Genomic DNA, 230686 nt, shown 5'->3' with positions numbered 1-230686 from the left:
CTCCGGCGATTTGCCGTCGGTCACCGCCGCGAGGACGTGGGCGGCGGCCCGTACCACCTCTTCGAGATCCTGCTCGACCCGCTCGCCCCGGCCGCCGAGCGAGATCGGTGTGGACTCGACCCGCAGCGCGGTGCCGTCCTCCGCGAAGGCCGCCGCCTTGGCGACCGAGGTTCCCATGTCCAGTCCGACGAACACCGTGCCTCCTCTGTCGTGACCCGCGGAACTCAAGGCCCGTCCGGAGACGCCCGGTCCCGGGACGACCTGGTCCCCTGACGACCAGTCAAGCCTCAGACGACACGGTGGGCGAGAGGCTCGCCGCGCAGGAACCGGCCCACTTCGGCGGCGGCCGTCCTCGCCGCGTTGTGCGCGACCGCCGTGTTCGCGCCCGCCAGGTGAGGGGTCATCACCAGCCGCGGCGCCGACCGCAGCCGCGAGCCGGCCGGCGGCGGCTCCACCGCGAACACGTCGAGCCCGGCCGCCGCCAGCCGCCCCGACTCCAGCGCGTCGCACAGCGCGTCCTCGTCCAGCAGCGCGCCCCGCGCGCAGTTCACCACCACCGCGCCCTCGGGCAGCAGCGCCAGCTCGCGGGCGCCGAGCAGCCCCCGGGTCTCCGGGGTGAGCCGGGCGTGCAGCGACACCACGTCGGAGGTACGCAGCAGCTCGTCCAGGTCGGCGACGGGCGTGCCCACCTCGCGCAGCGACTCCGGGTCCGCGTACGGGTCGTACACCTGGACGTGCGCGCCGAACGCGCCCAGCGCCCGCGCCACCCGGCTGCCGACCGCGCCGCAGCCGATGAGCCCGACCCGCGCGCCGTCCAGACCGGGACCGCAGTTGTCGTACGTGTAGAACTCACCCGCCCACCGGCCGGCGGCGAGCGTGGCGGACGTCTCCGGGATACGGCGCATCGTGGCCAGCAGCAGGCCGACCGTGTACTCGGCGGTGGCGGCCGCGTTGCGTCCCGGGGTGTTGCAGACCTGGACCCCGCGTTCCTTCGCGGCGTCGAGGTTGACGTTCACGGGGCCGCCCCGGCCGACGACCACCAGCCGCAGTTCGGGGGCGCCTTCGAGGACCTTCCTGGTCACCGGGGCCATCTGGGTGACGCAGATCCGTACGTCGTCGAGCGCGGCCAGGAGCGTGGCCTCGTCGCCCGACGCCTCGACCACCTCGGAGACCGGGCCGAACGGGGTCAGGGGCCAGGGGAGGAGCAGTTCGCCGATCGTATGACTGTCACCGATCTCGGCGGTCAGTTCCCGGGCGAACAGGTCGGGGGCGACAAAATGGTCGCCGGCGGCGAGGATCTTCATCGTGGACTCTCCCTGGTCGTGGCGGTCCCGTAAGGACGGGCCGGTCCCGCCGGCATGGGCCGTCTCAGGTGGGGGCGATCTCGTAGCGGACACCGCTCTCGTCCAGCGAGCGCAGGACGTCCGGCGGGGTGCGGTCGTCGATCAGGACGAGGTCGAACGCGGAGAGCGGCGCCAGCCGGTACAGCGCGGTCCTGCCGATCTTGGAATGGTCGATCATCAGCACCTTACGGCCGGAGGCCGCGAGCATCGCGCGTTTGACGGCGACTATGCGCTGTTCCTGATGGAAGGCGTGGTCGCCGAACACCGACGACGTCGACACAAAACACAGGTCGACGCGCAGCGCCTCGACCGCCTCGACACACGGCACGCCGAGGAAGGAGTCGTGCAGCGGGTCGTAGTCGCCGCCCAGGGCCATCAGATGCACACCGCGTTCCCCGGAGAGGAGGTTCAGCGCCTCCAGGAAGTTGGTGACGACGGTGAGCGGTTCGAACCGGGGGAGGAGCTTCGCCAGCTCCAGCGCGGTGGTCGAGTCGTCGATCATCACCGACATGCCGGGCTCGACCAGGGTGGCGGCCTTCGCGGCGAGGGCCTCCTTCTCCGGCCGCATGGACTTCTTGCGGTACGCCACGTTGCTCTCGAACACCCCCGAGGGCTGGGCGGTGACACCGCCGCGGAACTTGCGCAGGACCCCTTCGCGTTCCAGCTCGTCGATGTCGCGGTAGATGGTCATCGGACTCACGCCGAACCGCTCCGCCAGGTCCGCCGCGGACGCCGATCCCTCGGTCAGTACGTGATCGGAGATCTCGCGGCGGCGCTGTGCGGGGCCGAGCTGGCTCTTGTCCTGTGACATTCCCCGGTCCTGTTCCTCACCAATAACATGAAGCTCTGAGGATATAACATAGATTGTTGAGGTCCGCCGTGGTCGCGGTGTGAAAAGCGTCGTGAGGACACAGCACACAGACACCGCACGCCGGAGACCGGAACAGACAGGAAGGCAGGCAGGGGTGACGGACGCACACCACGAGGACGTGTGGCTCGGGCTCGACCTCGGGACGCAGGGCGTCCGCGCCCTGGCCGTCACCGACGACGGGCGGGTACGGGGCCGGGGCTCGGCCCCCCTCACCGGCCACCGCGACGGCGACCGGCACGAACAACTCCCCGCCGACTGGTGGACGGCCGCGACCGCCGCCCTCCGCCGGACCCTCCGCGAGGTCCCCGCCGCCCGGGTGCGGGGGATCGCCGTGTGCGGCACGTCGGGTACCGTCCTGCTCACCGACGCCCACGGCACCCCCCTCACCCCCGCCCTCATGTACGACGACAGCCGGGCGGCGGCGGAGGCGCGGTACGCCCAGGAGACCTGCGCCGACGTGTGGCGGGAGCTGGGGATCCGTATCCAGCCGAGCTGGGCCCTCGCCAAACTCCTCTGGCTCACGGGGGCGCACCACGACGGCGCGCCCGGCGCGGAATCCGCCGCCCCCACCCGACTACGGGGCGCCCGCGTCTGCCATCAGGCCGACTTCGTCACCGGCCGGCTCGTCGGCCACCGCGTGGCCACCGACTCCAGCCACGCCCTCAAGACCGGGTACGACCTGTACTCCCGTACGTGGCCGACCGCCGCCCACGACCGGCTCGGGCTCTCCGGCCTCGACTTCCCCGCCGTGGTGGCGCCCGGCACCCCGCTCGGTACGGTGGGCCGCGAGGCCGCCGAGGCGACGGGCCTCGCCGAGGGCACGCCGGTCCTCGCCGGGATGACGGACGGCTGCGCGGCCCAACTGGGCTCCGGGGCCTGGGAGGTCGGGCAGTGGAACTCCGTCCTCGGCACCACCCTCGTCCTCAAGGGCGTCACCGCCTCCCCTCTCCACGACCCCGCCGGAGTCGTCTACAACCACCGCTCCCCGGACGGGAACTGGCTGCCCGGCGGCGCCTCCAGCGTCGGGGCCGGCGTCCTGACCCGGACGTTCCCCGGCGCCGACCTCGGGCAGCTCGACCTGGGCGCCGCCGCGCGGGAGCCGGCGAGCGTGGTCGCGTACCCCCTGGTCTCCCGTGGCGAACGCTTCCCCTTCCTGGCCTCCGACGCCGAGGCGTTCGTGCTCGGCAGCCCGGCCGACGAGGCCGACCACCACGCGGCGCTGCTCCAGGGCGTCGCCCTGGCCGAACGGCTCTGCCTCGCCTACGTACGGATGCTCGGCGCGTCGGTCGAGGGCCCGGTGACCTTCACCGGCGGCGCGACCCGCAGCGCCTACTGGAACCAGCTGCGCGCGGACGTCCTCGGCCGCCCCGCCGCGATCCCCGAACACACCGACCCGGCGCTCGGCATGGCGGTGCTGGCGGCGTACGGCGTACGGGGCGGCGGCCGGGTCGCCCGGGGCATGGTCCGTATCCGCACGACACTGGAGCCACGCCAGGACCACCACGACCGCTTCACGGGCCCGTTCGTGACGCTGGTGGACGAACTGGAACGCCGAGGCTGGCTCCCGAGGGAAACGGCGACGTACGCGAGGACAGAAGGATGACCACCCGCGAGCCGACCCTCACCTCGACCCCCACCCCCACCACGCTCTTCCTGTCCCGCCACGGGGAGACGGTCTGGCACGCGGAGAACCGCTACGCCGGGATCAGCGACATCGACCTGACCCCTCTGGGGGCCGAGCAGGCAGAGGCACTGGGCAGATGGGCCGCCGACGCGGCCCTGGACGCGATCGTCACGTCCCCCCTGTCCCGCGCCCGCCGCACGGCGGCCCCGGCGGCCCGCACGACCGGACTACGCCCCGTAGCCGAACCGGACCTGCTGGAACTCGACTTCGGAATCGCGGAGGGCCGGACGCTCACCGAACTGGAAGCCGTCCACCCCCGCGAGGTCGAGGCCTTCCGCCGCGACCCGGCCGCGCACCCGCTACCGGGCGGAGAGGACCCCGAGGCCGCCGCCACCCGAGGCGCGACAGCACTCCTCCGCCTCGCGACCACCCACCCGGGCGGCCGGATCCTGGTGGTGGCCCACAACACGCTCTTCCGCCTGGTCCTCTGCCACCTGCTGTCCATCCCGAAGAGCGACTACCGCCGGACCCTCCCGGGCCTGCGCAACTGCGCCGTCACCGAACTCCGCGTAACGGCCGACCAGACGTCCCTGATCTCGTACAACGTCCCGACCTGACCGCTTCCCGGCGCGGTCCCGCCCGCGATCGGCGGGGCGGCGCAGCGGGTCCGGGCATGACCCTGGCGCGCTCATGTACTAGAGTTATCTCGACATCGAGATATATGCCGAAGGCGTACCGGAGTCGCTCGATCGGTGAGGGTTACCTTAGTAAGTCTTACCTTAGCGGATCGGCGAGGGGTCGTGGCGGCATCACGCGGCGGTTGCCGCACCTGAGGTACGGCGCGGTAGAACGCGCACATTGATGAAGGAGACTGTCGTGTCGGCGAACAGCTTCGACGCCCGCAGCACGCTGCGCGTGGGTGACGAGTCGTACGAGATCTTCAAGCTGGACAAGGTCGAGGGCTCCGAGCGCCTCCCGTACAGCCTGAAGGTGCTGCTGGAGAACCTGCTCCGCACCGAGGACGGCGCGAACATCACCGCCGACCACATCCGCTCCGTCGGGGCCTGGGACTCCCAGGCCCAGCCGAGCCAGGAGATCCAGTTCACGCCGGCCCGCGTGATCATGCAGGACTTCACCGGGGTGCCCTGTGTGGTCGACCTCGCCACCATGCGTGAGGCCGTCAAGGAGCTGGGCGGTGACCCGGCGAAGATCAACCCGCTGGCCCCGGCCGAGCTGGTCATCGACCACTCCGTGATCGCCGACAAGTTCGGTACGCCGGACTCGTTCGCGCAGAACGTGGAGCTGGAGTACGGCCGCAACAAGGAGCGCTACCAGTTCCTGCGCTGGGGCCAGACCGCGTTCGACGAGTTCAAGGTCGTCCCGCCCGGCACCGGCATCGTCCACCAGGTCAACATCGAGCACCTGGCCCGTACGGTCATGGTCCGGGGCGGCCAGGCGTACCCCGACACCCTCGTCGGCACCGACTCGCACACCACCATGGTCAACGGCCTCGGTGTGCTGGGCTGGGGCGTCGGCGGGATCGAGGCCGAGGCGGCCATGCTCGGCCAGCCCGTCTCGATGCTCATCCCGCGCGTCGTCGGCTTCAAGCTGACCGGCGAGCTGACCCCGGGCACCACCGCCACGGACCTCGTCCTCACCATCACCGAGATGCTGCGCAAGCACGGCGTCGTCGGCAAGTTCGTGGAGTTCTACGGGGAGGGCGTCGCCGCCACCTCGCTGGCCAACCGCGCCACCATCGGCAACATGTCGCCGGAGTTCGGCTCCACCGCCGCGATCTTCCCGATCGACGACGAGACCATCAAGTACCTGAAGCTCACCGGCCGTTCCGACCAGCAGGTCGCGCTGGTCGAGGCGTACGCCAAGGAGCAGGGCCTCTGGCTGGACCCGGCCGCCGAGCCCGACTTCTCCGAGCGTCTTGAGCTCGACCTCTCCACGGTCGTCCCCTCGATCGCCGGCCCCAAGCGCCCGCAGGACCGCATCGTCCTCGCCGACGCCAAGGCCCAGTTCGCCCACGACGTGAAGAACTACGTCACGGACGACGAGGAGGCGGGCAAGGAGTCCTTCCCGGCCTCGGACTCCCCGGCCAGCAGCAACGGCGTGCCCACCAAGCCGACCCTGGTCACCACCCCGGACGGCTCGACGTACGAGATCGACCACGGCGCGGTCACCGTCGCCGCGATCACCTCCTGCACCAACACGTCGAACCCGTACGTGATGGTCGCCGCCGCGCTCGTCGCCAAGAAGGCCGTCGAGAAGGGCCTGACCCGCAAGCCGTGGGTCAAGACCACCCTCGCCCCCGGCTCCAAGGTCGTCACCGACTACTTCGACAAGGCCGGCCTCACGCCGTACCTCGACAAGCTCGGCTTCAACCTGGTCGGTTACGGCTGCACGACCTGCATCGGCAACTCGGGCCCGCTGGACGAGGAGATCTCGAAGGCGGTCAACGAGGCCGACCTCGCCGTCGCGGCCGTGCTCTCGGGCAACCGCAACTTCGAGGGCCGTATCAACCCCGACGTCAAGATGAACTACCTGGCCTCCCCGCCGCTGGTCGTCGCCTACGCCATCGCGGGCTCCATGAAGGTGGACATCACCCGGGACGCGATCGGCACCGACCAGGACGGCAAGCCGGTCCACCTGGAGGACATCTGGCCCACCGAGGCCGAGGTCAACGAGGTGGTCGCCTCCGCGATCGGCCAGGACATGTTCACCGACTCGTACAAGGACGTCTTCGCGGGCGACGCGCAGTGGAAGGCGCTGTCCATCCCCACCGGCAACACCTTCGAGTGGGACCCGCAGTCCACGTACGTCCGCAAGCCCCCCTACTTCGACGGCATGACGATGGAGACGACCCCGGTCGCCGACATCGCGGGCGCGCGGGTGCTTGCCAAGCTGGGCGACTCGGTCACCACCGACCACATCTCCCCGGCCGGCGCGATCAAGGCCGACACCCCGGCCGGCAAGTACCTTACGGAACACAGCGTCGAGCGCCGCGACTTCAACTCGTACGGCTCCCGCCGGGGCAACCACGAGGTCATGATCCGCGGCACGTTCGCCAACATCCGCCTGCGCAACCAGATCGCGCCGGGCACCGAGGGCGGCTACACCCGCGACTTCACCGCCGAGGGCGGCCCGGTCTCCTTCATCTACGACGCCTCGCAGAACTACCAGGCCGCCGGCGTCCCGCTGGTCGTCCTGGCGGGCAAGGAGTACGGCTCGGGCTCGTCCCGCGACTGGGCCGCGAAGGGCACCGCGCTGCTCGGTGTGAAGGCCGTCATCGCCGAGTCGTACGAGCGCATCCACCGCTCGAACCTGATCGGCATGGGCGTGCTCCCGCTCCAGTACCCGGAAGGCGCCTCGGCGGTGACCCTCGGGCTGACCGGTGAGGAGACCTTCTCCTTCACCGGCGTGACCGAGCTGAACAACGGCACCACCCCGCGCACGGTCAAGGTCACCACGGACACGGGCGTCGAGTTCGACGCGGTCGTCCGTATCGACACCCCCGGCGAGGCGGACTACTACCGCAACGGCGGCATCATGCAGTACGTGCTCCGCAGCCTGATCCGCAAGTAGGACCGGCGGCACCCCGCGTCGTCCCCCACCTGCTCGCAGGTGGGGGCCGACGCCGTCAGGCCGCGGTGGTCAGCACCATGCGGAAGCGGGCCTCGCCCGCCAGCATCCGCGCGTACGCCGTGCTCACCTCTTCCAGAGGCAGCTGCTCCGTCCACGGCCTGATCCCCGTCCTGACCGCGAAGCGGAACATCTCCTCGCGGTCCAGCGTCGTCCCCGAGATCAGACCGTAGATCTTCTTCGTACCGCCGATCAGCTCCCAGCCGCTGATCCGCAGATCATCCGCGGAGATCCCGACGAGGACCAGCTCGCCCCGGCGGCCCAGCCCGCCCAGGGCCGACGTCGTGGCCGCCGAGTCGGTGACCGTCGAGACGACGACCTTGGCGCCGCCGTACCCGCCGCCGTACTCCGTCAGCGTCTGCGCGACGTCCTGTTCCGTACTGTCGATGTAGTGGTCGGCGCCCAGATCCACCGCGAGCCGGGCCTTCTCCCTGCCCCGCGCGACCGCCACCGTCTCGAAGCCCATCCGGGCCGCGATCCGCACCGCCAGGTGTCCCACCCCGCCGAGCCCCTGCACCGCGACCAGATCCCCCGGCCTGGCCACGCTGTTGCGCAGCGCGTTGAAGGCGCTCAGGCCCGCGCACGCCAGCGCAGCCGCGTCGGCCGACGCCAGCCCCTCAGGGATCACGGAGAGGGCGCTCACCGGGAGCACCACCGTGTCGGCGAAACCGCCGGGGTACGAGAGGCCCGGGGTCTTCGCCTCCACACAGTTCACCGTGTCCCCCGACCGGCACGCCTCGCAGTGCCCACAGGTGCCCGCGATGTAGCCGCACGCGACGCGCTGCCCCTTCCGTACACCGGTGACTCCGTCACCCACCGCCTCGATCCGCCCGGCGATCTCGTGGCCCGGTGTGAGGGGGAAGGCCGTGCCCGGCAGCCACCCCTCGATGATCGACACATCCGAATGGCAGATCCCGCACGCCTCCACGGCGACCCGGACCTCGCCGGGGCCGGGCTCGGGTACGGCGGTCTCGGTGACGCTGAACGGGCCGCCCGGCTCCGACACGAGCACCACACGGTTCACATCACGACCGGTGAGGGCCATCGCGAGTCCCCTCTGCGTGGAAGCACACCACATCCACTCTGCGCCGGACGGGAGCCGCCCGCCACCCGAACGCCGGCCGCACGAAGAGACGCCCCGGAACGCCGGACGGGCCACCGGCGTACGCCGATGACCCGTCCTCGCCCGAGGGCTCCGTCCTCCGGTGCGTCAGCGCAGCAGCTCCACCTCCGCCAGCGCCGCCTGACCGTCCGTCACCAGCCGGTAGTGCGCGTACGACCCCGGACGCGGCACCGTGAACGCCCGCGTCTGCTTGTCCCACGCGAAGGTCTCACCCGCCCGCGTGTCCAGCGTCCTCCACGTCGTGCCGTCGGCCGAGCCCTCCAGCCGCCAGCCGGTCGGCGCCGTCCCGGCCTTCGCCGACGTCAGCGTGTACTGCACCGCCCGGGTGGACGCGGCCACCGGCAGGTCCACCGACCCGACAGGGGCCTCCGTGCGGGAGGAGTTGTCGAAGAGCGGGCCCGACGCGGTCAGCGCGTCCGTGCGCGGCGCCGGCACCTTGTCGTCCTTCGTGATCGAGACCGGGGCCGCGTTCGCGCCCGTCCCCCACGTGGAGGGCTTGGAGCCCATGGCGAACTCCAGCACGCCGCCCTTCTCCAGCACGTCGTGCGGCAGGGACGTGGAGTTCCACGTCTTGCCGTTGACCTTCAGACCCTGGACGTAGATGTTCTTCGCGCTGTTCTTCGGCGCCTTGACGACCAGGTCGCGGCCGTTGTCCAGGTGGACCGTCGTCTTCGTGAAGAGCGGCGAGCCGATCGCGTACTCCCCACTGCCCATCACCAGCGGGTAGAAGCCCAGGGAGGAGAAGAGGTACCACGCCGACTGCTCGCCGTTGTCCTCGTCGCCGTGGTAACCCTGGCCGATCTCGCTGCCGGTGTAGAGGCGGGAGAGGACCTCGCGGACCTTCTCCTGCGTCTTCCACGGCTGCGAGGCCGCGTTGTACATGTACGTGACGTGGTGGGCGACCTGGTTGGAGTGGCCGTACATGCCCATCCGGACGTCGCGTGCCTCCGTCATCTCGTGGATGACCCCGCCGTACGAGCCGACGAACTCGGCCCCGGCCGTCTCCGGCGTCGAGAAGTACGTGTCGAGCTTCTCGCCGAGCCCGGCGCGGCCGCCGTACAGGTTGGCCAGACCGCGGCTGTCCTGCGGCGCGGTGAAGGCGTAACCCCAGCCGTTCGTCTCGGTGTAGTCGTACCCCCAGATCCGCGGGTCGTAGCTGGCCGACGGCACCCGCCAGTCGCCCTTGAGGTTGCGGCCCTGGAAGAAGCCGGCCTGGGTGTCGAAGAGCGAGACGTAGTTCTGGGCGCGGTTGAGGAAGTACGCGGACTCCTCCTTGTAGCGCGGCTTCTTCGTCTTCTTGTAGAGCGCCTGGCCCATCTCCGCCAGGCCGTAGTCGTTGAGGTAGCCCTCCAGCGACCAGGAGAGGCCCTCATGGGTCTCCGTGGAGGCGTAGCCGAGGAACGGCGACGTCTCCATGCCCTTGCGGCCCACGCCCGACATGGGGGGCGCGACGGTCGCGTTCTTGAGCGCCGCCTCGTACGCCGTCTCCGCGTCGAAGTCGACGCCCTTGACGTACGCGTCGGCGAAGGCCACGTCCGAGCTGGTGCCGGTCATCAGGTCGGCGTACCCGGGCGAGGACCAGCGCGAGATCCAGCCACCGTCCTTGTACTGCTGCACGAACCCGTCGACGAGCTTCCCGGCCTTCTTCGGGGTGAGGAAGGAGTACGCGGGCCAGGTCGTCCGGTACGTGTCCCAGAAGCCGTTGTTGACGTACACCTCGCCGTCGACGATCTTCGCGCCGGTCTGCGTCGGCGTGTCGGGCCCGGTCTGCGGCGAGAAGGGGCTGGCGTACTGCTGCTTCGGCCGGGACTTCGTGCCGGTGTTCTCGAAGCCGGAGTTCGGATAGAGGTAGAGCCGGTAGAGGCTGGAGTACAGGGACGTCAGCTGGTCGTGGTCCGCGCCCTCCACCTCGATCCGGCCCAGCAGGGAGTCCCACGCCCTCTGTGCGCCGCTCTCGACCTTCTCGAAGCGGGTGCCGGCGGGGATCTCGTCGGCGAGGTTCTTCTTCGCCTGGTCGACGCTGATCAGCGATGTCGCGAGGCGCAGTCCGACGGTACGGTCCGCTCCCGCGTCGAAGCGCAGGTAGCCGGTGACGTCGTCACGCCCGCCGCCGGTGAGCTTGCCGCTCGCCGTGACGGGTGCGTCGAAGACGCCGTATACGAAAAGCCGGGTGGCGCCGGTCGACAGACCGCTCTTGACGTCCGAGAAGCCGGTGAAGGAGTCGGTCGCCGGATCGAGGGTCAGCCCACCCGCGTTCGAGATGTTGTCGAACACGATGCTGGCGTCGTCACCGGGATAGGTGAAGCGCATCATCGCCGCGTGGTCGGTCGGGGTCATCTCGGCCTTCAGGCCGTTCTCGAACGTGACGCCGTAGTAGTGCGGCTTCGCGGTCTCGTTCTCGTGCCGGAAGGGCAGCGCCCGCTCGGCGCGGTCCGGGTCCGGGACGCCGGCCGCCACGGACGGCATCAGCTGGAAGGTCTGCCGGTCGCCCATCCACGGGCTCGGCTCGTGGCTGGCGCTGAACGCCTGGAGCGTGGGCAGGTTGTCGGCGTTGTTCGCGCGGGCGTATTCGTACAGCCAGCTGTCCGAACCGGCGTTGGTCACCGGCGTCCAGAAGTTGAAGCCGTTGGGCACGGCGGTCGCCGGGAAGGTGTTGCCGCGCGAGAACGACCCGCTGGAGTTGGTCCCGCGGACCGTGGACGCGTAGTCCGACAGGTGCGCGAGCCGCTTCTCCGGCGCCTTGGGCGCCAGGGTGATGTCGTCGATCCAGCCCTGGAACTTCCCGGGGCCCTTGGGGGCGTCGTACGCCACCAGGACGCGGTCCACGGTCTTGCCGGCGGCGACCGAGCCGATCCGGGCGTCGACCTGGTTCCACTGGTTGACGTACAGGCGCTTGGCGGCGCCCTGGCCCTGCGGGGTCAGCAGCCCGCCGTGCGAGTCGAGCGCCTTGAGGTCGCTGAGGTACGTGCCGTCCGTGAAGGCCAGGTCCACCGCGACGTTGGTCGCCGGGTAGTTGAGATCCGTCTCCGGGAGGGACGGGTAGATCCGGTACGAGAGCGCGGTGTCGCGCCGTACCGCCGTGTTGACGTCGAAGACCTTGTTGTACGAGTACGCGCGCCCCTCGGGCTGGTGCGTACCGGCGTACTTCAGCGCCCGGGTGCCGGTGAACCCGGCGCCGGACTTGGCGGTCGGGGAGCCGGACGGGCCGCGGTCGACCTGGGTACGCATCTCGGCGGGCGCCGGCGGGGTGGTGTCCCCGTCGGAGAACTGGACGTCCGCCAGCTGGGTGATGTCGGAACCGCCGTCGTTCGCGGCGATGTTCAGCCGGTAGTGCGCGTACGCGGTGGGATTGTCGAATTCATATGATTTGGTCTGGAAGCGTTCCGCGAAGGTCTCGCCGGTGCGGGAGTCGAGGTCCTTCCACTCCTTGCCGTCGGCGGAACCCTGGAGCGTCCAGTCCGCGGGATCGCGCTCCGCGTGGTCGTTCGCCGACGTCAGGGCGTAGGTGACGACCTTGACCGGCTCGGCCAGGTCGAATTCGAGCCAGGCGGTCGATTCAAAGGCGAGCCACTTCGTGCCGGGAGTGACGTCGACGAGGTTCTCCTTGGTCTCGCCCCCGCCCGTGTTCTCGGCGCTGGCGCGGACCTCGGTCACCTGGTCCGTGACATTTCCGGGGATACCGGCGTTGAAGCCGCCGTCGACCCCCGATGCCCGTTTCTCGCCGCCAGGTCCGACTTCTACGGTGTTGCGCCAGTCCGGCTGGGATTCGTCCGCCTCGAAAGAGGAGGTGAATTCCCTTTCCGCCGGAGTCGGCCGGGCGGTCTGGGCGGTGGCGGCGGACGGGGCCGTCATGACGAGCAGCGACGCGGTCGCCACGAGGGCGGCCGCATGCCATTGTCTGCGCCGGGGGGCGGATCTCTCCTGCATACCGAGTTTCCTCCTGCGAAACCAAGCCGGACAACGTTGTCAAACAAGACGCGCGCGGTCCAGTAGGAGGCAACTCCGGGGTGGTGTCAAGGGTGTTGAAGGTGTGTCGGTGACGGGAGTGGCTGAGACTCGGTCATTTCGAAGTGGCCGTCGTGGTCGAATGAGGACACCACCGGCTCACATATCCGCGAGGTCTCAACTAGGGAAAGACTGCCGTCCAAACCTGCTTTCGATCTTGCTCCCCCGGCGGCAAGTGGACTATACCTGTCGAACACCGGCCCGCGAGGTTTCAAGCGGCGGGCGGATCAGGGGGAACCGGGGACGGCGGGGAGGGCTCTGCCCGCATCCGACCGGCCATTCAGGCCGTTCTCTCTGTATTCGAGCACCACAATCCTGCACGACCCAGCTTCATTTGACCGCGGTGGCGGGGCCCTTCGCCTCAAACGAGAAGGACGGGCGACCGGTACACCGCCTGAGTCCTGGAGAAGGCGAGGACTTGAGCATGGGATCCACCTCCGCTCAGCACACCAACGAGGGCCTCGGCCGTCGAGACGTGATCAAGCGATCCGCAGCGATCGGCCTGATCACGGTCCCGACGATGGGCTTCCTGGCTTCGTGCGCGAGCAGCGACAGCGGGACCGACAAGAAGGTCGAGAAGGGCAAGACGTCCGCGCAGAACCCGCTCGGGGTGAACGAGACGGCGCCGCTCGACTTCGTCCTGTTCGACGGAGGGTTCGGTACGGAGTACGCGAAGGACTCGGTCGCGCTGTTCGAGAAGGCGTACCCGAAGGCGAAGGTCAAGTTCTCTTCGACGCAGAAGATCCAGTCCGAGCTGTCGCCCCGGTTCAACGGCGGTACCCCGCCGGACCTGATCGACAACTCGGGCGCCGAGCAGATGGACATGGGCGTCCTGGTCGGCAAGAAGCAGCTGACCGACCTCACGCCGCTGCTCGACGCGCCGTCGATCGACGACCCGGCGAAGAAGGTCCGCGACACCCTGCGGCCCGGCATCGTCGAGATGGGCCAGTACGACGGCGAGCCCGTCTGGATCATGAACTACGCCTACACCGTGTACGGCGTGTGGTACTCGCAGACCGCGCTCGACAACCTCGACGCGGAGTACCCCCAGGACTGGGACGCGATGCTGGCCCTGTGTGCGAAGGCCAAGAAGAAGGGCATCGCGGGCTGGACGTACGCGGGCAAGTACCCGTACTACATCCCGTTCTCGCTGTACCCGTTCATCGGCAAGATCGGTGGCCGCGAGGTCCTCGACGCGATCGACAACCTTGAGCCCAACGCCTGGAAGAACCCGGCCGTGAAGGCCGCCTTCGAGGCGTACTACGAGCTGTTCAAGAAGGGCTACATCCTCAAGGGCACCCCCGGTATCGACCACATCCAGTCGCAGACCGCGTGGACCGAGGGCAAGGCGCTGTTCATCCCGAACGGCTCCTGGGTCGAGAACGAGGCGGCGAAGACCACGCCGAAGGACTTCCAGATGAAGGTGGCCGCGCCGTCCAGCCTGGACAGCTCGGACAAGCTGCCGTTCGGCACCCTCTGGGCGGGCGGCGGTGAGCCGTTCATCGTACCGGCGAAGGCCGCGAACCCGCAGGGCGGCATGGAGCAGCTGCGCGTCATGCTGAGCGAGGCCGCGTCGAAGAACTTCACCACGAAGGTGAAGTCCCTGAGCGCGTACAACGGCGGCACGGACGGGCTGACCCTCTCGACCGCGATGCAGGCGGGTGTCGACGCGCTGAAGCTCGCGGGTGACAACGTGCTCAACCCGCGGCTCCAGGACTGGTACGTGGCTCTCCAGAAGGAGAAGATCGGTACCGGTGTCCTCGGTGAGCTGATGGCCGGCCGCATCACGCCGGCCGAGGCCGTCAAGAAGGCCCAGGGCTTCGCCGACGAAGCCGCCAAGGACACCTCGATCAAGCACTACAAGCACCAGTAGGAGCGGACGTGACCGGAAGCCCCACCGGGGCTTCCGGTTCCCCAAGGCAGTACGGCGGCACCCGCCGAGGATTCGGGGTCGGGAGACATGCAACACGGCAAGTACCGGTTCATCGTGGGATTTTTGGTGGTCCCCTTGGCGATGTACACCATTTTCGTCATTTGGCCATTCATTCAGTCCATCTACTATTCGTTCACGGACTGGACCGGTCTGAGCCCCGACTTCAAGATGGTCGGCTTCGGGAACTATTCCCGTCTGCTGGACGACGACACCTTCTGGAAGTCGTTGCAGCACAGCGTTCTCCTGGCGCTGCTGCTGCCCGTCGTCGTACTGGGTCTCGCGCTGTTCTTCTCGTTCATGCTGAACGTGGGAGGACGCCGTAAAAAGGGAGCGGCGATCGCCGGGGTCCAGGGCTCGGGCTTCTACAAGATCGTCTACTTCTTCCCCCAGGTGCTCTCGATCGCGATCGTCGCGCTGCTCTTCCAGTTCGCGTACAACCCGAACAGCGGTCTGATCAACTCCGCCCTCAGCGGGGTGGGCCTGGGCAGTGTCCAGCCGGAATGGCTGGGCGACCCGGACCTCGCGCTGTGGTGCGTGATGGCCGTGCTGGTCTGGAGCCAGGTCGGCTTCTTCGTCGTCCTGTTCTCCGCGGGCATGGCCTCCATCCCCAAGGACTTCTACGAGGCGGCGCTGCTGGACGGCGCCAGCCGGATCACCACCTTCTTCCGCATCACCCTGCCGCTGCTGTGGGACACCGTGCAGTCGGGCTGGGTCTACATGGGCATCCTCGCCCTGGGCGCGGAGTCGTTCGCCGTCGTCCAGATCATCACCGTCGGCCCCGGCGGGCCGGACGGTTCCACCAGTGTGCTGACGTTGCTCGTCTACCAGAAGGCGTTCCGTGACGGTCAGGCCGGATACGCGACCACGATCGGCGTCGCCCTTCTCATCGTCACACTGATCTTCTCCGCCGTCGTGATGCGGCTGGGTCGGCGTGAGCGGCTGGAGTTCTGATGAAGACCACTGACACCCCTCCTCCTCCCGCCGAGACCGTCGAGGCGCGGCCGGTCGTCAAGAAGCAGGCGGCGCCCGCCGGCAAGGACCGCAGCGGCGGCGTCCTCAACGTCTTCTCGCACGGCGTCCTGGTCATCTGGTCCGTCCTGGTCGTGCTGCCGCTGCTCTGGGCGGTGATGACGTCCTTCAAGGACGACAAGTCGATCCTGACCTCGCCGTGGGCGCTGCCGGACAAGCTGCACTTCGAGAACTGGTCGCGTGCCTGGACCCAGGCGCACATGAGCGACTACTTCCTCAACACCATCCTGGTGGTGGCCGGTTCGCTCGTCGGCACGCTGCTGCTCGGCTCGATGGCCGCGTACGTCCTGGCGCGTTTCGAGTTCCCGGGCAACCGCTTCATCTACTTCCTGTTCGTGGGCGGGATGAGCTTCCCGGTCATCCTGGCGCTCGTGCCGCTGTTCTACGTCATGAACAACCTGGGCCTGCTGAACACCATCCACGGCCTGATCCTGGTGTACATCGCCTACTCGCTGCCGTTCACGGTGTTCTTCCTGACGTCGTTCTTCAAGACGCTGCCCACGTCGGTCGCGGAGGCGGCCATCATCGACGGGGCCTCGCACACGCGGACGTTCTTCCAGGTGATGCTGCCGATGGCCAAGCCCGGCCTGATCAGCGTCGGCATCTTCAACTTCCTCGGGCAGTGGAACCAGTACCTCCTGCCGACGGTGCTCAACACCGACCCGGACAAGAAGGTCCTCACCCAGGGGCTCGTACAGCTCGCGAGCAGCCAGGGCTACAAGGGGGACTGGTCCGGTCTCTTCGCCGGCCTCGTGATGGCGATGCTCCCGGTGCTGGGGGCGTACATCATCTTCCAGCGCCAGGTGGTGGCCGGGCTGACCGCGGGCGCGCTCAAGTAGGGGTCACGCTCAAGTAACGGTTCCGCGGGCGGAGATAGCGGAGATCGCGCGGAGATAACGGTTCCGCATCCGTACAGCACCCGTACCCGTGACGCGGTGGAAGGGCCCCGGCAGACGCCGGGGCCCTTCCCGCTGTCCCCGTACGGGTGCGTCCCGCGTGAGGGATATGTCTCCCTCGGTGTCCGAATATCGCCGCTGGAACCGGCCACCGGGCCGGGAAACACCAAGGGGGACCGCTCCCCGGCGGGCCGGGTCCCGAGGCCGCGCGGCCCAGGCGCCCCATGATCCGACGGCGGATCAGAGGTGGTCGGACCCGGTCACTCCGTGAACTCGGCCATGGTCCCGCTCCGTTCAAGGTCTTGACGGGGGACCGCCCGAAAGGCTGAGCTTAGGCTTCACAAGTTGGAGATACGTCGGGGTCTCATTGGCGCGGCCCCGGCCGGGGGACGGTCGTCGTGCCGTCCGCCAAGGGCGGGAGTGGATGAGTCGTGGAGACTCCAGGGTCGCAGTCGTCGCTGCACCGGGCCAACCTCGAAAGGGTCGTACGTGCGGTACGCATGGCGGGCGCGCTCACCCAGGCGGAGATCGCCAGGAGCACAGGCCTGTCGGCGGCGACCGTCTCCAACATCGTCCGGGAGCTGAAGGACGGCGGCACCGTCGAGGTGACGCCCACCTCCGCGGGCGGCCGCCGGGCCCGCAGCGTCTCGCTCAGCGGGGACGCCGGCATTGTCATCGGAGTGGACTTCGGACACACCCATCTCCGGGTCGCCGTGGGGAATCTGGCGCACCAGGTGCTCGCGGAGGAGTCCGAGCCGCTGGATGTGGACGCCTCCTCGGCGCAGGGTTTCGGCCGGGCCGAGGAACTGGTCGAGCGGCTGATCGTGACCACCGGCGTCAACCGCCAGAAGGTGATCGGCGTGGGCCTCGGCGTGCCAGGACCCATCGACGTCGAGTCGGGCACGCTCGGCTCCACCTCGATCCTGCCGGGCTGGACCGGGATCAACCCCAGCGAGGAACTGGCCGCGCGCCTGGGGGTGCCGGTGTACGTCGACAACGACGCCAATCTCGGCGCGCTGGGCGAGCTGGTGTGGGGGAGCGGACGCGGGGTCAGGGACCTGGCGTACATCAAGGTCGCCAGCGGGGTCGGCGCGGGACTGGTCATAGACGGCCAGATCTACCGGGGGCCCGGCGGTACGGCGGGGGAGATCGGGCACATCACGCTGGACGAGTCGGGGCCCGTCTGCCGCTGCGGCAACCGGGGCTGTCTGGAGACCTTCACGGCGGCCCGCTACGTCCTGCCCCTCCTCCAGTCGAGCCATGGCCCCGACCTCACCATGGAGCGGGTGGTCCAGCTCGCCAGGGACGGCGATCCGGGCTGCCGCCGGGTGGTGGGCGACGTGGGCCGTCACATCGGCAGCGGGGTGGCCAATCTGTGCAACCTCCTGAACCCGAGCCGGGTGGTGCTCGGCGGTGATCTGGCGGAGGCTGGGGAACTGGTGCTCGGGCCGATAAGGGAGTCGGTCTCCCGGTACGCGATCCCGAGCGCGGCGCGACAGCTCTCGGTGCTCCCCGGGGCGCTCGGCAGCCGGGCGGAAGTGCTGGGGGCACTGGCCCTGGTCCTGAGCGAAATGGGCGATTCGTCCCTTATTGAGAACGCTCAGCCCGTCGCTGCGCCTGCCTTCACTTAGATAACAAATGGCACCGTTGTCATCTCGTTAAGGATTTACTCCTTGACGTCGGCCCCAGGGGCGAGTTGACTTCCAGCCACCTCGGCCGCAACGACGCGGCCTCGTCAGGGAGGTTTCTGAAGTGAACGCGAACATGCGTCGTGCCGCCGTGGCTGCCGCAGCCACCGCGATGGCTGTATCTCTCGCCGCCTGTGGTAGTGCCAAGGAGTCCGGCGACAAGGCGGACGCCCCCAAGACTGTCAAGACAGACGCGATCAAGGTCGGGCTGCTCCTTCCGGAGAACCAGACCGCGCGGTACGAGAAGCTCGACCGCCCGCTGATCGAGAAGAAGATCTCGGAGCTGACCAACGGCAAGGGCAAGATCGTCTACGCCAACGCCAAGCAGGATGCCTCGCTGCAGAACCAGCAGGTCGACACGATGATCACCAACAAGGTGAACGTGCTGATCGTGGACTCGGTGGACTCCAAGGCCATAGCCGGCTCGGTGCAGAAGGCCAAGGACGCCGGCATCCCCGTCGTCGCCTACGACCGTCTGGCCGAGGGCCCGATCGACGCCTACACCTCCTTCGACAACGAAGAGGTCGGCAAGGTCCAGGGCAAGGCGCTCCTGGACGAGCTGGGCGCCAACGCGTCCAAGGGCGACATCGTCATGATGAACGGTGCCATCACCGACCCGAACGCCGCCCTGTTCAAGAAGGGCGCCCACTCGGTGCTCGACGGCAAGGTGAAGATCGGCAAGGAGTACGACACCAAGGAGTGGAAGCCGGAGAACGCCAACGCCAACATGGAGGCGGCGATCTCGGCCCTCGGCAAGGACAAGATCGTCGGCGTCTACTCGGCCAACGACGGCATGGCCGGCGGTATCATCACCGCCCTCCAGAGTGCCAACTTCAAGAAGCTCCCCCCGGTCACCGGCCAGGACGCCGAGCTCGCGGGCGTGCAGCGCATCGTCTCGGGCACGCAGTTCATGAGCGTCTACAAGCCGTACGGCCAGGAAGCGGACATCGCCGCGCAGATGGCGGTCGCGCTGGCCAAGGGCGAGAAGCTCGACTCGATCACCAAGACCACGGTCGACAGCCCCACCACCAAGGGCGTGCCGTCGGTGCTGGTCCCGGTCGTCTCGCTGACCAAGGCCAACATCAACGACACCGTCGTCAAGGACGGCCTCTACTCGGTCCAGGAGATCTGCACCGCGCAGTTCAAGGCCGCCTGTGACGCCGCCGGCGTGAAGTAGGTCCTCACCGGGTCCGCCCGGTGACCTGCTTCCGGTGAAAGCCTGTCCGGCACCTCGCTCTTCATTCAGCCCCGCAGGCGGGGCGAGGTGCCGGACGGAACGCTTCACCCGGGCCGCCGGCTTCGCGGCGCTTTTTGTCTGTTCTCTTCTGCTCGACCACCGCGCCTCCCCCCAGGCGCGGCATCCCCGCCGGTCAGGCGGCGAAGGAGATGGTTCACGTGACCGCTACGCCCGTGTTGGCGTTGCGAGGGGTCTCCAAGCGATTCGGTGCCGTCCAGGCGCTCACCGATGTTGAGCTTGAGGTCCACGCCGGTGAAGTGCTCGCCCTGGTGGGCGACAACGGAGCCGGTAAATCGACGCTGGTGAAGACCATCGCCGGTGTCCACCCCATCGATGACGGTGTCATCGAGTGGGAAGGCAATCCCGTCTCGATCGGGCGCCCCCACGACGCGCAGCGTCTCGGCGTCGCGACCGTCTACCAGGATCTCTCGCTGGCCGACAACATCGACGTCGTCGGGAACCTCTTCCTCGGCCGTGAGCTCCGTCGCTGGGGCGTGCTCGACGAGGTCGAGATGGAGCGCCGCTCGCGCGAGCTGCTCGACACCCTGTCGATCCGGATACCCAGCGTCCGTATCCCCATCGCCTCCCTCTCCGGCGGGCAGCGCCAGACCGTGGCGATCGCCCGCTCCATGCTCGGCGAGCCCAAGCTCGTGATCCTCGACGAGCCGACCGCCGCCCTGGGCGTCGAGCAGACGGCCCAGGTGCTCGACCTGGTCGAGCGGCTGCGGGACCGCGGCCTCGCCGTGCTCCTCATCAGCCACAACATGGCGGACGTCAAGGCCGTCGCCGACAAGGTGGCCGTGCTCCGGCTGGGCACCAACAACGGTGTCTTCGACGTCAAGACCACGTCGCAGGAAGAGATCATCGCCGCCATCACCGGTGCCACGGACAACGCCGTGACCCGGCGGGCGTCGCGCAATGTGGAGGTTCAGAAGTGACTATCGACAAGGCCTCCACCACGGCCTCGGGCGGCACGAGTCCCGCCGGGCAGACCGCGGTCGGGACACCGGGAGCGGCGGCCGGCGCGGTCGCGGCGGTGGACCCGCGGCTGCTCGTACGGGAACAGGGCTTCGGCGGGTACATCTCGGAGTTCAAGCGCAAGATCCGCGCCGGTGACCTGGGCTCCCTGCCGGTCATCGTCGGACTGGTCATCATCTGTGTGGTCTTCCAGAGCCTGAACTCGGCGTTCCTCTCCGCCGGCAACCTCACCGACATATCCGTGGCCATGGTCGGCACGGGCATGATCGCGGTCGGTATCGTCTTCGTCCTGCTGCTCGGCGAGATCGACCTGTCGGTCGGCTCGGTGAGTGGTGTGGCGGGCGCGATCGTCGCGGTGATGAGCGTCACCCACGGCGTCAACGAGTGGCTGGCCGTCCTGACCGCGATCGTCAGCGGCGCGGTGATCGGCGCGATCCACGGCTTCTTCTTCGCCCGCATCGGGGCCCCGGCGTTCGCCGTCACCCTGGCCGGTCTGCTCTTCTGGCTGGGCTTCATGCTCCAGCTGCTCGGCGACAACGGCACCATCAACATCGACCGCGACGGCGTGGTCGGCAAGCTGACCTCGTACTACTTCTCGGACATCGCGGTCGCCTACGGTGTCGCGATCGTCGCGGTGGTCGTCTTCTTCGCGACGTCGTTCTTCGAGAACCGGCGCCGTGAGGCGGCCGGCGTGCCGTCGCGTCCGCTCAACGAGACCGTGGCCCGTACCGTCGTGCTGGCGATCGTGGCCTTCGGCGCCGCGTTCATGTTCAACCAGTCCAAGGGCCTTCCCCTCGCCCTGCTCATCTTCCTCATCGTCCTCGTCGTGACGGACTTCGTGCTCCGCCGTACCGTCTACGGCCGGAAGATCTTCGCGCTCGGTGGCAGCGTCGAGGCCTCCCGCCGCGCCGGTATCAACGTCACCATGGTCCGGATCTCGGTCTACTCGATCGCCGGTGGCTTCGCCGCCATCGGCGGTCTGTTCCTGGCCTCCAAGGTCGCCGCCGCCAACCAGGGCGCCGGTACCGGTGACCTGCTGATGAACGCCATCGCGGCGGCCGTCATCGGTGGCACCAGCCTCTTCGGCGGCCGGGGACGCACCTGGAACGCGCTTCTCGGTGTCATGGTCATCACGTCGATCCAGTACGGCCTGGCCCTCGAAGGCATCGCCACGCCCGTGGTGTACATGATCACGGGTGGCGTGCTTCTGCTCACGGTCGTCATCGACTCGGTCACCCGGAAGACGCAGAAGACGGCGGGTCGCGCCTGACCGCGGTTCCCGCGGGCCTGTGCCCGGCACCCGAACCCTGGGTGCCGGGCACAGCCGTGTTCCGGGTGCCGCAGATATGACGTACATACAGCCGATCGGGTGACATACAACGCACAGCCCGCCCACGGAGTGCGCGAGCGGAACATTAGACTCGGCGGATCGGCAAGCTCGACCAGCTCAAACCCAAGGAGGCACGGGTGGCGTTGCTGACCCACATCAGGGGACCGCGCGATCTGGACCGGCTCGGCCCGGAGCAGCTGGAGCAGTTGGCCGGAGAGATCCGGTCCTTTCTCGTGGACGCGGTCTCCAAGACCGGTGGCCACCTCGGACCCAACCTCGGTGTGGTCGAGCTGACCATCGCCCTGCACCGCGTGTTCGAGTCCCCGAAGGACCGTGTCCTCTTCGACACGGGCCACCAGTCCTACGTGCACAAGCTGCTCACAGGGCGCCAGGACTTCTCCCGGCTCAAGAGCAAGGGCGGGCTCTCCGGCTACCCCTCCCGCGCGGAGTCCGACCACGACGTCATCGAGAACTCGCACGCCTCCACCGTGCTGGGCTGGGCGGACGGACTCGCCAAGGCCAACCAGGTGCTGAGGAAGGACGACCACGTCGTCGCCGTCATCGGTGACGGCGCGCTCACCGGCGGAATGGCCTGGGAGGCGCTGAACAACATCGCCGCGGCCAAGGACCGCCCGCTCGTCATCGTGGTCAACGACAACGAGCGCTCGTACGCGCCGACCATCGGCGGCCTCGCGAACCACCTCGCGACCCTGCGGACCACCGACGGCTACGAGCGGTTCCTGGCCCGCGGCAAGGACCTCCTGGAGCGCACCCCGGTCGTCGGCCGACCGCTCTACGAGACCCTGCACGGCGCGAAGAAGGGCCTCAAGGACTTCATCGCCCCCCAGGGCATGTTCGAGGACCTCGGCCTCAAGTACGTCGGCCCGATCGACGGACACGACATCGAGGCGCTGGAGTCCGCGCTCCTGCGGGCGAAGCGTTTCGGCGGCCCCGTCATCGTGCACTGCCTGACCGAGAAGGGCCGCGGCTACAAGCCGGCCGAGCAGGACGAGGCCGACCGGTTCCACGGCATCGGCCCCATCCACCCCGACACCGGCCTGCCCATCGCCGCCGCCGGGATGGACTGGACCTCGGTGTTCGGCGAGGAGATGGTCAAACTCGGCACGGAACGCCCGGACATCGTCGCCATCACCGCCGCGATGCTCCAGCCGGTCGGCCTCGCCGCGTTCGCCAAGACGTTCCCCGACCGGGTGTACGACGTCGGCATCGCCGAGCAGCACGGGGCGACCTCCGCGGCGGGCCTGGCCACCGGCGGGCTGCACCCCGTCTTCGCCGTGTACGCGACGTTCCTCAACCGCGCCTTCGACCAGGTGCTGATGGATGTGGCGCTGCACCGCTGCGGGGTGACCTTCGTCCTGGACCGCGCGGGCATCACCGGCACCGACGGCGCCTCGCACAACGGCATGTGGGACATGTCCATCCTCCAGTGCGTCCCCGGCCTGCGCATCGCCGCGCCCCGCGACGCCGACCAGGTCCGCTCCCAGCTGCGTGAGGCCGTCGCCGTGGACGACGCGCCGACCGTGGTCCGCTTCTCCAAGGGCGCGGTCGGCCCGGCGGTGGCCGCCGTCGCCCGGGTCGGCGGGATCGACGTCCTGCGGAAGACCGACGAGGGCACGGCCGACGTGCTGCTGGTCTCCGTCGGCGCGCTCGCCCCGATGTGCCTGGAGATCGCCGATCTCCTCGACAAGCAGGGCATCACGACGACGGTGGTCGACCCGCGCTGGGTCAAGCCCGTCGACGAGGCGCTCGTCCCGCTCGCCGAGCAGCACCGCGTGGTGGTCACGGTCGAGGACAACAGCCGTGTCGGCGGCGTCGGTTCGGCGATCGCCCAGGCACTGCGCGACGCCGGGGTCGACGTACCGCTGCGGGACTTCGGCATCCCGCCGCGCTTCCTGGACCACGCGTCCCGCAAGGAGGTCCTCGCCGAGATCGGGCTGACCGCCCCGGACATCGCCCGCCAGGTCACCGGCCTGGTCGCGAAGCTGGACGGCCGGCTGGTGGACTCGCCCACCGAGGTCGCCCGCGACTGAGCCGCGACCGAGCCGCGACCGGCGGCCCGAGCGGCCGGACCCGGCCCGACAGGCCGGACGCGCGCCGGATCCGACGCCCCCCCCGGGCCGGTCGGACCGCCTCATCGAGGCGGTCCGACCGGCCCGTCCGTGTGAAATACGCCGTTACGGGCTGTCCGGGGTCGATCATGTCCGGGGACGACGCGCGCACGGAGGTACGCCGATGAGGACGCAGCAGGATCTGGAGCAGGCCGACAAGGATCTGCCGACCGGCGGCACCGGCATGTTCCGTACCAAATCGGTCGAGCAGTCCCTCCGTGACACCGAGGACCCCGAGTTCGCGCTCAAGAAGTCCCTCTCCGCCCTGGACCTCACGGTCTTCGGCGTCGGTGTGATCATCGGTACGGGCATCTTCGTCCTCACCGGCAAGGTCGCCAGGGACACCGCGGGACCCGCCACCGCCCTCGCGTTCGTCACCGCCGGAGTCGTCTGCGCGCTCGCCGCCCTCTGCTACGCCGAGTTCGCCTCGACCGTGCCGGTCGCCGGATCCGCGTACACCTTCTCCTACGCCTCCCTCGGCGAACTGCCCGCCTGGATCATCGGCTGGGACCTCGTCCTCGAACTGGCCCTGGGCTCCGCGGTCGTGGCCGTCGGCTGGTCCGGCTATCTGCGCTCCCTGCTCGACACCGCCGGATTCCAGCTTCCGGCATCCCTGTCCGGCACCCACGACGGGACGTTCGGCTTCGATCTGCTCGCCTGTCTGCTGGTGCTCGCCCTGACGGGCATCCTCGTCGCCGGGATGAAGCTCTCCTCGCTCATCACGAACGTGATCGTCGCCGTCAAGGTCACCGTCGTCCTGATCGTGATCGTCGTGGGCGCGTTCCTGATCAAGGGCGCCAACTACCAGCCGTTCGTCCCGCCGGCCGAGAGCACCGGCGGCGCCGGCGGCCTCCAGGCCCCCCTCGTCCAGCTGATCTTCGGCTACACCCCCACCGACTTCGGCGTCCTCGGCGTCTTCACCGCCGCGGCCGTCGTCTTCTTCGCCTTCATCGGCTTCGACATCGTCGCGACCGCCGCCGAGGAGACCCGCAACCCGCAGCGGGACGTCCCGCGCGGCATCCTCGGCTCCCTCGTCATCTGCACCGTGCTGTACGTGGCCGTCTCGCTCGTCGTCACCGGAATGCAGAAGTACACCGAGCTGTCGGTCGACGCGCCCCTCGCCGACGCCTTCAAAGCCGTCGGACACCCCTTCTGGGCCGGTCTGATCAGCTTCGGCGCCGCCGTCGGACTCACCTCCGTCTGCATGATCCTGCTGCTCGGCCAGACCCGGGTGTTCTTCGCCATGAGCCGCGACGGACTGCTCCCGAGGACGTTCTCCCGCGTCCACCCCCGGTTCGGCACGCCCTACCGGTCGACCCTCCTCCTCGGGTCGATCGTCGCGGCCGTCGCCGGCTTCACCTCCATCGACGAACTGGCCTCCCTGGTGAACATCGGCACGCTCTTCGCGTTCATCGTCGTCGCGATCGGCGTGGTCCTGCTGCGCCGCCAACGGCCCGACCTGCCCCGCTCGTTCCGTACCCCTCTGGTGCCGTACGTCCCGATCGCGTCCGTGCTCGCCTCGCTCTGGCTGATGCTCAACCTGCCCGCCGAGACGTGGGTACGGTTCGGGATCTGGATGCTGGTCGGCTTCGCGGTCTACCTGGTGTACGGACGAGGGCACAGCCGCCTCGGCCGGTCGCGCTGACGGCGGTACGCCCCCGCATGCTCGCCGAGCCGACGCCCGCCGCCCTGGAAGCCCCGGGGCCCGCCGCCCCCGTACCCCCGCCGCCCCGCACCGGCCAGGACCCGGACGCCACCCCCAACGTCCCCCGCCCGCGCGCCCGCGCCGACCATCCCGCCGACCGGGTCACGGGCTACTGGCGGCGTCTGCTCCCCCTCCTCGCCCTCCTGGCGCTCGTCACCCGGCTGCCCTCCTTCCGCCACCCGCTGTGGAGCCCCGACGAGGGCTATCTCGCCGTCCAGGCCCGGATGCTGGCCGGCGGGGGAGTGCTGTACGACACCGTCGTCGACCGGAAACCACCCCTGCTGCCCTGGCTGTACGAAGCCACCTTCGCCGTCCTCGGCGACTCCACCCTGACCGGCGTGCGCGCCCTCGCCGTCCTCGCCCACCTGCTCACCGCCGCCCTGCTCGCCGCCACCGCGCGCGACCGCCGGGGCGACCGGGCCGGCCGCACCGCCGGAGTGCTGTACCTGCTCGTCTCCGTCGGCCTCAACCCCGAGGACACCCAGGCCGCCACCTTCGAGGTCTTCATACTGCCGTTCACCGCCGCCGCCATGTGGTGCGCGGGAAAGGCCCGTTGGGGCGCGGCCGGGCTCGCGGTCGCCGGCGCGCTGCTGATGAAACAGACCGGCGGAGCCGTTCTCCTGCCCGTCCTGTGGCTGCTCGGCCGCACCCCGCGCGCCCGCACCGGGCTGCCCCGCCTCGCGGCCGGACTCGCCCTGCCCCTCCTGGCCGCCGCCCTGCTCACCACCCCGTCAGGGCTCGTCTTCTGGACGGTCACCGGATCAGGCTCGTACGCCACCCCCACCGGCTCCGAACTCCACGTCCTCCTGCGGGCGGTGGCCAACACCGCCCTCCTCGCCCTCGGCTGCCTCGGACTGCTCCCGCCCCTGCTGCGCCTCGCGCGCAGGACGGCCCCGCGAACCGACGGCGACCTGTGGCTGTGGCTCGCCTCCTCGGCCGTCGCCGTCCTCACCGGCTTCCACTTCTTCGGCCACTACTTCCTCCAACTCCTGCCGCCCCTGGTGCTGCTGGCGACCGAAGGCCTCCACCTCCCGCCCCGCGACCGCCTCACCGCCACGCTGACCACCGCCGCCTGCACCTGCGCGCTGTTCCTCGCCTGGGGCGTCCTCGCCCCACGTCCCGAACTGGCCCACGCCCAGCGCCTCGCGGACGTCGTACGGGACCGCACGGCGCCCACCGACCGGGTACTGGTGTGGGGGATACACCCCGAGACGTACTGGTTCGCCGACCGCGCCCCGGCCAGCCGCTACCTGACGGCCGGGCTGCTCACCAACTACAGCGGGGGCCGCGACGGACCACGGGTCGGCGAGGCGTACGCGGTCGCGGGTGCCTGGCCCGCGCTCACCGCCGAACTCCGCGCCCACCCGCCGGCCCTGATCGTCGACGACTCGCGCGGCAAGCCCTTCGCGCCGGAACGGCTGCCCACCCTGCGCCGCTTCCTGGCCCGTCACTACGAGCCGCTGCCGGACACGGTCGACGGCGCGGTGATCTACGTACCGTCACCGGCTTCTGACGTACCGTCATCGAATCCTGACGCCCCGTCACCGGGCCGCTGACGCACCGCCGAAGGCCCCACACACGACGCCCCGTACGCCAACACCCGGCGGCGCAGCTCCCGGTCGGCCGTGGCGACCACACAGGCACGGCCCGCCGCCGCGGCCTCCGCCGCCAGCTCCACGATCCGGTCGTCCCCGCCGCCCCGCGCCGCCTCGACCCGTACCCCCGGCACGGACTCCACCTCCCGGGCCGCGCCCTCGACCACGAGCACGGTCTCCACGGGCCCCGGATGCCCCGCCACCCCCCGCTCGCCGTACGACACCAGGGCGTCGCGCAGCCGCTCGTTGGCCCCCCGCCGGTCGCGCCACCACCCGTCCGGGACGGAACCGACCACGTTGGCCGCGTCGACGACCAGCAGAATCCTCATCCGGCCACCCTGGCACAGGCGCGGGCCGGGACGGGGTCACGGACCACCCGTCGGCGAGCGCGGGCCAGGGGGCAGGCGGGGGACGGCGGCGGGTAAAGTCGCCAACTGAGTTTTCCGCGACCGCGGAACGCTCCGATCTGTGTCATCGGCGTCCAGGAAGGCGGCTGCGGGGCATGACCACCGGCTGGCTGCTGCGCGGCAAGGACGACAGGCTGACGGCGTACGCCGCGACGGCGGACGGTGTCCTGCGGTGGACGGAGACCCTGCCGGGCGGCCCCGGCTGGACCGGACCCGAACTGCTGCCGTTCCCGGGGCTGTTGCCCCATCTGGCGTTCGCCCAGACCGCCGAGGGCTATGTGCACCTGCTGGGGGTACGGGAACGCCCGCGCCCCGAAGGGCCCAAGAACCGGGACGTCGTGCACGCGGTGCAGTTCCAGACGGGCCGCGCGTTGCGGGACTGGCAGTCCCTGGGCACCCCGCACACGAAGGACATGAAGGCCGCCGCCCGGATCGGCCGCCCCACGGCGGTCGTCGACGCGCGGGGCGCGCTGCACCTGTTCGTACGCAACGGCAACGGCAACCTCTCCTACCGCAACCAGTCGCCCACCGGCCGCTGGCTCGGCTGGGGCGGCGCCCCGGTGACGGGCAAGAAGCTGACGGGCGAGGCGGGTGCGGCCGTCACCGACGACGGACAGATCGAGATACTGGCGGCGGGGCCCGGTCTGATGACGCACTGGCGCAGGCCCAAACTCGACGTGAAGCCCGAGCGGGCCGAGGAGGGCACCGAGCCGGCGGCGTCGGCGGACGCGGTCACCGGTCTGTGCACGGCACCCGGCCGGCTGACGCACTTCTGGCGCGACACCGACACCGGCACGGTCCTCGCCTGGCGGCCCGGCACGGACCCGGTGGACCTCGGCGGCCCGGGCACGGGACTGCCGGCCCTGCTCCGTACCCCCGTCGACGGCCTCGACTGCACGATCCTGGCGGGGCGGGGCCAGGACGGCCGCCCGCAGGTCGCCGCGTACCCCACGGAGACCGAGGACGCCGGCCTCAACTGGACGTCGACGGGCGAGCCGTGCACGGGCGTCCCCGCCCTGGCCCTGGACGGGCTGGGCCGGGTGGTCCTGGCGGTCCTGGGCGAGGACGGCTCGCTGCGGGTGACCCGGCAGAAGGACGAGCCGGGCCTGGCGCTGGAGGCCTGGACCCAGGTCTGAGCGACCGGGCGGGAAACGCGCCGGACGGGACCAGCGGGAAACGCAGGACGGGCCGGTACGGATGTCCCGTACCGGCCCGCCCACCTGCCTGTTCGCGTCGGCGCCTACACCGGCACGCTGGCCACACCCGGCGCCAGGAACCGCTTGCCGTTCACCCGCTCCGCGACACCCTCACGGTCCAGGTACGGAGTGATGCCGCCCAGATGGAACGGCCACCCCGCGCCCGTGATCAGACACAGGTCGATGTCCTCGGGCTCGGCGACGACACCTTCGGCCAGCATCAGCCCGATCTCCTGAGCCACCGCGTCCAGGACGCGTGCGCGGGTCTGCTCCTCGGTGAGGACGCTGTCCCCCTGGTCGAGCAGGGCGGCGACCTCCGGGTCCAGCTCCGGCTTCCCGGAGTCGTACGTGTAGAAGCCGCGCTTGCCGGCCTTCACGACCGCCGCCAGGTTCGGCGACACCGTGAAGCGGTCCGGGAACGCGCCGTGCAGGGTCTCGGAGACGTGCAGGCCGATCGCCGGGCCCACCAGCTCCAGCAGCACCAACGGCGACATCGGCAGACCCAGCGGCTCCACGGCGCGCTCGGCGACCGCGACGGGGGTGCCCTCGTCGATGACGTTCTGGATCTCGCCCATGAAGCGCGTCAGGATGCGGTTCACCACGAACGCCGGAGCGTCCTTCACCAGTACGGCGGTCTTCTTGAGCTTGCGCGCGACGCCGAACGCCGTGGCCAGCGAGGCCTCGTCGGTCTGCTGGCCGCGCACGATCTCCAGCAGCGGCAGCACGGCGACCGGGTTGAAGAAGTGGAAACCGACCACCCGCTCCGGGTGGTTCAGCTTCGACGCCATCTCGGAGACCGACAGCGACGAGGTGTTGGTCGCGAAGATGGCGTGCGCCGGGGTGACCGCCTCCAGCTCCGCGAACACCTTTTGCTTGACGCCCAGTTCCTCGAACACGGCCTCGATGACGAAGTCGGCGTCCGAGAACGCCTCCGCCTTGTCCAGCACGCCCGTGACCAGCGCCTTGAGCTGGTTGGACTTGTCGGGGTTGATACGGGACTTGAGCAGCAGCTTGTCGATCTCGCCGTGGACGTACGCCACGCCCTTGTCGACGCGCTCCTGGTCGATGTCCGTGAGGACGACCGGCACCTCCAGGCGCCGTACGAAGAGCAGCGCCAACTGCGAGGCCATCAGACCCGCGCCGACCACGCCGACCTTGGTCACCGGGCGGGCCAGGCTCTTGTCCGGCGCCCCCGCGGGCCGCTTCGCGCGCTTCTGTACGAGGTTGAACGCGTAGTTGCCCGAACGGAGTTCGCTGCTGAGGATCAGTTCCGCGAGCGCGCGGTCCTCGGCGTCGAAGCCCGCCTGGAGGTCCCCGTCCTTGACGGCGGCGATGATGTCCAGCGCGCGGTACGCGGCCGGTGCCGCGCCGTGCACCTTCGCGTCGGCGATCGCCCTGCCGCGCGCCACGGCCGCGTCCCAGGCCTCGCCCCGGTCCACGTCGGGCCGTGCGACGGCCAGTTCGCCCTTGAGTACGGCGGCGGTCCAGAGCAGCGACTGCTCCAGGAAGTCGGCGCCTTCGAAGAGCGCGTCGGCGATGCCGAGGTCGTACACCTGGCCGCCCTTGAGCTGGCGGTTCTGGTTGAGCGAGTTCTCGATGATCACCGAGACCGCGCGGTCCGCGCCGATCAGGTTCGGCAGCAGCGTGCAGCCGCCCCAGCCGGGGACGAGCCCGAGGAAGACCTCGGGCAGCGAGAAGGCGGCCGTCGCGGCGGACACCGTGCGGTAGGTGCAGTGGAGGCCGATCTCGACCCCGCCACCCATCGCCGCGCCGTTGTAGTACGCGAAGGTCGGGACGGCCAGGCCCGCGAGGCGCTTGAACACGTCGTGCCCCGCCCGGCCGGACGCGAGGCCGTCCTCCAGGCGCTTGACCCCGACGAGGCCCTTGAGGTCGGCGCCGACGGCGAAGATGAACGGCTTGCCGGTGACGCCGGCGCCGACGATCGTGCCCTCGGACGCCTCCTTCTCGACCTGGTCCATCGCGGCGTCGATGTTCGCCAGGGACCGGGGGCCGAAGGTGGTCGGCTTCGTGTGGTCGAAGCCGTTGTCCAGTGTGACGAGCGCGAAGCGCCCCACCCCGCCGGGGAGGTCCAGGTGGCGTACGTGCGCCTGGGTGACGACCTCGTCGGGGAACAACTCGGCCGCGCCCTTCAGGAGTTCGGCGATGCTCACTTGGTGCCTCCGTCGAAGTGCGGGTTCTCCCAGATGACCGTCGCGCCCATGCCGAAACCGACACACATGGTGGTCAGGCCGAACCGGACGTGCGGCTGCTCCTCGAACTGCCGGGCGAGCTGCGTCATCAGCCGTACCCCGGAGGAGGCCAGCGGGTGGCCGTACGCGATGGCGCCGCCGTACTGGTTGACGCGCTCGTCGTCGTCCGCGATGCCGTAGTGGTCGAGCAGGGCGAGCACCTGGACGGCGAAGGCCTCGTTGACCTCGAACAGGCCGATGTCGGAGATCGACAGGCCCGCCTTGGCGAGCGCCTTCTCCGTCGCCGGGATCGGGCCGTACCCCATGACCTCGGGCTCGACGCCCGCGAAGGCGTACGACACCAGCCGCATCCTGACCGGCAGGCCGTGCTCGCGCGCGAAGTCCTCGGCGGCGATGAGGGAGGCGGTGGCGCCGTCGTTGAGCCCCGCGGCGTTGCCGGCGGTGACGCGGCCGTGCGGGCGGAAGGGTGTCTTCAACCCGGCCAGCATCTCCAGCGTCGTGCCCGGACGCATCGGCTCGTCGGCGGTGGCCAGGCCCCAGCCCGTCTCGCCGGCGGCGGGGTCGGTGCGGCGTACGGAGACCGGCACCAGGTCCTGCTGGATCTTGCCGTTGGCGTAGGCCTTGGCGGCCTTCTCCTGCGAGCGCACCGCGTACTCGTCCGCCCGCTGCTTGGTCAGGTGCGGGAAGCGGTCGTGGAGGTTCTCCGCCGTCATGCCCATGAAGAGCGCGGAGTCGTCGACGAGCCTCTCCGAGACGAAGCGGGGGTTCGGGTCGACGCCCTCGCCCATGGGGTGGCGGCCCATGTGCTCGACACCGCCCGCGATCACGATGTCGTAGGCGCCGAACGCGATCGACCCGGCGGTGGTCGTCACGGCGGTGAGCGCGCCCGCGCACATCCGGTCGATGGAGTACCCGGGCACGGACTGCGGCAGCCCCGCGAGGATCCCGGCGGTACGGCCGAGGGTGAGGCCCTGGTCGCCGATCTGGGTGGTGGCGGCGATGGCGACCTCGTCGATGGCGGCGGGGTCGAGGTCCGGGTTGCGGCGCAGCAGCTCCCGGATGGCCTTCACGACGAGATCATCGGCACGGGTCTCGTGGTAGATGCCCTTGGGGCCCGCCTTGCCGAACGGGGTGCGGACGCCGTCGACGAAGACGACGTCCCTGACGGTACGAGGCACGATGGCTCTCCTCCAGGGGTGCGGTTGCTGCCGCCCATGCTACTTGTGGGTAACCAGCCTGCCCACCCTTGACGCTGCGCGGTGGTGCGGGTCACTACTTTGTCCTCAATTGCCGGACGGGCTTGGTTGTACCTCTGCCCGGTGCGGGCGGGTGCGGCTTACTGATTGTCCTCAATCGCCGGACGGGCTTGGTTGTGCCGCTGCGGGCCGGTGGCCATGGTGCGGGTTGTTGCCGGGGGCCGGGCAGGGGTCGTGTCCTGCACTGCATGTTTTACGTCGCGTTCGGGGACTTCGGACATTCACGGTAGCCACGCGACACAAAACACGCTTTACGTTCCGGACACGACCCCTGCCCGTCCCCCTTCCAGGCCCGCGCCAAAACAAGCAGGCCCGCCCCGGTCTTTAAGCCCGTCCGGCGCTTGAGGACATCGGTAAGCCGCGCTCGCGCACCGCGCAGGGGCACACTCCAGCCTGTCCGGCGCTTGAGGACATCCTTGACCCGCACTGATGGCACCACCTGGACGCAACTCAAGCCGTCCGGTGATTAACCCGCGCCCGCGCACCGCGCAGGGGCACACTCCAGCCCGTCCGGCGATTGAGGACATCAGTAAGCCGCGCTCGCCCGCCGGGCAGAGGCCAGGCTCCCCGGGCGGGCGGGGGCGTTCGGCTCACCCTCGGCGTGAGGGGGGTGGGGTCGGAGGAGGTGCGTGTGTCCGGACGTAAAGCGTGTTTTGTGGCGCATGGCGAACGTGAATGTCCGGAGTCCCTGAACGCGCCGTAAAACATGCAGTCCGGACATACGTACCTCCGGAGGCCCCGGCCCCCGTCACCACGGCACACCCAGCCCGTCCGGCGATTGAGGACAATCAGTAAGCCGCACCGGACACCGGGCAGAGGTCGAAGCGGGTCAGTCCGACAGGGCCTCCGACAGGACCGGGGCCACCTGGGTCACCTGCCACGCGCGGGCGCCATGCGACGTCAGCGCCTCCGCCACCGCCTCCGGCGTCGGAGCGGACGGGGGCTCCCAGCACACGCGGCGGACCGTGTCCGGCGTGATCAGGTTCTCCTGCGGCATGTTCAGCCGCTCCGCCAGCGAAGACACCGCCGCCCGCGCAGCGGACAGCCGCGCCGCCGCCTCCGGGTCCTTGTCCGCCCAGGACCTGGGCGGAGGCGGGCCCGAGACGGGCTGGCCCGGCTGGGGCAGCTCACTGTCCGGCAGCGCCTTCGCGCGGTCGACCGCCGCCTGCCACTGCTCCAGCTGCCGCCGCCCCATCCGGTGCCCGAACCCGGGCAGCGCGGTGAGCGCGTGCACGTTCACCGGCAGCGCCAGCGACGCCTCGACGATCGCCGTGTCGCTCAGCACCTTGCCGGGAGAGACGTCACGCCGCTGCGCCACACTGTCGCGCGTGTTCCACAGCTCCCGTACCGCCGCCATCTGGCGCCGACGCCGCACCTTGTGCATCCCGGACGTACGCCGCCACGGATCCTTGCGGGGCGGCGCCGGCGGCGCCGAGGCGATCGCGTCGAACTCCTGGTGGGCCCAGTCCAGCTTGCCCTGCCGGTCCAGTTCCTTCTCCAGCGCGTCCCGCAGGTCCACCAGCAGCTCCACGTCGAGCGCCGCGTACCGCAGCCAGGGCTCGGGCAGCGGCCGCGTCGACCAGTCGACCGCGGAGTGGCCCTTCTCCAGGGCGAAACCGAGCACGTTCTCGACCATCGCGCCGAGCCCGACCCGGGGGAAGCCCGCCAGCCGGCCCGCCAGCTCCGTGTCGAACAGCCGGGTGGGCGTCATGCCTATTTCCCGCAGGCACGGAAGATCCTGGGTGGCCGCGTGCAGGATCCACTCCGTGTCGGAGAGGGCCTCGCCGAGCCCGGAGAGGTCGGGGCAGCCGACCGGGTCGATCAGCGCCGTACCCGCGCCGGCGCGGCGCAGCTGAACCAAATACGCGCGCTGACCGTATCTATAACCGGAAGCGCGTTCCGCGTCGACGGCCACGGGCCCCGTCCCCGCGGCGAACGCGGCGATCACCCGGGCGAGGGCGTCATCGGTCTCCACCACGGGGGGAATGCCCTCGCGGGGCTCCAACAAAGGGATCGGCGCCGTTTCGACGTCGTCCGGGGGTGCGCCCCCGGTGGTTCGCAGTGCTGGGTCTGCTGCGGTCTCTTGGGCGTCGGTCACCTGTCAAGGGTATCCGCCTGCGCGAACCGCTGACCTGCACTTTCGGTCCAAGAGTCGGATGACCTGCGAAAACACCTCTCACAGGCCCCACAGGGACGCCCCGAACAGACGCCTGAACGCACACCGCCCGCCGACGGAACGTTCCGTCGGCGGGCGGTGTGCGTGGGGGAAAGGGGTGGGGGACGCGGCAGGGAGTGGAGGGGGTGGCGGGGGTCAGTGGATGATTCCGGTACGGAGGGCCACGGCGACCATCCCCGCCCGGTCACCCGTGCCGAGCTTGCGCGCGATACGGGCGAGGTGGCTCTTCACGGTCAGGGCCGACAGGCCCATCGAGACGCCGATGGCCTTGTTGGACTGGCCCTCGGCCACGAGTCTGAGCACCTCGACCTCACGGCCGGAGAGCTCGCGGTAACCGCCCGGGTGGCTCGGGGCGCCCGGGGGGCGGCGGTGCATCCGCGGTCCCGCGCCGATGGGCGCGGCGCCGGGACGGGTCGGGTGGCCGATGTTCGTACGCGTGCCGGTCACGACGTAGCCCTTGACGCCGCCCGCGAGGGCGTTGCGCACCGCGCCGATGTCGTCGGCGGCGGAGAGGGCCAGACCGTTGGGCCAGCCTGCGGCCCGGGTCTCGGACAGCAGGGTCAGCCCGGAACCGTCGGGCAGGTGGACGTCGGCCACGCAGATGTCGCGCGGGTTGCCGACGCGGGGACGGGCCTCCGCGATGGACGACGCCTCGATGACGTCACGGACTCCAAGGGCCCACAGGTGGCGGGTGACGGTGGAGCGGACGCGCGGGTCGGCCACGACGACCATGGCCGTCGGCTTGTTCGGGCGGTAGGCGACCAGGCTTGCGGGCTGCTCGAGGAGAACGGACACCAGGCCTCCTGGGGGAAGGTGCGTGCGGGACGTCTCCGGCGCTGGGGATGAAGCCGGGGCGAACCGTGCTTGAAGGGTCATTGACCTCTTCGGCACCAAACCCGTCGGCCTTTAGAGAATGATCACGATTTGGTGAGTAACAATTCGGGCAATTCGGATGCGTGATCGATCATCCTACGAGTGGTCAGTCACGGAAGGCCTCCCCGGAGATGGTCCGGAGAGGCCTTCGGAACGTGTGGTGCACACGCGGCGCGGCGTGCTGAGGGGGCGTCAGGAGACCTGCGGGCCGCGCCGCTGGGGAAGGGACACCACACCCGCGTCCGGCCCTCCGTGGCCCGTTCCAGGCCCTACCGGGGGCAACCCGGCCAGCTGGCACAGCAGATCGCACCAGGCCGCCAGGTGCGCGGCCGTGTCCGGCACCCCGCCCCGGCCCTCCCGGGGCGTCCACGACGCCCGGATCTCGATCTGCGTCGCGGGCCTGCGCTCCGCGAGCCCGCCGAAGTAGTGCGACCCCGCACGGGTGACGGTGCCGCTCGCCTCCCCGTACGACAGCCCCCGCGCCTCCAGCGCGCCGGTCAGCCACGACCAGCACACCTCGGGGAGCAGCGGGTCCGCCGCCATCTCCGGTTCCAGTTCCGCCCGTACGAGAGTCACCAGCCGGAAGGTCCCCTGCCAGGCGTCGTGCCCCGCCGGGTCGTGGAGCAGGACCAGCCTGCCGTCCGCCAGGTCGTCCTCACCGTCGACGACCGCCGCCTCCAGGGCGTACGCGTGCGGAGCCAGCCGCTTCGGCGGCGGGGTCGGGTCGATCTCGATCTCGGGACGCAACCGTGCCGCCCGCAGGGCCTCGACCGCCTGCCGGAAGGCCCGTGGAACGGCGTCCCCCTCCGCGTCCCCGTCCCTGCCCTCCGTTCCCTCGGTGCCGTTGGAATGATCGGAAAACTGTCCCTGAGCCGCAGCCATGCGGGGAAGAGTAGGCGGAACGGGGGCCGCGCGCAGGGAGGGACACCCGGGCCGGGCCCGCGGCTTACCCGTACATGCGAAGATTCTGGTCGTGAGCGCCATGGAACGCCCCTCGGGCCAGCAGCCGACAACGTACGACTCCGCCTTCATGAAGGCGTGCAGACGTGAACCGGTGCCGCACACGCCGGTCTGGTTCATGCGCCAGGCGGGCCGCTCGCTGCCCGAGTACCTCAAGGCGCGCGAGGGCATTCCGATGCTGGAGTCCTGCACGCGCCCGGAGTTGGTGGCGGAGATCACGCTCCAGCCGGTACGGCGCCACAAGGTCGACGCCGCGATCTACTACAGCGACATCGTCGTCCCCCTCAAGGCCATCGGCCTCGACCTGGACATCAAGCCGGGCGTCGGCCCCGTCGTCGCGGACCCCGTCAGGACCCGCGCCGACCTGGCGCGCCTGCGCGACCTCACCCCTGAGGACGTGTCGTACGTCACGGAGGCGATCGGCCTGCTCACGGCCGAGCTGGGGACCACCCCGCTGATCGGCTTCGCCGGTGCCCCCTTCACGCTCGCCAGCTACCTCATCGAGGGCGGGCCCTCGCGGACGTACGAGCGCACGAAGGCCATGATGTACGGCGACCCGGACCTCTGGTCCGACCTCCTCGACCGCCTCGCGGCCATCACGGGCGCCTTCCTCAAGGTCCAGATCGAGGCGGGCGCGAGCGCCGTCCAGCTCTTCGACTCCTGGGCCGGGGCGCTCGCCCCCAAGGACTACCGCGGCTATGTGATGCCGGCCTCGGCCAAGGTCTTCGAGACGGTCGCCCCGTACGGGGTCCCGCGCCTCCACTTCGGCGTCGGTACGGGCGAACTGCTCGGGCTGATGGGCGAGGCGGGCGCGGACGTCGTCGGTGTCGACTGGCGCGTCCCGCTGGACGAGGCGGTCCGCCGGATCGGGCCCGGCAAGGCGCTCCAGGGCAACCTCGACCCGACCGTGCTCTTCGCCCCCACCGAGGTGGTGGAGACCAAGGCGCGCGAGGTGCTGGACGCGGCGGCGGGCCTGGAGGGACACGTCTTCAACCTGGGCCACGGCGTCATGCCGAGCACCGACCCGGACTCCCTGACGCGCCTGGTCGACTACGTGCACACGCAGAGCGCCCGCTGAGACAGCGGTCGGGTGTCCCGGTCACATCCCCGCCGCCCGCACCGCCGTCACGGCCTTGCGGGCGGCCACCAGGACCGGGTCCCAGACCGGTGAGAACGGCGGCGCGTAACCGAGGTCCAGGGTGGTCATCCGCTCCACCGTCATGCCCGCGGTGAGCGCCACCGCCGCGATGTCCACCCGCTTCGCCGCGCCCTCGCGCCCGACGATCTGCACGCCGAGGAGCCGTCCCGTACGGCGCTCCGCGAGCATCTTCACCGTCATCAGGGTGGCACCGGGGTAGTAGCCGGCGCTGTGGGTGGACTCGACGGTCGCGGTGACGAACCGGAGCCCCGCCCCGCGCGCGTCCTTCTCCCGCAGGCCCGTCCTGGCGATCTCCAGGTCGCAGACCTTGCTGACGGCCGTACCGACCACGCCGGGGAACGTGGCGTACCCGCCGCCCACGTTCGCGCCGATGATCTGGCCGTGCTTGTTGGCGTGGGTGCCGAGCGCGAGGTGCCGGGTCGCGCCCGAGACCAGGTCGAGCACCTCGACGCAGTCGCCGCCCGCCCAGATGTTCTCGTGGCCGCGCACCCGCATCGACAGGTCGGTGAGCAGCCCGCCGTGCGCGCCGAGCGGCAGTCCCGCCGCGCGGGCCAGGGCCGTCTCCGGCCGGACGCCCATGCCGAGGACGATCACATCGGCCGGGTACGTGGTGTCCTCGGTGGCCACCGCCCGTGCCCGGCCGTCCTCGCCGGTGAGGATCGCGGTGACGGTGGCGCCGCCGACGGTCGTGATGCCGAGGCCGTCCATCGCCGTGCCCACCAGCCGGCCCATGTCCGGGTCCAGCGTGGCCATCGGCTGCTCGTCGCGGTGGACGACGGTGACCTCGTAACCGCGCTTGAGGAGCGCCTCGGCCATCTCGACGCCGATGTACCCGGCGCCGACGACCACCGCGCGCCCGCCGTCGTGTCCCGCCAGGCCGTCGAGCAGCGCCTGCCCGTCGTCGAGGGTCTGTACGCCGTACACCCCCGGCGCGTCGATGCCGGGCAGCGGCGGCCTGACGGGGTGCGCGCCCGTGCCGATGACCAGGTGGTCGTAGCCGGTCCAGCTCTCCGTACCGTCGCCGAGATCACGCGACCGCACCCGCCCGCCCGCCACGTCGATCGCGACCACTTCCGTGCGGGTCCGCAGGTCGATCGCGCGCTCGCGGTGCTCCTCGGGTGTGCGCGCGATCAGCGCGTCGGGACCCGCCACGTCACCGCTCACCCAGTACGGGATCCCGCACGCGGAGTACGAGGTGAAGTGGCCGCGTTCGAAGGCGACGATCTCCAGCCGGTCGGGCCCCTTCAGCCTGCGGGCCTGCGACGCGGCGGACATGCCCGCCGCGTCGCCGCCGATGACCACCATGCGCTCCGCTGCCATTCCGCGTCCTTCCGGTCCGTCGTCCGCTACGGAACGCTACGCGGGCGCGGTTCATCAGTCCTGCTCGCGGGGCCCTTCCTGACCACCGGCGGCCGGGGCGGTCGTCTGAGCGGGGACAGCGGCCGGTGCGGGGACGGCGGCCGGTGCGGTCCGCCGCCGCAGCTGGGCGCGGACCAGCCGCCACAGCAGGTAGAGCACGGCGAGCACGGCGGCGAACGGCGCCACCGCCCCGATCGCGACGGCGATCCACCGCAGGGTCGCGACCAACGCGTCCCACCCGCCGCCGAGCGCGTCCACGAAGGTCGGATCGTCGTCCGAGCCGTCCTTCTCCTCCACCGGGGTCTCGGTGAGGTCGAGCGTGACCGTCGCCAGCGTCGTGCGGTCCTTGAGCGAGGACTGCTGGGCGAGCAGTGACTCCAGATCCGCCTGACGGCGGCTCAACTCCCCTTCCAGCGTGACCACATCACTCAGCTTGGTCGCCTGGTCCATCAACTCCCGCACCCGCGCCACACTCACGCGCTGCGAGGCCACCCGGCTGTCCACGTCGACCACCTTGTCGGTGACGTCCTTGGCGTTCGCCGTACGGGACAACAGCTTGCCGGTGCCCGCCAGTTCGCGCAGCACACGGTCGTACGACTCCTGCGGGACCCGCAGCACGACCGTGGTCGACACGTGGTCGTCCTCGACCCGCTCCGTACTCTCCTTCTCGACCAGACCACCGGCCCCCAGCGCCACCGACCGGGCCGTGGCGAGTGCCTTCTGGGCGTTCCTGACCTCGATGGCGAGCCGCGCGGTCCTGATGACATGGGTCACGGCCGGGACCTTGTCCCCCGGGTCCTGTCCCGTGACCCTCCCGGCCGCGGCCGGACCTTCGGCGGCGGCCCCCGCGCCCTTCTGGTCGGACACCGCCCCGTCGGCGGCCTTGGCCTGCGAATCGGCGCCACTGTCGCCGGACGCGGAGCAACCGGCGAGTGCGAGCGACACCGTCAATAGCGCAGCCGCGAGTGCGGACATCTTCCGCATGAGACCCCCCCTGGGACATTCACGAGTGATGCCGGTTCGACGTGCGACCCCGGCGGACGGGTTTCCCTTTCGCGGTCCCGAAGAGGTCACGGTCGGGACTCGTTACGGGTTTGAGAGAGTGGGCCCATGGAGTCGAACGCGCAGCACGTCAGCACGCACACGGGCCGGGTTGTTGTCATCGGCGGCGGGATCGCCGGACTCGCCGCCGCACACCGGCTGCTGGGCGCGGGCGTCGCGGTGACGGTGCTCGAAGGCTCCGCACGCCTCGGCGGGAAGCTCCTCACGGGGGAGATCGAGGGGGTGCCCGTCGACCTCGGCGCGGAGTCCATGCTCGCGCGCCGGCCCGAGGCCGTCGACCTCGCGGAGGCCGTGGGCCTCGGCGACCTGCTCCAGCCGCCCACCGCCGGCGGCGCCTCCGTGTGGACCAGGGGCGCGCTGCGGCCGATGCCCACGGGCCATGTGATGGGCGTGCCCGGCGACGCGAGAGCCCTCGCCGGTCTGCTCTCCGACGAAGGGCTCGCCCGGATCGCCCAGGAGCCGGATCTCGCGCCCACCGAGGTCGGGGACGACGTGTCGGTCGGGGAGTACGTCGCCGAACGGCTCGGCCGCGAGGTGGTCGACCGGCTGGTGGAGCCGCTCCTCGGCGGGGTCTACGCGGGCGACGCGTACCGCATCTCCATGAAGGCCGCCGTACCGCAGCTCTTCGCCGCCGTCCGTACCCACGACTCGCTGCTCGCCGGCGTCCGCGACCTCCAGGAGAAGGCCGGGGCACGGCCGCGGTCCGCCGCGGTCTTCGCGGGCATCGCCGGGGGAGTGGGGACCCTGCCCGGAGCCGTCGCCGACGCCGTACGGGCCGGGGGCGGCGAGATCCTCCTCGACACCCCCGTCCTCGGCCTCACCAGGACACCCGACGGCTGGCGGATCCGTACCGGCACCGGGGAACTGACCGCCGACGGGGTGGTCCTCGCGACCCCCGCGTGGTCCGCCGCCACCTTGCTCGCCGCCGAATCCCCCGCCGCCTCCGCCGAGTTGGCCGCCGTCGAGTACGCCTCCATGGCCCTGGTCACCCTGGCCTTCCGCCGGTCCGAACTCACCGGGATGCCCAGCGGCAGCGGTTTTCTCGTACCGCCCGTCGACGGACTCACCATCAAGGCCTCCACCTTCTCCACCCGCAAGTGGGGCTGGGTCGCCGACGCCGCGCCCGATCTCTTCCTCCTGCGCACCTCCATCGGCCGGTACGGCGAGGAGGAACACCTGCACCAGGAGGACGCCGACCTGGTCGACGTATCGCTGCGCGACCTGGGCGAGGCGACCGGGCTCGACGCGAAACCGGTGGCGAGCGAGGTCACCCGGTGGATCGGCGGCCTGCCCCAGTACCCCGTCGGCCACCAGGCCCGGGTCGAGCGTGTCCGCGCCGCCGTCGCCGCCCTCCCCGGCCTGCGGGTCTGCGGCGCCGCGTACGACGGCGTCGGCATCCCCGCCTGCGTCGCGAGCGCCCGGCGCGCCGCCGACGAGATCATCGCCACGTCGACCCTGGCGCGGGGCACCGGACGCGGCGCGGGAGAATAGCCGTATGACTGCTGCACCAGACAAGACGCCGAACGCCGGCAAGAAGGCGAAGGACCTCAACGAGGTCATCCGCTACACCCTGTGGTCCGTCTTCAAGCTGCGCGAGGCGCTGCCCGAGGACCGGGGCGGGTACGCCGAGGAGGTCCAGGAGCTGTTCGACCAGCTCGACGCCAAGGACGTGACGGTACGCGGTACGTACGACGTGTCCGGGCTGCGCGCCGACGCCGATGTCATGATCTGGTGGCACGCCGAGACCGCCGACGAACTCCAGGACGCGTACAACCGCTTCCGCCGCACCCGGCTCGGCCGGGCGCTGGAGCCGGTCTGGTCGAACATGGCACTGCACCGCCCCGCCGAGTTCAACAAGTCGCACGTGCCGGCGTTCCTCGCCGACGAGACGCCCCGCGACTACGTGAGCGTCTACCCCTTCGTTCGCTCGTACGACTGGTACCTGCTGCCGGACGAGGAGCGCCGGCAGATGCTCGCGGACCACGGCAAGATGGCCCGCGGCTTCCCGGACGTACGCGCCAACACCGTGGCGTCGTTCTCGCTCGGGGACTACGAGTGGATTCTCGCCTTCGAGGCCGACGAGCTGTACCGCATCGTGGACCTGATGCGTCACCTCCGCGCCTCCAAGGCCCGGCTGTACGTCCGTGAAGAGGTGCCGTTCTACACCGGGCGGCGCAGGTCCGTGGCGGACCTGGTCGCCGGGCTCGCGTAGCGCCCCCCCGAAAGAGCCCCGAAAAGCCCCGGAAAAGCCCGGTGGCCGGGTCCGTTCTCTTCGAACGGACCCGGCCACTCCGCCCGGAAGATCAGACGACCGGCGGCAGCTTCCTGCCCGCCGTCCGCTCGTCCACCGACACCGGGTCCGGCTCCGCGTGCGGCGCGCACTCCGCGCGCCGCACCGGCGTCGTCCCCCGCAGCAGGTAGTCCTCCAGGTACCGGTTGACACAGGCGTTGTCGCCGCCCGCGATGCCGTGCGTCCCGGCGTCCCGCTCGGTCACCAGCACCGAGCCCGCCAGCCGCCGCTCCAGCTCCAGCGCCCCCTCGTACGGGGTCGCCGCGTCGCGCTCCGCCGCCAGGATCAGCGTCGGCGGCAGCTCACCCGGCCAGGTGCGGACGTCCACCGGCTGCTGCCGGGGCGCGGACCAGAAGGCGCAGGGGAGATTCATCCACGCGTTGTCCCACGTCTCGAAGGGGGCGGTTTCCGCGAGTTGGCTGTTGTCGCGGTCCCAGACCCGCCACTCCGTGGGCCAGGGCGCGTCGTTGCACTCGACGGCCGTGTAGACGGCGTTGCCGTTCTCGCCCTCCGCGGCGGCCCCCTCCCTCGGGGCCGCCTGCTCGACCAGCGGCTTCTCGTTGCCCTTCAGGTACTCGGAGAGCGCCGTGGCGCGCATCACCCAGTAGTCGTCGTAGTACCCGGCCCCGAGCATCGCCGCGTGCAGCTGCGCGGGACCGACCGTCCCGCCCGCCGGCTCGTGCGCGACCCTGGCGCGCACCCGCTCGTAACTGCGCGTCACCTGCTCGGCGTCGGTGCCCAGGTGGTACGTCGTGTCGTGCTTGGCCACCCAGGTACGGAAGTCGGCCCAGCGCCGCTCGAACGCCCGTGACTGGTCGAGGTTGTTGCCGTACCAGATCTGCCGGGGGTCGGGGTCGACCGCCGAGTCGAAGACCATGCGCCGGACGTGCGACGGGAAGAGCGAGGCGTACAGCGCGCCGAAGTACGTGCCGTACGAGGCGCCCATGAAGGTGAGCTTCTTCTCGCCGAGCGCCGCGCGCAGCACGTCGAGGTCACGGGCGTTGTTCAGCGAGGTGTAGTGCCGCAGGGCCGGTCCCGCGCTGCGGGCGCAGCCCAGCGCGTACGCCTGCGCCTCGGCGATCCGCTCCCTCTTGTACGACTCCGAGGGGTGCGTGGGGGACGGGGACGGCGCCTTGGCGAAGTCCGCCGGGTCCTGGCAGGAGAGCGGGGCGGAGCGGCCGACGCCGCGCGGGGCGTAGCCGACGATGTCGTACGCCTCGGCGATCCGCTTCCACTTCGGCAGGGTCGCGGCCATCGGGAAGTACATGCCGGAGGCGCCGGGGCCGCCCGGGTTGTAGACCAGCGCGCCCTGCCGGTCGGCTGCCTTGCCGCCTGCGAGGGCCCGGCTGACGGTGAGCTTGATGGCCGGCCCTTCGGGGTCGGCGTAGTCGAGCGGGACCTCGACCGTGCCGCAGGTGACCGGGGCGGGCAGCATCTCCGCCTTGGGGCAGCGGCCGAAGGCGATCCCGGCGTCGGCGGCCCGTTCGGCGGCGCGGATCACTCCGTGCGTCTCGGCGGTGAGGGTCTCGCGGGTGGTGGCCCGGGGGCCGCCGGTGTCGGCGCCGTCCGCTCCGTCCGCGGGGGCGGCGACGAGGGCCGACAGGACCAGGGAGCCCAGGGTGGTCAGAGCCCCGTACTTCACTACCGCTCGCATCGCGTTCCCTTCGTGCGTGCGGCCGAGGGGCCGGCCGCACGACCGAGGGTCGGCGGAGGGGCGGGGCGGGACAAGGACCGCCGGGCGGTGTCGGAGGCTATGACTCCGATGCGCGGTGGGGTCACTCCGGAGCACCTCCCGGGGTGCGGAAGCGCCCGGAGTGTGCGTGTACGCACTCCGGGCGCTCCCGCCCCCGTCCCCCCGCCCCCGTCCCCCCGCCCCCGTTCCCCTGCCCCCGTTTCCCCCCGGTCAGGAGCCGCCGCCCCCGCACCCCCCGCCGCCCCCACCACAGCTGGAGCTGGACCCTCCGCAGCTGGAACCGCCGCCGCAACTGGAGGCCCCGCCGTCCGAGCCTCCTCCGCCGCAGCCGCCGCTCGCGGCGCATCCCCCGCCGTGCCCGCCGTGCGACGAGCGGTCCGTGCTCGCCCCGCAGCCGGCGCCCGGCGTGGCGCCCGCGCACCAGGTCGTGACCGTCGCGGTCGCGATGGCGGTCGGCAGGAGGGCGTCCTCGGGCCTGACCCGCGAGGCCGCCCCCAGCTGCTGCCGCAACTCCTCGTCCGGCAGGGCCCGCAGTCCGCCGGTGGCGACCAGCCGGGCCGGGTCCGTGGAGGAGGGATCCCGGAGCGCGAAGTCCTTGAGGGCGGTCTGGCCCGCGCCGGTCAGCCGGCTCCTGGCCCGGCCCGCGCAGATCAGACCCACGAAGGCGCTCACGATCATCAGGGGCGGCAGGGCGAAGAGGGCCAGCGGGAGGCCGTCGCCGGGGTCGGAGTTCACGGTCAGCACAGCCGCCACGACAAACGAGAACGGCACCCCGATGACGCTCAGAATCCCCTGGATCAGCCCCCATCGCGCGTACGGCCTCGCCTCGGCCGGCGGTATCAGCAGGCCGCGCGCCGCGAGCGCGTCGCCGACCCGCTGGACGGCCTCGCCGCGCATCACGGCGCGGCGCAGTGTGTGCAGGGCGCCGCTGGGCGCGGTGGCGTGCTCCTGCATCACGGCCAGTTCGACGGCGTTGCGCGCGTCGGACGGGCGCAGCGCGACGATGCCGGGTCCGCCGACGGTCAGCCGGCCGTCGGCCTGCATCCCGGCGATCACGGCGTCCACGACCCGGCCGGGTCCTCCGGCGAGGAAGGCGCCCTCCAGGACGTCGTGGACGGGGGTGGGTGTGCCGCGTCCACGGAGCCGGACCACACCGCTGATCAGCAGGACGGAGGAGACGGCGACCGCGAGTGCGATCACCACGGGAAGAACGGTCATGGTCATTCACTTCCTCACGAGAACGGCACGGGCGGCGGCGCGGGTGGCGGCACGGACCAGACGGGTCGCCCGCCGCGGCGGGCGCGGGGCGGCGCGGTCCTTCCACCAGAGCGTCAGCCGCCGCCGGGCGGCGGCGTCCTCGGGCCGCCCGTCGATCAGCAGGTGCTCGGCGAAGTCGAGCGCGTCGCGGCGGTAGCCGCCGCGCAGCGGCCGTATCTGCGCGTACGCGAGGAACGCGGCCCGGTAGCCACCGCCGAGGATCTCCGGCAGCTCCGGAGCGAGCTTGGCGACCACCCCGGCGCGTTTGGCGGCGAGCGCCCGGCTCTGCACCCCAAGACGCCGCGCGTCGAACCCCTCGGGCGCGGGCGTACCCGCGACGAGCGCCGACAACAGGGCGGCCTGCTCCAGTGCGACCCGCGCCCGCACACCGTCCCCGGCGGCTTCGACGGAGCGCGGGGCCTCCCGCACTTCGCGTACGGGCCCGGCGAGCGTGCGACGGCCGTACGCCGCCCCGCCCTCCGCCGGGCCGCTGCCCGGGTCGGGCGACTCGGCGACGGGGGCGCCGGCGACAGCGTGCCGTTGTGCGGTTCCGCCAACGAGGTGCTGCGCATCGCCCTCCGCCGACGCGCTGCCCCGTGCGGGCGTCCCGGGGACGGAAGGTCCGGCCACGGCGTGGCGTTGTGCGGTTCCGCCTGCGAGGCGCCGCGCATCGCCCTTCGCCGGGCCGCTGCCCGGGGCGTGCGCCTTGGGGGCGGAAGCTCCGGCCACGGCGTGGCGTTGTGCGGGTTCGCCCGCCAAGTGCCGCGCGTCGCCCTCCGCGGAGGCGCCGCCCTGCACGGGCGCCTCCGGGACGGAGGCCCCGGCCGCGGCGGGCCGCCGCCGGTCTCCGCCGGCCGTGGCCGGCCCCGCCGCGATCGTCTCCCTGATCGCCGTCAGTTCACCGGCCAGTTCCGCCGCCGGCGGGAAGTCGTCGTCGCGTTCCAGGAGTACGCCGGGCGGTGCGACCCGGGCGCGCAGTTCCGCCAGGATGTCGAGGACGGGCTTGGTCACCGGATGGGCGTGGGTGTCGTGCCAGACACCGTCCCGCTCCAGGCCGCCCGCGACATGGACGTACGCGATCGCCTCGACCGGCAGTTCGTCCAGCGCCTTGACCGGGTCCTCGCCCCGGTTCACGTGGTTCGTGTGCAGGTTGGCGACGTCGATGAGGAGCCGTATCCCCGTACGCTCCACCAGCTCCGCCAGGAACTGCCCCTCGCTCAGCTCCTCGCCCGGCCAGGAGATCAGCGCCGCGATGTTCTCGACGGCGAGCGGCACGGGCAGCGCGTCCTGGGCGATGCGTACGTTCTCGCACAGCACCCGAAGCGCGTCCCACGTCCGCGGCACCGGCAGCAGGTGGCCGGCCTCCAGCACGGGCGACGCCGTGAGCGCCCCGCCGGCCCGTACGAACGCGATGTGTTCCGTGACCAGCGGGGCGCCCAGCGCCTCCGCCCGGGCCGCGAGGTCCGCCAGCCGCTGTACGTCGGGCCGGTCCGCGCCGCCCAGGCCGAGCGAGACACCGTGCGGAACGACGGTGACCCCGCGTTCCCTGAGCCGGACCAGCGCGTCGGGCAGATGCCCCGGGCAGATGTTCTCCGCGACCGCCTCGACCCAGTCGACGCCGGACAGCCCTTCGATCGCGTCCGCGATCTCCGGACGCCAGCCGATCCCCATCCCCAGCTGTGGTGTGCCGTTGCCCTTGCCCGGTGTGCCGTTGCCGTTCATGAAAATCCCCCTCCGCACTCCCGCGACCAGTTGCGGTGCAGGAGTAATGGCCCCGCCGGACGACGGCGAACCCGCGAAGGGGGACGTTCAGAGGTTGATTTGAGGTTCCGGGGTTACGGCTGTCCCACCCTTCTCACGGGCTCTCCCCGGCCGGGCTCTCCCCGGTCTCCGGCGCCGGACGGTTGGTGTTGATCGCCGTCGGCGCTCCGGGGCCCGTCGAGGGCCGGGACGTGAAGGACTGGTCGTCCCCGGTCGGCACCACGGCCGACGGCGACGGCGGGAGGTTGCCGTCCGGCGGCGGCGGTCCCGTGGGGCTGGCGGTCGCCGCGCCCGCCGCCTGGTTGGCGATGGCGTCGAAGTCGACCAGCCCGGTGGCTTCGAGCATGGTGATGTGGTCCAGGACCGTCTGGTTGGCGTCGCTGGCCAGCTGCCGTATCAGCGTGTTCCGCGTGCTGTTCCTGACCTGCGCGACCAGCGAGAAGACCTTTCCGTGCGCGGCGCGCAGCAGATTGGCGAACTTGATCTCGTAGTCCCTGCCGGTCGCGGCCGACAGCTCCCTGAGCCAGCCCTGCTGCTGGTCGTTGGGCTGGTTGGGCAGCTCCACGCCGAGCTTCGCCGCCACGTCACGGGCCCGCTTGTCGAGGTCCGCGTGACCGACCACCAGGTGGTCACCGCACTCCTTGATCGCCTGGCTGGGGGCGCGTTCGATGGCTTGCTGGCCGGCCGGCAGCTCCCAGAGCCCGGCCAGCCGCACCCGTATCAGGAAGTCACGGTCGGTCGCCGAGAGTGGCCCCCACTGGGTCGACACGCTCGACGCGTTGAGGTTGGCCTGGCCCGTACCTGAACGTTCGGCGTACGACCAGACGGGGAAGGCCAGCGCCCCGACCGTGGCGACCAGTGCCGCGATGATGAGCGCCGTACCGTTGATGCGTCGCAACAATGTGCTGCCTCCCGAGCCGATGTGTGCACCGCTGAACGAACCGCCGACCGACGGGGCCGTTCAACCTACGTGGCGGTACCGGGAGGTACGTAATCCGGGGGCGCGGTGTTCAGTCCCTCAGCGCCGGATGATCAGCGATCACGGTGCGGGAACCGGGCGCGATCTCCGTGAATCCGGCATCCAGGACGGCCGGCAGCCCGCCGGCGACGAGCCGGGCCCAGCGCTCCGGTCCCGCGGTGCGGACGGCGAGGGGGAAGCCGGCCTCGCGCCACTCCTTGCGGTCGGTGTCCGACAGGTCCCACCAGGCGAGTTGGGCGGCGTGGCCGGCCTGGGCCATCGCCTTGCCCGCCGACATCTCCACCTCGGGGTTCAGCCACAGCACGGGGTACGCGGGGTCGGGCGCGGGCGGCGGGTGGGGGTCGTCCAGGTCGGTGCCGGAGACCTGGAGCTTGGCCAGCTCCTTGGGCCAGCCGTCGAGGGGGATCGGCGGGAAGACCCGTACCTCGGCGGGGGAGCGGTCCGGGGTGGGCCCGGTGGCGGCATCGGCGCTGGTGGCGGCGTCGGTGCTGATGGTGGTGGCGATCTCGGCGCTCGCGCTGGTGGTCGTCAGGCCCGGCAGCGCCGACGCCTTCCGCCACTCCGCGCCGCGCGCCCTCCTGACCACCTTGCGGATCCGCGCGTCCTGCCAGTCCCGCATGGCGCGCGCCCACTCGCCCTCGTCCTCGCCCTCTCCCAGCGACCGCTCGTCGGAGAGCATGAAGAGCACCGCCCGCGCCGCCGTTTCCAGTGCGCCGGTACGGGTTGGGGGCGCGGCCTTCTCGATGTGGACGACCAGGGGCAGGACGTACTGAGGGGCGGCGTCCCGCTCGGTCGGCTCGTTCCTGAACGGATGGTCGGCTTGGGGATTCTCGGCTGGGGTGTTCAAGGCACTCTCGCTGCTCACGCGACCAGTCTGCCAGCCCCGTCCGGCAAGCCGGTTGGCGGAATGGATGCCTCCGCGCGACGATGCACGCCATGAAGAGCGATCTGTTCGGCACAGAGCACATGGCGCAGCAGGCGACCGTCCCCGGGATGACGCTTCAGAACGCCAAATCGATCAAGTACGCGGTCAACGGCGAGATGCACGCCCGCCAGGGTTCCATGATCGCCTGGCGCGGGAACCTCCAGTTCGAGCGCAAGGGCCAGGGCATAGGGGGCATGCTCAAGCGGGCCGTCACGGGGGAGGGCCTGGCGCTGATGGCCGTGCGCGGCCAGGGGGAGGCGTGGTTCGCGCACGAGGCGGAGAACTGTTTCATCGTCGAGATCGAGCAGGGCGACGCGCTCACGATCAACGGCCGCAACGTGCTGTGCTTCGACCCGACCCTCGCGTACGAGATCAAGACGGTGAAGGGCGCCGGCATGACCGGCGGCGGCCTCTTCAACAGCGTCTTCACCGGTTACGGCAAGCTCGCCGTCATCTGTGACGGCAACCCGCTCGTGATCCCCGTCACCGCGCAGGCGCCGGTGTACGTGGACACGGACGCGGTGGTCGGCTGGAGCGCGCACCTCAACACCTCGCTGCACCGCTCCCAGTCGGTCGGTTCGATGATCCGGGGCGGCTCGGGCGAGGCCGTGCAGCTGATGCTCCAGGGCGAGGGCTTCGTGATCGTACGGCCGAGCGAGGTCACGCCCGCCAAGACGGCCAGCTGACACGAGGGCCTGGCACCGGGGCCGGGGGTGCCGCGCGGGGGCGGGTTCCGGTCTCTCCCCGCGCACCCCGGTCCGTCGGGTCGTGTGGCTGGGTACGCTGGAAGGCATGGGAGACACGGGAGACCTGGGAGTCGCGGGAGAAGCGGCTACGGCGGAAGCGACGACCGCGCAGGAGATCACGTACGCCGAGTGTGTGCTGTGCCGGAAGCCCACCGAGTACCCGGAGACGGTCAAGGGCGCGACGCTCTGCCCCGTCTGCGAGTGGCAGGAAGCGCAGCGGATGGCCTGCTCGGGCTGACCTGACCCGACGTGCTTCGTTTCGTCAGTGCTTCATCAGGTCCGAGACCTTGACCAGGCGGTACCCGCGCTCACGCAGCTCCGGCACGATCCGCCGTACCGCGTCCTCCGTCACCGGCGCCGCGCTCCGCGTGCAGTGCAGCACCACCAGTGATCCCGGCTTCACCGCGTCGAGCACCTGCCGGGCGACGGCGTCCGCGTCTGTGGCGAACGCGTCGCCGCCCACCACGTCCCACTGCACTGCCGTCACCCGCGTCGGCGCGAGGGCGCGCAGCGCCGCCGCGTCGTAGCAGCCGCCGGGGAAGCGGAAGTAGGGCACGACGTGGCGCGCGCCGACCGACCGGAACGCGGTGAAGGCCCGCCTCACGTCCGGACCGATCTGCTTCTTGTCCAGCCGGGGCAGCCCGTAGCAGTCGCCGGCGAAGGAGTAGTGGCTGTACGAGTGGTTGGCGATCTCGAAGAGCGGGTCGTTGCCGATCTCGTGCGCCTGGGCCGGGTACTCCTCCGCCCACCGTCCCGTCATGAAGATCGTCGACGGGACTTCGAGGCGGCGCAGGAGGGCGATCAGCGCGGGGTTGTCGAACCGCTCGCCCTGGGCCGCCCGCATCCCCTGATCCGCCGTCATGTCCGCGTCGAAGGTGAGCGCCACGGTCTTCCCTGCGGCCTGGCCGCCGCGCCGGAAGACCGGCGTCAGGCCGCCGGGTCCTGGCGCGACGGTCGGAGGATGCTGGACCACGGCGTGCCTGGCCCGCGCGGCGGGGGTCGGGTTCTCGGCGGGTGAAGCCGAAGAATCGTTTCCGCAGCCGGCCAGGGTCAGGCTCAGGAGGACGCCGAGGAGGGTGCGCAGGGGTACGTATCGGATCATTCACGCAAAATATATGATCAACTGGTCAATTCGGTGGTGCGGCGTGAGAGACGGACAAATCAGCCGCCGGACGAGCCGCACCCCGGCCCGTCCGGCCATAGACGTCCTAGGGCGTGTCCGCAAAGTGGCGTCTGGCTCGCGGCGTCTGGCACGCGCGCTCGCGGCGTTGTCGGACCGAGCGAGTACATCCAGTACACGCTCGGTCCTCCGCCTTGCGATCGCACGCACCAGACGCCGCGAGCCCCGCCCTTCGGGCGAACGACCCCACTTTGCGGACACGCCCTAGCGCCAGGGCCCCGTGACCGCGAAGGTCGTCCCCGGCTTGTAGCAGTTCACGTACATCGTGTCGCCGTCCGGCGCGAAGGTGACCCCCGCGAACTCGCCCCACTCCGGCGCCTCCGGCGTGCCGATGTTCTGCGCGCCGCGCGCCACCGCGTACACCTCGCCGTGCCGTGTCACCCCGAGGACGTGCTGCGCGCCCCCGCCGTCCTCGCACACCATCAGCCCGCCGCTCGGCGCCAGGCAGATGTTGTCGGGGGACTCGCCCGGGAGCTGGACGTCCGTGTCGGGGCCGAACACGATCACCAGCGTGAGCCGGCGGCGCTCCGGCTCGTACTTCCACACCTGCCCGAAGTGGTCGGCGGCCGAGCCGATCGCGCGCTGCGCGAAGCTGGACACGAAGTAGACCGAACCGGCGCCCCAGTAGCAGCCCTCCAGCTTCTGCGCGTGCGTGATGCCCTTGCGCCCGAAGTCCTGGAAGCGGATGCCGGTCTCCTTCGCCGACGGGTCCGGCACGGGGACCCATTCGATACGGTCGAAGGTCGCGCCCGCCTCCTGGACGACCGACAGGTCCGGCACGCCCGGCACGCGCATGGCCTCCAGCGCGCCGCCCGCCCGGAGAGAACCGATTCCTCCACGCGGCTTCCGGGGCAGGAAGCGGTAGAAGAGCCCGAACGGCTTCTCGAACGCGTCCTCCGTCTCGTACACGATCCCGCTGTCCGGGTCGACGGCGATCGCCTCGTGCGCGAACCGGCCCATCGCGGTGAGCGGTACGGCGCCGGTGCGGCGCGGATCGTCGCCGTCCACCTCGAAGATGTAGCCGTGGTCCTTGGTGTAGCCGTCGGTCCCGGCCTTGGCCTCGGTCTCCTCGCAGGTCAGCCAGGTGCCCCAGGGGGTCGGCCCGCCCGCGCAGTTGACGGCCGTACCGGCGATGGCGACCCGCTCGCCGAGGACGTTGTTCCGGCCGTCCATCTCGATCGCCGTACACCCGCCCCTGCCCATCGGGTCGTAGGTGATGCCGGGGACGGACGGGACCGGGAAGCGGGCGTCGGCGTGGTTCTCGTGGTTCCGTACGAGATGGACGCGGCCGCGGTGGCCGGCGAAGGCGGCCATGCCGTCGTGGCTCCCGGGAACCAGGCCCTCGCCGGAGCGCAGCGGTTCGCCCTCCCGGGAGAGGACGGAGTAGCGGAACCCTTCGGGGAGGTCGAGCAGACCGTCCGGGTCGGGTACGAGGGGGCCGTATCCCGCGCGGCCCGGGGCGGACTCGCGGGTGGCCGTGGCCGCCGCGGCCGTACCGGTGAAGAGTTCGGACACCGCGCCGGTGAAGGCGATACCGGCGGCGGTGGCACCGGTGCGGGCGAGGATCTGACGTCGTGTCGCGGACATGAGGCAACTCCCTGCTGGCGGACAGGAGACGTGACCCGCATGTGTGTAGCACGTGCCGTGGGGCGCGTGAACCATGCGGGCCACGAGAGCCTCGTGTGTCGCGTGGGACGACCGGAAGCCGCCCTGACGGCGGCCGGATCGCAGCCCGGCGGCCGAAGGACCGCCACCGGGCGCCCCGGATGGCGGCCCCGGTCTGCCGGCCCGTCAGACGAGCTTGGCGCTCAGGGTGATGGTCGTGCCGGTGAGCGCCTGGCTGACCGGGCAGTTCGCCTTCGCGTCCTCGGCGGCGGCGACGAACGCCGCCTCGTCCACGCCCTCGACCTCGCCCTCCACCGTGATGTGGATGCCGGTGATGCCCGTGCCGGGGGTGAGGGTGACGTCGGCCTGGGTGGTCAGCTTGGTCGGCGGGGTGCCGGCCTTGCTGAGCCCGTTCGAGAGCGCCATCGAGAAGCAGCTGGAGTGGGCGGCGGCGATCAGTTCCTCCGGGCTGGTCCTGCCGTTCGCCTGCTCGGCGCGGGAGGCCCAGGTGACCGGCTGCTCGCTGATCCCGGAGGAGTCGAAGGTGATGAGGCCCTTGCCCTGGATGAGGTTGCCCTCCCAGACGGTGTGTGCCTGACGCGTAGCGGCCATGATGGAACCCTTCTGATCGGTCGTGCTGATGATCGGCGTGCTGATGGTCCGTCGTGCGGATCATCGTCCGTACTGAGCCGTGTGTGCCGTCGCCGTGTCCCGGCGGGTCGCGCGAGCGTCCCGCCCGATCGGCCACGGCTACGAGCCCACACCGACGAACCTACTGCGCCACCAGACGTTTTGCGTCCCGCGCCAGGGCCGTCAGCCGCGAGATCGCCCGGAAGTATTTCTTCCGGTAGCCGCCGTTCAGCATGTCGTCACTGAACAGCTGGTCGAAGGGGAGCCCGGAGGCGAGGACGGGGACCTCACGGTCGTACAAACGGTCGGCGAGTACGACCAGCCGCAGCGCGGTCGACTGGTCGGGCACGGCCCGTACGTCCGTGAGGCAGACCGCCCGCAGCCCCTCCGTCAGCGCGCCGTAGCGGCTGGGGTGGACCGTGGCGAGGTGCCCCAGCAGCGCGGGGAAGTCGTCGAGGCTCGCGCCCTCGGTGGCGTACGCGGTCTTGGTGACCTGTTCCTCGGAGTACGGAGGCGGCGCCTCGGGCAGGCCGCGGTGGCGGTAGTCGTCGCCGTCGATGCGCAGCGACCGGAACCGCGAGGCCAGCCCCTGGATCTCCCGCAGGAAGTCGACGGAGGCGAACCGTCCCTCACCGAGCTTGCCGGGCAGGGTGTTCGAGGTCGCGGCCAGGGCCACCCCGGCGTCGACCAGCTTGCCCAGGAGCGTCGAGACGAGCACGGTGTCGCCCGGGTCGTCCAGCTCGAACTCGTCGATGCACAGGACCCGGTGGCCGCCGAGGGTCCGTACCGTCTGCTGGAAGCCGAGCGCGCCGACCAGATTGGTCAGCTCCACGAAGGTGCCGAACGCCTTGACCTCGGGCGCGGCGGGCGTGGCGTGCCACAGGGACGCCAGCAGATGGGTCTTGCCGACGCCGTACCCCCCGTCCAGATAGACGCCGCGCGGCCCGGCCGGCGCGGCGGGCCTGCGGCCGAACCAGCGGCGCGGACCCCCCTGGCCCCCGCTCCCCGACGCGTGCGCCCCGCCGCCGAGACCCGCCGCGAAGGCGCTCAGGACCGTGACGGCCTCGGCCTGGCTGGGCTGCTCGGGGTCGGGGACGTAGGTGTCGAAACGTACGGAGTCGAAGCGCGGCGGCGGCACCATCTCCGCGACCAGCCGGTCGGCGGGGACGTGCGGTTCACGGGCGCACAGGGACAGCGGGACCACGTCGGACGCGGGGCGGCGTCCGGACGGGGGAGGGGAGGTCGACACAGCGGTCAAGTCTAATGGGGAGGCCGGAGGGGAGTGGCCGGGGCTGTCGGTCGTCGGGCGGGCGGGGGACGCCGGGCGGTTCGTATTTCAAGGGCCGGTGTCCAGCTGGAGGCCGGACACGATCCTGTGGGAACGAGGGGTGAGGCCACCCACGCCGCGCGCGCGTCCGCGACAAACACGGCGGCCCGTGGGCGGACGTGCTCCCGCGCGTGGTGCGGGACCGGGGCCGGGATAGCTTCGCGCGCATGGAACGACAATCGAGGAGACGTCGCGGCGCGGCGCCGCGACTCAACATCATCGCCCTGGTCTTCGCCCTGATCGGCGGCATATGGCTCGGTACGGGCACCGCGCAGGCGGCGTCCGCGATCTCCCCGATCAGCGCGAGCGGCCTCACCCTGCACCCGCTTCCGGACCAGACCCGGGCCGTCGACGGGCTGTCGGCGAACCCCGACCTGAAGGCGCAGTCCTTCGCCGACCTCACGGGCACGGGCACGGCGGGCAAAAACGGCCTGTGCTATCCGGCCCCGTTCAATCCCGGGGTGAACGCGGACGGCTACTGCTGGAACAACACGGCCGACGACGCGGGGACCAACGACTGGTTTCCGCAAGGACTGTCGCTGGCTCACAACAGGACCACCGACGGCGTCTGGGGCGGTCACCACTGGGAGGTGACGTCCTGGCACTACGGCTCGGACAACACCCTGGCCAAGCTGCGCTTCGTCGACCGTGACGCCACCACCCCGCGCTACTTCGACGTCCTGCTGGTCACCGCGGGGAGCGGTGGCGCTTTCAGTGCGACGAACAGCCATGTCGACGGCGTCGTCTGGTACGGCGACAACCTTCTGGTCGGGCACGGGTTCCGGCTGGACGTGTACCAGCTCCCCGACCTGAAGTACGACTCCGCCGGTTTCCATGGCTTCTCCTACCTTCTCCCGGCGCGCTACTCGTACCTCACGGCCTCCGACCCTTCCGAGAAGGGCTGCGTTCCCCTGACCGGGGACATCCCGTGCCTGAACGGACTGAGCTTCGACCGGGCCCACGGCGCCCTGACGTCCAACGAGTTCAACGCCGGCGCGTCGGGCGGGCGGCTGATCCGCTGGCCCCTCGACCTCACCACCGGTCTGCCCGCCACCACCGACGGGTCGGACTTCGGCCGGAGCGACGCGACCGCCGCATGGTCCTCGCCGGTATGGGGGATGCAGGGAGCCGTGTTCGCGCAGGGCAGCTTCTTCATCAGCGGCCTGTGCCCCGACAGCTTCGACACCGGCTACCGGGAGAGCGCCTGCGTCCACGAGGGCGAACCCGGCGGGGGGACCTCGGTCCTGACCGCCGTCCCCGACATGACCCAGAACCTCGACTGGGACGCCTCGGCCCGCCGCATCCACGGCGTGAACGAGGTCGGCCGGAGCAACCAGGTGATGCCGCAGCGGATGGTGTTCGACTTCGCGCCGTCCGCCGCACCGCTGAGCACGGTGCGCTTCAAGAACGTCAACAGCGGCAAGTGCCTGCTGCCGTACCACTCCAGTCTCAACAACGGGGCGAACGTCATCCAGTGGGACTGCAACGGCAAGAGTCCGGAGAACTGGTACTGGGACGGCGACCGGATCCGCAACTTCCAGAGCAACCGGTGTCTGACCGTCTACGGCGGCAGCCTCACCCAGGGGGCCCAGATGGTGCAGTGGGACTGCAACGGCAGTGCGGCCCAGGACTGGACACGGGTGACAGGGGCGGCCGGCGGCGGCTCGATACTCGTCAACGGGATCAGCGGCCAGTGCCTGACCGTCTACGGCGGCAGTGTCGACAACGGCGCGGACGCCGTGCAGTGGGACTGCGACTCCACCGATCCCGCTCACTCCTGGGTCGGTAGCAGCACCTGAGCCAGGGCCTGTCGTTCAAGGTCTGGAACCGAGCACCGCGCGGATCCGTTCCGCGGTTCCGCGGGGGCGGAAGAGGTATCCGTTGTGGCCGCCGGGAAACGTCTCCAGGGGCGTTCCCAGTTCGCCGGCGAGCATCGCCGCGCACGTGTGCGGCCAGACGTGGCCCGAGTTCTCACCGGCGGCGGGCACGACACGGGTGCGTGAACCCTTGAGCGCGGTCATGTCGAGTACGTGTGCCCTGATGGCCGCCAGGTCGTGCGTCAAGTGGGCCTCCGCGTTCCGCAGGTGGTCGGGTCCCGGAGTGCGTGCCGGGACGTCCGGCTCGCAGTCGGTGGGGTCGATGTCGATGTCGGCCGCGAACCTGCGCATCGCGGGGGCCGCGCCCCGCGTCCTGAAGGTCTCCTCGACGGTGAGCAGCTGCCCGAGGGCGAGGGCGCGTGCGGGTTCCGGGAGCAGTTGCGTGACGGGCGGTTCGTGCGCGACGACCGCCGCGACCTGCCCGGGGTGTCCGGCGGTCAGCTCCAGCGAGATCAGGGCGCCGAGGCTGGTGCCGTAGACGAGTGCCGGTTCCGGGGTGAGGGCGGCGAGCAGGCGGGAGACGTCGTCGGCGTGTGTGGCGAGCGTCGTCGCGGGGGCGTCGGTGGTGCTTCCCGACAGGCCGCGCCGGTCGTAGGTCAGGACGGTGTACTGGTCGGCGAGGTGGCGCGCGAGCGGTTCGTTCGCGTCGACACCGTGATGGCCCCCGGCGACGAGCAGGAGCAAGGGGCCCTCGCCGCGGACGGCATAGCGCAGTCGCGCGCCCGGTACTTCCAGTACGGATTCCCTCATGATGCGACCACCGATCTTGTCGTCGGACTCGTCGGACAGGCACGGGACGGCCATGCGCCGATCGTGCCGCCGCAGCCCGCACCGCGGAAGCGGAGCGCTTGCCCTAGGGGTCGTCTTCAAAGGTCATATCCAGAGGAAGATGGAGGCGATGGTGACGGTGGCTTGGTAGGACTCGCGGGTTTTGTCGTAGCGGGTGGCCAGGCCGCGCCATTGCTTGAGTCGGTTGAAGCATCGTTCGACGACGTTGCGGAGCCGGTAGACCCTCCTGTCGAATGTGGGTGGGCGGCCGCCGCGTGAGCCTTTGCGCAGGCGGCCTGTGGCCTGGTCGATGCGTTCGGGGATGGTGTGCCCGATACCGCGTCTGCGCAGGTAGGCGCGGATCTTGCGAGAGCTGTAGCCCTTGTCGGCGATGACGTGGTCGGGTCGGGTGCGGGGACGTCCCGGGCCGGTGCGCGGAACACGGATGGCGTCCAGGACGTCTTCGAAGCGGGTGCAGTCGTTGGTGTTGCCGCCGGTCAGGACGAAGGCGAGGGGCCGGCCGTGTCCGTCGCAGGCCAGGTGGACCTTGGTGCTCAGTCCTCCACGGGATCGGCCGAGGGCGTGATCACCCGCTTCGTCCCGGTCGGCAGCCCCCTTTTCCCACCGGTCGCGTGCTGGTGGGCCCGCACGATCGTGGAGTCCACCGACACCAGCCAGTCGATGTCACCCGCCGCGTCCCTCTCCGCCTGGATCGCCTTCAGCATGCGGGAGAAGGTTCCGTCCAGCGCCCACCTGCGGAAACGCGTGTACAAGGTCTGCCAGGAACCGTAACGCTCCGGCACGTCCCGCCAGGCCGAACCGGTCCGCAGCTTCCACACGATCCCGTTCAGCACCACCCGGTCATCCGACCGGGGCCGACCAGCCGTCCCCGAACTCGGCAACAACCGCGACAACACAGCCCACTCAACATCCGACAACTCATGACGACGCACCACACCCGCCATAATCCCGCATCGCACAAACAGCTTTGAAGACGACCCCTAGGACCGGCGGTCCCAGGATGCGCTGCCACGACACGGATATCCTGAGAAGGACATGGAACCGAATCGTCTCGACCTCGCCGATTTCCTGCGGGTGTCCCGAGAGCGGCTGACGCCGCGCGACGTCGGGCTCGTCGAAGGGCCGAGGCGACGGACCCCGGGTCTTCGACGCGAGGAGGTCGCGATCCTCGCGGGCATGTCCGCCGACTACTACATGCGGCTCGAACAGGCCCGCGGCCCCCGGCCTTCGGGCCAGGTGCTCGCCGCGCTGACGGGCGCGCTGCGGCTGACCGAGGACGAGCGGGACCATCTGTACCTGCTCGCCGGGCAGCGCCCGCCGGAGGGCGCGCGGGCCGGGGAGTACCTGCGGCCGGGCCTGCGCTACCTCCTCGACCGCCTGGACGGTGTGCCCGTGCAGGTGGTGAGCGATCTGGGCGATCTGCTCGCGCAGAACGACCTGGCGCTCGCGCTGTTCGGGTGCGTCTGCACGGTCGCCGCGGAGGACCGCAACATCGTGCTGAGGTGGTTCACCGACCCCGGCGTCCGCGGTCACTTCGCGGCCGAGGAACACGAGGAGCAGGCCCGGCAGTTGGTTGCCGACCTGCGGGCCGCGACGACCCGACGCGGCAACGACGCGGCGTCCCGCTCGCTGGTGACGCGGCTCCGGGCCGCGAGCCCGGAATTCGCGGAGCTGTGGGACAGGCACGAGGTCGCCGTGCGCAGGTCGCACCCGTACCGGCTCGTCCATCCCGGCCTGGGCAGGATCGACCTGGACTGCGAGGTGCTGGCGACGCCCGCGGCGGACCAGCGCCTGCGGATCTTCACCCCTCCACCAGGTGCCACCACCGTGCTGGACGAGTTGCGCGTGCTCGGCCCGCGGCACCGGCACGACACCACGCGGCGGGCGTGACCGTGAGGTCGCCCGGCCTCGCGACCTTTTCCGCGCGTGGTGCGGCCGCCCGGCCGGTGGTTACGAGGCTTGGTGGACCCGATCGGCGATGCCCTTGGTGATGGTCACTTCGACGTTCAGGTTGCCGTTCTTCGCAGCGGCGTCCAGGTCGTCCGGGGTGCACTTCTCGGCTTCCGGGGTCTCGGGATCTCCGCAGATGTCGCCGCCGATGATCTCGGTGTCCACGGCGACCCAGAAGGCACGTTCCCCGACCAGCAGCTTGCCCGGTGCCAAGTAGGTCAGTACGCCGCTGAACGTGCCGTCGGCACCGGGGGCATCGGGATTGTCGACAGGACCGTTGTCGGTACCACTGCCGGCGGCGGCGTTGGCATCGTCGCCCGGACCCGCATCGGGGCTCGTACTGTCGTCGCCGCCGGAACTCGAACTTCCGTCGTCGCTCGCGGTGGGGTCGGCGGCCTCACCCGTGCCCGGGTCGGCGCCGGCACTCGTGCCGGGGCTGGAGCTGCTTGCGGAACCGTCGGCGACGGAGTCGGAGTCGCACGCCGTGAGGAACAGGCCGGTGGCGGTCAGGAAGGCCAGTGCGGCGAGCGTGCGGGTGCGGGTACGACCGAGTCGCATGTGGGGTGCCCTTTCGGCATTGTTTCTTGTTGATCTCACAGGAGGCCACTCCTCCATCGCCGGGGAGAGGGCCGGAACGCGCACGCTACGCCCCCACCACACCCGCACCTGCCCTTTTGTACGTACGGACGCGGTACTTGGCCCTCCTTGCCAGGGCAGGCGCGCTTCGGAGGACCAGGCCACTGCCGTTCTCCCGTGGACAGGGCGCGGTGGGGGGCGCGCGACCCGGCCGACGTGCGCGGACAGGCCGGGGAGGGCGCGGGTGCCGTGCCAGACTGCTCGGCATGCGACGCCTGTTCCCTGTGACCGATCAGACACGTACGGCCGCCGAACCCGAGTGGACGCTCGACGCGCTGGCCGATCTCTACGCCTACCCGGGTGTGGGTGTGGGGGCGGAGGAAGGTGCGGACGCGGGCGCCGGGGTGTGGCTGCGGGCCAACATGGTGTCCACCCTCGACGGTGCCGCCCAGCACGACGGCCTCTCGCAGGCGCTCTCCTCGGACGCGGACATGCGGATCTTCGGCACGCTGCGGGCGCTGGCGGACGCCGTGGTGGTCGGTGCGGAAACGGTTCGCCAGGAGGGGTACCGGCCGGCCCGCGCCCGGGAGGCCTTCGCGGCACGGCGCGCCGCCGCCGGCCAGAACCCCGCTCCCGTCATCGCCGTGGTCACCGCGAGCCTGGACCTGGACTTCTCGCTGCCCCTGTTCACCGAGCCGCTCGTCCCGACCCTGGTGCTGACCGGCGCCGCCGCCCCCGCCGACCGGGTCCTGGCCGCGCGGAAGGCCGGTGCCGAGGTGCTGATCGCGGGGGACGGGGCGGGCGTGGACCCCGTCAGGGCCGTACGGACGCTGGCCGGACGCGGCCTCCGGCGGCTGCTCGCGGAGGGCGGACCACGGCTGCTCGGGCAGTTCCTCGCGGCGGGTGTCCTGGACGAACTCTGCCTGACCCTGTCTCCGACGCTCACTTCCGGGTACGCGCAGCGCATCACGGGTGGACCGGCCCTCGCCGTACCGGAACGGTTCGCCCTGGCCTCGCTCCTGGAGGAGGACGGGTTCCTGTTCAGCCGCTACCGCCGGCCCTGACGGCGGGATCGGTCGCCACCGGGCCCGACCGTCACCGGAATTTGTCGTTCCGGTTAGCTTCCGCTGGGCAGACTTACTTTCGCAGTACCCGTGTCCGCACGGGGAAGGATGGTTTCCGCAGTGGGCCGATACGGGCCCGTGAATGGGCCGGACGGGCCCATGAAGACGAAGGGCGTCTGACGTGTTCACAAGCGTATTGATGATCGAGAAGCCCCTGACGCCCGAGGACGTGGAATTTGTCACCACACTCCACGGTGACGAGGCGACCGCGTTCGTCGTGCTCATGCAGCCCCGCGGTGACCAGGCGGACGTGCTGCTGCGCGCCATCGACGACGTCGCCGTGGGGGAGCTGCGGGAAGCCACCCAGGAGGGCGAGGAACCGGAGGGCGAGGAGGCACGGCTGCCGGCCGAGAAGGCGCTGGCCCACTCGCTGGCGGCGCTGCGCGCGCACGGCTCCGAGGCCACCGGCGAGGTCGTCGCGGAACACCCGCTCGACAGACTCAAGGCCGTCGTCGACGAGTCGGGGGCGGACGAGGTGATCGTCATGACCGAGCCGCACTACGTGGAGGAGTTCTTCCACCGCGACTGGGCGTCCAGGGCCCGCCACAAGGTCGGCGTACCGGTGCTCAAACTCTTCGCGCACAGCGAATAGGCTGGGCGGCACACAGCGTGCTGAGACAGCGCGCTGTCGGAGCGCGCCGACACAGCGCGCCAGGCAACGTGTGACACGCCCCGTCAGCACCTTGGGAGACCTACAGATGGCATCGGCACCCGGCATCCCCACCGCCCTGGAACGGCCGCACTTCATCGGCATCGGCGGCGCCGGAATGTCGGGAATCGCCAAGATCCTCGCCGCGCGCGGGGCCAAGGTAGCGGGCAGTGACGCGAAGGAGTCGGAGACCGCGCAGGCGCTGCGGGCGCTGGGGGCCACCGTGCACATCGGGCACGCGGCGGCGCATCTCGCCGACGACGCCTCGTGCGTGGTCGTCTCCAGCGCCATCCGCGCCGACAACCCCGAGCTGGTGCGCGCGGGCGAGCTGGGCGTGCCCGTCATGCACCGCTCCGACGCGCTCGCCTCGCTGATGGGAGGGCTGCGGCCGATCGCCGTCGCGGGCACCCACGGCAAGACCACCACGACCTCCATGCTGGCCGTCGCCCTCACCGAGCTGGGCCTCGACCCGTCGTACGCGATCGGCGGCGACCTCGAAGGCCCCGGTACGAACGCCCGGCACGGCGAGGGCGAGATCTTCGTCGCCGAGGCGGATGAAAGCGACCGCAGCTTCCAGAAGTACGACCCCGAGGTCGCGATCGTCCTCAACGTCGAGCTGGACCACCACGCGAACTACGCGTCGATGGACGAGATCTACGAGTCCTTCGAGACGTTCGCCGGCAAGATCGTGCCGGGCGGCACGCTGGTGATCTCGGCAGACCAGGCGGGCGCCGTGGAGCTGGCGTCGCGGGTACGGGACCTCTCCGCAGGGGACCTCCCCGCGCTCAAGGTCGTCACCTACGGTGAGGCCGCGACCGCGGACGTACGGGTCCACAAGATCACCGCACGCGGGCTGACCAGCGAGGTGACCGTCGTGCTCGACGGCCGCTTCCTGACGTTCGCGGTGTCGGTCCCCGGCCGCCACTACGCCCTCAACGCGGTCGCCGCGCTGGCCGCGGGGGTCGCGCTGGGCATCCCGGCGCACAACCTGGCGTCGGCGATCGGTACGTACACCGGTGTCAAGCGCCGCCTCCAGCTGAAGGGCGAGGCCGCCGGGGTCCAGGTCGTGGACTCGTACGCGCACCACCCCACCGAGATGACCGCCGACCTGGAGGCGATGCGCGACGCGGCCCCCACGGGCTCCCGCCTGCTGGTCGTCTTCCAGCCGCACCTCTTCTCCCGTACGCAGGAGCTGGGCACGGAGATGGGCCAGGCCCTCGCGCTGGCCGACGCCTCGATCGTCCTGGACATCTACCCGGCCCGCGAGGACCCGGTCCCCGGCATCACCAGCGCGCTGGTGATCGACGCCGCGACGGCCGCCGGGGCCCAGGTCACGGCCGTGCACGACAAGGACGCGGTGCCCGGTCTTGTCGCGGGAATGGCGGGACCCGGTGATCTCGTTCTCACCATGGGCGCGGGTGACGTCACGGACCTCGGTCCGCTGATCCTGGCCCGCCTGTCCGCGTAGGTCCGCTCACAGCGGAGACCTGTCCGATCGAGGCTGCGGCCGAGACGGTCCGACCGAGGGAGAGTGTGCGCAATGGCGTACGACATCGAGAAGCCGGACGAGCAGTGGCGCGCGGAGCTGTCCCCCGCGGAGTACAAGGTGCTCCGCAAGGCCGGCACCGAGCCCGCTTTTGTCGGCGAGTACACGGACACGAAGACGACCGGCGTCTACTCGTGTCGCGCCTGTAGCGCCGAGCTGTTCCGCTCCGACACGAAGTTCGAGTCGCACTGCGGCTGGCCGTCCTTCTACGACCCGAAGGACAGTGACGCGGTCGAGCTGATCGAGGACCGCTCCATGGGCATGACGCGGGTCGAGGTGCGCTGTGCGCGCTGCGGCTCGCACCTGGGGCACGTGTTCGAGGGCGAGGGCTACGGGACGCCGACGGATCAGCGCTACTGCATCAACAGCATCTCGCTGCGGCTGACGCCCGACGAGAGCTGAGGCGGGTGGCCGGACGGGCCGCGTACAGGCCCGTCCGGCTTTTCCAGGTGCTCCAGGTGCTCCAGGCGCAGGGTGGGTGCGGGTCCGGGGTCAGCCCGTCCGTCGCTTGAGGGCGAGGCCCAGTCTGCCGAGGGCTCCCGGGCGGTTCCAGGCCCGGAACTCCTCGGTGTGATGCTGTCCCGCCCGGCCGAAGCTTTCCTCCACGGCCGCGAGATCCCCGGCGGGCAGGGAGCGCACGACGGGACGCAGCACCTTGTCGAGCAGTGCGGTACGGGTCCGGTCCCAGGCCGGGTTCGCCCCCGGGAACGAACTCCACGCGATGAAGCAGTCGGCCGTGTAGGTAGGTACGGTACGCAGCCGCTCGCGCGTCGCGTCCTCGCGTGCGGCCCGGTCGTACGCGGCGAGGAGATCCGCGTCGCCGCCGTGGATCAGGTCGTACAGCTCGCCGTTCGGCCTTTCCTCGGAGAGGAGTTGGCGGGCGAGCGCGCCCAACGCCTGCTCCAGGACGCCCTGTTCGACCGGCTCGGCGTCGGCACGCAACAGGCGGGCCCGTACGATCCAGCCGGCCTGGGCCCGTCCGGCCCGCAGGGCCCCGGCGAACTCCAGGAGCAACAGGGCGGAGCGCACCCGCGGTTCCAGCTTCTCGGGGAAGCTGCGCAGCAGGTCGTGCGCGAGGTCCGGGGCGTCGGGGTCGTCCCCGGGGCCGCCGAGCGCGGCGGCGACGAGGGTGGCCCACGTGCCCGCCGAGCGGTGGGCGTCGGAGCCGGTCTCGCCGAGCATCCGCCGGGCCTCGCCCGCCGTGGGCGTACCGTCCGCCCACACCAGCCGTACGGCCGTGCTCAGGATGAGCGGTTCGGCGAAGGGGGAGACACCCGCGGCGCGCAGGACACCGGCGAGGGTGGCGACGCGGTCCTGTTCGCCGCCGCTCTCGGACAGTCCGGTCACCGACCACGGGGCGGGTGCCTCCGCGCACATCCGCAGATGCGGCAGCGACTGAACTCCCTGGAGGGAGAGGGTGGTTCGGTTCAGCAGACGGGTGGCGGCGGGCGGATCGGCGGCGGCGAGCCGGTCCAGGGCGCTCAACAGCGCGACGCGCAGTTCGAAGTGGTCCTCCAGCGCGGTCTGTACGGCGGGCGTGTACGCGCTCTCCGGTTCGGCGAGCAGCGCGGCGGCCAGCCGGTCGGCGAGGTCGGGCAGCAGCTCCGTACAGTCCACGCCGAGGATGCCCGCGATACGGAGCAGGCCGACGGGGCGGGAGGTGTCCGGGCCGGTCCCGGAGAGGTCGGCGGAGATGCCGGCGCGCAGCTCGAAGGCCAGCTCGACGCCGAGACGCTGCTTGAACTCCGGTGAGAGTGAGCGGAGTTGCAGCTCGGGGAGGACGGGCAGTTCGCGGGGAGCGGCGGGTGCGGGGGATTCCGCAACGGGGTCGGGGCCGGCCTTTGTCCCGGCGCCGGTGGTGGCGCGGACGGCCTCGGTCAGGACGAGCGCGGCGAGGGGCGCGGTCACGGCGTCCGGCGAGCGGCCCGCGAGGGCGGCGAAGAGGTCGGCGAGGGCCTGGGTCTCGGCTGTTGTACGGTCCTCCCCGTTCGGCGCACACAGCGCGCCGACGAGTATCCGTACCTGCTCCTCATCCAGGGCACGCGCGTGGGTTCGCGCCCAACCGGCGGCTTCCGCGCGGGCGTTGGACCCTGGGTCGATGTTCGCGCGCAGGGCGACGGCGGCCAGCGCGCCCGGGTGGAACCGGCCTCCGGGCAGCGCGGCGGCCTCCTCGAACAGCTCGGGCATCCCGGCGAGCCACAGGCGGGCGGCGGTCTCGGCCCAGCTGTCGCGTGAGCTGTCCGCGTCCTCGCGGGCCCCCTCGGTGCAGTCGAGTACACGGAAGCGGTGGGGCAGTTCGGCGAGGCCCCGCGCGTCGGCGGGCAGGACACCGAGGATCCGCTGCCGGGCCTCGCGGGGGCGGCGGGTGTACGTCGTGAAGGTCAGCCGTGCGACGCTCGCGGCGGGCAGGACGTGGCCGGCCAGCGCGATCCACTGCGCGACGTCGGCGCTGCGGCGCTCGACGAGCACGATCTGTCGCGGTGAGTCGTTCTCCTGGTCCTCCTTGTCCTCGGCGATGGCGCGCAGCCCGGCGAAGTACCCCGCCAGCCAGGGGGTGCGGGAGGCGGCGAAGCCGATCAGCCCTTCGCGGTAGAAGAGGCCCGAGGCGGGCAGGGTGTCGAGCGGATCCGGCACACCGCTGTCCGGGGTGGTGGCGGCCCAATGGGGCGAGTTCCAGGCGGTGATGGGCAACGCGCCACCCGGCAGCACCTCGCCGGGCGGCAGGAGCACGGCGTGGGCGTGGAAAGCGCTTCTGCGCCCACCGGGTTCGGCTCCGACGCAGACGGCACGGGCCAGCAGCCGGCCGCCGTCGGGGAGCGCGCTGTGGCTGAACGCCTGGGGGAAGTCGGCGAGTTCGGCGTCCGTGGGACGGACGGGGGCGTCCTGCGGAGGCTCGTACCCGAGCAGTCGCCCCGCCTCTTCGAGAAGCCCCCGGCCGATCCCGTCGGTGACGGCCGTGAACCGGACGCCCGAGCCACCGGACTCCGGCGGAACGGAGGTGTAGTGCAGCTGTGCCAGGCTCATGCGCCGGCTCTCCTGTGTCTGCTGTGCGTGCGCGTGCTGTGTGCTCGCCAATGTCTACTTCAATTCGCGGCGGGAGGAGAGCGCTACGGAGAGAAGACCCTGACGGGGTCCGGCTGAGCTGGTACGGACGCGAGGCCGCGTACGGGCGAAGGGCGGCGTACGGGCGGCGTACGGGCGACGGGGGGGGCGTGCTGTGCGCGTCCCGTGGTCCCGTGGGGTTTGTGTCCGGTGTTCGGCAGGGGCCGTAACGGCAGAGATATCCGGGCTGGTGTGGGTGGGGGGCTGAGCGAGGCATACGTGGCGGGTGATCGGTCGGCGCGACCGCCGTTGTGGCCGGCTTTCTGTGGTTGCGGCCAGAAACCCCTTGGCCGTAGGGGCGGGCGGTAGGGGAGGGCTCGCTCTGTGTGGGGTGGGCGGGATACGGCCTACGCGGGCTGGAGCAGGTCCCAGCGGTTGCCGTACAGGTCCTCGAAGACCGCTACCGAGCCGTACGGTTCGTGGCGGGGCTCCTCTGTGAAGCGGACGCCCGCCGCCAGCATCTTCGCGTGGTCGCGAGCGAAGTCCTCTGTGTGGAGGAAGAAGCCGACCCGGCCGCCGGTCTGCTTGCCGACGCTCGCGCGCTGTGTGTCGTCGGCCGCGCGGGCCAGGAGGAGGGAGGCCGCGCCCGCTCCCGCGCCGCCAGGACGGACCACGACCCAGCGGGAGCCGTCGCCCCGGTCGGTGTCCTCGACCAGCTCGAAGCCGAGCTTGTCCGTGTAGAAGGCGAGGGCCTCGTCGTAGTCGGCGACGACCAGGGTGACCAGGGCGATGTGTGACATGCGTCCGTACGTTATACGTATGATCAGGGCGCGGCAAGGGTGGGAGAATGCCCCCATGGACGTGCCCGCCCTCATCGCCCGCGCCCGCCGCCTCGCCGTCCCCGGCCACCGCCGCCTGCTCGGGATCGCCGGGCCGCCCGGCGTCGGCAAGTCCACCCTCGCCGCCCTCCTGGTCGAGCGCCTCGGCGGGCTCGCCGTCCTCGTCCCCATGGACGGCTTCCACCTGGCGGGTGCGGAACTCGACCGCCTCGGCCGCGCGGACCGCAAGGGCGCCCCCGACACCTTCGACGCCACCGGTTACGCGGCCCTGCTCGCCCGGCTGCGTACCCCGGAACCCGGCGCCGTCGTGTACGCGCCCGCCTTCGACCGGTCCCTGGAGGAGCCGGTCGCGGGGAGCCTCCCCGTACCGCCGGAGATTCCGCTCGTCGTCACGGAGGGCAACTACCTGCTGCACGACGAAGGCCCCTGGGCGGCGGTCCGCCCGCTCCTGGACGAGGTGTGGTTCCTGGACCTGGACCCCGAGGTGCGCGTACGACGGCTGGTGGACCGGCATGTCCGCTTCGGCAAGGAGCGCGGGTACGCGGAGCGCTGGGTCAGGGACTCCGACGAGGCCAACGCGCGTCTGGTGGCGCGGGGCCGGGGGCGCGCGGATCTGGTCGTCGGCCTGGAGGAGGACTAGGCCGTCCCTCCGGGACTCTTGATCACCGGGCGGGCCTCGGGTCGGCGGTGCCGTACCGGCCGGCGTCGCGCCCGTCCGGCGATCGCGGACCATCTGTGGCGCCGGGATCGTGACGGCGTCGGTGTGGGTACGGTACGGGGCGTCCGGGGCCCGTCCTCGGGGTTCCGCCGGACAGGGCCTAGGCTCGTAGTTTGGACGATCGCCGGAAGGCCGATGATCTGCGGGACGGCGATCCGCCCGGCGACGGGCGGTACGGCGGTCATGGCGGGCATGGCCGACACGGGTGGAGGCGATGGTGTGGGGTTCTTCCGACGGGGGCCTAGGCGCGACGCACGGGACACGCCGCGCGATCCGGCGTTCTCCTTCTTCTCGGTCGACGAGGGGGCGCTGTTCCGTGGCCAGGTGCGTGAGGCCTTCGCGGAGCACGGCCTGGAGGTCACGGTCTATGTGGACGTGGTGACGGACAGTTCCGGCCGTCAGTTCGGCCTCGGCAACCTCGCGGCCGTGTGCCACAACGACGACCGGGGCCCGCGTGTCTGGGGCGAACTGGCCCGCCAGCACGCCGGGATGGTGCTCCGTACGATGGACGGCCCCTCCGCCCTCGACACCCTGCCGCCCGACCAGATCCGCGCCCAGCTCTACCCCCGGGTCATCAGCGCCGAGGGCCTGGACCCGCAGACGTTCGCCTACGCGCGTTCCGTCGCCCCCGGGCTGTACGAGGTGCTGGCCCTGGACCTGCCCGAGAGCGTCATGATGCTCACGGACGAGGCGCTGGAGCCGCTGGGGGAGGTCGCGCGGCTGCGGGAGCGGGCGCTGCGGAATCTGCGCGAGCTGCCGGTGGAGAAGCGCGAGACGGTCAAGGACGCGGACGGGATGCGCTTCGAGGTGGTCCTCGGCGACTCGTTCTACACGGCCAGCCGCGTCCTCGCGCTGGACTCGGTCGTCCAGCGGGTCACCGGCCGGCAGATCGGCCTGGACGGCGCGCTGGTCGCGATGCCCTTCCGTCATCAGCTCGCCTTCCACGTCATCCGCGACGCCACGATGATCCCGACCCTCAACGCGATGGCGTCCTTTGCCGCGTCGGGGTTCGAGGACACGCCGGGTGCGATCAGTCCGTACGTCTACTGGTGGCGCGGCGGCACGCTCACGCAGCTCAGCGAGGAGGACGAGGACGGCGAGGGGCTGCGGATCGTCGTGGGCGACGATTTCGAGGCGCTGCTGGAGCGGTTGGTGGCGCAGGACCCGCCGGGTTGATCCCCGCTGACCCGCCTGCCCGACCGGCCGGGGGTTCGAGCCGCCCGCCCGACTCATGACTCATGGGGTGGTTCCGCCCGTCGCGGTGGCGCCGGGGCCGGAGCCGGCCCCCGGGGAGGCGCAACCCCCCCTGGGTGCCGATACGGCTCTGCGCGTGTGCGTGCGCCAGCCGCGTCCGCCCCCGCGCGGTTGCCGTGAACAACGACGGGCACCTGCCGGTGATCGGTTGTCTCAGGCCGCCGGCCACGGCGTGTGGTGTCCGCCCGCCCGGGGACTACTCCCCGGCCGGGAAGTCCGTCGACGCGGCCACGTCCTGCTGTGCCTCCAGGGCGGCCAGGCGGTCGGTGAGGGACTTGCGGATGATGCCGAAGGAGTCCGTGCCCAGCGCGATGCGCAGGGGGGCCGGGGTCTGCTCCGTGCTGGCGATGATGACCGAGGCCATCCTGGCCGGGTCGCCGGGCGACAGGGCCGTACCGCTTGCGAGCAGGGTGCGGACCGCGGCGACGGGGGTGTCGGCGTAGGCGTCCAGAGCCGGGCCCAGCTGGGCGGAGCCGTAACGGAACTGGGTACGGGCACCGCCGGGCTCGATGATGGTGACTCCGATGCCGAAGCCGGCGACCTCATGTGCCACGGCCTCGGTGAAGCCCTCGACGGCCCACTTCGTGGCGTGGTACATCGAGCCGCCCGGGAACGCGGCCTGGCCGCCGAAGGTCGAGATCTGGATGATCCGGCCCCCCTGCTGGGCGCGCAGGTGCGGCAGGGCCGCGCGGGTGACGTGGATGGAGCCCGTCAGGTTGGTGGCGATGACATGGTCGATCTGGGCGTCGGTGAGCTCCTCGGCCGCGCCGAACAGACCGTATCCGGCGTTGTTGACCACGACGTCGACCGTGCCGAGCTCGGCGAACGCCTTGTCCACGACGGTCTTGATCTCCGCCGTGTCGGTCACGTCCAGATGGGCGACCCAGAAGCGGTCTCCGTACGTGTCCTTCAGGTCCGCGACGGCGTCCAGCTTGCGTACGGTGCCCGCGACACGGTCGCCGCGCCGCAGGAGCTGCTCGGTCATCTCCCGCCCGAAGCCGCTGTTGACGCCGGTGATGAACCAGGTACGCGCAGTCATGGGAATCTTCTCCTTCGGTGGACCGGGCGGCCCTTCGCCGCCCTGAGAAGAGTCTTCGCCGCGCGGGGACAGGTAGCGATTCCCCTGTTGAGACCCCTCCCCAGCAGGGACACCCAAGCCGTGGGGGATCGGCTTTACGGTGGATTCATGACCGGAAACCAGATCGGCGACTTCCTCCGCGCCCGGCGCGATCAGGTCCGCCCCGAGCAGGTGGGCCTGCGCGACAACGGGCGTCGCCGCGTACCCGGTCTGCGCAGGGACGAACTCGCGATGCTTTCGGGGATCAGTACCGAGTACTACACCCGGCTCGAACAGGGCCGCGACCAGAATCCGTCCGCCCAGGTCCTGGACGCGGTGGCACGGGCCCTGAACCTGGACGACGACGCCCGTGCCCACCTGCGCCGGCTCGCCACGCCGGCCCCCGTGAGGCCGCGCGCGCCGCGCCGCGCCGAGCGGGTGCGCCCCAGCCTGCTCCAGCTCATCGACTCCTGGCAGGCGACGCCCGCCTTCGTGCAGGGCCCTCACCTGGACATACTGGCCTCCAACGCCATTGCCCGGGCGCTGTCGCCCGTCTTCACCCCCGGTACGAACCTGCTGAGGGCCACGATCCTGGACCCCGCCATGCACGAACTCCTGCCGGACTGGGAAGCGAAGGTGGAAACCCTCATCGCGGGCCTGCGCTCCACGGTCGGACCCGAGGTCGAGGACCCGCGCCTGATGGCACTGGTCGGTGAACTCGCGGTGAAGAGCCCCGCGTTCGCTCGTATCTGGTCCCGGCACGATGTCCGCCCGCTGTCGGGGGGCGGCACCCACCACATGCGTCACCCCGCGGTCGGCGACCTCGACCTCGCCTACGACAAGTTCGCCGTCAACGGCACCGACGGACTCACTCTCGTCATCTATCACGCCGAACCCGGCAGCGGCACCGAACAGTCCCTGGCCCTGCTCTCCACCCTGGCCGCGGACATCACGCCTGACCAGCGACCCCAGAACCGGGACCGTTCCACCAGGAACTGACGGCCTCGCTCATATCGGTGCCGTTCGGACCACCGATGCGTGAATTCTCAAGCGCTTTGCCGCTCGGCGGGTTTCGTGAGCATGTCATGTGTGCAAGATCAACTCGGCACGCACCACGTGTGTCATGTATCCCAGGACATGACTCCACCCCCACGGTTCCGGAGTCGGGCGAGAGGTAGTGATTGGCATGCGCATGCCGAGATTCACTCGTGGCGGGAGAACCGGCCCCGGCCGTACGGGCCTTGGCCGCACGGCCGGCCGCGTCGCGGGCGTGCTCGTGTCTCTGCTGGTGGTGTGCGGGCCGGCCGTCGCCAGCACCGCGCCGGCAGCGGCGGCGCCCACGAAGGCGGGCTCAGCGTCTGGTACGGCCGTCGCCGCCGCGACCTGCTGGGCCACGCACTACGGCGCGGAGATACCTCCCGGCTCGTTCACCGCGAGCGGCGAGATCTTCGACATGAACGCCCTGACGGCCGCCACGTCCCTGACCCTCAACCCGCAGCTGCCCTTCGGCACGATGGTCAAGGTCACCAACGTCGCCAACAACGCCTCCGTGACGGTCCGGATCAACGACCGGGGCTCCTTCGCGTCCACGGCCGGTGCGCCCTTCTGCATCGACCTGTCGGACGGCGCGTTCCAGAGGATCGGTGCCATCTCGCCCGATCCGGGGCACTTCAACGTGACCTTGGAGGTGCTCTCCGGGGGTGGCGGTGGCGGTGGCGGGACCCCCACGGGGGCGACAGGACCGATCCGAGGCTTCGGCGGCAAGTGCGTGGACGTCAACGCCGCGAGTACGGCCGACGGCACCGCCGTACAGCTCTACGACTGCAACGGCACCACCGCCCAGAACTGGACCGTCGCGGCGGACGGCACCCTGCGCGCTCTCGGGAAGTGCCTCGACGTCTCGGCGGGCTCCACGGTGAACGGCGCGCAGGTCCAGCTGTGGACCTGCAACGGTAGCGGCGCGCAGAAGTGGCAGCGGCAGGGGAACGGGCAGGTGGTGAACCCCCAGTCCGGCAAGTGCCTGGACGCCACGGGCAACAGCTCGGCGAACCTCACCCGGCTCCAGATCTGGGACTGCTTCGGCGCGGCGAACCAGCTGTGGACGCTGCCGAGCTGACACACGGCTGAGGGGCCGCCCCGGTGCCCCCGGGACGTGTCCGCAAAGTGGGATCTCCTGGGCGGTCGCCCGGGAGATCCCACCTATTCGCCCACGGACGGCACCGGCCCCCGCCCCTGGTAGCAGCAACCACAGAAAGCGAGCCACAACGGCGGCTGAGCCGACAGACCACCCGCCACGTATGCCTCGCTCAACCCCGTACCGACACCAGCCAAGCAATCTCTACCGTCCCGACCCGAACACCCCACCGGCCCCAGCCGCCCCCCACACACACAGAAGCCCCGCCAGGACAAACCTGACGAGGCTCCCCCGGCCCCCCGGCCCCCCGGCCCGCTCCCCACCCGGGGCTCGCGCCCGGCGCCTCCGCCCGGCAGGATGAGGGCATGGCCATCCCCACCGAAGACCCCGCTCTCGAACCCTTCACCGCCGACGACTACCGCGCCCGGATGGCCCGCGCCGCCGCGTCGGCCGCCGGTGAAGGGCTGGCGGGGCTGCTCGTCGCCCCGGGGCCCGACCTCACGTACCTCACCGGCTACCGCCCCAGCGCCGACACCGAGCGGCTGACGCTGCTGGTTCTCGCCGCCGGGCAGGACCCCGTGCTCGTCGTGCCGGCCCTGGAGGCGGGGGACGCCGAGCGCGCGCCGGGCGCGCCCGCGCTCGCCCTGCGCGACTGGACCGATGGCAAGGACCCGTACGCGCTCACGGCGCCCCTGCTCGACCCGGCGGGACGGTTCGGCGTCAGTGACAACGCCTGGGCCATGCACCTGCTCGCGTTCCAGCACGCCCTGCCCGGCACCTCGTACGTGGCGCTGACCGAGGCGCTGCCCATGCTGCGCGCCGTCAAGGACGCCCGGGAGCTTGCGAGGGCGGAGGCGGCGGGCGCCGCCGCCGACGCGGCGTACGGGGACATCCTCGGCGTACGGTTCGCCGGGCGCCGGGAGACGGAGGTGGCGGCGGACCTGGCCGCGCTGCTCCTGCGGCACGGCCACTCGCAGGTCGACTTCACGGTGGTCGGCTCGGGCCCCAACGGCGCGAACCCGCACCACGAGGCCGGGACCCGCGTCATCGAGCGGGGTGACATGGTCGTCCTCGACTTCGGCGGCCTCAAGCACGGTTACGGCTCCGACACGACCCGTACCGTCCACGTCGGCGAGCCGACCGCCGAGGAGCGGACCGTCCACGAACTGGTCCGCGAGGCGCAGCAGGCCGGGTTCGAGGCCGTACGCCCCGGAGTCGCCTGCCAGGAGGTCGACCGGGCCGCGCGCGCGGTCATCGACGCGGCGGGGTACGGCCCGTACTTCATCCACCGCACCGGCCACGGCATCGGCGTCACCACCCACGAGCCGCCGTACATGATCGAGGGCGAGGAACGCCCGATGGTCCCCGGCATGTGCTTCTCCATCGAGCCCGGCGTCTACCTCCCGGGCCGCTTCGGCGTCCGTATCGAGGACATCGTCACGGTGACGGAGGACGGCGGCCGCCGCTTCAACAACACGTCGAGGGAGATGGCGTTGGTGGAGTAGGCAAGGGGCCCGGCCGGTGGTTCCGGCCGGGCACCCTACGGCGCCGCGTGGCGGTCGGGCTACAGCCGGGTGAATTCGGCGTCCGCCAGGCTGTCCGTGAACGTGGCCCACTCCCCGGAAGTGACCGTGAAAGCCTGGCCGTTGCCCTGGTCCTTGGTGTCGCGCAGGGCGACTCGCCCGTCATTGAGGAACGCGACCTCGACGCAGTTGCGGTCGGCGTTGCTGCGGCTGCTCTTGCGCCAGACCGCACCTATCAGGTCGGCACTGTTCACGTGCTCAGCTCCCTCGCTGCTTGCTTGAGGAGACTCGTGCTACCTGCTTCGTCAAGTGCCGAGCCCGAGATGGATTCGAATGCTCTGTCGTAACTGTGGATCTCGCTGGGTTTGTCGAGGTACAGCGCTCCTGTGAAGCCCTCCGCGTAGACCGTGGGCGGCTCTGTGGACGGGCCGTCGCCGTAGGTCGGGAACTGCATCATGACGAAGGGGCCTGTCATGATCCCGTCGTGCAGGCCGGCGCTGTACGGCACCACGCGGATGGACACATTGTTCAGCTCGTTCAAGTGAACCAGGTGTTCGAGCTGCTCGGCCATGACTTTGTTGCCGCCGACGGGGCGATGCAGGATGGCTTCGTTGAGCACCACATCGACCTGGGGCGGCGCTGTCACCCGGGTGAGCAGTGCCTGCCTCGTGATGCGGACATGAACGTGCCTTTCCACATCGGCCTCGTCGCGGTCGGCGGCCGATCGCTTGACGACGGTCCGTGCGTAGTCCGGGGTCTGGAACAGTCCGGGAATCAGCTCGGCCTCGTACCAGGACAGCCATTCCGCCGCCTCTTCCAGGCCGATGTAGAGGTCGAAACCGTCGGGGATCACATCGCCGTACGCATGCCACCAGCCCCGGTTCTTCGTCTCCTTGGCCAGACCCATCAGGCCCTGCGTCAGCTGGTCGTCCGCGCCGTACGTCCGGCACATGGCCTCGACGTCCAGACTGCGCAAGGACGTCTGCCCGGTCTCGATGCGCCAGATCTTCGGCTCCGACCACTCCAACTGCTTGGCAGCGGCCCGCACGGTCAGCCGGGCCGCGTTGCGCAGATCGCGTAAGTGCCGCCCCAACTGCCGTCGCGGGACGGTCGAACCTGAGTTTGCCGCTGGCATACGCACCCCCACCTTTCCTTCTCTTCGAATGACTCTCGCATCCGAAATGTAAGCCTCTGGAGTTCTGTTCCGCAATGTCGAAAGAGAATTCGGATGCTGCACTTTAGAGTTACGGAAATGAAGTCTTGCATTAATGGGTCCTGTAATGCTTCACTCGGTCACCCCGGGGAACCGCCGCGAACACGCCACGTGATCGCCGGCACGGCGAGGGAGAGCGAAACGCCATGAATCCGCTGATCTTTGGCTACATGCGGGTGCCTGACGACATGACCGACGAGGAGGCGAAGCGGACTCAGGACGACCTGGACGCCTACGCCGAGACGAACGGCTTTCAGCTGGCCACGGTGTTCCACGAGTACGTCCCCGGGGCGCAATCCGCCTTCGCGGAACTCGTCCAGGCAGTCAAGCACGCGGAGGCGAAACACGTGATCGTCCCGTCCTACCGGGAATTGGCCCTCAACAAGTCGTTACAGGACGTCATGCTGACGCACCTCTTCTGCGTGACCGGCGCGGACGTCATCAGCCTGGACGAGTGCTCATGGTGAGCGAGGCGCCGCCGTACCGGCCGCAGAGTGTGTGCTTCGTCGATCAACTGTCCCTGGTCGCCGTGAATTCGGCCGCTGCCACGGCTCGTCGCTTTCTGCGGCTTTCTCTCGCCAAGTGGCAGGCGGGCTGTCTTGAGGACGACGCGTTTCTCGTCACCTCGGAGTTGGTGACCAACGCAGTCGCCGCCACAGGCGTGTTGGGTGGGCAACCGACATGGGATGGGCTGAAGGGGCTCGGCCTTGTCACCGTACGGCTGATCGGTCTGCCGGACAGCGTGGTCATCGAGGTGTGGGACGTGTCGGAGGAGGAGCCCGCGCTCCGGCACGACACCGCCCCCGAGGACGAGAGCGGGCGGGGCCTCCTGCTCGTGCACCGGTGCGCGAAGCGCTGGGGTGTGTACCGCGTCACGGGTGGCAAGGTGGTGTGGGCCGAGCTGGCGGTCGGTCCGGTGCCACCACCGCCGCCACTGCCGAAGCGGCAGCGGCAGCGGCAGTGGTCGGAACGGCCGCTCGTCGTGCCGGGGCCGACGACAGATCCCGACCTCCTCCGGCTCCTGCTCGCGGGACTCCAGGCGAGGTTGTAGCCCCGCCCGGGAGTGGGTTCAGCCGCCCGACAGGACCACGCACGACTCCGGAGGCAGTCGCAGTACGCCGTCCGCGCCCGGCGGGTCGACCGGGGTCCAGGCCGCCAGGACCCGGGCCGGGCCCGCGCCGCCCAGGGGGATCTCGACCGGCTCGGGGGAGAGGTTGACCGCGACGCGCAGATCGCCCCGGCGGTACGCGAGCCAGCGGGCCTCCTCGTCGTACGCGACCTTCACCGACGCCAGGTTCGGGTCCGCGAGGTCCGGCTGGCCGCGTCGCAGGGCGATCAGGTCGCGGTGCCAGGCCAGCAGCCGCGCGTGCGGCTCCTTGTCCCGCTCCGAGCGGTCCAGGCAGGAACGGGCCCAGGTGGCGGGGTCCTGCGGGTCGGGGATGTCCTCCTCCGCCCAGCCGTGCGCCCCGAACTCCCGCCGTCTGCCGTTGCGTACGGCCTCGGCCAGGACCGGGTCCGGGTGGTCCGTGAAGAACTGCCAAGGGGTGCTCGCCCCCCACTCCTCGCCCATGAAGAGCATGGGGGTGTGCGGGCCCGTCAGCACCAACGCGGCGGCGCACGCCAGCAGTCCGGGGGAGAGCGTGGCGGAGAGCCGGTCGCCGAGCGCGCGGTTGCCGATCTGGTCGTGGGTCTGCGCGTACCCGAGGAAGCGGTGGGCCGGGGTTCGCGTCACGTCGACGGGGCGGCCGTGCGTACGGCCCCGGAAGCTCGAATACGTACCGTCGTGGAAGAAGACCCGCGTCAGCGTCTTCGCGATCGCGGCGAGCGGCGCGCGGGCGAAATCGGCGTAATAGCCCTGGCCCTCACCGGTGAGGGCGGTGTGCAGCGCGTGGTGGAAGTCGTCGTTCCACTGCGCGTGCAGGCCCAGTCCGCCCTGGGTACGGGGGGTGGTGGTGCGGGGGTCCGCCAGGTCGGACTCCGCGATCAGGAAGAGCGGGCGGCCGAGGCCCCCGGAGAGCCCGTCGACGGCGGTGGACAGCTCCTCCAGGAACGTCAGCGCGCGGTGGTCGGCCAGCGCGTGCACCGCGTCGAGGCGCAGCCCGTCCAGCCGGAAGTCCCGCAGCCAGGCCAGGGCACTCTCCAGCAGGTACGCGCGGACCTCGTCGGAACCGGGAGCGTCGAGGTTGACCGCCGCGCCCCACGGGGTGTGATGGGTGTCCGTGAAGTACGGGCCGAACTGGGGCAGGTAGTTGCCCGCCGGGCCGAGGTGGTTGTGCACCACGTCCAGGACGACCCCCAGGCCGAGACCGTGCGCGGCGTCCACAAAACGCTTGAGCCCCTCGGGGCCGCCGTACGGCTCGTGCACCGCCCACAGCGACACCCCTTCGTACCCCCACCCATGGACCCCCGGGAACGGACACACCGGCATCAACTCGATGTGGGACACGCCCAGTTCGGCGAGCGGGGCGAGCTGGTCCGCCGCCGCGTCGAAGGTGCCCTCGCCGGTGAACGTCCCCACGTGCATCTCGTACAGGACGGCCCCCGGCAGCGCCACGCCGGGCCACTCCGTCCGCCACTCGTACGCGGTCTGGTCCACGACCGCGCTCAGTCCGTCGGGCCCGTCGGGCTGGCGGCGCGAGCGGGGGTCGGGCAGGACGGGGCCGCCGTCGAGCGCGAAGCCGTAACGGCTCCCGTCGGCGGCGGGTGCCTGGGCGATCCACCAGTCCTCGCGCTCGGGGTCGCGCTCCATCGGGACGTCGTCGTCCGCGACCCGGAGGACGACCCGGTCCTGCGCCTGCGGTGCCCACACCTCGAACTGCACGGGCTGCTCCCCCTTGTCGCCGTACCGGCCAGTACCTGCTTGTACCCGCCTGTCACCACTACCGTTACCACTACTGTCCCCCCATGGTGACAAGACAGACGGCCGGAGGGCGGGTGATCGCGGCGAATCGGGCGCGGGTTCCCTCCGGTGCAGGTCAGCGCTGGGCCGGATGCGGTGTGTCGCCGGTACCGTCTGGACACCCCGGGGGCGTCGGCCCGACAATCACGGGGTGACGTCCTCCTTCGAGTTCCAGACGTATCCCGCGCGGCTGTCCGACGCCGAGCGCGACCGCGTACTCGCGGTGCTCAGGGAAGGCGCGGCGCTGGGCCGGCTGTCGCACGACACGTTCCTGCGCCGGACGGATCTGGTCCTCGCGGCCCGGGGCGCCGACGAACTGAAGGCGCTCACAGCCGACTTGGAGACCGAGAGCCCGTGGTCGCGAAAGCTCTTCGGGACGGTCAGCCGGGTCTCGGCGTTCTCGATCCGGCTGCGCAGGGCGTGGCAGGTCGAACGCCTGCCGAAGCTGCTGCTGCCCCAGCCGGGGCCGTATCCGCTGCGGATCGGCCGCGATCCGATGAACGGACTGCGGCTCAGCCACGAGACGGTCTCGCGCGTCCACGCCGAGCTGAGCATGCAGGGCGGGGTGTGGATCCTCCGCGACCTCGGCTCGACGAACGGCACGACGGTCAACGGCCGCCGCGTCACGGAAACGGCAGTGGTCCGCGACGGCGACATGGTGAGCTTCGGCCGGATGGACTTCCGCCTGTCGTCGGGCGAGCAGCCTCGCGGCTGAGGGTCGTCTGCCGGTACGGGGAGACGAGCGGGTGCTCGTCCGCCCTGGAGCCCGTACCCGCGCCGCCGTGCGGTGTCCGTGCCCCTCCGTGCCCGCCCCCTGCCCGCGCCCCCGCCCCCCGCGCCGCTGTGTCACGAAGGCGCGGCCCTGGCACGCAATTCCTCCAGGACCAGCGTCAGTTCCTTCACCGCGGCGGGCATGTCGTCGATCGACAGCAGGAAGGTGTCGTCGCCGTTCTTGTCGCTCGTGGGCGTGTCGTCCGCCAGTGCGGAGACACACTCCCGGCCGGACCGGTCGAGGCGGTGAAGTGCGTTCGACCACTTCTTCTGGAGGTCCGCGTCGGGGACGCGGAAGTACGTCTGCGCGGCCCCGGCCTCCTTGGCCAGGTCGGCGCAGAGACGGCTGAACTCCTCCGAGTCCAGCCGGATCTTCCCGTTGGCGTTCGGCTTCTGGTCGCCGGCCTTTCGCAGGGCGTCCGCGAGCGCGAGGAAGGCGACGGATATTCGCCCGAACCGGGTCAGGCCCCCCTTGGTGAGCCAGGCGAGCGCCTGCCACTCCCGTACCTTCGCCGCCCGGGCCGTCGGCGGGGTGTCCAGCAGTTCCCGGAACTTCCGGGCCCCGTCGGACGATGCCGACGACGAAGCCGGGCCTTCCGCGTGTACGACGGCGACGGCGGCCAGGAGGGTCAGGCTCATGGCGAGGGCCAGGCCGCCGGTCATCAGCGCGGGCCACGACCGGGCAACGGCCGGTGGGGTGGCCGGCGTGGTGGGCGGCTTCCCGTGCCGCCGCCGTACGACCCACGCCACCCCCGCGCCCGCCAGCGCTCCGCACGCCGAGAAGAGGGTGATCGACGTGACCGACTGGGCAAGGGCCAGCTTCAAGATGATGCGGCCGTTGGCGGGCAGCCAGTGGCAGTTGGAGCCGTACACATCCATCGGGCCCAGGCAGCCGTCCGCCGAGACCGCGAGGAAGATCCCCGCGTATCCGAGGAGTTGGACCACCTGGGAGGCCAACAGGGCCCGCAAAAGCCAGTGTCGCCCGGAGAAGCCCGCGACCCAGGCGGCGGTCATCGCACACGCGGCCGTGACCGTCAGGAGCAACCACCACAGCTGCACGTACTGGAACGCTCCCGTGCGCTCCCGCAGGGTGCCGGGGCGGCCGAGGTGCAGCGCGTACGAGAGGACGGCGAAGGCGGCCCAGCACAGCAGGCCGCCCGCGGCCCCGGCCGCCAGAGTGGGTCGGACACGCAGCCCCGTCCCGGGGTGGCGCGCGTACAGGCACAGCGGGAAGAGCACCATCAGGACCGCCGCGACAGCGAGCGGCACGCTCTTGTTCAGTTCGATGAGGGTGGGGAGCGAGGCGGTGGAGGCCGACAGTTCCCAGGCGTAGTCCTGCCACGGGCCCGGGTTCGTCCGCGTCACGAACGTACGGAACCCGTCGAACTCGCCCGTCAGGCCCATCGCCTGGAGCCTGCCCGAGGCCCGCCACCACCCGAGTCCTCCCCACAGCAGGACCAGCGTCACCAGGCCGTTCAGCAGTGCGGCGAGCCCGCGGGGCCACCGCCCGCGCAGGACGGCCTCCAGCCGGCTGCTCTGCGCCGACCACACGGCGGGGACGGCTCCGACGAGGGGGAGCGCGAGCACGTACTCGGGTTCCGCGGTCAGCCACTCGTTGCCGCTGGTGTTGCCGTTCGTCAACTCGCCCACCAGCAGCCCGCATCCGAGCCACAGGCCCGCCCGCAGGCCCGACTCCGTACGCGTCGAGCGCAGGACCGAACGCCTCAGGACGAGCCAGAGCACCGGCGCGACGAGCGCGGCCGTCAGCAAGGCGTTGCCGCCGAGCCCGGCCGGCCGGGGGATCACTCCGAGTGCGTTGACCAGCAGGGATCCGGCGACACCGGTGAGGAACATCTGGGGCGCGCCCACGGTGGACAGCCGGCCCGGGTCGGCGAGCGCGGCCCTGCGCTCGGCCCACCCCGGATGCGTCCGCAGCAGTTGGCCGGCGCGCCTGAGTCGGGCTCTCAGGAGGGACGTACGGCGTGGCCCCTCCGGCTGGTCCCATCCCGCGGGCAGGGCGCCCCACGCGACCGCCTGGGCGTCGGCGTGCAGTTCGCGTCGGCGCAGGAGGTCGGCACGGGTCAGGTGGACCAGCGCGACCAGTAGGAGCCCGTTCAGCAAGGAGTACGTGAGCATCGACGCGGCGCCGGGCCAGAACGGCGAACTGCTCCTGCCCGACAGGCCGGTGACGAGGATCCGGCCGGTGGAGAAGAGGAAGGGAAGCAGCGCGAGGAGGACGAAGACGCGCCACAGCGCCGTGCTGGACCACGCGAAGTCCACGTCCCTGTTGCGCAGGTGGGCGAGTTCGTGGAGGACGACGGCCCGGAAGCCCTCGGGGTCCGTGCCGCGCCTGACGAGCAGACCGTTGTGCAGGCATACGGTGTACAACCCGGCGCGTCCGTAGACGACGGCGCCCGCGGTGGTCCGCGCCGGATCGACACGGAACCGTACACGCGGGTCGATCCCGGCGGTCTCGCGCAGCTCGGCCAGTTCGGCGGCCAGCCCGCCGTCCCGGTCGACGGTCGCGATCGGCAGCGTCCGGTGCCACCGCTCGCGCCGGCGCGGCAGCCACCAGAACACGAGCGCGGCGACGGCGAGCAGGAACAGCGTCGCGACCATGCCCTTCCAGTACTCCACCTCCGGTACGCCGGACAGGCACTCCTCCAGCGCTTCGGGGCGGGCCGCGCCGACCAGGATGTTGGTGAGGTTCTTCCCGTCGGGGTCGATCCCGGAGGCGAGCATGCAGCCGAGGGAGTCCCCCGGGGTGTCGTCGGGAGTGGGCGCCAGCGCGTTGTTGAGCATGGTGATGCCGGCCGCCGTCACGACCGTCATCAGCAGCGCGAAGCGGAGGCCCGTCTCGGTGCGCCCGCCGCCTGTGGGGCCGGCCCCGGGCTCTCCGGTATCGGCTCCGCCGCCGGGACCGGTGGGTTCCACGGGGTGGTCGGTGGCGGTATTCACCGCGGGGTGGTGGGTGCGCCGGGCGGTGGGGGAGTGGGTGGTGCGGTCGGCGGTACGGATGCGTCCGGGGCGATCTGCGGGGCCGGGGTGGTCGGCGGGACCGCCGGGGCGGACGAGCCCGGTGCGTCCGGTGCGTCCGGCGCCGGGTCGCCCGTCGCCAGCCGCGCCACCACACTGTCCGCCAGCGCCTCGGCCTGCTCGCCGGAGATCCCCTGCGCGGTCGCCCGCTCCACCACACGGGCCCGTACGGCGGCCAGTTGGGCGCGGTCCAGCTCGGTGAGGGTACGGGGCTCCTCGGCGGAGCCCCCGCGCAGGAGCCTGCGCAGCCCCCACCGGCTTCTCCGTACGGCACTGTCGGTGGCCGCGTCGACGCCCCGGCGGGCCACCTGGTCGAGGACCAGCCACACCACCGGGGTGATCATCGTGGCCGCCTCGGCGTAACCGAACCCCAGCGCTTCTCTGCGACGGCCCCCGCCGGAGAGGACCCGGACGACCCGCTCGTCGCTCAGCTCCCGCAGCCCGTCGACGAGCGGCAGCTCGTGCGCCGCGCGCTCGGCCACCACATCACGTACCACGTCACGTACTCGGCACGACGGCTTCAACCTTGTCCAACTCCCCCGAGAGTCAAGCGTGTTCAGCCATCTCAGCATGCCGGACGCCTGTTGTGGAGCGGAATCCGGGCGCCGATACAGGTCCGGGCCGGTCATGTGACGAGGGTGTTGTACGGCACCGCTCCTCGCCGTGGCGGTGGTCGGTCCGTGCACCCTCCCCGTACCGCCGACCGGCCCCGTACACCACCCGTACGGCCCCGCGCCGACTGCGCCTGGGCGTGGACGGTGGTCGGCTGGGGGGTGACCGCGCCCGTCCGCAGGCGCGCCCGCCCGGTCAGGGAGCCCACATGCCGGTCGACCCGTCCGCCAGCGTGAGCGCGACGACCGGGGTGGATCCGGCCGCCGGGAAGGTGTCGTCCGGGGGCGTCGCGGCCGAGTGCGCGGGGGCCTCGCGTGCCGCGCTGCCCGGCGGGGGTCCTGGTGGGGGTTCAGGCGGGGGCGGCGCCTCCGGGGCGCGGACCGTCGGTGGGGCGCCCCGCGTGCCCCGGGTGTTGCTGCGGGGAGCCGTGCCCGACCCGTACCCCTTCTACCGCACCCTCCGCGAGCGTTCCCCCCTCGCCTACGAGCCCGTCCTCGGGGTCTGGCTCGTCAGCCGGTACGACGACGTCTCCCTCGCGCTCACCGACCCCCGCTTCACCCAGGGGCACCGGCCCGGCGACCCGGACTGCGCCGCCCATCCCGTACTGCCGGAGCGCGGGCTCGGGGAGGTCGTCGAGCGCACCGCGTACGTGCTCGCGCGGCGCATCGCCGGGCGGGGGCGGGCCGACCTCGTGGAGGAGTTCTGCCGGTGGCTGCCCGCCGGGGCGCTCGCGACCGCCGTCGGCGGCGCCTGCCGGGACGGCCGCGACCTGTCCCGTCTTGTACGGCGCCGCGCCGAGACCGCTCCGGCGGGACCCTGCGCCTCCCGTACCGCCGTCCGCGAGACGGCCCTCGCCTCGTTCCTCGCCAACGTGCTGGGGGAGCCCGGCCTGTGCGCGCTCCTGCGCGAACGGCCCGCCCTGATCCCGCAGGCCTGGGCCGAGTCCCTGCGGCGCGACCCGCCGGTGCAGGTCGTGCTGCGGCGTACCTCCGCCGAGGTCGAGGTGACCGGCGGCACCCTCCCGGCCGGCGCCCAGGTCGCCTGCCTCATCGGGGCGGCCGGCCGGGACCCCGACCGTTTCCGGGACCCCGACCGCTTCGACCTGGCACGGACCGACCCCGGCCAGCTCACCTTCGGCACCGGCTCCTGCCCCGCCGTACTGCTCGCGGGCCTGGAGGCGGAACACGGCCTGCGGGCCCTGCTGGCGGCGATGCCCGCACTGCGCTGGGCGGACGGCTTCAGGCCCGTCCCGGCCGGACTGATCGTCAGGGCCCCACGGACCCTGCTCGTCAGCCCCGGCGGCGAGCGCGTGTCCGCGAAGGGAGCCGTTCGTCTGTAGGCCGGACGCCGCGGTCCACGCCCTGCTGGCGAACGGCGCCACTTACGGACACGCCCTAGGGGTCGTCTTCAAAGCTGTTTGTGCGATGCGGGATTATGGCGGGTGTGGTGCGTCGTCATGAGTTGTCGGATGTTGAGTGGGCTGTGTTGTCGCGGTTGTTGCCGAGTTCGGGGACGGCTGGTCGGCCCCGGTCGGATGACCGGGTGGTGCTGAACGGGATCGTGTGGAAGCTGCGGACCGGTTCGGCCTGGCGGGACGTGCCGGAGCGTTACGGTTCCTGGCAGACCTTGTACACGCGTTTCCGCAGGTGGGCGCTGGACGGAACCTTCTCCCGCATGCTGAAGGCGATCCAGGCGGAGAGGGACGCGGCGGGTGACATCGACTGGCTGGTGTCGGTGGACTCCACGATCGTGCGGGCCCACCAGCACGCGACCGGTGGGAAAAGGGGGCTGCCGACCGGGACGAAGCGGGTGATCACGCCCTCGGCCGATCCCGTGGAGGACTGAGCACCAAGGTCCACCTGGCCTGCGACGGACACGGCCGGCCCCTCGCCTTCGTCCTGACCGGCGGCAACACCAACGACTGCACCCGCTTCGAAGACGTCCTGGACGCCATCCGTGTTCCGCGCACCGGCCCGGGACGTCCCCGCACCCGACCCGACCACGTCATCGCCGACAAGGGCTACAGCTCTCGCAAGATCCGCGCCTACCTGCGCAGACGCGGTATCGGGCACACCATCCCCGAACGCATCGACCAGGCCACAGGCCGCCTGCGCAAAGGCTCACGCGGCGGCCGCCCACCCACATTCGACAGGAGGGTCTACCGGCTCCGCAACGTCGTCGAACGATGCTTCAACCGACTCAAGCAATGGCGCGGCCTGGCCACCCGCTACGACAAAACCCGCGAGTCCTACCAAGCCACCGTCACCATCGCCTCCATCTTCCTCTGGATATGACCTTTGAAGACGACCCCTAGGACCGCACCGTCCTCAGCAGCGCCACCGGACGGTCCGCGAACAGTTCCGACACGAGCACCGGTACGCCGCCTTCGAACTCCCGCGCCGGGGACGCCAGCGCGTCCGACCAGCGGCCGGGTGGCAGGACCAGTTCCGTGTCGGACCAGCCGCCCGCCTCCGCCAGCCGCAGCGGGAGCCGGGTCACCGCCGTGACCACCTCGCCCGAGCGGCAGAACGCCAGGCAGTGACCGGCGGCCCGGCCGCTCGCCTCCAGGGGGACGTACGTCCCCGACGCGCCGAAGACCTCCGGGCGCTCCCGGCGCAGCCCCAGGGCCGCCGTCGTGACCACCGTCTTCTCGTCGGGCGGCCCGGTCCTGAACGGCGCCCGGTTGTCCGGGTCCACCAGGGCCACGTACTCCCGCTCCGTGCCCTGGTACAGGTCGGGGACGCCCGGCATCGTCAGGTGCACCAGCGCCGCGCCCAGCGCGCTCGCCCGTACGTACGGGCCGAGCGTGCGCGTGAACGCCGCGACCGTCCGCCGCGCCGGACCGGCCGGCCCCGCCTCCACGAAGTCCGTCACCGCGCGCTCGTACAGCGGGTCGCCCTCCGTCCAGTTGGTGTGCAGCCCGGCCTCCCGTACGGACTTGAGCAGCGCGGGAACCATCCGCGAGCCGTCCGGCCAGGACGCCTCCGCCGCCTCCACGTCCCCGGCCGCCGCCGTCTCCGGATCGGTGCCGAAGCCCCGCCGGGCCCCGTCGCCCTCCTCCAGGATCTCGCCCGCCGGCGTGAACCCCACCGCCGTCTGCCACGCCTGCCACGCCATCTGCGGATCCGGCGCCGCCACCCCCGTCACCCGCTCCAGCAGGTCGCCCCACCGCTCCGGGCACTCGGACAGGACCGCGATCCCGGCCCGTACGTCCGCGCTGCGCTTCGTGTCGTGCGTGGTCAGTACGGTCCCGGTCGTCGGCCAGTCCCGCGCCAGCCGGGCGCAGTACGCGTGGAACCGCTCCGGGCTCACCGCCGGATCGCCCGGATCGCCGCCCACCTCGTTCGCCGAGATCAGCGGCACATAGCGGTAGAACGCCGTGTCCTCCACGGACTTGGCGCGCAGCGCCGACGACGTCTGGGCGAAGCGCGCGCAGAACGCCACGTGGTCGGGGCCCGTACCGAGCCGGCCGAGCGCCAGCTCCCGTACCACGTCCACCGCCGACGACTCCCTCGGCACCACGAAGGCCGCCTTCACCTGCCGTACCGCCTCGTCGGAGACCGCCGCCTCCGCGGCGTCGGGGCTCGGGCCGCCCGCCGTCGTGTACGGGCGGTAGACCGGCACCCGGACGAGCAGCTCGCGGATCGCCGTGCGCAGCGCCCACGGAGCGTGGTCCCGCAGGGCGGGATCGGCGGCGCAGATTCGTTCCGCCGCCCGGCCGAGGAACGCGGTCTCGGCGGCCAGTTCATGGATGACCACCTTGTACGCGGCCCGGCGCACCGTCCCTTCCCAGTACCCGCCCCGGTCCCCGGCCGGCGCGGCCACCGTGCGGTACAGGTCCTCCAGCGCCCGCGCGCCCACCGGGTCGGTGAAGACCCCGTCGATCCGGTGCAGCGCGTCGTAGCCGGTGGTCCCGGCGACGGGCCAGCTCGCGGGGAGCGGCTCCTCGCCGGTGAGGATCTTCTCCACGACCGTCCAGCAGTCGCCCCCCGTCGCCTCGTCCAGCCGGCGCAGGTACTCCTCCGGGTCGGCGAGCCCGTCCGGGTGGTCGATCCGCAGCCCGTCCACGACGCCGTCCCGTACCAGCTCCAGGATCTTCGCGTGGGTCGCGTCGAACACCTCCGGGTCCTCGACCCGTACCCCGATCAGCTCGGAGATGGTGAAGAACCGCCGGTAGTTGAGTTCCGTACGGGCCAGCCGCCACCACGCGAGCCGGTAGTGCTGACGGTCCAGCAGCTCGGGCAGCGGCAGCCCCTCGGTGCCCGCCGCCAGCGGGAAGCGCTGCTCGCCGTGGCACAGCTGCCCGTCCTCGACGCGCAGCTCGCCCGCGGCCAGCTCGTCGCCGACCGGGCCCGGCAGGACGGGCAGCAGCACCTTGCCGTCACCGGCGTCCCAGTCGATGTCGAACCAGCGGGCGTACGGCGAGTCGCGGCCCTCGCGCAGCACCTCCCACAGGGCCTTGTTGTGCCGGGGCGCGGTGGCCATGTGGTTGGGGACGATGTCGAGTACGATCCCGAGGCCGTACTCGTGGGCCCGGCCGGCCAGCCGCCGCAGGCCGTCCTCACCGCCCAGCTCCGCGCGTACGGTCGAGTGGTCGACGACGTCGTAGCCGTGCGCCGAGCCGGGAACGGCCTCCAGCACCGGCGAGAGGTGCAGGTGCGAGACGCCGAGCGCGGCGAGGTAGGGCACGGCTTTGGCCGCCGCCGAGAAGGGGAAGTCCGGCTGGAGCTGGAGCCGGTAGGTCGCGGTGGGCGTCATACGATCGTACGTACCCCGGTTCTGGGCTTCTGTGTCATCACCGTCACCGGCTCATGCGTACGGCCGGACGACGGGCCCGGTGGGGTCTCCGCGATCACCCGGCCGCCGTAGAGCCTACGGCTTGTGGACGTACGGCGTGGTGATGCTCAGCTGTACGAATCCCAACCGGTGGAGGATCGGGCGGCTGTCGTCGGAGGCGTCGACCTGGAGGTAGGGGTAGCCGCGCGCGGCGGCGATCCGGGCCCGGTGGGCCACCAGCGCCCGGTAGATGCCCTTTCCGCGCCACGCCTCGGCCGTACCGCCGCCCCAGAGCCCGGCGAACTCCTTGCCGGGCGGCAGCTCCATGCGTGCCGCGCTCACCGGTACGTCCCCCGCCATCGCGACCACGGCGACCACCTCGTCGGGGGTCTCGGTGAGCTGGGCGAGGAGCCGCTGCCTGAGCCATCCGCCGTCCGAGCCGAACGCCTGCTCGTGGACGGCCGCCATCAGTTCCACCCCGGCGGCGTCCGTCACGGGGACGAGCCGTACGCCTTCGGGCAGCTCGGCCGGGGCCGTCAGTGCCGCCGCTTCCGCGACCATCAGGGCCTCGGCGGGCTCGGGGACAAAACCGGCCGCCAGGAGAAGGTCCGGGAGGGCGGCCGGCCGGTCGTGGCTGTAGTGCTTCCACTCGAACTCGCGGCCGAGCGCGGTGAAGTGCGCCACCTGCGCGGCGACGGCCGCCGGAGCCGACTCCTCGTCCAGGTCCGACCAGAGGATGCCGTTCCAGTCGTGCGGGCCGCCGCTCTGCCGTACCACCGCGCCGGTGTGCCCGACCCCGCCGGTGCGCTCGACGACCGTGCCGGAGTTGTCGGACGCGGCGTCCCGGCGCATGCGCCGGTCGAACAGAGTCAGTACCTCTTCGTGATCCATCCGGTCACGAGAACACCGCGAGGCGGCGGGGGCAACCGCATTAAGCCCCCACCGCCCCGCCCGGCGTCACTCCGGGTGTTCCAGGACCGTCACGCCGGGCGCTTCAGGACCGTCAGGCTGCGGCCGATCATCGTGATCCGCTCACCGCCGTCGACCTTCTCGCCCTGCCCCGGAGGCACTCCCTCCGGCCGGCCCGTGTCGACCATGACCTGCCACTGCCGCCCGTGGTTCACCGGAACCACGAACTCCAGCTCCTCCGCGCTCGCGTTGAACATCAGCAGGAACGAGTCGTCCGAGATCCGCTCACCGCGCGGCCCCGGCTCCGAGATCGCGTGCCCGTTCAGGAAGACCGTCATGGCCTTGGCGTGGGCCGCCTGCCAGTCCTCCTGCGTCATCTCGCCGCCCTCCGGCGTGAACCACGAGATGTCGGACAGGTCGTCGTGCGTGCCCTCCACCGGACGGCCGTGGAAGAAGCGCCGCCGCCGGAAGACCGGATGGTCGCGCCGCAGCCACACCATGGCCCGGGTGAATTCGAGCATCGTACGGTCGGTCTCCGCGCCCGGCTCCGGCCAGCGGACCCAGGAGACCTCGTTGTCCTGGCAGTACGCGTTGTTGTTGCCGCCCTGCGTCCGCGAGAACTCGTCACCGTGGCTCAGCATCGGCACGCCCTGCGACAGCATCAGCGTCGCGATGAAATTGCGCATCTGGCGGTTGCGCAGCTCGATGATCTCCGGATCGTCGGTCTCGCCCTCCACCCCGCAGTTCCAGGACCGGTTGTGGCTCTCGCCGTCCCGGTTGTCCTCACCGTTGGCCTCGTTGTGCTTGTCGTTGTACGACACCATGTCGTGCAGGGTGAAGCCGTCGTGGCAGGTGGTGAAGTTGATGGAGGCCAGCGGCCGGCGCCCGTCGTCCTGGTAGAGGTCGGACGAACCGGTGAGCCGGCCGGCGAACTCCGCCAGCGTCCTCGGCTCGCCCCGCCACAGGTCCCGTACGGTGTCGCGGTACTTGCCGTTCCACTCCGTCCACAGCGGCGGGAAGTTCCCCACCTGGTAGCCGCCCTCGCCGACGTCCCAGGGCTCGGCGATCAGCTTCACCTGGCTCACCACCGGGTCCTGCTGCACCAGGTCGAAGAACGACGACAGCCGGTCCACCTCGTGGAACTGGCGGGCAAGGGTCGCCGCCAGGTCGAAGCGGAACCCGTCGACGTGCATCTCGGTCACCCAGTACCGCAGCGAGTCCATGATCAGCTGGAGCACGTGCGGACTGCGCATCAGCAGGGAGTTCCCGGTCCCCGTGGTGTCCGTGTAGTAGCGCTGGTCCTCGGAGAGCCGGTAGTACTGCGCGTTGTCCAGGCCCCTGAAGGAGAGCGTCGGGCCGAGGTGGTTGCCCTCCGCCGTGTGGTTGTAGACGACGTCGAGGATGACCTCGATGCCCGCCTGGTGCAGTGCCTTGACCGCCTGCTTGAACTCCAGGACCTGTTCGCCCCGGTCGCCCCAGGAGGCGTACGTGTTGTGCGGGGCGAAGAAGCCGATCGTGTTGTAGCCCCAGTAGTTCGCGAGACCGGCGTCCACAAGACGGTGGTCGTTGACGAACTGGTGGACCGGCATCAGCTCCAGCGCCGTCACGCCCAGTTCCGTCAGGTGCTCGATCACCGCCGGGTGGGCCAGCCCCGCGTACGTGCCGCGCAGTTCCTCGGGCAGCTCCGGGTGGAGCATGGTGAGGCCCTTGACGTGGGCCTCGTACAGGACCGTCTTGTGGTACTCGGTCCTCGGGAGCCGGTCGTCGCCCCAGTCGAAGTACGGGTTGACGACGACGGAGGTCATCGTGTGGGGCGCGGAGTCCATGTCGTTGCGCGAGTCGGGCTTCCCGAAGTGGTAGCCGTACACCGACTCGTCCCACTCGACGGCTCCGCTGATCGCACGGGCGTACGGGTCGAGGAGCAGCTTGGCGGAGTTGCAGCGCTGCCCCCGCTCCGGTTCGTACGGTCCGTGCACCCGGAAGCCGTACCGCTGTCCGGGCATGATGCCCGGCAGGTAGGCGTGCCGGACGAAGGCGTCGCTCTCGCGCAGTTCCACCGCCGTTTCTGAACCGTCGTCGTGCAGCAGGCACAACTCGATCCGGTCGGCGGCCTCGGAGTAGACCGCGAAGTTGGTGCCGGCGCCGTCGTACGTGGCGCCGAGGGGATACGTCTGTCCCGGCCAGACCTGCATAGATACAACTCTTCCATTTCTGATCCGGGTGCTGCGGGTCACTTGAAGACAGATCTTCCCCGAAAGTCGCGTTACCACCTAGGAACCGGGTGGATTCTTGCCCGAGTCAACGTGGCGTTCCGCACCGTCGCCCGGATCGCGGACCCCGGTTCCCGGGCGTCGCCGTCCCGCCGGGACGGTGACGGGGGAGGTGCGCACCGGGCGCAATGCCTATGAATCATCTCACTCCGTCAGATCTTGCCGACGGGAACGGCCCACCTGATCAAGGGAGTTGGCAAACCGGCCTGTCCATCGGGCTGCACCGGCTCCCGTCGGCGGAGTAACCTTCCTTGATCGTTGAAGGGGAGATGAAGGCGGTGCGCGGGTGAGCTCGGGAGGCCTGGAGCTACCCCCCGGTGACGCGAGTCACGAGGGGGAGTCCGGCGACATCCCGCCCGGGGCGGTCTCCCTGGCGAGACCGATGGAGATCGGGGCGGAGCTGGACTGGGGCGCGGAGGCCTGGAGTGAGGTCCGCACCCGCGCACAGCGGGCGGGGCGCGCCTACATCTGGCTGAACCTGGTCGAGCAGCGGCTGCGCTCCGTCGTAGCCGCGGTGCTGAGGCCCATCTACGAACCGGTGCACGGCGAGGAGTGGGTGGTGGCCGCCGCGGGGCCCGCCGGGCAGGAGTGGGTGCAGCGGGCGGTGGCCGTACGGGAGGTGTCGCGGCGCAAGGGATATCTCCTGGACCCGGCCGACGACAACGTCCTGAGCTTCCTCACGCTCCCGCAGCTGCGGGAGCTGATGGTCCAGCACTGGCCCTGCTTCGAGCCGTACTTCGACGACCGGCGTGACGTGGAACTGGCCCTGGACGAGCTGGAGGTCGCGCGGAACGTCGTCTCGCGCAACCGGGCGCTCTCCGAGACGGTCCTCGCGCAGGCGGAGCGGGCCTCGGCCCGGCTGCTGGAGATCCTGGGCGGGGGCGCCGGGATCCCCTCGACGGCGCGGCTGCGGGTCGACGCGGTGGAGGACCTGGTCGGCGACCGGTACGCGGACGTGGTCTCCGTCCATCCCGACCGGGTACGGCTCCAGCGCCAGATCCCGGCGGAGGACCTGTTCGGCGGGGCCCGGCGCGTCGACGCCATCGGGATAGGCCTGAACCTGCTGGTGCAGAACTTCTCCGGGCGCCGGCTGATCCGGCTCGCCGAGTCGGGCTGCCGGATACGGCTGGTCTTCCTCAACCCGGCGAGCAGCGCGGTCAAGCGGCGCGAGCGCGAACTGGGCCTGCGGAAGGGCGAGCTGAGCCGCACGGTCGAGATGAACATCCTGCACATGCGGCGGGTGCGCTCCAAGCTCCGCGACCCGGGCGCCTTCGAGATCCACGTCTTCGACGAGACCCCGCGCTTCACCGCCTACCTGGTGGACGGCGACGGCCCCGACGGCCTCGCCGTGGTCCAGTCGTACCTGCGCCGCGCCCGCGGCATGGAGGCCCCGGTCCTGGTCCTGCGGGGCGGCGGCCGCGAGGTGGTACGCGCGGGCCAGGAGCAGGAACACGGCCTCTTCCAGACGTACCGCGAGGAGTTCGAGTCGGTCTGGGCAGACTCGCGCCCGGTGTCCTGAGCCGCGCGGACCCCGCCGGACAGACCCTTGGGGCCCCTGGTGCCCGATGCGTTGTCAGTGGCGGGTGGCAGGGTGGTGGTTCGACGGGGGAAGCGCCGACATGGGGGAAGCGCCACCGCTTGACGAGGGAGGGATCACGATGACTTGGCATGGGGAGCCGCTGGTCGCGTTCGACCTGGAGACCACCGGCACGGACATCGAGAGTGATCGCATTGTCACCGCCGCGCTGGTGAGGCTGGAGCCGGACGGGCGCGTCGGCGAGGAGCGGACGTGGCTGCTCGACCCGGGGATCTCCATCCCCGAGCAGGCGTCGGCGATCCACGGCATCTCCACGGACCGGGCGCGCACGTACGGGGTGGCCGCCGCGCCGGCGGTCGAGGAGATCACGGAGGCGGTGGCGCGGGTGTTCCGGTCGGGCATACCGCTGGTGGTGATGAACGCGCGGTACGACCTGTCGCTGCTGGATCGGGAGTGCCGGAGGTACGGGATCGAGCCGCTCGTGGCGCGGTTGGGGGTGGACCCCTCGCCGGTCATCGACCCGCTGGTGCTCGACAAGCACGCGGACCAGTACCGCAAGGGCAAGCGCACGCTCCAGGCGCTCTGCGCGCACTACGGTGTGGAGTTGGCGGACGCGCACGACGCCCGGGCGGACGCCGTGGCGGCGGCGCGCGCGGCACGCCGTATGGGCGAGAGGCATCCCTCCATAGGAAGCGTTCCGCTCGCGGACCTGCACGCGCTCCAAGTGCGCGCGGCGGCCGAGCAGTCCGCCTCGCTCCAGAGCTATCTGCGGCGTACGTCGAATCCGTCGGCGTACATCGAGCCGTCCTGGCCGCTCGTCCCGCACGGCGCGCGCGTGGGCTGACCGGCCCTCAGAAGGGGTACCAGCGGACCTCGGGGTCCCCGTCCCGCAGCGAGGCGACCCGGCGGCGGAACTCCTCCGCCGCCCTGGGGTTGGCCGGGGCGTGCTGCGCCACCCACGCGCAGCTGGCGGTCTCGCGGGCACCGCGCAGGACCGTCCAGCCCGGCCAGTCGCGCACGTCCCAGCCGTACGTGGAGGTGAAGGTGTCGTACGCGTCGGGCGCCAGGCCGTACCGGTCCCTGGACAGGGCCATCACCACCAGGTCGTGCTCCCGCAGGTCCGCCGAGAAGGTCTCCAGGTCGACCAGGACCGGGCCGTCCGGGCCGACATGGACGTTGCGCGGGAGCGCGTCGCCGTGGATCGGGCCCGGCGGGAGCTGCGGGACGAGGGCCGCCGACGCGTCGGCGAAGCCGTCCCTGCGCTCCCGCAGGAAAGCGGCGTCGGCCGGGTCGACGGCGTCGCCCGCGAGCCGCAGCCAGCGCTCCACCCCGCCGAGCAACTCACGGCGGGGGAGGGCGAAGGCGGGCGCGGGCAGGGCGTGGACCGCGCGCAGCAGGGACGCCAGATCGGCGGGGCCCGCCGGGCGTGCGGCGTCGGGCAGCCGGTGCCAGACGGTCACCGGGTGGCCGTCGACGGCACGGGCCTCCGGCTCCGCCGCCCGTACCGCCGGAATGCCGCACTTCGCCAGCCAGGACGCGAGGGAGACCTCCCGCCGCGCCCGGTCCAGCAGTTCGGGCTCGCGCGTGGCGTCCCGGCCGACCTTGACGACCAGGTCACCGGCCGCGAACACCGCGTTCTCGCCGAAGGCCAGCAGTTCCGCGTCGCGGGGCAGCCCCGCCGCGGCCAGGATGTCCCGTGCTCGTGCCTCGTCCATGAATCCTTCGATCTCCTCGCTCCGGCCGCCGTCACGGTCAGCCCGACCGGCAAGTCTCGCATCCGCGCAGGCCACCTTGACGAACGGAAAGCCCGTCAGCACGATGACGGAGGCTGCCGGGGCACCCCCCACCGCACTCCCGAGCCGCCCGAAGGAGTCAGATCCGTGACAACGGCGACCGCGACCGCGACGGCGCGGTCCGGCAAGAAGACCGGCAAGAAGACGGGCAAGAAGACCGGAAAGAAGAGACCCGCGCCCGGAGCCGACCACGGAGCCTGGTTCCTGGTCCTGCCCGCGCTGATCCCGATCCTGGTGCTGAGCGTCGGACCGCTCCTGTACGGGATCGCGCTCGCCTTCACCGACGCGCAGTCCGGCCGTACCGAACCCACCGAGTGGATCGGGACGCTGAACTTCCAGGACCTCCTGCACGACACCCTGTTCTGGGACTCGTTCCGGATCGGGCTGTTATGGGCGGTCGGCGTCACCGTGCCGCAGTTCGCGCTCGCCCTGGGCCTGGCCCTGCTGCTCAACCAGAACCTCCGCTTCCGCTGGCTGGCCCGCGCCCTCGCGATCATCCCGTGGGCCATGCCCGAAGTGGTCGTCGGCATCATGTGGCGGCTCGTCTACAACGCCGACGCGGGCATCCTCAACGAGACCCTCCGCGACACCGGCCTGGGCGACGGCCGGGACTGGCTGACGGGCCTCGCCACCGCCCTGCCCGCCGTGATCGTCGTCGGGATCTGGGCCGGGATGCCCCAGACCACCGTCGCGCTGCTCGCCGGACTCCAGAACACCCCGCACGAACTGCACGAGGCCGCCGCGCTCGACGGCGCGGGCGCGTGGCGCCGGTTCCGTACCGTCACCTGGCCCGCCCTGCGCCCGGTGGCTTTGGCCATCACTGCCCTCAACTTCATCTGGAATTTCAATTCTTTCGCCCTGGTGTACGTGCTCACCAGCGGCGGACCCGGCGGCCGCACCCGGCTGCCGATGCTCTTCGCGTACGAGGAGGCCTTCCGCTACGGCCAGTTCGGCTACGCCGCCGCCATGGGCTGCGTCATGGTCGCCGTGATCTCGGTGATCCTCGCGCTCCATCTGGTCGGCCGGCTCCGGGAAGGGGAGAACGGATGAACGTCCGCACCCGTGGGCCCGCGCGCGCCGGGCAGTACGCCGCGCTCCTCTGCTATCTCGTCTTCCTCGCCTTCCCCTTCCTCTGGCTGATCTCCACCGCGTTCAAACCGGCCCAGGAGCTGGCGAGCCTCCACCCCACCTGGATCCCCGAGCACCCGACCCTCGACAACTTCCGCCAGGCCTTCGACGAACAGCCGCTCGTCCGGGCCGCCGGCAACAGCCTCGTCGCCGCGCTGTCCGCCGCTGTGATCGCCGTGGTGGTCGCGACCCCCATGGCGTACGTGATGGCCCGCACACGCGGCAGACTCGCGGCGGCGGCGACGGGCTGGGTGGTCGTCAGCCAGGCGTTCCCGTTCGTCCTGCTGATCATCCCGCTGTTCCTGGTCCTCAAGAACCTTCACCTGATCAACTCCGTGCCCGGCCTGGTCATGGTGTACGTCGTGTGGTCGCTGCCGTTCGCCCTCTGGATGCTGGTCGGGTACGTCAGGGCCGTACCGGTCGAGCTGGAGGAAGCCGCGTCCGTGGACGGCGCGGGCCGTCTCCGTACGCTCGTCTCGGTCACCGCGCCCCTGTTGGTGCCCGGCATCGTCGCCACGGCGCTGTTCGCCTTCATCACCGCGTGGAACGAGTTCTTCTTCGCGCTCGTGCTGCTCAAGTCCCCGGAGAAACAGACCCTTCCGGTGGTCCTCACCCACTTCCTGGGCGCGGAAGGGGTCGCCGACCTCGGGCCGCTCGCCGCCGCCGCGTTCCTCGCGACCCTCCCCTCGCTCGTCATCTTCGCCGTCATCCAGCGGCGGATCACGGGCGGGATGCTCGCCGGGGCGGTGAAGAGCTGATGCCGATGCTGATGCTGATGCGCAGAGCCGCCGTCGCCGTCGTGGTCCTGACGCTGCTCCTCACCGGCTGTTCCGGCGGGGGCGGCTCCCGCGACGGCCGGATCACCCTGCGCTTCCAGTCCCTGGCCTGGCAGGACGAATCGGTCCAGGTCAACAAGGAGCTGGTGGCGGAGTGGAACGCCGCCCACCCGGACATCCGCGTCGAGTACGTGCAGGGCAGCTGGGACAGCGTCCACGACCAACTGCTCACCTCCTTCGAGGGCGGGGAGGCGCCGGACATCATCCATGACGCCTCGGACGACCTCGCCGACTTCGCGTACGGCGGCTATCTCGCCGATCTGGGAGGGCTGCTGCCCGTGCGGCTGCGGGAGGACATCCCCGGGAGCAGCTGGGACACGACGACGTTCGGGGACGGGGTGTACGGCGTGCCGTTCCTCCAGGAGCCACGGGTCCTGATCGCCGACAAGAAGGTCCTCGACGCGTCCGGGGTGCGGGTGCCGACGCCGGACGAGCCGTGGACCTGGCCCGAGTTCCGGCGGATCAGCAAGGAGCTAACCGCGCGGATGGGCCCGGGGAAGTACGCCGTGGCGTGGCCGCTCAAGGACCCGGTGTCCGCGACGCTCAACCTGGGGCTGTCCACCGGGGGCCGGCTCTTCCACCGGGGCGCGGACGGGAAGGTGACGGTCCGTTTCACCGATGGCGACGCGGTGGTCCCCGAGACCGTCCGCGCCCAGGTGAACACCGACGGGAGCGCGTCGGGGGCCACGCTCGGGATGGGCGGGTCCGACACCCTGCCGGGGCTGTTCGGCGGTGTCTACGCGATGGTGCCGCTGGGGTTCTCGTACCGTCAGCAGATCATGCAGCAGGCGCCCGAGGGCTTCGAGTGGACGGTGCTGCCCGCCCCTGCGGGGGACAGCGAGGGTCTGGTCCAAGGCGTGAGCCCGCAGACGCTCTCGGTGGCCGAGGACAGCCCGTACAAGAGGGAAGCGGTGCGGTTCATCGACTTCCTGCTCCAGCCGTCGAACATGGTGCGGCTGGCGAAGGGCGACTGGATGCTGCCGACGGGGACCCGCGCGCTCGCGGACCCCTCGCTGCACACCGCGAAGGACGGCTGGGCGACGGGAGCAGCGCTGGCGCGCGATCTGCGGTCCGCCCCGGCCCAGTCGGTGCGCGGGTATCCGGAGTGGAAGGACAAGGTGGCGACGCCGGCGCTCCAGGAGTACTACAGCGGGGCGATCGACCGGGAGGAGCTGGAGAAGCGGCTGGTCGAGGACGGGAATCTGGTGCTGGCGCGCTATCAGAGGTGAGGCGGGGCAAGCTTATTCGAGTTGTACGAGACGTCTCGTCTCGCTTAGGGTCCGGGTCATGACCTCACCGAAGCCCGCCCATGTCGCCATGTTCTCCATCGCCGCCCACGGGCACGTGAACCCGAGTCTGGAGGTGATCCGCGAACTGGTCGCCCGGGGGCACCGGGTCAGTTACGCGATCCCCGCCGTCTTCGCCGGCAAGGTCGCCGCGACCGGTGCCCGGCCGGTGATCTACACGTCCCTCCTGCCCCCGCCGGACGCGGACCCCGAGGACTGGGGAACGGAACTGATCGACCACGTCGAGCCGTTCCTGGACGACGCGATCCAGGCGCTGCCGCAGCTGGCCGAGGCGTTCGAGGACGACCGCCCCGACCTCGTCCTGAGCGACATCACGTCCTATCCGGCGCCGGTCCTCGCGCACCGCTGGGGTGTGCCGTACGTCCAGCTCTCGCCGAACATGGTCGCCTGGGAGGGGTACGAGGAGGTCGCCGCGCCGATGACCGCCGAGCTGGAGTCGACGGAGCGGGGGCGGGCGTACCTGGCGCGGTTCACGGCATGGCTCGACGCACACCACATGGACCACACCGACCGGGACCGGCTGGTCGCCCGGCCGGGCCGGTCCCTCGTCCTCATCCCCCGGGTGCTCCAGCCGTACGCGGACCAGGTGGACGCGTCCGTCTTCACCTTTGTCGGCGCCTGCCAGGGGGACAGGGCGGAACAGGGGGAGTGGCGGCGGCCCGAGGGGGCCGGGAAGGTGCTTCTGGTGTCGCTGGGCTCGGCGTTCACCAAGCAGCCGGCGTTCTACCGGGCGTGCGTGGAGGCGTTCGGGGGGCTGCCGGGGTGGCATGTCGTCCTCCAGATCGGCGCGTTCGTGGACGAGGCCGAGCTGGGTGACGTACCCGCCAACGTCGAGGTGCACCGCTGGGTTCCGCAGCTGTCCGTCCTGCGGCAGGCCGACGCGTTTGTGACGCACGCGGGTGCGGGCGGCAGCCAGGAGGGGCTGGCGACGGGCACCCCGATGGTCGCGGTCCCGCAGGCGGTGGACCAGTTCGGCAACGCCGACACGCTGGTCTCCCTGGGGGTGGCCCGGCGCCTCGACACGGCGGACGTGACGCCGGGGGCGCTGCGGGAGGCGGTCCTCGCCCTCGCCTCGGACCCGGAAGTGGCGCGCAGGCTGCGGGAGATCGCGGCGGAGATGACGGCGGAGGGCGGCACGCGGCGCGCCGCCGACCTGATCGAGGACATGCTGCCGCCGGACGGGCCCGAAGGCGCGCCCGGCGGCGGGGACGTGTGACAGCGGCGGGAAGGGGTGACGCGTGTGCGGTACGGCCGGGACCTGGACGCCTCCTGGTCCGCGCCCCGGCCGTGCGACCGGTCCGTCAGGTCCGGGTCGGGACCCGTGTGTCCGTCTGGTCCCGCGCCGGGCCCTCCGGCGCCGCGCTCTCGTCGTGCGTCAGGTCGGGGAGCCAGGACAGCCACCGGGGGAAGTACCAGTTCCGGTCGTCCAGCAGCGCCATCACCGCCGGGAGCAGCACCCCCCGGATGATCGTCGCGTCGATCAGGACCGCCGCCGCCAGGCCCACGCCCATCTGCTTCATGGACTGCATCGACAGCGTGCCGAAGATCGCGAAGACCGCCACCATGATGACCGCCGCGCTGGTCACCACCCCCGCCGTCGTCACCACGCCGTGCGTGATGGCGTCCCGGGTCGTACGGCCCTGCATGCGGGCCTCACGGATCCGGGAGACCACGAAGACGTGGTAGTCCATCGAGAGCCCGAACAGGATCACGAACAGGAACAGCGGCAGCCACGAGATGATCGCGCCGACCCCCTCCGCCCCCACCAGCGAGGCCCCCCAGCCGTGCTGGAAGACGATCGTCAGAATTCCGTACGCGGCCCCCACCGACAGCAGGTTGAGCACGATCGACGTCACCGCGATCGTCAGCGACCGGAAGCAGAGCAGCATCAGCAGGAACGCGAAGACCACCACGAAGGCGAACACCGGGGTGACCGCCCCCACGATCTGGTCGTTGAAGTCCTTCGAGCCCGCGACCTGGCCGGTCACCGGCGCCGAGACGCCGGACACCTTGCCGAACGTGTCGGGGCGGACCGTGTCCCGCAGCAGCGCCAGGCTCTTCTCCGCCCGGTCCTGGTCGGACCCGCCGACCAGCGGAACGGTGATGATCGCGACGTTCTCCGCGTCGTGGGTCACCACCTCCACGGGCCCCCGGGACGCGCCCGAACTCACCGCCTGGGAACGGAAGTCCGCGATGGCCCTGCGGACCGGCCCCGCGTTGATGTCGGTGGCCTCGACCACCACCTCCGCAGGCTCGGCGCCGCCGGGGAACGCCTCGTTGACCAGCTCGTACGTACGGACGATGGGCAACCGGTCGCCGAACTCCTGGTCCAGCGTGAGGTTCTGGGTGTTCATGCCCACGGCGGGCAGCGCGATCGCCGCGAGCGCGCCGGCCGCGATCACCAGCGAGACCTTCGGCCTGCGCAGCACCCGCTCCAGGACCGCCCGCCAGAAGCGGCTCTCGCCGCCGGAGCGACCGGAGCGACCGGAGCCACCGGAGCCGCCGGAGCCGCCGGAGCCACCGGAGCCACGCGAGCCACCGGCATGACCGCCCCGCCGCTTCGCCCGGTTCAGGAACGGCACCCTGCCCCGCTCCACCCGGTGCCCGAGCAGCGACAGCAGCGCCGGAAGGACCGTCACCGACCCGACCATCGCGACCGCGACGACCATCAGCGAGGCCAGGCCCATCGCCTGGAACTCCGCGAGACCGGTGAAGAGCATGCCCGCCATGGCGACACACACCGTCACCCCGGACACCACGATCGCGCGCCCGCTCGTCGCCGCCGCGATCCGCAGCGCCGTCTCCGGGTCGCGCCCCGCCTCCCGCTCCTCCCGCTCGCGCCGCAGGTAGAACAGGCAGTAGTCGACCCCGACCGCCAGCCCCACCAGCAGCATCACCGAGTCCGCGGTGTCGCTCATCGGCTGGTAGTGACTGACGATCGCCATCAGCCCGGTGGTCGCCAGAATCGCCGTCAGGGCCAGCGCCACCGGCAGCAGCGCCGCGACCAGAGCGCCGAACGCGATCAGCAGGATGCCCAGTGCCACCGGCACCGCCGACAACTCCGCCTGCTTGAAGTCGTCCCCGAAGGCGTCGTCGAAGGTCTTGCCCATGCTCGCCCCGCCGATCTCGGCGATCAGCAGGTGGTCCTCGTACTTCTCCTGGACTCCCGCGACCGCCTTGATCACCGGCTCGACCCGCTCGCTCGCCGTGTCCGGGTCCCCGCGGATGTCGAAGCGCACCAGCGCGCTGCGCCCGTCCTTGGATATGGTCCCGGAGTCGTACGGCGAGGTCACCTCGGCCACCCGACCGGTACGGCCCACCGCCTCGACCACCGCGGCGACGGCCTCCCGGAACTCCGGCGCCTTCGAGGTCGTTGACCTGTCAGTGGCCCGGACGAGCACCGACTCGCCCACCGGCTCCTTGAGTCCCGCGTCCTCGATGATCCGCTGCGCCTGCCCGACCTCGCCGGAGAGCTGCTCGCTCTCCTTGACATCCACCCGGCCCGCCGCCGAGCCCAGCCCCATGGCGATCACGACGAACAGCACCCAGATGCCCACCGCCGCCCAGCGGTGGCGTGCGCTCCAACTCCCGGCCCGCGCGGCGATGCCGCGCGGACCCTCCCCTGTTTTCCCCATGACGGGCCAGCCCCTCGTGCGTGAAAGCGGCACAGCGCCGCCGTCCTCCGTGTTTCCACGCTAGGGGCGCGTTCCGGCCGTCTCCTCCTGCTCTCCGGTGAGCGGGGCGAGGGCGGTCTCCTCCCTGCGAACTGGTTCCGTCCCTGACCTGCGCGATACGGGCCCCTTACACCGACCTTCGGCCACCCCTCCCGGACGTGGCGTCGGGCCCCGCCGGGCACGTTGCTCCACCGGGCGCCCCGGCCGCCTCTATCGTGGCCTGATGACCACGACGTACGCGGCTCTCCTGCGCGGAATCAATGTGAGCGGCCACAAGCGCGTCCCCATGACCGACCTGCGTGCCCTGCTCTCAGGGCTCGGCCACGACAACGTGGTCACCCATCTCCAGAGCGGAAACGCCGTCTTCACCAGCGCCTCCGACGACGAGGACGCCGTCGCCCGCGAGCTGGAACAGGCCATCGAGGAACGCTTCGGATTCTCCGTGGGGTGTGTGGTGCGCGACGGCGGATACCTCCGTGCCGTCGCCGACGCCTGCCCGTTCCCCGCGGACACCCTGGAAGGCAAGCAGCTCCATGTCACCTTCTTCTCCGCGCCGGTGGACCCGGAACGCCTCGCGTCCCTGGACCCGGCCGGGTACCTCCCGGAGGAGTTCCGGCTGGGCGACCGGGCGCTCTACCTGTACGCCCCCAACGGGCTCGGCCGTTCCAAGCTCGCGGAGGCCCTCGGCAGACCGGCCCTGTTCAAGGGCGTCACCGCCACCAGCCGCAACTGGAACACCGTCGTCAAGCTGGTGGAGCTGACCCGTGACTGAGCTGACGTCCGCCGTCACCGGCGCCGTCGAGGCCGAACTGCGCTTCCTCGACCCGGCGGTGAACTCGTCCCCCGAACTGCTCGCGGAACTTCTCCACCCCGACTTCAGGGCGTTCGGCTCCTCGGGACGGATCTGGGACCGGGACTCGTTCATCGACGTCCTGCGCACCCGCAGCCCGGTCCGCCCGGTGACCGCCTCCGCGATGCGGGGCACCCAACTCGCCCCCGACCTGGTGCACCTGACCTTCGACACCGACTCCAACGGCCGCCTCGCCCACCGCAGCTCCCTGTGGCGGCTGACCGGCAACACCTGGAAGCTCTACTTCCACCAGGGCACGGTCTTCGGCCACGAGACGGAGGACGACGTCCCGTGGGGCACGCCCGCGCGGTGAGGGCGAGCACGCGCACACGGTGATGGGGAGCCTCGCCTATGCTCGAAGCGCGGGGACCTCTCAGGTCAGTGCGGTTCTGACCTGCGGCAACACCGAACGGAGTCAGGATGCGCCACATCGTCATCGGGTCGGGAGCGGTCGGTGGCAGCATCGGCGGACGGCTCGCCGAGACCGGGCAGGACGTGGTCCTCGTCGCCCGGGGCGCCCACTACGAGGCGCTGCGCACCCACGGTCTGCGGCTCACCACCCCCGACGGCACCCGCGTCCACCAGCTGCCGGTCGTGGAGGGCCCGGAGGCGCTCGTCCTGCGTCCCGACGACGTGCTGCTGCTCTCCGTGAAGACCCAGGACAGTGCGGCGGCCCTGGACGCCTGGTCCGGCCGGCCGGTCGAGGGCGGCGGTACGGCGGGCGAACTCCTGCCCCTGGTCTGCGCGCAGAACGGGGTGGAGAACGAACGGCTCGCCCTGCGGCGCTTCCGCCACGTCTACGGGATGTGCGTCTGGCTGCCCTCGTCGCACGTCGAGCCCGGCGAGGTCGTGGCCCCGTGCGCGCCGTACACCGGCATGCTGCACCTCGGCCGGTACCCCTCGGGCATCGACGCCACCGCCCGCCGGATCTCCGCGAGTCTGGAGAAGGGCACGCTCCTCGCGCCGCTCGTCCCGGACGTGATGCGCTGGAAGTACACCAAGCTCCTCGCCAATCTCTCCAACTCCCTCGGGGCGCTCACCGGGCCGCTCGACACGGAGGAGGCGCGGCTGATCCAGCGGCGCGCGTACGACGAGGGGCGGGCGGTTCTCGCGGCCGCCGGGATCGACTCGGTGAGCCCGGAGAAGGCGGCCGAGGTCCGGAGCGACCACCTCGGCCTCGATCCGGACCTCGCTGCCGGGCGGGACGGGAGTTCGTCCTGGCAGAGCCTGAGCCGGGGGACCGGCTCGATCGAGGCGGACCATCTCAACGGGGAGATCGTCCTGTTGGGGCGGCTGCACTCCGTGCCCACCCCGGTCAACGAGACCCTGGCGCGCGTGGCCAACACCTTCGCCCGCGAACGCCGGCGGCCGGGCTCGATGTCCGTCGCCGAACTGGCCGTACTCATCGAAGTGGCCCAGCAGGACAGGGGGGAAATGGCCCGGGAGACGGGGCCATCCGGTCATTAGTCTTGTCCCTATGACCTCGCCGACGCCCTCGGGGGCGGACCAGGAAACGCGCACCGTCGTCGACTTCTACTTCGATCCGGCCTGTCCCTTCGCCTGGATCACCTCTCGCTGGATGCTGGAGGTCGAGCGGGTGCGGCCCGTCGATCTCCGCTTTCGGGTGATGAGTCTGCGTCTGCACAACTCCGGCAACGAACTCCCGGACTGGTACCGGGATCTGGTCGACCGGTCGGCCGGTCCCGTGCGGGTTGCCGTGGCCGCTGCCGAGCAGCACGGGGAGGCCGTTCTGCGGGATCTGTACACCGCGTTGGGCACTCGGATCCATCAGCGCGAGGAAGCGGACTTCGACGTGGTGATCGGTGAGTCCCTCGCGGAGCTCGGGCTGCCGGCCGGCCTCGCGGGGGCCGCGCACGACCCGTCGTACGACGAGGCCGTGGGGCGCAGTCACGACCGGGGGAAGGATCCCGCCGCCGACGCGTACGTGGGGACGCCGACGATGCACGTCGACGGGGCGGTGTGGTTCGGGCCGGTGCTGAACTCGGCGCCGCGCGGGGAGGCCGCCGGGCAACTCTTCGACAGTGTGCGGGTGCTGGCCGGATATCCGGACTTCTTCGAGCTCAAGCGGACGCGTACGGGCAGTCTTACGCCGTAGTCGCCCCGCCTCAGCCCGCCCCGCCTCAGCCCGCCCGGCCTCAGCTCGTCCGGCCGTGCAGGGCCGGTGCGGGTGACGGTGTCCCGCATGCCTCGTCGTAGCGCGCCAACAGCAGCTTCGCCAGTTCCGGCGCCGGGCCCAGCACCTCCGCCAGGACATCGGCGCCCCCCTCCGCCGCCCCGGCCACGATCCGGTCCGGCAGCCTGCCCGGGGCGATCACGTACGGGGCGACGGCGACGCGGCGGACGCCCTCCGCGCGCAGCGCGCGTACCGCGTCCTCGGTGCGGGGCAGGGACGCCGACGCGAACGCGGGCCGTACCGCGTACCAGCCCGCCCGGCGCTCCCACTCCGTGGCGATCCCGGCGATCACCGCCGCCGCCTCCGGGTCGGAGGAGCCCGCCGAGGCCAGCACCACACCCGTCGACGGCCGGTCGGCGCGCGCCAGCCCCGCCTCGTACAGACGCCGCTCCAGCGCCCCCACGAGCAGCCGTGACGGGCCGAGGACCCCGGCCTGCCGGATCCGCAGACCGGGCAGGCGTTCCGACGCCTCCCGCAGGACGGCCGGGATGTCGGCCTTCGCGTGGAACGCCCGCGTCAGCAGCAGCGGCTGTGCCACCACCTCCACCACGTGCGGTGCGCCCTCCCGAGCCAGCCGGTCCAACACCTCAGGCACGGAAGGCGTGTCGAAGTCCAGGAAGCCCGTCTCCACCCGCAGCCCGGGCCGCAGCGCCCGCACCCGCCCGGCGAGGGCGTGCACGGTCGCCGCGTGCCGGGGGTCACGGCTGCCGTGCGCGACGACGAGCAGGACCGGGGGCACAGAAGGCGGCACGAGCGGCGGACGATGGAGAGGGCGCACGGGAATCAGCTCTTCACGAGGAGACCGCGGTTGCGCAGGACCCACCGCTCCAGCGGACTGAAGATCAGCAGGTCGATCGCGATTCCGACGATCAGGATCAGGAGGATGGCGAGGAACACCATGGGCATACTGCCGACCGTACGGCCGTTCTCCAGCAACTGGCCAAGCCCCACGCCGAGATCGGGCGAGGACGCGATGATCTCCGCGGCCATCAGGGAGCGCCAGGAGAACGCCCAGCCCTGCTTGAGCCCCGCCAAGTACCCGGGCAGCGCCGCCGGCATGATGATGTGCCAGGTGTTCCTGAGCCCGGTCGCGCCCAGGGTACGCCCGGCCCGCAGGAAGAGCGGCGGCACCTGATCGACCCCGGACACCAGCCCGTTGGCGATCGAGGGGACCGCGCCCAGCAGGATCACGGCGTACATCATCGTGTCGTTGAGACCGAGCCAGATCACGGCCGGCGGCACCCACGCCACCGACGGCAGCGACTGGAGCCCCGACAGGATCGGCCCGATCGCCGCCCGTACGAACTTCACCCGGGCGACCAGCAGCCCCAGCGGCGTGCCGATCAGCAGCGCCAGCAGGAAGCCCAGCAGACCGCGCGAGACGCTCGTCCAGATGTAGCCGAGCAGCGTGCCCTCCGACCAGGCGTCGGACAGCTCGTCCCACACCGCGCCCGGCGAGGGCAGCTTGTAGTCGTCGGTGACCTTCGCCCAGATCAGGATCTGCCACACGAACAGCACGAGGAGGACGGCGACGGTGGGCGGCAGCACCTTCTGGACCAGGGTCTGGCGCAGGGGCGTCCGCCCGGTCTGTACGGTGTCCAGCGCGTCGAGCCCGGCCTCCAGACCGGCCATGTCACCCCGTCCGCCGCCGGCCGGGGGCCGCGCGTCCGGGGCGAGGGAGCTGGCAGAGGCGTCGTCGGACCGGCCGACCCCGTCCGCCGCCGCGTTCCCCGGCGCCGGGTCCTTCTGCGGCGTCGTGTCAGTGCTGGCCATGTCGGCGGATCTCCCCACGCAGTTCTTCGGTGATCTCGACGGACAGCTCCGCCACCTCGGCGTCCTCGATCCGGCGCGGCTGCGGGATGTCCACCCGCCACTCGCGGGCGATCCGGCCGGGGCGCGAGGACAGCAGGACGACACGCTCGGCGAGCCGTACCGCCTCCCGTACGTTGTGGGTGACGAAGAGCACCGACAGGTTCGTCTCCCGCCAGATCCGCGTCAGCTCGTCGTGCAGCACGTCGCGGGTGATGGCGTCGAGCGCCGCGAACGGCTCGTCCATCAGCAGCAGTTGGCTGTCCTGGGCCAGCGCGCGCGCCAGCGCGACCCGCTGCCGCATCCCGCCGGACAGCTCGTGCACCCGCTTGCCGTACGCCCCTTCGAGCCGTACGAGCCCGAGCAGCCGCTCCGCCTCGGGCCTGCGGTCCTGCTTGGGCACCCCGCGCAGCCGCAGGGCCAGTTCGATGTTCTTGCCCGCGGTCAGCCACGGGAACAGCGCGTGCTCCTGGAACATCAGGGCCGGGCGCCCGCCCGGCGTCTCGATGGACCCAGCGGTCGGGCGGTCGAGCCCGGCCACCAGGTTGAGCAGTGTGGACTTGCCGCAGCCCGAGGCTCCCAGGAGGGTGACGAACTCACCCGGAGCGACATCGAGCGTGATGTCGTCCAGCACGAGCTGCCGCCCCGCGGGGGTCGCGAAGGTCTTGGAGACGTGCGCGATGCGCGCGGCGTGGTCCACCGACGTGGTGCCGTCGGCGGCCTTGGTGAGCGTCGTTGCCATGGTCGTCACCTCCTGGGAATCCTGAGAGTCCTGAGAATCCTGCGAACAGATCGGTCGCGGCGGTTACTTGACGCCGAGACCGGCGTCGGCGACCTCGGGCTCACCGGCGGCCTTGAGCACCTTGTTCAGCGGGCCCAGGTCGTAGATGCCGGCCAGGTCGGGCTTCTCCAGCAGACCGGCCTTCACCGCGTGGTCGGCCTCGGACTGGAGCGTGGAGGCCAGCGGGTCGTTGGTGACCTTGATGGACTCCCACGCCGGGTCGAGGACCTCGGGCGGCAGCGCCTTGCCCGACAGGGTCTTGAGCGCCTCGTTGGCCGACGCCTTCGCCTGGTCCTCGTTGGCGTTGATCCAGGCGTTCGTCTTCACCGAGCCGCGCAGCACGGCCTCGACGACGTCCGGGTGGGCGGAGAGGAACGTCTGCGACACGATGATGTTCGTGATCACGAACTGCTTGTCCGGCCACAGGTCCGACTCGTTGAGGAGCACCTTCGCGCCCTCGGCGACCAGCTTGGACGCGGTCGGCTCCGGCACCCACGCGCCGTCGATCGAACCGGCCTTGTAGGCGTCCGGGGTGATCTTGTTGTCCGTACGGACGACGGAGACGTCACCCTTGCCGGACTGGGCGTCGACCTTCCAGCCCTTCTCCGAGATCCAGTTGAGGAACGCCACGTCCTGCGTGTTGCCCAGCTGCGGGGTGGCTATCTTCTTGCCCTTGAGGTCGTCCAGGGTCTTGATCTTCTTCGGGTTGACCACCAGCTTGACCCCGCCGGAGGCGGAACCGCCGATGATCCGCAGGCTCTTGCCCTTGGTCTGGACGTAGCCGTTGATCGCGGGGGAGGGGCCGATGAAGCCGATGTCGATGCTGCCCGCGTTGAGCGCCTCGATCTCGGAGGGCCCGGCGTTGAAGGTGGAGGCGGCGACCTTCGTCCCGCCCAGCTCCTTCTGGAACAGACCGTCCTGGATACCCACCAGGGCTGTGGCGTGCGTGAGGTTCGGGAAGTACCCGATCTTCACGGTGTCGGCCGAGAGCTTCTTCGCTCCGGCGGCGGCCGCCGGCTTCTTGTCGTCGTCCTTCTTCGCGTCGGAGCCGTAGCCGCAGGAGGTGACGACAACAGCGAGAAGGGGCACTGCGGCGAGCGTGGTGATACGGCGGCGCGACAGGATGCGCGTGGCAGGCACGGGAGGGGTTCCTCTCGTCGGCCCGGTGCGCACGCCCTACGGGAACGCGGGCGTGACCGGGAGATCGGCAGGTCTTCGACGGTGCGGGTGGGGCGGGCGGTGCGGGAGGTGGGGGGTGCGGGCGCGCAGGCAGTGCGCGTACGTCATCACGCACATCGCGCCACCCCGCCCGTTCCCGCGCCGAGGAGGCCGCTGCCGACGCGGCCGCCCTCCTTCGCGAAGGTCGCGTACATGTCGATGGCCATCAGAAGTCCCAGCCTTCGTCGTCGGTGGGTACGGCGGCCGGCGCGCCCGCGCCCTCGGCGAAGGCGTCGCCCGCCATGCCGGCGCTCAGCGTCGTACCGTCGGCCGGGTCGATCAGCAGAAACGATCCGGTCCTGCGGGACTCGGCGTACGGGTCGAGCGCGAGCGGCTCTGCCGTACGGATCCTCACGCGTCCGATGTCGTTGGCGACGAGTTGCCCGGGGGCGGGGTGCTGGGACAGGTCGTCCAGCGTGAGCCGGGACGGGATGTCCTTCACGATCGCCTTGACCGTACGGGTCGTGTGCTTGAGCAGCACCCGCTGGCCGACGGTCAGCGGCCGGTCGGCGACATGGCAGACGGTCGCCTCCACGTCCTGCGTCGACGCGGGCAGCTGCGCGCTGGGGGCGATCAGGTCGCCGCGTGAGACGTCGATGTCGTCCGCGAGGCGGAGGGTCACGGACTGCGGCGCCCAGGCGATGTCCACGCTCTCGCCGAGCGCGTCGATGCCCTCGATCGTGCTCGTACGGCCGGACGGCAGGACCGTCACGGCGTCGCCGACCCGCAGCACACCGGACGAGATCTGGCCGGCGTAGCCGCGGTAGTCCGGGTGGCGCGCGGACTGCGGGCGGATCACGTACTGCACGGGAAAGCGCGCGGGGCAGTGGGCCAGGTCGTGGCTGGACGGCACGGTCTCCAGGTGCTCCAGCACCGTCGGGCCTCCGTACCAGTCCATGTGCGCGGACGGCTCCACGACGTTGTCCCCGGCGAGGGCCGAGATCGGGATCGCGGTGATCTCCGGGACGCCGAGGGAGGCCGCGTACGCCGTGAACTCCTCGGCTATCGAGGCGAATACGGGCTCCGCGTACGCGACGAGGTCCATCTTGTTGACGGCGAGCACCACGTGCGGGACCCGCAGCAGGGCGGCGACGGCGGCATGGCGGCGGGTCTGCTCGACCACGCCGTTCCGCGCGTCGACCAGGACGACCGCCAGCTCCGCGGTGGAGGCACCGGTGACCATGTTCCGCGTGTACTGCACATGCCCCGGGGTGTCGGCGAGGATGAACCGCCGCCGGGGGGTGGCGAAGTAGCGGTAGGCGACGTCGATGGTGATGCCCTGCTCGCGCTCGGCGCGCAGCCCGTCGGTGAGCAGCGCCAGGTCAGGCGTGTCCTGGCCCCGGCTCAGCGAGACCCGCTCCACGGCCTCCAACTGGTCGGTGAGCACCGACTTCGAGTCGTGCAGCAGCCGCCCCACCAGGGTCGACTTGCCGTCGTCGACGGAACCGGCGGTCGCGAAGCGCAGCAGGGTGGTGGTGGCGAGCCGCTCGGCGAACTCGGCGTACGGCTCGGTGGCGCTCGTCATGGCTAGAAGTACCCTTCGCGCTTGCGGTCTTCCATCGCGGCCTCGGACATCTTGTCGTCGGCGCGGGTCGCCCCGCGCTCGGTGAGCCGGGAGGCGGCGATCTCGGCGATCACCGCGTCGAGCGTGGTGGCGTCGGAGTCGACGGCGCCGGTGCAGGACATGTCACCGACCGTGCGGTAGCGCACCAGACGCTTCTCGACGCGCTCGTTCTCCTTGGGGCCGCCCCAGTCGCCCGCCGTCAGCCACATCCCGGCCCGCGGGAACACCTCGCGCTCATGGGCGAAGTAGATCTCCGGCAGCTCGATGCCCTCGCGGGCGATGTACTGCCAGACGTCCAGCTCGGTCCAGTTGGAGAGCGGGAAGACCCGGACGTGCTCCCCGGGGGCGTGCCGGCCGTTGTAGAGGTTCCACAGCTCGGGGCGCTGGCGGCGCGGGTCCCACTGGGAGAACTCGTCCCGCAGCGAGAACACCCGCTCCTTGGCCCGTGCCTTCTCCTCGTCCCGCCGCCCGCCGCCGAAGACCGCGTCGAACCGCTCGGCCTGGATCTTCTCGGTGAGCGGCACGGTCTGGAGGGGGTTACGGGTCCCGTCGGGGCGCTCGCGCAGCTTCCCCGCGTCGATGTACTCCTGTACGGAGGCGACGTGCAGGCGCAGGCCGTGCTCGGCGACCGTACGGTCCCGGTAGTCCAGCACCTCGGGGAAGTTGTGCCCGGTGTCCACGTGCAGCAGCGTGAACGGCACCGGCGCGGGCGCGAACGCCTTGAGCGCCAGGTGCAGCATGACGATCGAGTCCTTGCCGCCGGAGAAGAGGATCACCGGCCGCTCGAACTCACCCGCCACCTCACGGAAGATGTGGACCGCCTCGGACTCCAGGGCGTCCAGGTGGCTCAGGGCGTAGGGGGCGTCGGTGCCCCCGGTGACGGACGCGACGGTCGTGCTCACGCGAGACCCCTTTCGGTGAGGAGCGCGTGGAGCGCTTCGGCGGACTCCCGTACGGACTGGGTGTGCGACTCGATCCGCAGGTCCGGGTCCTCCGGGGCCTCGTAGGGGTCGTCGACCCCGGTCAGCCCGGATATCTCGCCGGCCGCCTGCTGGGCGTACAGCCCCTTCACATCCCGTACGGAGCACACCTCGACGGGGGTGGCGACGTGGACCTCCAAGTAGGCCGTGCCCACGGCCTGGTGGCGCTTGCGCACCGCCTCGCGGCTGTCCGCGTACGGCGCGATCACCGGCACCAGCGCCTTGACGCCGTGGGACGCCAGCAGTTCGGCGACGAAGCCGATGCGCTGGACGTTGGTGTGCCGGTCCTCGCGGCTGAACCCGAGGCCCGCGGAGAGGAATTCGCGGATCTCGTCGCCGTCGAGGATCTCGACGCGGTGGCCCTCCGAGCGCAGCCGCTCGGCCAGCTCCCGCGCGATCGTGGTCTTGCCCGCGCTGGGCAGACCGGTGAGCCAGACGGTGGCGCCCTGCTCCGTCATGCTCAACTGTCCCTCCTCATGAGATTTCTGACTGCCCGTCACCGATGTGCTCGTGATTCCTGTGGCGTTCGCCGTCCCGCTGTTCGCCGCTAGCCGTGCAGTCCGCACTCGGTCTTGCCCCGGCCCGCCCAGCGGCCCGCGCGGGCGTCCTCGCCCTCCAGCACCCTGCGGGTGCAGGGAGCGCAGCCCACGGAGGCGTAACCGTCCATGAGGAGCGGGTTGGTGAGGACGCCGTGCTCGGCGACGTACCGGTCCACGTCCTCCTGCGACCAGCGGGCGATCGGCGAGACCTTGACCTTCCCGCGCCGCTCGTCCCAGCCGACCACGGGGGTGTCGGCCCGGGTCGGGGACTCGTCGCGGCGCAGCCCGGTGGCCCAGGCCGCGTAGCCGGTCAGCCCCTCTTCGAGCGGCTTGACCTTGCGCAGGGAGCAGCACAGGTCGGGGTCGCGGTCATGCAGCTTCGGCCCGTACTGGGCGTCCTGTTCCGCGACGCTCTGGCGCGGGGTCAGCGTGATGACGTTGACGTCCATCACGGCGTCCACGGCGTCACGGGTGCCGATGGTCTCGGGGAAGTGGTAGCCGGTGTCGAGGAAGACCACGTCCACGCCGGGAAGGACGGTGGAGGCGAGGTGGGCGACCACCGCGTCCTCCATGGACGACGTCACGCAGAAGGTGTCGCCGAACGTGTCGGCGGCCCACCGGAGGATCTCCGTCGCCGAAGCGTCTTCGAGCGCGCGGCCCGCGTGCTCGGCGAGGGCCTTCGGATCGTCCGTCCCGGCCAGCGTGGTCATGTCGATTCCCCTCCGTCGGGTGCCCGGAGCCCCCGGGTCAGCAACCCGAGGAACTTCAGCTGGAAGGCCCGGTTGCAGGCCGCGCATTCCCAGGCGCCATGGCCCTGCTCGTTCGGGCGCAGGTCCTCGTCGCCGCAGTAGGGGCAGTAGAAGGGGGCGGCGCGCTCGCTCATGAGAGGGCCTCCTCCGAGGCGCGGGCCGCCCACGTCGCGAACCGCTCGCCCTCCGCGCGCTCCTTCTGGAAGCGGCCGAGCACCCGCTCGACGTAGTCGGGCAGGTCGTCCGAGGTGACCTTGAGGCCGCGGACCTTGCGGCCGAAACCGGCCTCCAGGCCCAGGGCGCCGCCCAGGTGCACCTGGAAGCCCTCGACCTGCTCACCGTTCTTGTCCAGCATCAGCTGGCCCTTGAGACCGATGTCGGCGGTCTGGATGCGCGCGCAGGCGTTCGGGCAGCCGTTGATGTTGATGGTCAGCGGCTGGTCGAACTCGGGGATACGGCGCTCCAGTTCGTCGATCAGCGTGGCGCCGCGCTGCTTGGTCTCGACGATCGCGAGCTTGCAGTACTCGATGCCGGTGCACGCCATCGTCCCGCGCCGGAACGGCGACGGCTTGACCCGCAGGTCCAGCGCTTCGAGCCCGGCCACCAGCGAGTCGACCTGGTCCTCCTCGACGTCGAGCACGATCATCTTCTGCTCGACGGTGGTACGCAGCCGGCCCGAGCCGTGCGCCGCCGCTACCTCGGAGATGCTGACGAGCTTGGGGCCGTCGACCCGGCCGACGCGCGGCGCGAACCCGACGTAGAACCGGCCGTCCTTCTGCCGGTGCACCCCGACGTGGTCGCGCCACGCCTGGAGGGGCTGCGCGGGCGGGGGCCCGTCGATCAGCTCCCGCTCGAGGTACTCGTCCTGGAGGATCTGGCGGAACTTCTCCGCGCCCCAGTCCGCGACCAGGAACTTCAGGCGGGCGCGGGTGCGCAGCCGCCGGTAGCCGTAGTCGCGGAAGATCCCGATGACCCCGGCCCACACGTCGGGCACCTCGTCCAGCGGCACCCAGGCGCCGAGGCGCTGCCCGATCTTCGGGTTGGTCGACAGGCCGCCGCCGACCCACAGGTCGAAGCCGGGGCCGTGCTCGGGGTGCTCGACGCCGACGAAGGCGATGTCGTTGATCTCGTGCGCCACGTCCAGCAGCGGCGACCCGGAGATCGCCGTCTTGAACTTGCGCGGGAGGTTGGAGAACTCCTTGGTGCCGATGAACCGGGCGTTGATCGCGTCGATGGCCGGGGTGCCGTCGATGATCTCGTTCTCGGCGACCCCGGCGACCGGCGAACCGAGGATCACGCGGGGTGTGTCACCGCAGGCCTCGGTGGTCGACAGGCCGACCGCCTCCAGACGCCGCCAGATCTCCGGCACGTCCTCGATCCTGATCCAGTGCAGCTGGATGTTCTGCCGGTCGGTGAGGTCGGCGGTGTCCCGGCCGAACTCGTGCGAGATCTCTCCGATCACGCGCAGCTGCTCGGTGGTCAGCCGCCCGCCGTCGATCCGGACCCGCAGCATGAAGTACTTGTCGTCCAGCTCCTCCGGCTCCAGGATCGCGGTCTTACCGCCGTCGATCCCGGGCTTGCGCTGGGTGTACAGCCCCCACCAGCGCATCCGGCCGCGCAGATCGTTCGGGTCGATCGAGTCGAAGCCCGCCTTGGAGTAGATGTTCTCGATGCGCGCCCGCACATTGAGACCGTCGTCGTCCTTCTTGAACTGCTCATTGCCGTTGAGCGGAGTGAAGTGGCCGACGGCCCACTGGCCCTCACCGCGGTGACGGCTCACCTTGCGGCGTGGTGTGGCGGGAGTCGGCTGGTCCGGGGTGGCGGCCATGGCGTTACGTCCTTCGAGACTGCGTGAGGGCGGCTCTCAGCCGCACACCCGCGCGAAGGCGCGGCGGTGCGCGGCAGGTGCAGAGGTCAGGGGCGGGTGGTGCGGAGTCGCGGCGGCGCGCGAGATCTCAGTTTGTCGGACAGATGGCGCTGGACATGCGGCCGAGGTCGACGTGTCGCCGACCTACCAAGGCAATTCCAGCTCTCGACATGACGGAAGCGTGTCACGCGGATCTCGGGGCAGTCCACCACTATCCACTATGTGGACGACTGTGTCCCGCTATATGAGACGGCATGCGCCGGGGCGATGCGAGGTGAGGCGATACGGGTGGTCACCCCAGCGCGCCCGGCCAGGGTCCCGGCGTCGGCGTCTCTTCCTCTTCCGACGTCTTCGTGTCGAAGAGGACGAAGCCGCGCCGCTGGTAGTTGGCCATCGCGTGCTCGCCGTCCTTGGTGCACGTGTGCAGCCACACCCGCCCGGTCGGCTTGAGCCCCGGGTGGCGCTCGGCGAGGTCCCATGCCCGGGCGGTGCCGTACGACAGCAGGTGGCCGCCGATCCGGCGGCCCCGGAAGGCCGGGATCAGCCCGAAGTACACGATCTCGACCGCGCCGCCGTCCTGCGCCGCCAGCTCCAGGAAGCCCGCCGGGGTGCCCTTCTCGTACGCGACCCAGGTCTCGACGCCGGGCCGGTCCAGGTACTCCACCCACCGCGCGTACGTGTGCGACAGCCGGTCCGTCCAGCGGACGTCCCCGCCGACGGCCGTGTACAGGAAGCGGCTGAACTCGGGGGAGGGCACCTCTGCCCGTACGATCCGCACGTCGCCCGGCGGCGGGGCGGCGGGGCGCAGATCGGACGGCGAGGTCTGCTCCAGGGACCACGTGGTCACGGTGAGGGTCATGCCCGCCAGAAAATCACGCGGGGGGCCGTACGGTCACACCAGGGCCGGTCACCTCGGGGGAAGGCCGCCCCGGACGCCGCCCCTCACGGACACGGCAGGCTCCGGGTGCTCAGCACCGCCGGGGCCGTCGAATGCGGCAGCAGCTCCTCCGGGTCCTCCGGCGTGACCACCTCCACCTCGACCTCCTCGCGGAAGCGGTACGGCCGGTGCGCCAGCACCCCCGACAGGTGCCGCCGTACCCGCGACATCTCCGCCCGTACGGTCACCGTGCGCGTCGCGTCCCCGAACACGTCCGCCGCCAGCTCCGCCGCGCTGCGGCCGTCCCGGTGCACGGCCAGGACGTACAGCAGCTCCGCGTGGCGCGGGGTCAGCTCCTGCACCCAGCTGCCCGCCGCCCCCGACACCGCCACCGACCAGCGCCGGGGCCGGCTCAGGTCCAGGACGACCCGGACCACCGCCCCCGCCGAGGCCGGGTCGGGATCGTCCGCCACCTGGATCAGCCAGCCGCCGGGCAGCGGCTCGACCGCGCACATGCCCAGCGACGGGTGCCAGACCCGGCCCGCGCCGAACGACTTGGGCAGCGGGAGCCGGTCCACGGGCGGCATCCCCGTGACCGCCGCCGTCCAGCCGTGGCTGTCGACCGCCAGCGCCCGCCCCCTGATCCGGCACAGGATCGGCGCCGCCACCGAACGCAGCCGCTCCACGTTCCCCCGGTGCCGCTCCCGCATGTCGCTCTCCGCGAGCCGGGCCACCGACCGGACCAGCGCGAGCGTCGTCGGATGGAACCCGGCCGCCGGGCCGCTCACGTCGACCACCCCCAGCAGCCGCCCGTCGCGCGGGTCGTGCACCGGCGCGGCGGCGCAGGTCCACGAGTGCAGCGTCCGGACGAAGTGCTCGGCCGAGTGGACCCGTACCGGCCGCCGGACCGCCAGCGCCGTACCGATCGCGTTGGTGCCCGTGGCCCCTTCCGTCCAGGCCGCCCCCTCTTCGAGCCAGATCCCGCCCGCCTGCCGCAGCACGGACGGGCTGCCGTCCCGCCACAGCACCCGCCCCTCGTCGTCCGTGACGACCGTGATCTGGAGGGACGCGTCCGCCACGTCGGTCAGCGAGTCGACGAGGGTCCGCAGCGCCTCGCCGAGCACGGACGTACGCCGCCGGTGCTCCAGCTCGTCCCGCTCCAGCAGCACCGTGCGCGTGGTCCTGTCGGGATCGAGCCCCATCCGGGACATCCGCCGCCACGACGCGTCGATCACCGGCCGGGGCGCGACCGGGGGCCGCTCGCCGGCCAGGGCCGCCTCCCTGACCCGATGGAGGAGCCGGGTGGCCCGCGCGCCGTCCACGGTGGAGAGCCGGGCCAGGTCGAGCGGTATGTCCTTCATCAGCCCATCGTGCCGTTCCGGTCACTCCCCGGAGGGGCAGTTCCGGATTCTGCTGCAACGGGTTGCAACTCTGGCATCCCGGGTGCGGGTGCCGGAGAGTGACAGGGAATCAGAGGTGGTGCCGTGTCGGCGCAGCACCACCTCTGATGGTCCTCCCTCCACGGTCACGGCCCCGCCTTCCCGTGACGGCCCCGCCCTCCCGTGACGGCCTCACCCCCGCCTCACCCCTCCGGCCGCGCCCGGTCCACGACCGACGCCAGGTCCAGCGTGTGCGGCAGGGTGCCGAAGGCCGTACCCCAGTCCCCGCCGAGCCGTGAGGCACAGAACGCGTCCGCCACCTCCGGCGGCGCCCACCGCACCAGCAGCGAACCCTGGAGCACCAGCGCCATCCGCTCCACCAGCCGCCGCGCCCGCGCCTCGATCCCGGTCAGATCGGCCAGTTCGGTGAGCAGGTCCTTGATCGCCCGGTCCAGCCGGTGATCGGCGCCGCGCGCCAGGCCCACCTCCTGGAGGAAGGCGTTCAGCGCGCCAGGCTCCCGCTGGAGCGCCCGCAGCACGTCCAGCGCCTGTACGTTGCCCGAGCCCTCCCAGATCGAGTTCAGCGGCGCCTCGCGCAGCAGCCGGGGCATCCCGGACTCCTCCACGTACCCGTTGCCGCCCAGGCACTCCAGGGCCTCCGCCACCGCCGGGGTGCACCGCTTGGTCACCCAGTACTTGGCGACGGGCACCGCGAGCCGCAGGAACGCCCGCTCCCGGTCGCGCTCCTCCTCGGGACCGCCCTGGACCGTGTCGTACGCCGCCGCCAGCCGCAGCGCGAGCGTCGTCGCGGCCTCCGACTCCAGGGCCAGGTCGGCCAGGACGTTGACCATCAGCGGCTTGTCGATCAACTCGGCGCCGAACGCCCGCCGGTACGTGGCGTGATGGACCGCCTGCGCCACCGACTGCCGCATCAGCGCGGCCGAACCGACCACACAGTCCAGCCGGGTCGCCGCCACCATCTCGATGATGGTGCGCACCCCGTGCCCCTCCTCGCCGACCCGGCGCCCCCAGGTCTCGTCGAACTCGACCTCGCTCGACGCGTTGGAGCGGTTGCCCAGCTTGTCCTTGAGGCGCTGGATCCGGAAGACGTTGCGCGTACCGTCCGGCAGCACACGAGGGACCAGGAAACAGGTCAGCCCGCCCGGCGCCTGCGCCAGGACGAGGAATCCGTCGCACATCGGCGCGGAACAGAACCACTTGTGCCCGGTGAGCAGGTACTCGTCGCCCGCGCCCGTCCCGCTGTCCAGCCGCCGCGCGCTGGTGGTGTTGGCACGGACGTCGCTGCCGCCCTGCTTCTCCGTCATGCCCATCCCGAAGAGCACCCCGGACTTCTCGCCGGCGGGCCGCAGCCCGGGGTCGTACACCCGGGAGGTGAGCCGCGGCTCCCAGTCGGCGGCGAGCGCCGGCTCCACCCGCAGCGCCGGGACGGCCGCGTGGGTCATCGACAGCGGGCAGGTGTTCCCGGCCTCCACCTGCCCCCAGACGAGGAAACCGGCCGAGCGCCGCAGATGGCCCGCCGGGCGGCCCCAGGCGTCGGTCAGCCCGGCCGTGACGGCCTGACCGAGCAACTGGTGCCAGGCCGGGTGGAAGTCGACCTCGTCGATACGGTTGCCGTACCGGTCGTGCGTACGGAGCTTCGGTGGGTTCTCGTTGGCCAGCGTGCCCAGGAGCTGCGTCTCCGCGGACCCGGCTGAGCGGCCGAGCGCGGTCAGTTCCGCGCGGGCCTCGTCGAGGAGAGCGGGGGGAACATGCCGTTCCACTCCCTCGGTGAGAGCCCGGTCGGCGCTGAAGACGTCATACCCCACCAGGGGCGGAACCTGGTTGGTCACTGTGTGGGTGGTGGCTGCCATGCCGCTACGGTAAGGACGTGCAGGCAGCAAATGAAACACCCGAGCGGCCGTCGGGCCGACTTCACCGGGCCAGAGTCCTCTATCGCAACGTCTCCATGCGGAGGATGGCCTGGTTGCTGCTGAAGGACACCGTCAATTCGTGCATCGAGTACCGCATCCTCGGACTCGCGGCCGAGGCGGCGTTCTTCACCCTGCTGTCGCTGCCGCCGCTGCTGCTCGGGCTGATCGGGCTGCTCGGTTACGTGGACGACTGGACCAGCACCACCACGGTCGCCTCGATCGAGAAGAACATCCTCTCGGCGGTCGGCACGGTCCTCTCCGACCGGGGCGTCAACCAGATCGCCAAACCGCTGCTGGCGAGCGTCACCCACGGGGGGCGGCCCGACGTCATCTCGTTGGGCTTCGCGATCGCGCTCTGGTCGGGCTCGCGGGCGGTGAACGTCTTCGTGGACACGATCACCGTCATGTACGGCCTGGACGGGCGGCGCGGCATCGTCGCGACCCGGCTCCTCGCCTTCCTCCTCTACCTCGTGGCGCTGCTGATCGGCGCGGTGGTGCTGCCGCTCGCGGTGGTCGGCCCCGACCGGGTCGTGGACCTCATCCCGTGGGGCACGGAAGTGGTCTCCGTCCTCTACTGGCCGGTGGTGAGCATCCTCTCGATCGCCTTCCTGACCACGCTCTACCACGTCTCCGTGCCGGCCAGGTCGCGCTGGATCGAGGACGTGCCGGGCGCGCTGGTCGCGCTGGGCATGTGGGTCCTGGGGAGCTTCCTGCTCCGCATCTACCTGACCAGTACGGTCGAGGGCCCGACGATCTACGGTTCCCTCGCGGCGCCCATCGCCGTGCTCCTCTGGATCGGCATCTCGGCCTTCGCGGTCCTGGTCGGCGCGGCCGTCAACGCGGCGATCGACCGCGTCTGGCCCTCGCTGGCCACGGCGGCGGCCCGCGCGGCCAACGAACGCCTGCGCACGGCCCACGCGGCGGAACTGCTGGCCCGCGCGGCGGCCGAGACGGAACTCCGCAGGGCCCGGGGCGACTTCGACGACCTGGACGACCCCGACGACGAAGGCGACGAGGGCGGCGACCTGGGCATGCCGTCGGAGTTCCCGGAACGGTGGTCCCGCTTCCTGCCACCGGACGACCTGCGGTCGCGGCTGCACTCGGGGCGGGAGAGCCGCGAGAACAAGGAGCTGAGGGAGAGCAGGGAGAGGGACGAGCGCCCCTGACGGGCCGGGGGGCGGGTCGCGGTTCCGGCCGCCCGGTCAGGACCCGCCCGGTCAGCGGCGCAGGAGGCGGTGGAGCCAGGTGCGGGGGGATCTCGGGGCTTGGGACGCCGGGCCGACCTTGCGGTACCAGACCGTGGTTGTGGTGCCGTTCTCCGTCGCCTCGGTCCGGCGGTAGCCGGGTGGGCTTCCGGCCAGGTCGTACAGCGGGGCTGACAGGCCGACGACCACGGCGCCCTCCGGCGCCGGCAGCCGCGCCATCGCCCGTGTCTCGTCGCGGGCCGTGCCCGCGTGGACGACCAGGACCACGAGTGGGCCGCCGGGTCCCCTGAGGCGCGTCGCGAAGCGGCTGTCCAGGCGTGCCACCACCCTGGCCGGGGTGAGTTTCCGTCCTGGAGTCACCCGGATCGTTCCGTCCGGGTCCGGCCGCGCCGCTCTGCCCACGGTGCGGCGCAGCGCCCCGCGTACCCCGGGGCGGTACCTGGGGCGGCCCTTGCGGCCGGGGGTCGTACCGCCGTGGACGATGACGTGGACGGCGTGGCGGCCGGACGGGGGCCCGGGGCGCTCGCCCACGCCGTACGCCGGTGAGGGGCGCCCGCGCAGTCCGGGCAGCGGTGGGGCGGGCACCGGTGAGGCGGGCACCGGGAGTGCGGGGGGCGTGGAGGCGGTGCGGAGGGGGCGGGGCAGGTCCCTCCGTGCCCTGTCGCTCCATCCGTACGCGTGGCCTGTCGCTCTTCCCCAGGGGAGCCGACCCGCCGGCCGGACCCGCGCGAGAGCGAGGGCGCGGCCGTTCTCCAGGGACCCCCGCCATTCCCGCAGCGCGTCCCGCTCACCGTCGGCCCACGGGCCGTCGACACCGTTCAGCGGGGTGCCGGACCAGAGCGCGAGGGCGGAGTCGTACAGCCCTGCGGCGGTTTCGTGGTAACCGAAGTCCGCCGCCAGCGCGGCCTGGGTGGCGCGCTGCCGTGCCGCGCGGATGTCCAGTTCGTGCGTGTCGAGGCGCAGCCGGTGGCCCGTACCGGTGTTCTCGACAGGATGCCCCTGGAGGCGCAGCGCGGCGGCGGCCCGCGCGACCGCTTCCTCCGGCGTGCTGTCCCGCTCCGTGTCGCCGAGCGCCCCGGCCAGTTCGGCCGTGGGCACGCTCTGTCCGTAGGACATGAGGAGGTGGGCGAGCAGGGAGCGTTCCGCCTGATCGGTCGGCGTACCGTCCTGCCGGCCGCGTACCGCGCGCAGCGGTCCGAGGACGCTGTACTGCCAGGCGTCTCGGGGCAGTACGGGCTCCGCGAGCAGCTTCGCGGCGCCCCGCGCGCGGCGCTCGGGGTCCGTGGCCAGCAGGTCCAGGATCATGGTTTCCAGATGGGGCGGCAGATCGGGCCGCAACCGCCGGGGCGGGACGGGCTGTTCGTCGCCGGGGTCCGGCAGGTACTGCCGCAGCGGGGTGAAGGGGACTCTGCCGGTGGCGAGTTCGTAGAGCACCCGGCCGAGGTCCAGGAGATCGTCAGCCGCCCCGCCCCCGGGATCCGCCTGCCGTGCCGGATCCGGGGAGGACCCCGCCCGGTTCCGTGGGCCGAAGCCGCCCACCTTCACCCGGCCGTCCGGCAGCCGCACGATCTCTTCCGCCGTCAGGTGGCGGTGGGTCACCTCGTGCTGATGGGCGTGCCTGAGCGCGTCGAGCACCTGTCGGCCGACGCTCACCAGATCCGCCACCGAGGCCGGTGAGGCCAGGAAGTGCGGGGAGGGCCAGCCGGTTCTCGTCCGCCCCGGCTCCCCGACCGGCTCGCCCTCCACCGGCTCCTCGACGAAGTAGAGGACGCCGTCGTCCCATCCGAAGTCGTGCGTCGTGACGATGCCGGGATGCCGCAGCGCCAGGACCGCCTGCGCCTCCCGCCGCGCCGCGGCTTTGGCGCCGGACGGTACGGGGCCCGCGTACCGTACGACCACCTCGCGGCCCGCCTCGTCCCGCGCCCGCCACCGTCCGAGGGCGCGCGGGCCGGTTCCCGGGCCGATGCGGTCGAGCAGCCGGTACGGCCCCGCCGACGGATGGTCGGAGGAGCCGGGCACCGGCCCGGACCCGAGGTGGTCCCGTGTGACGGGGACGCTCTCCGGGCTCACCAGCGTGACGCGCCCGCCCGCCTCCCGCCCGTCCCCGCGCGCGCCGTCGAGCAGCCTGCGGAACTCGCCCGGCACCGCCCCGCCGAGCAGCGAGATCTCGGCCGCCACCCGGTGCAGCAGGGCGGTCGTCCGGCCCAGCTCGTGGGACGGCAGGGTGGCCAGCAGCAACTCCCGTACCCCCGGCCGGAATTCGTACGACCCGGCCGGACCCGGCGCGACGGTCAGCAGCCCGCTCAGCACCACCTCCGCGAGGTGCTGCGCGCGCGGCTGCTTCTCCACCGACGTCTGGACGATCCGCATCACCGGCAGATAGGCGAGCCCCACGGCCAGGTGCGCCGCCAGCCGCACCGCCTGCTGGGAGGCGGCCGAACGGAAACGCTGGACCAGCTCCTCGGCCGGGGTGTCCCGGGGGGCGAGGCCGTCCTCACCGTCCCGGGAGGCGAGCGGCGGGCCCGCCGTGAGCTGCGCGGCGGACCCGGGGAACACCGTCCCGCCCGGCGAGGCCAGCAGACCCGCCCAGTTGCCGAACCACTCCGCGTTCGGTTCGAGGACCGGCACCGGAATGCCCCGGGCCAGGCCGTCGTACGGCGCGAAGTGCAGCGACGCGTTGGGCGCGCCGGGGCCGGGGGCGGTGAACAGGCCGGGGACGGGGGTGAGCGGGGTGTCCTGCCACATCCGTTCGGGCAGGGGCTGCACGACGGCGACCGGGAGCGTACGGGCCCAGCCGCGCAGGGTCCTGTACCACCGCTGGCCGGCCGCCCCCTCGCGCCACTGCGGGCCCATGGTGTCGCTGATGACCAGGGCGACGGTCCGCCCCGCCGGCCACTTCCGTACCGCCACGGACCCGTCCGCGTCGAGCCGCACCAGCTCCACCGTACGGAAGGCGCCCAACTGGCCGAAGGCCTTGTGCAGATCGCGGGCGAGCGGCTGCCACATCGCCATCGTGGGGCCCGAGTCGACCACCAGCCGCAGATGGAGCCGCCGCTCGGGCGCCGGCCAGAGCCGGGGCAGCCACCGGCCGCGCCCGGCCCCGAGCGCGGCCATGCGGTGGGCGGTGCCGTCCTTGTCCCACTCCGTGGGCCGGGCGGGGGGCGCGGTGCCGCGCAGGGGGCGCAGGGCCCGCTGGAGGGCGAGCGGGCGGGAGATCATCGGGGGAGTGGGGGCCAGTATCGCGGGCCTGTCGTCCCGGATGCGGACCGTTGCCCGGCTGTACAAGGCGGTTTCCCCCGGGGGGTCGAAGTCCGCATGGTTGCCCGCGACGGGTGAGGCGGTGGCGGGTGACGGGCCGGCGGGGCGCAGTCGGTACGAGGCGTGGTCGGTTTCCGCGGACCGCGTCTCGGAATCGGCGTCGGGATCGGGGGCCGACGCGTGCTCGGCGTGGTCGGCCCGGGGCGGCTCGGCCGGCGGGGGCGCACCGGTGGGCCGGGGCCGCTCGCGCCGGGGGACGGGCGGGGCGGGGTTTTGCGGGCCCGGCGGAGACTGCTCGCTCGGCGGGGTCTGTGTGCCCGGTGGGGACTGCGGGTCCCACGGGGGCGGCCCATCCGGCGGGGTCTGCCCGCTCGGTGGGGACTGTGGGCCCCAGGGGGTCTGCCCGCCCGGCGGAGACTGCGGGCCCCGCCCGACGGCCCCGCCCGGGTAGCCGTACGTGACGGGCGGTTCCGGCCGGCCGGGCTGGGCCGGCGGGGGCTGCCGGCCCGGTGGGAACGGGGGCGGGACCGGGGTCCCGCCGGCCGCCGGCAGGGGCGGCGCTTCCCGGCCGGGCTGCGGACCGGGGCGTGACTGGGCCGCGAGCCAGAGCAGTTCGGCCAGCTCGCGGCCGGTCGGCGGGTCGCCGCCCGCCGCCGTCAACACGTCCCGCAACCGGGCCAGATCAGAATTCATCGGGTTCCGGTGTCCGGCTCAGATAGCGCATCAGATGGTCCGCCAGCTCGGTCCTGGACTCGCCGGCCAGTCCGGAAGTCCTGGTGAGATAGATCGCGTTGAGCAGTTGGTCGGTCGCCAGCTCGCCGTTCCTGCCCCGCGTCAGGAACGTTCGTACCAAATCCCGCGCCGGTCCGTCGAGAGGGCCCAGATGCGCCCGGACGATCGCGGCCAGGTGGTCGGCGGCGGGCTGCTTGAGCTCCAGGGTCACACAGCGCCGCAGAAAAGCGGGCGGGAAGTCCCGTTCGCCGTTGCTGGTGAGGACGGTGAAGGGGAACGCCCGGCAGCGCACCCGGCCGCGCTCCACCCGTACCAGCCGGTCGGAGTCCGCCATCAGCACCTCGGCCGAGGCGCGGGTCCTGGCGGCGCGGACCAGTTCCGGGATCTCGTACTGCCCCTCCTCCATCACGTTCAGGAGGTCGTTCGGCAGATCCAGGTCGCTCTTGTCGATCTCGTCGATCAGCAGGACGCGGGGGCGTTCGTACGGGAGGAGCGCCGTGCCCAGCGGGCCGAGCCTGAGGTGGTCCTCGATGGTGCCGTTCCCCGGGGCCTGGCCCGCGGCGTAGAGCCGGGAGAGCGGGTCGTACTGGTACAGCCCGTCGCCGAGTGCCGTCCTGCTGGTGATGTTCCACCGCAGGACGGGCCCGAGCCGTAACTCGCGGGCCACGGCGTACGCCAGGCTGGACTTGCCGCTCCCCGGCGGTCCCGTCACCAGCAGCGGCCGGCGCAAGTACAGCGCCGCGTTGACGAGTTGCACGCTCTCGGTGGTCGCCCGGTACGCCTGGGCCCGGTGCACCCGGTCGGGTGACGGCGACGGGTCGTCCCCCGGCGGCTCGACCACGGGTCCGCCGTTGAAGGCACGCCAGGGCGGCGGCGCGGGCAACAGCCCGATACCGTCGTGCGGTTCGTCGGTTCCGGTGTACACCGGCCACAGGGACGACATGTCGGACCTCCAGGTCAGTCGACGGGCGACCGGGTCAGCCGCGGGACGTCGGGGAACCACCGTGGATCGTCCCAGACGAAGGACAGGTCGGCGGCCCAGTGCGGCTCGGGCCCCTCGTGGCCGAACGCGTGCTTGCGCAGGGTGAAGACGTGTTCGGGCAGTTCGCCCGGCGCGAGCAGGGACAGCCGCTCGGCCAGGGAGTCCAGGAAGACCTTGCCGCGGCACGCGTCCCCGCACGCCTCCCCGCCACCCCCCGGGCAGCCGGTGCGCGGCCACAGCACGATCGGGGCCGGCGCGTCCAGCACGGCGCGGTGCGTCGCGCGGTCGTCGGGGGCCGTCGGCGGCCTGGTCAGCGCCACCGGGCCCGCCACGTCCTGGAGTTGGACGGCGAGCAGGCCGGGCGCCGGGGCATCCGCGCACGCGATCCGGTGGATCCGCGACTCGCGCCGCCCGTCCAGGACGTCCCACATCTTCTTCAGCCGGAACTGGAGCCGGGGATTGGTCCTGCGGTCGTGGTCCATCACCACCACCGGCGCCACACAACCGAGCGGTGTGCGGGTGCCCTTGCGCGCCGACCACTGGTCCACGGGGTGGTTGAGCCAGTCCCTGGGGAGGGCGAACGCGATCAACTCGCGCCCCGCCGTGTCGAGTTCGGCGAAGGCGTCGTCGATACGGTCCAGCACCCAGGCGCGTACGTCCCGCTTGGCCAGCCGCTGCTCGCCGACCAGCCGCCGGTGGCCGTGCCGGTACGCGGACACCTCGACCAGCAGCGCGTTCCTGTCGGCGCCGCTGCGGCGGATCTCGACCAGGATCGGCGACCAGTGGCGGGTGCCACCGGGAGGGCCGGGGGCCGGACCGGGGGCGGGCGAAGGCGCGGGTACGGGCTCCGGACCCCAGGAGGGCGAGGGAGCGAAGGGGAGCGGCGGGGCGGGAGCCGGGTCTGGGGCGACGTGGGGCGGCGGTACGACGGTCGGCGTGACGGGCGGTGTGGTGGACGGTGTGGCGGGGGCGGACAGGGTCGCGCGGAGGGCCGGCCGCGGGGGCTGCTCCACGGAACCGAGCAGGGGTACGGCCGGGCCGCCACCCGCCGTACCCCCGGCGCCTGTGCCGGTGCCTGCCGTGCCACTGACGCCTGCCGTACCTTCGGCGGAGGCGAGGCCGGTCCGCGCCGTGGCCGACGAGACCTTTTCCGACGACGTCTCTTCCGGCGGCACCTTTTCCGGCGACGACCCGCCCGACGACAGCACCTCCGGTGCGGGAGCCCTGTCGTGGGCGCCCCGGTGGCTCCGTGCCCAGGCGCGCAGCTCGTCCCCCAGCGTCTCGTCGTCCACGTACGAGACCAGGTGCACGGCCAGGTCCGCCAAGGGCAGCCGGTCGGGCCGCGGTTCAGTCTCCGTCAGCAGGTACCAGACCGCCGCCCACAGCGTGTCCGGCTCCACCACCGGCAGGACGAAGTCCCGCGCACCGGACACCTCCCGTAGGAGCGCCCCCGGGGTGCCGGGGGCCACGCGGGCCCGCTCGACCAGCTCGCGCAGCCGCCGCTTCTCCTCCCGCCGACAGCCGTGGGTCGGGACCCGGTCGGCCAGCGGGGCCCAGTGGCGGGCGAGCACCCGCGCGGGAATCATCCGGCAGTTGCGGGTGACCGCGTCCTGCGAGACGACCATCCCGGCCACCTCACCGCTCGCCTCCATCATCACGGCGGCCCCGCTGAATCCCCGGTCGGCCTGCTGTCCGTAGCCCCGCCAGTACTCCAGCTGCGCCCATTCGTCCTGGATCAACAGGTGCGAGGTGGCGCGCAGTTCGGTCTGCACGCCCTCTTCCCCGTAGCCGTGGGGGAAGCCGTACGCGACCAGCTTCGGCGGCGGTGTGGCGTACGGCTCGCCGAGCCGGGCGAAAACGGCGGGGGCGATGCCCACCGGCCGGTCGAGCCGCAGCACCGCGAGATCGCCCGGGTCCGTGTCACCGCCCGCCCACGCCCCGCGCGCGACCACCTCGGCGGCCACCGGGCCGAGCCCCCGCGCACCGGGGAAGACCACCTCCGCGCGCGGCCACCGGCCCACCACATGGGCACAGGTCAGGACCGTGTCCTCGGTGACGAGGAAGCCGGATCCCTCCACCGCGCCTTCGACGTCGATCCGCGCGTGCCAGGCGGGAGAGGCTCTCACGACCCGGTGGGCCCGGCCGGTCCGGGCGCGGTCGGTCCGGCGACGGTTGATCCGGCGACGGTCGGATCGGCGACGGTCGGATCGGCCACGGTCGGATCGGCCACGGCGGACGGCGCGGCCCCGCCGTCCGGCACCCCGCCGGACCCCGGCGCCCAGGACAGCTTCACCGTCAGATGGCCCTCCGCCGAGCTCTTGGCGATCACCGCGCCGGCCTCCGCCATCAGCTTCACCCCGAACTCCAGCTCCACGGAGTCCGGTTTCAGCGGCCCGTCCCGGAACACCGCCAGGGCCGATTCGGCCGCCGCCCGGATCCCGACCAGCGCCTCGTCGAACGTACGGCCCGCCTGTGCGAGGGAGTTGCCACGGCTGACCGGCCTCGCGCCCGGCGCGTCACGGTCGACCTCGACCATCACCCGCGCCCCGCTGTCGGTGGAGAACTCCATCAGTGCCGTCATCGTCGCCCCCGCGGTAGGAAATGCGTAGGAGCGACCATTGTGGATCAGCGCCGCCCGGCAGGAGACGGTTTAGCCTCATCGGTATGTACGACGAAAGGGCCTCGCGGCTGGACGGCGCCGTCGTCTGGACGAAGACGACGCAGGCCGCCCAGGCCTCGCAGGCCCCACAGACCAAGCAGACCGAGACAGGCGCGGGCGGTACGGCGGAGCGGGACCCGGCCGAGACCGCCCCGTACCCCGTACTCCCCGACGGCTGCATGGACCTGCTCTGGATCGGGGGCCGGCTGCTCGTCGCCGGGCCCGACACCCGGGCCCACCACTCCACCGTGCCCGGAACGGGCTGCGCCGGGGTGCGGTTCGCGCCCGGCACCGCCCCCGCCCTGCTCGGGGTGCCCGCGCACGAACTGCGCGACCGCCGCGTCGAACTGGCCGACCTGTGGTCCCCGGCGGAGGTACGGCGGCTCACCGCGCGCCTCGCGGCCGCCCGGGACCCGGCCACCGCGCTGGAGGCGCTCGCGCTGCGCCGCGCGGCCGTCGCTCCCGCGCCCGACCCCCTGCTGCGCGCAGTCGTCGCCGGGCTGGACGCGGGCCGTACCGTGGCCGCGACCGCCGACGCCGTCGGGCTCGGCGCCCGCCGGCTGCACCGCCGCTCGCTGGACGCCTTCGGGTACGGGCCCAAGACCCTCGCCCGCGTGCTCCGGTTCCAGCGCGCGCTTGGTTTCGTACGGGCGGGGATGCCGTACGCGGCGGCTGCCGCGGCCTCCGGGTGCGCGGACCAGGCGCATCTCGCGCGCGAGACCCGTGAGCTGGCGGGTCTCACCCTGGGCGCCTACGCTGCGCTGGCGAAGAGCGAGACCTCGCAGCCGTCCGGGTCGAGGACGACCGCGTAACGCTGTCCCCAGACCGCGTCCCACGGCTTGAGGTGGCCCCGGTGCCCGGCGGCGGTCAGCGACGCGTACGTGGCGTCCACCTCGGCGGGACTGTCGCAGAGGAAGGCGAGCCCGATCCGCCCGGCCCCCTTCGGTGCCGTGAAGCCCGGGTCGAAGGACCGGACCGTGTCCTCCGTGTCCCAGAGGACCCGCGTACCGCCCGGAAGCTGGACTTCCACATGGGGCGCGGTGTCCGCGTCGGCCGGGATGTCCAGGCCGAGGAGGCGGTAGAAGGCGAGCGAGGCCGCCAGGTCGGAGACGATCAGGCAGGTCGCGTCGAGTCGAGGAGTCATGCGCTCACCGTAGGCACCCGCCGGTCCTGGGTCTTGAAGGAATCGGACGTGGGGGCGCGCACGAATCGGACGTGGGGGGCCCACGCGCATCGGACGTGGAGTCGGTACGGATCGGACGTCATGGTTTCGTAAGAGGCGAGGGGCGGTGCGCCGGTCACCGTCCGAGGAGACTTGCCGTCATGCACACCATCCTGGTCGTCGACGACGATCCCACCGTCGCCGAGGTCGTCACCGGCTATCTGGAACGCGCGGGCTTCGCCGTCGACCGGGCCGCCGACGGGCCGCAGGCGCTGCGGCTCGCCGCCGGGAAACCGCCCTCTCTGGTGCTGCTCGACCTGATGCTGCCCGGGATGGACGGCCTGGAGGTGTGCCGCAGGCTGCGCGCGGCGGGGCCCGTACCGGTGATCATGCTCACCGCGCGCGGTGACGAGGACGACCGGATCCTCGGGCTGGAGATCGGCGCGGACGACTACGTCACCAAGCCGTTCAGCCCCCGCGAGCTGGTGCTGCGCGTCGAGTCCGTCCTGCGGCGCGGCCACGCCGGCCGGGGGGCGTCGGCCGGGCCCGAGCTGACCGTCGCCGGGATCACGCTGGACCCGGCGGCCCGCCGCGTCACCAAGGACGGCCGGGTGCTCTCGCTCACCCTCCGGGAGTTCGACCTACTCGCCCACCTCATGCGCCATCCGGGACAGGCCATCGCGCGGGAGCAGCTGATGCACGACGTGTGGGGGTGGGAGTTCGGCGATCTGTCGACGGTCACCGTGCACGTACGGAGGCTGCGCGGCAAGGTCGAGGACGATCCGGCGGCCCCGCGGCTGATCCGTACGGTCTGGGGGGTCGGCTACCGCTTCGACGTACCGGCGGAGGCGCCTGCGGAGGCACCGGTGGACGCACCTCCCGCTCCGGTGCTCCCCCTGTCCGTCACCGTGACATCCGCGACGCCCGCCCCCGTACATTCCGACGGGAGCTGAGGAGCACCATGACCGACATGCTCCTCATCGCCCTGTACGCGTTCCTCGGCGCCGGCGTCGCGGGGCTGCTCGGCGCCCTCGTACTGCGGCTGCTGCGCCACCGCTCGGTGCTCGTCTCGCTGACCGTCGTCGCCGCCGCCACGGTGGTCGCGATGCTCGGGGGGACGCTCGCGGTCGCCTGGGCGATGTTCCTGTCGACCCACGACCTGACGGTCGTCACCACGGTCGCGGCGATGGCCGCGGTCGTCTCGCTCGCCACCGCGATGCTGCTGGGCCGCTGGGTGGTGGCCCGGAGCCACGACCTGGCGCTCGCCGCGCGTTCCTTCGGGAACGGGGGCAGCTTCGCCGCGCCGGACGGGGACTCCACCGCCGAACTGTCCGAGCTGGGCAGGGAGCTGGCCGCGACCAGCGCCAAGCTCGCCGCCTCCCGCGAGCGGGAGCGCGCCCTGGAGACCTCACGCCGTGAGCTGGTCGCCTGGATCTCGCACGACCTGCGGACCCCGCTCGCCGGGCTGCGCGCGATGTCGGAGGCGCTGGAGGACGGGGTGGTCCAGGACCCGGACCGCTACTTCCGGCAGATCAGGGCCGAGGTCGAGCGGCTGAACTCGATGGTCGGCGATCTCTTCGAGCTGTCCCGTATCCACGCCGGGGCGCTGGCCCTCGCACCGACCCGGATGTCGGTCTACGACCTGGTGGGGGAGGCGCTGGCGGGCGTGGACCCGCTCGCCAGGGAGCACGGTGTCCGGCTGGTCGGCGGGAGCATCGAGGCCGTACCGGTCGAGGTGGACGGCAAGGAGATGACCCGCGTCCTCGCCAATCTGCTCGTCAACGCCATCCACCGGACGCCCGCCGACGGCACGGTCGCGGTGGCGGCGGTGCGGCGTGCGGACTCCGTCGTGCTGTCCGTCACGGACGGCTGCGGGGGGATCCCGGCGGAGGACCTGCCCCGGGTGTTCGACACCGGCTGGCGGGGCACCCAGGCGCGTACGCCCCCGGCGGGCGCGGGGCTAGGGCTGGCGATCGTCCGGGGCATCGTGGAGGCCCACGCGGGCCGTACGGCCGTCCACAACGTCACGGGCGGCTGCCGCTTCGAGGTCACGCTGCCCGCGGCGGCGGCTCTCGGCTGACGCCGGGAGAGCCCGGGGTTCCCCCGCGCCCCGGAACGGACGTGTCCCCGGCCGCCGGACGGGCGCGATGCCCGCCCGGCGACCGGGGACGTTCCGTCCGAGAAGGCGCGGACGCCGTGGACGCTTAGAAGATGCTGACGCCGTAGACGCTCAGGGCCTCCGTGACCGGCTGGAAGAACGTGGTGCCGCCGGAGGAGCAGTTGCCGCTGCCGCCGGAGGTCAGGCCCAGCGCCACGGTGCCGGCGAAGAGCGCGCCGCCACTGTCGCCCGGCTCGGCGCAGACGTTGGTCTGGATCAGACCGGACACGGCGCCCTGGGAGTACTGGACGGTCGCGTTGGTGGCCTGGACCGTACCGGTGTGGACCCCGGTGGTGGAGCCACTGCGGGTCACGCGCTGGCCGACGCTGGCGTTACCGGCGGACGAGATCTCCTGGTACGAGCCGTTGTAGAGGGAGACCCGGCCGTCGGCGAGCGACGCGTTGGCGAGACGGATGATGCCGTAGTCGTTGCCCGGGAAGCTGGTGCCCGCGCGGGTGCCGAGCGCCGCGGTGCCCGCCGAGTTGGTGTACCAGTTGGCGCTGATGTTGGTGCAGTGCCCGGCGGTCAGCGCGTAGTACGTGCTGCCGCTACGGACGTTGAAGCCGAGGGAGCAGCGGCTGCCCCCGGCGTAGATGGCCTGGCCGCCGGCGATGAGGGGGGTGAACGTGCCGGGGGTCTTCTTGATCGTGAGCTTGGAGTCGTCCGGGACGGAGCCCTTGATCTCCGATATCTCGGCGGCGGAGACCGTGCTGTCCACGGTGACGACGACCTTGCCGGAGGCGGCGTCCGTGTACCAGGCGGAACCGACGACGGCGGCGCTGCTCACCCCGGCGGTGGCGGTGGCGAGCTGGGTCGCCAGGGGGGCGACGGGGGCGGGCTGGGCGATAGCAGTCGGGGCCGCAAGCGCGGCGACGGTCACCAGACCGGAGGCGACCGCGAGAACACGGACGCGTCTGGAGATCGAGCCGAGGGGGGAAAGGCGCTTGAAGGTCACAACATCCTCCATTGATGGGGGAAACGCGCGGCCCGTCGGGTAAGCGGACCGCTGGCGTGCGACTGTCCACCGCCATTCGGTTTTGGCCGTGAACCTGTCAATCGCACGGAGTGAATAGTTGACTCCAGTTCCCTTTCTGGACAAGGCCCACTTCTGGACCACCGGTGCGCACCGCCCGGCGCCCGGGGACGGTACGGCCCCGGGCGGGTGGCGGCGGCCGGAAGGATCACGGTCCGGCGGCGGGGTGTGGCGTACACGGGAGGGGCGGATGGTGCGGGAGTGCACCCGTGTCGCGACCGGGAGTGGATCGGGTGCCTGGTGCACGTACCCCCGCCGAGCACCGCAGTTGTCCGGTGACGTCATCCGGCCGCACGCCGGACGGCCGCGCGGGCGTGTGCCGCGCCGGACGTGACGCGCGTAGCGTCCGGCGGACCCGCCGGGCCTGCTGAACAGCGGCCGAATGCGAGATCAACTGCCGGGGCGCGGCAGCCCGTTGTGACCTGTATCACCGATATGCCCGCACGATGATCTTGGCTGAATCTGATCGTATGCGGCCTCCTGGCCCGCCGAACGGCCCCAAGCGGTCTGCGGATTCGACCGGAGGCGCCCCCTTGTGTTCGTGGTGACGTGTGTGCGGTCGGAGCCGCGAGTGGCGTCTTCGGCGGACCGCACTCTCCGTACGCCCCGGGTCGCCGGGCCGGGTTGGTACGGCGGAGTCCGGTGGGAGGGCCCTTCGCGGGGTACCGGTAGGGAGGACTTGGCCCAGGACCCCGGCGGAGGAGACCGCAGTGAGCACGGAACTCATGATCCTCATCGCCGTCGGCGTCGTGCTGGCGCTGATCACCCTCGCCGGCGCGCTCACCCTCGCCGTCCGTCTCGTACGGACCCGGCGCGCGCTGCGTGCCGCGGGGGTGCCGGAGCGGCGCAAGTGGATGTTCTGGGCCGCGATCGGCTACCTGATCCTCCCCACCGACCTGGTGCCCGATCCGGTGTACCTCGACGACATCGGCGTCCTGCTGCTGGCGCTGCGCTCCCTCCGCTCGGCGGAGGCGAAGGGGCCGTACGCGGTCCAGGCCGCCCGCGCCGCCGCACGACTCGGCCGCGCCAAGGGCGTACGAACTCCTCGCTGACGCCCCGACGACCCGTCGTCCCGCGCCGCCGGGCCACCCACCGCTCCCGCGTGCCCCACCGCTCCCGCGCCGCCCTGCTCTCCTCTTGCGCCCCCTGGGGGATGATCCGCCCCCTGGGGGATGATCGCACCGCACGCCACCCAGGCGTCCCCCGAGCACGGCACGAGAGGTTTAAGTGACACAGCACGCGATCCCGGACGTCAGCGCCGACGGCCAAGACCGCACCGGCTCCGGCCGCGCCCCGGCCACGTCCCAGGACCGGCGGGCCGCCCCCGGCGGGCCCCGCCCCGACTGGTGGCGCGAGTCCGTCGTCTACCAGGTGTACGTTCCCAGCTTCGCCGACGCCGACGGCGACGGCATGGGCGACCTCCGGGGCATCACCGACCGCCTCGGGCACGTGGCGGACCTCGGCGCGGACGCCGTCTGGCTCACCCCGTTCTACCCCTCCCCGCTGGCCGACGGCGGCTACGACGTCGCCGACTACCGGGGCGTCGACCCCCGCCACGGCACCCTGGACGACTTCCGCGCGCTCCTCGCCAGGGCCCGGGAACTGGGCCTCCGTACCATCGTCGACATTGTCCCCAACCACTGCTCCGACCAGCACCCGTGGTTCGCCGAGGCACTGGCGGCAGCCCCCGGCTCCGCCGCCCGCGACCGGTTCATCTTCCGCGAGGGCACCGGCCCCGACGGCGCCGGGCCGCCCGCCGACTGGCAGTCCAAGTTCGGCGGCCCCGCCTGGACCCGGGTGCCGGACGGCCAGTGGTACATGCACATCTTCGCCTCCGAGCAGCCCGACCTGAACTGGGAGAACCCCGAGGTCGCCGCCGACTTCGAGGACACTCTGCGCTTCTGGCTCGACCTCGGGGTCGACGGGTTCCGCGTCGACGTCGCGCACGGTCTGCGCAAGGACCTCGCCCCGCCGCTGCGCGACACCCACGGCAGCGACACCGCACCCCTCAACTCGCCGCCCGCGGGCCTGAACCACCCCTTCTGGGACCGCGACGAGGTCCATGACATATACCGCGTCTGGCGGAAGATCACCGACGGATACGCCCCGCCCCGGATCATGGTCGCCGAGGCGGGGGTCAGCGCCGCGCGGCTTCCGCTCTACACCCGGCCCGACGAACTCCACCAGGCCTTCAACTTCTTCCACCTGCGCTGCCCGTGGGAGTCCGGCGCCTTCCGCGAGGTCGTCGACACGTCACTCGCGGACGCGGCGACCACCGGCTCCCTGCCGACGTGGGTGCTCTCCAACCACGACGTCGTGCGCCACCGCACCCGCTACGGCCTCCCCGAGGGCACCGACCTGCGGGCCTGGGTCACCGGCGACGGTCACGAACCGGCGGTCGACGACACCCGCGGCCGGCGGCGCGCCCGGGCCGCCGCGCTGCTGACCCTCGCGCTGCCCGGGACCACGTACCTCTACCAGGGCGAGGAGCTGGGCCTGCCCGAGGTGGCCGACCTGCCGGCGGAGGCCCTGCGCGACCCGATGTGGGAGCGCACGGGCCACGGCCAGAAGGGCCGCGACGGCTGCCGGGTGCCGCTGCCGTGGACCAGGGAGGGTTCCTCGTACGGCTTCGGCGCGGGCGGCAGCTGGCTGCCGCAGCCCGAGGGGTGGGGCGAGCGGTCCGTCGAGGCGCAGACCGGCCGGGCCGGCTCCTTCCTGGAGCTGTACCGTACGGCGCTGGCGCTGCGGCGGGACTTCCTCGGCGACGAGAGCTTCACGTGGCTGCCGTCGTCCCCCGGCGAACTGGCCTTCCGGAAGGGCGCGGGCCTGGTGTGCCGGGTCAACTTCTCGGACCACCCCGTACCGCTGTCCGTACCGGACGGGGCGAAGCCCCTCCTGGCGAGCGACCCGCTGCCCGACGGCCAGCTCCCCCCGGACACGGCGGTGTGGCTGCGGAGCGAGGCGGGGTGATCTCAGGGGCGGCCGGTCCGGCCGGCCGCCCCCTGGGGGTCACCCGGTGATGATCGCCGGGTCGCTCACGCCCGGCTCGCCGGTCTCCACGTGGCCGGCGAGCCGCCGCAGGAACGCCGGGTCGGTGTCGGCCGTCACGGACACGTCGTACCACCGCTTGCCGTGCCGTGTGTCGACGGTGTGCACCACGTGCCCGCCCGCGCGCACCTTCACCGTCTCGCTCCTGCCGCCGTACGCGTCGGTGAGGGTCAGCCGGCAGTCGTGCCTGCCCGCGTTCCTCAGCGTCAGCTCGACCCGGCCCCGGTGCCCGTCGTGACGGGCCGTCACCTCGGGGCCCGCCACCGTGCCCGAGCCCTTGAAGGTGCGCAGGAACCCGTTGGGCCCGAAGACCGAGAGGTCGTACGCGCCCTTCGAATACGCGGTGTTCCAGGTGTCGGAGAGCCGCTCGTCCGCCCCGGCCGTGTACGTCCAGGGCCCGTCCGTACGGTTCGCCGAGGTGACCGTGAAGGCCGCCCCCGCCTCCTCCCCGCCGCTGAAGGTGAGCGTGAACCGCCCGGTCGCGGGGGTCGCGGACCCGTCCGCGAACGGGGCGTACGGCAGCGGGCGCGTCGGCCTCGACCCCTTCTCCTGCTTGGGCAGGACGGGACGGTCCGGCGGCACCGGTACGTAACTGGGGTGCCGGTCCTGGTCCGGCGGCTCGTACCCGTCCGTGCCGGGCAGGCGCGCGGGCCGCGTGTTCTTGAGCGAGAAGTCGAAGGCCGCCGTGAGGTCGCCGCAGACCGCCCGCCGCCACGGCGAGATGTTCGGCTCGGAGACCCCGAAGCGGCGCTCCATGAACCGGATGATCGACGTGTGGTCGAAGACCTCCGAGCACACGTACCCGCCGGTGCTCCACGGCGACACCACCAGCATCGGCACGCGCTGCCCGAGACCGTAGGGCCCCGCGGCGTGGCGGCTGTCGCCCGGGAAGTGGTCGAGCGTGGTGTCGACCGTCGACAGGCCCTGCGCGGCCGAGGCGGGCGGGAACGGCGGGACGGCGTGGTCGAAGTAGCCGTCGTTCTCGTCGTACGTGATGAACAGCGCGGTCTTGCTCCACACCTCGGGGTTGGAGGTGAGCGCGTCCAGCACCTGGGAGATGTACCAGGCCCCGTAGTTGGCGGGCCAGTTGGGGTGTTCGGAGAACGCCTCGGGAGCCGCGATCCAGGAGACGCGCGGCAACCGGTCCGCCTTGACGTCGGCCCGGAGGATGTCGAAGAACCCGTCACCGGCCTTCGCGTCGGTCCCCGTACGCGCCTTGTCGTACAGCGGGTCGCCGGGCTTCGCGTTGCGGTACTGGTTGAAGTAGAGCAGCGAGTTGTCGCCGTAGTTGCCCCGGTAGGCGTCGTTGATCCAGCCCCAGCTCCCGGCCGCGTCCAGGCCGTCCCCGATGTCCTGGTAGATCTTCCAGGAGATCTTGGCCTTCTCCAGCCGCTCCGGGTACGTCGTCCAGTCGTACCCCAGCTCGTCGTTGCCGAGCACGGGCCCGCCGCCCTTGCCGTCGTTCCCGACGTGGCCGGTCCACATGTAGTACCGGTTGGGGTCGGTGGCCCCGATGAACGAGCAGTGGTACGCGTCGCACACCGTGAACGCGTCGGCGAGCCCGTAGTGGAACGGGATGTCCTCACGGGTCAGGTGCGCCATCGTGCCCGGGGACTTGGCGGGGATCCACTGGTCGTACCGGCCCTGGTTCCAGGCCTGGTGGCCGCCCGCCCAGTCGTGGTCGAGCCCCTCGATGAACTGCATGCCGAGGTCCTCGGCGTCCGGGTGGTACGGCAGGACCTCCTTCGTCCCGTCGGACTGGTGCCAGACGGACTTCCCGCCGACGGGGGTGACGGGGCGGGGGTCACCGAAGCCGCGGACGCCGCGCAGCGAGCCGAAGTAGTGGTCGAACGAACGGTTCTCCTGCATCAGTACGACGATGTGCTCGACATCCTCGATGGTGCCGGAGCGACGGCTGGCCGGGATGGCCGCGGCCCGGTCGATGCTGTTCGACAGGCCGGAGAAGCCCGCGGTCGCGCCGGCGACCTGGAGGAAACGACGCCGATTGAGTTCAGGCATATGTTCAGAGACCTCGTGGGTGTCTTGGGGGGTGTGAGGCGAACCGGGCGGGGAGAGCGTCTCCAGGCCAGCGACCCAAAGGGACGGGCCGGTGTCGCCCGTGTGTCCGTACGATGCGCACCTGAGGAACAGACGAACAAGGGGCGTGGGAGCCGCCGGTCCCCGCCGCGAAAAACACTTGGCGCTCGTCCGGGCGTGCGCGTTACGGTGTGTCCGTTCGTTCCCCGAGCCGTGTGTGAAGCAGGAGGTGTGACCGATGGTTGCCGTCGAGACGGGCGCTGCCCGCATCCAGCAGATGTTTGTCACAGACACTCCTGTGGCCCACGGCTGACCTGTTTCTCTGCGTCGCTTTCTCCGATCCAGAGCTTCCGCGCCCGAGGCGCGTGGCCGGGGCCACCCTTGTGAAGGGTTTCCCCTTGTCTTTCTCCACTGCCTCCTTCGAGGCTTCTCCGTCGCACCCGCTCGCCCCCTACGGCTGGGACGCGGGCTGGGAGGCGGAGTTCACCCCGTACGCCGAGCGGGGCCTGGTGCCCGGCAGGGTCGTGCGGGTCGACCGCGGTATGTGTGATGTGGTGACGCCGGCCGGCCCGGTCCGGGCGGACACCGAGTACGTCGTACCGCGCGATCCGATGCGCATCGTCTGCACCGGTGACTGGGTCGCCCTCGACGCGGGCGGTGACCCCCGGTTCGTCCGGACGCTGCTGCCCCGGCGGACCGCCTTCGTACGGTCCACCTCGTCGAAGCGTTCCGAGGGCCAGGTCCTCGCCACCAACGTCGACCACATCGTCATCTGTGTGTCGCTCGCGGTGGAGCTGGACCTCGGGCGTGTCGAGCGCTTCCTCGCCCTCGCGATGTCCAGCTCGACCGGCGCGGCGCTGCTGCGGGAGTCCGCGCCCTCCTGGGAGAGCGAGGCCGCACCGGTGATCGTCCTCACGAAGGCCGATCTGGTGGCGGACCCCTCCGTACTGGCCCATCTCGTCAAGGACGTCGAGTCCGCCGCACCCGGCGTGCCGGTGCTCGCCGTCAGCGCGGAGACGGGGGAGGGGGTGGAGGTGCTCTCCGCCGTCGTCTCGGACGGTACGAGTGTGCTGCTGGGCGTCTCCGGCGCCGGGAAGTCCACCCTCGCCAACGCGCTCTTCGGCGGGCCGCTGATGGAGGTGCAGGCCATCCGTGACGTGGACGGGAAGGGCCGGCACACCACCACGACCCGCAACCTCATCGTGCTGCCCGCGGGGGGCGTGCTGATCGACACCCCCGGGCTGCGGGGGGTCGGGCTGTGGGACGCGGAGAGCGGGGTCGGGCAGGTCTTCTCGGAGATCGAGTCGCTGGCCGCCGAGTGCCGCTTCCACGACTGCGCGCACGGCGCGGAGCCGGGCTGCGCGGTGCTCGCCGCCGTGGAGGACGGTTCGCTCTCCGACCGGCGGTTGGAGAGCTACCGCAAGCTGCTGCGGGAGAACCAGCGGATCGTCGCCAAGACGGACGCGCGGCTCCGGGCCGAGATCCGGCGCGACTGGAAGCGCATGGGCGTGGAGGGGCGGGCGGCGATGGACGCGAAGCGGGGGAAGTTCCGGTAGGCGGGTGGGGGTGCGGGGGCCGCTCCAGCGGGCCGCCCCCGCCCCCTCGGGGCCTCAGTCGGGGTCCGGGGTGCGGCTCACTCCAGGCCCCAGCTGTGGATCTTCCGGGGATGGATACGGATCAGCTCCTCGCTGAAGTGCGGACCGAGGTCGTGCGGTCCGGTCAGCAGCTCGGCCTCACCCCGGATGTCCACCCCGCGCACCTTCCACGGCGTGACGCTCACGATGTCGTCGACGACCAGCGCGACCTTGGGGTGGGTCAGGAGGTTCCGCCACTTCTTGGTGGTGCCGAGGGCGTACCCGCCGATGAGGATCGTCCCGTCGTCCTGCGGATGGAAGCCGACCGGGTTGGCCTGCGGCTGCCCCTTGGGGTCGACGGTGGCCATGCGCCCCAGCCGCTGGGTCCTGAGATACGCGCGCTCGGCGTCACTGAATTCGGTCATGCCCCAGCCTCACACGCGGGCGGCGCGCTCAACCCCGGACCAGTGCCCTCAGCTCCGGACCGGTGCTCTCAGCTCCGGACCAGTGCCATCAGCCCCAGATCAGTGCGCCCAGCCAGGCGCCCACCACCAGCAGGCACGCGAACAACTCCACCAGCAGGGGGTATCCGGCGGTGCGCATCACCGTACGGGTGGAGGCCCAGCCGTCCCGGTGGCTCCCGAGCCGGATCCGCTCGGCGCCGTAGATGCCCCCGACAAAGCCCAGGATGCCGCCCACGATCGGAACGACGAAGAAGGCGACGATCGCGGTGGTGCCGCCCACCAGCAGGGTGCGCCGGGGCGCGCCCGTCCTGGTTCTCCGGCGGGAGGGCAGCAGCGGTCTGAGCGCCTGGTTGAGCAGCAGCAGGGCCGTGGCGCCGATCAGGACGACCCAGGCCGCGTCGGACGTGTCCCCCAGCGCCCACCACAGGACGGCGGCCCAGACGATGGCCTGGCCCGGCACACCCGGGACCAGCACGCCGAACAGGCCGAGGACCATGACAAGCCCCACCAGCACCAGCTGCCACACGTCCATCTGCCCAGCGTGCCGGAACGGGAGCGGTCCCGCAGGTCGCGGAGGGGCGTGGCGCGGCGGGCCCCGGGACCGGTTTCAGCCCCGGGACTCCCGCGCCACCCACCCCTTCTCGTACGCGTGCCAGCCGAGCTGCAACCGGGTGGTCACCCCGCTCAGCTCCATCAGCCCCTTCACCCGGCGCTGTACGGTCCGCAGCCCCAGGTCCAGCTGTTTCGCGACGCTCGCGTCCGTCATCCCGGCGAGCAGCAGCGACAGCACCTCCAGATCGGTGGAGTCGGGTCCCGGCAGCGCGTCCTCCAGGATCTCGGCGCCGTCGCCCTCGCCCTCGCCGGACCCGAGCCGCAGGGGCAGGGCCTCGCGCCACACCGCCTCGAACAGGCCCAGCAGCGATTCCAGCAGTCCACTCGCGTGGACGACCAGGGCGGCGGGTTCGGCGCCCCGCCCGGTGAGCGGCACCATGGCCAGGCTGCGGTCGGCGACCACGAGCTTGGTGGGGACCCGTTCGATGACGCGGACCTGCTCGTCCCTGCCGAGGGCGGCGGACAGTTCGGTGATGCCGGCGGGCAGGGCCAGTACCTCGCGCTCGATCACGACGCGGTAGGCGACGCCGCGTCGCGCGGCGCGTTCCTCGGCCTCGTTGTCCATCCCCGTCACGGCGACGGGCTTGCCGGTGACCAGGGCGCAGACCTCCGTGGTGGCGCCGAGCTGCAACTGCACGAACCGGTGGGCGACGGCGCTCGCGCCCGTCACGACCTCGACCAGGTCGTGCACGGCGGGCTCCCTGGCCTCGGCGCGGTACTCCTCGGCGAGGAGCACCGCGGCCAGCTCGGCCTGTTCCAGCTCGTGGCGGTGCTGGGTGAGGAGCGCGCCCAGCGCGACGGCGGGGGGAGCGGCGACCCAGCGTCCCGTACGGGCGGAGGACTGCGCGGCCAGTCCTTGGCGCTCCAGGCGGCGCAGGGCCCGTTCGGTGTCCGCCTCGGGCAGGGCGAGGCGGTGGGCCAGGTCCGAGACGTCCGCGGCACCGATGGCCACGAGCGCGCGGTACGCGGACTCCTGTCTCTCGTCGAGACCTATCGCTCCCAGCACCCTGCACCGTCCTCACCGCACACCGCCGTACCTCTTGGAGATCCATGGCGACCCATGGCGACCTCTGGAACCCCTGGGAGACCCTGGGAGACCCGAGAGATCAACCCCCGGGAGCGTCCTGTTTCCGCCGCGAACCGTGGCGGAAACCAGCCACGGCGTAAACCCGCCGCCCCCATCATCCCCTTTCGGCCGCGCGCTCTGCGAAGGTGGCGCCATCACAGCAGCAACAGACCCCGGTCATATGCCCCTTGGGTAGCCTGACCTGGATTTGCTCGGGGAGGGTGATGCCCCCGGTCTCCGCGCCGGCGCATCTGCCCCGCGCTGACACTGTGAACGTCTGCCGGGCGTCCTTCCCGTGGGGGGTGGGGCCGCCCGGCGGACTTAATTTTTCCGGTCGCCCCGTTTTCTCCTCCCTGTCGCGGTCGAAGATAGGGGCATGAGCGAGCAGGGGGAGCGGCCGGACGCCGACGACTGGTGGAACCGTCTGTACGACGAGTCCGCGCAGGACATGGGCACCGGGGACGCACTCGACGACCACTTCGCCTCGGCGGTGGACGCGGTGGCGTCCCCGGAGACGCAGCGACCACGGGCGTGGTGGGAACAACAACCCCCGCGATACGCCCCGACGGACGCCGCGCCCCTCCCACAACCCACCCCTCACCCGCACCGAACCAACACCTCAGCGTCCCCGGGAGCCCCCTGGCCGTCACCCCCGGAGGGCCCGACCGGAGCCGACCCAGCTCCCGCCGTTCCAGGGACCACACCCCCGAAGCGCCCGGACGCGGTTCCGGCAGATCCCGCGCAGTCCGGGACGGTGTCCCCGGACCGTCCGGACGCGATCCGGCCCGAGCCCGAACCTCCCGGGGCCCCGGCGCGGCCGGGGGAGCCCGGAAGGTCGTGGACCTCACCGGCGGTGCCGCCCGACGCGAGCCGTGCCGACTCCGATTCCCCTCCGGCCTCGGCCCGGCAGTGGTCGGACGCGATTCCGGAGGCGTCCGGGGCCCCTCGGGCGTCGGCCCCGGAGCCGCCCGGCCCGGTTCCGGCGGAGTCGGAACCTCCTGGGGCCTCGGCCCCGGTGCGCCCGGACGAGGTCCGGGCGTCCGCCCCGGTGCGGCCGGAACCGGGCGGACCTTCCTGGTCCCCGGCTTCGGTGCGGCCGGATGCGGTGCCCGCAGAGCCCGAGTCTCCCGGGGCCTCGGCCCGGAAGCGGTTGGACGCGGTCCCGGCGGAGCCCGGAACTCGTCGTACTCCGGCCTTGGAACGGCCGGACGGCGTACTGGCAGAGTCCGAACCGCCTCGGGCCTCGGCTCCAGGGCGGCCGGACACGGTGGGGGCGGAGCCCGAACCTTCCGGGGCCTCGGCCCCGGCGTGGCCGGGAGAGCCCGGCCTGGCTTGGGCCCCGCCCGCGGCGCGGAGCGATACGGGCCGGGCAGAGCCCGAACCCCCCGGGCTCTCGGCCCAGGAGCGGTCCGACGAGGTGCCGGCGGAGCCAGGGCCGCCTCGGGCCTCGGGTCCGAAACGTCCGGGCGCCGTTCGGGCGGAGCCCGGCGATCGTTGGGCCTCGTCCCCGGAGCGTTCGGACACCGTTCCGGTTGGGCCGGGGCCGTCCGGGGCCTCGGCCTGGGAGTGGTCGGACGCCGTTCCGGCGGAGTCCGGGTCGCCTGAGCCGTCCGGTTCGGCTCCTGCGGAGTCTGGACCTTCTGGGGGCTTGATTCCGGTTCAGCCGGAGGGACCCGGGCTTTCCCGGTCCTCGGCTTCCGTACGGCCGGATGTGGTTCCGGCTGAGCCCGAGTCGTCGCCGGCCTCGGCCGCCGACTCATCGGACGGGGCGCCGCCTTCCGTGCGGCCCGGGACTGGGGCAGAGTCGGGGGCGCCGACCTCCCCCGGGCCGGTCGGTGCGGATGCCGACGCGTCGGACGGTGCCGACCGGGCCGGGCAGGGCCCGGATGCGGGTGCGGGTGTGCGTGAGGGGGCTTGGGCGGCCGGTGGGCTGCCGTCCGGCAGGAACCCGCACGCCGCGCCGGGAGCCGCCTGGGGTCCGGCCGCTCCGGCCGGGGAGTCCTCCGGCGACGCCGAGGACGTGAGTCCGCCGCCGCGGCCCTCGGACCCGCCCGTGGTCGCTCCCAGGCCCCCGCGGCCCTCGGACCCGCCCGTGGTCGACCGCAGGCCCCAGGGGCCGCCAGCGCCGCCCGCGAGGCGACCCGCGCCCTCGGGGCCGCCCGCGCCACCGGTGGTTCACCCTGCGCCCTCGGGGCCGCCCGTGGCGCCCGTGGTCGGACCCGCGCCTCAGGGGCCGCTTGCGTCGTCTGGGACGCCCGCCGCGCAGTCGGATCACCCTGCGCCCTCGGGGCCGCCCGTGGCGCCCGTGGTCGGACCCGAGCCCCAGGGGCCGCCTGCGCCGCCGTCGGTCAACCCTGCGCCCCCTGCGCCCCCAGTGCCGTCCGCGCCGCCCGCGAGCCACCACCCCGCGCCCCCGGTGCCGCCCCCGCCGCCGACGACCGAATCCGCGCCCTCGGGGGCGCCCGTCCCACCCGCGATCGATGCCACGCTCCCTGGGCCGCCCGCCCCACCTCCGATCCGGCCCGCGCCCCCCGGCGCCCCCGCCAACGACCCCCGCCTCCCCGCCCTCGACGGGCCCGGGGCGCCCGTGCAGGCCGTGGGGTGGGGGGTCGGCGAGCCCCGGGCGGAGGACGGGCGGTCCGTGGTGGCTCTCGCCGCCGCCGGGCGGGACAGTGCCGAGGACTTCCCCGCCGGTGAGCGGCCCGGTGTCGGGTATCTCGGTGGGGGGCCGCCCACCTACGACCCCGAGCCCACCGCCCTGCCCCCCGCCCACGCCGACCGCCTCCGCGAGCTGGTCGCCGACACCGTGCTCGACGGCGCCCGCTACGGGACGTACACCCTGCGCGCCGCCTCCGTACGGGGCGACTCCGGGCGCTACCGGGGAGAGCCCCGCCGCGACACGCTGCTCACCGCGCGCTTCGGCGAGGGCGATGCCGCGCTCATCCTCGTGGCCGTCGCCACCGGCGTCCGCGCCACCGAGGGCGCCCACCTCGCCGCCGCCGACGCCTGTCACTGGATCGGCGGTGCCGTCGGCCGCAGTCACGGCCGGCTCTCCGACGACATAAGGGCCGGCCGCAGGGGTGACCTCAAGGCCGGACTGCAACGGCTCACCGATCGCGGCTACGGCAAGCTCCGCGCCCGCGCCGCCGAGCTGGGCCTCCCGCCCGACGCGTACACCGCGAGCCTGCGCTGCCTGCTGCTCTCCGCCGACCCCGACTGCCGTACCCGCGTCTTCTTCGGGGTCGGTGGCGGCGGCCTCTTCCGCCTCAGGGACGGCGCCTGGCAGGACCTGGAACCCGCCGTCCCCGACCCCGCCGCCCTCACCGGCGAAGCCGTCGTCGGCTTCGGCTCCCGGCCCGCCGAGACCCCCCGCCGTGACCGGCTGACCATGGACCTTGGCATCCCGACACCCCCTGCCCCGTACGTCGAGGAGCCGGTGCCCCCGCAGGCCGAACCGTTCCGCTTCCGGGCCTCCGTCGCCCTCCCGGGCGACACCCTCCTCCTGTGCAGCCCCGGCCTCGCCGAACCGCTGCGCGGCGTCCCGGCCCTCGCGGCCGAGCTGGCCGACCGCTGGGGTTCCGCCGAACCGCCAGGTTTGGCGTCCTATCTCGCGGACACCCAACTCAGGGTCAAGGGGTACGCGGACGACCGCACGGCCGTCGCGGTCTGGGAGGCGTAACCCCGCCCGGCGTGGGTTGATGGACCCAGGGCGGCGGCCGGAGACCGGCGACCGGAGACCAGAGAGGGCACCTTCCCATGGCCAAGCAGAACGTGGCGGAGCAGTTCGTCGACATCCTCGCCAGGGCAGGCGTCCAACGGCTGTACGGAGTTGTCGGCGACAGCCTCAACCCCGTCGTCGACGCCATCCGCCGCAACTCCGCCATCGAATGGGTGCAGGTCAGGCACGAGGAGACCGCCGCCTTCGCGGCCGGCGCCGAGGCCCAGATCACCGGCAAGCTCGCCGCCTGCGCCGGCTCCTGCGGCCCCGGCAACCTGCACCTCATCAACGGCCTGTACGACGCCCACCGCTCCATGGCCCCCGTCCTCGCCCTCGCCTCGCACATCCCCTCCAGCGAGATCGGCCTCGGCTACTTCCAGGAGACCCACCCCGACCAGCTGTTCCGGGAGTGCAGTCACTACAGCGAGATGATCTCCAACCCGAAGCAGATGCCCCGCCTCCTCCAGACCGCGATCCAGCACGCGATCGGCCAGGGCGGGGTCAGCGTCGTCACCCTCCCGGGTGACATCGCCGACGCGCCCGCCCCCGAACGGGCGGTCGAGCACGCGCTGGTCACCTCCATCCCCTCCGTACGCCCCGCCGACGCCGAGATCGACAAGCTCGCCCGCATGATCGACGAGGCGGGTCGCGTCACCCTCTTCTGCGGCAGCGGCACGGCCGGCGCCCACGCCGAGGTCATGGAGTTCGCCGAACGCGTCAAGTCCCCCGTCGGCCACGCCCTGCGCGGCAAGGAGTGGATCCAGTACGACAATCCGTACGACGTCGGGATGAGCGGGCTCCTCGGCTACGGCGCCGCCTACGAGGCCACCCACGAGTGCGACCTGCTGATCCTGCTCGGCACGGACTTCCCGTACAACGCCTTCCTCCCCGACGATGTCAAGATCGTCCAGGTCGACGTGCGGCCGGAACACCTCGGCCGCCGCTCCAAGCTGGACCTCGCGGTGTGGGGCGACGTACGCGAGACGCTGAGGTGCCTGACCCCCCGGGTGAAGGTCAAGACGGACCGCAAGTTCCTCGACAAGATGCTGAAGAAACACGCGGACGCCCTCGAAGGCGTGGTCAAGGCCTACACCCGCAACGTGCAGAAACACACTCCGATCCACCCCGAGTACGTCGCGTCCGTTCTGGACGAACTCGCCGATGACGACGCCGTCTTCACGGTCGACACCGGCATGAACAACGTCTGGGCCGCCCGCTACCTCACCCCCAACGGCCGCCGCCGTGTGATCGGTTCGTTCAGCCACGGCTCGATGGCCAACGCCCTGCCCCAGGCGATCGGCGCGCAGTTCACCGACCGGGGGCGCCAGGTCGTCGCGATGTCGGGCGACGGCGGATTCTCCATGCTGATGGGCGACTTCCTCACCCTCGTCCAGTACGACCTGCCGGTAAAGATCGTCCTGTTCAACAACTCGGCCCTCGGCATGGTGGAGTTGGAGATGATGGTGGCGGGACTGCCGTCGTACGGCACCACCAACCACAACCCCGACTTCTCGGCGATCGCGCGGGCGGCCGGTGCCTTCGGCGTACGGGTCGAGAAGCCCCGGCAGCTCGGCAGCGCGCTCAAGGAAGCCTTCAAGCACAAGGGGCCCGCGCTGGTCGACGTGGTGACCGACCCGAACGCGCTCTCCATCCCGCCCAAGATCAAGGCGGACATGGTCACGGGCTTCGCGCTCTCGGCGAGCAAGGTCGTCCTGGACGGCGGAGTGGGGCGCATGGTCCAGATGGCGCGCTCCAACCTCCGCAACGTGCCCCGTCCCTGATTCCGTGCGCCCCCGGGATGCGGATCTGAATGCGTGAGCGGTCCCGCGTCGGGCATGCATCTCCTGTAGATATCGAGACAGGAGTAGAAGCCGGTACGAGCGGGGGGACAGAAGGATGGCTGGATTGCGGCGCCGAATGGGAGGCGCCGATCTCGCGGCCGTCCCGGAGGTGCGTCACGCCTTACGGGAGTTGCTGAGACATTGGCAGGAGAGAGACTGCGCGGAGGTGGCGGAGCTGCTCATCAGTGAGCTGGTCACCAACGCGCTGGTGCACACGGAGCGGGGCGCGGTGGTCACGGCGACCGTCGCGGACTCACGACTGCGTGTGGAGGTACGGGACTTCGCCGCGCCGCCCGCCGGGCCGCCCCTGGCGCCCGTACGGGCCGCCGACGACGCCACGCACGGCAGGGGACTCGCGCTGGTGCGCAGTCTCGCGGACGACTGGGGGATACGGACGAGGCCACTGGGAAAGGTGGTCTGGTTCGAGATGAACGGTGAGGCCGCCGCCTGAGCCCGCGGGGGGCGCGGGCGCACCGAGCCGTACAGGGAGCGGAAGCGGTGGCCACACACGCCGGACCGGCATGACGGTTGTTCCGCCACACCGGTCCGATGGGTGCGAATCTCCCGCGCGAGCCGCGCGTGGTGAGCCGCGAGTCGCGCACACGGGGACCTCAGCCGAACTGCTGCTCCAGGTCCTTGAGCTTGCGCTCCAGGGAGTCGAGCCGTGGCAATGCCTGGGTGTCGTCCTCAGCGGTGAGGTCGACGGTACGGGGGGCTTCACTGCCCGTCGCGGGCTGAAGGGAGAGCCGGGAGCGATAGGGCAGTTGTCCCGGCTCGGGTATAGCAGGCTCCGCGGCGGCCTCGACGGCCGGCACGGACCCTCCTGGCGCGGTCACGGCGGGCAGCGGGATCTGACGGCCACCGCCGCGTCCCCGGCCCCAGGCGCGGTGCTGCCGGTTGAGCGCCTTGATCTGCGCCCGGTCCAGCTTCTGCTGCTCCCGCCTGCGGTGCCGGTTCTGCTCCTTCGTCCGCTTGTCCTCACGGACCTCCTCGACCGCCTCGTCCAGGGTGCGGACGCCTTCGAGCAGCATCAGCGACCAGGCGCCGAAGGTCTCGCGGGGCGCGCGCAGCCACCGTACGATCCGGATCTGCGGCAGCGGGCGGGGCACGAGGCCCTGCTCGCGCAGCGCCGCACGGCGGGTCTGCTTCAGCGCGCGGTCGAAGAGCACCGCGGCCGAGAGAGACATGCCGGCGAAGAACTGGGGCGCACCCGCGTGGCCGAGGCCCCGGGGCGCGTGGACCCAGTTGAACCACGCGGCGGCGCCGGCGAACAGCCACACCAGCAGCCGTGAACCGAGAGCCGCGTCACCGTGGCTGGCCTCGCGCACGGCCAGGACGGAGCAGAACATCGCCGCGCCGTCGAGTCCGAACGGGACGAGGTACTCCCATCCGCCGGTCAGGTTCAGGTTCTCCTGGCCGAAGCCGACCAGGCCGTGGAAGGAGAGCGCCGCGGCGACCGCGGCGCAGCAGAAGAGCAGGGCGTACGAGGCGGTTCCGTAGATCGCTTCCTTGCGCCTGCGGCGCTCCTCGGTGCGCTCCCAGGAGTCCTCGGTCGCGGTTTTCTCACCGGCGCGCTTGCCGCGCGCGAGGATCGCCACCGCCACCAGGATTCCGACGAGCAGCACGCCGCCGGGGAGCAGCCAGTCCAGCGATATGTCGGTCAGTCGCATGCGGTGTTCCTTGCATCGCAGTAGGGCGTATCGGGCGCCATATTGGCGGAAGTGCGGTGCCCCTCAGGGGGTTTTGGGCCAAGACAACGCCAACGAGGCGGAGAGGCGCACAAATAGGCACGCTCGGCTCGAACTGCCGTGCGCAAAGCGGCTGTCATGTCCGATTAATATCACCCCTGCGGGTGGCATGGAGCCGCCGGGTGACGGGCAGTCAGGCGCGGACGACCGGAGTGCGAGGTCAGAGCCGGATCAGACGTTCGCGGTCAATTTACCGAGACGGTCGGCGTCACACGTACGCGGGCAGGTCACACACGTGTCGTCGGGACGCAGTGTGTAGTGGAGGCAGCAGCTCGCCCGGTCGCGGGTCGCCAGGGCCGCGCCGTCCGGTCCTGCCAGCTCACGGAAGCCCGCGGCGCCCACGTAAGGACCCGTCGTGCCCGGCAGCAGCAGCTCCAGCTCGGCCATCGCCCGGCGCTCCTCGCCCAGCAGGTGGGCGACGTACCAGAGGCCCTCGACGATCTCGTCGGTCGCCATGCCCCACAGCGCCCGCCGGCCCCGGCGCATCCGGGGGGCGAAGCCCTCCAGCACCGGCCCGAGGTGCTCCGCGACGGCCGCGCGCACCTCGCCGCGCAGCGCCTCCTCGTCCGGCACGACCCGGGCGTCCGGGTGCCCGGCGGCGGGGTCGTCCGGCAGGCAGGCGAAGGACGTGGTCCGTACGGCCATCCTGCCCAGCACCCGCTGGAAGGCGACGTCCGCCACGGGCACGCGCGGTACCCGGCGGTGCAGGAACCACGGCAGGGTGACCAGAAGGCAGGCGGGCCAGGCGTAGCGGTGCAGCGCGAAGCTCGCCACCACGTCGGGGCGGGCAGGCCGCCCGTAGTCCCGCAGGATCTGCGCCTCGTCCCAGCCGAGGAACGTGTCGAGGGCGGGGCCCCCGGCGGCGAGGTCGGCCGCGCGCACCCAGCCACCGTCGTGCGGCAGTGTCCCGCCGGCCGCGATCTCGTCGACGCGCAGCGCGGGGAAGACCTCGGTCAGCCGGGCGTAGGCGTCCGTGACCGGCGAGGCCGGGAAGCGGGGCAGCAGGGCGGGAAGGGTCATGCAGGGGACCACCGAATCGCGATCGTTTGCAGGTAAGCCTTACCTTACCCGACACTTTCGCTCTTTGAACTGCGGCCCCGCCCGCCTATCGTTCAGGGAGGAGCGGAGGTGGAACCGGGTGGAGCGAAGCCTGGAACAGGACGGCGGGCGGGAGAGGACCGCGCCCCCGCCGTACGCCGCCGCGCGCCCCGACCGGGTGCCGAAGCAGTCGCGTACGTCACCGGAGCACCGGGAACACACGTACAGCGGCCCTGAACCGTCCGTCCCCCGGCCGGTACGGCGCCATTCCGTACGCGGCCAGATCCTCGACGCCCTGCGCTCCGCGCTCGTCAGCGGCGACCTGGTCCCCGGCGAGGTCTACTCGGCCCCCGCCCTCGGCGAGCGGTACGGCGTGTCCGCGACGCCCGTCCGCGAGGCGATGCAGCAGCTGGCGCGGGAGGGCGCGGTCGAGGTCGTCCTGAACCGCGGCTTCCGGGTCGCCGAGCGCGGCGCCGCCGAACTCGCCGAACTGGCCGAGGTACGGGCCCTGATCGAGGTGCCGGTCATGCTCCGGCTGGCCCGTACCGTACCGGCCGAGCGCTGGGCCGAACTGCGGCCCCTGGCCGAGGCGACGGGTGCGGCCGCCGCCGTCGGCGACCACGCCGCCTACGCGGACCGCGACCGCGCCTTCCACCGCGCGGTGCTCTCCCTCTCGGGGAACCAGCAGCTGGTGGCGGTCGCGGACGACCTGCACCGCCGCTCCCAGTGGCCCCTGGTCAGCGCCCCGGCGGTGCGCCGCGCCGACCTCGTCGCCGACGCGGCGGAACACACCGCGCTCCTCGACGCGCTGACCGCCGAGGACCTGACCGTGGTGCAGTCACTCGTACGGGAACACTTCAGGGGCGCGTAGCGGACGCACGTCTGCCGCCCCGTCTCAGCTCCGCCCCGCCCGCCCCGCTGCCACCGAGGCGGTCAGCAGTTCCGCGTCGAAAAGAGAGGCGTCCGCGAGGCGGCTGGCGGACGCGTACGCGTTCATCATGACCTTCGTCGTCCGCAGCGCCGCCGCGGACCTGCGCACCAGCGGCCTGGTCCACGCGCTGATGGCGTCCTCCAGCTCCTCCTCGGGAACGACCTTGTGGAGCAGGGACAGTTCGGCGGCCCTGGCGGCGTCGAAGTTCTCGCCGGTCATGATGAGTTCACGGATCCGGGCGGCGCCGGACTCCTGGATGAGCCGGGGCAGTGAGCCGCCCCACGCGGGGGGCATGCCGAGCGCCAGCTCGGGCAGCCGGAAACGGCAGTTGTCCGCGCCGGCCCGCAGATCGCAGTACACCGCGAGCGCCACCCCCGCGCCGATCACCCCGCCGTGCAGCCGGGCGACGGTGACCGCGTCGGAGGTCGCGAGGGCGTCACAGACCCGGCGGGCCTTGGTGCCGAGGGTGCGCATCGCCACCCCGCTGGGGTCCGTCCGGAGGAACTCGGCGAACTCCCGCCGGTCACCGCCCACGCAGAAGTCGTCCCCGGCACCCGAGAGGATGAGCACGCGGATGCCGGGGTCGTTGTGCACGCTGTCCAGAACGGCGAGAAGCTCGTCCAGCATCAGCCCGGAAACGGCGTTCCCGGTCTCCGGGCTGTTCAACTGGACCTTCAGCAGGGGCCCTTCGTGCCGTACACGCAGAACCTTGAAAGCATCCACCACGCTGTTCCTCGTTTGTCGTCCGCTGTCGCGCGGGCTCTGCTCGATAGCTGACGGAGTGTCGGACGCTGACGGTGTGTCAGCCCGCGACAACTCCGAGTGAGGCGATGCGCCGGAAACCCACCCGGGGCGCCCAGACCGGTGGCGAACTGATGCGCAGGGACGGCATCCGCCTGAGCAGCGTGCTCAGTACCGTCGTCGCCTCCAGCCGGGCCAGCGGAGCGCCCAGGCAGTAGTGGATTCCGCCACTGAAGCTCAGATGTGTCGCGCGACGGCGGATGTTGAAGACGTCCGGCTCGGAGTGCTGGGCCGGGTCGTGGTTGGCGGCGCCGATCATGAGGTGCACCATCTGGTCCTTGGACACCCGCACCCCGCCGAGTGTGGTGTCCTCACCGGCGACCCGGCTGATGATGTGGTTCGGGGAGTCGTACCGCAGGACCTCCTCGACCGCGTCGGGGAGGTGCTGGGGATGCGCGCGCAGCCACTCCAGCTGGAGGGGGTGCTCCAGGAGCAGCCACACCATGGTGGAGATCAGCGTCGACGTGGTCTCCGGCGCGGCCAGCACGACCAGGAGGGCGAGGAGGTAGACGGCCTCGTCGGCCTTGGCGGGGTCGGACTCGATCCCGTCCCAGGTCCTGAGCCACGTGGAGATCGGGTCGTCCCCGGGCTCCGCACGCCGCTTCGCCACCAGCTCGACGAAATACTCCTGGAGACGGAGGGTCGCGGTGTCGGACAACGCGAGCTGGCTCGGCGAGGGCAGCAATTCCTGCGCGAACACCTGGTGATGCGTCAGGTCCCTCATCAGCGCGTAGTCCTCGATCGGCAGACCGAGCCATTCGCAAATGGTGAGAGAGGGAAGTTCCTCACTGACCAGAGAGCTGAAATCGGCCTCGCCGTTCTCCCGCAATTCCTGGGCCAGCCGGTCGAAAAGCCGCTCCGTCGTCCTCTCGACCGAATCCTTGGTGGCTTCCAGGGAATTGCGGTCGAAAAGATTGCCGATCGACTGGCGCACCCGGGTGTGATGCGGCGGATTAAGTGCGGGAAGTGTCCTGCCCATTTCCCGCGAAGAAATGGAGTTCCACCGGGTCTTCTCGCCCTGGCGAAGGCGCCATGCGCTATCGGGTACCTGCCAGGCCCGATCTCTTAATACCTGATTGCAGAGTTCGAAGGAGTTCACCAGGTGGCCGCCCCAGGGGGCGGGCACGACGCTGCCCATGGACCTGAGATCCGCGTAGAAAGGCAGTGGATTCGACTGGCCGTTCGCCGTGCGCAGACGGGAGAAGAGTGAAACCACCGCGCGTCGGTCTATGAGTGGCGCTGCCAGGGACGGCTCCACGGAGACTCCTTTATTCAAGACATCACATAAGATTCGCCAACCCTGTCTACCCCGATGGTGGAACACTCATTCGACCGACAATGCCTCTGGCATGTTGCGAATGTCACACCTTCCACCAGGACAGGAATCCGCTCCAGAAGTTACCCTTCTGGGCTCGCTGCGGCTGATCCCGTACCGGAGTATTTCCGGCATTGCGGCCCGAGGTCGGCAGGGGAGCGGACTCGCGCCTCTCGTGCCGTACGGGCGTGAAGCGGGACGGCAGCGCGTTGAGCGCGCGGTGGAACGGTCCGGGACGCCAGGTCAGCGAGCCGGCCGGCACGCCCAGCTCGATGTCCGGCAGTGTGTTGAGAAGCTTCTCGACGGCCAGCACGGAGATCAGGAGCGCGGGGTCCTTCGCCGGGCACGCGTGCGGTCCCGCGCCCCAGGCCAGGTGCGCCCGCTTGCTGAGGGTCTGCCGGCTCGCGGAGAGGCCCGGGTCGCTGTTGGCCGCCGCGAAGCTGATGAGGACAGGGTTCCCCGCGTCCAGCCGGCTTCCCGAGAGGTCCACGTCGAACACGGGGTAGTGCACGGCGTAGTTGGCGATCGGAGGGCCGTTCCAGAGCACGTCGTTGATGGCGTCCTCGACCAGCATGCCGTCCCCGCGCTTGTCCTCGGACAGCAGGAGACGCAAGGTGCTGGAGATGATGTTCTGCGTCGGCTCCGTGCCCGCGCCGATCAGCAGCACGAGCTGATGGATCATCTCCTCGTCGTTCAGGCCGGCTTCGTGCTGCATCAGCCACGAGGTGACGTCGTCGCCGGGCTGGGCGCGCTTGAGCGCGACCAGTTCGAACAGGGACTCGCTGAGGACCTCGTTCGCCTTCTCCGCGTCGACGCCGTCGAAGATCCCGGAGAAGCCGAAGATGAGCCGGTCGCCGATCTCGGCCGGGCACCCGAACAGGTCGTTGAAGACGAGCAGGGGCAGCAACTGCGCGTAGTCGGCGACCAGATCGGCCCGGCCGCGCCCGCTGAACTGGTCGATGAGGTAGGAACCGACCCGGTCGACGTGCCGGCTCAGACGGTGTGTGTCGATGCGCGCCAGACTGGCCGTCACCGCCTGACGCAGCCTCAGATGATCGGCGCCGTCCGAGAACATCGGGTTCGGCCGGTACATCATCATCGGCAGGACGGGGCTGTCGTCCGGTATCCGGCCCTCGTTCAGGGCCCGCCAGCGCCGGGCGTCCCTGGCGAAGGTGTCGGGGTTCTGGAGCACGTGCAGGGCGGCCGCGTAGTCGGTGATGAGCGAGGCCTCGACCCCGGGCGTCAGCTCGACCGGGGCGGCCGGCCCGAACTGCCGCAGGTAGTTGTAGAAGCCGTTCGGGTCCGCGGCGAACTCCGGCCCGTGCAGCGGCACGCTCTTGCCGCTGTTGTGCGCGGGGCAGCCGGGCGGCGGAGCAAGGAATTCCGAATGAGATTGCATGCCTGGACTCCTAGTTGAGGCGCGACTGGAGATAACGGACCAGTACGATGAGGGAATTGGCGGACGACCGCTGGTCGCGCGCGTCGCAGGTGACGAGCGGGGTCTCGGGGAGCAGGTCGAGCGCTTCCCGGATCTCGTCGTCGGAGTGGCCCGGCGTGCCGTCGTCGAACCGGTTGACGGCGATGGCGTACGGAATTCCGTACCGCTCGACCAGGTCCATCACGGGGAAGGACTCTTCGAGCCGGTTCGGGTCGACCAGGACCAGGGCGCCGAGGGCGCCGCGCGACATGTCCTCCCAGACCTGGACGAACCGCTGCTGTCCGGGGGTGCCGAACAGGTACAGCACCAGCTTCTCGCTGAGCGTGAGCCTGCCGAAGTCCATGGCCACGGTCGTCGTGGTCTTGCCCGGCGTGCCCTTGAGGTCGTCGATCCCCTCGCCCGCCTGCGTCATGACCTCTTCGGTCCGCAGCGGCGGAATCTCGGACATGGTCCCGATGAAGGTCGTCTTTCCCACCGCGAAATGACCGACCACCAGGATCTTGGCGGCGGTCTGCACCGAATCGCGCAGGTAGACGCCGTCATCCAAAGCGAGCTTGGAGCCCATTCAGCACCTCCTCGAGGATTTGCCTGTCGACGCGTTTTGCCGGAGGTATGGGCGCACGGGTGTAGAGATAGCCGTCCGCCGTGAGATCGTGCAGGAGGATTTTGACGACACCCACGGGCAGGTGGGTGTGCCCGGCTATCTCGGCGACCGAGAGGAAACCGCCGGAACACAGCTCCATGAGACGCCGCTTTTCGGGATCGAGAAACCCGTTCTGCGGGGCGTTCTCGGACACCGTGATCAGAGTGATCAGCGAGAAATCGTTGTCGTCGAGCAGCTCGCGACCGTTTGTGATCACATACGGTCGCACTAATGGAGTGATTTCTTGTTCCAGCTCGGGCTCGTCCGGTGTTGTCATGCTTTCACATCCTCCCGAGGGGGACTGGTGAGGGCCTTGCCGAGCTGGCCGACCAGCTGCTGCATGCGGAAGGTGATCTCAGCCATGTCGACTTCGGGCGAGGCGGAGACGGCGAGATAGGCGCCCTCTCCGGCCGATATCAGAAACACCCAGCCGTGGTCGAACTCGACGAGAGTCTGACGCCACTGGGGCCGCTGATCGGGGCCGCCGCAAAAATCGGCGACCGTACGGCTGAGCGACTGCATTCCGCTCATCGCGGCGGCGACGGTGTCGGCGTGGTCCTTTCCGACATCCTTGGAACGGGCCATGAGAAGGCCGTCCGCGGAAACCAGAATGGCATGGCGTGCTTCGGGCACTTCCAGAGCACTGTCAAGCATCCACGAGAGATCGTAGTTCACTGCGCCTCATGCCCTTCACTGCTTGTGTTGGTGGAACGACGGCCCGATTGCGTGCCCCGCTGGAACGCGCCCATGACGGACGCGGCCTTCTCGCTGTCGCGCGCCGGCGCCTCCGCCGTCTCGCCCGCCGTCGGCACGATGGAGATCGCGCCGCGCCTGCGGCGCTTGGGCAGGCCGCCGAACGTGGTGGCGGGAGCGGGGGCGGCCGCGGGGGAGCTCACGCCGCCCGTCGCGTCCTCGTCGGACGGCAGCGGGGAGGAGGTGGCCACGGCTGGAATCTCCTCGGGCTCTGGCATGGACGTGAGCAGTTCGTCGGGCAGCAGCACCACCGCGCGCACCCCGCCGTACGGGGACGTGGAGTCGACGGAGACACTGAAGCCGTACCGGGCGGCGAGCACACCGATCACCGTGAAGCCGAACTGCGGCGGGTTGCCGAGACCGGAGACACCGGGCGCGCGGTCGCTCGACAGGAGCTTGGCGGCCCTCGCCTTCTCTTCCTCGTTCATGCCGACACCGGCGTCGTCGACGACGATGCAGACACCCTTGGGAACGGGCCGGATATTGATCTCGATCATCGTTTCCGGCGCCGAGTAACTGGTCGCGTTGTCCAGCAGTTCGGCCAGGGTGAGCGCGACCGGTTCGACGGCGCGGCTGACGATGGCGAAATTACTCTGGGCCCGGATTTCCACCCGGGTGAAGTGGCGGATGCGCCCCTTCGCGCTGCGGACCACGTCGTACAGGGAGGCCGCGGCGCGCTGCCGGCCGAGCCATCCGTCGCAGAGCACGGCGATCGACTGGGCACGCCGGGCGAACTGCGAATTCATGTGGTCGATGTCGAGGAGATCCTGAAGAATCTGGAGCTCGCCGTACTTGTCCTGAATCTTCGTGATCGCGAGCTGCTGCTCGCTCGCCAGGCCCTGAAGGGTCCGCATGGCAGACTTGAGAGCCGTTTTGGTGGCTTCCTCTGCGCGGTCCTTGGCCTCTTCCACGGCCTCTGCGTAGTGCTCCTCCAGATTCGTGTAGTGCCGCTTGAGTTCTTCCTTCTCTTTCCGCAGCTCAACGACTGACTTGCGTCCACGAATGATCGCGGTCGCGGCCACGGGGGTTCCAGCGATAAGTCCCCAAAGCGCTGGATCCTGAAAGTATTGCGTCATAGGGCTCTCTTCGGGCGAATGGGCAACCAGGTGCGGACATGAATGCACGGTCGGCCGCGCGTGCTCGCCTGCCGGACAGCCGTGAAAGGCCCGGCTAATGGCATAGGTCTCCCCCGGATGTGGCGGATTTCTGGGCCGATGCGCGGAATATTCTTTATGCCTTAGCAGGTTTTCCTACCGCTTGGCAAGCGTGGCGATCTTAGCACCACGTCAGGGCAGGTCGTCCATGGCGTTCTGTGCCCCCTTTTACCCATCTGACGGATTTTCAGCAACGCTCCGCATTTGCGGTCATTGGGTGCCTGGCCACGTACGGCACGCTCTGGATGCTGTGCCTGGCCCTGTCGCCGTACCTTCTCTCCCGCGCCGTCGGCGACGGGTGGCGGGCGGGCGACCGGACCGCGCTCGCCGACTGGACCGGCGCGCTGTTCGCCCTGGGCGCGGTCCTCGCGTACGTCACCGTCGCCGGGCTCCTCCTCGCCGTCTCCCCGCTCCCCGCCCTCGTCGCCCTGCTCGGGGTGCCGCTGCTCGCGGTCGCCGTGGGACCGCTGCGGCGCGACTCCGGCCGGCTGCGGGAGGAGGGCTACCGGGTCGGCGCGGTCACCAGCTGGATCGACGCCCTCGGCCCCGGCCTGCCGGACCTCTTCCTCGCCGCCGTGACCTGGCTCGCGGCGAGGATGGCCGCACAAGGGACCATCTCCGTCGCGGAGTTGGTGGCGGTGTACGGGTATGTCGCCGTCCTGGCCGTGCCCCGGGTGGCGGTGCTGGACGACGGCCGGCTGACCGGGCTGGGCACGCACGACGAGCTGGTGGCGCGCGGCGGGGCGTACGCGAGCCTCTGGCGCTCCTGGCACGGCGGCGAACCGCCGACGCGGGTGCCGTATCCGCGTCTCCCCGGCGACCAGGCGGATTCGATCACTCTGTGATCACGAAGTCCGGGGCCGTCTTGTGCCGGGCGTCGGCGGCCGTGTACGAAGATCATCAACGATGATCGTCTTCGAGTCGGAGAGAAGCACCGCTCCGGAATGTCCGCAGCGCCACCGCAGCCTCCCGCCCGCCCGGCCGCTCACACCGGCGCAGGTGGCGTCAACTGGTCGGCCAGCCACGTCGGTACGCCGCCCAGCAGACGGAAGAGACGCCCGGCCTCGGCGCGCAGCCTGGTCGCCTCCGGTTCCGGCTCCGCGTCGGCGAGCGCGGCGAGGGCCGGGGCCGTACCGACGAGATAGCCCAACTCCTCACGGATCCGCAGCGATTCGCCGAAGCCGTGTCTCGCCTCGGCCAGCTCGCCCTCGCGCAGGGCGAGTCCGGCGAGGTGGCGCCAGGTGAAGGAGAGCAGCAGGGTCTCCTCGTGCGCGGTGGCGGCGGCGTGGGCCCTGCGGTACGCGGCGCGGGCCGACTGGGGGGAGTCGGCGACGTGTTCGGCGAACAGCCCGCGGCGGAAGTCGAGCAGGGCGCGGCCCGGGGCGCTGGGGTGGATCAGCGCCGCCGCGCGGCTGAGTGCGGCGCGGGCCTCGTCCGCGCGGTCGCGGACGTGGAGGACGGTCGAGGCGTAGGCGAGATGGCCGCGTTCGCAGGCGGCGGCGCCGCGCTCGTCGTCCTCCCGGGCCGTGGCCTCCGCGACTCGTAGCGCGTCCTCGGCCTCCGCCCAGCCCTTCGCGGTGAACAGACATCGCTCGACGAGCAGCGACGCGCGCTGGAGCGCCGGGGCCGGGTCGGCGGCGTGCGGTGCGAGGAGGGCGGCCGCGTCGGTCCAGCACCCTCGCGAGCGCAGCCGCCATACCGCGGTCTGGAGTGGATCGTCACCGGCAGTGGTTCCGGAACCAGACATGGCGGTATGCGCCACATTGCCCTCCCCGAGCGCGCCATTGTGCTGTTGGGTGTGGACGCATCTCAGCACGGATCGGCACGCTGGGCCAAGAGGACAGGTGAAAAAATTCACAATGCCTTGGTCGTGGAGGGGTCCTGGGAGGCGCCGGGGACAAGGGCGTTACGGCGGTCCCGCCGTGGGCGCCGACACCCCTCGCAAGGCTGTCACCTGGGCAGACGGCCGGGAAACGGCAGGTGTCGGGAACTGCGGAATCCTTGCTTCCGGCCGTCCGTGTGGCGGAGTTGGATCTCCCGAAGACCTGGACGACCATGACGCTTCCGAGGGGTGACGGCGGTCAACGCGCCGCGCGACGGCTCGTCGGGGATGTCCCCGTGGCCCAGCGCTGTCGCGAGGAGGTCGCGCATGGGGTGGAGGGCTTGAGTCTCACGGTCGGAGAAGTCGTCGAGCCTGCGCGTCAAGCCGATGAGGACCAGGTTCTCGTCGCTGAGGTGCGGTGCCATCAGCAGCAGGTGGCGCATGCCGTACCGGGCGACCACTTCCTGGTGGACAAGAGTCCGCCGGAAACGGGCCGCCACGATGGACGCGGGAACGAGAAATCAGCTTCGAGAACCGGAAAACTCCGATCTCATCCGCTCGGCACCGCATCTCACCGGTGAACGCCAGGAAAAGGGAAGGGGTTGAATTTCCTACGGAAAAGAATCAGTGGACCGGGCTCCCCGCGGACGTCATGCGGGCCTCCACCGCCACGGGTACCGGGGCCTTCCTCCGGCCCGACAATACGAGCTGGTCGCAGGAGTTCGAACGGCTCGACGGCGGAAACGGATTCTTCCGCCTCAGGGCACGTCATTCCGGCCAGTGCTTGGTGGTTCCCGGTGGCAGCCCCGCGAATGGTCTGCCGATCGTTCAGGAGCCGTACTGCGAGGCCCATGGCCGGTCGAACGAGTGGTACACGCAGGAGATCCGTCCGCCGCAGGAACCGTGCATGTGCTTCCCCATTACTTACCTGATCATCAGGAGCCGTCCGAGCGGACGGTGCAGGGAAGTCGACTCCCCTTCCGGCCAGCCGGGTGAGCAGTCGGTTCTCCAGGTGGGGAACTGCATCACCTCGGGCACGGAATGGAACCGCGCGAACCTGGTGTGGCGCTGGGTGTAAATGCCGGGCAGATCGCGTCCGCGCGGTCAGCTCATTCGCAGTGCGAGGAAGAAGTCCAGCTTGTCCTCCAGGCGGGACAGGTCGCGGCCGGTCAACTGCTCGATCCGGCCCACCCGGTAGCGCAGGGTGTTGACGTGCAGATGCAGCCTGGCCGCGCAGCGGGTCCAGGAGCCGTCGCAGTCGAGGAACGCCTCCAGGGTGGGGATCAGTTCGGCGCGGTGGCGCTTGTCGTACTCCCGCAGCGGGTCGAGCAGCCGGGCCGTGAAGGCGCGCCGGACGTCGTCGGGGACGAAGGGCAACAGCAGGACGTGCGAGGCGAGTTCGTGGTGCCCGGCCGCGCAGACACGCCCCGGCCGCGCCGCCGCGACACGGCGGGCGTGCCGGGCTTCCTCCAGGGCGCCGCGCAACCCTTCGGCCGAGTGAACGGCGGCACTCACCCCGAGCGTCAGCCGCCCGTCCTCCGCGAGCCCGGCGCCCAACGTCCCGCGCACGGCGGCCAACAGGGCATCGGCGTGCAGCCCTTGGCCGGCGGGCGTGGCCGCCGGGGCGTCGGGCCTGATGCCGGTCGCGGGCGCCGTGCCCGTGGGGGCCCCGGTCGCGGGCCCGGTGCCGGCAGCAGGCCCGGTGCCGGCAGCAGGCCCCGTGCCGGTGCGGGGCCCGGAGCCGGTGTCGGTGCGGGGCCCGGCGCCGTTGCCGGGGGCAGGCCCGGCACCGGACACCGGGCCGGGGACGGTGTCCGGCGCCGCCCCGCCCCCGCCCACGGCCCCGGCGTGGCGCACCGCCCCGCCCACGGCCCCGGCGTGGCGCACCGCCCCGCCCACGGCCCCGGCGTGGCGCGCCGCCCCGCCCACGGCCCCGGCGTGGCGCGCCGCCCCGCCCACGGCCCCGGCGTGGCGCGCCGCCCCGCCCACGGCCCCGGCGTGGCGCGCCGCCCCGTCAGCGGCCTCCGGTCCTGGCTCCTCCGCCGGTGCCTCCACGGCGATCGGTACCAGGGCGATCGCCTCGCCGTCCGTGTGTGCCACCGCGATGCGGTCCGACAGGTCCGTTCCCGGTGAGGTGTGGGCCGCCAGGATCTCCTCCAGGGCCGCCTGCGCCGCCGGGCCCGCCGCGATCGCCGCACCCGCGTCGTCGCCCGACCACTCCAGTCGGGCCACCACCACCTGCCAGTGCGGTGCCGCGCCCACCCCGGGGAGCAGGACCGGCGCGGCCACCCGCAGGCGCGCCGCGATCTCCGCCGGGGGCGCCCCCTCCTGGACCAGGTCCACGACCTCCTGGGCGAGCCGGCGCCGTACCGTACGTGACGCGTCGCGCCGGTCCCGTTCCACCGAGATCAGCTGGGTCACCCCCTGGAGCAGGTCCAGCCGCGCCGCCGGCCACTCGCCCGCGTCCGCCTCGACCGCCAGGAGCCAGTCCGAGAGCACTGTCTCCCGTACGTCGGGGGACGGGCCCGGTGACGACGTGCCGCCCCCGGGCTCGCGGATCGCGTCGTGGGCCCGGTCCTGGTCCTGGGCCCGGTCCCGGTCCCGGTCGTGAACAGGGAACAGGGAGTACGCCGTCCCCGCGACCGTCACCCGATAGGGCGACCTCCGTCCCGAACGAGTGGCCGCCAGATGCTCCGCCGCCAGCGCCGTCGCCCGGGCCGCCGGCAGCCGCTCGCCGCCGCCCGCGATCTGCCGGCCGGTGGGGGAGAGGACCCACGCCCGCAGGTCGAGGTCGGAGGTGAGCAGGTCCAGCACCACCTCGGGGCCCCCGCCCGCGGGACCCGACGTCATCAGCCTGCGGTGCCGGTCCACGACGGCCGCCAGGTCCCCGGCCCGTTCCCCGGACACCTGCCGGACGACGTGCTCGGTGATCGTCGCGAAGGCCACGTCCTCCCGCACCGCGAACAGCGGCATCCGGTGCCGGACACACGCCGTGACCAGGTCGTCCGGGATGTGCCCCAGCTCCGCCTCACCCGCCGCGAGCCCCACGACCCCGGCCGCGTTGAGGATCCGTACGAACGGTTCCGCGTCCTCGGCGGAGCGGCGCCACGCGAGGCCCGTCAGGACCAGTTCGCCGCCCGAGAGATAGCGGCTCGGGTCCCGCAGATCGGTCGTCATGACACCACGGACACCGCGGTCCAGTTCCCCCGCGCCGCCCAGCAGCCGCAGGCCCAGCGCGTCGGTCTCCAGCAGTGCGCGCAGCCGCATCTGTTCGCCGCCGATCTTTCTCGTCGATTCAAGCGAGGCTCGCCTTCGTTTCGCCTTTGTTCGAATCTACAAGACGCCGTGCGCGCCCCGCCCACCCCTTCATGGTTTCCGTGACTGCCCCAGGCGGCGCACTCCTTGTGTACTTGTGCCACACCGCGTGAACAGTTCATGAACAGGGCCGGCCGTCCCCGCCCGATCACGGATCGCACCACAGCGAACGATCGAGAGGAGAGCCATTCATGGACTTCCTTCGCCCCGCCACCTGGCAGGACGCGCTCGCCGCCAAGGCCGAGCACCCCTCCGCCGTCCCCCTCGCGGGTGGTACGGACGTCATGGTCGAGATCAACTTCGACCACCGCCGGCCCACGCACCTGCTCGACCTGAACCGCATCGGTGAGCTGGCCACGTGGACGGTCGAGGACGACCACGTCCGGCTGGGCGCCTCCGTCCCGTACACCGCCATCATCGAGAACCTGCGGACCGAGCTGCCCGGCCTCGCGCTCGCCTCCCACACCGTCGCCTCCCCCCAGATCCGCAACCGCGGCGGCGTCGGAGGCAATCTCGGCACCGCGTCCCCGGCCGGCGACGCGCACCCCGCGCTCCTCGCCGCCGGCGCCGAGGTCGAGGCCGAGTCGGTGCGCGGCACCCGCCTCATCCCCATCGACGCGTTCTACACCGGCGTGAAGCGCAACGCGCTCGCGCCCGACGAGCTGATCAGGGCCGTACGCGTCAAGAAGGCGGAAGGACCCCAGCAGTACTCGAAGGTCGGCACCCGCAACGCGATGGTCATCGCCGTCTGCGCGTTCGGGCTGGCCCTGCACCCCCGCACCCGTACGGTACGGACCGGCATCGGCTCGGCCGCCCCCACGCCCGTCCGGGCCCGGGTGGCGGAGGAATTCCTCGGCGCGGCGCTCGAAGAGGGCGGCTTCTGGGACAACGGGAAGATCATCACACCGTCGGTCGCGAAGCAGTTCGCGGATCTCGTCGCCGGCGCCTGCAACCCCATCGACGACGTGCGCGGCACCGCGAAGTACCGCCGGCACGCGGTCGGCGTCATGGCCCGCCGCCAGCTCGGCTGGACGTGGGAGCAGTACCGCGGCACCGCCCGCCCCCTCCGAGGAGCTGCCTGATCATGCGCGTGAACTTCACGGTCAACGGACGCCGGCAGGAAGCCGACGACGTCTGGGAGGGCGAGAGCCTCCTGTACATCCTGCGGGAGCGCTTGGGCCTGCCCGGCTCCAAGAACGCCTGTGAGCAGGGCGAATGCGGTTCTTGTACGGTACGGCTCGACGGCGTGCCGGTCTGCGCGTGCCTGGTCGCGGCCGGGCAGGTGGAGGGCCGCGAGGTGCTGACGGTCGAGGGGCTGGCGGAGTACGCGGGTCAGCGCGACCGGGACCGGGGCCAGGGCCGCGTCCGCGAGGGCGAACTGTCCCACGTCCAGCAGGCCTTCATGGACGCGGGCGCCGTGCAGTGCGGCTTCTGCACCCCCGGGCTCCTGGTCGCCGCCGACGAGATGCTGGAGCGCAACCCGTCCCCCACCGACGCGGACATCCGCGAGGCGCTGTCCGGCAACCTCTGCCGCTGCACGGGGTACGAGGCGATCCTCGACGCCGTACGGCTCGCCGCGGCGCGACAGGAAGAGGCGATCTGACGATGGCGTCCTCTACACCCCGTACCTCTACGACACCCCGTACCTCAACACCCCGCACCCCCACCGGCACCCCCACCAGCCTCACCCAGCGCTCCCGCACCAAAGGCGGCATCGGCGAGTCCACCCTCCGCCCCGACGGCACCCTCAAGGTCACCGGCGAGTTCGCGTACTCCTCCGACATGTGGCACGAGGACATGCTGTGGGGCCACACCCTCCGCTCCACCGTCGCGCACGCCCAGATCCGGTCGATCGACATCTCCGAGGCCCTCGCCGTCCCCGGTGTGTACGCCGTCCTGACCTACGACGACCTCCCCACCGCCGTGAAGCACTACGGGCTGGAGATCCAGGACACCCCCGTCCTCGCCCACGGCAAGGTCCGCCACCACGGCGAGCCCGTCGCGATCGTCGCCGCCGACCACCCCGAGACCGCGCGCCGCGCCGCCGCCAAGATCCGGATCGACTACGCCGAACTTCCCGTCGTCACCGACGAGTTGTCAGCAACCGCGCCAGGCGCGCCACTCGTCCACGAGGGCCGCGACGATCACCACATCGGCCATGTCCCCCACCCGAACATCGTCCACCGCCAGCCCATCGTCCGCGGCGACGCCGGCGCGGCGGCCGCCCGCGCGGACGTGATCGTCACCGGCGACTACGTCTTCGGCATGCAGGACCAGGCCTTCCTGGGCCCGGAGTCGGGGCTCGCCGTTCCCGCCGAGGACGGCGGGGTCGACCTGTACGTGGCCACCCAGTGGCTCCACTCCGACCTGCGCCAGATGGCCCCCGTCCTCGGCCTGCCCGACCACAAGGTCCGGATGACCCTGTCCGGCGTCGGCGGCGCCTTCGGCGGGCGCGAGGACCTGTCGATGCAGATCCACGCCTGCCTCCTGGCCCTGCGTACCGGCAAGCCGGTCAAGATGGTCTACAACCGCTTCGAGTCGTTCTTCGGCCATGTCCACCGCCACCCCGCGACGTTGCACTACGAGCACGGCGCGACGCGCGACGGGAAGCTCACGCACATGAGGTGCCGGATCGTGCTCGACGGCGGAGCGTACGCCTCCGCGTCCCCGGCCGTCGTCGGCAACGCCGCCTCCCTCTCCGTCGGCCCGTACGTCGTCGAGGACGTCGACATCGAGGCGATCGCGCTCTACACCAACAACCCGCCCTGCGGGGCGATGCGCGGCTTCGGCGCGGTCCAGGCGTGTTTCGCGTACGAGGCGCAGATGGACAAACTGGCGGCCGAACTGGGCCTGGACCCGGTGGAGTTCCGGCAGCTCAACGCCATGGAGCAGGGCACGCTCCTGCCGACGGGCCAGCGGGTCGACTCGCCCGCGCCCGTCGCCGAGCTGCTCCGCCGCGTGAAGGCCAGGCCGCTGCCGCCCGAGCGGCAGTGGCTCACGGCGGGCGAGGCGGCGGACGTACGGGCCCTGCCGGGCGGCCTGTCCAACACCACCCACGGCGAGGGAGTCGTACGGGGCGTCGGATACGCGGTCGGCATCAAGAACGTCGGCTTCTCCGAGGGCTTCGACGACTACTCCACCGCCCGGGTCCGCCTGGAGGTCATCGCGGGTGAGCCGGTCGCCGTCGTGCACACCGCGATGGCCGAGGTCGGCCAGGGCGGGGTGACCGTCCACGCGCAGATCGCCCGCAGCGAACTGGGCGTCACCCAGGTCACCATCCAGCCCGCCGACACCCAGGTCGGCTCGGCGGGATCCACCTCCGCGTCCCGCCAGACCTATGTCACGGGCGGCGCGGTCAAGAACGCCTGCGAGCATGTGCGCGAGCGGGTGTTGGAGCTGGGCCGGCGCAAGTTCGGTACGTACCACCCCGCTTGGGGCACCGCCGAGCTGCTCCTCGAAAGCGGCAAGGTCGTCACCGACGGCGGCGAGGTGCTCGCCGGCCTCGCGGACGTGCTGGAGGACGAGGTGGTGGACCTGGAGCTGGAGTGGCGCCACCGCCCCACCGAGGCCTTCGATCTCCGTACGGGACAGGGCAACGGCCACGTCCAGTACTCGTTCGCGGCCCATCGCGCGGTGGTCGAGGTCGACACGGAACTGGGCCTCGTCAAGGTCATCGAACTGGCCGTGGCGCAGGACGTCGGCAAGGCGCTCAACCCGCTCTCCGTCGTCGGCCAGATCCAGGGCGGCAGCCTCCAGGGCCTCGGGGTGGCCGTGATGGAGGAGATCATCGTCGACCCCGTGACCGCGAAGGTACGCAACCCGTCCTTCACGGACTACCTGATCCCCACCCTCCTCGACACCCCGGCGATCCCCGTCGACATCCTCGAACTCGCCGACGAGCACGCGCCGTACGGGCTGCGGGGTGTCGGCGAGGCACCGACCCTGTCGTCAACTCCCGCGATCCTGGCGGCGATCAGGAACGCGACGGGACTGGAGCTGAACAGGACGCCCGTACGACCGGAACACCTGACGGGCATGTGACGCCCGCGCACCACCCTTCCACCCCACCACCTCTTCGTTCGTCTCGGGCCGTCCCCCGGGTCGTGCAGCCCACGCATCCATCCCCCGTCCGGAGCAGGCAACATGACCCAGTCGTCAGTGGAACCCAGGACCACCACCGCCGAGGACGCCGGCACCGACGCGCGTCCTCCGGCCGGACGGTCCCGGCTCGACCGGTACTTCGAGATCTCCCACCGGGGATCGACCCTCGCCCGCGAGATCCGGGGCGGCGTCACGACCTTCATGGCCATGGCGTACATCCTCCTGCTCAACCCCCTGATCCTGTCCGGTGAGGACATCGCGGGCGACACCCTCGCCCGGTCCGCCCTGATCACCGCGACCGCCCTCGCCGCGGCGCTCACCACCCTCCTGATGGGCTTCCTCGGGAAGGTGCCGCTGGCCCTGGCCGCCGGGCTCTCCGTCTCGGGGGTGCTCGCCGGGCAGGTCGTACCCGTGATGACGTGGCCGCAGGCCATGGCGATGTGTGTGCTGTACGGCGTGGTGATCTGCCTCCTGGTGGTCACCGGCCTGCGCGAGATGATCATGAACGCGATCCCGCTCGCCCTGAAACACGCGATCACCATCGGCATCGGCATGTTCGTCGCGCTGATCGGCCTGGTGAAGGCCGGGTTCGTCCACGCCTCGCAGGGCGGCGGCCCGGTCACCCTCGGCCCGGCCGGCCAACTCGCCGGGTGGCCCGTCCTCCTCTTCTGCGTGACCCTGCTGCTGATCTTCATGCTTCAGGCGCGCCAGGTGCCGGGCGCGATCCTGATCGGCATCGTCCTCGGCTCGGTCGTCGCGGCGGTGCTCGACGCCACGGGTGTCGTAGGCGCCAAGTCGTGGGGCGGTGGACCACCGGAGCTGACCGGGAGCGCGGTCTCCCTGCCCGACTTCTCGCTCTTCGGGAAGGCCGACTTCGGCGGCTGGGGCGACGTCGGCGCGATGACGGTCGGGATGATCGTCTTCACCCTGGTGCTGGCGGGCTTCTTCGACGCGATGGCCACCGTCATCGGGGTCGGTACGGAGGCGGGACTCGCCGACGATCAGGGCCGGATGCCGGGCCTCTCCAAGGCGCTGTTCATCGACGGCGCGGGCGGTGCCATCGGCGGAGTGGCGGGCGGCTCGGGCCAGACCGTCTTCGTCGAGTCCGCGACGGGCGTCGGCGAGGGGGCACGTACCGGCCTCGCGTCCGTCGTCACCGGCCTGCTCTTCGCGGCGTGCCTGTTCTTCACCCCGCTCACCCGGCTCGTACCGGGCGAGGTGGCCGCCGCCGCCCTGGTGGTCATCGGCGCGATGATGGCGCAGAACGCCCGGCACGTGGACTGGGGCGACCGCGCCGTCGCGGTCCCGGTCTTCCTGACCGTGGTCCTGATGCCGTTCACGTACTCCATCACCGCTGGGGTCGCGGCGGGCGTCATCTCGTACACGGCGCTCAGGGTGGCGCAGGGCAGGACCCGCGAGATCGGGGCCTTCATGTGGGGGCTCACGGCGGTCTTCGTGGTGTTCTACGCGCTGCACCCGATCGAATCCTGGCTGGGCGTGTAACCCCACCCCCTCCCTCCCCTCCGAGACGCGAGGAGATCCACATGCTGGACATCGCGGAAGAACTGACCCGATGGGTCGAGCAGGGACGCGACTTCGCCGTCGCCACCGTCGTGGCGGTCGGCGGCAGCGCGCCCCGGCTGCCGGGAGCCGCGCTCGCCGTCGACAGCGAGGGCACGGCGATCGGGTCGGTCTCCGGCGGCTGTGTGGAGGGGGCGGTGTACGAACTCTGCGTCCAGGCGCTCCTGGACGGCGTCACCGTACTGGAGCGGTTCGGCTACGACGACGAGGACGCCTTCGCCGTCGGGCTGACCTGCGGCGGTGTCATCGACATCCTGGTGACGCCGGTACGGGCCGTCTCCGCCGGGCGGCAGGTGTACGCGGCCGCCCTGGCCACCGCCGCGCGGGGGCAGGCGACGGCCCTCGCCCGTGTCACCGAGGGGCCGGCGGAACTGCTCGGGCGGCCCCTGCTGGTACGCCCCGACGGATCGTACGAGGGCGGCCTCGGCGGCCACCCCGAGCTGGACCGTACGGCGGCGGGCGAGGCGCGCGCCCTGCTGGACGCGGGCCGTACCGCCACGCTGGTGGTCGGCGAGGACGGCTCCCGGTGCGGCCGGCCGCTGACGCTGCTCGTGGAGTCGAGCGTGCCGCCGCCGCGCATGATCGTCTTCGGTGCGATCGACTTCGCGTCGGCGCTGGTGCGGGCGGGCAAGTTCCTGGGCTACCACGTGACGGTGTGCGACGCGCGCCCCGTCTTCGCCACGGCCGCGCGCTTTCCCGACGCGGACGAGGTGGTGGTGGCGTGGCCCCACCGCTACCTGGCGTCGACGCGGGTCGACGGGCGGACGGTGTTGTGCGTCCTCACGCACGACGTCAAGTTCGATGTCCCTCTGCTGGAACGGGCGTTGAGGCTGCCGGTCGCCTTCGTGGGCGCGATGGGCTCACGCCGTACCCACGAGGACCGTAACGCGCGGTTGCGCGAGGTGGGCGTGACGGAACTCGAACTGGCCCGCCTCCACTCCCCGATCGGCCTCGACCTCGGGGCCCGTACGCCCGAGGAGACGGCCCTGTCGATCGTGGCGGAGGTGGTGGCGTCGCGGCGGGGCGGCACGGGTGTGCCCCTGATGGGCGCGCATACCCCGATCCACCAGGAGGTCCCGACGGACGGGCATGGTCCGGCGACGCGGTGGGTCGCCCCGGTGTTCGGTTGCGCTTACTGATGTCCTCAAACGCCGGACGGGCTTGAGCGGGGGGCCTGCGCGGTGGTGATACTTCCTGAATGGACAGATCAACCGTTCCGTGGCGCAACACGACGCACGACTGGACGAGCACCGTGGACGTCCACCACCTCACGCGTATCCGGCAGGATTGGGCCACTTTTGCACCGAGTGGTACACAGCACCTGATCCTCGAAGTTGTCGCTTACGCGGCCGACGAGGCGGAAGCGAGGGGCGCAGGTCGTTGCACGGTCACCTTCCACGTCGACGGATCGGTATCGGTCGCGGACGACGGACGAGGCACCGACACCCGCTTCGATCACCACGGACGAGCCGTGAAAAAGCCTGTCATGGCGTCGAAGGACCTTCGCTTCTTCGATCACCCCGGCGTACAGCTACTTCCCGACGGACATCCACGTCGCGGGATGTCCGTTGTTGCGGCGCTCAGCGAATGGCTCGTCCACACCAACCGCCGCGTAGGTGGAGCCTGGAATCAACGCTACGAGTTCGGCATCCCCACGACCGGCCTGACACCGATCTCCGACGACGGCACGACCGGCACTACTGTCCACTTCCGCCCCGACGAGCCCCTGCGCGCAGCGGCCGGATCAATCGCGGGCGAGCTGTCGCAGCTCGCAGCGCTGTGGCCGCACCTGTCCGTCGAGGTCGACGATCGTCGGAGCAGCTGACTCGCGACACGAGTACGGGCTGAGCTGGCCGGAAGCCGATCCTGTGGGCTGTACGGATTCTGCGACGCCCTTCAAGATGGCACAGGTTCGGGCTCCTGGTCCGGACATGTCCTCGAAGGCCCCTCGGGGAGGCGGGCTCGGCGCGTTCCGATCGGCGACGGCGCAGGAGGCCATGGGTGATACCGCACGTGCAGCTGCCGGGACACGCGGCCGACTGGACTTCGAAGGACCGGGCGCAAGTCGCCGCCGACATCGGCGGGGACCTCCGGCTCAAGGGGTTCCTCTTCGTTCACAACCACGGCATTCCTACCGGCTTGATCAGGGACGCCTACGACGAAACACAGCGGTTCTACCGGCTGCCCCAGGCGGAGAAGAGCCGGTATGACGCCACCGAGCGGTCCCAGTTTCTGGGGTACCGCGGGCTCGGCCGGGAACGGAGCCGCACCCACGGCGGTACGGAGGTGTGCGAGCAGTACCGGGTCGGCCACACCACCGGCGAACTCCCCCTCCACGCGCCCGCCGACTTCTACCACGCACCGTTCCCGAAGTCCCTGGAGTTCTTCACCCACCTGACGCACCTGGGCGACGCGGTCCTTGCGGCATGCGCCCTTGATCTGGGCCTGGAGGAGAACGCGTTCACTGCTTATCTGACGGGTGGGCCGCTGCACCGTCTGGGCCTCAACCACTACGGTACGAGCCACCCCTCCGCCGCCGCCTCCCGTGCCGGCTATGCGATGTCGCCGCACATCGACCTGTCCCTGCTGACGATCCTCGACCAGGACGCACCGGGTCTCCAGGTCCGTGACCGCGACGGCCGGTGGCTGGAGGTTCCCACCGTTCCCGGCGCGCTCTTCCTCTTCCTGGGCGACTACGTGCAGCGGTGGTCGAACGGTCTGCACCGGGCGGCCCCTCACCGGGTCAGGACAGTGCTCCGTGACCGGATGTCGATCCAGTACAAGCACCGGCCCGACTACGGGGTGGTCGTCAGGCCCCTGGACGCGCTCACCGGTCCGGCCGATCCGCCCGCGTACGCACCACTGGACACCGGCGCCGACTATGTGGCTGTGCTGAGGTCGATTCTCGGCGGCTGACCCACGCAATCGCCGGGCGGGCGTCTGCGGCCCGGTGCGCGACCGCGGCTTACGGATGTCCTCAAGCGCCGGACGGGCTTGAATGGCCGCGGGTCACCGGTGTCCTCCAACGCCGGACGGCCCCGGTTTTGATTCGGCGCGGCCCCCGGCAACAACGCGCGCATACGCAACCGGCCCGCAGCGGCACCATCAAGCCCGTCCGGCGATTGAGGACAACACGGACCGCGTCCAGGAGCCGGCGCACGCCCACACGCTGAGGGCATGCCGACACGCTGGCTCTGCGGCGACCCGGTCGACGCCGGATCAGGCGCACCGCGTTGAGTTGGAAAGAGGCACCCACCCCCGCACCGTGGCAGTCCCCGCCCGCGCGGACTGCCTGCGCAAGCACGAGGCCCACAACACCGAGGGCGCAACCGCCATGGACATCTGCTTCTTCGTCGTGCTGACGGCCACCCCCATAGCCGCCGTGTTCGCCATCGGTCTGCGATCCTTCGCTCTGGGCGCCGCCTCCCTGTCGCTGCTCGGGCTGTTGGTGACCTCCTTGGTGACCTTGATCAGGCGGCACCGCAGGAGCACCCCACCGCGTCGGATCAGCGCCCAGCCGGAGATCGCCGCGCTGCTCCGAGAGGGGCGGTGGAGTAAGGGGCACCGGCCCGGCCACGGGAATGGTCCCGGGAGTCTTTGACCACCCCGTCCCGCCACGCTCGTGTCGGTTCTCGGGACAGGTGATCGTTTTGTTCTACTATGTGCCCTCGCCGGTCCGTACGAGGGAGCTGCCGCATGCCGTCCCCGTCCCCGTCCCGCATCCGTCTCCGCCCCGCCCTGGCCGCGCTCGCCGCGCCCACCGCCCTCGCGGTCGCCGCCGCACTGCCGCCCGCCCCGGCCCAGGGCCACGCCGCCGCCCACGGCAAGGCCCTCGCCCAGGGCAACGCCCACCCCGACCCCAGCCCCGTACGCGTCAACCAGATCGGCTACCTCAGCGGCGCCGACAAGATCGCCACCGTCGTCTCCGGCCACACCTCGCCGCTGGTCTGGCGGCTCACCGACACGACCAGTTCGAAGGTCGTGGCCACCGGCACCACCAGGATCCACGGCACGGACCGGGCCTCCGGCGACCATGTCCACCGGGCCGACTTCTCCGCTGTGACCGCCCCGGGGACGTACCGCCTCACCGTGGGCGACCCCGTCGGAGACCCCGGCGGCGACCCCGGTGGCGCCCCCGTCGGAGACACAGGTGGCGACCCCGTCGGAGACACCGGCAGCGTCCCCTTCACCATCGGCGACACCCCCCTCTACCCGCACCTGGCCCGCGAGGCCATGCAGTACTTCTACTTCCACCGCCTCGGCACGCCCGTCTCCGCCCGCTACCTCCAGAGCCCCGCCCACGCGCACGACGCGCTGCACCCCGGTGACAGCTCCGTCCCCTGCTACCAGGACTGGTGCGGGAAGGAGCGGCTGAACGTCGCCCAATCCTGGGCCGACGCGGGGGACTTCGGGATCTACCCCGTCAACCACGCCATCGCCGCGTGGACCCTGATGAACCTCTACGAGCGCCGGCCCGCCGCCCACGGCGACTCCACCCTCCGGATTCCCGAACGGGGCAACGGCCGCCCCGATCTCCTCGACGAGGTGGAGTACGGCTCACGCTTCCTGTCCGGGATGCTCCCCGCGTCCGGGCTCGCCTCGCACAAGGTGCACAACCACCGGTGGAGCGCCTTCCCCGTCGAGGACGTCGCCGCCGAGAACGCCCTGCCCCGTTCCGCGATGGGGCCGTCCACGAACGCGACCTACGCCGTGGCCCGTACCAACGCCCAACTCGCCCGTGTGCTCCGGGCGTTCGACGCGGCCCGCGCCGACCGGCTGTGGGCCTCGGCCCAGGAGGCGTGGAAGCGCGCCGAGGCCGCCCCCGACGTCGACTACACCGAGGCGACCCCCGACGCCGAGGGTGGCGGTGACTACGCGGACACCGGGAACGACGACGACCGTTACGCGGCCGCGGCCGAGTTGTTCCTCACCGCCCAGCGCCGAGCGGAGCGTGCGGAGATCGCGGAGCCGTACCGTACGGCCGTCACCGGCTCCCCCCACTACGGGCGCATCACCGACTTCAGCTGGGCCGATGTGGCCACGCTTGGGACACTTTCCCTGCTCGCGGTCGACAGTGACCTGCCCGCCGCCGATCTCGCGGCGATGCGCGGGCGCCTGCGGGCGTACTGCGACGAGGTGATCGCGGTGCAGGACGCAGAGGGCTACCCGGCGCCGATCTCGGGGAGCGGACCGTACCCCTGGGGCTCCAACTCCGCAGTTGTCAACCGGATGTTGCTGCTCGGCACCGACTACGACCTCACCGCCGACCCCCGCGCGCTCAAGGCCATGCACCGCTCGATGGACTACCTGATGGGCGCCAACGCCATGCGCCTCTCGTACGTCACCGGATACGGCGCCTACCACGAGACCGATCTGCACGACCGGCTCGCGTGGGGGAGTTACCCCGCGACGCCGTACCCCCGGGGCTGGCTGTCCGGCGGCCCGAACAGCACGCTCATCAACGACACCGCGACCCCCACCGGCCGTCCCGCCGCCAAGTCGTACGCGGGTCCCGGCACCGCCCCGGCCGCCTGGGGATCCAAGGAGAACACCGTCAACTGGAACGCGCCGCTGGTCTGGGCCGCCACCTACCTGGAGCTGACGACACCCGACCTGGCGGCGGTACGGGTGCCACGCGCGCCCGCGCCCGTGGCACCCGGAGCGGTCACAGCGGCAGGACACACACCGCGACCGGCGCGGTGAACGGGGCTCCTGCGGAACGCAGTTCACCGGTCACCTGGTCGACGTCGAAGACCGTCACCGAGTTCGACCGCTGGTTCGCCGCGAACAGCAGCTCCCCGCCCGGCGAAAGGGCGATCTGCCGCGGGTAGTCGCCGCCGACGGGCACGGTGTCCAGCAGCCGCAGCTCGGCGCCGTCCGCCTCGATCGCGTACCGGGCCAGGCTGTTGTGACCACGGTTGGCGAGATAGGCGAAGGCGCCGTTGGCGGTGACCGCCAACTCCGCCGGATAGCTACGGGTGTTGCCGGTGGTTCCCGTCGACTGCGGCTCCCCGGGAGTCAGTTGGCCCGTTGAGGAGTTGTACGCGCAGACGACCACGGTGTTGTCCAGCTCGTTGGCCAGGTAGGCGAAGGCGCCCGACGGGTGGAAGGTGAGATGCCGGGGGCCCGCGCCGGGCCGCAGCCGCGCGTACGAGACGCGGGTCAGCGCGCCGGTCCGTACATCGAGGCGGTACGTGTACACGGTGTCGTTGCCCAGGTCGACGGCGAGCACATGGCCGCCGTCCGGCGAGGTGACGATCTGGTGGGCGTGCGGTCCGCCCTGCCCCGGGCCCGGCGGCGGGGTGGAGTGCGTGACCAGCGCCGTACGCTCGCCCAGCGCACCCGACGCCTGGATCGGCAGCACGGCCACGCTGCCGGACGTGTAGTTGGCGGTCAGCAGCCACTGCCCGCTCGGGTGCACAGAGAGATGGGCGGGGCCCGAGCCCCCGGTGGAGCGGCTGCCGAGGACCGTGTGCCGGCCGTCGTCCGCCAGGGTGATCGCCGTGACCTTGCCTGCCTGCTGCTCGTCCACGGCGAACAGGGTCCGCCCGTCGGGGTGGATCGCGAGGTACGAGGGGTCGGCGACGCCCCTGAGCGTTCCCGTGCCCGTGATGGCGCCGGTCGCCGAGTCGTAAGTCGCCAGGCCGACACCGGTGCCGCCGCCCGGGGACGAGGTGTACGTCCCGAGAAAGAGCCGGCGGGTGGCGGCGCGCGGGGCGGCGGGGGTGGGGGCCGGCGTGGCGACCGGGGCGGCGGGCGCACCGGGGGAAGGGGCCGGCGCCGCCATTCCGGCCGTCGCGGGCACCACCGCCACCGCCGAGGTCGCGGTGAGCACACCGACGAAGCGGCGGCGGCTCAGGCCGCCCCCACCCCCGGAGTCCGTTGCCGATCCCGTGCTTCTGCTGCTCATACCGGTCACCTCGGGTGTCAGGAGTGGGGGGATGTGAGGTTGTGAGGTCGGGCTGTGACGTGGGGATGTGACGTGTGGGGCGTCTGTGACTCTTACAGTGACCCGATCAGTCGCCTGCGGCAAGAGAACCCTCCCCACATCGACGTCCGAGATGTCAATTGACGGGGTGTCAGTTCCCGTTTGGCTCCCTGGGTTATTCTCACTATCATCCGGCGATGATCATAAGTAAACGGTCGGCAGCCGCCTTGTGCGGTCTGGTGGCCACCCTGGCCGTAGGGCTCTTCCCTCCCGCCGCCTCCGCGGACGAACCCAGTGGAAAACCGGCCCCCAAAGTCGACCTCGTCCTCGATGTGAGCGGCTCGATGCGGGCCCGGGACATCGACGGACAGTCCCGGATGGCCGCCGCGAAACAAGCCTTCAACGAGGTCCTGGACGCGGTGCCCCAGGAGGTCGAACTGGGCATCCGCACCCTCGGCGCCAACTATCCGGGGAAGGACAAGAAGGTCGGCTGCGAGGACACCGCGCAGCTCTACCCCGTCGGCCCGCTCGACCGCACCGAGGCGAAGACCGCGGTCGCCACCCTCGCCCCCACCGGCTGGACACCGATCGGCCCCGCCCTCCTCGGCGCGGCGAAGGATCTCGAAGGCGGTGACGCGACCCGCCGGATCGTCCTCATCACGGACGGCGAGGACACCTGCGCCCCCCTCGACCCCTGCGAGGTGGCCCGCGAGATCGCCGCCAAGGGCATCCACCTCGTCATCGACACCCTGGGCCTGGTGCCCGACGCGAAGACCAGGCGGCAGCTCACCTGCATCGCCGAGGCCACCGGCGGTACGTACACCTCGGTGCAGCACACCGACGAACTCTCCGGCCGCGTCACCCAGTTGGTGGACCGCGCGGCCGACCCCGTGGTCACCCCCGTGGCGACGGCGGGTGCCGCGCGCTGCGCCGACGCGCCCGTACTGAAGGCCGGGCTCTACAGCGACCGCGAGAAGTTCTCCGAGCACCGCTGGTACCGCGTGGACGTCCTGCCCGGGCAGGAGCTGCGCGCCTCGGTGAGCGTCGCCGCCGACCGTGCCGTCGACCGGGACTACGGCGTGCTCCTGCGCGCGGTGACCGTCCACGGCAGGGAGATCGCCCGGGGCTCCGAGGCGGGGGACGGCCGTACGGACGTGATCTCGACCGGGCTGCGCTACCCCAAGCCGGAGGCGGACGACGACGATGACGCCGCGTCCGCCGGCGAGGCCGTCTGCCTCCAGGTCAGCAACTCCTTCTCGGCGCCCGACTCCGTGAAGACCACCCCGGGCCTGCCCGTCGAACTGACCATCCAGGTCGTGGACTCGCCCGACGAGCCGTCCGACGTCGCGGCGTTCGGTCTCGGCCGCGGGTGGTGGCTGATCGGCCTGCTCGTGCTGACCGGACTGGTGGCCGGGCTGCTGTGGGGCTGGGTCTCGCGCTGGCGTGTCGCCGTATGGAGGACCAACTGATGCGAAGCATCCGCAAGACGTCCGCGCTCACCGGGTCGCTGCTGCTGGCGGTGACGGCGCTGCTCACCACTGCGGGGCCGGCTCTCGCCGACGACACGCCCGGTCCGTCCTCCTCGTCCTCGGACGGTTCGGACGGGGGGCCTACGGAGGCCGGTACGTCGTTCCGTACCGCCACCGCGTTCCGGCCCGGCCAGCTGGCCACCGCCGACGCCTCCACCGGCGACTACCTCTACTGGGTCTTCCCGGTCGACACGGGGCAGCGTGCCACGGTCACCGCGAAGGTCACCCTGCCCGACTCGGCCGCCAGGAAGGGCTCCGCGACCTGGCAGGTCGACGTGTACGACGGGCTGCGCCGCCACCAGCCGTGCGTCTACGGCGCCAGGACCCGCGCGGTCGCGGCGGACGCGGACACGCTGGAGCTGCGCTGCACGCTGCGGACGGTACGGGCCTGGGCCGAGCCCTGGTCCAACGATCCGCTGCCGGGGAGTTATTACGTACGCCTGACGGTGGTGAACGCGCAGGAGGAGGACCTGGGGCTGCCGGTACGGGCCTCGGTCGGCGCGGCCGTCTCCGACCGGGGCGGGGCGGAGGCGGTCGGGGGCGGGCTCGCCGTCCCGCTGACCGCGAGCGCGGTGCTCGCCGACGCGGACGGGGACGGGTCGGACGACGAGCCGTCGTCGGCGGCGGTCGCGAGTGAGCCGGAGGACGGGTGGTCCTCGGGCTGGTGGTCGGATCGCTGGATCTGGACGGGGGCCGGCGGAGTGCTGGGTGCGCTGGCGGGTATCGGGGGTTACTCGCTGACGCGGCCGTCGCGGGTGTCGCGGCGCGTGAGCTAGAGCGGTGGGCCTGCGCGGGCCGTGACCGCCGCGGTCACTGTTGTCCTCGATCGCCGGACGGGCTTGGTGGGTCCGCCTGGTGGGCCCGCGCGGGCCGTTACCCGTGCGGGTCACCGATGTCCTCAATCGCCGGACGGGCTTGCATGGCCGCCGGACGGGCTGGTATCGCGGACCGGGATGGTCCGCAAGGGTCGGTAGCTTGGTGGTATGGCTCTGAAGGCTGACCACCCCGTCCTCGGCACCCGCGCGCTCAATCGCGCCACCCTGGAGCGGCAGCTCCTGCTTCGCCGTGCCACCGGGGTGTCCGCCGGGGACGCCGTCGGGCACCTCCTCGGGCTCCAGGCCCAGAACGTCAAGCCGCCCTACTTCCAACTCGCCGCCCGGCTGGCCGACTTCGTGCCCCAGGATCTGTCGGGCCTGATGGAGTCCCGCGAGGTCGCCCGGCTGGTCACGATGCGTTCGACCATTCACACCCACACCGCCGACGACTGCCTGACCCTGCGCCCGCTCCTCCAGGACGCGCGCGAGAAGGAGTTGCGGTTGTTCCGGGCCGGGCTGGCCGGTGTGGACCTGGACCAACTCACCGCCTTCAGCCGCGATCTGGTCGAGGAGCGGCCACGGCCGGTGAAGGAGCTGCGGGACGCGCTGGCCGGGCGGTGGCCCGACGCCGACCCGTTCGCCCTGGCCGTCGCCGCGCGCGGGCTGCTGCCGCTCGTGCAGACCACCCCGCGCGGGGTGTGGGGCCGTGCCGGGCAGGTCACGCTGACCACCGCCGAGAAGTGGTTCGGCCGGCCCTCGGAGCCCGCGCCCGCGCCCGACGACACCGTCCTGCGCTATCTCGGCGCCTTCGGCCCCGCCTCGGTCAAGGACATGCAGGTCTGGTCGGGGCTGACCCGGCTCAGGGCCGTATTCGAGCGGCTGCGGCCGCGTCTGCTCACCTTCCAGGACGAGTACGGCGTCGAGCTGTTCGACCTGCCCGACGCGCCGAGGCCCGCTGCGGACACCCCGGCGCCGCCGCGCTTCCTGCCCGAGTTCGACAACCTGCTGTTGTCGCACGCCGACCGGAGCCGGGTCGTCCCGCCCGCGTACAAGGGGCGCGCGTCGCACGGGAACATCGCCCACCGGGCGCTGCTGATCGACGGATTCCTCGCGGGGATCTGGCGGCTGGAGGAGAGCCCGGCGGCGGGTACGTCAAGAAGGGCGGCCGCGTCCCGTACGACCCTCACCGTCCAGCTCTTCGCGCGGCCCACCCGACAGCAGCGCGCCGAGGTCACGGAGGAGGGGGAGCGGCTGCTCACGACGATGGCCCCGGCCGACGCGTACGACATCCGATTCGCGGACCTCACGGACGCGCCACCGGCCACGAAACCTCAGAGCCCCACGTCCCGCTGACGCAGGTCCTCGAAGGTCTCCCGCCGCACCAGCAGCCGTGACCGCCCCGACGACACCGCGATCACCGGCGGCCGGCCCGTCATGTTGTAGCCGGACGCCATCGACACCTGGTACGCCCCCGAGGCCGGGACCGCCAGGACGTCCCCGGCGCGGATGTCGTCCGGCAGCTCCACCGCCTCCGCGAGCACGTCACCCGCCTCGCAGTGCCGGCCCACGACCGTCGCCGTACGCATCGGGGCCGCCGAGGCGCGCCCCACCCTGCGGACCGTGTACCGCGCGCCGTACAGCGCGGGCCGGGGGTTGTCGCTCATCCCGCCGTCCACGGCCACGAACACGCGGCCGCCGGTGCGCTTGACCGCGAGGACGCGGTAGAGCGCGACCCCGGCCTGCGCCATGATCGAGCGGCCCGGCTCGACGGTCAGCCGGGGGACCGGCAGACCGTACCGCGCGCACTCCTCCGCCAGCGTGTCGGTGATCACCTGCCCGTACACGCCGGGCGCGGGGGCCGGATCGCCCGGCAGATACGCGACCGCGAAACCGCCGCCCAGGTCCAGCTCGGGCAGGGTCACGCCGTGCCGGTCCCTGAGGGCGGCGAGGAAGGCCACGACCCGGCGTACCGCCTCCGCGTACGGCTCCGCCTCGGTGATCTGGGAGCCGAGGTGGCAGTGCGGGCCGACCAGTTCGAGGGAGGGCCGGCCGAGGATACGGGCCACCGCGTCGGCGGCGTCGCCGTCCGCGATCGACAGGCCGAACTTCTGCCCCTCGGCTCCCGTACGGACCTTCGGATGCGCGCCCGCCTCGATGCCGGGCAGCACCCGGACCAGCACCTTCTGGGGGCCGGGGCCGGGCACCTGCGCGGCGATCCTGGCGATCTCGCAGGCCGAGTCGACGACGATACGGCCGACGCCCAGACGCAACGCCGTCCGCAGGTCCTGCGGGGACTTGGCGTTGCCGTGCAGGACGATCCGGTCGGCCGGGAAGCCCCGGGTGGCGGCCAGCTCCAGCTCGCCGGCGGAACAGACGTCGAGCCCGAGGCCCTCCTCCTCGATCCAGTCCACGACGGCCCGGCAGAGGAAGGCCTTGGCCGCGTAGACGACGTCGGCGCCCGGCAGCGCTCGGCGCCAGGCTCTGGCGCGGGCGCGCACCTCGTCCTCGTCCAGGACGTAGGTCGGGGTGCCGTACCGCTCGGCCAGCTCCGCGAGCGACACCCCGGCGACGGCGATGTCCCCGCCGGGGGCGACGACGGCGGACGCGGGCCAGACCGAGGCCGCGCTCAGCTCACTGATGCCGAGGAGGGGCTCGGCGATCATCGGACCCTCGCCCCGGCCGCGTCTCCCCTTGCTCTGGCCATCTCCATGGTGTGCCTCCCGGACGCTCCGAATCACTCCGACACCTGGAAGGTAGGTCCGGCGGGGGCGGAGGGGGTACGGCCCTGACGCGGCATTGACCGGCGGACCCGGAATCTTGACGCCTCCCTGGCGGTCGGCCCCGGGCCCCGGCGGATCGGTCGATCCCGGGCCCGGCGGCCCCCAGGGCGTGGCGCCGCCCCGGGCCTCGCCGTCGCCCCCCCCGAACATGGCAGACCCACGGACAGGGCCGGCCCAAACCACCCCCTACGGCAGCAACCCCTCCCGACGCGCCGCCACCACCGCCTCCAGGCGGGTATGCGCCCCCAGCTTCCGCATCGACGAGCGCAGGTAGCCCTTCACCGTCTCCGGGCGCAGCCCCAGCAGCTCCGCCGCCGCCGCGTTTGTCGCGCCCGAGGCGATGCACGTCAGGACGTCCAGTTCGCGCGGGGCCAGGGTCACCGGGAGGTTTCGCTCGGCGGGGGGTGTGCCCGTTGCTCCCGCCAGGCGGGCGCACACCGCCAGCAGGTGGTCACGCGTCTCCGGATCGGCGATCCGGGGCGCCAGGGCCCGCAACTCGCCGTGGGCCGCCCGGACCTCCTCCCACGCGGCCGGGCCCGTCGCCCGCTCCCGGGTCACCGCCAGCAGCCGGCGCACCTCGTCCCGTACGACCAAGGCCTGTTCCACGTCCCGCGCGGCGGACGCCGCCGCGTCGAACGTACGGTCCCCGATGGGCAGCGCGGTGCGCAGCGCCCCGTACAGCACTCCCCGCACCCGGCGTTGCACGACGACCGGCACCGCGAGCACGGACCGCAGCCCCTCCGCCGCCACCGCCGCGTCGTACTCGTGGCTGATGTGCCGCGCCTGGCGGTAGTCGGTCACCGCGAACGGCCGTGCCAGGGCGATGGACTTGCCGCCCAGGCCGTTGCCCGACGAGATCGCCAGACCGCGCAGCGCACTCGTCGCCGTGCCGGTCAGTTCGGCGATCCGCAACCGGCCCGTCTCGTGCAGCAGACCGCCGAACGCCACCGGCAGACCGGTCGTCCGCCGCAGCCGCAGCAGCGCCGCGCGCAACTCCACCGACTCCACCACTTCGGTCACGTCGCCGCCCTTCCGTCGCCGGCCGCACACCCACCACCCCCGTCCGGGGGTGGTGAGACCCACGTCACTGATTACACGATGTCATTGAACGGTCCGCAATGAGGAGGACATATGACGGCAGGGACGCCGAACAGTCCGGCCGGCCCGAGCGGCAGGCTCACCCCGACGGAGGAATTCCGGTCGGCCCGGGACTTCCTCCTGGCGCACCGGGAGGACTACGGGACGGCGTACGCGGGGTTCGAGTGGCCGCGCCCCGAGCGGTTCAACTGGGCGCTGGACTGGTTCGACCGGATCGCGGAGGACAACCACCGCGAGGCCCTGCACATCGTCGAGGAGGACGGCAGCCGTACGCGCGTCACCTTCGCGGAGATGTCCGCGCGCTCCGACCGGGTCGCGAACTGGCTGCGCGCGCGGGGGGTACGGCCCGAGCAGCGCGTCGTGGTCATGCTCGGCAACCAGGTCGAGCTGTGGGAGATCGCGCTCGCCGCGATGAAACTGCGCGCCGTCGTCATCCCCGCCACCCCCCTCCTCGGCCCCGACGACCTGCGCGACCGCGTCGAGCGCGGCCGGGCGTCGCATGTGATCGTCCGCTCGGACGCCACCGCGAAGTTCGCCGGGATCGAGGGCCGGTTCACCCGGATCGCGGTGGGCCCCGAGGTGCCGGGCTGGCTCTCGTACGGTGACGCCGACGACGCGCCGGCGCGCTTCGAGCCCGACGGGCCCACCCACGCCGACGACCCGCTGATGCTCTACTTCACCTCCGGCACGACCGCCCGCCCCAAACTGGTCGAGCACACCCACGCGTCGTACCCCATCGGGCACTTGGCCACCATGTACTGGATCGGGCTGCGCCCCGGCGACGTCCACCTGAACATCGCCTCGCCCGGCTGGGCCAAGCACGCGTGGTCCAACCTCTTCGCCCCGTGGAACGCCGAGGCGACCGTCTTCATCCACAACTACACCCGCTTCGACGCGGGCCGGCTGATGGCGGAGATGGACGGCGCGGGAGTCACGAGCTTCTGCGCCCCGCCGACCGTGTGGCGGATGCTGATCCAGTCCGACCTGTCGACGCTCCGGACCCCGCCGCGTGAGGCCGTCGCGGCGGGCGAACCGCTCAACCCCGAGGTGATCGAGAAGGTCCGTCGCGCGTGGGGGGTGACGGTCCGCGACGGCTTCGGCCAGACCGAGACCGCCGTCCAGGTCGCCAACTCGCCCGGCCAGCTGCTCAAGGCCGGCTCCATGGGCCGCCCGACCCCCGGCTTCAAAGTGGAGCTGCTCGATCCGGTGAGCGGGGCGCCCGGGGTGGACGAGGGGGAGATCGCGCTGGTCCTCGGCGCGCACCCGGTCGGCCTGATGACGGGCTACCACGGGGCCCCGGACCTCACCGCCGCCGCGATGGCGGGGGGTTATTACCGTACGGGCGACATCGGCGCCCGTGACGCCGACGGTTACATCACCTACATCGGCCGGTCCGATGATGTCTTCAAGGCCTCCGATTACAAGATCTCGCCCTTCGAGCTGGAGAGCGCGCTGCTGGAGCACGCGGCGGTGGCCGAGGCGGCGGTCGTGCCCGCGCCCGACCCGGTGCGCCTCGCCGTCCCCAAGGCGTACGTCGTCCTCGCCGAGGGCTGGGAGCCGGGGCCGGACACCGCCAAGGTGCTCTTCGCGCACTCCCGTTCGGTGCTCGCCCCGTACCAGCGGATCCGCCGCCTCGAATTCGGCGAGCTGCCCAAGACGGTGTCCGGGAAGATCCGCAGGATCGAGTTGCGCGAGCGTACGGCCGAGGGCTCCACCGCCGAGTACGACGAGGGGGATCTGTGATGACCACCCTGACTGGGGCCCGCTCCGGCCCGGTGGCGGCCCCGGCCGCCTCGTACCTCCACGGCACGGCCACGGCCCCGCTGCTCGGCGACACGGTCGGCGGGAACCTCGACCGGGCGATCGCCGCGTTCCCGGACCGGGAGGCGCTCGTCGACGTACCGTCGGGACGGCGCTGGACCTACGGTGAATTCGGGTCCTCCGTCGACGAGTTGGCGCGGGCGCTGCTCGGGCGCGGGGTGGCGAAGGGTGACCGGGTCGGGATCTGGGCGGTCAACTGCCCCGAGTGGATGCTGGCGCAGTACGCCACGGCCCGCATCGGCGCGATCATGGTGAACATCAACCCGGCCTACCGGGCGCACGAGGTGGAGTTCGTACTCAACCAGTCCGGGATCTCGGTGCTGTTGGCGTCTCTCGGCCACCGGACCAGCGACTACCGCGCGTTGGTGGAGGAGGTGCGGGGCCGCTGTCCCGACCTGCGGGCCGTGCACTACATCGGCGATCCGAGCTGGGCCGAACTGCTGGCGTACGCGGAGAATGTGACGGCAGTTCAGATAGCGTCCCGCGAGGCTGAGTTGTCCTGCGACGACGCCATCAATATCCAATACACCTCGGGAACCACCGGCTTCCCCAAGGGCGCCACGCTCTCCCACCACAACATCCTCAACAACGGTTACTTCGTGGGGGAGACGGTCGCGTACACGGAACACGACCGGATCTGTGTCCCGGTGCCCTTCTACCACTGCTTCGGCATGGTGATGGGCAACCTCGCCGCCACCTCGCACGGCGCGTGTGTGGTCATCCCCGCGCCGTCGTTCGACGCCGGGGCCACACTCCACGCGGTCGAGCGGGAGCGCTGTACGTCGCTGTACGGCGTCCCGACCATGTTCATCGCCGAGTTGGACCTCCCCGGCTTCGCGTCGTACGACCTCTCCTCCCTGCGCACCGGCATCATGGCGGGCTCGCCCTGCCCGGCGGAGGTGATGAAGCGGGTCGTCGCGGAGATGAACATGGCCGAGGTGTCGATCTGTTACGGCATGACCGAGACGTCACCGGTCTCCACGCAGACCCGCCGCGACGACAACCTGGAGCGCCGTACGGGTACGGTCGGCCGGGCGCTGCCGCACATCGAGGTGAAGGTGGTCGACCCGGTCACCGGCGTGACGCTGCCGCGCGGCGCGGCGGGCGAACTGTGCACCCGGGGCTACAGCGTGATGCTCGGCTACTGGAACGAACCGGAGCGCACCGCCGAGGTCATCGACGCCGGCCGCTGGATGCACACCGGCGATCTCGCCGTGATCCGCGAGGACGGTTACGCGCAGATCGTCGGCCGGATCAAGGACATGATCATCAGGGGCGGCGAGAACATCTATCCCCGGGAGATAGAGGAGTTCCTGTACGGCCACCCCAAGGTCGCCGACGTCCAGGTGATAGGCGTCCCCGACGCGCGGTACGGCGAGGAGATCGTGGCGTGCGTGATCCCGCGCGACCCGGCGGACCCGCCGTCGCTGGAGGAGGTGGCCGCGTACTGCCGTGAGCGGCTGGCGCACTACAAGGTGCCGCGGCGGGTGGAGATCGTGGACGCGTTTCCTATGACGGTGAGCGGCAAGGTGCGGAAGATCGAACTGCGGGAGCGGTTCGCGGCGTAGCCGCTGCCGCGAGGGCGGGCGTTGTGCTGGTGGTGGCTGCCTGTGCGGGCCGGCCGGTGCCCGTACGCGTACGGCTGCCGGTGCCGGTGCCCGTGCCGGTGCGTCGCGTGCGGGTGCCCGCACGCGTGCCCGCCCTCGCCGCTCCCGCGATCTCGTCGTCGCACGGTTCGTCGCCGCCCGCCCGCGCCGTTCACGCTTACCGGCAGCGCCTGCCGGCCCTCACCCGCGCGGGCTGATGCCCGCCACGGCCAGGGTGAGCAGCCGGTCCGTACGCGCCGCCGCGTCCGGGTCGTGTTCCGTGGCCAGGGCGATGCCCGAGATCAGCGTGACCAGGTCGGCGGTGGTCACGCCGGGTGTGACCACGCCTGCCCGGGCGGCGCGCTCCAGCAGGGGGTCGTACGCGTCGGAGAGCGTCGCCGCGCAGGCGTTCACGTGCTCGTGGCCGGCGCCCCCGTCCTGGGTCAGCGCGGTGGCCAGCCCCCGCGCGGAGGTGGCGTACGCGGCGAGCGCGTGCAGCGCCTCCAGCAGCGCGGCCCGCGCGTCCGGGGCGTCGGCCAGCTCGCGGGCACGGGCGCACAGCACCTCGATCCGCTCGTGGAAGACCGCCTCCAGCAGCGCGCGGCGGCCGGGGAAGTGGCGGCGCACGGTGGCCGAGCCGACCCCGGCGGTGCGGGCGATCTGTTCGAGGGAGGCGTCGGCGCCGTGCGCGGCGACCTCCTTCTCGGCCTCGGCGAGGATCCGCTCGTAGTTGCGGCGGGCGTCCGCGCGCTGAACGGCCATGGCGTCTCCTTCCTTGGGTTCCCCCGGTGGGCCGGTGGGCCGGTGGTCCCGGTTGCCTCGGTTGCTAAGTGGCGAGGCCCTCCGTATCGTACCGACTCGGAAACGGCGGGCCCCGCCGTTTAGCCGCCACCCTCTGCCCGAGGAGTCCCATGCCCACCTCTCCCGCACCCGTCCTGGTCACCGGCGCCACCGGCAAGCAGGGCGGTGCGACCGCAAGTGCCCTGCTGGCGGCGGGTGTTCCGGTACGGGCCCTGGTCCGCGACCCGTCGACCGACCGGGCCAGGGCCGTCGCGGCGCGCGGCGCCGAGCTGGTCACGGGCGATCTCCACGACCTCGACTCCGTGCGGCGGGCCACCGAGGGCGCCAGGGCCGTCTTCTCGATCCAGATGCCCGACATGAACGACCTCCAGGGCGACTCGGAATGGGTCCAGGGGCGCAACCTCATCGACGGCGCGCGGGACGCGGGGGTGGAGCAGTTCGTGCACACGTCCGTCTCCGGCGCGGGGCAGCACCGCACCGAGCCCGGCTGGGCGGAGGGCCGGTGGGCGTCGATGGAGCACTACTACGAGACCAAGTCGGGGCTCCAGGACCGGGTCCGTGAGGCGGGCTTCGCGCACTGGACGCTCCTCAAGCCGGCCTTCTTCATGGAGAACTTCCTCCCGCCGTCGTTCCTGTTCCCGAACGGCCCGAAGGGCGGCCTGGTGACGGTCATCAAGCCCACGACGGAGGTCTCTCTCGTCGCGGTCACGGACATCGGCGTGGCGGCTGCGGCGGCCTTCGCCGACCCGGAGCGGTTCCACGGCGTCGAGCTGGAACTGGCCGGCGACCGGCTGCCGATGACCCGGATCGCGGAGATTCTCGCCGACGCGCTGGACGTGGAGCTGACGGCCCCGTCGATGACGCCGGAGGAAGCGCTGGCGGCGGGCGGCCCGGCGTTCGGCGCGAGCCACGAGCGCATGAATGTGGTGGGCCACCCGGCCCGCCCGGCCTTCGCCCGCGACCTCGGCCTCCCGCTCACCAGCTTCGCGGAGTGGGCGGCGGAACATCTGCGCCCGGGCATCTGAACGAAGAACTGCCGCGAGCCCCCGCCGACTTGCGGACGGGGGCTCTCTGCGTGGCGTACCGCCGTCAGGCGAGGCCGCCGGTCTTCACGCCGGCGATGAATGCGGTCCAGGCGTGGGCGGGTACGGCGAGTGCCGGGCCGGTGGGGCGCTTGGAGTCGCGTACGGGCATGGTGGTGGAGAACCCGTGGGCCACCTCGACGCAGTCGCTGTTTCCCCCGCTGTAGGAGGACTTGGTCCAGATGGGAGCAGGCGTGGTGTCGGTCATGTGAGTGAGTCCTTCGTTCTGGCGATGAGGTCGGCTGAATCGGCGAACGGAAGTGCCGCTGCACGAAGTCTCTCGAACGCCGCGCTGTAGCTCGACACTTCTGCGGGCTCCTCGATGTAGAGCGCGCTGGTCAGCGACTCCACGTGGACGACGTCGAGGTCCGCGGTCTCGGGGAAACCCACCAGGGCGAAGCTGCCCGCCAGGCCCGGATGGGGCGGGGCATCCAGCGGAAGCACCTGGATGGACACGTGTGGAAGCTCGGCGAGGTCGATCAGTCGTTGAAGTTGGTCCCGCATGACCTGGCTAGGCGCGATCCGAGGCCGGAGCGCGGCCTCATGGACGATCGCCCAGAACTCCAGCGGCTCCGGACGGGTGAGGACCGACTGCCGCGCCACTCGCACTTCTACCAGCGCGTTGACGCGATCCTGTGGCGACGTCATGTTGATGGCGTCGATCGTGGCGCGGGCGTAGGCGGCGGTCTGGAGCAGCCCCGGGATCAACGTGATCTGGTACGACCGCATGTTGCGGGCGTCGGCCTCCAACGAGATCAGATCCGCATAGGCGGGCGAGATGGCGTCGCGATACGTCTGCCACCAGCCGCGCTTGCCACCGTCCTTGGCCAGGCCGTGCAGCGCCGCGCGCTTCGCCTCGTCGTCAAGGCCGTAGAGGTCCAGGAGGGCTGTGAGGTCGTCGGGTTTGACCCCGATGCGAGCCGTCTCGATGCGACTCGTCTTCGCCGCGTTGAGGCTGGTGCGTTCTGCCACGTCGTCCAGCTTTAACCCGGCGGCCTCGCGCATGCGACGGAGTTCCGAGCCAAGTCGACGCTTGCGAACGGTCGGATCGCTCATGCGCCCCTCCTTCTTACAGATGACACGTCAGTTCATGCCGCTTGTGAAGCGCGGGGCAACAGTTTTTCACAGCTGCGGCCCGCCACCCTTTCGAGTGTGCAATTTTGCAGATTCGCGCGATGGGCTTGCGCCCGGCTCTCTGCGATCGCCACACTGAGGGTGTCAGATCGAGCGCAGCGGGTGATCGCGTGCGGGGCATCGGAGGCGATGGGCCATGTCCAATGAACGGCTTACCGGTAGAGCGGGCGGCTTGGCCGAACTCGTGGAGACGGTTCAGCACTGGGGTTTCTGGCGCTTACCGCCCGGCTGGCCGGATCCGCCCGACCTGCCTGACCTGTGCAACTGGCCGAGCGCGCCCGCCAGTACGTACGCACCCACGACAACCGACCTGCTGAAGCGGGTACTTCGCGGTCTGGAGGAGCTGTCGTGACAGCGGGAAGCGAAGGACGCAGGCGTCTGACCCGCCTGATGGACGCGTTCGGTTCGGACGGCACGCTGGTCGTCCCGAAGGACGACCCCGGCGCGGACGGCGCCGACCTGGTCCCCGGCTCCGCCCTCCGCTGGCCACCCTGCACGTGCGGCGACCCGGTGCTGTGCCCCGACTACGTACCACCCGAATCGCCCACCGGCACATAAGCGTGCCGCACCCACCGAACTCCCGCGCCGCCCACGCCGTAAGGCGCGACCGCGCGCGGGCAGGGCGGGTGGCGCCGAGGTCGGCACCTGGCGCCACCCGTTACGAAGCGTCCGTGGCCCACGCCCAGCGTTCGAGCGCTCAACTGGGCAGCTGTGCAGGATCCCGCCGGACCGCTGCGTACCCCAGGTACGGACGGCCAGCTGTCCGTGATCCAGACGCTATCCGAGAGGTTGCGACACCGTCGCCTCGTGAGCAGTGAGGACAAGGCATCCGTCGTCGCCCGTCACGACATCCACCAACAGCGTGCTCCCCTCGCCGAAGCGCAGGGTGAAGAGCGGATCGAGCTTCATCAGGAAGTCGAGGGCATCCCGGTCGCCCTCGGACAGCGGAGGGTCGGGGGTGACGCCGGACGTCCACTCACTTCCGGAGACACGGACCGACGCGTGTCCATCGAGCCTGGCCAAGCAGGTCGCTCCATTTGCCCACCATTCGAGCGTGACCTCGCCCTCCCATTCGTCCATCTCTCCAGTCTCCCAAGCACATGCGCCGTCGGGCGTAGGCGGGGCACGATCCTGGACCGCCGGCCTCCCAACACCCCATTGACCACAGCGGAGTTCCAGAGTGCGCCGGGATACACTCCGAGGCGCTCACGGCTCGTCGATCGCCCGTGCGTATTCATGGGTCAGGCGCCGGGGGGTGCCGGATGGGGGGATCGGGGATGGCTGATCGCGGAACCAGGGGCTCGTCGTCGGCGGTGACGTGGACGCGGGGGACGTGGGTGTTGATCGTTGGTACGGGAGTCGCGTCGGGTCTCGCTCTTCTCTTTCACGCGCTGGGCTGGACCGCGATTCCCGGTGGCTCCTGTGGGAGGTACCGTCCGTGTCCCGAAGGTGTGGAAGCGATCCTTGTTCTCGCCTTTGTCCTCTCGTTCCTCGGTAGCGGCCTGGGGAAGTTCGCGTTCGGCCGTCACGGCCTGGTGCGCTTCCGTGGACGTGCCGTGGTCGTACTGGCGGTCAGCGCGGTCGTTCCCCTGTGGCCCGGTTGGCTGTTCGCGGACTGGATGATGGGGTCGTAGGGGCGCTCACCGATCCGACCGCGACCCAGGACCGGCTCCGGCGCGGCCGCCGCGACTACCCGCCCGTCAGGACCAGTTCGTCCGCCGGGTCGTTCACCGGCTGCGGTGCGCCCGTGAGGTCCATGACGAACAGCGGGACGCCCAGGGTGTCGGCGCGGGCTCGGGCATCGTTCGTGTAGCCCGCCAGGGCGAAGAAGACACCCACCACCGACGCGTTCAGGCCGTTGAGCCACAGGCACTCGACCGCGCGCAGTGAGGCCGGGGAGGTGCTCGGGTCGACCTGGGCGACCACGTCGGGGCCGCGCAGGTCGATGCCCGACGCGGGCTGTTCCGCCGCCTGCACCACGCCCTGGAAGCCCAGCCAGCGTAAGTAGAGCGCGGCACCTGTCACGACGTCGCGGGTGGTACGGATCGTCAGGGGGCGGAAGGCCGGGCGGGGGGTTGCCGGTGCCCCCGTGGGTGGGGGTTTCGCCGGACCGGCCGCGCGCCCCACCGGGCCGCCCGCCTCCCGTACCGGAATCCGCAACACGGAGCCGCACGGGCAGCCCAGCTCCGGCCTCGGCCAGTGGTCCTGCCGGCCGCACGCCGTGCACCGCACCCGTACCCACTCGTCCGTCCAGGTGCGGTGCGTCACCGGCTCCGCCGGGGCGCCCCGCAGCAGCGGCGGCTCGACCGGCGCCCCGCACGCGCACGGATACACCGTCGGCACAAAGGCGTGGCTCCGGCTACAGGCCGGGCAGCGGACCGGAACGCTCTCTGCCATCAGAACCCCCTTCGAACACGCACCGCGGCCCATCGTCCACCACGAGCGGGGCCGGGGGGCGGACTTCGCCCATCCCTTGACGCGGTAGCGGGGCCCGCCTAAATTTGATTCCGTATAGCAGAACTAAACTTTCGCATTACGGAATTGGCGCTCTCAGGTGGCGCGACAGGGCCCGAATCCGCCAGCCGAAGCAGGAGCACTCCATGCCTCGAATGACCGCTGCCCGAGCCGCAGTTGAGATCCTCAAGCGCGAAGGCGTGACCAACGCGTTCGGTGTGCCGGGCGCCGCCATCAATCCGTTCTACGCCGCCCTCAAGGCCGCCGGCGGGGTCCGGCACACGCTGGCCCGCCACGTCGAGGGCGCCTCGCACATGGCCGAGGGCTACACCAGGACCCACCCGGGCAACATCGGCGTCTGCATCGGTACGTCGGGACCCGCCGGTACGGACATGATCACCGGCCTGTACTCGGCGACCGGCGACTCCATCCCGATCCTGTGCATCACGGGGCAGGCGCCCCGGGCGGTGATCCTCAAGGAGGACTTCCAGGCCGTCGACATCGCGTCGATCGCCGAGCCCGTGACCAAGGCCGCGACCACGGTGATGGAGGCCGCGCAGGTCCCCGGCGTCTTCCAGCAGGCGTTCCACCTGATGCGGTCGGGCCGCCCCGGCCCTGTCCTCATCGACCTGCCGATCGACGTCCAGTTGACGGAGATCGAGTTCGACCCGGAGACGTACGAGCCGCTGCCGGCCTTCAAGCCCGCCGCGACCCGCCCCCAGGTCGAGAAGGCGATCGCGCTGCTGAACGAGTCGGAGCGCCCGCTGATCGTCGCCGGTGGCGGCATCATCAACGCCGACGCGTCCGACCTGCTGGTCGAGTTCGCCGAGCTGACCGGCATCCCGGTCGTGCCCACCCTGATGGGCTGGGGCATCATCGCCGACGACCACGAGCTGAACGCCGGCATGGTGGGCCTCCAGACGTCGCACCGCTACGGCAACGCGACGTTCCTGGAGTCGGACTTCGTTCTCGGCATCGGCAACCGCTGGGCCAACCGGCACACCGGCAAGCTCGATGTCTACACGCGGGGGCGGAAGTTCGTCCACGTCGACATCGAACCCACCCAGATCGGCAAGATCTTCGCGCCGGACTACGGGATCGCCTCCGACGCCAAGGCCGCGCTCGAACTCTTCGTGACGGTGGCCAAGGAGCTGAAGGCGGCCGGTACGTTGCCCGACCGCGCCGCGTGGGCCGCCTCCGCGCGGGAGCGCAAGGCCACGCTGCACCGCCGTACGCACTTCGACAACGTGCCGCTCAAGCCGCAGCGGGTGTACGAGGAGATGAACCGCGCCTTCGGCCCCGAGACCCGGTACGTCACCACCATCGGCCTCTCCCAGATCGCCGGCGCGCAGATGCTGCACGTCTACCGGCCGCGCCACTGGATCAACTGCGGCCAGGCGGGCCCCCTCGGCTGGACCATCCCGGCCGCGCTCGGTGTCGCCGTCGCCGACCCGGAGGCGACGGTGGTCGCGCTCTCCGGCGACTACGACTTCCAGTTCATGCTCGAAGAGCTGGCGGTCGGTGCGCAGCACAAGATCCCGTATGTGCATGTGCTGGTGAACAACGCCTACTTGGGCCTGATCCGGCAGGCGCAGCGCAACTTCGACATCGACTTCGAGGTCAACCTCGAATTCGAGAACATCAACTCGCCCGAGCTGGGCGTCTACGGCGTCGACCACGTCAAGGTCGCCGAGGGCCTGGGCTGCAAGGCCATCCGGGTCACCGAGCCCGACCAGCTGCTGCCGGCCTTCGAGGAGGCCAAGAAGCTGGCGGCGGAGTTCCGGGTGCCGGTGGTGGTCGAGGCGATCCTGGAGCGCATCACCAACATCTCGATGAGCGGCAGCGACATCGCCAGCGTCAACGAGTTCGAGGACCTGGCCACCGAGCCGTGGCACGCGCCGACGGAGATCCTGCCGCTGAGCTGAGCGGGTACGACGGCACGACGGAGGGGGCGGGGTGGGGAGTACGGAATCCGTACTCCCCACCCCGCCCCCTCCGTCGTGCCGGGAGACATGCGCAGAGACATGCGCGGACATGCGAGGACCGCGACGGCGGGGCCACCGCACTGGCTCGCCCGCCGTCGCGGTCCGCATGCTGTCCGGCCCGCCGGTCACCCCTGACAAGGGCCGGCGGGCCGGACGTCGGCACCGGAGCTGGTCTGCCGTCAGCTCCGGCGCGTGGTCGGAAGGTTGGTGAAGAAGAGAGGAGAAGGAGAAGAAGAGGGACAAGACAGGGGTCCGGGCGGCGGCAGCGCCTGGGCGCGACAAGGACAGGTGTCAGCGCTGCCGCAGCCCGGGTTCAGGGGCGGTGCCAGGAAGGGGAGTTCACACCTGGTCACCGGAGAGGCGCTCCACGGAGCGCAGGAGGGCGGAGTGGTCGAGGCCGCCGTCGCCCTGCGCGCGCAGGGAGGCGACGAGTTGGGCCACGACGGCCCCGACGGGCAGCGCCGCACCGACGTTGCGGGCGGCGTCGGTGACGATGCCCATGTCCTTGTGGTGCAGATCGATGCGGAAGCCGGGCTTGAAGTCGCGGTTGAGGAAGTTGTCCTTCTTCCGCGTCAGTACGGTCGAGCCGGCCAGGCCGCCGTTGAGGACGTCCAGCGCGGCGGCCAGGTCCACCCCGGACTTCTCCAGGAAGACCACGGCCTCGGCGCACGCCTGGATGTTGACCGCCACGATCAGCTGGTTGGCGGCCTTCACCGTCTGCCCCGAACCGTGCGGACCGCACAGCACGATGGTCTTGCCGAGGGCTTCCAGTACGGGCCTGGCCTCGTCGAAGTCGGCCTGTTCGCCGCCGACCATGATGGACAGGACCGCCTCGATCGCCCCCGCCTCCCCGCCGGAGACCGGCGCGTCGAGCACCCGTACCCCGACGTCCGCGGCGTTCTTGGCCAGGTCGACCGAGGTCTGCGGGGTGATCGAGGACATGTCGATCAGCAGCGCGCCCCGCCTGGCGTGCGCCAGGATGCCGGCCTCGCCGTACGCGATGGCCTCCACCTGCGGCGAGGCCGGGACCATGGTGATCACGACGTCGGCGTCCCCGACCGCCTCGGCGATCGACCCGGCGGCGGTGCCGCCCGCGGCGGCGAGCCGGTCCAGCTTGTCCTGCTCCAGCGTGAACCCGGTCACCGAGTAACCGGCCTTGATCAGGTTCTCGGACATGGGGGAGCCCATGATGCCGAGTCCGATCCACGCGATCTTGGGGAGATTACTCATTGCGGGGGCCTCTTTCGACACACGTACATCAGAAGATGGTCAGGGGGCGAGCCAGCCGAACGCCTCGGCGCTCGGACGGTCGCCGGGCTTGTACTCCAGGCCGACCCAGCCGTCGTAACCGGCCTTCCGCAGCCGGCCGAGGAGGTCCTCCAGCGGCAGCGATCCGGTGCCCGGCGCGCCACGGCCCGGGTTGTCCGCGATCTGCACGTGGCCGGTCCTGTCGGCGTACGAGTCGATGACCGCGGCCAGGTCCTCGCCGTTCATCGACAGGTGGTAGAGATCGAGCAGGAAGGCCGCGTTGCCGAGGCCGGTGGCCGCGTTGACCCGGTCCACGACCTCGATCGCGGCGGGCGCGCTCACCAGCGGGTAGAGAGGGGACTCCGGCTTGTTGAGCGCCTCGATCAGCAGCGTCGCCCCGACCCGGTCGGCCGCGCGGGCGGCCAGGACGAGGTTGTCCAGGGCCAGGGTGTCCTGGAGGTGCGGGTCGACGCCTTCGACGCGGTTGCCGTACAGCGCGTTGAGCGCCGTGCAGCCCACGGAGGCGGCGAAGCCGGCGGCGACATCGACGTTGGCGCGGAAGCGCTCGGCCTCCACACCCGGTACGGAGAGTGCGCCGCGGTCGGGCCCCGGCAACTGTCCGGCGTAGAAGTTCAGCCCGACCAGCTGGGTGCCCGCGTCGTCCAGCGCCTTCTTGAGCGCGTCCAGCTCGGCCTGCGGCGGTGTGGGGGTGTCGATCCAGGGCCACCACAGCTCGACCGCGCCGAAGCTGGCCGCCGCGGCGGCGGCCGGGCGCTCCAGGAGCGGGAGTTCCGTGAAGAGGATGGACAGGTTCACATCGAAGCGCTGCTCGGAGTAACTCATGAGGGGCCAGGCGCTCCTTCCGTATTGCGGAAGTTATTTTCTGCTTGATGGAAGCCTGCCTGTGGGGCTCGGGGCCTGTCAAGTGCCGTTTCGGTAATTCCTCGGCCGCCCTCCGGTCCACCGGGGTCCGATTGGCCCCGGACAGGGCGGTCGGGGCTCCCTAACGTCGGCGCCGGGGGCCACCCGCGGGCTCCCCGCACACCCCGCGATCCCTGGAAGGACGTCCTGTGTCCGTCGGTTACCGCCACGTCGACGTGTTCGCCACCGGCCCGTACACCGGCAACAGCCTCGCGGTCTTCGGCGCCGACGGCGACCTGCCGGGCCGTACGACCGCCGGGCAGCTGCTCGCCATCACCCAGGAGGTACGGCACTTCGAGTCGGTCTTCCTCACCCCGCCCGACGCGGCCGGGGTGGTCGGGGCCCGGGTCTTCGACCTCTTCGGGGAGCTGGACTTCGCCGGGCATCCGGTCCTCGGCGCGGCGGCCGTCCTCCACGAGCGGTTGGGCGCGGCCGGACCGCGCCGGTGGACCTTCCGGCTGCCGGGCGCGACGGTCGGCGTCACCACGGCGCCGTCCGCCGTCGGGGTCACCGCGCTGCTCGACCAGGGGCCGCCGCGTTTCCTGGGCGAGGTGCCGGCGGCCGGGCGGGCGGGGATCGCCGGGGCGCTCTCGCTGCCCGCCGGGGCTCTCGCCGATCTGCCGCTGGAAGTGGTCACCACGGGACTGAGTTATCTGATCGTGCCGGTGACGTCGGGGCTGGCGGGGGCCCGGATCTCCGGCCCGGACCTCGCCGCGCTGCTGGAGGAGTACGGGGCGCGGTTCGCGTACGTCCTCGATGTCGGGGCCCTCGGGGCGGCCGGCGGCCCCGAAGGGCGGAGCTGGAACAACGACGGGGTGCTGGAGGATGTCGCCACCGGCAGCGCGGCCGGCTGCGTCGGCGCCTTTCTGGCCAAGCACGGGCTGGTCCCTCCGGATGCCGAATTCACCCTCGCCCAGGGCCGGTTCGCGGGCCGTCCCAGCCTGATGCGGGTGACGCCCCAGGGGCCTTGGAACGCCCTGACGAACGTACGGGTCGGAGGCGAGGTCGCCCTGGTCGCCGCCGGGCGACTCGACCGGCTCCCTCCCGCGCGGGAGGCGGATCACGGCCCGGGGTCGGTGTGACGTCCGATCCGTTAAGGTCGACTTCCGGTACGACGGTCGAGGCTACAAGGGTGGAGGCGCGGTGCGACTGCGGGTGGAGTTCACGACCGAACCCTTCGACCTCGACGAGGCACCCGCGCACGCGCTGGTGGCCCGGGAGGTCGTGGGGAGCGCCTCGCTGGACTCCGTCGACGTCGGTCCGTTCGGCAACACCGCCGAGGGCGGCTCGGACGAGGTGCTGGCGGCCGTGGACGTGCTGCTGCGCGAGACGCTGGCGGCGGGCGCGACCCGGGTCTCGCTCCAGGTGAGCGTGATCGAGGCGGAAGCCGGTAGTCCGGAAGTCGACGGTAAGGAAGCCGGCGGCACGGAGAGCGGTCGGTGACCGCCCCGCGCGACCACCCCCTCGTCGCCGCCGTCAAGCCGCTGGTGGACGCGATGGGCGGCGAGCTGATGGCGGCGGTCGAGGCCGAGCCCGACGACGTCGTGCTCGCCTGGGAGGGCGAGGAGGTTCTCGCCGTACGGTTGCCGCAGCTCTCGGAGTCCCTGGACCACATCCTGGCCGCGCTGGAGCGCCGGCACGGCAGGCCGCTGGCCGAGTTGGACCGTAAGTCCAAACAATCGGTCGTCCGGATACTGGAGGCGCGCGGCGCCTTCTCCGTACGGCACGGCGTGGAAACGGTGGCGAGCGCGCTCGGCGTCAGCCGCTTCACCGTCTACAACTACCTGAACTACGCCAACGAGCAGCGGGCGAAGGCCCGCGAGGACGGCGAGCGGCCGCCGGCCGACGGGCCGCTGAGCTGATCACCCGTCACATATTCCCCGGCGATGTCCCCGGCGCGGCCGACCGCGCGGCCCTACCCAAAGCTTGGCAAACATCAGGGCAAGGGGACGTTGTGCCGTGGCCCGATCCGCCGAGCCGGGGGCCGTACGGCGGCTGTCGCGCTCCGCACGGTGGCGACCGGATCACGTACGGACGCGTAACAGAAATTCTTCGCCGAATACGGACGTATAGCATCATTTGGGGCGCACGGCGGCCCTGTTTACTCTTGCCGAATGAATGATCCCAATTCGGAAGAAAACGGATCTCTGTCCACCCTCGGCGACTCCAAGTGGAAACCGGCGACCTGGATCCTCCTGATCGTCCTCTGCGGAGCGCTCTTCCTCGACGGTCTCGACCTCACCATGGTCGGGGTCGCCCTGCCGGACATCGGCAGGGACCTGCATCTGTCGGCCAGTTCGCTGCAATGGATCGTCAGCGGCTACGTGCTCGGTTACGGAAGTCTCCTGCTGCTCGGCGGCAGAGCCTCCGACCTGCTGGGACGCCGACGGGTCTTCCTCGCCGCCTTGTGCGTGTTCGGCGCGGCGTCGGTCATCAGCACCTTCGTCGACAGCGACATCCTGCTGATCGCCCTGCGCTTCATCAAGGGCGCGTCCGCCGCCTTCACCGTCCCGGCGGGCCTGTCGATCATCAACACCACCTTCACCGAAGGCAAGGCGCGCAGCCGCGCCATGGGGATCTACGCCGCGTGCGGCGCGAGCGGGTTCTCCCTGGGGCTGATCTTCGGCGGGCTGCTCACCGAGCTGAACTGGCGGCTCACCTTCCTCGTCCCCGGACCGATCGCCCTCGCGCTGGTCGTCGCGGGACTGAAGGTCATCCCCCGTGTCCCGCACGGCAAGCTGAGCCTCTCCGGGCTGGACCTGCGCGGCGCGGTGAGCTGTACGGCGGCGCTGCTGCTCCTCGTGTACGCGGTGGTGGAAGCGCCCACGCACGGCTGGGGAAGCTTCTCCACCCTCGGGCTGCTGGCGCTGAGCGTCGTGCTGATGGCGGTGTTCGTCGTCCTGGAACGCAGGCACCGCACCCCGCTGCTGCGGCTGGGCATCCTGCGCTCGGGCGCGCTCGTCCACGCCAACATCTCGGCGGCGGTGATGTTCGGCGGCTACGTCGCCTTCCAGTTCCTGGTGACGCTGTACGTACAGAACTCCCTCGGCTGGTCGCCGATCCACATGGCCCTGGCCTTCCTGCCCGGCGGACTGGTCGTGGTCCTCAGCGGCTCGAAGATCCCGCTCCTCCTGGAGCGTTTCAGTACGGTCAAGCTGCTCCTCGCGGGCCTGACCGCGTTCGCGGCCGCCTACGCCCTGTTCCTGCGCGTCAGCCCGGGGCAGTCGTACGCGAACTTCATGCTGCCCACGATCCTGCTGCTCGGCGTCGGCTTCGCGCTCTGCTTCCCGGCGGTGAACGTGCAGGCCACGGCGGGTGTGAAGGACGAGGAGCAAGGGCTGGCGTCCGGCATCCTGAACTCCAGCCTCCAGATCGGCGGCGCGATCGTCCTCGCGGTCGTCACGGCGATCCTGGGCACGGGGACGACACACATCCAGCACGCGCACCTGCTCCCGCACATGAAGACCGCGATCGGCGTCACCGTCGGCATCACGATCTTCGCGCTGCTGGTGACGATCGTCCAGTACACCCGCAACCGGCGCCAGGAGGCGGCGGCCGTGGAGGCCGAGCCGAGCGAGCGCCCCGAGTATTCGGAGGTATGACCTGACCCGGCGGACCCAGACATGACCTGAACGGGAAGCCCGAGGAGGCGGCCGGAGCCCGCGCGCCGGTCGCCTTCGCCGCGAGCGGATGGCCCCGGCCGGGTTCGGGGACGAGCCGCGGGTTTTGTTCGAGGCGGCGGGCGCCCACGCGGCGCCCGCTCCCTCGGTACGGCCCTGCGGCACAGCCAGATGCGTGCCGCGCACTCACCGGAGGGCGGGCACCCGCCGGCCGTACTGCTCCTGGACTCCCGCAACCGGGTGGTGCGCGCCGACGGCCGGGCCGAGGTGCCGCTCGGGGAGATCGCCCGCGACGCGGCTCCGGAGAACGGGATGGGCGTCGCGGGCCGGCTACCGCGGCAAGTACGGCGCGGAAATGCTGACTTCGCGAATTCTGTGCCGCACCCCGCCCCGAGTCGGTCCGGTCGTGGCGAGGCCGAGATTTCAACAAAGTGTTGACGGCGTCGGGGCGAGGGCGTTAGCTAGGCGCAGCCCGTTCAGCGCAGCCACGGAGGCACCGTGACGTATCGGCCACCGCCGGGCCTTGCCCGGTTCAACGTCTCGTCCGACAGCGCGGCCCTGGCCGTGCTCCGTGAGGTGTGCGCCAGTTCGGCGTGGGGAAGTGAGCTGCTCGTTCGTCGTCCGTACGCCGAACTGGACGACCTCCTCACCGCCGCGGACACCGCCGTGGCCGCGCTGACGGAGGACGATCTGGCCGAGGCGATGGCGGGGCACCCGCCGATCGGGCGGCCCGCGCCGGGGGACCCGGTCTCCTCCCGTGAACAACGGGGGATGGCCGGCGCCTCCGACACGCTCAAGGCGGAGATGCTCGAACTGAACCTGGCGTACCAGGACAGGTTCGGCCATGTCTTCCTGATCTGCGCCACCGGCGCGACCGGTGAGCAGATGCGGGACGCGCTCAGGACCCGGATCGGTCATACCCCGGAGGAGGAGCGCGAGATCGTGCGCACCGAACTGGGCAAGATCAACCGCATCCGGCTGACGCGCCTCGTCCTCGAAGGAGACTGACCCCTTGAGCACCAGCACCCGCCCCGACCCCGGCAGCGAACCCCGCGACCCCGCCCCGGCGTCGGTATCCACGCACATCCTGGACACCAGCGTCGGACGCCCCGCCCCGGACGTCGCCGTCTCGCTCGCGGCCCGCGGTGGTTCCGGCGCCGCGTGGGTGACACTCGGCGGTTCGCGGACCGACGCGGACGGGCGCTGCGCCCACCTGCCGGCGCTGCCGCCGGACACCACGCACGTACGGCTCGACTTCACCACCGGGCCGTACCTCACCAGCAGGACACCGGCCGAGGAGCGGCAGGACGCCCCCGCGCTACGGGACAGCGGTGCGTTCTTCCCGGAAGTGACGGTCACCTTCGCCGTCACCCCGGGCGAGCACTTCCACGTGCCGCTGCTGCTCAACCCGTTCGGCTACTCCGTATACCGAGGGAGCTAGCAGGCATGCCCACCACGCTCGGACAGAATCAGTACGGCAAGGCGGAGAACCGCGTCGTCAAGATCACGCGGGACGGCTCCACCCACCACATCAAGGACCTGAACGTCTCGGTCTCCCTCTCCGGCGATCTGGACGACGTTCACCTCTCCGGCTCGAACGCCCATGTCCTGCCGACCGACACCATGAAAAACACGGTGTACGCGTTCGCCAAGGAGCACGGGATCGAGTCCCCGGAGCAGTTCGGCATCGTGCTGGCGAGGCACTTCGTGACCACGTGCGAGCCGATCGACCGGGCGCGTGTCCGGATCGAGGAGTACGCCTGGGAGCGGATCGCGACCTCCGGTGACGGGGGAGAAGGCGGCGGAGAAGAGGGCGGGCACTCGTTCGTCCGCCGGGGGCAGGAGACCCGGGTCAGCCAGATCACCTTCGACGGCGAGCGGGTGGAGGTCGTCTCCGGACTCAAGGACCTGACGGTGCTGAACTCGACCGACTCCGAGTTCTGGGGGTTCGCCAAGGACAAGTACACGACGCTCAAGGAGGCGTACGACCGGATTCTCGCGACCGACGTGTCCGCCCGCTGGCGGTACGGCTGGTCCGGTGTCGAGGAGCCCGGCGGCAGCATCGGCGCGCCCGACTGGAACGAGTCGTACGAGCAGACCAGACGCCATGTGCTCGCCGCCTTCGCCGAGACGTACTCGCTGTCGCTCCAGCAGACCCTCCACCAGATGGGCACCCGGGTCCTGGACCACCGCGACGAGATCGACGAGATCCGGTTCTCGCTCCCCAACAAGCACCATTTCCTGGTCGACCTGGCGCCGTTCGGGCTCAAGAACGACACCCCCGACGGAGCCGTCTACCTCGCCGCGGACCGCCCGTACGGCCTGATCGAGGCCACCGTCCTGCGCGACGGCGCCGACGCGCGGATCTCCCCGGACCTGACCACCCTCTGACCTGACCACCCTCTGACCTGAACCCCCCTGACCTGAACCCCTCTGACCCCTGATCGCCCGTACAGGAAGAGGAACCGCCATGGCGGCACCGCGCGTCCCGCGCATCGTCATCGAGAACTGCGCCGTAGCGACCGTGGACGCGCACGACACCGAGTACGCCTCGGGCCACGTCGTGATCGCGGACCACCTGATCGAGTCGGTCGGCGCGGGCCCCGCCCCCGCCGGTCTGGACGATGTCGTACGGCGTGTCGACGGCACCGGCCATCTCCTCACGCCCGGCCTCGTCAACACCCACCACCACTTCTACCAGTGGATCACCCGCGGCCTCGCCACCGACCACAACCTCTTCGACTGGCTGGTCGCGCTCTACCCGGTCTGGGCGCGCATCGACGAGCCGATGCTCCGCGCCGCCGCCCGGGGCTCCCTCGCGATGATGGCGCGCGGCGGTGTCACCACCGCCATGGACCACCACTACGTCTATCCGCGCGGTGCGGGCGATCTGACGGGCGCGATCGTGGAGTCCGCGACCGAGACGGGCGTACGGTTCACCCTCGCCCGGGGGTCCATGGACCGGGGGACGTCGGACGGCGGCCTGCCGCCGGACTTCGCCGTCGAGTCCCTGGACGGTGCCCTCGCCGCCACCGAGGAGGCCGTCGACCGCTACCACGACACCTCCTTCGACGCGATGACCCAGATCGCGGTGGCCCCCTGTTCCCCCTTCTCCGTCTCCACCGAACTCCTCAAGCAGGGCGCGGAGTTGGCCCGCCGCAAGGGGGTCAGGCTGCACACGCACGGCAGCGAGACCGTCGAGGAGGAGCAGTTCTGCAAGGAACGCTTCGGGATGGGCCCGACCGACTACTTCGAATCGACCGGCTGGCTCGGCGACGACGTGTGGATGGCCCACTGCGTCCACATGAACGACGCGGACATCGCCGCCTTCGGCCGTACGGGCACCGGTGTCGCCCACTGCCCCTCCTCCAACGCCCGCCTGGCCGCCGGGATCGCGCGGGTGCCCGACATGCTCGCCGCCGGCATCCCTGTCGGCCTCGGCGTCGACGGAACCGCCTCCAACGAGTCGGGCGAACTCCACACCGAACTACGCAACGCGCTCCTGATCAACCGTCTGGGCGCGCACCGGGAAGCAGCTCTGACGGCTCGTCAGGCATTGCGCCTCGGTACGTACGGCGGGGCGCGGGTGCTGGGCCGCGCCGGCCAGATCGGCTCGATCGAGGCGGGCAAGCTCGCCGACCTCGTGCTCTGGAAGATGGACACCCTCGCCCACTCCTCCATCGCCGACCCGGTGACCGCGCTCGTCCTCGGCGCCGCCGCCCCCGTCACCCTCTCGCTCGTCAACGGACGGACCGTCGTCGAGGACAACCACCTCACCACGGTGGACGAGGACGCCGTCGCCCGCTCCGCCAGGAGCGAGGCCCGGCGCCTCGCGCGGATCGCCGGACAGGACTGATCCGCCCCGGAACTCCGGTCGGGGGGGACGGCCCCCGGCCGGATCTGCGTTCCCCATGGCCCGCCCCCGGCCCCCGGTCACAATCCGTCGGTCCGTTCCGTCAGGAGGGTGAAGGAAGACGCCCCCTGCTCGCATCGAGGACCCTGACTGATGGACGAACACCCCCTCGCCGGGACCTCCCCGGCCGCGGACCCGGCCGACGATTTCCTGGCGGAACGCTTCGAGACGCACCGCCCCCAGCTGCGAGCGGTCGCCTACCGGATGCTCGGCTCGCTGACCGAGGCCGACGACGCCGTCCAGGAAGCCTGGCTGCGGCTCGTCCGCGCCGACAGCGCCCGTATCGAGAGCCTGGGCGCCTGGCTGACCACGGTGGTGGGGCGGGTCTGCCTGGACCTGCTGCGCACCCGCGCGTCCCGGCGCGAGGAGCCGCTGGGCGGGGTGTACGTCCCCGACCCGATCGTCAGCGGGGAGGGCGGCGTCGACCCCGAGCAGGAGGCGCTGCTCGCCGACTCGGTCGGGCTCGCGCTGCTCGTGGTCCTGGAGACGCTCGCCCCGGCCGAACGGCTCGCGTTCGTCCTGCACGACATGTTCGCCGTGCCCTTCGACGAGATCGCCCCGCTGGTCGGCCGTACGCCCACCGCCGCCCGACAGCTCGCCAGCCGCGCCCGCCGCCGCGTCCGGGGCACGCCGACCGTCCCGGACGCCGACGTCGGCCGGCAGCGGGAGGTGGTCGACGCCTTCCTCGCCGCGTCGCGGGGCGGGGACTTCGACTCGCTCGTCGCGCTGCTCGACCCCGAGGTCGTCCTGCGGGCCGACCACGGAGCGGCGGCCCCGCCCGGCCTCCGCGAGATCCACGGCGCGACGGCGGTGGCGAACCAGTCGCTCACGTTCTCCCGCCTCGGCGCCGGGGGCGGCGGAGTCCTGCGGCGGGCCCTCGTCAACGGAGCCGCCGGTGTGGTCGTGTCCCGCGAGGGCCGGCCCCTGTCGGTCCTGGGCTTCACGGTGACGGCAGGCAAGATCGTCGCGATCGACATCCTCGCGGACCCGGAGCGACTGGCCCGGCTGGACCTCACGGTCCTGGACTGAGAGCGGGCAGGGGAAAAGGTGTGGGGGCGACCGGAGCCGCCCCCACCTCCGTCACCGGATCAGGCCGTCGCCACCGCGAACACGTGGATGACACCGCCGTCCGTCGTGTCCGGCAGCGTCACACTCGCCAGCCGCTTCCCCGCCTCCAACGCGATCGGCGCCGTGGCGAAGACGTCCGTGCCGACCGGGTCCACGCCACCGCCCGACACATCGCGGTACGTGGTGTGGACCGCCACGACGTTGCCGAAGGACGGCTGCTGCGTGCCGCCGCCCAACGTCCAGTCGCTGAAGCCGATCTGGGCCCGCTGGGTCGATCCGTCGGTGTACGTGAGGGTCACCTCACCCGTCGTCGCGCCGTTGATCGCGCTGCCCAGCAGACTCAGCTCCGTCGCGTCCGGCGAGCCCGCCGACAGGTCGAGGACCTGCGGCGCGCCGCCGCCCACCACTTCGATGTTGTCCGGGTCACCCGGGTTCACCTCGGGCCACGTGAAGTCGAAACCGCCCGCGGAGACCGTGCCACCGGGCTTCGCGCCCGCTCCCGCGAGGGCCTTGGCCGAGTAACTCCAGCCCTGGCCGTCGAAGTTGGCCTGCGGGTCGGTGTCGTCCGCCGAGATACCGGCGTTGTTGAGGTTCCACAGCACACTGTCCCGCGCGGCGACCGTCACCGCGAGCGACGTCTTGGGCAGGGCCGTACCGGACGCCGAGGTCAGCGTCACCGGCACCGTGTAGAAACCGGGCCGCGCCCCGGCCGTGGCCGTGACGGTGAACTTCTCGCTGCCCGAACCGCCCCCGGGTACCGCGAAGTCGCCCTCCGACGGCGTCACGGCGACTCCCTCGGGCGGTGTCGCCTTCCAGTGCACGGTGGTGGCCGCGTCCTCGATCGTCCGCACCCTGACCTCGGAGCCCGTACCTTCGCCGCCCGGCTCGACCTTGACCTGGCCCGGCGCCGTACCCGTGAAGAACGGCACTCCGCCCTCGCGGAAGGACGGCGGGGCGTCGGCCGGGCCGCTGCCCCACGCCTTGTCCGGCTCACTGCCCAGCGTGTAGTCCAGGGTGCCGCCGCGCGTGACGAAGGAGGCGGGCACCCACGGCCTGGTCGACTTCCTGCCGTCGGTCCGCAAACCCCGTACGTACAGGTTCTCCGCCGAGGCGCCCGGCGCGTTGACCGTGATCTTCTTGCCGTGTCCGGTACGGATCACCGCGCGCGGGAACAGCGGTGCGGAGAGCACCAGATCGGCCCGGCTGGGCACCTGCGGGTACATGCCGAGCGCGGAGAAGACGTACCAGGACGACATCGTGCCCGCGTCGTCGTTACCGGGAATGCCGCCCGGCTTGTCGGTCCACAGCTGGTCCAGCTCCGCGCGTACGGTCTCCTGGGTCTTCCAGGGCGCCCCCAAGTAGTTATACAGATAGGGCGCGTTGATGTCCGGTTCGTTGGTGGGGTCGTAGCGGGCCGGGTCCTGCGCCGAGAAGTCGAAGGCGCCTTCGGGCGTACGGAAGAACGCGTCCAGCCGCTTCACGGCGGTCTCGTTGCCTCCCATCGCGCGGGCGAGACCGGCCACGTCCGAGTAGACCATCCAGGTGTACCGGGCGCTGGTGCCCTCGACGAAGCCGCTCTCGGTGCTCGGGGAGAACGAACCGCCGGCCCAGGTCCCGTCCGCCTTCCTGTCCCGCATGTAACCGCCCCGCGGGGTCGCGTTTGCGTCGAAGACGTACCGCCACGCGCCCGAACGCTCCAGGAAGGCCTTCTGATTGGCCCGGTCGCCGGTGGCGCCGGCCAGTTCCGACAGGCCGTGGTCGGCCGCCGCGTCCTCCAGGGTCTCGGCCGCGCCGCCCCAGCAGTGGCAGCCGTCCGCCGGTACGTACCCCAGCTCCAGGTACTTGTCGAGCGCCGGGCGCTGCCCGACACACTCCACGTTGCAGCCCGCGCTGTCCGAGTCGTTGGCCGTCGGCACGGTCGCCGCCGTGATCAGGGAGCGCAGCGCGCCCTTGACGTCGAAGTCACGGCCCCCGAAGGCGTGGATCCCGGCGAGGGCGGCGGCCGACGGATCGCCGGACATCACACTGGTCTTGCCGTTCTCCAGCAGCCAGCGGTCCCACTCGCCGTCGCGCTGGTTCGCGTAGTTGAAGAGGGACTGGGCGTAGTCGCTGCCCGCCCCCGGGTTGAGCAGGGTCATCAACTGCACCTGCGCGCGGTACTGGTCCCAGCCGGAGAACGTGCCGTACTGCGCCCTCTGGCCCTTCGCCAGGCGGTGCGGCTCGCGGTCGGCGCCCAGGTAGCGTCCGTCGACGTCGCTGGTCAGGGTCGGTTCCAGCATCGAGTGGTACAACGCGGTGTAGAACGTGGTGCGTTGGGCGTCGGAGCCGCCGCTCACCTTGATCTTGTCGAGTTCCCTCCGCCACGCCGACTCGGCCCGCGAGCGTACCGAGGCGAAGGTCGTGCGGGGCGGGTTCTCGGCGCGGAGGTTGGCCTCCGCGTTGGCCGCGCTGACGTAGGAGATCGCCACCTTCGCCTGGACCTGGGCGGTCCCCGGGGCGAACGTCACGTACGCGCCCGAGCCCTTGCCCGGTGCCGGGATGCCGTTCGAGCCGTACCCGGTGCCGCCGGAGGCCGAGGTCGATCCGGGGTTCAGGGTGGTGTCGGTCCAGGTGCCTGTCTTCGCGAACGGCCGGTCGAAGTGGGCGGTGAAATAAAGGGTGTAGAGGTCGTGGCGGTTGTTCGCGCTCTGCGGGCCGCAGAAGTTGCCGGCGCTGACCGAGCCGGTCACGGTGCGCGCCGCCGTGTCCACCCGGACGGTCGCGTCGCCGCTGCCCGTCTCGGAGTTGGACGTACGGAACAGCATGCTGGCGGGCTTGTCCGCCGGGAAACCGAAGCGCCCCGAGCCGGTGCGGGGGGTCGCGGTCAGTTCCGCGGAGGCGCCACTGGCCAGCCCGACCTTGTAGTAGCCCGCCTCGGCGGTCTCGTCCGCGTGGGAGAACGTACTCGCGTACTTGGCGTCGGTGGTGTCGGCCGTGGGGGAGGTGTCGACCTCGCCGACGTACGGCATCACGGGGATGTCGCCGTTGGCTCCGTAACAGCCGACGCCGTTGAGGTGGGTGAGGCTGAAACCGCGGATCTTGGTCGCGCCGTACTCGTACCCGCCGGGCGCGGGGGTCGAGACCTGGCTGCCCCGGGAGTTCTGCGGACTCCAGGCGAGCATGCCGAAGGGTTGTACGGCGCCGGGGTAGGTGTTGCCCGCGTTGGCCGAGCCGATGAGCGGGTCGACGTACGCCACCGTGTCCCGCACCTCGCCCCTGACGCCACCGGGAACCGAGGCGGGGGCGGCGGCCGACGCGGGGACGGCGACGGCCAGGGAGAGGACCGTACCGAGCGCCGCCACGAGGGCGACCGCCGCGCCACCCGGTGTACGGCGCCGGGACGGGCGGAGCGCCGGCCGGGGCCGCCTCGCGCGAGAGCGACCTGAGGGGGTGTCTGACACCGTTCCCTGCCCTTCATCGGTTCGGACAACGCCTGAGCGGACAACGTTGTCATGATCGGGTCAGGATGGTCCTCCGGGTGATCACCAGGTGTCAAGAGTGCGCGTGCGGCGCGCCGTACCCAGCGCCGCACGCGCACCGATCGGGGGAACGGCCACCCCGGGAGGCATGCCCTAACAGGCGTACCAGTTGCTCCATGAGCCGTTGAACGTGTCGCACCAGTAGCCGCCGTTACCGCCGAGCACCTGCACGGTGGGGTTTCCGCCGGAGAACCAGGCCCAGGCGCCGTCCTGGACGTTGTTGCTGTTGCCGAGCGTGGCCCAGGTGGACCATGACCCGTTCGCGCTGTACTGGTAGCTGTGCCAGATCTGACGGTCACTGCCGATGACCACGAACTCGTACCGGCCGTCCGGCCAGTCCAGGCGACTGACGATGGATCCGCACAGGACCACCGCGGCGGCCGGACCGTTTCCGGTGAAGCTGATGTTGCAGGCCGCGCGGGCGGTCCGGGTCCTGTCGATGACGGATGCGCTTGTGGTGCCCGGGCTCTCGACGGTGGTCGGCAGACCGGCGACGACGGGCCCCTTCGGAGCCGGTGCCGCCGCCTGTGCGGTGGCGACGGGGCTCAGGGTGGCCATGAGTACCAGCGCTATCACGGCAAGGATGTGAGGCTTCTTCACGATTCCCCCAGGAGTGGCGTCTCCAACGGGCGGCTGCTGCCGTTGGCTGGCCGTCAGCATGAGGTTTTGGGGGCCGCGTTTCCAGAGCTTTGATGCGCGAGGTGGGGACATGACCCGAAGTCGATCCCGCTGGCCGGATCTCCCCGACTGCCCTCGAAGCGGCGTTCTGACCGCCGGTCTGTCCGGCGGTCAGAACGCGACGGCCTAGCCGATGTGGAAGCTGTCCCCGTAGACCTTCCAGTCGAGCGGCGGGTTCAGGTTCAGGTTGCCCTTGCTGAGGAACACCCGCTGGGCCGTGTCCACCCGGCTGGTGTCCGAGTGGGCCTCCTCCTGCTGCATCGCCCAGACGCGGGCGTCGAGGAAGGCGTTGAGCCAGGTGGTCTCGTTGCCGCCCTGGGCCGGGGGCTTCGCCTTGGTGAGGGCGCGCTTGCGGATGCCGCCGAAGCTCGTGCCGTCGTTGCCGTCGCCGTGCATCACGATGGCGTCGTAGTAGATGAACTGGCCGAGGACGCCGACGCCGTCCGACTTGCCGCGGCTCACCGCCGGGTTGAAGTAGACGCGGTCGCGCTCGTCGTTCTGCGCGGTCTGGAACTTGGTGTCCTTGGCGGCCGTCTTCCACGCGCTGACGAAGCCGGAGCCGAGGCCGGTGTGCGAGTCCGTGCCGTCGACGGCACGCAGCGCGGGGAGGTATTTGGCGAGCGCGTTGCCCGGCACGCGCTGGGTGTAGAGCTCGACCAGGTCGAGCATGTCGTGCGTACCGGAGCAGAAGCCGATGATCCCGGCGGTGTAGCCGCGGCCGTCGCCGATGTCCTCGATGTAGCCGTACTGCGCCTTCCAGTCCAGCGAGGAGTTCTCCGCGCTGGACACCAGCTTCATGGCGATTTCCTTCTTCGCCGGGTCGTCGAGGCCGATCGCCGCGGCGGCCTGGGTGCCGGCCGTGGTGGCCGTGACGGCGGCGGGCGCGGGCGCCGTGTTGGCGACGGCGGTGGCCGGAATCGCCACCAGGGTGAGTCCGAGCAGGGCGTGGGGGAGGAACGCGAGCCGGCGCGAGGAGCGTATGGGGGACATGGACACCTGAGGCCTCCAGAGGGGGATTCCCGCGTGGGTTGTTTGTTAGGAAGCTTTCCTACCAAAGGATTCAGGCCGCGTACACCCGTTCGACGCAAGGAAGATCTGGCGCCGGGGTGGTTCGGGCGGTTCTGCGAGGGAGTGTTACGCGCGGCGACCGGGGGCGTTACTCACCGGCAATGCGGTAGCTGTCGCCGTAGACCTTCCAGGCGAGCGGGGTGTCGAGGTCCAGATTGCCCTGGGCGAGAAAGAGCCGTTGGGCGGTTTCGACACGGCTCGTGTCGGAGTGGGAGGGCTCGCGGCGGATCGCGGCGACACGCGCGTCCAGGAAGGCGTCGAGGTATTTCTCCTCGCCGCCCCCCTCGGCCGGCGTGTCGGCGGTACGCAGGGCCTCGGCCCGGATCGTACGGAAGCCGACCGTGCCCTCCGTGTCGCCCGAGCCGTGCATCACGTACGCGTCGTAGTAGACGAACTGCCCCAGCGCGCCCAGCCCGTCGGCCTTCGCGCGGGACACGGCCGGGTCGAAGTACCGCCGGTCGCGCTCGGTGTCCTGCGCCGCGCGCAGCGCGGGATCCCGGGCGGCCCTCTTCCAGGCGGCGGTGAAGGGGGCGCCCAGGCCGGCGTGGGACGCCGAGCCGTCCACCGCCTTCAACGCAGGCAGAAAACGCGCCAGTTGGTTGTCCGGACGGGTGTCCGTGTACCGCCGCACGACCTGGAGGAGGTCGCCGCAGCCGGTGCAGAAGCCGATGATCCCGGCGGTATAGCCGCGGCCGTCGCCGATGTCCTCGATGTAGCCGTACTGCGCCTTCCAGTCCAGCGAGGAGTTCTCCGCGCTGGACACCAGCTCCATGGCGATCTCCTTCTTCGCCGGATCGTCCAGCCCCGCGGACGCGCCGGTGGCCGGCCCGCACGCGGTGCAGAGGACGAGCGCCACCACGGCGAGCACGGACAACAGGCGGCGGAGTGTGGGGATCACGTGTCGGAGCTTTCCTCGGGGTGCGGACGCTTACGAGGTTACGCGCGGGCTCCCGGCCGGGTCGTCCGCGGCGTCCCGCGTGTCCGCCGCGTCCGGCGCCGCCCTTTCCCTCTCCGCTGCTTCCTCCGCCGTCTCCCCGGACGGCCCCCGCCGCAGCAGCGCGACCGCCACCACGAGCGCCGCCGTCGCGACCCCCGCCGCCGAGAGGAACGCGAGCCGGTAGCCGCCGCCCGTCGCCGAGGCCGTGTCCTCACCGGCTGCGAGGAGGTCGCGCGTACGGTCCGCCGCGAGGGCCGAGTGGACGGCGAGCCCCAGCGCGCCGCCCACCACCTGCGTCGTGCTGAACAGCCCCGACGCCAGCCCGCCGTCCTCCGGGCGTACGTCCGCCATGGCCAGGCCCGTCAGGGCGGGCATCGCCAGCCCGAAGCCGACCCCGAGCAGGACCATGACCGGCAGGACGTCGGTCGCGTACGAACCGTCGGTGGGCGCCCGCCCGAACAGCGCCAGCCCACCGACGATCAGGAGCAGTCCGCCGAACAGCAACGGCCGTGGCCCGAAACGGGCGTTGAGCCGTGCCGAGAACCCGAGCATCATCACCCCGATGACCACAGGCGCGGGCAGGAAGGCCACCCCGGTGGCCAGTTCGCCGAAGTCCAGGACCCGCTGGAGGTAGAGCGCGCCGAGGTACTGGAAGGTGAACATCCCGGCGACCATGAGGATTTGGACCAGATTGGCGCCGGTGACGGTACGGGACCGCAGCAGCCCCAGCCGCAGCAGGGGATCGGCGGCGTACCACTGCCGTACGGCGAAGGCCGCGAGCAGCAGCACGGACAGGGCTCCGAGGCCGAGCGTACGGGCCGATCCCCACCCGTGGCCGGCGGTCCGCACCAGCGTGTACACCCCGAGCATCAGGGCGCCCGTCACCAGGACGGCGCCCAGGTAGTCGGCGCCTTCGCGCAGGCCCTGTCCGGGGTCGTCCGCCAGGACGCGCCGGGCGGCGACCAGCGCGGTGGCGCCGATCGGCAGGTTGATGAGGAAGATCGCGTGCCAGCCGAGGGTCGCGGTGAGGGCGCCGCCGAGGAAAGTGCCGATGGCCCCGCCCGCGGCGGCCGACGCGCTGAACACGGCGATGGCCGTGGCTCGTTCGCGCCCCTCGGGGAAGAGCGCCACCAGCATGCCCAGCACCACCGCCGAGGTCATCGCCCCGCCGACGCCCTGGAGGAAGCGCGCGGCGACCAGGGTTCCGGCGCTGGGGGAGAGCCCGCAGAGCACGGAGGCCACGGTGAACACGGCCAGCCCGGAGACGAACATCCGCCGGCGGCCGAGGAGATCACCCAGCCGGCCGGCGAGCAGCAACAGGCCCGCGAAGGCGATGAGATACGAGTTGACCACCCAGGCGAGCCCGGCCGGCGAGAAGCCGAGATCGGACTGGATCGCGGGCATCGCGACGGTCACGATGCTGCCGTCCAGCACGGTCATGAGGCTTCCCGCGCACAGCACGGCCAGTGCCGTCCGGCGGGAAGGATGAGAGGGTGGAACGGTCTGCACGTCCCTGTCCATGGGTCTTGACCTCCAAAGGCGCACGATCTGTAACGGAGGTCATCGTGGGTGACCGTGAAGCTCGGCAGAAGGAGGCACTTCGATGTCCCAGGGGAACACGCGTGTGACCACCCAGGTCGTGCACGCGCAGGCCTGCCCGGTCCGGGAAGTTCTTGACAGGGTCGCGGGGAAATGGAGCGTGCTGATCATCGTGGCGGCGGCCCACGGGCCCATCCGCTTCACGGAGTTGGAGCGCTCGATCGAGGGCATCAGCCGCCGCATGCTCACGCTGACACTGCGGAACCTGGAGCGCGACGGACTGCTGACCCGTACGGCGCACGCGACGGTGCCGCCCAAGGTGGAGTACGAACTGACTCCGGTCGCCCGCGAGTTGCACGCGAGTCTGCTGGGCCTGACGGACTGGGCGGAGCGCCACCGGGTGACGATCGCGGAGTCCCGGGCGGCGTACGACGACGCGCACGGACGCGGACTCGACGCGGTCTGACGCCTGTCCCCGACGCCTGCCCAGGGCGCGCCCGGCCGGCCCCCCGACCGGCGGACGCACCCCTGGGGGTGTCGCCGAACTGCCGTCCCCTGCGCGGCGGTTCGGCGACACGCGCCCTGGCACGAACGGCGGTGTGTTACGTGCCGGGCACCCAGTCCGGCCGCCGGCCGCTCAGCCCGATCACCTGGTCCAGCAGCGGCGCGTCCCCGTCCACCGCGAGCGGTGGTCCGAAGATCCCCTCCGCCGGGCGGGGCACGCTGAGCATCCCGTACGAGGCCCGCAGGCCCGCCTCGTCGGCCTCGTACACCTGGCCCGTGGCGCGCGCCACGTCCCAGCCGTGCACCAGCACCTCGTTGAGGGCGACCAACCCGGCCACCTCGCCGGGCAGATCCACTCCGCCGACCCGGGTCCCGCCCTCCCAGGCGGCGGGATCCCGCCACGCGGCGGCCAGCTCGTCCAGCCGCCGGGGGAGTACCTCGCGCCAGCCCTCCTCCAGTACGGGGAGGTTCCCCGGCTCCGGCGCCGTGTCCGTGGTCGGGCCCCGCTTCTTGCCCGCCGCGTCCCGGAAGGCGATCGTCAGCCCGGCCAGATGCGCGAGGATGTCCCGGACGGTGTAGGCGGGACAGGGGGTCGGCCCGTCCAGCCGCTCGTCCGGGACCCCGACGGCCACCCGGGCCGTCGCGCGGCACACCGGACCGAGATCGATCATGCCGGACGCGGGAACCGGGCCTGCTCCTGCCGTCGCACGCGTGTCTGTATCCGTATCTCTATCCATGCCGGTACAGACCGCCCCCGCCGGCAAAAGTCATCGCGGGCGGGGACGGGAATGCTCAGGGGGCGGGAATGCTCAGCCGCGCAGTTGCTCGTACGCGGGGAGGGTCAGGAAGTCCGCGTAGTCCTCGTCCAGGGCCACCGTCAGCAGCAGGTCGTGGGCCTGCTGCCACTTCCCGGCCGCGAACGCCTCCTCGCCGCTCTCCGCGCGGATCGCGGCGAGTTCGTCGGCGGCCAGCTCACGGGCCAGCTCCGGAGTGGCCCGTACCGTCCGTCCGTCGTGCTCGAACTCCACCCCGGCGTTGATCCACTGCCAGATCTGGGAACGGGAGATCTCCGCCGTCGCCGCGTCCTCCATCAGGTTGAAGATCGCCACCGCGCCGCTGCCCCGCAGCCACGCCTCGATGTAACGGATGCCGACCTGCACCGCGTTGCGCATGCCGTCGTACGTGGGCCGGGCGTCCAGGGAGTCGACGGCGATCAGGTCGCCCGCCGCGACATGGACGTCCTCGCGCAGCCGGTCCTTCTGGTTCGGCCGGTCGCCGAGGACCGCGTCGAAGGACGCCATCGCGATCGGGACCAGGTCGGGGTGGGCCACCCACGAGCCGTCGAAGCCGTCCCGCGCCTCGCGGTCCTTGTCGGCCTTGACCTTCTCGAAGGCGACCTTGTTGACCTCGGGGTCGCGGCGGGACGGGATGAACGCGGCCATGCCGCCCAGCGCGTGCGCGCCGCGCTTGTGGCAGGTACGGACGAGGAGTTCGGTGTACGCCCGCATGAACGGGGCTGTCATCGTGACCGCGTTGCGGTCCGGGAGGACGAACTTGGCTCCGCCGTCGCGGAAGTTCTTCACGATCGAGAACAGATAGTCCCAGCGGCCCGCGTTCAGCCCGGACGCGTGGTCGCGCAACTCGTAGAGGATCTCCTCCATTTCGTACGCCGCCGTGATCGTCTCGATCAGCACGGTCGCCCGGACCGTGCCCCGCGGGATGCCGACGTAGTCCTGCGCGAAGACGAAGACGTCGTTCCACAGGCGCGCCTCCAGATACGACTCCGTCTTCGGGAGGTAGAAGTACGGGCCCTTGCCGAGGTCGATCAGGCGCCGCGCGTTGTGGAAGAAGTACAGCCCGAAGTCGACCAGCGACCCCGGCACCGGCTCGCCGTCCAGCTGGAGGTGACGCTCCGCCAGATGCCAGCCGCGCGGGCGCATCACCACGGTGGCGAGTTCGTCGGCGGCCTTGAGCGCGTACGACTTGCCGGTGGACGGATCCGTGAAGTCGATGCGGCGTTCGTAGGCGTCGATCAGGTTGACCTGGCCCAGGACCACGTTCTCCCAGGTGGGCGCGGACGCGTCCTCGAAGTCCGCGAGCCAGATCCTCGCCCCGGAATTCAGCGCGTTGATCGTCATCTTGCGGTCGGTGGGTCCGGTGATCTCCACCCGGCGGTCGTCCAGCGCGGCCGGCGACGGCGCGACCCGCCAGGTGTCGTCCGCGCGGACGGCGGCGGTCTCCGGCAGGAAGTCCAGGCTGGAGGTACGGGCGATCTCGGCGCGCCGCTCGGCACGGTGTGCCAGCAGTTCGTCGCGGCGGGGGGTGAACCGCCGGTGCAGCTCGGCCACGAACGTGAGGGCCGCCTCGGTCAGGACCTCGTCCTGGCGGGGCAGGGGCTCGGCGTCCACGACGGCCAGGGGGGAGGGGGCGGGTGCGGACATGCGCTGTCGACTCCTTCGGCGAGCTGCCGGGCGGTGCCCGGCGGCCGGTTGCTCGCCTCGGACGGCACTGAGTGCCGTGGCGCCGGGATGCGGTCACAGGCGTCCGCCTGGGCGGCGGGCACACCTGACCTGTGGATAGTAGTTTCCTCATGGTGGAACTTCAATGGTTTGTTGATGTCGAGACTCTCCGCGTCGAGGCATCGTGGCGCGCAGTGCCACGAACTGTCGCCCTCGTTCTACGCGGGAGGCTCCAGGTGTCGCAGATCCTCCTCCGTGTCGATGTCGTACGCCCGCGCGACATCCCCGCACTCGACCAGCGTGATGTCGCTTTCACGGTCCGCCAGGTATCCGCGTGCCCCGCGATCGCCCCGGGCATCCGCCGCGATCTCCACCCAGCGATGGCAGCCGAACAGCACGGGATGCCCGCGCTTCCCGTCGTACGCGGCCGACGCGAGCGAATCGGCGGACCGGTAGGCGGCCACGACCCGGGCCACCGCCTCCGCGCCGATCCCCGGCTGGTCCACGAGCAGCACCACCACCGCCCTGGCGTCCGTGGCGGCCAGTGAGGTGAGCCCCGCGCGCAGCGAGGAGCCCATGCCGTCGGCCCACCCCCGGTTGTCGACCAGAACGCACCCCGGCAGCTCCGCCCGGCGCCGTACCTCCTCCGAGGACGCTCCGAGCACCACGTGCACCGGGTCGCAGCCCCCCGCGTGGAGCACCCCCGCCGCGCGCTCGACCAGGAGGGCTCCCCGGTGGGCGAGCAGCGCCTTGGGGCGCCCGCCGAGGCGCCGTCCCCCGCCGGCGGCGAGAAGCAGTCCGGCGACGGCGGGGCGGGTGCCGGCGGGACGGTCCCCGGAAGGACGGGAGCGGTTCCGTTCGTACGGTGTGGCGGCCATCTGCCTTGGATACCTCATCCCCGGGTGGGGCCGCATTTCGGATCCGCAGGAAATCCTCTCGCATTCCCGCCGTATTCGGTCCGTGGAGTGGCGCATACCGCGCAGGATGACGTTAACTTGCCTGCGAACCTTGGCGCTTGACCATCGCCGCGAGAGGTCGGACACATGGGCGCGGGGCTTCCGTGCCAGGGCTGGGCCGCGAGAGACGGCCTTAGGGGGGACAGCTGTGTTGCGCAGCGTGGGGCAACCGCGGGTGACGGAGAGCTACGGGCGCGGTGAGCGGCACGAGGACCCCGGCGTCCTGGAGCTGCGGGCCGCCGTGTCGCGGCTGCGGCGCGAACTGGCCGCGTATCCGGCGGAGTTCCGGGACCGGGCGATCGCCGAGGACGAGCTGTCCGCGCTCGCCACGATGGCGGCGAACGGTGCGCCGGAGGTGCCGCGCATGCGCCGCTCGCTGCTGCTGATCGTCGGCTCGATCGGTTCGGTGAGCGCGCTCACGTCCCCGCTGCTGGCTGTACGGGCGGCCGTCGACGTCTTCGGGAACGTGCCCCGCCCCCGCTGAGGTGCGAAAACCGGCGGAAACCGGCAAGAACCGCCCGTAGGCGTCAGGCCTGCTGCGCCGTCGTGCTCGCCAGCGCCGCGGACAGGTCCCTGGCCACCTCCTGGAGCACGGGCACGATCCGCTCCGTGACCGCCTCCGTCACCCGGCCCGCCGGACCCGAGATCGAAATGGCCGCCGCAGTCGGGGAGTTGGGGACGGAGACCGCGACACAGCGGACCCCCATCTCCTGCTCGTTGTCGTCGATGGCGTACCCGGCGCCCCGTACCGTCTCCAGGGCGGCCAGGAAACCCTCGGCCGTCGTGATCGTCTTCTCGGTGGCGGCGGGCATGCCCGTCCGGGCGAGCAGGGCGCGCACCTCCTCCGGCGGGGTGTGCGCGAGCAGCGCCTTGCCCACCCCGGTGGAGTGCGGCAGGACCCGCCGGCCCACCTCCGTGAACATCCGCATGGAGTGCTTGGACGGGACCTGCGCGACGTACACGATCTCGTCGCCGTCCAGCAGCGCCATGTTCGCGGTCTCGCCGGTCTCCTCGACCAGCCGGGCCAGATAGGGGCGCGCCCACGTGCCGAGCAGCCGCGCCGACGACTCGCCGAGGCGGATCAGCCGGGGGCCGAGCGCGTACCGCCGGTTCGACTGCTGGCGTACGTAGCCGCAGGCCACCAGCGTGCGCATGAGACGGTGGATGGTGGGCAGCGGCAGCCCGCTGCTCGCGGACAGCTCGCTCAGCCCGACCTCGCCGCCCGCGTCCGCCATCCGTTCGAGCAGGTCGAAGGCGCGCTCCAAGGACTGGACGCCGCCGCTGGCGGTGGTCTTGGCGGCGTCGGTGGTGCTGGCGCTGGACGACGGCACGGCACGGTCCTTTCGGGGCGGGCGGGTGGGCAGGCACGCAGCCTACCGGGCCGGGCCCGGGGTGATCTTTTCGTGCTGTATGACAGCAACGGTACCTTCTGTCAGGCGAAATCTGAATTCCGCTCTGTGAAAATACTCAAGTGTAGCGCGTGGGTCCCCGGGCGGCCCGGGTCGCGGCGGGCCGGTCTTGACGGGCCACGGCGAGAGGTGAAGACTCCTTCAACAGTTCGTTGAATTCCCTAGCGGGGAAGCGAGGGGCACCGGTGTCCGAAGTCAGCCTGGTTCTGCGCTCGACGCGCGTCGTCACCCCGGACGGGATGCGCCCCGCCTCGATCGCCGTGACCGGCGCGGACGGCAGGATCGCGGCCGTCCTCCCGTACGACTCCGAGGTGCCGGCAGGCGCGCGCCTGGAGGACGCCGGGGACGACGTGGTCCTGCCGGGCCTGGTCGACACCCACGTCCACGTGAACGACCCGGGCCGTACCGCCTGGGAGGGCTTCTGGACCGCCACCCGCGCCGCCGCGGCCGGCGGGATCACCACCCTCCTCGACATGCCGCTCAACTCCCTGCCGCCCACCACCACGGCCGCGAACCTGCGGGTGAAACGGGAGGTGGCGGGCCCCAAGGCCCACGTCGACACCGGCTTCTGGGGCGGCGCGATCCCCGGCAACGTCAAAGATCTGCGGCCGCTGTACGACGCCGGCGTCTTCGGCTTCAAGTGTTTCCTGTCGCCCTCCGGCGTGGAGGAGTTCCCCGAGCTGGACCAGGAACAGCTCGGCCGCGCGCTGACCGAGATCACCGGCTTCGGCGGCCTGCTGATCGTGCACGCCGAGGACCCGCACACGCTGGCCGCCGCGCCCCAGCGCGGCGGCAGCGACTACGCGGGCTTCCTCGCCTCCCGGCCGCGCGCCGCCGAGAACGCGGCGATCACCCGGCTGATCGCGGAGGCGCGGCGGCTCGACGCACGGGTGCACGTCCTGCACCTGTCGTCGTCGGACGCCCTGCCGCTGATCGCGGCGGCGAAGCGCGAGGGCGTGCGGATCACCGTGGAGACGTGCCCGCACTTCCTCACCCTCACGGCCGAGGAAGTCCCGGACGGGGCCACCGAGTTCAAGTGCTGCCCGCCCATCCGCGAGGCCGCGAACCAGGACGCGCTCTGGCAGGGGCTCGCCGACGGCACGATCGACTGCGTCGTCTCCGACCACTCGCCCTGCACCACCGACCTCAAGACCCCCGACTTCGCCACCGCCTGGGGCGGTATCTCCTCGCTCCAGCTGGGGCTCCCGGCCGTCTGGACCCAGGCGCGCCGCCGCGGCCACACCCTGGCGGACGTCGCCCGCTGGATGTCCACGGCGCCCGCCGCGCTCGCCGGGCTGACGCGCAAGGGGGCCGTCGAGGCGGGCCGCGACGCCGACTTCGCGGTCCTCGCGCCCGACGCGTCCTTCACCGTCGACCCGGCCGCCCTCCAGCACCGTAACCACATCACGGCGTACGCGGGGAAGACCCTCTACGGCGTCGTGCGGTCGACCTGGCTGCGGGGCGAACGTATCGCGCACGAAGGCACTCTCGCCGAGCCCGCCGGCCGACTGATCGAGAGGAACGGTCCGCCGGCCGGCTGACCGAAAGGAACGACCGACCTTGACACACGCACCCGCGCCCCTGCCGCAGGCATCCCCGCCCTCGTTCACCGGTGACGCCCGCCCGTACGGCGGCGGCGATCCGTACGCCGACTACCGCACGGCGGCCTTCCCCTTCACCCACCTCGTGGACCTCGCCGACCGGCGGCTGGGCGCCGGGGTCGTCGCCGCCAACGACGAGTTCTTCGCGGAGCGCGAGAACCTGCTCGTCACCGGGCCCGCCGTCTTCGACCCCGAGCGCTTCGGGCACAAGGGCAAGATCATGGACGGCTGGGAGACCCGGCGCAGACGCGGCACCGACGCCGCACGGCCGCACCCCACCGCAGACGACCACGACTGGGCGCTGATCCGGCTCGGAGCGCCCGGCGTCATCCGGGGGATCGTGGTCGACACCGCCCACTTCCGGGGCAACTACCCGCAGGCCGTCTCCGTCGAGGCGACCTCGCTGCCCGGCTCCCCGTCCCCGGCGGACCTCCTCGCCGACACGGTGAAATGGACGACGCTCGTACCCCGTACCCCGGTCGGCGGGCACGCCGCCAACGGCTTCGTGATCGGCGCCGAACAGCGCTTCACCCACCTGCGGCTCAACCAGCACCCCGACGGCGGGATCGCCCGGCTGCGGGTGTACGGCGAGGTCGCGCCCGACCCGGCGTGGCTCGGCGTGCTCGGTACGGTCGACCTCGTCGCGCTGGAGAACGGCGGCGTGGTCGAGGACGCCTCCGACCGCTTCTACTCGCCGCCCGGGCACACCGTCCACCCCGGCCGCTCCCGGCAGATGGACGACGGCTGGGAGACCCGGCGCCGCCGGGACCTGGGCAACGACTGGATCCGCTACCGGCTGGTGGGCCGGGGGGAGATCCGGGCCGCCGAGATCGACACCGCGTACCTGAAGGGCAACGCGGCCGGCTGGGCGACCCTGTCCGTACGGGACGCGGAGGCCGCGGAACCGGACGCCTGGACCGAGATCCTGCCGAGGACCCGCCTCCAGCCCGACACGAACCACCGCTTCGTCCTGGGCCCGGCCGTCGTCGCGACCCATGTACGGATCGACATCTTCCCGGACGGCGGGATCTCCCGGCTGCGGCTCTTCGGCTCCCTCACGGAGGAGTCCGCGGCCCGCCTGGCGGCCCGCCACCGGGAACTGGGCGGCTGATCCTTCCCCCGGCGGCTGTCCCTTCGCCCGGCGGCTGGCCCTTCCCCGGCGGCGGGGCCGCCCGCCCGACCGATGAGTTCCGCGGTCGCCGGAGGTCCCCCCTGTTGATACACCGGACAGGAGCGCGGAAGTCGCGGAAGCGCAAGGGAGCAGCACCATGGAACTGACCGCCACCACCTTCGTCTCGCTCGACGGCGTCATGCAGGCCCCCGGCGGCCCCGGCGAGGACACCAGCGGGGGCTTCCCGTACGGGGGCTGGGTCGTCCCCTTCTCCGACGACGACATGGGCGCCTTCGTCACCGAGAACTTCGGCCGTGTCGACGCCTTCCTCCTCGGCCGCAGGACGTACGACATCTTCTCGTCGTACTGGCCGCTGGTGACCGACCCCGCCGACCCGGTCGCCGGGCCCCTCAACACCCTCCCCAAGTACGTGGTCTCCACCACCCTGGAGAAGGCGGAGTGGGAGAACACCACCGTCATCTCCTCGGACGTGGCGGAGGGGATCCGCCGGCTCAAGTCGCGGCCGGGGCGTGAACTCCAGATCCACGGCAGCGGCGCCCTCGTCCGCTCGCTGATGGCCGAAGGCCTGATCGACACCTACCACCTGCTCGTCTTCCCGGTCCGCCTGGGCCGGGGCGCCCGTCTCTTCCCCGAAGGAGGGACCCCCGCCGCGTTCCGTACGACCGGCACCAGGACGACCTCCACGGGCGTCGTCATCCAGACGCTCACGCCGGCCGGGCCCGCGGCGTTCGGCTCCTTCGACCTGCCGCCGGAGCGGAAGTAGCCGCCTCTGTGACTTTGGTAGCCGGGCCGCCCCACGGGGTCCCCACCACCCCCCGGCCTGCCTAAATTGGTCCGTATGACGCGTACGGAACACCCCTGGCTGCTCCCCTCGGAGATGGTCGACCCGAGGGGACCCGAGCTGCCGGGGGACCGGGGCAGGCCCCGCCCGCGCCGGACCGTACGGGACTGGGTCACCGACACCCTGATGTTCCTGCTCGCCGCCGGCTTCGGGATGATCGCCACCGGTACCGGCCAGGTGGCGGGCAACGCCGACGGTGTCGTCTTCCTCGACGTGATGCTCGGCGCGCTCGCCTGCTGCGCCCTGTGGACGCGGCGCCGCTGGCCCGTCGGCCTCGCGGTGGTGCTCGCGCTGGGCATGGCGGTCGAGCCGGTGGCGAGCGGGGCCGCGATGGTGAGCCTGTTCAGCGTGGCCGTGCACCGCCCGTTCCGGCCGGTCGCCGCGATCGGCCTGCTGTCGATCGCGACCGGGACCGTGCAGACCGTCGTACGGCCCGACCCGACGACGTCCTTCGCCACCTCCCTGATCGCCACGGTCCTCCTGGTCCTGCTGGCGGTCGGCTGGGGTCTGCTCGTACGGGCCAGGCGCCAGCTCGTCGTCGCGCTGCGCGAACGCGCCGTACGCGCGGAGGCCGAGGCCGACCTGCGTGCCGAGCAGGCGCAGCGGCTCGCCCGCGAGTCCATCGCCCGGGAGATGCACGACGTGCTCGCCCACCGGCTGTCCCTGCTCAGCGTCCACGCGGGCGCCCTCGAATTCCGTCCTGACGCGCCCGCGCCCGAGGTCGCCAGGGCCGCCGGCGTGATCAGGGACAGCGCGCACGAGGCCTTGCAGGACCTCCGGATGATCATCGGGGTGCTGCGCGCGCCCGGCGACGACGGCAACCGCCCGCAGCCCACCCTCGTCACCCTGGACGAGCTGGTCGCCGAGTCCCGCGCGGCCGGCATGAAGGTCACCCTCGACAGCGGGGTCGCCGACGTGGCCGCCGTACCCGCCGCCACCGGCCGTACCGCCTACCGCATCGCCCAGGAGGGCCTGACCAACGCCCGCAAGCACGCGCCCGGCACCGAGGCCACCGTCCTGGTGAGCGGCGGCCCCGGCGACGGCCTCACCGTGGAGGTGCACAACGCGGCGCCCTCCGGGGAGGTCCCGCGCGTCCCCGGCTCGGGCCAGGGGCTGATCGGGCTGACCGAACGGGCCGCGCTGGCCGGCGGGCGGTTCGACCACGGACCCACGGGAGACGGCGGTTTCGCCCTCCGCGCCTGGCTACCGTGGGCCGCATGACCATCCGGCTGCTCATCGTCGACGACGACCCCCTCGTCCGCGCGGGACTGACCTTCATGCTCGGCGGCGCCGAGGACATCGAGATCGTGGGGGAGGCCGCCGACGGCACCCAGGTCGCCCCCCTCGTCGAGCGGTGCGCCCCCGACGTCGTCCTGATGGACATCCGCATGCCCGCCATGGACGGGCTGACCGCGACCGAGGCGCTGCGGGCCCGCCCCGGCGCCCCCGAGGTGCTCGTCCTGACCACCTTCCACGCCGACGAGCAGGTGCTGCGGGCGCTGCGCGCGGGCGCCGCCGGGTTTGTCCTCAAGGACACCCCGCCCGACCGGATCGTGTCCGCCGTACGGCGTGTCGCGGCGGGCGATCCGGTCCTTTCACCGGCGGTTACACGCCAGTTGATGACCCATGTGGCGGGCACCTCCCCGGGCGCCGGCCCGGACGCCCGCCGGCGCGGCGCGGCCGGCCGGCTCGCCACCCTCGCCGACCGGGAGCGGGAGGTCGCGTACGCCGTAGGCCGGGGCAGGTCCAACGCCGAGATCGCCGCCGACCTCTACATGAGCGTGCCGACCGTCAAGGCCCACGTCTCCCGCGTCCTGGCCAAGCTGGGGCTCAACAACCGTGTGCAGATCGCCCTGTTGGTGCATGACGCGGATCCGGCCACCGGCGACGGAGCCGACCGGGACGGTGACGTACGGTGACATGATGGCGATCATCGAACTGGAAGAGTACGGGCCGGACTTCAACAGCGATCCCTACCCGTTCTACGCGAAACTCCGTGAGGCGGGGCCCGTTCACGAGGTACGGGACGACACCGGCCAGCGGTTCTGGCTCGTCGTCGGGTACGAGGAGGGGCGCGCCGCCCTCGCCGACCCCCGGCTCTCCAAGTCGCCGGTGGCCGGCGGCCTGCCGGAGGAGGCGATGGGCCCGCACGTCCTGACCAGCGACCCGCCCGACCACACCCGGCTGCGGAAGTTGGTCTCCCGGGAGTTCACCGGCCGCCGCGTGGAGAGCCTGCGCCCACGGGTCCAGCAGATCACCGACGGCCTGCTCGACGCCCTGCCGGCCACCGGGCGGGCCGACCTGGTCGACGTGCTGGCCTTCCCGCTGCCCATCACCGTCATCTGCGAACTCCTCGGCGTGCCGCACGAGGACCGGGACACCTTCCGCGCCTGGACCAACGGCTTTGTCGCGCCCCGGCGCCCGGGGGACGCGGAGGCCGCCGCCGGGGAACTCACCGCCTACCTCGACCACCTCATCCAGGACAAACGGGCCGCGCACCCCGGCGACGACCTGCTCTCCGCGCTGCTGCGCACCAACGCCCAGGACGACGACCGGCTCTCCGCCGACGAGTTACGGGCCATGGCCTTCGTCCTGCTGGTCGCCGGCCACGAGACGACGGTCAACCTGATCTCCAACGGGGTACGGGCCCTGCTCGACCACCCCGGTCAACTGGCCGCCCTGCGCGCCGACTTCTCGCTCCTCGACGGGGCGATCGAGGAGATGCTGCGCTACGACGGCCCGGTGGAGACCAGCACCCGGCGGTTCGCCCTGGAACCGATCGCGTACGGGGACGTGGTGGTCCCGCCCGGCGACATGGTCCTGGTCGCCCTCGCGTCGATCGACCGCGACCCGTCCCGCTTCACCGCCCCGGACACGTTCGACATCCGCAGGTCCCGGACGCCGGGCCGGGGCGGCGGCCACCTGGCCTTCGGCCACGGCATCCACTTCTGCCTGGGCGCCCCGCTCGCCCGGCTGGAGGGCCGGATCGCCGTCCGCTCCCTGCTGGAACGCTGCCCGGACCTGTCGCTCGACCCGGCGGCGGAGCCGTACGACTGGCTGCCCGGCCGGCTGATCCGGGGCACCCGACGGCTGCCGGTGCGCTGGTGAGAGCGCCTTCCAGCGGCGCTGGGGCGTGTCCGCGGGCCGACCCTCAGGCCCCCGGGATCTCCGCCAGCGCCACCGGCCGGTGCTCGCGGCGCGAGCGCTCGCACGCCTCCGCGATCCGCAGCGCGTGCAACGCCTGACGGCCGTCGCACGGATTGTCCAGCTCGCCGTTGACGACCTGGATGAACGCGTCCAGCTCCGCCTCGTACGCGGGGGCGAACCGCTCCAGGAACCCCGGCCACGGGTTGTCGCAGCGCGGCGGGCCCTTCGGCTCCGTCGAGGTGATCGGCGTACGGTCGTCGAGGCCGACGGCGAACTGGTCCAGCTCCCCGGCCAGCTCCATCCGTACGTCGTACCCCGCGCCGTTGAAGCGGGTCGCCGTGGCCGTGGCCAGCGTCCCGTCGTCCAGGGTGAGCACCACCGCCGCCGTGTCGACGTCGCCCGCCTCGCGGAACATCGGGGGCCCGGCGTCGGACCCGGTCGCGTACACCTCCACCACCTCGCGCCCGGTGACCCACCGCATGATGTCGAAGTCGTGCACCAGGCAGTCCCGGTACAGCCCGCCGGACAGCGGCAGATAACCCGCGGGCGGCGGCGCCGGGTCCGAGGTGATCGCCCGTACGGTGTGCAGCCGCCCGAGCTTCCCCGACCGTACGAGCTCCCGCGCGGCGGTGTACCCCGCGTCGAAGCGGCGCATGAAGCCCAGCTGGAGCACCGTGCCCGCCTTCTCGACGTCGGCCAGCGCGCCCAGCGTCCCCGGCAGGTCCAGCGCTATCGGCTTCTCGCAGAACGCGGGCAGCCCGGCCCGCGCCGCGCGGCTGATCAGGTCGGCGTGTGCCGAGGTGGCCGAGGCGATCACCACGGCGTCCACGCCCCAGGCGAAGATCTCGTCCACGGAGGGGGCGGCGGTGGAGCCTGTCCGGTCCGCGACGAAGGACGCCCGTGCGGCGTCGGTGTCGGCGACCACCAGGGCCCCGACCTCACGATGGCGGCTGAGCACTTCCGCGTGGAACGTTCCGATGCGGCCAGTGCCGATGAGTCCGATGCGCATGGCCCCAAGGTGGCGGCACGCTCCTCGCCGTGTCAAGCATTTGTCCTGACAATCGAACTTCACCACTTCCCGCCGACATTCCCGGCGGCTACGCTCGGCGACGTGCCCCATCAGCCGAGATCGTCCCAGCCCGGGCAGGAGACGGAGCCCTCCCTGCCGCTCCAGCTCAGCGTGGACCGCACCAGCCCGGTGCCCCTGTACTTCCAACTGTCCCAGCAGCTGGAGGGCGCCATCGAACAGGGCAGGCTGGCCCCGGGCAGCCTCCTCGGCAACGAGATCGAACTGGCGGGCCGGCTCGGGCTGTCCCGCCCCACCGTCCGCCAGGCCATCCAGTCCCTCGTCGACAAGGGCCTGCTGGTGCGCCGCCGGGGCGTCGGCACCCAGGTCGTCCACAGCCAGGTCAAACGCCCCCTGGAGCTGAGCAGCCTCTTCGACGACCTGGAGGCGGCGGGCCAGCGCCCCGCCACCCGCGTGCTCGCCAACACCCTGGAGCCCGCCACCGCCCGGATCGCGGCGGCGCTCGGGGTGACGGAGGGTGCCGAGGTCCGGCTGATCGAGCGGCTGCGCTACGCGCACGACGAGCCCATGGCGTACCTGCGCAACCACCTGCCCACCGGCATGTTCGAATGCGACACCGCACGGCTGGAGGCCACCGGCCTCTACCGGATGATGCGCTCCGGCGGCATCACCCTGCACAGCGCCCGCCAGTCGGTCGGCGCCCGGGCCGCCACCCCGGAGGAGGCGGGACAGCTCACCGAACCCACCGGGGCCCCGCTGCTCACCATGGAACGGACCACGTTCGACGACACGGGCAGGGCCGTCGAGTTCGGCTCGCACATCTACCGCGCGTCGCGCTACGCCTTCGAGTTCCAGCTGCTCGTACGCCCCTGATCCCAGCCGCCCGTACGCCCCTGGATTCCACCTGTTCCGTACCCGACGGTTACCTGCCGGCGGGCCATGACCGATACTTGGGCGCCGGAACCGGTACGGGACAGATCAGGAAGGGCGCCGCGTCGTGGCAAAGGTCGGTACAGGAGTGCGCGCCATGGGCGCCGTACTGGCTGCGGTCCTCGGGGCCTCGGCGCTCGCGGGATGCAGCAGCACAGGCGGCCTGCGGGCCGAACAGCGGGCGGCACGGGCCTCCGCGGAGGGACAGGCCGCGGGCCGGGCCGCGGTGTCCACCCCGAACTGGACCGTCGCCATGGTCACCCACTCCGGGGACGGCGACACCTTCTGGGACATCGTCCAGAGGGGCGCCAAGCAGGCGGCGGAGAAGGACAACATCAAGTTCCTGTACGCGCACAGCGACCAGGGCCAGGAGCAGGCCCAGCAGGTCCAGTCGTACATCGACAAGAAGGTCGACGGGCTGATCGTCACGCTCGCCAAGCCCGACGCGATGAAGGACGTCCTCGCCAAGGCCCGCAAGGCCGGCATCCCCGTGATCACGGTCAACTCCGGGGCCGAGCAGTCCAAGGCGTTCGGCGCGCTGAGCCACATCGGCCAGGACGAGTCGATCGCCGGGGAGGCCGTCGGCGACGAACTGGACAAGCGCGGCAAGAAGAAGGCGCTCTGCGTCATCCACGAACAGGGCAACGTCGGCCACGAACAGCGCTGCGCCGGCGCGAAGAAGACCTTCGACGGATCGATGACCAACCTGTACGTCGACGGCACGAACATGCCCGACGTCCAGGCCTCCATCGAGGCGAAGCTCCAGGCGGACCCGTCCATCGACACCGTCGTCACCCTCGGCGCGCCCTTCGCGGACGCCGCCGTCCAGGCGAAGAAGTCCGCCGACAGCAAGGCCGAGATCGACACCTTCGACCTCAACGCCGCCGTCGCCGCCTCGCTCAAGGCCGGGACGCTCGGCTTCGCCGTCGACCAACAGCCGTACCTCCAGGGGTACGAGGCCGTGGACCTGCTCTGGCTCTACCGCTACAACGCCGACGTGCTCGGCGGCGGCCGCCCCGTCCTCACCGGACCGCAGATCATCACCCAGCGGGACGCCGGGGCACTGGCGGGCTACACCGACCGGGGTACGCGATGACCACGAGCGCACCCCCCGTCAAGGACCGTCCCGGCGGGCCCGGCGGACCGGCCTCCGGCGACGAACGGCTGCTGGGCGCCTCCCCGTTGCGCAAGCTCCTCGGCCGGCCCGAGCTGGGCGCCGTCGTCGGCGCCCTCGCCGTCTTCCTCTTCTTCGCGGTCGTCGCGGACTCGTTCCTGCGGATGTCCAGCTTCGGTACGGTCCTCTACGCCGCCTCCACGATCGGGATCATGGCCGTCCCGGTGGCGCTGCTCATGATCGGCGGCGAGTTCGACCTCTCCGCCGGGGTCATGGTCACCAGCTCCGCCCTGGTCACCTCGATGTTCAGCTACCAGATGACGGCGAACGTCTGGGTCGGCGTCTTCGTCTCGCTGCTGGTCACCCTCGCCCTGGGCGCCTTCAACGGCCTCATGCTGACCCGTACCGGACTCCCCAGCTTCATCATCACGCTGGGCACGTTCCTGATGCTCACCGGCCTCAACCTCGGCCTGACGAAGCTCATCAGCGGCACGGTCTCGACCAAGGCCATCGGCGACATGGAGGGCTTTCCCTCCGCCAAGAAGCTCTTCGCCTCCCAGCTGACCCTGGGGAACATCGAGCTGAAGGTCACCATCCTCTGGTGGATCGTCCTCGTCGCGGTCGCCACCTGGATCCTGCTGCGCACCCGCTTCGGCAACTGGATCTTCGCGGTCGGCGGCAACGCCGACGCCGCGCGGGCCGTCGGGGTGCCGGTCGCGAAGACCCGGATCGGCCTCTACATGGGGGTGGCGTTCTGTGCCTGGATCTCCGGCCAGCACCTGCTGTTCTCGTTCGACGTCGTGCAGTCCGGCGAGGGCGTCGGCAACGAGCTGACGTACATCATCGCGGCCGTCATCGGCGGCTGCCTGATCACCGGCGGGTACGGCTCCGCCGTCGGCTCCGCGGTCGGCGCGTTCATCTTCGGCATGACCAGCAAGGGCATCGTGTACGCGGAGTGGAACCCCGACTGGTTCAAGTTCTTCCTCGGAGCGATGCTCCTTCTGGCCACCCTGCTCAACGCCTGGGTGCGCAAGCGAGCGGAGGCGACACGATGACGGCCCTCGTCGAACTCGACGGCGTCAGCAAGTACTACGGCAACGTCCGCGCCCTCGAAGGGATCTCCCTGGAGGTCCACGCCGGCTCCATCAGCTGTGTGCTGGGCGACAACGGCGCCGGCAAGTCCACCCTCATCAAGATCATCTCAGGGCTGCACCGGCACGACGCGGGCGACTTCCTGATCGACGGCGGGAAGACCACGCTGGCATCCCCGCGCGAGGCCCTGGACCGGGGCATCGCCACCGTCTACCAGGACCTCGCCGTCGTCCCGCTGATGCCGGTCTGGCGCAACTTCTTCCTCGGCTCGGAGCCGACGCGCGGCGCCGGTCCGTTCAAACGGCTCGACGTGGACCTCATGCGCGCCACCACCCGCGCCGAGCTGCTGCGCATGGGCATCGACCTGCGCGACGTCGACCAGCCCATCGGCACCCTGTCGGGCGGCGAGCGCCAGTGCGTGGCCATCGCCCGCGCCGTGTACTTCGGCGCGAAGGTCCTCGTCCTGGACGAGCCGACCGCCGCGCTCGGGGTCAAGCAGTCCGGTGTGGTGCTCAAGTACGTGGCCGCCGCCCGGGACGCGGGCCTCGGCGTGGTCCTCATCACCCACAACCCGCACCACGCGTTCCTGGTCGGCGACCGGTTCACGCTGCTCAAGCGCGGGGTCATGGCCGGCAGCCACACCAAGGACTCGATCACCCTGGACGAGCTGACCCGCCAGATGGCGGGCGGCTCCGAGCTGGAGGAACTGACCCACGAGCTGTCCCGTCCGGCCGCGGAGTAGGCGCGCGGGCGCGCCGGAGCCGTACGGGAGCGTGCCGGAGCCGTACGACCGGCCCGTGCCGGGCCCGTACCACCCCGTGAACCCCGGTCCGTGGCGACCCCGGGCAGGGCGGATGGCAGAATCGGCCCCGGCGGGCACCGTCCGCCGCCGCCGCCCGCCAGGGCCCGGCCCCGACCCCGCAGGGACAACACGACTCGTGCGAGCGATCAGCCGAGGACGCACTCGGTACGGCAGGCCTGAGCCGACGGACACCAGGGAGCCGGGCCGATGAGCACGTACCGCGACTTCGCGCACCGCGGGTCCGCCCGTGGCACGGTCCTCAGGACCGTCGGCACCAGGGAGCGCCGCTCCCTGCTCACCGCGCCCCGCGTCCCGACCGTCGGCATCGACATCGGCGGTACGAAGGTGATGGCCGGGGTGGTCGACCCGGACGGCAACATCCTGGAGAAGATCCGGACCGAGACCCCGGACAAGTCCAAGAGCCCCCGCGTGGTCGAGGACACCATCGTGGAGCTGGTCCTCGACCTCTCCGACCGGCACGACGTGCACGCCGTCGGCATCGGCGCGGCCGGCTGGGTCGACGCAGACCGCTCGCGCGTCCTCTTCGCCCCGCACCTCGCCTGGCGCGACGAACCCCTGCGGGACGCGATCGCCGGGCGCCTCGCCGTCCCCGTGATGGTCGACAACGACGCCAACACCGCCGCCTGGGCCGAATGGCGCTTCGGCGCCGGACGCGGCGAGGACCACCTCGTCATGATCACGCTCGGCACCGGCATCGGCGGCGCGATCCTGGAGGACGGCCGGGTCAAGCGCGGCAAGTACGGCGTCGCCGGCGAGTTCGGCCACATGCAGGTCGTCCCCGGCGGCCACCGCTGCCCCTGCGGCAACCGCGGCTGCTGGGAGCAGTACAGCTCCGGCAACGCGCTCGTACGGGAGGCCAGGGAACTGGCCGTCGCCGACTCCCCGGTGGCGTACAACATCATCGACCGCGTCAAGGGCAACGTCCACGAGATCACCGGACCGCTCATCACCGAACTCGCCCGCGAGGGCGACGCCATGTGCATCGAGCTGTTCCAGGACATCGGCCAGTGGCTCGGCGTCGGCATCGCCAACCTCGCCGCCGCCCTCGACCCCTCCTGCTTCGTCATCGGCGGCGGCGTCAGCGCCGCCGACGACCTGCTCATCGGCCCGGCCCGCGACGCCTTCCGCCGCCACCTCACCGGGCGCGGCTACCGGCCCGAGGCGCGCATCGTCAAGGCCGAGCTGGGTCCCGAGGCGGGCATGGTCGGCGCCGCCGACCTCGCCAGGCTGGTGGCGCGCCGCTTCCGCCGGGCCACCCGCCGCCGCGTCGAGCGGTACGAACGCTACGAGCGGTACGCCCAGGCCATCCGTACCAGCCGTACGGCCCCGACCGAGGAACCGCCGTCATGAGCACCCTTCCCGCGCACGTGCCGCAGCCGCAGCCGGTGCGGCCGGGCGACGACGGCAAGCCCCCGGAGGACCGCCGTCACCGCAACCGCCGCCGCTGGCTGACGGCCATCGTCATCGTGCTGCTCGTCGGCGTCCCGGCGGGCTACCTGGTGGTCTCCGCCGAACAGAGCCGCAGCAGCGGCCGGGACAAGGAGGCCGAGTCCTCGGCCACCGGACTCCAGCCGCTGCGCCCCTCCAAGATGAAGCGCCGCATCTACGAGGTCCCGGTCCCCGGCGGCGCCACAGGACTGCGCTACTACGAGACCAGCAACTGGAAGTCCAGCCGGCTGTACGTCCAGTTCGACGTCACCTCGGGACGGCTCGACACCTTCCTGACGGAGATGGGCGTCACCCGCTCCTCCCTCAAGGAGGGCGCCATCCCCATCTCCGCCCGCGACCAGCGGACGGTGGGCTGGGACTTCGACATCCCGGACCACGCCTGGGCGGGGGTGAGCCACGACCAGAAGGACCCCAGACCCAGCCAGGACGTGGTGGTCGACCTCTCGGACCCGGCCTTCCCCCGCGTGTACGTGGTCTCCACGGCGACGCCCTGAAGCAGGTTCGCCCGGCTGGCCCCGCGCGGTGAGGGCGGGCCGGGGGCGCCGGGGGGAGATAGTCGGTGGGACCGGTACGCCCCTCAGGCCGTGGACGAGGAGTGAGCATGCCTGATGCCGACCCCGAGGCCCCCGAACCGGGCGGATCCCGCCCCGCTCCCCGGGCCGGGCACACCCCGCCCGCGCAGAACAAGTGGTGGACGCTGACCGCCGTCTGCCTCGGCACGTTCATGCTGCTGCTCGACATCACCATCGTGAACGTGGCGCTGCCCGACATCCAGCGGTCGCTGCACGCCAGCTTCTCCGACCTCCAGTGGGTCGTCGACGCGTACTCCCTCACGCTGGCCGCCCTGCTGCTCACGGCGGGCAGTCTCGCCGACATGTACGGCCGCAAGAAGCTCTACGTGATCGGTCTGGCGGTCTTCTGTCTCGCCTCGCTGCTGTGCGGACTCTCGAACAGTTCGCTGATGCTGCAACTGTCCCGGGGGCTCCAGGGCATCGGCGGCTCCATCATGTTCTCGGTCTCGCTGGCGCTGCTGGCGGACGCGTTCCGGGGCAAGGACCGCGGGGTCGCCTTCGGGATCTGGGGCACCATCACCGGACTGGCCGTGGCGATCGGACCGCTGCTCGGCGGTGTGCTCACTACCGGCCTGTCCTGGGAGTGGATCTTCTACGTCAACCTGCCCATCGGGGTGATCGCCGTCGCGATCACCGTGCTCAGGGTCGCCGACTCCCGCAACCCGGAGGCCCGCCACCCCGACTGGCCGGGCTTCGTCCTCTTCACCGCCGCCCTGTCGAGCCTGGTGTACGCGCTCATCCAGTCCAGCCACGACTCGTTCTCCGACCCCGTGGTCATCGCGTGCCTCGCGGCGTCGGTCGTGCTCATGACCGCGTTTGTGGTGGTCGAGCTGCGCGTCTCCCAGGCGATGTTCGACCTGTCGCTCTTCCGGAAGCCGACCTTCACCGGCGGCCTGATCGCGGCCTTCGGCCTCAGCGCCTCCCTCCTGTCGATGCTGCTCTACCTCGTGCTCTACCTCCAGGACATCCTCGGGTTCAGCGCCCTGGGGGCGGGTGTGCGGCTGTTGCTGATCTCGGTCGGCATCCTGGTGATGTCCACGCTGTCGGGGCGGCTCTCCTCCCGGATGCCGGTGAAGTGGCTGATCGGACCCGGCCTGCTGCTGATCGGCGGCGGGCTGCTGTGGATGCGGGGTCTGAACGCGTCGAGCGAGTGGACCCATCTCATCCCCGGCATGCTCATGTCCGGGGCGGGTCTGGGCCTGGTCAATCCACCGCTGGCGTCGACCGCCGTCGGGGTGGTCCAGCCGGCGCACGCGGGCATGGCGTCGGGCATCAACTCGACGTTCCGCCAGATCGGCATCGCCACCGGCATCGCGCTGCTCGGCACCCTGTTCTCCAGCAAGATCAAGTCCTACGTGACCGACCACATCGCCGCGATCCACGGCGTCGGGGACATCGGCTCCCGGATCTCCACCGCCGTCCAGTCCGGCACGGTCACCCAGACGCTCGACTCCCTGCCGGCCGCGGTCCGGGCCCCGGTCGAGCACCTCGCCGCGGCGGCCTTCACCTCGGGGCTCAACGAACTGCTTCTCGTCGGCGCGATCATCGCCCTGGCCTCCGGCGTGATCTCGTTCTTCACGATCCGTACCAAGGACTTCGCGCAGCAGCCCTCCTGACAGCGGGTCGGGATCAGTTCCCCGCCGCGTGCCGCCGGTTGTGGGCGCGCAGCGCCAGGGCGGCGGCTTCCAGGCGGGGTACGGGGACGCCGGCGGCGCGGCCCCGCCGGACGAGGTCGCCGAGGACGTTCTCGACCTCGGTCGGCCGCCCGGCGGCCAGTTCGCGGGACAGGGACGACGTCATGGGCGATCCGGCCGCCGTGACCAGGCCGCGGAGCGCGGTGCGGGCCGTCTCGTCCAGCCCGTGGCCGGCCGCGGCGGCGACCGACGCCGCCTCGTCGAGGGTCGCGGTGGCGAACTCCGTCCCGCCGGTGACGGCGACGACGTCTCCGACGCCGCCCCGGGCGAGCGAGGTGATCGCCCCGACGGTGGCGATCATGACCCACTTCCGCCACATCGCGCCGACGACGTCGGCGGTCACGGTGACGGTGAAGTCCGGGACGCCCAGGGTCGCGGCCACCTCGTCCACCCGGCTGCTCGTACGGCCGTCCAGTTCGCCGATCTCGATCTGCCCGCCGGGCGCGTACTGGCGGATGTCCCCGTCGGGGCCCAGTTCCGTGGCGACCCTCAGGGTGCCGCCGAGCACCGCCGTACCGAAACGCCCGGTGAGCACCTCCAAGTGGGCGATGCCGTTGAGGAAGGGGACCAGCGCGGTGCCGGGGCCGACCGCCGGGGCGATGTCGTCCATGGCCGCGGCCAGCGCGTCCGGCTTCACCGAGAGCAGCACCAGGTCGTACGGCTCTTCGAGGCTGTCGGCGGTCACCGGTCGCGCGCTGACCACCTCGGCCCGGTCGCCGTCCAGGATGCGCAGGCCACGCTCCCGGAGCTGCCCGGCCCGGCGGGGCCGTACCAGCAGATCCGCGTCGCGTCCCGCCTGGAGCAGCCGCGCTCCGACAAAGCCACCGACGGCGCCGGCACCTACCACCAATGTCTTCATGGTTCTCTCCTCGGATCCTGATGGGGGCGGCGCCGGAGCGGGCGTCCGGCTCGGTGGTGAACGAGCGAGTGGGCCCAGGCCCCACCATCGCGATCACCTCATTCCTCACATGGTTGTTCCTGAGCCCCCGGGACGCGCGTCGGCCTCGGGGGGACCGGGGATTTCTCCTTGATGCGGTGCGGGCTGTGCGGGCAGGAAGACAGCGGCGAGCAGGGCGCCCGCGACGGCGACGAAGGCGGCCACGAGGCAGCCGGTGGTCAGGCCGTGGTCGAAGGCTCCGGTGGCGGCCTGTCGTACGGTCCCGCCCAGGGCGTCCCGGCCTTGCGCGGCGAGCCGGCCGGCCACGCCGAAGGCGGCTCCGACGGACTGGTGGGCGAGGTCGGTCGGTCCGGGCGGCAGGGACGCGGGGAGGGTGCTGTTGAGCCGGGAGTCGTACTGGGTGGCATAGACGCTGCCGATGACCGCGACGCCGAGGGTTCCGCCGAGCAGCCGGGTGGAGTCGTTGACGGCGGAGCCGACGCCGGCCTGGTCCCCGGCGACGGCGCCCATGATGGATTCGGTGGCGGGGGCGGAGGTCAGGCCCATGCCCAGGCCGAAGACGACCATCTGGGCGGCGATGATGCCGTAGCTGAGGGTCGGGGAGATGTCGCTGGCGACCCAGAAGTAGAAGGCGGCCTGGAGGGCGAGCCCGGCGGTGACGATGACCTTGGTGCCGACGCGTACGGCGAGGCGTGTTCCGAAGGTCGATCCGACGGCGACGGACACCGCGACGGGCAGCAGGTGGACGCCGGTGGACAGGGGGCTGTAGGCGCGGATGAACTGGAAGTACTGCGTGATCAGGAAGATGAATCCGAACAGGGTGAAGAACGAGATCGTGACCGAGACGCTGGCGGCGGTGAAGCGCATGTCCTTGAAGAGCCGTACGTCGAGCATGGGTTCCGCGACGTGGCGCTCGCCCAGGATGAACACGGTCAGGAGCATCACGGAGCCCGCGAAGCCGGCGAGGGTGGCGGCCGAGGTCCAGCCGCGGGTCGGGGCCTCGATGATGGTGTAGACGAGGAGCCCCATGAAGCCGGCGGACAGGACGAGGCCCAGGTAGTCCAGGCGGTGGGCGACCTGGCTCCTCGACCTGGGTACGTACAACGCCACCAGGACGATGACGGCCAGGGAGACCGGGCCGAGGGTGTAGAAGATGCTTCCCCAGCTGTAGTGCTCCAGGAGGAAGCCGCCCACGATCGGCCCGAGCGCGATGGCGACGCCGGCGGTCGCGCCCCACAGGCCGATGGACAGGGCGCGTTCCTTGCGGCTGGTGAAGACGCCGGTGAGCAGGGCGAGGGTGGCGGGGAAGGTCATCGCGGCACCCAGGCCCATGACGGCGCGGGCGGTGATCAGCTCGGCGGGGGTGGTGGCGAATCCGCCGACGAAGCTGGCCACTCCGAACACCAGCAGGCCGGCCATGAGCATGCCTTTGCGGCCGAAGCGGTCCGACAGGCTCCCCGAGGTCAGCAGCAGGGCGGCGAACACGAGGTTGTAGGCGTCCACGACCCACTGCAACTGCGAGTCGGTGGCGCCCAGCTCGCGCGTGAGGGTCGGCAGCGCCACG

At 71.6% G+C, this 230686-nt stretch carries 195 protein-coding genes and 2 pseudogenes (2 of these 197 only partly in view); 101 read left to right on the top strand and 96 right to left on the bottom strand.

Annotated elements, in window-relative coordinates:
* From OG349_RS07540 to OG349_RS07530, 3 genes are all read right to left on the bottom strand, one after another.
* Positions 1–195 carry the 5' end (the start) of an FGGY-family carbohydrate kinase gene (locus OG349_RS07540; RefSeq protein ID WP_327233864.1) on the bottom strand. Its footprint begins 1263 nt before the window's first position, so only the first 195 of its 1458 coding nucleotides appear in the window; it begins with the start codon at positions 193–195; the stop codon falls past the left edge of the window.
* 92 nt (positions 196–287) lie between these two features.
* Entirely contained in the window at positions 288–1304 is a 1017-nt protein-coding gene (locus tag OG349_RS07535; protein ID WP_327233863.1) for a 2-hydroxyacid dehydrogenase, read from the bottom strand.
* 64 nt (positions 1305–1368) lie between these two features.
* The gene (locus OG349_RS07530) at positions 1369–2154 is read right to left on the bottom strand and encodes a DeoR/GlpR family DNA-binding transcription regulator (protein ID WP_161311875.1); all 786 of its coding nucleotides are present in this window, start codon (positions 2152–2154) and stop codon (positions 1369–1371) included.
* A gap of 154 nt (positions 2155–2308) precedes the next feature.
* On the opposite strand from OG349_RS07530, the gene OG349_RS07525 reads away from it, so the two are divergent.
* The 3 genes from OG349_RS07525 to acnA all read left to right on the top strand — a co-directional run bounded on the left by OG349_RS07525 (position 2309) and on the right by acnA (position 7429).
* Positions 2309–3817: an FGGY-family carbohydrate kinase gene (locus OG349_RS07525; protein WP_327233862.1), complete on the top strand. Its 1509-nt coding sequence runs from the start codon at positions 2309–2311 to the stop codon at positions 3815–3817.
* Positions 3814–4455, top strand: coding sequence for a histidine phosphatase family protein (locus tag OG349_RS07520; RefSeq protein WP_327233861.1), 642 nt, complete (start codon positions 3814–3816; stop codon positions 4453–4455). The genes OG349_RS07525 and OG349_RS07520 overlap by 4 nt, the downstream gene beginning before the upstream one ends.
* A gap of 259 nt (positions 4456–4714) precedes the next feature.
* Positions 4715–7429, top strand: a complete 2715-nt coding sequence (gene acnA, locus OG349_RS07515) for an aconitate hydratase AcnA (RefSeq protein ID WP_327233860.1) — start codon at positions 4715–4717, stop codon at positions 7427–7429.
* Between the two features lie 55 nt (positions 7430–7484).
* Here the strand turns inward: acnA and OG349_RS07510 are convergent, their stop codons facing one another.
* Both OG349_RS07510 and OG349_RS07505 read right to left on the bottom strand, forming a co-directional pair.
* Complete coding sequence (locus OG349_RS07510; RefSeq protein ID WP_327233859.1) at positions 7485–8531, bottom strand: alcohol dehydrogenase catalytic domain-containing protein; 1047 nt, start codon at positions 8529–8531, stop codon at positions 7485–7487.
* A gap of 165 nt (positions 8532–8696) precedes the next feature.
* On the bottom strand, positions 8697–12536 hold the full coding sequence (locus tag OG349_RS07505) for a GH92 family glycosyl hydrolase (RefSeq protein ID WP_327233858.1): 3840 nt from the start codon (positions 12534–12536) through the stop codon (positions 8697–8699).
* 502 nt (positions 12537–13038) lie between these two features.
* On the opposite strand from OG349_RS07505, the gene ngcE reads away from it, so the two are divergent.
* From ngcE to OG349_RS07455, 10 genes are all read left to right on the top strand, one after another.
* A complete protein-coding gene (gene ngcE / locus OG349_RS07500; RefSeq protein WP_327233857.1) occupies positions 13039–14487 on the top strand; it encodes an N-acetylglucosamine/diacetylchitobiose ABC transporter substrate-binding protein in 1449 nt (482 codons plus the stop codon).
* A gap of 87 nt (positions 14488–14574) precedes the next feature.
* A complete protein-coding gene (locus tag OG349_RS07495) occupies positions 14575–15498 on the top strand; it encodes a carbohydrate ABC transporter permease (protein ID WP_327233856.1) in 924 nt (307 codons plus the stop codon).
* Positions 15498–16415 (top strand): carbohydrate ABC transporter permease, encoded by a 918-nt coding sequence (locus tag OG349_RS07490; protein ID WP_327233855.1) that lies wholly within the window; start codon positions 15498–15500, stop codon positions 16413–16415. Before OG349_RS07495 ends, OG349_RS07490 begins: the two co-directional genes overlap by 1 nt.
* Positions 16416–16903: 488 nt before the next feature.
* A complete protein-coding gene (locus tag OG349_RS07485) occupies positions 16904–18103 on the top strand; it encodes an ROK family transcriptional regulator (protein WP_327233854.1) in 1200 nt (399 codons plus the stop codon).
* 133 nt (positions 18104–18236) lie between these two features.
* On the top strand, positions 18237–19337 hold the full coding sequence (locus OG349_RS07480; protein ID WP_327238486.1) for a substrate-binding domain-containing protein: 1101 nt from the start codon (positions 18237–18239) through the stop codon (positions 19335–19337).
* Positions 19338–19546: 209 nt separating this feature from the next.
* The gene (locus OG349_RS07475) at positions 19547–20335 is read left to right on the top strand and encodes an ATP-binding cassette domain-containing protein (RefSeq protein ID WP_327233853.1); all 789 of its coding nucleotides are present in this window, start codon (positions 19547–19549) and stop codon (positions 20333–20335) included.
* Positions 20332–21645, top strand: coding sequence for a sugar ABC transporter permease (locus tag OG349_RS07470; protein ID WP_327233852.1), 1314 nt, complete (start codon positions 20332–20334; stop codon positions 21643–21645). The genes OG349_RS07475 and OG349_RS07470 overlap by 4 nt, the downstream gene beginning before the upstream one ends.
* 197 nt (positions 21646–21842) lie before the next feature.
* Positions 21843–23756 (top strand): 1-deoxy-D-xylulose-5-phosphate synthase, encoded by a 1914-nt coding sequence (gene dxs / locus OG349_RS07465; protein WP_327233851.1) that lies wholly within the window; start codon positions 21843–21845, stop codon positions 23754–23756.
* A 202-nt stretch (positions 23757–23958) separates the two neighbouring features.
* Complete coding sequence (locus OG349_RS07460; RefSeq protein WP_327233850.1) at positions 23959–25479, top strand: amino acid permease; 1521 nt, start codon at positions 23959–23961, stop codon at positions 25477–25479.
* 17 nt (positions 25480–25496) lie between these two features.
* On the top strand, positions 25497–27095 hold the full coding sequence (locus OG349_RS07455) for a glycosyltransferase family 39 protein (protein WP_327233849.1): 1599 nt from the start codon (positions 25497–25499) through the stop codon (positions 27093–27095).
* Here OG349_RS07455 and OG349_RS07450 read toward each other — a convergent pair.
* Positions 27029–27463, bottom strand: a complete 435-nt coding sequence (locus OG349_RS07450) for an NTP pyrophosphohydrolase (protein ID WP_327233848.1) — start codon at positions 27461–27463, stop codon at positions 27029–27031. The two genes, OG349_RS07455 and OG349_RS07450, sit on opposite strands and share 67 nt — an antisense overlap.
* 173 nt (positions 27464–27636) lie before the next feature.
* Here OG349_RS07450 and OG349_RS07445 point away from each other — a divergent pair, with 173 nt between their 5' ends.
* Positions 27637–28677 (top strand): hypothetical protein, encoded by a 1041-nt coding sequence (locus OG349_RS07445; RefSeq protein ID WP_327233847.1) that lies wholly within the window; start codon positions 27637–27639, stop codon positions 28675–28677.
* A gap of 104 nt (positions 28678–28781) precedes the next feature.
* Here OG349_RS07445 and OG349_RS07440 read toward each other — a convergent pair whose 3' ends face one another.
* The 5 genes from OG349_RS07440 to OG349_RS07420 form a co-directional block, all read right to left on the bottom strand.
* Positions 28782–30908, bottom strand: a complete 2127-nt coding sequence (locus OG349_RS07440) for a 3-hydroxyacyl-CoA dehydrogenase NAD-binding domain-containing protein (protein ID WP_327233846.1) — start codon at positions 30906–30908, stop codon at positions 28782–28784.
* On the bottom strand, positions 30905–32125 hold the full coding sequence (locus OG349_RS07435; RefSeq protein WP_327233845.1) for a thiolase family protein: 1221 nt from the start codon (positions 32123–32125) through the stop codon (positions 30905–30907). Before OG349_RS07435 ends, OG349_RS07440 begins: the two co-directional genes overlap by 4 nt.
* A 907-nt stretch (positions 32126–33032) precedes the next feature.
* On the bottom strand, positions 33033–34301 hold the full coding sequence (locus tag OG349_RS07430) for a ribonuclease D (protein WP_327233844.1): 1269 nt from the start codon (positions 34299–34301) through the stop codon (positions 33033–33035).
* 213 nt (positions 34302–34514) lie between these two features.
* On the bottom strand, positions 34515–35174 hold the full coding sequence (locus OG349_RS07425) for a helix-turn-helix transcriptional regulator (protein WP_161312622.1): 660 nt from the start codon (positions 35172–35174) through the stop codon (positions 34515–34517).
* Between the two features lie 270 nt (positions 35175–35444).
* Complete coding sequence (locus tag OG349_RS07420; RefSeq protein WP_327233843.1) at positions 35445–36134, bottom strand: DUF3000 domain-containing protein; 690 nt, start codon at positions 36132–36134, stop codon at positions 35445–35447.
* Between the two features lie 91 nt (positions 36135–36225).
* Here OG349_RS07420 and hemE point away from each other — a divergent pair, with 91 nt between their 5' ends.
* The gene (hemE, locus tag OG349_RS07415) at positions 36226–37290 is read left to right on the top strand and encodes a uroporphyrinogen decarboxylase (RefSeq protein WP_327233842.1); all 1065 of its coding nucleotides are present in this window, start codon (positions 36226–36228) and stop codon (positions 37288–37290) included.
* Between the two features lie 21 nt (positions 37291–37311).
* Here hemE and OG349_RS07410 read toward each other — a convergent pair whose 3' ends face one another.
* A complete protein-coding gene (locus tag OG349_RS07410) occupies positions 37312–38691 on the bottom strand; it encodes an FAD-dependent oxidoreductase (protein ID WP_327233841.1) in 1380 nt (459 codons plus the stop codon).
* Between the two features lie 54 nt (positions 38692–38745).
* Positions 38746–39714, bottom strand: a complete 969-nt coding sequence (locus OG349_RS07405) for a DUF4349 domain-containing protein (protein ID WP_327233840.1) — start codon at positions 39712–39714, stop codon at positions 38746–38748.
* A 126-nt stretch (positions 39715–39840) separates the two neighbouring features.
* Here OG349_RS07405 and hemG point away from each other — a divergent pair, with 126 nt between their 5' ends.
* Together hemG and hemQ are read left to right on the top strand one after the other, a co-directional pair.
* Positions 39841–41283 (top strand): protoporphyrinogen oxidase, encoded by a 1443-nt coding sequence (gene hemG, locus OG349_RS07400; protein ID WP_327233839.1) that lies wholly within the window; start codon positions 39841–39843, stop codon positions 41281–41283.
* A gap of 4 nt (positions 41284–41287) precedes the next feature.
* Positions 41288–42004: a hydrogen peroxide-dependent heme synthase gene (gene hemQ / locus OG349_RS07395; protein ID WP_167025340.1), complete on the top strand. Its 717-nt coding sequence runs from the start codon at positions 41288–41290 to the stop codon at positions 42002–42004.
* A gap of 91 nt (positions 42005–42095) precedes the next feature.
* Here hemQ and OG349_RS07390 read toward each other — a convergent pair whose 3' ends face one another.
* The 5 genes from OG349_RS07390 to OG349_RS07370 form a co-directional block, all read right to left on the bottom strand.
* On the bottom strand, positions 42096–43736 hold the full coding sequence (locus OG349_RS07390) for an alpha/beta hydrolase (RefSeq protein ID WP_327233838.1): 1641 nt from the start codon (positions 43734–43736) through the stop codon (positions 42096–42098).
* A 249-nt stretch (positions 43737–43985) separates the two neighbouring features.
* On the bottom strand, positions 43986–44993 hold the full coding sequence (locus OG349_RS07385) for a TIGR04222 domain-containing membrane protein (RefSeq protein ID WP_327233837.1): 1008 nt from the start codon (positions 44991–44993) through the stop codon (positions 43986–43988).
* 6 nt (positions 44994–44999) lie between these two features.
* On the bottom strand, positions 45000–46754 hold the full coding sequence (locus tag OG349_RS07380; protein WP_327233836.1) for a DUF692 domain-containing protein: 1755 nt from the start codon (positions 46752–46754) through the stop codon (positions 45000–45002).
* A gap of 133 nt (positions 46755–46887) precedes the next feature.
* Positions 46888–47691 (bottom strand): DUF4142 domain-containing protein, encoded by an 804-nt coding sequence (locus OG349_RS07375; protein ID WP_327233835.1) that lies wholly within the window; start codon positions 47689–47691, stop codon positions 46888–46890.
* 112 nt (positions 47692–47803) lie between these two features.
* Positions 47804–48637 (bottom strand): peptidyl-tRNA hydrolase, encoded by an 834-nt coding sequence (locus tag OG349_RS07370; RefSeq protein WP_327233834.1) that lies wholly within the window; start codon positions 48635–48637, stop codon positions 47804–47806.
* A gap of 71 nt (positions 48638–48708) precedes the next feature.
* Between OG349_RS07370 and OG349_RS07365 the strand changes: the two genes are divergently transcribed.
* Positions 48709–49383 (top strand): AIM24 family protein, encoded by a 675-nt coding sequence (locus OG349_RS07365; protein ID WP_327233833.1) that lies wholly within the window; start codon positions 48709–48711, stop codon positions 49381–49383.
* Between the two features lie 106 nt (positions 49384–49489).
* Positions 49490–49681, top strand: a complete 192-nt coding sequence (locus OG349_RS07360) for a hypothetical protein (protein WP_327233832.1) — start codon at positions 49490–49492, stop codon at positions 49679–49681.
* Between the two features lie 24 nt (positions 49682–49705).
* On the opposite strand, the gene OG349_RS07355 is transcribed toward OG349_RS07360, so the two are convergent.
* The 4 genes from OG349_RS07355 to zapE all read right to left on the bottom strand — a co-directional run bounded on the left by OG349_RS07355 (position 49706) and on the right by zapE (position 54107).
* On the bottom strand, positions 49706–50545 hold the full coding sequence (locus tag OG349_RS07355; protein ID WP_327233831.1) for a polysaccharide deacetylase family protein: 840 nt from the start codon (positions 50543–50545) through the stop codon (positions 49706–49708).
* 282 nt (positions 50546–50827) lie between these two features.
* Entirely contained in the window at positions 50828–52210 is a 1383-nt protein-coding gene (locus tag OG349_RS07350) for an alkaline phosphatase PhoX (RefSeq protein WP_327233830.1), read from the bottom strand.
* 204 nt (positions 52211–52414) lie between these two features.
* Positions 52415–52840, bottom strand: coding sequence for an OsmC family peroxiredoxin (locus OG349_RS07345; RefSeq protein WP_327233829.1), 426 nt, complete (start codon positions 52838–52840; stop codon positions 52415–52417).
* A gap of 160 nt (positions 52841–53000) precedes the next feature.
* On the bottom strand, positions 53001–54107 hold the full coding sequence (zapE, locus tag OG349_RS07340; RefSeq protein WP_327233828.1) for a cell division protein ZapE: 1107 nt from the start codon (positions 54105–54107) through the stop codon (positions 53001–53003).
* Positions 54108–54352: 245 nt separating this feature from the next.
* Here zapE and OG349_RS07335 point away from each other — a divergent pair, with 245 nt between their 5' ends.
* A complete protein-coding gene (locus OG349_RS07335) occupies positions 54353–55984 on the top strand; it encodes an RICIN domain-containing protein (protein WP_327233827.1) in 1632 nt (543 codons plus the stop codon).
* A 15-nt stretch (positions 55985–55999) separates the two neighbouring features.
* Here the strand turns inward: OG349_RS07335 and OG349_RS07330 are convergent, their stop codons facing one another.
* Together OG349_RS07330 and OG349_RS07325 are read right to left on the bottom strand one after the other, a co-directional pair.
* Positions 56000–56866: an alpha/beta fold hydrolase gene (locus tag OG349_RS07330; RefSeq protein WP_327233826.1), complete on the bottom strand. Its 867-nt coding sequence runs from the start codon at positions 56864–56866 to the stop codon at positions 56000–56002.
* A gap of 69 nt (positions 56867–56935) precedes the next feature.
* Positions 56936–57783, bottom strand: a protein-coding gene (locus OG349_RS07325; RefSeq protein ID WP_442806354.1) for an IS5 family transposase whose coding sequence is annotated in 2 segments (ribosomal slippage) — positions 56936–57433 and positions 57436–57783 — 846 coding nt in all. Because the reading frame shifts where the segments join, the coding sequence is not laid out codon by codon here.
* Between the two features lie 103 nt (positions 57784–57886).
* On the opposite strand from OG349_RS07325, the gene OG349_RS07320 reads away from it, so the two are divergent.
* Positions 57887–58741, top strand: a complete 855-nt coding sequence (locus tag OG349_RS07320) for a helix-turn-helix transcriptional regulator (RefSeq protein ID WP_327233825.1) — start codon at positions 57887–57889, stop codon at positions 58739–58741.
* Between the two features lie 60 nt (positions 58742–58801).
* Here OG349_RS07320 and OG349_RS07315 read toward each other — a convergent pair whose 3' ends face one another.
* Complete coding sequence (locus OG349_RS07315) at positions 58802–59359, bottom strand: hypothetical protein (protein WP_327233824.1); 558 nt, start codon at positions 59357–59359, stop codon at positions 58802–58804.
* A 284-nt stretch (positions 59360–59643) separates the two neighbouring features.
* Between OG349_RS07315 and OG349_RS07310 the strand changes: the two genes are divergently transcribed.
* The 4 genes from OG349_RS07310 (at position 59644) to msrB (ending at position 63098) form a co-directional block, all read left to right on the top strand.
* Positions 59644–60441, top strand: a complete 798-nt coding sequence (locus tag OG349_RS07310) for a pyrimidine reductase family protein (RefSeq protein ID WP_327233823.1) — start codon at positions 59644–59646, stop codon at positions 60439–60441.
* A gap of 181 nt (positions 60442–60622) precedes the next feature.
* Complete coding sequence (locus OG349_RS07305; protein WP_327233822.1) at positions 60623–61093, top strand: indole-3-glycerol phosphate synthase; 471 nt, start codon at positions 60623–60625, stop codon at positions 61091–61093.
* A gap of 106 nt (positions 61094–61199) precedes the next feature.
* A complete protein-coding gene (murC, locus tag OG349_RS07300) occupies positions 61200–62618 on the top strand; it encodes a UDP-N-acetylmuramate--L-alanine ligase (RefSeq protein ID WP_327233821.1) in 1419 nt (472 codons plus the stop codon).
* Positions 62619–62690: 72 nt separating this feature from the next.
* Positions 62691–63098: a peptide-methionine (R)-S-oxide reductase MsrB gene (gene msrB / locus OG349_RS07295; RefSeq protein ID WP_161309924.1), complete on the top strand. Its 408-nt coding sequence runs from the start codon at positions 62691–62693 to the stop codon at positions 63096–63098.
* A 90-nt stretch (positions 63099–63188) separates the two neighbouring features.
* On the opposite strand, the gene OG349_RS07290 is transcribed toward msrB, so the two are convergent.
* Positions 63189–65720 (bottom strand): GTPase-associated protein 1-related protein, encoded by a 2532-nt coding sequence (locus OG349_RS07290; protein ID WP_327233820.1) that lies wholly within the window; start codon positions 65718–65720, stop codon positions 63189–63191.
* A 425-nt stretch (positions 65721–66145) separates the two neighbouring features.
* Positions 66146–66538 carry a VOC family protein gene (locus tag OG349_RS07285; RefSeq protein ID WP_327233819.1) on the bottom strand — a complete coding sequence of 131 codons (393 nt, stop codon included), beginning with the start codon at positions 66536–66538 and terminating at the stop codon, positions 66146–66148.
* Positions 66539–66593: 55 nt separating this feature from the next.
* On the opposite strand from OG349_RS07285, the gene OG349_RS07280 reads away from it, so the two are divergent.
* Both OG349_RS07280 and OG349_RS07275 read left to right on the top strand, forming a co-directional pair.
* On the top strand, positions 66594–67217 hold the full coding sequence (locus tag OG349_RS07280; protein ID WP_327233818.1) for a nucleoside/nucleotide kinase family protein: 624 nt from the start codon (positions 66594–66596) through the stop codon (positions 67215–67217).
* A gap of 297 nt (positions 67218–67514) precedes the next feature.
* Positions 67515–68471, top strand: a complete 957-nt coding sequence (locus tag OG349_RS07275) for a hypothetical protein (protein ID WP_327238485.1) — start codon at positions 67515–67517, stop codon at positions 68469–68471.
* A 274-nt stretch (positions 68472–68745) separates the two neighbouring features.
* On the opposite strand, the gene OG349_RS07270 is transcribed toward OG349_RS07275, so the two are convergent.
* A complete protein-coding gene (locus OG349_RS07270; RefSeq protein WP_327233817.1) occupies positions 68746–69588 on the bottom strand; it encodes an SDR family oxidoreductase in 843 nt (280 codons plus the stop codon).
* A gap of 147 nt (positions 69589–69735) precedes the next feature.
* Between OG349_RS07270 and OG349_RS07265 the strand changes: the two genes are divergently transcribed.
* The 3 genes from OG349_RS07265 to OG349_RS07255 all read left to right on the top strand — a co-directional run bounded on the left by OG349_RS07265 (position 69736) and on the right by OG349_RS07255 (position 73245).
* Positions 69736–70605: a helix-turn-helix transcriptional regulator gene (locus OG349_RS07265; RefSeq protein ID WP_327233816.1), complete on the top strand. Its 870-nt coding sequence runs from the start codon at positions 69736–69738 to the stop codon at positions 70603–70605.
* Between the two features lie 271 nt (positions 70606–70876).
* On the top strand, positions 70877–71722 hold the full coding sequence (locus tag OG349_RS07260; protein ID WP_327233815.1) for a ricin-type beta-trefoil lectin domain protein: 846 nt from the start codon (positions 70877–70879) through the stop codon (positions 71720–71722).
* A gap of 383 nt (positions 71723–72105) precedes the next feature.
* On the top strand, positions 72106–73245 hold the full coding sequence (locus tag OG349_RS07255; protein WP_327233814.1) for an aminopeptidase P family protein: 1140 nt from the start codon (positions 72106–72108) through the stop codon (positions 73243–73245).
* A 59-nt stretch (positions 73246–73304) separates the two neighbouring features.
* Here the strand turns inward: OG349_RS07255 and OG349_RS07250 are convergent, their stop codons facing one another.
* Positions 73305–73517, bottom strand: coding sequence for a DUF397 domain-containing protein (locus tag OG349_RS07250; protein ID WP_327233813.1), 213 nt, complete (start codon positions 73515–73517; stop codon positions 73305–73307).
* Positions 73514–74398 (bottom strand): helix-turn-helix domain-containing protein, encoded by an 885-nt coding sequence (locus OG349_RS07245; RefSeq protein ID WP_327238484.1) that lies wholly within the window; start codon positions 74396–74398, stop codon positions 73514–73516. Before OG349_RS07245 ends, OG349_RS07250 begins: the two co-directional genes overlap by 4 nt.
* Positions 74399–74622: 224 nt before the next feature.
* Between OG349_RS07245 and OG349_RS07240 the strand changes: the two genes are divergently transcribed.
* Positions 74623–74943, top strand: a complete 321-nt coding sequence (locus tag OG349_RS07240) for a recombinase family protein (RefSeq protein ID WP_327233812.1) — start codon at positions 74623–74625, stop codon at positions 74941–74943.
* Positions 74937–75527: an ATP-binding protein gene (locus OG349_RS07235; protein ID WP_327233811.1), complete on the top strand. Its 591-nt coding sequence runs from the start codon at positions 74937–74939 to the stop codon at positions 75525–75527. Before OG349_RS07240 ends, OG349_RS07235 begins: the two co-directional genes overlap by 7 nt.
* Before the next feature lie 18 nt (positions 75528–75545).
* Here OG349_RS07235 and treZ read toward each other — a convergent pair whose 3' ends face one another.
* Positions 75546–77297 carry a malto-oligosyltrehalose trehalohydrolase gene (treZ, locus tag OG349_RS07230; protein WP_327233810.1) on the bottom strand — a complete coding sequence of 584 codons (1752 nt, stop codon included), beginning with the start codon at positions 77295–77297 and terminating at the stop codon, positions 75546–75548.
* Between the two features lie 229 nt (positions 77298–77526).
* On the opposite strand from treZ, the gene OG349_RS07225 reads away from it, so the two are divergent.
* Positions 77527–78090, top strand: coding sequence for a DUF1707 and FHA domain-containing protein (locus OG349_RS07225; RefSeq protein WP_327233809.1), 564 nt, complete (start codon positions 77527–77529; stop codon positions 78088–78090).
* A gap of 131 nt (positions 78091–78221) precedes the next feature.
* Here the strand turns inward: OG349_RS07225 and OG349_RS07220 are convergent, their stop codons facing one another.
* Positions 78222–81104, bottom strand: coding sequence for a M48 family metalloprotease (locus OG349_RS07220; RefSeq protein WP_327233808.1), 2883 nt, complete (start codon positions 81102–81104; stop codon positions 78222–78224).
* Complete coding sequence (locus OG349_RS07215; protein ID WP_327233807.1) at positions 81101–81679, bottom strand: hypothetical protein; 579 nt, start codon at positions 81677–81679, stop codon at positions 81101–81103. The genes OG349_RS07220 and OG349_RS07215 overlap by 4 nt, the downstream gene beginning before the upstream one ends.
* Before the next feature lie 323 nt (positions 81680–82002).
* On the opposite strand from OG349_RS07215, the gene OG349_RS07210 reads away from it, so the two are divergent.
* Positions 82003–83133, top strand: coding sequence for a cytochrome P450 (locus OG349_RS07210; protein ID WP_327233806.1), 1131 nt, complete (start codon positions 82003–82005; stop codon positions 83131–83133).
* Between the two features lie 107 nt (positions 83134–83240).
* A protein-coding gene (locus tag OG349_RS07205; protein WP_442806354.1) for an IS5 family transposase occupies positions 83241–84088 on the top strand; the annotation gives its coding sequence in 2 pieces (ribosomal slippage) (positions 83241–83588 and positions 83591–84088; 846 coding nt in all).
* Positions 84089–84104: 16 nt separating this feature from the next.
* Here the strand turns inward: OG349_RS07205 and treY are convergent.
* The 3 genes from treY to glgX form a co-directional block, all read right to left on the bottom strand.
* Positions 84105–86552 carry a malto-oligosyltrehalose synthase gene (treY, locus tag OG349_RS07200; protein WP_327233805.1) on the bottom strand — a complete coding sequence of 816 codons (2448 nt, stop codon included), beginning with the start codon at positions 86550–86552 and terminating at the stop codon, positions 84105–84107.
* Between the two features lie 114 nt (positions 86553–86666).
* Positions 86667–87461: a GNAT family N-acetyltransferase gene (locus OG349_RS07195; protein ID WP_327233804.1), complete on the bottom strand. Its 795-nt coding sequence runs from the start codon at positions 87459–87461 to the stop codon at positions 86667–86669.
* Between the two features lie 89 nt (positions 87462–87550).
* Positions 87551–89671, bottom strand: a complete 2121-nt coding sequence (glgX, locus tag OG349_RS07190) for a glycogen debranching protein GlgX (RefSeq protein ID WP_327233803.1) — start codon at positions 89669–89671, stop codon at positions 87551–87553.
* A 364-nt stretch (positions 89672–90035) separates the two neighbouring features.
* On the opposite strand from glgX, the gene OG349_RS07185 reads away from it, so the two are divergent.
* Complete coding sequence (locus OG349_RS07185) at positions 90036–91268, top strand: SAV2148 family HEPN domain-containing protein (RefSeq protein WP_161309942.1); 1233 nt, start codon at positions 90036–90038, stop codon at positions 91266–91268.
* 139 nt (positions 91269–91407) lie between these two features.
* Complete coding sequence (locus OG349_RS07180; protein WP_327233802.1) at positions 91408–92130, top strand: 3'-5' exonuclease; 723 nt, start codon at positions 91408–91410, stop codon at positions 92128–92130.
* A gap of 7 nt (positions 92131–92137) precedes the next feature.
* On the opposite strand, the gene OG349_RS07175 is transcribed toward OG349_RS07180, so the two are convergent.
* Entirely contained in the window at positions 92138–93001 is an 864-nt protein-coding gene (locus OG349_RS07175) for a phosphotransferase enzyme family protein (RefSeq protein WP_327233801.1), read from the bottom strand.
* 165 nt (positions 93002–93166) lie between these two features.
* On the opposite strand from OG349_RS07175, the gene OG349_RS07170 reads away from it, so the two are divergent.
* The 4 genes and pseudogenes from OG349_RS07170 (at position 93167) to mgt (ending at position 97566) form a co-directional block, all read left to right on the top strand.
* Positions 93167–94129, top strand: a complete 963-nt coding sequence (locus tag OG349_RS07170) for a carbohydrate ABC transporter permease (protein WP_327233800.1) — start codon at positions 93167–93169, stop codon at positions 94127–94129.
* Complete coding sequence (locus OG349_RS07165) at positions 94126–94965, top strand: carbohydrate ABC transporter permease (protein WP_327233799.1); 840 nt, start codon at positions 94126–94128, stop codon at positions 94963–94965. Before OG349_RS07170 ends, OG349_RS07165 begins: the two co-directional genes overlap by 4 nt.
* A 5-nt stretch (positions 94966–94970) precedes the next feature.
* On the top strand, positions 94971–96272 hold the full coding sequence (locus tag OG349_RS07160; RefSeq protein ID WP_327238483.1) for an ABC transporter substrate-binding protein: 1302 nt from the start codon (positions 94971–94973) through the stop codon (positions 96270–96272).
* A 21-nt stretch (positions 96273–96293) separates the two neighbouring features.
* Positions 96294–97566 (top strand): annotated as a pseudogene (mgt, locus tag OG349_RS07155) (macrolide-inactivating glycosyltransferase).
* An 85-nt stretch (positions 97567–97651) separates the two neighbouring features.
* Here mgt and OG349_RS07150 read toward each other — a convergent pair.
* Entirely contained in the window at positions 97652–99985 is a 2334-nt protein-coding gene (locus OG349_RS07150) for an MMPL family transporter (RefSeq protein ID WP_327233797.1), read from the bottom strand.
* Positions 99986–100247: 262 nt separating this feature from the next.
* Between OG349_RS07150 and OG349_RS07145 the strand changes: the two genes are divergently transcribed.
* The 4 genes from OG349_RS07145 to OG349_RS07130 all read left to right on the top strand — a co-directional run bounded on the left by OG349_RS07145 (position 100248) and on the right by OG349_RS07130 (position 102990).
* Positions 100248–100796, top strand: coding sequence for a DUF1697 domain-containing protein (locus OG349_RS07145; RefSeq protein ID WP_327233796.1), 549 nt, complete (start codon positions 100248–100250; stop codon positions 100794–100796).
* On the top strand, positions 100789–101187 hold the full coding sequence (locus tag OG349_RS07140) for a nuclear transport factor 2 family protein (RefSeq protein WP_327233795.1): 399 nt from the start codon (positions 100789–100791) through the stop codon (positions 101185–101187). The genes OG349_RS07145 and OG349_RS07140 overlap by 8 nt, the downstream gene beginning before the upstream one ends.
* A gap of 107 nt (positions 101188–101294) precedes the next feature.
* A complete protein-coding gene (locus OG349_RS07135; protein ID WP_327233794.1) occupies positions 101295–102341 on the top strand; it encodes a ketopantoate reductase family protein in 1047 nt (348 codons plus the stop codon).
* 10 nt (positions 102342–102351) lie between these two features.
* Complete coding sequence (locus OG349_RS07130) at positions 102352–102990, top strand: mycothiol-dependent nitroreductase Rv2466c family protein (protein WP_327233793.1); 639 nt, start codon at positions 102352–102354, stop codon at positions 102988–102990.
* A gap of 40 nt (positions 102991–103030) precedes the next feature.
* Here OG349_RS07130 and OG349_RS07125 read toward each other — a convergent pair whose 3' ends face one another.
* The 14 genes from OG349_RS07125 to OG349_RS07065 form a co-directional block, all read right to left on the bottom strand.
* The gene (locus OG349_RS07125) at positions 103031–103819 is read right to left on the bottom strand and encodes a sirohydrochlorin chelatase (RefSeq protein WP_327233792.1); all 789 of its coding nucleotides are present in this window, start codon (positions 103817–103819) and stop codon (positions 103031–103033) included.
* A 32-nt stretch (positions 103820–103851) separates the two neighbouring features.
* Entirely contained in the window at positions 103852–104841 is a 990-nt protein-coding gene (locus tag OG349_RS07120; RefSeq protein WP_442806214.1) for an ABC transporter permease, read from the bottom strand.
* Positions 104828–105619, bottom strand: a complete 792-nt coding sequence (locus OG349_RS07115) for an ABC transporter ATP-binding protein (RefSeq protein WP_327233791.1) — start codon at positions 105617–105619, stop codon at positions 104828–104830. The genes OG349_RS07120 and OG349_RS07115 overlap by 14 nt, the downstream gene beginning before the upstream one ends.
* Before the next feature lie 63 nt (positions 105620–105682).
* Positions 105683–106798 (bottom strand): aliphatic sulfonate ABC transporter substrate-binding protein, encoded by a 1116-nt coding sequence (locus tag OG349_RS07110; RefSeq protein WP_327233790.1) that lies wholly within the window; start codon positions 106796–106798, stop codon positions 105683–105685.
* 244 nt (positions 106799–107042) lie between these two features.
* Positions 107043–108401 (bottom strand): sulfate adenylyltransferase subunit 1, encoded by a 1359-nt coding sequence (locus OG349_RS07105; protein ID WP_327233789.1) that lies wholly within the window; start codon positions 108399–108401, stop codon positions 107043–107045.
* Between the two features lie 2 nt (positions 108402–108403).
* Positions 108404–109342, bottom strand: a complete 939-nt coding sequence (gene cysD / locus OG349_RS07100) for a sulfate adenylyltransferase subunit CysD (RefSeq protein ID WP_327233788.1) — start codon at positions 109340–109342, stop codon at positions 108404–108406.
* Positions 109339–109920, bottom strand: a complete 582-nt coding sequence (gene cysC / locus OG349_RS07095) for an adenylyl-sulfate kinase (protein WP_442806213.1) — start codon at positions 109918–109920, stop codon at positions 109339–109341. Before cysC ends, cysD begins: the two co-directional genes overlap by 4 nt.
* Before the next feature lie 47 nt (positions 109921–109967).
* On the bottom strand, positions 109968–110669 hold the full coding sequence (locus OG349_RS07090; protein ID WP_327233786.1) for a phosphoadenylyl-sulfate reductase: 702 nt from the start codon (positions 110667–110669) through the stop codon (positions 109968–109970).
* Positions 110666–110842 (bottom strand): hypothetical protein, encoded by a 177-nt coding sequence (locus OG349_RS07085; RefSeq protein WP_327233785.1) that lies wholly within the window; start codon positions 110840–110842, stop codon positions 110666–110668. The genes OG349_RS07090 and OG349_RS07085 overlap by 4 nt, the downstream gene beginning before the upstream one ends.
* Positions 110839–112536, bottom strand: a complete 1698-nt coding sequence (locus tag OG349_RS07080) for a nitrite/sulfite reductase (protein WP_327233784.1) — start codon at positions 112534–112536, stop codon at positions 110839–110841. The genes OG349_RS07085 and OG349_RS07080 overlap by 4 nt, the downstream gene beginning before the upstream one ends.
* A gap of 127 nt (positions 112537–112663) precedes the next feature.
* Positions 112664–112747 carry a putative leader peptide gene (locus OG349_RS34795; RefSeq protein WP_356425652.1) on the bottom strand — a complete coding sequence of 28 codons (84 nt, stop codon included), beginning with the start codon at positions 112745–112747 and terminating at the stop codon, positions 112664–112666.
* 120 nt (positions 112748–112867) lie between these two features.
* On the bottom strand, positions 112868–113434 hold the full coding sequence (locus OG349_RS07075; RefSeq protein WP_327233783.1) for a GNAT family N-acetyltransferase: 567 nt from the start codon (positions 113432–113434) through the stop codon (positions 112868–112870).
* An 83-nt stretch (positions 113435–113517) separates the two neighbouring features.
* Positions 113518–114813 carry a GAF domain-containing protein gene (locus OG349_RS07070; protein WP_327233782.1) on the bottom strand — a complete coding sequence of 432 codons (1296 nt, stop codon included), beginning with the start codon at positions 114811–114813 and terminating at the stop codon, positions 113518–113520.
* Between the two features lie 221 nt (positions 114814–115034).
* Entirely contained in the window at positions 115035–116702 is a 1668-nt protein-coding gene (locus OG349_RS07065) for an acyl-CoA dehydrogenase family protein (RefSeq protein WP_327233781.1), read from the bottom strand.
* A 17-nt stretch (positions 116703–116719) separates the two neighbouring features.
* On the opposite strand from OG349_RS07065, the gene OG349_RS07060 reads away from it, so the two are divergent.
* Positions 116720–117928 (top strand): YihY/virulence factor BrkB family protein, encoded by a 1209-nt coding sequence (locus tag OG349_RS07060; protein ID WP_327233780.1) that lies wholly within the window; start codon positions 116720–116722, stop codon positions 117926–117928.
* Positions 117929–117979: 51 nt separating this feature from the next.
* On the opposite strand, the gene OG349_RS07055 is transcribed toward OG349_RS07060, so the two are convergent.
* From OG349_RS07055 to OG349_RS07040, 4 genes are read right to left on the bottom strand one after another with little or no spacing between them, the layout of a single operon-like run.
* Positions 117980–121918: an SAV_2336 N-terminal domain-related protein gene (locus OG349_RS07055; protein ID WP_327233779.1), complete on the bottom strand. Its 3939-nt coding sequence runs from the start codon at positions 121916–121918 to the stop codon at positions 117980–117982.
* Complete coding sequence (locus OG349_RS07050; RefSeq protein ID WP_327233778.1) at positions 121908–122900, bottom strand: AAA family ATPase; 993 nt, start codon at positions 122898–122900, stop codon at positions 121908–121910. The genes OG349_RS07055 and OG349_RS07050 overlap by 11 nt, the downstream gene beginning before the upstream one ends.
* Before the next feature lie 14 nt (positions 122901–122914).
* Positions 122915–125065, bottom strand: a complete 2151-nt coding sequence (locus OG349_RS07045) for a VMAP-C domain-containing protein (RefSeq protein ID WP_327233777.1) — start codon at positions 125063–125065, stop codon at positions 122915–122917.
* Positions 125062–125520, bottom strand: coding sequence for a CU044_2847 family protein (locus OG349_RS07040; RefSeq protein WP_327233776.1), 459 nt, complete (start codon positions 125518–125520; stop codon positions 125062–125064). Before OG349_RS07040 ends, OG349_RS07045 begins: the two co-directional genes overlap by 4 nt.
* A gap of 83 nt (positions 125521–125603) precedes the next feature.
* Between OG349_RS07040 and OG349_RS07035 the strand changes: the two genes are divergently transcribed.
* Positions 125604–126410: a DUF6597 domain-containing transcriptional factor gene (locus tag OG349_RS07035; protein WP_327233775.1), complete on the top strand. Its 807-nt coding sequence runs from the start codon at positions 125604–125606 to the stop codon at positions 126408–126410.
* Here OG349_RS07035 and OG349_RS07030 read toward each other — a convergent pair.
* Positions 126350–126742 (bottom strand): VOC family protein, encoded by a 393-nt coding sequence (locus tag OG349_RS07030; RefSeq protein WP_327233774.1) that lies wholly within the window; start codon positions 126740–126742, stop codon positions 126350–126352. The genes OG349_RS07035 and OG349_RS07030 overlap by 61 nt on opposite strands.
* A gap of 179 nt (positions 126743–126921) precedes the next feature.
* Between OG349_RS07030 and OG349_RS07025 the strand changes: the two genes are divergently transcribed.
* Together OG349_RS07025 and OG349_RS07020 are read left to right on the top strand one after the other, a co-directional pair.
* Complete coding sequence (locus tag OG349_RS07025; RefSeq protein ID WP_327233773.1) at positions 126922–127713, top strand: response regulator transcription factor; 792 nt, start codon at positions 126922–126924, stop codon at positions 127711–127713.
* A gap of 8 nt (positions 127714–127721) precedes the next feature.
* Positions 127722–128840 (top strand): sensor histidine kinase, encoded by a 1119-nt coding sequence (locus OG349_RS07020; protein WP_327233772.1) that lies wholly within the window; start codon positions 127722–127724, stop codon positions 128838–128840.
* A 124-nt stretch (positions 128841–128964) separates the two neighbouring features.
* On the opposite strand, the gene OG349_RS07015 is transcribed toward OG349_RS07020, so the two are convergent.
* Positions 128965–129873 carry a S1 family peptidase gene (locus tag OG349_RS07015; RefSeq protein ID WP_327233771.1) on the bottom strand — a complete coding sequence of 303 codons (909 nt, stop codon included), beginning with the start codon at positions 129871–129873 and terminating at the stop codon, positions 128965–128967.
* 803 nt (positions 129874–130676) lie between these two features.
* Between OG349_RS07015 and OG349_RS07010 the strand changes: the two genes are divergently transcribed.
* Positions 130677–131003 (top strand): YkvA family protein, encoded by a 327-nt coding sequence (locus tag OG349_RS07010; RefSeq protein ID WP_327238481.1) that lies wholly within the window; start codon positions 130677–130679, stop codon positions 131001–131003.
* Positions 131004–131322: 319 nt separating this feature from the next.
* Entirely contained in the window at positions 131323–132921 is a 1599-nt protein-coding gene (locus OG349_RS07005) for a glycoside hydrolase family 13 protein (protein WP_327238480.1), read from the top strand.
* A gap of 39 nt (positions 132922–132960) precedes the next feature.
* On the opposite strand, the gene OG349_RS07000 is transcribed toward OG349_RS07005, so the two are convergent.
* On the bottom strand, positions 132961–135018 hold the full coding sequence (locus OG349_RS07000) for a phosphocholine-specific phospholipase C (RefSeq protein WP_327233770.1): 2058 nt from the start codon (positions 135016–135018) through the stop codon (positions 132961–132963).
* Positions 135019–135434: 416 nt separating this feature from the next.
* Between OG349_RS07000 and rsgA the strand changes: the two genes are divergently transcribed.
* Positions 135435–136592, top strand: a complete 1158-nt coding sequence (rsgA, locus tag OG349_RS06995) for a ribosome small subunit-dependent GTPase A (RefSeq protein WP_327233769.1) — start codon at positions 135435–135437, stop codon at positions 136590–136592.
* A gap of 77 nt (positions 136593–136669) precedes the next feature.
* Here the strand turns inward: rsgA and OG349_RS06990 are convergent, their stop codons facing one another.
* The 3 genes from OG349_RS06990 to OG349_RS06980 form a co-directional block, all read right to left on the bottom strand.
* On the bottom strand, positions 136670–137035 hold the full coding sequence (locus tag OG349_RS06990; RefSeq protein WP_161308140.1) for a PPOX class F420-dependent oxidoreductase: 366 nt from the start codon (positions 137033–137035) through the stop codon (positions 136670–136672).
* An 88-nt stretch (positions 137036–137123) separates the two neighbouring features.
* On the bottom strand, positions 137124–137606 hold the full coding sequence (locus OG349_RS06985) for a DUF456 domain-containing protein (protein WP_327233768.1): 483 nt from the start codon (positions 137604–137606) through the stop codon (positions 137124–137126).
* A 75-nt stretch (positions 137607–137681) separates the two neighbouring features.
* A complete protein-coding gene (locus tag OG349_RS06980) occupies positions 137682–138692 on the bottom strand; it encodes a helix-turn-helix domain-containing protein (RefSeq protein WP_327233767.1) in 1011 nt (336 codons plus the stop codon).
* A gap of 2260 nt (positions 138693–140952) precedes the next feature.
* Here OG349_RS06980 and OG349_RS06975 point away from each other — a divergent pair.
* From OG349_RS06975 to OG349_RS06965, 3 genes are all read left to right on the top strand, one after another.
* Complete coding sequence (locus OG349_RS06975; protein ID WP_442806212.1) at positions 140953–142431, top strand: protein phosphatase 2C domain-containing protein; 1479 nt, start codon at positions 140953–140955, stop codon at positions 142429–142431.
* 77 nt (positions 142432–142508) lie between these two features.
* A complete protein-coding gene (locus OG349_RS06970; protein ID WP_327233766.1) occupies positions 142509–144251 on the top strand; it encodes a pyruvate dehydrogenase in 1743 nt (580 codons plus the stop codon).
* A gap of 115 nt (positions 144252–144366) precedes the next feature.
* Positions 144367–144762: an ATP-binding protein gene (locus OG349_RS06965; protein ID WP_327233765.1), complete on the top strand. Its 396-nt coding sequence runs from the start codon at positions 144367–144369 to the stop codon at positions 144760–144762.
* A 160-nt stretch (positions 144763–144922) separates the two neighbouring features.
* Here the strand turns inward: OG349_RS06965 and OG349_RS06960 are convergent, their stop codons facing one another.
* Positions 144923–145981 (bottom strand): DUF2637 domain-containing protein, encoded by a 1059-nt coding sequence (locus tag OG349_RS06960; protein WP_161306952.1) that lies wholly within the window; start codon positions 145979–145981, stop codon positions 144923–144925.
* 249 nt (positions 145982–146230) lie between these two features.
* Complete coding sequence (locus tag OG349_RS06955; RefSeq protein WP_327233764.1) at positions 146231–147079, bottom strand: (2Fe-2S)-binding protein; 849 nt, start codon at positions 147077–147079, stop codon at positions 146231–146233.
* Positions 147080–147209: 130 nt separating this feature from the next.
* Here OG349_RS06955 and OG349_RS06950 point away from each other — a divergent pair, with 130 nt between their 5' ends.
* Complete coding sequence (locus OG349_RS06950; protein ID WP_442806367.1) at positions 147210–147968, top strand: GntR family transcriptional regulator; 759 nt, start codon at positions 147210–147212, stop codon at positions 147966–147968.
* Positions 147969–147992: 24 nt separating this feature from the next.
* On the opposite strand, the gene OG349_RS06945 is transcribed toward OG349_RS06950, so the two are convergent.
* The 7 genes from OG349_RS06945 to OG349_RS06915 all read right to left on the bottom strand — a co-directional run bounded on the left by OG349_RS06945 (position 147993) and on the right by OG349_RS06915 (position 154054).
* Positions 147993–148754, bottom strand: a complete 762-nt coding sequence (locus OG349_RS06945) for an enoyl-CoA hydratase/isomerase family protein (protein ID WP_327233762.1) — start codon at positions 148752–148754, stop codon at positions 147993–147995.
* A 76-nt stretch (positions 148755–148830) separates the two neighbouring features.
* Positions 148831–149808, bottom strand: a complete 978-nt coding sequence (locus tag OG349_RS06940; RefSeq protein ID WP_327233761.1) for a cytochrome P450 — start codon at positions 149806–149808, stop codon at positions 148831–148833.
* Between the two features lie 382 nt (positions 149809–150190).
* A complete protein-coding gene (locus OG349_RS06935) occupies positions 150191–151543 on the bottom strand; it encodes a cytochrome P450 (RefSeq protein ID WP_327233760.1) in 1353 nt (450 codons plus the stop codon).
* Positions 151544–151553: 10 nt separating this feature from the next.
* Positions 151554–152147 carry a GTP-binding protein gene (locus tag OG349_RS06930; protein ID WP_327233759.1) on the bottom strand — a complete coding sequence of 198 codons (594 nt, stop codon included), beginning with the start codon at positions 152145–152147 and terminating at the stop codon, positions 151554–151556.
* Positions 152122–152502 (bottom strand): DUF742 domain-containing protein, encoded by a 381-nt coding sequence (locus OG349_RS06925; RefSeq protein WP_327233758.1) that lies wholly within the window; start codon positions 152500–152502, stop codon positions 152122–152124. The genes OG349_RS06930 and OG349_RS06925 overlap by 26 nt, the downstream gene beginning before the upstream one ends.
* Positions 152499–152900 carry a roadblock/LC7 domain-containing protein gene (locus OG349_RS06920; protein WP_161312193.1) on the bottom strand — a complete coding sequence of 134 codons (402 nt, stop codon included), beginning with the start codon at positions 152898–152900 and terminating at the stop codon, positions 152499–152501. The genes OG349_RS06925 and OG349_RS06920 overlap by 4 nt, the downstream gene beginning before the upstream one ends.
* Complete coding sequence (locus OG349_RS06915; RefSeq protein WP_327233757.1) at positions 152897–154054, bottom strand: ATP-binding protein; 1158 nt, start codon at positions 154052–154054, stop codon at positions 152897–152899. Before OG349_RS06915 ends, OG349_RS06920 begins: the two co-directional genes overlap by 4 nt.
* 302 nt (positions 154055–154356) lie before the next feature.
* Between OG349_RS06915 and OG349_RS06910 the strand changes: the two are divergent.
* Positions 154357–154827: pseudogene (locus OG349_RS06910) on the top strand (hypothetical protein); the annotation flags it as partial.
* 290 nt (positions 154828–155117) lie between these two features.
* Here the strand turns inward: OG349_RS06910 and OG349_RS06905 are convergent.
* Complete coding sequence (locus tag OG349_RS06905; protein WP_327233756.1) at positions 155118–155894, bottom strand: hypothetical protein; 777 nt, start codon at positions 155892–155894, stop codon at positions 155118–155120.
* A gap of 188 nt (positions 155895–156082) precedes the next feature.
* The gene (locus OG349_RS06900; RefSeq protein ID WP_327233755.1) at positions 156083–156454 is read right to left on the bottom strand and encodes a hypothetical protein; all 372 of its coding nucleotides are present in this window, start codon (positions 156452–156454) and stop codon (positions 156083–156085) included.
* A 77-nt stretch (positions 156455–156531) separates the two neighbouring features.
* Between OG349_RS06900 and OG349_RS06895 the strand changes: the two genes are divergently transcribed.
* Complete coding sequence (locus OG349_RS06895) at positions 156532–157032, top strand: RICIN domain-containing protein (RefSeq protein ID WP_327233754.1); 501 nt, start codon at positions 156532–156534, stop codon at positions 157030–157032.
* A gap of 26 nt (positions 157033–157058) precedes the next feature.
* On the opposite strand, the gene OG349_RS06890 is transcribed toward OG349_RS06895, so the two are convergent.
* Positions 157059–159221 carry a PucR family transcriptional regulator ligand-binding domain-containing protein gene (locus OG349_RS06890; RefSeq protein ID WP_327233753.1) on the bottom strand — a complete coding sequence of 721 codons (2163 nt, stop codon included), beginning with the start codon at positions 159219–159221 and terminating at the stop codon, positions 157059–157061.
* A gap of 239 nt (positions 159222–159460) precedes the next feature.
* On the opposite strand from OG349_RS06890, the gene OG349_RS06885 reads away from it, so the two are divergent.
* The 9 genes from OG349_RS06885 (at position 159461) to OG349_RS06845 (ending at position 170654) form a co-directional block, all read left to right on the top strand.
* Entirely contained in the window at positions 159461–160351 is an 891-nt protein-coding gene (locus OG349_RS06885; protein WP_327233752.1) for an FAD binding domain-containing protein, read from the top strand.
* A 2-nt stretch (positions 160352–160353) separates the two neighbouring features.
* On the top strand, positions 160354–160872 hold the full coding sequence (locus tag OG349_RS06880; RefSeq protein WP_327233751.1) for a (2Fe-2S)-binding protein: 519 nt from the start codon (positions 160354–160356) through the stop codon (positions 160870–160872).
* Between the two features lie 2 nt (positions 160873–160874).
* A complete protein-coding gene (locus OG349_RS06875; protein WP_327233750.1) occupies positions 160875–163310 on the top strand; it encodes a xanthine dehydrogenase family protein molybdopterin-binding subunit in 2436 nt (811 codons plus the stop codon).
* A 102-nt stretch (positions 163311–163412) separates the two neighbouring features.
* Positions 163413–164873, top strand: coding sequence for an NCS2 family permease (locus tag OG349_RS06870; RefSeq protein ID WP_327233749.1), 1461 nt, complete (start codon positions 163413–163415; stop codon positions 164871–164873).
* 41 nt (positions 164874–164914) lie between these two features.
* Positions 164915–166090, top strand: coding sequence for an XdhC/CoxI family protein (locus OG349_RS06865; RefSeq protein WP_327233748.1), 1176 nt, complete (start codon positions 164915–164917; stop codon positions 166088–166090).
* A 59-nt stretch (positions 166091–166149) separates the two neighbouring features.
* On the top strand, positions 166150–166776 hold the full coding sequence (locus OG349_RS06860; RefSeq protein WP_327233747.1) for an ATP-binding protein: 627 nt from the start codon (positions 166150–166152) through the stop codon (positions 166774–166776).
* 176 nt (positions 166777–166952) lie between these two features.
* Complete coding sequence (locus OG349_RS06855) at positions 166953–167867, top strand: 2OG-Fe(II) oxygenase family protein (protein ID WP_327233746.1); 915 nt, start codon at positions 166953–166955, stop codon at positions 167865–167867.
* Positions 167868–168216: 349 nt separating this feature from the next.
* Positions 168217–168552 (top strand): hypothetical protein, encoded by a 336-nt coding sequence (locus tag OG349_RS06850; protein ID WP_327233745.1) that lies wholly within the window; start codon positions 168217–168219, stop codon positions 168550–168552.
* Between the two features lie 95 nt (positions 168553–168647).
* On the top strand, positions 168648–170654 hold the full coding sequence (locus OG349_RS06845; protein WP_327233744.1) for a glycoside hydrolase family 9 protein: 2007 nt from the start codon (positions 168648–168650) through the stop codon (positions 170652–170654).
* Here OG349_RS06845 and OG349_RS06840 read toward each other — a convergent pair.
* Positions 170617–171861, bottom strand: a complete 1245-nt coding sequence (locus OG349_RS06840) for a lactonase family protein (protein ID WP_327233743.1) — start codon at positions 171859–171861, stop codon at positions 170617–170619. The two genes, OG349_RS06845 and OG349_RS06840, sit on opposite strands and share 38 nt — an antisense overlap.
* A 215-nt stretch (positions 171862–172076) precedes the next feature.
* Here OG349_RS06840 and OG349_RS06835 point away from each other — a divergent pair, with 215 nt between their 5' ends.
* The 3 genes from OG349_RS06835 to OG349_RS06825 all read left to right on the top strand — a co-directional run bounded on the left by OG349_RS06835 (position 172077) and on the right by OG349_RS06825 (position 175576).
* Positions 172077–173348: a VWA domain-containing protein gene (locus OG349_RS06835; RefSeq protein ID WP_327233742.1), complete on the top strand. Its 1272-nt coding sequence runs from the start codon at positions 172077–172079 to the stop codon at positions 173346–173348.
* On the top strand, positions 173348–174184 hold the full coding sequence (locus tag OG349_RS06830) for a hypothetical protein (RefSeq protein ID WP_327233741.1): 837 nt from the start codon (positions 173348–173350) through the stop codon (positions 174182–174184). Before OG349_RS06835 ends, OG349_RS06830 begins: the two co-directional genes overlap by 1 nt.
* Before the next feature lie 207 nt (positions 174185–174391).
* A complete protein-coding gene (locus tag OG349_RS06825) occupies positions 174392–175576 on the top strand; it encodes a winged helix DNA-binding domain-containing protein (protein WP_327233740.1) in 1185 nt (394 codons plus the stop codon).
* Here the strand turns inward: OG349_RS06825 and lysA are convergent.
* Positions 175555–176886, bottom strand: a complete 1332-nt coding sequence (gene lysA, locus OG349_RS06820; RefSeq protein ID WP_327233739.1) for a diaminopimelate decarboxylase — start codon at positions 176884–176886, stop codon at positions 175555–175557. The two genes, OG349_RS06825 and lysA, sit on opposite strands and share 22 nt — an antisense overlap.
* Before the next feature lie 303 nt (positions 176887–177189).
* On the bottom strand, positions 177190–178023 hold the full coding sequence (locus OG349_RS06815) for a response regulator transcription factor (protein WP_327233738.1): 834 nt from the start codon (positions 178021–178023) through the stop codon (positions 177190–177192).
* A 111-nt stretch (positions 178024–178134) separates the two neighbouring features.
* On the opposite strand from OG349_RS06815, the gene OG349_RS06810 reads away from it, so the two are divergent.
* Both OG349_RS06810 and OG349_RS06805 read left to right on the top strand, forming a co-directional pair.
* Entirely contained in the window at positions 178135–179844 is a 1710-nt protein-coding gene (locus OG349_RS06810; protein ID WP_327233737.1) for an AMP-binding protein, read from the top strand.
* Positions 179844–181490, top strand: a complete 1647-nt coding sequence (locus OG349_RS06805; protein ID WP_327233736.1) for an AMP-binding protein — start codon at positions 179844–179846, stop codon at positions 181488–181490. The genes OG349_RS06810 and OG349_RS06805 overlap by 1 nt, the downstream gene beginning before the upstream one ends.
* Before the next feature lie 219 nt (positions 181491–181709).
* Here the strand turns inward: OG349_RS06805 and OG349_RS06800 are convergent, their stop codons facing one another.
* The gene (locus OG349_RS06800) at positions 181710–182270 is read right to left on the bottom strand and encodes a TetR/AcrR family transcriptional regulator (RefSeq protein WP_327233735.1); all 561 of its coding nucleotides are present in this window, start codon (positions 182268–182270) and stop codon (positions 181710–181712) included.
* Between the two features lie 149 nt (positions 182271–182419).
* On the opposite strand from OG349_RS06800, the gene OG349_RS06795 reads away from it, so the two are divergent.
* The gene (locus OG349_RS06795) at positions 182420–183334 is read left to right on the top strand and encodes an NmrA family NAD(P)-binding protein (RefSeq protein WP_327233734.1); all 915 of its coding nucleotides are present in this window, start codon (positions 182420–182422) and stop codon (positions 183332–183334) included.
* A 64-nt stretch (positions 183335–183398) separates the two neighbouring features.
* On the opposite strand, the gene OG349_RS06790 is transcribed toward OG349_RS06795, so the two are convergent.
* Together OG349_RS06790 and OG349_RS06785 are read right to left on the bottom strand one after the other, a co-directional pair.
* A complete protein-coding gene (locus OG349_RS06790) occupies positions 183399–183599 on the bottom strand; it encodes a DUF397 domain-containing protein (protein WP_327233733.1) in 201 nt (66 codons plus the stop codon).
* Positions 183596–184447, bottom strand: coding sequence for a helix-turn-helix domain-containing protein (locus tag OG349_RS06785; RefSeq protein WP_327233732.1), 852 nt, complete (start codon positions 184445–184447; stop codon positions 183596–183598). The genes OG349_RS06790 and OG349_RS06785 overlap by 4 nt, the downstream gene beginning before the upstream one ends.
* A 250-nt stretch (positions 184448–184697) precedes the next feature.
* On the opposite strand from OG349_RS06785, the gene OG349_RS06780 reads away from it, so the two are divergent.
* Together OG349_RS06780 and OG349_RS06775 are read left to right on the top strand one after the other, a co-directional pair.
* On the top strand, positions 184698–184877 hold the full coding sequence (locus tag OG349_RS06780; RefSeq protein WP_327233731.1) for a hypothetical protein: 180 nt from the start codon (positions 184698–184700) through the stop codon (positions 184875–184877).
* The gene (locus tag OG349_RS06775; RefSeq protein ID WP_327233730.1) at positions 184874–185083 is read left to right on the top strand and encodes a hypothetical protein; all 210 of its coding nucleotides are present in this window, start codon (positions 184874–184876) and stop codon (positions 185081–185083) included. The genes OG349_RS06780 and OG349_RS06775 overlap by 4 nt, the downstream gene beginning before the upstream one ends.
* Positions 185084–185302: 219 nt before the next feature.
* On the opposite strand, the gene OG349_RS06770 is transcribed toward OG349_RS06775, so the two are convergent.
* Positions 185303–185605, bottom strand: coding sequence for a hypothetical protein (locus OG349_RS06770; RefSeq protein ID WP_327233729.1), 303 nt, complete (start codon positions 185603–185605; stop codon positions 185303–185305).
* Between the two features lie 371 nt (positions 185606–185976).
* On the opposite strand from OG349_RS06770, the gene OG349_RS06765 reads away from it, so the two are divergent.
* A complete protein-coding gene (locus OG349_RS06765; RefSeq protein WP_327233728.1) occupies positions 185977–186159 on the top strand; it encodes a hypothetical protein in 183 nt (60 codons plus the stop codon).
* Positions 186160–186214: 55 nt separating this feature from the next.
* Here OG349_RS06765 and OG349_RS06760 read toward each other — a convergent pair whose 3' ends face one another.
* A complete protein-coding gene (locus tag OG349_RS06760; RefSeq protein ID WP_327233727.1) occupies positions 186215–186922 on the bottom strand; it encodes a hypothetical protein in 708 nt (235 codons plus the stop codon).
* A gap of 203 nt (positions 186923–187125) precedes the next feature.
* Here OG349_RS06760 and gcl point away from each other — a divergent pair, with 203 nt between their 5' ends.
* The gene (gene gcl, locus OG349_RS06755) at positions 187126–188904 is read left to right on the top strand and encodes a glyoxylate carboligase (RefSeq protein WP_327233726.1); all 1779 of its coding nucleotides are present in this window, start codon (positions 187126–187128) and stop codon (positions 188902–188904) included.
* A 399-nt stretch (positions 188905–189303) separates the two neighbouring features.
* Here gcl and OG349_RS06750 read toward each other — a convergent pair whose 3' ends face one another.
* Complete coding sequence (locus OG349_RS06750; protein WP_327233725.1) at positions 189304–190194, bottom strand: 2-hydroxy-3-oxopropionate reductase; 891 nt, start codon at positions 190192–190194, stop codon at positions 189304–189306.
* A 39-nt stretch (positions 190195–190233) separates the two neighbouring features.
* Complete coding sequence (locus tag OG349_RS06745; RefSeq protein ID WP_327233724.1) at positions 190234–191055, bottom strand: TIM barrel protein; 822 nt, start codon at positions 191053–191055, stop codon at positions 190234–190236.
* Positions 191056–191282: 227 nt separating this feature from the next.
* On the opposite strand from OG349_RS06745, the gene OG349_RS06740 reads away from it, so the two are divergent.
* The 9 genes from OG349_RS06740 to sigJ all read left to right on the top strand — a co-directional run bounded on the left by OG349_RS06740 (position 191283) and on the right by sigJ (position 199695).
* Positions 191283–192215: a PhzF family phenazine biosynthesis protein gene (locus tag OG349_RS06740; RefSeq protein WP_327233723.1), complete on the top strand. Its 933-nt coding sequence runs from the start codon at positions 191283–191285 to the stop codon at positions 192213–192215.
* Between the two features lie 61 nt (positions 192216–192276).
* Positions 192277–192576, top strand: coding sequence for a hypothetical protein (locus tag OG349_RS06735; protein WP_327233722.1), 300 nt, complete (start codon positions 192277–192279; stop codon positions 192574–192576).
* A complete protein-coding gene (locus tag OG349_RS06730) occupies positions 192573–192995 on the top strand; it encodes a helix-turn-helix domain-containing protein (RefSeq protein ID WP_327233721.1) in 423 nt (140 codons plus the stop codon). The genes OG349_RS06735 and OG349_RS06730 overlap by 4 nt, the downstream gene beginning before the upstream one ends.
* 252 nt (positions 192996–193247) lie before the next feature.
* Positions 193248–194735 (top strand): MFS transporter, encoded by a 1488-nt coding sequence (locus tag OG349_RS06725; protein WP_327233720.1) that lies wholly within the window; start codon positions 193248–193250, stop codon positions 194733–194735.
* A gap of 516 nt (positions 194736–195251) precedes the next feature.
* Complete coding sequence (uraD, locus tag OG349_RS06720; protein ID WP_327233719.1) at positions 195252–195761, top strand: 2-oxo-4-hydroxy-4-carboxy-5-ureidoimidazoline decarboxylase; 510 nt, start codon at positions 195252–195254, stop codon at positions 195759–195761.
* 4 nt (positions 195762–195765) lie between these two features.
* Positions 195766–196194 carry a hydroxyisourate hydrolase gene (gene uraH / locus OG349_RS06715; protein WP_327233718.1) on the top strand — a complete coding sequence of 143 codons (429 nt, stop codon included), beginning with the start codon at positions 195766–195768 and terminating at the stop codon, positions 196192–196194.
* Between the two features lie 5 nt (positions 196195–196199).
* Entirely contained in the window at positions 196200–197144 is a 945-nt protein-coding gene (pucL, locus tag OG349_RS06710) for a factor-independent urate hydroxylase (RefSeq protein ID WP_327233717.1), read from the top strand.
* 79 nt (positions 197145–197223) lie between these two features.
* Positions 197224–198609, top strand: a complete 1386-nt coding sequence (locus OG349_RS06705; RefSeq protein ID WP_327233716.1) for an 8-oxoguanine deaminase — start codon at positions 197224–197226, stop codon at positions 198607–198609.
* Between the two features lie 150 nt (positions 198610–198759).
* Positions 198760–199695: an RNA polymerase sigma factor SigJ gene (gene sigJ, locus OG349_RS06700; protein ID WP_327233715.1), complete on the top strand. Its 936-nt coding sequence runs from the start codon at positions 198760–198762 to the stop codon at positions 199693–199695.
* 59 nt (positions 199696–199754) lie between these two features.
* On the opposite strand, the gene OG349_RS06695 is transcribed toward sigJ, so the two are convergent.
* From OG349_RS06695 to OG349_RS06675, 5 genes are all read right to left on the bottom strand, one after another.
* A complete protein-coding gene (locus tag OG349_RS06695; protein WP_327233714.1) occupies positions 199755–203075 on the bottom strand; it encodes a GH92 family glycosyl hydrolase in 3321 nt (1106 codons plus the stop codon).
* Positions 203076–203345: 270 nt separating this feature from the next.
* Complete coding sequence (locus tag OG349_RS06690; protein ID WP_327233713.1) at positions 203346–203852, bottom strand: hypothetical protein; 507 nt, start codon at positions 203850–203852, stop codon at positions 203346–203348.
* Between the two features lie 204 nt (positions 203853–204056).
* Entirely contained in the window at positions 204057–204920 is an 864-nt protein-coding gene (locus OG349_RS06685; protein WP_327233712.1) for a chitosanase, read from the bottom strand.
* Between the two features lie 166 nt (positions 204921–205086).
* A complete protein-coding gene (locus OG349_RS06680; protein WP_327233711.1) occupies positions 205087–205896 on the bottom strand; it encodes a chitosanase in 810 nt (269 codons plus the stop codon).
* Between the two features lie 30 nt (positions 205897–205926).
* Complete coding sequence (locus OG349_RS06675; protein WP_327233710.1) at positions 205927–207375, bottom strand: DHA2 family efflux MFS transporter permease subunit; 1449 nt, start codon at positions 207373–207375, stop codon at positions 205927–205929.
* 163 nt (positions 207376–207538) lie between these two features.
* On the opposite strand from OG349_RS06675, the gene OG349_RS06670 reads away from it, so the two are divergent.
* Complete coding sequence (locus OG349_RS06670; protein WP_327233709.1) at positions 207539–207940, top strand: winged helix-turn-helix transcriptional regulator; 402 nt, start codon at positions 207539–207541, stop codon at positions 207938–207940.
* 136 nt (positions 207941–208076) lie between these two features.
* Here OG349_RS06670 and OG349_RS06665 read toward each other — a convergent pair whose 3' ends face one another.
* From OG349_RS06665 to OG349_RS06655, 3 genes are all read right to left on the bottom strand, one after another.
* Positions 208077–208649 (bottom strand): TIGR03086 family metal-binding protein, encoded by a 573-nt coding sequence (locus tag OG349_RS06665; RefSeq protein ID WP_327233708.1) that lies wholly within the window; start codon positions 208647–208649, stop codon positions 208077–208079.
* A 138-nt stretch (positions 208650–208787) separates the two neighbouring features.
* Positions 208788–210419 (bottom strand): malate synthase A, encoded by a 1632-nt coding sequence (gene aceB, locus OG349_RS06660; RefSeq protein ID WP_327233707.1) that lies wholly within the window; start codon positions 210417–210419, stop codon positions 208788–208790.
* A gap of 236 nt (positions 210420–210655) precedes the next feature.
* Positions 210656–211315, bottom strand: coding sequence for a nucleotidyltransferase family protein (locus OG349_RS06655; protein ID WP_327233706.1), 660 nt, complete (start codon positions 211313–211315; stop codon positions 210656–210658).
* Between the two features lie 226 nt (positions 211316–211541).
* On the opposite strand from OG349_RS06655, the gene OG349_RS06650 reads away from it, so the two are divergent.
* Positions 211542–211877, top strand: coding sequence for a DUF5955 family protein (locus tag OG349_RS06650; RefSeq protein WP_442806211.1), 336 nt, complete (start codon positions 211542–211544; stop codon positions 211875–211877).
* A 43-nt stretch (positions 211878–211920) separates the two neighbouring features.
* Here the strand turns inward: OG349_RS06650 and OG349_RS06645 are convergent, their stop codons facing one another.
* Positions 211921–212724, bottom strand: a complete 804-nt coding sequence (locus OG349_RS06645; RefSeq protein ID WP_327233704.1) for an IclR family transcriptional regulator — start codon at positions 212722–212724, stop codon at positions 211921–211923.
* A 263-nt stretch (positions 212725–212987) separates the two neighbouring features.
* On the opposite strand from OG349_RS06645, the gene allB reads away from it, so the two are divergent.
* From allB to OG349_RS06615, 6 genes are all read left to right on the top strand, one after another.
* Positions 212988–214343 (top strand): allantoinase AllB, encoded by a 1356-nt coding sequence (gene allB / locus OG349_RS06640; RefSeq protein ID WP_327233703.1) that lies wholly within the window; start codon positions 212988–212990, stop codon positions 214341–214343.
* Between the two features lie 40 nt (positions 214344–214383).
* Positions 214384–215514, top strand: coding sequence for an allantoicase (alc, locus tag OG349_RS06635; protein ID WP_327238478.1), 1131 nt, complete (start codon positions 214384–214386; stop codon positions 215512–215514).
* Positions 215515–215671: 157 nt separating this feature from the next.
* A complete protein-coding gene (locus tag OG349_RS06630; RefSeq protein WP_327233702.1) occupies positions 215672–216298 on the top strand; it encodes a dihydrofolate reductase family protein in 627 nt (208 codons plus the stop codon).
* A 75-nt stretch (positions 216299–216373) separates the two neighbouring features.
* Positions 216374–217597: a sensor histidine kinase gene (locus OG349_RS06625; RefSeq protein WP_327233701.1), complete on the top strand. Its 1224-nt coding sequence runs from the start codon at positions 216374–216376 to the stop codon at positions 217595–217597.
* Entirely contained in the window at positions 217594–218295 is a 702-nt protein-coding gene (locus OG349_RS06620; protein WP_327233700.1) for a response regulator transcription factor, read from the top strand. Before OG349_RS06625 ends, OG349_RS06620 begins: the two co-directional genes overlap by 4 nt.
* A gap of 1 nt (position 218296) precedes the next feature.
* The gene (locus tag OG349_RS06615) at positions 218297–219484 is read left to right on the top strand and encodes a cytochrome P450 family protein (RefSeq protein ID WP_442806366.1); all 1188 of its coding nucleotides are present in this window, start codon (positions 218297–218299) and stop codon (positions 219482–219484) included.
* A 43-nt stretch (positions 219485–219527) separates the two neighbouring features.
* On the opposite strand, the gene OG349_RS06610 is transcribed toward OG349_RS06615, so the two are convergent.
* Positions 219528–220532, bottom strand: coding sequence for a Gfo/Idh/MocA family protein (locus tag OG349_RS06610; RefSeq protein ID WP_327233699.1), 1005 nt, complete (start codon positions 220530–220532; stop codon positions 219528–219530).
* Between the two features lie 153 nt (positions 220533–220685).
* Here OG349_RS06610 and OG349_RS06605 point away from each other — a divergent pair, with 153 nt between their 5' ends.
* The 7 genes from OG349_RS06605 to OG349_RS06575 all read left to right on the top strand — a co-directional run bounded on the left by OG349_RS06605 (position 220686) and on the right by OG349_RS06575 (position 228146).
* Positions 220686–221423 (top strand): GntR family transcriptional regulator, encoded by a 738-nt coding sequence (locus OG349_RS06605; RefSeq protein ID WP_327238476.1) that lies wholly within the window; start codon positions 220686–220688, stop codon positions 221421–221423.
* Between the two features lie 124 nt (positions 221424–221547).
* Positions 221548–222576, top strand: a complete 1029-nt coding sequence (locus OG349_RS06600) for a substrate-binding domain-containing protein (RefSeq protein ID WP_442806210.1) — start codon at positions 221548–221550, stop codon at positions 222574–222576.
* Positions 222573–223649: an ABC transporter permease gene (locus OG349_RS06595; protein WP_327233697.1), complete on the top strand. Its 1077-nt coding sequence runs from the start codon at positions 222573–222575 to the stop codon at positions 223647–223649. Before OG349_RS06600 ends, OG349_RS06595 begins: the two co-directional genes overlap by 4 nt.
* On the top strand, positions 223646–224428 hold the full coding sequence (locus OG349_RS06590) for an ATP-binding cassette domain-containing protein (protein ID WP_327233696.1): 783 nt from the start codon (positions 223646–223648) through the stop codon (positions 224426–224428). The genes OG349_RS06595 and OG349_RS06590 overlap by 4 nt, the downstream gene beginning before the upstream one ends.
* Before the next feature lie 267 nt (positions 224429–224695).
* Entirely contained in the window at positions 224696–225859 is a 1164-nt protein-coding gene (locus tag OG349_RS06585; protein WP_327233695.1) for an ROK family glucokinase, read from the top strand.
* Entirely contained in the window at positions 225856–226452 is a 597-nt protein-coding gene (locus OG349_RS06580; RefSeq protein WP_327233694.1) for a hypothetical protein, read from the top strand. Before OG349_RS06585 ends, OG349_RS06580 begins: the two co-directional genes overlap by 4 nt.
* Positions 226453–226559: 107 nt before the next feature.
* Positions 226560–228146, top strand: a complete 1587-nt coding sequence (locus OG349_RS06575; protein ID WP_327233693.1) for an MFS transporter — start codon at positions 226560–226562, stop codon at positions 228144–228146.
* A 13-nt stretch (positions 228147–228159) separates the two neighbouring features.
* Here the strand turns inward: OG349_RS06575 and OG349_RS06570 are convergent, their stop codons facing one another.
* Complete coding sequence (locus tag OG349_RS06570; protein WP_327233692.1) at positions 228160–229083, bottom strand: ketopantoate reductase family protein; 924 nt, start codon at positions 229081–229083, stop codon at positions 228160–228162.
* Positions 229084–229188: 105 nt separating this feature from the next.
* Positions 229189–230686: the 3' portion of an MFS transporter gene (locus OG349_RS06565; protein ID WP_327233691.1), read on the bottom strand. It continues 86 nt past the right edge of the window; 1498 of the gene's 1584 nt are visible here — the last part of the coding sequence; its start codon lies beyond the right edge, outside the window — the gene reads right to left on this strand; it ends in the stop codon at positions 229189–229191.

This window comes from Streptomyces sp. NBC_01317 (assembly GCF_035961655.1).
Classification (GTDB): domain Bacteria; phylum Actinomycetota; class Actinomycetes; order Streptomycetales; family Streptomycetaceae; genus Streptomyces.
Note: the sequence above shows the minus strand (reverse complement) of the source record. Positions and strands in the feature narration are given on the sequence as shown.

Coding starts and splice junctions, on each gene's coding strand:
- OG349_RS07450 (WP_327233848.1), bottom strand. CDS start 27,463: ATGAGGATTCTGCTGGTCGTCGACGCGGCCAACGTGGTCGGTTCCGTC.
- OG349_RS07265 (WP_327233816.1), top strand. CDS start 69,736: ATGACCGGAAACCAGATCGGCGACTTCCTCCGCGCCCGGCGCGATCAG.
- OG349_RS07365 (WP_327233833.1), top strand. CDS start 48,709: ATGAAGAGCGATCTGTTCGGCACAGAGCACATGGCGCAGCAGGCGACC.
- OG349_RS06890 (WP_327233753.1), bottom strand. CDS start 159,221: ATGCGGCTGCGCGCACTGCTGGAGACCGACGCGCTGGGCCTGCGGCTG.
- OG349_RS07315 (WP_327233824.1), bottom strand. CDS start 59,359: ATGCGACTCGGTCGTACCCGCACCCGCACGCTCGCCGCACTGGCCTTC.
- OG349_RS07160 (WP_327238483.1), top strand. CDS start 94,971: ATGCTGATGCTGATGCGCAGAGCCGCCGTCGCCGTCGTGGTCCTGACG.
- OG349_RS06610 (WP_327233699.1), bottom strand. CDS start 220,532: ATGCGCATCGGACTCATCGGCACTGGCCGCATCGGAACGTTCCACGCG.
- OG349_RS07475 (WP_327233853.1), top strand. CDS start 19,547: ATGGTTCACGTGACCGCTACGCCCGTGTTGGCGTTGCGAGGGGTCTCC.
- OG349_RS06825 (WP_327233740.1), top strand. CDS start 174,392: ATGGCTCTGAAGGCTGACCACCCCGTCCTCGGCACCCGCGCGCTCAAT.
- OG349_RS07355 (WP_327233831.1), bottom strand. CDS start 50,545: ATGATCCGATACGTACCCCTGCGCACCCTCCTCGGCGTCCTCCTGAGC.
- OG349_RS07035 (WP_327233775.1), top strand. CDS start 125,604: ATGTACGACGAAAGGGCCTCGCGGCTGGACGGCGCCGTCGTCTGGACG.
- OG349_RS07040 (WP_327233776.1), bottom strand. CDS start 125,520: ATGACGGCACTGATGGAGTTCTCCACCGACAGCGGGGCGCGGGTGATG.
- OG349_RS06830 (WP_327233741.1), top strand. CDS start 173,348: ATGCGAAGCATCCGCAAGACGTCCGCGCTCACCGGGTCGCTGCTGCTG.
- OG349_RS06940 (WP_327233761.1), bottom strand. CDS start 149,808: ATGGGCAGGACACTTCCCGCACTTAATCCGCCGCATCACACCCGGGTG.
- OG349_RS06620 (WP_327233700.1), top strand. CDS start 217,594: ATGACCATCCGGCTGCTCATCGTCGACGACGACCCCCTCGTCCGCGCG.
- OG349_RS07150 (WP_327233797.1), bottom strand. CDS start 99,985: ATGGGGAAAACAGGGGAGGGTCCGCGCGGCATCGCCGCGCGGGCCGGG.
- OG349_RS06935 (WP_327233760.1), bottom strand. CDS start 151,543: ATGCAATCTCATTCGGAATTCCTTGCTCCGCCGCCCGGCTGCCCCGCG.
- OG349_RS07020 (WP_327233772.1), top strand. CDS start 127,722: ATGACCGACATGCTCCTCATCGCCCTGTACGCGTTCCTCGGCGCCGGC.
- OG349_RS07270 (WP_327233817.1), bottom strand. CDS start 69,588: ATGACTGCGCGTACCTGGTTCATCACCGGCGTCAACAGCGGCTTCGGG.
- OG349_RS06785 (WP_327233732.1), bottom strand. CDS start 184,447: ATGAGCGATCCGACCGTTCGCAAGCGTCGACTTGGCTCGGAACTCCGT.
- OG349_RS07505 (WP_327233858.1), bottom strand. CDS start 12,536: ATGCAGGAGAGATCCGCCCCCCGGCGCAGACAATGGCATGCGGCCGCC.
- OG349_RS06615 (WP_442806366.1), top strand. CDS start 218,297: ATGATGGCGATCATCGAACTGGAAGAGTACGGGCCGGACTTCAACAGC.
- OG349_RS07065 (WP_327233781.1), bottom strand. CDS start 116,702: ATGGCAGCCACCACCCACACAGTGACCAACCAGGTTCCGCCCCTGGTG.
- OG349_RS06805 (WP_327233736.1), top strand. CDS start 179,844: ATGACCACCCTGACTGGGGCCCGCTCCGGCCCGGTGGCGGCCCCGGCC.
- OG349_RS07445 (WP_327233847.1), top strand. CDS start 27,637: ATGACCACCGGCTGGCTGCTGCGCGGCAAGGACGACAGGCTGACGGCG.
- OG349_RS07345 (WP_327233829.1), bottom strand. CDS start 52,840: ATGGCCGCTACGCGTCAGGCACACACCGTCTGGGAGGGCAACCTCATC.
- OG349_RS07535 (WP_327233863.1), bottom strand. CDS start 1,304: ATGAAGATCCTCGCCGCCGGCGACCATTTTGTCGCCCCCGACCTGTTC.
- OG349_RS06835 (WP_327233742.1), top strand. CDS start 172,077: ATGATCATAAGTAAACGGTCGGCAGCCGCCTTGTGCGGTCTGGTGGCC.
- OG349_RS07210 (WP_327233806.1), top strand. CDS start 82,003: ATGCCGGTCGACCCGTCCGCCAGCGTGAGCGCGACGACCGGGGTGGAT.
- OG349_RS07350 (WP_327233830.1), bottom strand. CDS start 52,210: ATGTCCGCGACACGACGTCAGATCCTCGCCCGCACCGGTGCCACCGCC.
- OG349_RS06590 (WP_327233696.1), top strand. CDS start 223,646: ATGACGGCCCTCGTCGAACTCGACGGCGTCAGCAAGTACTACGGCAAC.
- OG349_RS06705 (WP_327233716.1), top strand. CDS start 197,224: ATGGCGGCACCGCGCGTCCCGCGCATCGTCATCGAGAACTGCGCCGTA.
- OG349_RS07030 (WP_327233774.1), bottom strand. CDS start 126,742: ATGACTCCTCGACTCGACGCGACCTGCCTGATCGTCTCCGACCTGGCG.
- OG349_RS06925 (WP_327233758.1), bottom strand. CDS start 152,502: ATGACAACACCGGACGAGCCCGAGCTGGAACAAGAAATCACTCCATTA.
- OG349_RS07080 (WP_327233784.1), bottom strand. CDS start 112,536: ATGGCCGCCACCCCGGACCAGCCGACTCCCGCCACACCACGCCGCAAG.
- OG349_RS07420 (WP_327233843.1), bottom strand. CDS start 36,134: ATGGCTGCGGCTCAGGGACAGTTTTCCGATCATTCCAACGGCACCGAG.
- OG349_RS06675 (WP_327233710.1), bottom strand. CDS start 207,375: ATGACCGTGCTGGACGGCAGCATCGTGACCGTCGCGATGCCCGCGATC.
- OG349_RS06875 (WP_327233750.1), top strand. CDS start 160,875: ATGGCGTCCTCTACACCCCGTACCTCTACGACACCCCGTACCTCAACA.
- OG349_RS06965 (WP_327233765.1), top strand. CDS start 144,367: ATGGCTGGATTGCGGCGCCGAATGGGAGGCGCCGATCTCGCGGCCGTC.
- murC (WP_327233821.1), top strand. CDS start 61,200: ATGGCATCGGCACCCGGCATCCCCACCGCCCTGGAACGGCCGCACTTC.
- OG349_RS07310 (WP_327233823.1), top strand. CDS start 59,644: ATGCGACGCCTGTTCCCTGTGACCGATCAGACACGTACGGCCGCCGAA.
- OG349_RS07285 (WP_327233819.1), bottom strand. CDS start 66,538: ATGTCACACATCGCCCTGGTCACCCTGGTCGTCGCCGACTACGACGAG.
- OG349_RS06685 (WP_327233712.1), bottom strand. CDS start 204,920: ATGTCCCCCATACGCTCCTCGCGCCGGCTCGCGTTCCTCCCCCACGCC.
- OG349_RS07180 (WP_327233802.1), top strand. CDS start 91,408: ATGACTTGGCATGGGGAGCCGCTGGTCGCGTTCGACCTGGAGACCACC.
- OG349_RS07410 (WP_327233841.1), bottom strand. CDS start 38,691: ATGGCAGCGGAGCGCATGGTGGTCATCGGCGGCGACGCGGCGGGCATG.
- OG349_RS06800 (WP_327233735.1), bottom strand. CDS start 182,270: ATGGCCGTTCAGCGCGCGGACGCCCGCCGCAACTACGAGCGGATCCTC.
- OG349_RS07175 (WP_327233801.1), bottom strand. CDS start 93,001: ATGGACGAGGCACGAGCACGGGACATCCTGGCCGCGGCGGGGCTGCCC.
- OG349_RS06985 (WP_327233768.1), bottom strand. CDS start 137,606: ATGGACGTGTGGCAGCTGGTGCTGGTGGGGCTTGTCATGGTCCTCGGC.
- OG349_RS07245 (WP_327238484.1), bottom strand. CDS start 74,398: ATGCCAGCGGCAAACTCAGGTTCGACCGTCCCGCGACGGCAGTTGGGG.
- OG349_RS06725 (WP_327233720.1), top strand. CDS start 193,248: ATGAATGATCCCAATTCGGAAGAAAACGGATCTCTGTCCACCCTCGGC.
- OG349_RS06575 (WP_327233693.1), top strand. CDS start 226,560: ATGCCTGATGCCGACCCCGAGGCCCCCGAACCGGGCGGATCCCGCCCC.
- OG349_RS06970 (WP_327233766.1), top strand. CDS start 142,509: ATGGCCAAGCAGAACGTGGCGGAGCAGTTCGTCGACATCCTCGCCAGG.
- OG349_RS06750 (WP_327233725.1), bottom strand. CDS start 190,194: ATGAGTAATCTCCCCAAGATCGCGTGGATCGGACTCGGCATCATGGGC.
- OG349_RS07530 (WP_161311875.1), bottom strand. CDS start 2,154: ATGTCACAGGACAAGAGCCAGCTCGGCCCCGCACAGCGCCGCCGCGAG.
- OG349_RS06930 (WP_327233759.1), bottom strand. CDS start 152,147: ATGGGCTCCAAGCTCGCTTTGGATGACGGCGTCTACCTGCGCGATTCG.
- OG349_RS07360 (WP_327233832.1), top strand. CDS start 49,490: ATGGGAGACACGGGAGACCTGGGAGTCGCGGGAGAAGCGGCTACGGCG.
- OG349_RS07055 (WP_327233779.1), bottom strand. CDS start 121,918: ATGAATTCTGATCTGGCCCGGTTGCGGGACGTGTTGACGGCGGCGGGC.
- treY (WP_327233805.1), bottom strand. CDS start 86,552: ATGACGCCCACCGCGACCTACCGGCTCCAGCTCCAGCCGGACTTCCCC.
- OG349_RS07145 (WP_327233796.1), top strand. CDS start 100,248: ATGACCACGACGTACGCGGCTCTCCTGCGCGGAATCAATGTGAGCGGC.
- OG349_RS06990 (WP_161308140.1), bottom strand. CDS start 137,035: ATGACCGAATTCAGTGACGCCGAGCGCGCGTATCTCAGGACCCAGCGG.
- OG349_RS07085 (WP_327233785.1), bottom strand. CDS start 110,842: ATGAGCGAGCGCGCCGCCCCCTTCTACTGCCCCTACTGCGGCGACGAG.
- OG349_RS07290 (WP_327233820.1), bottom strand. CDS start 65,720: ATGAGCCTGGCACAGCTGCACTACACCTCCGTTCCGCCGGAGTCCGGT.
- OG349_RS07335 (WP_327233827.1), top strand. CDS start 54,353: ATGGAACGACAATCGAGGAGACGTCGCGGCGCGGCGCCGCGACTCAAC.
- OG349_RS07195 (WP_327233804.1), bottom strand. CDS start 87,461: ATGGATCACGAAGAGGTACTGACTCTGTTCGACCGGCGCATGCGCCGG.
- OG349_RS06845 (WP_327233744.1), top strand. CDS start 168,648: ATGCCGTCCCCGTCCCCGTCCCGCATCCGTCTCCGCCCCGCCCTGGCC.
- OG349_RS06625 (WP_327233701.1), top strand. CDS start 216,374: ATGACGCGTACGGAACACCCCTGGCTGCTCCCCTCGGAGATGGTCGAC.
- OG349_RS06880 (WP_327233751.1), top strand. CDS start 160,354: ATGCGCGTGAACTTCACGGTCAACGGACGCCGGCAGGAAGCCGACGAC.
- OG349_RS07510 (WP_327233859.1), bottom strand. CDS start 8,531: ATGGCCCTCACCGGTCGTGATGTGAACCGTGTGGTGCTCGTGTCGGAG.
- OG349_RS06860 (WP_327233747.1), top strand. CDS start 166,150: ATGGACAGATCAACCGTTCCGTGGCGCAACACGACGCACGACTGGACG.
- OG349_RS06655 (WP_327233706.1), bottom strand. CDS start 211,315: ATGGCCGCCACACCGTACGAACGGAACCGCTCCCGTCCTTCCGGGGAC.
- OG349_RS07120 (WP_442806214.1), bottom strand. CDS start 104,841: ATGGCCAGCACTGACACGACGCCGCAGAAGGACCCGGCGCCGGGGAAC.
- msrB (WP_161309924.1), top strand. CDS start 62,691: ATGGCGTACGACATCGAGAAGCCGGACGAGCAGTGGCGCGCGGAGCTG.
- OG349_RS06595 (WP_327233697.1), top strand. CDS start 222,573: ATGACCACGAGCGCACCCCCCGTCAAGGACCGTCCCGGCGGGCCCGGC.
- OG349_RS07495 (WP_327233856.1), top strand. CDS start 14,575: ATGCAACACGGCAAGTACCGGTTCATCGTGGGATTTTTGGTGGTCCCC.
- OG349_RS07010 (WP_327238481.1), top strand. CDS start 130,677: ATGATCCTCATCGCCGTCGGCGTCGTGCTGGCGCTGATCACCCTCGCC.
- hemQ (WP_167025340.1), top strand. CDS start 41,288: ATGACTGCTGCACCAGACAAGACGCCGAACGCCGGCAAGAAGGCGAAG.
- OG349_RS07105 (WP_327233789.1), bottom strand. CDS start 108,401: ATGACGAGCGCCACCGAGCCGTACGCCGAGTTCGCCGAGCGGCTCGCC.
- OG349_RS07390 (WP_327233838.1), bottom strand. CDS start 43,736: ATGCGAGCGGTAGTGAAGTACGGGGCTCTGACCACCCTGGGCTCCCTG.
- sigJ (WP_327233715.1), top strand. CDS start 198,760: ATGGACGAACACCCCCTCGCCGGGACCTCCCCGGCCGCGGACCCGGCC.
- OG349_RS34795 (WP_356425652.1), bottom strand. CDS start 112,747: ATGTCGAGAGCTGGAATTGCCTTGGTAGGTCGGCGACACGTCGACCTC.
- OG349_RS07235 (WP_327233811.1), top strand. CDS start 74,937: ATGGTGAGCGAGGCGCCGCCGTACCGGCCGCAGAGTGTGTGCTTCGTC.
- OG349_RS06630 (WP_327233702.1), top strand. CDS start 215,672: ATGGAACTGACCGCCACCACCTTCGTCTCGCTCGACGGCGTCATGCAG.
- OG349_RS06840 (WP_327233743.1), bottom strand. CDS start 171,861: ATGAGCAGCAGAAGCACGGGATCGGCAACGGACTCCGGGGGTGGGGGC.
- OG349_RS06790 (WP_327233733.1), bottom strand. CDS start 183,599: ATGACCGACACCACGCCTGCTCCCATCTGGACCAAGTCCTCCTACAGC.
- OG349_RS07255 (WP_327233814.1), top strand. CDS start 72,106: ATGGCCATCCCCACCGAAGACCCCGCTCTCGAACCCTTCACCGCCGAC.
- hemG (WP_327233839.1), top strand. CDS start 39,841: ATGGAGTCGAACGCGCAGCACGTCAGCACGCACACGGGCCGGGTTGTT.
- OG349_RS06580 (WP_327233694.1), top strand. CDS start 225,856: ATGAGCACCCTTCCCGCGCACGTGCCGCAGCCGCAGCCGGTGCGGCCG.
- OG349_RS07115 (WP_327233791.1), bottom strand. CDS start 105,619: ATGGCAACGACGCTCACCAAGGCCGCCGACGGCACCACGTCGGTGGAC.
- OG349_RS07455 (WP_327233849.1), top strand. CDS start 25,497: ATGCTCGCCGAGCCGACGCCCGCCGCCCTGGAAGCCCCGGGGCCCGCC.
- OG349_RS06915 (WP_327233757.1), bottom strand. CDS start 154,054: ATGACGCAATACTTTCAGGATCCAGCGCTTTGGGGACTTATCGCTGGA.
- OG349_RS07490 (WP_327233855.1), top strand. CDS start 15,498: ATGAAGACCACTGACACCCCTCCTCCTCCCGCCGAGACCGTCGAGGCG.
- OG349_RS06960 (WP_161306952.1), bottom strand. CDS start 145,981: ATGCGACTGACCGACATATCGCTGGACTGGCTGCTCCCCGGCGGCGTG.
- glgX (WP_327233803.1), bottom strand. CDS start 89,671: ATGCAGGTCTGGCCGGGACAGACGTATCCCCTCGGCGCCACGTACGAC.
- ngcE (WP_327233857.1), top strand. CDS start 13,039: ATGGGATCCACCTCCGCTCAGCACACCAACGAGGGCCTCGGCCGTCGA.
- OG349_RS07385 (WP_327233837.1), bottom strand. CDS start 44,993: ATGACCGTTCTTCCCGTGGTGATCGCACTCGCGGTCGCCGTCTCCTCC.
- OG349_RS06870 (WP_327233749.1), top strand. CDS start 163,413: ATGACCCAGTCGTCAGTGGAACCCAGGACCACCACCGCCGAGGACGCC.
- OG349_RS06795 (WP_327233734.1), top strand. CDS start 182,420: ATGCCCACCTCTCCCGCACCCGTCCTGGTCACCGGCGCCACCGGCAAG.
- OG349_RS07380 (WP_327233836.1), bottom strand. CDS start 46,754: ATGAACGGCAACGGCACACCGGGCAAGGGCAACGGCACACCACAGCTG.
- OG349_RS06885 (WP_327233752.1), top strand. CDS start 159,461: ATGGACTTCCTTCGCCCCGCCACCTGGCAGGACGCGCTCGCCGCCAAG.
- OG349_RS07240 (WP_327233812.1), top strand. CDS start 74,623: ATGAATCCGCTGATCTTTGGCTACATGCGGGTGCCTGACGACATGACC.
- OG349_RS06955 (WP_327233764.1), bottom strand. CDS start 147,079: ATGACCCTTCCCGCCCTGCTGCCCCGCTTCCCGGCCTCGCCGGTCACG.
- OG349_RS07520 (WP_327233861.1), top strand. CDS start 3,814: ATGACCACCCGCGAGCCGACCCTCACCTCGACCCCCACCCCCACCACG.
- OG349_RS07070 (WP_327233782.1), bottom strand. CDS start 114,813: ATGAAGGACATACCGCTCGACCTGGCCCGGCTCTCCACCGTGGACGGC.
- OG349_RS07025 (WP_327233773.1), top strand. CDS start 126,922: ATGCACACCATCCTGGTCGTCGACGACGATCCCACCGTCGCCGAGGTC.
- OG349_RS06745 (WP_327233724.1), bottom strand. CDS start 191,055: ATGAGTTACTCCGAGCAGCGCTTCGATGTGAACCTGTCCATCCTCTTC.
- OG349_RS07460 (WP_327233850.1), top strand. CDS start 23,959: ATGAGGACGCAGCAGGATCTGGAGCAGGCCGACAAGGATCTGCCGACC.
- OG349_RS06810 (WP_327233737.1), top strand. CDS start 178,135: ATGACGGCAGGGACGCCGAACAGTCCGGCCGGCCCGAGCGGCAGGCTC.
- OG349_RS07405 (WP_327233840.1), bottom strand. CDS start 39,714: ATGCGGAAGATGTCCGCACTCGCGGCTGCGCTATTGACGGTGTCGCTC.
- OG349_RS06665 (WP_327233708.1), bottom strand. CDS start 208,649: ATGATCGATCTCGGTCCGGTGTGCCGCGCGACGGCCCGGGTGGCCGTC.
- OG349_RS07090 (WP_327233786.1), bottom strand. CDS start 110,669: ATGACCACGCTGGCCGGGACGGACGATCCGAAGGCCCTCGCCGAGCAC.
- aceB (WP_327233707.1), bottom strand. CDS start 210,419: ATGTCCGCACCCGCCCCCTCCCCCCTGGCCGTCGTGGACGCCGAGCCC.
- OG349_RS06760 (WP_327233727.1), bottom strand. CDS start 186,922: ATGGCAGAGAGCGTTCCGGTCCGCTGCCCGGCCTGTAGCCGGAGCCAC.
- OG349_RS07165 (WP_327233799.1), top strand. CDS start 94,126: ATGAACGTCCGCACCCGTGGGCCCGCGCGCGCCGGGCAGTACGCCGCG.
- OG349_RS06770 (WP_327233729.1), bottom strand. CDS start 185,605: ATGGACGAATGGGAGGGCGAGGTCACGCTCGAATGGTGGGCAAATGGA.
- OG349_RS07050 (WP_327233778.1), bottom strand. CDS start 122,900: ATGTCGTCCCTGTGGCCGGTGTACACCGGAACCGACGAACCGCACGAC.
- OG349_RS07135 (WP_327233794.1), top strand. CDS start 101,295: ATGCGCCACATCGTCATCGGGTCGGGAGCGGTCGGTGGCAGCATCGGC.
- OG349_RS07330 (WP_327233826.1), bottom strand. CDS start 56,866: ATGGCCGTCCCGTGCCTGTCCGACGAGTCCGACGACAAGATCGGTGGT.
- pucL (WP_327233717.1), top strand. CDS start 196,200: ATGCCCACCACGCTCGGACAGAATCAGTACGGCAAGGCGGAGAACCGC.
- OG349_RS07075 (WP_327233783.1), bottom strand. CDS start 113,434: ATGACCCTCACCGTGACCACGTGGTCCCTGGAGCAGACCTCGCCGTCC.
- lysA (WP_327233739.1), bottom strand. CDS start 176,886: ATGATCGCCGAGCCCCTCCTCGGCATCAGTGAGCTGAGCGCGGCCTCG.
- OG349_RS06585 (WP_327233695.1), top strand. CDS start 224,696: ATGAGCACGTACCGCGACTTCGCGCACCGCGGGTCCGCCCGTGGCACG.
- OG349_RS07280 (WP_327233818.1), top strand. CDS start 66,594: ATGGACGTGCCCGCCCTCATCGCCCGCGCCCGCCGCCTCGCCGTCCCC.
- OG349_RS07320 (WP_327233825.1), top strand. CDS start 57,887: ATGGAACCGAATCGTCTCGACCTCGCCGATTTCCTGCGGGTGTCCCGA.
- OG349_RS07480 (WP_327238486.1), top strand. CDS start 18,237: ATGCGTCGTGCCGCCGTGGCTGCCGCAGCCACCGCGATGGCTGTATCT.
- OG349_RS07130 (WP_327233793.1), top strand. CDS start 102,352: ATGACCTCGCCGACGCCCTCGGGGGCGGACCAGGAAACGCGCACCGTC.
- OG349_RS06670 (WP_327233709.1), top strand. CDS start 207,539: ATGTCCCAGGGGAACACGCGTGTGACCACCCAGGTCGTGCACGCGCAG.
- gcl (WP_327233726.1), top strand. CDS start 187,126: ATGCCTCGAATGACCGCTGCCCGAGCCGCAGTTGAGATCCTCAAGCGC.
- OG349_RS07000 (WP_327233770.1), bottom strand. CDS start 135,018: ATGCCTGAACTCAATCGGCGTCGTTTCCTCCAGGTCGCCGGCGCGACC.
- OG349_RS06865 (WP_327233748.1), top strand. CDS start 164,915: ATGCTGGACATCGCGGAAGAACTGACCCGATGGGTCGAGCAGGGACGC.
- OG349_RS06570 (WP_327233692.1), bottom strand. CDS start 229,083: ATGAAGACATTGGTGGTAGGTGCCGGCGCCGTCGGTGGCTTTGTCGGA.